This window comes from Neorhizobium sp. USDA 3394, assembly GCF_056280385.1.
The window spans coordinates 1,180,869-1,411,554 of record NZ_JBWCDU010000001.1 but is presented as its reverse complement, the minus strand read 5'-3'; the positions used below and the strand labels follow the sequence as shown (position 1 = coordinate 1,411,554).

Sequence of the window (230,686 nt, the reverse complement as noted above, 5' to 3'; positions counted from 1 at the left end):
CGAGATGGCCATCTTGGCAGAACCGTCCACCACCTGCCGCGAGTGAGCGAGATAGATCAGTGTGTCGTTGGCGTTGTCGTAGATGCGCTTGACGAGCAGGTCCTTCCAGATCAGCGAGCGGCCCTGCCGGAACACTTCCTCGCCGCCCTTGCCAAGGTCGATCTCGCCGATCTCGATTGGGCCTGTCTGGCGGCAGGCGATCGAATTGTTGGACGGATCCTCGAACCAGTTGCCATTCTTCAGCCGGTCGATGATGCCGCGCTCGAAATAGGTGACGTGGCAGGTGACGCCCTTCACCTGCGGATCGGCGACCGCCTCGACGATGATGTCGTTGCCGATCCAGTCGACGCCGACCTCGCCGACCACCTGGGCGGAAACGGGAAGGACAAGCGTGCCGAGCGCAAAGGCTGCGGCGGATGCAAGGCAGGCAAGGCGGTTCATGGGGTGTCTCATGGGGAATTCGACTCCGGTAAACGATCCGTGATCAGAGATAAGGATTGCCGGAGCGGAAACAAGCAGGTACCGACGGAACTCCTATTTCATCCGGCAGGTGCAGGGCGCGTAACCGCCGGAAAACAGCCGGCCGACCTTCATGCCGATCATCTCCGGAATGTCGCGGACATGCGGCACGGCAAGCGATTTGGCGATCGCGATCGTCGCCCGCGCGCATACCGCCGCGTCCTCGGCCGCATTGTGGTGGGCGAACCGAAGACCGAGATGCTGGGCAAGGACGTTGAGCTTGTGCGAGCCGAGATGCGGCCAGACCTTCTGCGACATTTTTACGCTGCAGAGATAGGAAAGCTCCGGATAGCTCTGCCGATAGGCATCGAGGCAGGCGCGCCAGACACTGAAGTCAAAGGCGGCATTGTGGGCGATCATCGTCGCGCCGCGAAAATCGTCGGCGAACTCGTCCATCACTTCCGGAAACTCGCCGGCATCCTCGACATGTTCCGGCCGGATGCCATGGATCGCGACGTTGAAGGAGGAAAACCGCATGTCCTTCGGGCGGATCAACCGTTCCTCCACCCGCACGACCTCGTCGCCCTCCAGCCAGGCAAGCCCGATCGAACAGGCGCTGCCGCGCTGCTCGTTGGCGGTTTCGAAATCGATGGCGATGGTTTTCAAGGGCAGCTTCCGGGTGAAGGTCGGAGAACTTCTACAGGCGGGAATTCGATTCGGCAAAGACAGCGAGCACTTTCACCCTCTTGACGCCTTAGCGCTTGTCTGAGACCTTGCGCGCCATGATCCGTTTCGCCGCCCACATGCATCTTACCGTGACCATTCACCCCGCAGGGTGTGTGGCGGTTTTGGCGCGTTAACCGGTCATCCGTCCACCAACCCCTGCCGATGGCAGGGTTCGGTGTTTCCGCTCTGCCTCGGCGAAGACCAAGGAGAGCACGATGACAGATTTCGATATCCCGCCGCCTTTGGACCCAGACGCTCGATGGCCCGAAGGCCTGTCGATCCGCGCACGAACGCCGGCAGACGCGCCTGATATCGCGGCGCTGCACAACCTGCCAGGCTATCGATACGGCACCCTGCGCACGCCCCACCACCGCCCTGAGGAAATCCGCAAAGGCATCGAAAACCAGTCGGCCAACTTCATATCGCTGGTCGCCGTCCTGAAAGATAGGATCGTCGGCGATGTGGGGATGACGCATTACGCCAATCGCCGGGCCCATGCTGGAAGTATCGGCATGGGCGTCCACGATGCCTATACGGGTCGCGGGATCGGCCGCGCCCTGATCGGGGAAATCCTCGCCACCGCCGACCGGTGGCTGGACCTGAAGCGCATCGAACTGACGGTCTATACCGACAACGAAACGGCGATCCGCCTCTACGAGCGGAACGGCTTCGTGAAGGAAGGCCATTTCAAGCAATTCGCCTTCCGCGACGGCGAATATGTTGATGCCTATTCGATGGCGCGGTTCAGGGCGTGACCTTCGTCACCCGATGAAGGCCAGCCACTCATCCTCGTCCATCACCTGGACGCCGAGCTCCCTCGCCTTGTCGAGCTTGGAGCCGGCGCCCGGGCCTGCGACCACATAGTCGGTCTTCTTGGAGACCGATCCGGCCACCTTGGCGCCAAGGCTTTCCGCCCGCGCCTTGGCCTCGTCCCGGGTGAACTTTTCGAGCGACCCCGTGAACACCACCGTCTTGCCGGCGACGGGGCTGTTCGAGGCGACGGGCTGTTCGGCGGCCTGTGGCGTCACCTCTTCGCGAAGCCTGGTGATGACTTCGACATTGCGCGGCTCCTTGAAGAACTCGACGATGGCCCGCGCCATGATCTCGCCGATGCCCTCGATGTTGTTAAGGTCGTCCCAGGCGTCTCCGGAACGGTCAGATGCATCGTCCATGGCCTTGGCAAAGGCCTCGTACGTGCCGTAGGCGCGCGCGAGCAGCTTGGCGGTGGTCTCGCCCACATGGCGGATGCCGAGCGCGTAGATGAAGCGGTGGAGGGCGATCTGGCGCCGCTCGTCGATCGCGTCGAACAGTTTCTTGACGCTGACCTTGCCGAAGCCCTCGATATTTTCGAGTTTGGTAAGCGTCGATCCCTCCTGTCGCCGCTTCAGCGTGAAGATATCCGGCGCGGTACGGATCTTCAGCGCGTCGTCTTCCGCCTCGAAGAAGAAATCGATCTGTTTCGAGCCGAGGCCTTCGATATCGAAGGCGTTGCGCGACACGAAATGTTTGAGGTGCTCGGTCGCCTGCGCCCGGCAGACGAAACCGCCGGTGCAGCGGGTGACCGAATCGAGCTTGCCGGTCTTTTCGTTGCGCTCCCGCACCGCATGACTGCCGCAGACCGGGCATTTCTTCGGGAATTCGTAAGGCACGGCTTCCGAAGGGCGCTTCTCCATCACCATGTCGAGCACCTGCGGGATGACATCCCCTGCCCGTTGCACGATGACGGTGTCGCCGACGCGGATATCGTGATCCGGCTCGCGGATCGGCTCCCCGGAATTGCCGAGCCCCTTGATATAGTCCTCGTTGTGCAGCGTCGCATTGGTGACGACCACGCCGCCGACGGTGACCGGCGTCAGCCGCGCGACCGGCGTCAGCGCGCCGGTGCGGCCGACCTGGATGTCGATGCGCTCCACATGGGTAAACGCCTGTTCCGCCGGGAATTTATGCGCCGTCGCCCAGCGCGGAGACCGCGAGCGAAAACCGAGCCTGGCCTGCAGGTCGAGCCTGTCGACCTTGTAGACGACGCCGTCGATCTCGTAGTCGAGATCCGGGCGCTTGAGGCCGATATCCTTGTAGTGGGCGATGATATCCTCGACCGCAGAAAGCCGTTTCATCAGCGGGTTGACCGGAAAGCCCCATTCCCTGAACTTTTCGACCATGCCCATCTGGGTATCGGCCGGCATTTCGGACATCTCGCCCCAGGCATAGGCGAAAAATTTCAGGTTGCGGCTGGCGGTCACCTTGGCGTCGAGCTGGCGCAGCGACCCGGCGGCCGTGTTGCGCGGGTTGACATAGGTCTGCCTGCCTTCCGCCGCCATCTTCTCGTTGAGCGCCAGGAAATCGCTCTTCGTCATATAGACCTCGCCGCGCACCTCGACGACATCGGGCACGCCCGCGGGCAGGCGGTTGGGGATTTCCTTGATGGTCTTGATGTTCTCGGTGACGTTCTCGCCGGTCGTGCCGTCGCCGCGGGTCGCGGCATTCACCAGCCGGCCGTTCTCGTAGCGAATCGACATGGAAAGCCCGTCGATCTTCGGCTCGGCGGTAAACGCGATCGAACCATCCGGAAGCTGGCCGAGGAAACGGTAGACGGAGGACACGAAATCCCGCACATCCTCATCCGAGAAGGTGTTGTCGAGCGACAGCATCGGCCGCGAATGGGTGATCGACGCGAATGTCGGGAGTGGCGCGGCGCCGACCCGGATAGACGGACTGTCGGCGCGGATCAGCTGCGGAAACCGCTTCTCGATCGCATCGTTGCGCCGTTTCAGCGCGTCATAATCCGCATCCGAAATCTGCGGTGCGTCGTGACCGTGATAGAGCTCGTCATTGCGGGCAATCTCCGCCGCCAGATAGGCCAGTTCGGCTGCGGCCTGTTCTTCGGTCAGGTTTTCGACGGGCGTCTGTTCGGCGGGCATGCGGGTCTACTCCTCGGGTTGCGAGGAGTCGTTTTGTAGCGCAAAATTTACCGATGGGAAGGGTGGAGGACGTGGATGCGGGATGCATTTCGCAGTGCCCTTAAAGACAGGGCGTGCCGTGCCCGCCCCCCTCTGCCCTGCCGGGCATCTCCCCCACGGGGGGGAGATTACAAGCAGCGTGCTCCCCGCTTCCTAAAATCTCGCGCAGGAACGGATTCAGATCGGGAGTGGTGAGCGAACGCCCAGCCAATCTCCCCACCTGTGGGGGAGATGCCCGGCAGGGCAGAGGGGGGCGTTCTGGCGCAGCCCTATCCGTTCCCAGCCAGCAGCCGCTTGGCCGCCGCCCTCGCCTCGTCGGTGACAGAAGCCCCGGCGAGCATGCGAGCGATCTCTTCGGTGCGGTGTTCCGGTTCCATGGTGGCGACGCGGGTGGCGATCTTGTCGGTGCCCTCGCCGGCCGGACCCTTGGAAATCAGGAGATGCGTTGCGGCGCGTGCGGCCACCTGCGGCGCGTGGGTGACGGAAAGCACCTGCACCTTGTCCGACAGCCGTTTCAGCCGCTGGCCGATCGCATCGGCGACGGCACCGCCGACACCGGTATCGATTTCGTCGAAGACCAGCGTCGGGGCCGAACCGCGGTCGGCGAGCGCCACCTTGAGCGCCAGAAGGAAACGCGACAGCTCGCCGCCGGAAGCGACCTTCATGATCGGGCCGGGACGCGTGCCGGGATTGGTCTGGACGTGGAATTCGACGGTATCGATGCCCTCGGCGCTCGCCGCTTCCGGATCGCTCGCCACATCGACCATGAAGCGGGCCCGTTCGAGCTTCAGCGCCGGCAACTCGGCCATCACGGCGTCGGCCAGAGCGTCGGCGCCATGCCGGCGCTTCTCGGACAGGATGGCGGCGGCCTGATCGTAGGCGGCCTTGGCGGCGGCGGTCAGCTTTTCCAGCTCGGCGAGCTTCTCTTGGCCGGCATCGAGATCGGCAAGGTCCGATATCATTTTTTGGGCAAGCTCCGGCAGGTCGGCGACCGGGATCGAATATTTACGGCCGGCGGCCCGGAGCGCAAACAGCCGCTCCTCGACCCGCTCAAGTTCGCGCGGATCGAATTCGGTGCGCCTGAGCGCCGCCTCGACTTCCATCTGGGCATTGGAGAGATAGTTCAGCGCCTGGTCGAGAAGCTCGACAGTCTCTTCGAGCAGGCCCGGCGCCTCGTGGCTCTTGCGCTCCAGGCGCCGCACCAGCGAGGCGATCAGCGGCACGGGCGATGCATTGCCGTTGAGGAATTCGGAGGCTTCGGAAATGTCGCCGGCGATGCGCTCGGACTTCTGCATCCGAGAGCGCTGCTCGGCAAGCTCGTCCTCCTCGCCGTCGCGCGGCGACAGCGCCTCGAGCTCTTCCACGGAGGCGCGGATATAGTCGGCTTCGCGAGCGGCGGCTTCGACCTTGGCGCGATGGGTCTTGAAGGCCCGTTCCGCGTCCCGCCACGAGCGATAAAGGCCGGAAAGCTGCAGCACCTCGTCGCCAAGGCCGGTAAATGCGTCGAGCAGCATGCGGTGGGCGTCGGTATCGATCAGCGCTCGGTCGTCGTGCTGTCCGTGGATCTCGACCAGAAGCTGGCCGGCCTGGCGCATCAGCTGCACGCTGACCGGCTGGTCGTTGATAGAAGCGCGGGTGCGCCCGTCGGCCGACTGGATGCGGCGGAAGATCAGGTCGCCGTCGTCGTCGATGCCGTTATCGCGCAGGAGTTTCCGGGCGCCGTGGCTGCCGGACACGTCGAAGACGGCCGTTACCTGGCCCTTGTCCTCGCCATGACGCACCAGGCTGCCGTCACCGCGGCCGCCAAGCGCCAGCGAAAGACTGTCGAGAAGGATCGATTTGCCGGCCCCGGTTTCGCCGGTCAGCACCGAAAGGCCGGTCTCGAAGGCAAGGTCCAGCCGCTCGATCAGAACGATATCGCGGATCGATAACTGGATCAGCATGTCTCAGACCTTAAGCGCCGATCAGCTTGGCCCCGGCGCGGGAAATCCACGAACCGCGATTCTCGCGCGGTTCGACGCCGTTGCCCTTCAGCAGCTTGAAGGAATCCGCATACCACTGGCTGTCGGGATAATTGCGCCCGAGGACGGCGGCAGCGGTCTGCGCCTCTTCCGTGATACCCATCGCATAATAGGCTTCGGTCAGGCGCGCCAGCGCCTCTTCCACCTGGTTGGTGTTCGGATACTGCTCGACCACGTTGCGGAAACGCTGGATCGCGGCAAGATATTCCTTGCGCTCCAGATAATAGCGGCCGATCTGCATTTCCTTGCCGGCGAGCTGGTCGCGCGCAAAGCGGATCTTCGCCTGCGCATCCTCGACATATTCCGAGGTCGGATAATTGGTCACGACCTTGTTCATCGCATCGATGGTGCGCACCGCAGCGCGCTGGTCCTGGGTCACGTCGGCGATCTGCTTGGAGTAGGCGAGGCCGACGAGATACTGGACATAGGCCGAATCCTGCGACTGCGGATACTGGCTCATGTAGCGGTTGCCGGTGGCCACCGCCTCGTCGTTGCGGCCGAGCCGGTACTTGTTGAATGTGCTCATGACGAGCGCCTTGCGGCCCCATTCGGTGAAGGGATTCTGGCGGTCGATCGAATCGAACTTGCGGCCCGCTTCGGCAAGGTTGCCGGCCTTCATGTTGGCGAGACCCTGGTTGTAGAGCGTCTCCGGCGCATCCGTTTCGAGACCGAGCTTGGTAATGTCGATATCGGGATCCGACTGGCACGCGGTCATGCCAAAGCCGGCGCCGGCCAGCACCAGCGACACAAGCGCTACTCTTGCCGTCTTACGCATTCCAACAGACCTTACATGGTTCATTCGACAATTCCTGATCGTCCCGCGCCTGAAAAGCCCGCTGCCCAAGCAGGCCGTTCTAGCCATAAAAGCAAAGGGAGAGCAACGCAATGCTGTGGCATTAATGCATTTTTGTGGCACGTCGCCGCAATATACGGCATTTCAAGGTTAAATCGGAACCTGTCTCCCAAAAAGAAAAAGGCCGCTTCCGGAGAAGCGGCCGAGTCGACTGGATCAACTTTATCAGGCAAACCAGGACGCGAGTTCCGGCACGTTGACCGGTACGAACTCCCCTGCCCGCACGCGGGCCGCACGCGACGACGGAGCCTCGACGACCTCGTAAGCCGTCGGGTCGCTCATCAGCGCCTTCAGCGCATTGGCATTCATCTTGTGGCCGCCGCGGTAGGAGCGGTAGCAGCCGATGAACTGGGCGCCGGCAAGCGCCAGGTCGCCGACTGCGTCGAGCGTCTTGTGGCGGACGAATTCATCCTTGTAACGGAGGCCCTCGACATTGACGATCGTGTCATCGTCGGAGATGACGACGGAATTTTCGAGCGAGGAACCGAGTGCGTAACCGGCGGCCCAGAGACGCTCGACGTCGCGCATGAAGCCGAAGGTGCGGGCGCGGGAGAGTTCCTTCTTGAAGGTCTCAGGCGTCAGGTCGCCCTTCCAGCTCTGGCGGCCGATCAGCGGCGAGGAGAAATCGATCTCGACTTCGAAGCGCGTGCCGTCATAGGGGCGGAACTCGGACCAGGAAGCGCCGGCGTCGATGCGGACCGGCTTCAGGACACGGATATAACGGCGCTTGATGCCGAGGTTGACGATGCCGGCCTGTTCGATCGCTTCGATGAAAGGAAGGGAGCTGCCGTCCATGATCGGCATTTCGCCGCTGTCGACTTCGACCATGAGGTTGTCGATGCCGAGCGCGTAGATCGCGGCCATCACATGTTCGATCGTCGCGACGGAGCGGGAAAGCGAAGTGCCGAGAACGGTGCAGAGATCGGTATTGCCGACCTGGGAGGAAACGGCCCGATATTCGACCGAGCTGCCGTCGTCCAGAAGACGCGTGAAGATTACGCCGGTGCCGGCTTCTGCAGGCTGAAAAGTAAGGCTGACGGGGGCTCCGGAATGAACGCCAATGCCCTTCAGGGTTACCGGGGAGGCGATGGTGGTCTGGAAACCGAACAGTCCGATGGTCATTCCTGCTGCCTTCTTTTCGCCGGATCCGTAAAGCAGAAGGATCCGATATTCTTAACGCCTGCCGGACCGATCGCCTGAATCGGTCGATCTCTGTCGGCGTGTCTCAGCGTCTTTCATACGCAGCCATCCGGCACAATCCAAATCACTGTTCATTTCGGATTGTTACGTTGTTAACCCTGCATGTTGATTGACAAAATGCGAGAAGGCCCGGATGCGTGATCCGGGCCTTCTTCACGTTTCGTGACCGTCTTTAACTCAGTTCGACTGGCGGCGCAGGAAGGCCGGAATTTCGAGCTGGTCTTCCTCGTGATGGGCCTGCGGAACCGCACGTCCATGATCGTCGAGATTGCCGCGGCGCGGCGCATAGAGGCTTGCCTCGGCCGACAGCGGACGACGCTGCTGCGGGGCCGGAGCCGGTGCGGCCGGCTCGATGTGAGCAGGCTCTTCCTCTTCGCGGCGACCGAGCGAGTTGGTGATCCGCTTCAGGAGACCCATCGGGCCGCGTTCTTCCTGAACATGCTGCACGGGCTGGGCGCGGCGATCCATTTCGGCCTTCACGACCGGCGGGAAATCCTCGACCTTCGGCATGCGAACCGGTTCGACCACCTGCGACATGGAAGGCGCCGTCGGCTCGCGATAGATCGGCTGCGCTGGGCGCGGAGCCGGCTGGCTCATCGCCGGAGCGGGCTGCTGCAGGTGATGATGAACCGGGGCCGGTTGCGGGGCCGGAGCCGGGCGGCTCATGACCGGAGCCGGTGCTTCGGCCGGAGCTGCTGCGAAGATGCGGCTCTGCGGGCGGAACTCTTCCTGCTGCTGCATCACCGGCTGCTGAGCGACCGGCTGGGGTGCCGGTGCCGCATACTGCTGCTGCGGTTCGGCGATCGCGAGTTCGCGTTCCATTTCGGCTTCCGCCATGCGGATCGTCTCGGCGATCGGATCGACGACCGGCTTCGGCGCCGGCGCTGCCTGCATGATCGGAGCCGGCTGAGCGGCAACCGGAGCCGGAGCAATGGCGGCCGACGGACGGATGATCGGCTTCGTGGCGGCGCGCATTTCGGCGGCACGGATGTCGACGGCGCCGGCGGCACGATCGATGCCGGTCGCCACGACCGATACGCGGATCAGGCCTTCGAGCGCTTCGTCGAAGGTCGCGCCGAGGATGATGTTCGCATCCGGATCGACTTCTTCGCGGATGCGGGTCGCAGCTTCGTCGACTTCGAACAGCGTCAGGTCGCGGCCACCGGTGATCGAGATGAGGAGGCCCTGGGCGCCCTTCATCGAGGTCTCGTCGAGCAGCGGGTTAGCGATGGCGGCTTCGGCGGCCTGCATGGCGCGGCCCGGGCCGGATGCTTCGCCGGTACCCATCATCGCGCGGCCCATCTCGCGCATCACCGAGCGGACGTCGGCGAAGTCGAGGTTGATCAGGCCTTCCTTGACCATCAGGTCGGTGATGCAGGCGACGCCGGAATAAAGAACCTGGTCGGCCATCGCGAACGCGTCGGCGAAGGTCGTCTTGTCATTGGCGATGCGGAAAAGGTTCTGGTTCGGAATGACGATCAGCGTGTCGACAGACTTCTGCAGTTCCTGGATGCCGGATTCAGCAAGCCGCATGCGGCGCTGGCCTTCGAAATGGAACGGCTTGGTGACGACGCCGACGGTCAGGATGCCCTTGGAGCGGGCGGCCTGTGCGACGACCGGAGCGGCACCCGTGCCGGTGCCGCCGCCCATGCCGGCGGTGACAAAACACATGTGCGTGCCGTGCAGGTGATCGACGATCTCGTCGAGGCACTCTTCCGCAGCGGCGCGGCCGACTTCCGGCTGCGAACCGGCGCCGAGACCTTCGGTGACCCGGGCACCCATCTGGATGATCCGCTCGGCCTTGGTCATGGTCAACGCCTGGGCATCGGTATTGGCGACGACGAAATCGACGCCTTCGAGCCCGGCTGTGATCATGTTGTTGACGGCGTTACCGCCGCCGCCACCGACGCCAAACACGGTAATCCGAGGCTTCAACTCGGTGATATCAGGCTTTTGCAGCTTGATGGTCATTGCACCAGTTCCTTCTTTTGCTGGCCGCATCGCCGCCGGCCAATTCATTGCAACTCTTCTCCGATGCGCGGGCCTAAGCCCTTCGCATCAAAAACTTTCCTTCAACCACTGACCCACGCGGGCCAGCCTGCCATTGCCGCTTCCCAGCGTGGCCATCAGGCCGCTCTGCGAAGCGTGTGTTTCGAGATCCGCGACCTGCGGATAGATCATCAGTCCGACCGCCGTCGAAAAGGCCGGTCCCTTGGCTGCCGTTGGCAGGCCGGAAACGCCCATCGGACGGCCGATGCGGACATTGCGCGCCAGGATGCGGCGCGCCGTTTCCGAAAGGCCGGTAAGCTGGCTGGCACCACCCGTCAGCACGACGCGTTTGCCGACGATCGGGCTAAAACCCGACTTCTGGATGCGGTCGCGGATGAGCTCGAGCGTCTCTTCGATGCGCGCCTGCACGATGCGGGTGACCAGCGAGCGTGGCACCTGGGTGGGCTGATCGCGGTCGTCCTCGCCGATCGGCGGAACGGAGATCACATCCCGCTCGTCGCCGCCGTTGGCGAGCGCCGAACCGTGCACGACCTTCATACGTTCGGCATCCTCGATGCGGGTCGAAAGCCCGCGAGCAAGGTCGGTCGTCACGTGATGGCCGCCAAGGCTGATCGCATCCGTATGAACGAGCTTACCCTCGGCAAAGACCGAGATCGTCGTCGTGCCGCCGCCCATGTCGATCGCGGCACAGCCGAGTTCGACTTCGTCGTCGACGAGGGCCGCCAGGCCGCTGGCATAAGGCGTTGCGACCATGCCTTCGACCGAGAGATGCGCACGGTTGACGCAGAGTTCGAGGTTCTTCAGCGTGGCGCGCTCGGCGGCCACGACATGCATGTCGACGCCAAGCGTATCGCCGAACATCGCCAGCGGATCGCGGATGCCGCGTTCGCCGTCGAGCGAGAAGCCTGTCGGAAGCGAGTGCAGGATGGCACGATCCTGGCGCAGCGACTGCTGGCTTGCCGCCACCAGCACCTTCTTGAGATCGGCCTCTTCCACTTCCTGGCCACCAAGATCGATCGTCGCCGTATAGACGTCGCTGGTGATGCGACCGGCGGAGACGTTGACGATCAGGCTATCGACGGTAAGCCCCGCCATACGCTCGGCGGCATCGACCGCGAGACGGACGACGCTTTCGGCGGCATCGAGATCGCCGATCACGCCGGACTTCACACCGCGCGAGCGCTGGTGGCCGATGCCGATGATCTCGATATTGTGGGTGCGGCCGGGCAGAACCTGGCTTTCCTGGCGCGGCGTCAGCCGGGCGATCATGCAGACCACCTTGGTGGAGCCGATGTCGAGGACCGAAACGACATGGCTGCGCTTGGAAGACAGCGGTCTCATGCGCGGCAGACCGAAATGGGAGGAACCGAATACGCTCAAGACTGCTCTCCCAATTTCTTCAGGGCTTTCGTCCGCGCATCGAGCGCCTCTCTGCGGCGATCCAAGGCACCGGGAGTAAGCTGGACGGTGGTGCGATCCTCAAGCCTCAGATCGACGGCGGCGACATCGCGCTCCAGCAAGCCCTGCTCCTTTTCGAGCCGTGCGAGCACGCGGAGCGCCTTGGCGACATTGGCTTCCGGCAGCTTCAGCACGACGCCGTTGTCGAGATGCAGATCCCAGCGGCGACCGGCAATGCGGACATAGGCCTTCACGCGGTTCTTCAGTTCCGGCCAGCCGGCCATGGCATCCTCGAAGGAGGATGCGGCCGTCTCGGCATCGCGGCCAACGAAAAGCGGCAGCGAGGCGAATTTGTTGTCACGCAACGGCGCGATCACGCTGCCGTTCTTTTCGATCAGCGAGAGCTCGGCGCCGTGCTGCCAGATGCCGAAGGCCTGACGTTCCTTCAGCATCACCTCGATCGTCTTCGGATAGATCTTGCGGACTTCCGCATACTGGACCCAGGGAAGCGCCGAGAGCTTACGGCGCGCGGAATCGATGTCGAGAGCGACCAGCGAGGTCGTGCCGTCGAGGCCGAGAAGCTGCAGGATGTCGATTTCCGAAGTCTGGTCATTGCCCGAGACGCGCACATCCTCGATCGCAAAGCCGACAGCCGCCGTAGTCGCCTGCGCGACCGCTTGGCCGTGACCGCCGAGCGACATGCCGTAAAGACCGACCGCGGCGAAGAAGCCGAGAGCGGACAGGGTTCCGGTATGGCGCGGAATATGGATGCGGCCGGTGGCGAGACTGGCGCAGAAACGGAACACCCGGCGAAGCGGGCGCGGAAGAACCCGGCGCTCTTCGGCACCGAGATATTGAGCCTGGGAACGGCCTCGCGGTCCACCCGCCTTTCTGCCGATCAACGCAAACACGTAGCGTCCTCCACCATCCAACGGACGAGTTCACCAAATGAGTGACCGGCATGGCCGGCCATTTCGGGCACCAGTGATGTCGGGGTCATGCCCGGCTGCGTGTTGATTTCCAGCCAGATAACCTCGCCGCTCTCGGAGAAGCGGTCGTCGTAGCGAAAGTCGGAGCGACTGACGCCACGGCAGCCCATCGCCTGATGCGCCTTGAGCGCTAGTGTTTGAATCTTTTGGTAAATATTCGGTGAAATTTGCGCCGGGATGACGTGTTTCGAACCACCCTCCGCATATTTCGCATCGTAATCGTAAAAGGCGTGGCTGAGCGGCACCACTTCGGTGACACCAAGCGCCACATCGCCCATCACGCCGCAGGTGAGTTCGCGGCCATAGATATAGCGCTCGACCAGGACGCGTTCTCCGTAACGCCATTCGGAGGAGCCGATGATCTGCGGCGGATGCGACTGATTTTCCTGGACGATCACGACGCCGAAGGACGACCCCTCGCGCACCGGCTTCACCACATAGGGCGGCTTCAGCGGATGAGTGTTGCCGATATCGAAGCGGCTCATGGCCTTGGCCTCAGCGACCGGAATGCCGGACGCCTTGGCCACGTGCTTGGCCTGATGCTTGTCCATGGCGAGCGCCGAGGCCAGCACGCCGGAATGGGTATAGGGAATTTCGAGATATTCGAGGATGCCCTGGATCGTCCCGTCCTCGCCGAAAGGTCCGTGCAAGGCATTGAAGGCAACGTCCGGCCGAAGCTCCGAGAGAACGGCCGCCACATCCCGGCCGACATCGACTCGGGTAACGCGATAGCCTTCACCTTCGAGAGCCTCCGCGCAGGCATTGCCCGAGGACAGGCTGACAGGCCGCTCGGAGGAAAACCCTCCCATCAAAACAGCCACGTGCTTGTCGCTCATCAATCACTCCCGCCAAAAAGGACTTCACTCTCTAGTACGGCGCTTGCGCCAACCTGTTCTCTGACGATTCTCGCCGGACGTTAGGTATGCCTGCATTAGTGCCGGAATATAGTTAACAAACCGTTTACCTTGATTAACCTGGGCAGCCAAAAGCATGAAAACAAAGGAAAAATCGAATCGCTGGATGTTGACGCCCAGTTTGCGGCAACATTCGGAACAGCAATAAAGGGTAGGTCGGGCCTCTCGAATCGGCGGACGATTCCCGACGTTCGAGGCACGGAAAAGCCCGCGAAGCGTGCGGCTTCGCGGGCTCCTTTACCTCGATGGAATGGACCGTTCTTCCTGAAATCAGGCCGCGGCCCGCTCTCCCGAATCGTCCACCAGCTTCCATGCCAGCGCGCCGAGGATGGCGCCGACGATCGGTGCCGCCCAGAAAAGCCAAAGCTGTGCGAGAGCCCAGTCGCCGACGATCAGCGCGACGCCGGTCGAACGTGCCGGGTTGACGGATGTGTTGGTGACCGGGATCGAGATCAGATGGATCAGCGTCAGCGCAAGGCCGATCGCGATCGGAGCAAACCCGGCCGGCGCCTTCGGCCCAGTCGCGCCCAGGATGATGAAGATGAAGAAACCGGTGAGAACCAGTTCTATCAACAGCGCGGAGGTCAACGAATAACCGCCGGGCGAATGCTCGCCATAGCCGTTGGACGCAAAGCCGCCGAGCTGGAAACCAGCCTTGCCGGAAGCGATGAGATAAAGAACCAGTGCCGCGACAATGGCCCCCACCACCTGGGCGACGACATAGGCCAGAAGGCTTGAAACAGGGAACCTACCCGCCACCGTCAGCCCCACCGAGACCGCCGGATTGAAGTGCCCGCCCGAAATACCGCCGACCGCATAAGCCATGGTCAGCACCGTCAGACCGAACGCGAGCGCAACGCCGACGAAGCCGATACCGAGATCCGGAAATGCTGCAGCCAGAACCGCGCTGCCGCATCCCCCGAAGACGAGCCAGAAAGTGCCGAAGAACTCGGCCGCTAATTTTTTAAACATTGGATATCCCCCTGCTCGTGCCCCGGCACCCTGCCGGTTCTTGGCACGAATCTCATTCAAGACAGGGTCATTATGCAATATACGGTCATGAATGCTCAATGAATAAGCAAGTTCTGAAGAAAGCGTTCACAATAAGGCGGCCGCTTCGGCCCGGTTGATGAAACCAGGATGTGAAAGAGCCGCCATAAGTTCCTGTTTTCCCGAACTTTCGCAGGGAACCGTTCTTTGCCTCGGCAGAACGCCCGTGGCTCAGCCTATCGGCCGGTTCCCATCATTCGCTCGTCATGCCCTGGAAGGGTCTTACCTCGCGGCCGGGCATGAAGATGCCGAGGCGCTTGATTTCCCATTCCAGCTTGATGTCGGAATGTTCGAAGACCCGCTGGCGAATGGTTTCGCCGAGATATTCGAGGTCGTAGCCGCTGGCATGACCGATATTGATCATGAAGTTGCAATGGAGCGACGACATCTGTGCTCCGCCGCTGACCAGTCCGCGGCAGCCTGCCTCGTCGATCAGCTTCCAAGCGGAATGGCCTTCCGGATTCTTGAAGGTCGAGCCGCCGGTCTTTTCCTTGATCGGCTGCACCGTCTCGCGATGCTGACGCACGGCATCCATCTCGGCGCGGATCTTTGCCCGCTCCTCGGGATATCCTTCGAAGACCGCGTGGGTAAAGATCATCTCCGCCGGGACCGAGGAATGGCGATAGCTGTAGCCCATCTCGGCAGTCGAGAAGACATGCGTAACGCCCTTGCGGTCGACGGCATGAACTTCGATGACGCGCCCGGCCGTTTCGCCGCCATTGGCGCCGGCATTCATGCGCAGAGCGCCGCCGATCGAGCCCGGAATGCCGTAATAGAAGGCGAAACCGCCGATGCCGTTGTCCATCGCCATTGCGGCAATGTGCTTGTCGGGGCAGATCGCGCCGGCCTTGATACGGTTGTCGCCGACGAGGTCTACCCCGCCGAAACCCTTGGCCGAGAGGCGCAGAACGACGCCCGGAATGCCGCCGTCGCGGACGAGCAGGTTCGAACCGACGCCGACGACCGTCAGCGGCACTTCTTCCGGCAGGATCTGCAGGAAGGTCACGAGATCCTCGACGTCGTGGGGCTGGAACATCAGTTCGGCGAGCCCGCCGGCCTGGAACCAGGTAACGCGATCCATCGGCGCATCCGGCGTCAGCCTTCCGCGCAGTTTGTTGACGTCATCCCCCAACGACGCCAGAAGCTTTTCCCCGTTCACCTGTTTCATTTCCTACTGTCCCGATATGCTTTCCAGTTCCTTCGGCAATGCTGCCGCCCACTGCGTGATATTACCCGCTCCCAGAAGAACCACGAAATCACCCGGTTTCGCAATGCCCGATACAATCGAAGCGAGTTCCGTCGGCGATGCCATGTATCTTGCGTCGCGATGGCCGCCCGAACGGATGCGCGAAATCAGCGCCTCCGAATTGGCACCGTCAATCGGTTCCTCACCGGCGGCGTAGACTGGCGCGAGGATGATGCTGTCGGCATCGTTGAAGCAATTGGCGAAATCCTCGAACAGGCTCGACAGGCGCGTGTAGCGATGCGGCTGGTGGACGGCGATGATGCGGCCCTGGCACGATTCGCGCGCTGCCCGCAGCACGGCCTTGATCTCCACCGGATGGTGGCCGTAGTCGTCGAAGATCGAGACGCCGTTCCAGGTGCCGGTCAAAGTGAAGCGCCGCTTGACGCCGCTGAAATTGGCGAGCCCCTTGCGGATATCCTCTTCCGAAATGCCGAGCCGGTTGGCGACCGCGATCGCGGCCGTGGCATTGGAAATGTTATGGCGCCCGGGCATAGGCAGCGCAAGATCCTTGAACTGGAACACCCGGCCTGTACGGCGGCGGCGGATTTCCACGTCGAAGATCGACCTGGTGCCTTCCATGCGGACATTCGAGAACCGCGCGTCGGCCTGCGGGTTCTCGCCATAGGTGACGATCTTGCGGTCCTCGATGCGGCCGACCAGCGCCTGCACTTCCGGATGATCAAGGCAGAGCACGCCGAAACCGTAGAACGGCACGTTCTCGACGAATTGCCGGAAGGCGGCGCGCACCGCGTCGAAATTGCCGTAATGGTCGAGATGCTCGGGATCGATATTGGTGACGACGGCAACATCGGCGGGGAGCTTCAGGAAGGTGCCGTCCGATTCGTCGGCCTCGACCACCATCCATTCGCCGGCGCCCATACGGGCATTGGTGCCGTAGGCGTTGATGATGCCGCCGTTGATGACGGTCGGATCCAGATTGCCGGCTTCGAGCAGTGTCGCGACCATCGAAGTGGTCGTGGTCTTGCCATGCGTGCCGCCGATGGCGATCGCATTGCGGAAGCGCATCAACTCGGCGAGCATTTCGGCACGGCGGACGATCGGCAGCGATTTTTCGCGCGCCGCCATCAGCTCCGGATTGTTCTTCTTGATCGCCGTCGAGACGACGACCACCTCGGCATCACCGATATTCTCGGCCTGATGGCCGACAAAGACCGGGATGCCCTTGTCGCGCAGGCGCTGCACATTGGCGCCGTCGGCCTGATCGGATCCCTGGACCTTGTGGCCGAGATTATGCAGCACCTCGGCGATACCGCTCATGCCGATACCGCCGATGCCGATGAAATGGACGAGCCCTATGGCCTTCGGCATCTTCATGCACGCACTCCCTTAAATTCCGAAATCGATTTCCGCTCCGCGATTGCCTCGACCAGATCAGCAAGCTGGCCGGTTGCGTTCGGCCGTCCGGCGGACTTGGCGGCAGCCGCCATTCTTTCGAGCTTGTCCGGATCCTTCATCGCACCCGAAATGATCGAGGCGAGCTTTTCCGGAGAAAGCTCCGACTGCGGCACGACCTTTGCGCCGCCGGTCGCCACCAGCGCCTCGGCATTGGCGGCCTGGTCGTGATCCAGAGCATGCGGGTAAGGCACGAGAATGGCCGGCCGGCCGATCACCGCAATTTCCGACACCGTCGAGGCGCCGGATCGGCAGATGACGAGATGTGCCGTCGCCAGCCGTTCGGCCATGTCCGAGAAGAACGACGAGATATCGGCGGGCGCCTTGAGCTTTGCAAAGCAGGAGCTGACGCGATCCTTGTCTTCCGGACGCGCCTGCTGGGTAACGACGACACGATCGCGCTCGGCCTGGTCGAGCAGGCTGAGCGCCGTCGGTACGGCCGACGAGAAGAACTGCGCGCCCTGGCTGCCGCCGAAGACGACGAGACGGAACGGGTCATCGCCACGTGACGCGACATAGGGAATATTGGAGGCCGCAAGCACGGCCGGACGCACCGGATTGCCCGTGGTGACGGTCTTGTCCGCATAAGGACCGCTACCTTCCGGCAGGAAGCCGCCGGCGATCGCCTGGACCTTGGCGGCCAGCGCCTTGTTGGCGCGGCCCATCACGGCGTTCTGTTCGTGGATCATCGTCGGCACGCCCATGGCCGTCGAGGCCATCAGCGGCGGCACGGTCGGATAACCGCCGAACCCGACGACGGCGAGTGGCTTCAGGCGGCCGATCAGGCGGCGGGCGGCCCGCAGGCCCGTCCACAGCTTCCAGCCGGTGCGGGCGAGCGCGATCGGGTTCTTGGATCCGAACGTGGCGGACGGAACGACATGGATTTCGTCGGCAGGAAACGTGCCGGCATAACGCTCGGCCCGGCTGTCAGTGACGAGATGCACGGAATAACCGCGCTTCTTCAGTTCGTGTCCCAGCGCTTCCGCCGGAAACACATGACCGCCGGTTCCCCCGGCGGCAAGCAATATGATGCCCTTGGTCATTGGACTTCTACTCCGCGGGTACGCCCTGGGCGACCCGGAACAGGCTCCGCTCTTGCGCTCGCTTCTCCGGACGATGGCGTGTCAGCGCCAGGATGAAGCCTGCAGTGATGCAGATCGCGATCATCGAGGAGCCGCCATAGGAGATCAAGGGGAGCGTCATGCCCTTGGCCGGCATGAGTTCGAGGTTGACGCCGATATTGATGAGCGACTGCATGCCGATCTGCAGCACGAGGCCAGCGACCGCGAACCGGTTGAAGTCGTTGCGCTCCTTGAAGGCGTGGTTCAGGCCGCGCAGCACGATGAAGGCGAAGATCGCCACAAGTGCCATACAGAAGATAATGCCGAATTCCTCGGCTGCAACGGAGAACACGAAGTCCGTGTGGCTGTCCGGCAGGATGCGCTTGACGATGCCCTCGCCCGGCCCCTGTCCGAACCAGCCGCCCTGCAGGATCGCTTCATGCGCGGTCTCGATCTGGAAACGGTCGCCCTCGCCGGTCAGGAACTTGTCGAAACGGGCAGTCACGTGCGGCAGCATGTAGTAGGCAGTGAGTATGCCGCCAGCGCCGACGCCGCCGAGCAGGACGATCCACAGCCAGGGCATGCCGGCCATGAAGAACATGCCGCCCCAGACGACGCTGGTCAAAATGGTCTGACCAAGGTCCGGCTGGGCGACCAGCAGCGCCGCGACGATGCCGAACAGGATGATGGCGAAGAGATTGCCGGGGATTTCCGGCTGCCGCGCGTGCTCGGCAAACAGCCAGGCGCAGACGACCACGAAGGCAGGCTTCATGAATTCCGACGGCTGGATCGAGAACATGCCGACACCGATCCAGCGCCGCGATCCCTTGACCTCGACGCCAAAGAACAGCGCCAGCACCATCAGCGCCAGCGAGATGATCAGGAGGACGATCGCGGTCCGCCGCACCTGCCGCGGCGTCAGGAAGGACAGGCCGACCATCACCATCAGCGACGGCAGCAGGAACAGCGCGTGACGCTCGACGAAGTGAAAGCTGCCGAGGCCGATCCGCTCGGCGACCGCGGGCGATGCCGCGAAGGAGAGCATGAAACCGACGCCCATCAGCAACACGAAGGCGACGAGGAAGAAGCGGTCGATCGTCCAGAACCAGTCTGCGAGCGGCCCACGGTCTGCGCGGCTTACCATCTGTCGTTCCCCTTTTCCGTCTCGATCAATCTAAATCGACCAACATCGTGACGCCGTCGAGACCCGCGACATGACCGACAAAGGCGTCGCCGCGAACCTCGAAATTCTTGAACTGATCGAAGCTGGCGCAGGCCGGCGACAGCATCACCGCGGACGGTGTCGTGTCGGCTCCTGCATCCGCTGCGGCATGCGCGACCGCTTTTTCGAGCGTGCCCGAAATCTCGTAGGGCACCGCCTCGCCAAGCGTCGCCGCGAATGCCGGTGCGGCTTCTCCGATCAGATAGGCTTTGACGATACGCGGGAAGAGTGGAGCGAGGCTGACTATGCCACCCTCCTTCGGCAGGCCGCCGGCAATCCAGTAGATCCGGTCGTAGCTGGAGAGTGCCGGTGCCGCCGCATCCGCGTTGGTCGCCTTCGAATCGTTGACGAACACGACCTGGCCCCGGCGGCCGACCGGCTGCATCCGATGCTTGAGGCCGGGGAAGGACTTCAGTCCCGCCCGGATCTCGTCCCGCGATACGCCGACCGCCAGGCAGGCGGCGATGGCCGCCGCAGCGTTCTGGGCGTTGTGGCTGCCCTTGAGCGTCTGGATGCCGTCGAGGTCGACGAGCAGCGACGTCGCGCCGCCATGCGCCTCGATGATCCGGCTTCCCTCGGCATAAAGTCCGTCGGCAACGACGACCCGCTTGGAGATCCGCTTGACCGCGACGCCGGCCCGTTCGACGCGGTCGGCAATCAGCGCGCAGAACGAATCGTCGACGCCGATCACCGCCGTGCCGCTGCCGGCAACGAGCCGTTCCTTGACGTCGGCATAGTGCTGCATGGTGCCGTGCCGGTCGAGATGGTCAGGCGTGAGGTTGAGCAGTATGCCGGCGGTCGGATTGAGCGTCGGCGCCAGATCGATCTGGTAGGACGAGCATTCGACGACGAAATAACGCTCGGCCTTCGGCGGATCGAGCGTCAGGATCGCAGTGCCGATATTGCCGCCAAGCTGGGTATCGCGGCCGCTCGACTTCAGGATATGGGCGATCAGCGCCGTGGTCGTCGACTTGCCGTTGGTGCCCGTAATCGCGATGAACGGGCAATCCGGCGCATGCGCCCGGCGCTCGCGCACGAAAAGTTCGACATCGCCGATGATCTCGACGCCGGCGGACCGGGCGAGATCGACGCTCCAATGCGGCTTCGGATGGGTGAGCGGCACGCCCGGCGACAGCACGAAGGCGGCCTGGACAGACCAGTCGATGCCCCGCAGGTCAGCGGTCGCGATGCCCTCGGCTGTGGCTTTGGCGACGCTGTCGGGATTGTCGTCCCAGGCGACCACCTTCGCGCCGCCCGCGACGAGCGCCTTGGCGGTTGCCAGCCCCGAGCCGCCGAGGCCGAAGAGTGCGACCGGTTTGTCCTTGAACGTGGTGACCGCGATCATCGCCGTGTCACCGCAGCTTGAGCGTCGAAAGGCCGAGCATGGCAAGGCCGACGGCGATGATCCAGAAGCGGATCACCACCTGGCTTTCCGTCCAGCCGAGCTTTTCGAAATGGTGATGAATCGGCGCCATCAGGAAGACGCGCCGGCCGGTCATCTTGAAGAAACCGACCTGGATGATGACAGACAGCGTTTCCATGACGAACAGGCCGCCGACGATCGCCATGACGATCTCATGCTTTGTCGCAACCGCGACCGAACCGATCAGGCCGCCGAGCGCCAGCGATCCCGTATCGCCCATGAAGATGGCGGCCGGCGGCGCGTTGAACCAGAGGAAGCCGAGGCCTGCCCCGATCACCGCTCCGAGAATGACAGCGAGCTCGCCGGTGCCGGGCACAAAATTGATCTGCAGGTATCCCGCAAATACCGCATTGCCGGCGAGATAGGCAATGACGCCGAAGGAGGCCGCGGCGATCATCACGGGCACGATTGCGAGCCCGTCGAGCCCGTCCGTCAGGTTCACCGCATTGCCGGCCGCCACGATGACGAAACCACCGAACAGCACGAAGAAGATGCCGAGATTGATGAACAGATCTTTGAAGAACGGGAAGGCGACAGAGGTGCCGAGCGTCGGATTGCTCGACTGGCCGGTGGCGAGCGCCATCCGCATCATGAAGAAGACCGCAATGCCGGCGATCACGAACTCGATGCCGAGCCGGGCCTTGCCGGAAAAACCCTTGTCGGTCTGCTTGGTGACTTTCAGATAGTCGTCATAAAAGCCGATCGCGCCGAAACCCAGCGTGACGAGCAGGGTCGCCACCACGTAGACGTTCGAAAGGTCGGCCCAGAGCAGCGAACCGCCGACGATGCCGGCAAGAATCATCAGGCCGCCCATGGTCGGCGTGCCGGCCTTCTTGAAATGGGTCTGCGGCCCATCGGCGCGGATCGGCTGTCCCTTGCCCTGGCGCAGGCGAAGCGATGCGATGATCATCGGCCCGAACAGGAAGACGATCAGCGCAGACGTAAAGAGCGCAGCGCCCGTCCTGAAGGTGATGTACCGGAACAGGTTGAAAAATTGGACTTTATCCGCCAGTTCCACAAGCCAGATCAGCATTCAGCGCCCTTTCTAGAAGCCGCGTCTTAATTAGTGGCGTTCCGTGTCGGAGAATGCCGGGTAGTTGTCAATAAGCGCGGCCACGATCTTGCCGAAACCGATGCCAAGCGAGGATTTCACCATCACCACGTCGCCCGGCATCACCGAGCGCACCACGAAATCGGCCAAATCCGCAGTCTTTTCATAATATTGCACGTCGACGCTGTCGGGCAGCGCGTCGCGCAAGGCAGTCATTTCCGCCCCTGCCAGCCAGACGTGCTCGATACCTGCGGCAAGCAGCGGACCCGCCAGTTCCTCGTGCACCTTGGCGGAGAATTCGCCCATTTCCAGCATGTCGCCGAGTACGGCGATCCGCCGGCCGGTCAGTTCCGGCGTCGCGGATGCGAGAAGAGCGATCGCCGCCCGCATCGAGGCCGGGTTGGCGTTGTAGCTCTCGTCGATCAGGGTCAGATGACCCTCGCCGATGCCGAGACGGTGACGCTCGCCCCTGCCCTTGACCGGCTTCAGCGCCGCAAGCGCTTCCATGGCGCCGGCCATGTCCGCGCCGACCAGAAGGCAGGCGCCGAGGACTGCCATGGCGTTTTCGGCAATATGCCGGCCCGGCGCGCCGATATGGACTTCCGACGTCTCGCCGTTCAGCACCGCCCAGACGACCGAGTTTTCCCCATTGCCCTCGAAATCCGCCAGCCGAAAATCCGCCTTGGCATGCTGGCCGAAGGTGTGGATGTGCGAGACGCCGGCCTCCTGCGCCTTTTTCTGCAAAAAGCCGAACTGCTTGATGTCGCGGTTGAGGATCACCGAACCCCCAGGCTCGAGGCCTTCGAAGATCTCGGCCTTGGCGCTCGCAATCTCCTCGAGGTTCTTGAAATGGCCGAGATGGGCGGCGGCAATCGTGGTGATCATCGCCACATGCGGACGCACCATCTTCACCAGCGGGCGGATCTCGTCCGGGTGATTCATGCCGATCTCGAAGACGCCGAAATCGGTATCCGCCGGCATGCGGGCAAGCGTCAGCGGCACGCCCCAGTGATTGTTGAAGGACGCGACGGCGGCATGCACCTTTCCGGAAGGCGCAAGCGCATGGCGCAGCATCTCCTTGGTGGTGGTCTTGCCGACCGAACCGGTCACCGCAACGATCCGCGCCCGGCTGCGCGCCCGCGCGGCAAGCGCCAGCTTTCCAAGCGCCGCAAGCACGTCTTCGACGACGATCATCGGCACGCTCAGCTTGCCGAGCGCCGGCAGTTTCGCCTCGTTGACGACGATCAGCGTCGCCCCGTTGGCGACGGCGAGGCTCGCATAGTCATGGCCGTCGACGCGGTCGCCTCTGATGGCGAAGAAGGCCTCGTCCTGGCCGATGGAGCGGCTGTCGATCGAGATTCCGGTGATACCCGCCGGAAGCGCACCGATCGGCCGGCCGCCCATGGCAGATGTCAAATCCTCCGAGGTCCATAGCCAGTTCACGATTTCAGCTCCTCCAGCGCCTTGCGGACCTCTACGTGATCGGAGAACGGCAGGACCGTCGTGCCGATCGTCTGGCCCTCCTCATGGCCCTTGCCCGCGACGATCAGCGTATCGCCCGACCGCAACATCCCGACCGCCTCGCGGATTGCCTTCGCCCGGTCGCCGATCTCGATCGCGCCCGGAGCTGCCGCCATGATCTCGGAACGGATCACCTCGGGAACCTCGGAACGCGGATTGTCGTCGGTGACGATGACGACATCGGCAAGCCGCGTCGCCACGTCGCCCATGATCGGCCGCTTGCCCTTGTCGCGGTCGCCGCCGCAACCGAACACCACGATGACACGGCCGGTCGTGAACGGGCGGACGGAGGCCAGCACGTTTTCCAGCGCGTCCGGCTTGTGGGCGTAATCCACATAGGCGAGCGCGCCGTCTTTCGTCTGGCCGACCAGTTCGAGGCGACCCGAGGCGCCGACCAGCTTTTCGAGCGCGGCCATGGCAACGGCAGCCGGAACGCCAGTGGACATCGCGAGCCCTGCCGCGACCAGCGCGTTCGACACCTGGAAATCCCCCGCGAGCGGAATATCGACTTCGAAAATCTGCTCGCCGACATGAATTTCCGCCGTCTGCTTGTGGCGGAAATGCTCGACGCGCTTGAGGCAGAGATAGTCACCCCGACGACCGACAGTGCGGACTTCGAGGTCGGCAACCGTCGCCACCCGTATCGCTTCCTCCGACCAGGCGTCGTCGGCGAAGATGACAACCGGCGCGCCCTTCGGCGTCAGCGTATCGAAGAGCCGCATCTTGGCGGCCATGTAGCTCTCGACGGTCGGATGATAGTCCATGTGGTCGCGGCCGAGATTGGTGAAACCGGCGGCCGCGAGACGAACGCCATCGAGCCGGCTCTGGTCGAGGCCGTGGCTGGAGGCTTCCATGGCGGCATGGGTGACGCCTTCCGCGGACAGTTCGGCCAGCAACTTCTGCAGCTCGACCGGATCCGGCGTGGTCAGCGAGCCGTAGTCGTTGCGGGTCGGCGAAACGACCCCGGTCGTGCCGATCTGCGCCGCGGCATGGCCGGCATGCGCCCAGATCTGGCGGGTGAACGAGGCAACGGAGGTCTTGCCGGCAGTACCGGTCACGGCAACCATGGTTTCCGGCTGTGCATGATAGAAACGGGCGGCCGCCAGCGCCAGCAGCCGGCGCGGATTGGAAACGGCAAGAACCGGAATGCCCGCTTCCGCCGAATGCCCTGCAATTGCCGAGACCGCGCCGCGGGCGGCGGCATCGCCGATATAGCTCGAACCGTCCGCCTTGGTGCCTGCGAGTGCCGCAAACAGCATGCCGGGTTTTACCTTCCGGCTATCGGAAGTAATGCCCGTCACCTCGAGATCGCCTGCCGGCCCGGCCATCAGGTCGGCTATTTCAGGGAAATCCCGTCCTGCGAGTTCTCGCAATTTCATTGGCTGATGTTCCATTCTGAGCGTCGTCCCCTCGAATCGTGCGCTCACGTTGTTATCGCTCAATAAGACACAAGCAGGGCAGAACCGTCATTGCCGAATTTCGGCTTTACACCGAGAATGGGCGCGGCGCGGGTGATGATCTCCTTGACCATCGGCGCGGCCGAAGTTGCGGCAAGCGCTGCGCCATTGCCCTTGTCGGTCTTGGGTTCGTCGCAGAACGTCAGCACGACATATTGCGGGTTGTCCATCGGGAAGGCGGCGAGGAACGCGTTGAAGTTCTTGTCATGGGCGTAACGTCCGTTGACGACCTTGTCCGCCGTACCCGTCTTGCCGCCGACGTTGAAGCCTGCGACGCGCGCATTCCGGCCCGATCCGTTGGCGCCGTTCCATTCGAACAGGAAGCGCATGTCCTTGCTGGTCGAGGGCTTGAGCACCTGGGTAGCGACCTTATCGGCTTCTGCCCGGTTGCGCGGTAGAAAAGTCGGCGGGATGTATTTTCCGCCGTTGACGAGCGCCGCACCGGCAACCGCCGTCTGCAGTGGCGTCGTCGAGACGCCGTGGCCGAAGGAAATGGTGACCGAATTGATTTTCTTCCATTCGCGCGGCTGGCTCGGAGAGGCGACTTCAGGAAGCTCCGTGTGCATTTTCGTCAGCAGGCCGAGCTTGGTCAGGAAATCCTTGTGGCCTTCGATGCCGACCGTATCGGCAATCTTGGCGGTGCCGATATTGGACGAATACTGGAAGATTTCCGGAACGCTCAGCACACGCCCCTTGCCGTGGAAGTCCTTGATGGTGAAGCCGCCGATGCGGATCGGGAACCGGGCGTCGAACGTGCTCTGAAGGTTCACCTTGCCGGAATCGAGGCCCATGGCGATCGTGAAGGACTTGAAGGTCGAGCCCATTTCGAACGTGCCGTTCGACATGCGGTTGAACCATCCCTCCTCGCCGCCTTCGGCCGGATTGTTGGGATCGAAATCGGGCGCCGACGCCATGGCGACGATTTCGCCGGTATGGACGTCGAGAACGACCGCGCCGGCACCGATCGAGCTGTACTTGCTGATCGCCTCGGTCACCACGTCGCGAACGATCGACTGGACGCGCAGGTCGATGGACAGCTTGACCGGCTCCAGCGGCTGGCTGGAAGTCATGCCAACGGCCGCGAGATCGGCAAGCCCCTGGTTGTCAACGTAACGCTCCATGCCGGCAACGCCGCGGTTGTCGATATTGACATAACCGACGACATGCGCGGCGGTCGGGCCGCCCGGATAGAAACGGCGCTTCTCGGGCCGGAAACCGATGCCCGGAATTCCAAGCGCCAGGATCTGGCTCTGCTGCTTGGGCGTCAACTGGCGGCGCAGCCACTGGAAACGCGAGTTCGAGGTCAGCTTCGAATAGGTGCCCTTGACGTCGAGGTCGTTCAGAACCGTCGCCAGCTTCTCGATCACCTCGTCGGCGTCGATGATCTTGTTGGGTTCGGCAAACAGCGAAACCGTGCGGATGTCGGTCGCCAGAACAGCGCCGTTGCGGTCGACGAGGTCGGGGCGCGAGGCCAGAAGCCGGTCCGCCGGCAGGATGCTCGACGTCGTCAACGGCTGCGCGACGCCATATTGCATCAGGCGACCGCCGACGACGCAGTAGAAGACCGTGAAGCCGGCGATCAGCAGGCCGACGCGGTTTTTCGCCTGGGCGGACTTGCGCTTGCGGGTACCCTCGAAGGAGGCCTTCTCGGAGCCGCTTACACGGCTGCCGGAGGAGAAATGCGCGCGGCTCTTGACGATCATGATGCGGGACAGGAAAGACATCAGCGTTTCACCGATCCTGTGGAAATGACTTCGATGGGACCGCGCCGCAGCGGCACGGGGATTTTCGCGGCGGGCTTGGCCTTGGCGGCGGCAACCCCCTTCAGCGCAGCGGCGACTTCGCTGTTCTTGCCGGCAATGATGTCCTCGATGGTGGTCTCGGGCTGCGGAAGCTGCGCCTTCGGCATCGGCAGCTCCTTCGGCATCGCGAGCTGCGTCGTCTCCGTGGGAGCCAGCGCCAGCTCGGAATTGTAGACGTTGATCAGCCGGTGCAGGCGGTTCGGCTGGGTCAGCAGAGCCCAGTCCGCCTTCAGGAGATCGATCGTGTCCTTCTCCAGCTTGATTTCCGATTCCAGCCGGTGAACTTCGCTGAGTTTTTCATCGGCGCGGTGCTTGATCGAATAGGTGACGACGGCCGCCGCCGTCATCACACCGATCAGGACAAGATCGAAGCTACGCAGCATGTATCAGGCTCCCATCTTTGCAAGGCTGGCGAGATCGGGCAGGTCGAAAATGGACATATCGGCGGACCGCGGCGGGGCCTCCGTGCGGACCCCAGCGCGAAGCTTGGCGGAACGGGCGCGCGGATTGAGTTCCGCCTCCTCGTCGCTCGCCGAGATCATCGTTTTGCCGAGCGGCTCGAAGATCGCGGGCTTTGCCACGACCATCGGCAGGTGGCGCGAACCGGAGGCCTTGCCGGAACGATCGGCGAAGAACTGCTTGACGATCCGGTCCTCCAGCGAATGGAAGGTGACGACGACCAGCCGGCCGCTGGGCTTCAGCGCCCGCTCGGCCGCAAACAGCGCCTGGGCGAGCTCGCCGAGCTCGTCGTTGACGAACACTCGCAGCGCCTGGAAGACGCGGGTCGCGGGATGGATCTTGTCCTTGGCCTTACGCGGATTGACGGTCTCGATGAGGTTTGCGAGTTCACGCGTCGTGGTGAAGGGTTCGGTGAGGCGCCGCTTCTCGATGGCGCGGGCGATGCGACCCGACTGCTTTTCCTCGCCGAGGAAACCGAAGATGCGGGTGAGATCGCCGACCTTGGCGCGATTGACGACATCGGCCGCCGACACGCCGCTCGACGACATGCGCATGTCGAGCGGACCGTTGCGCTGAAACGAGAAGCCGCGATCGGCCTCGTCGATCTGCATGGAGGAAACGCCGATATCGAGCACGACACCGTCAAGCCCGCCTTCCGGCGCGTGATCGGCAAGGTCGGAAAACCGCGAGTGAATGAGGTGGAGGCGGCCCTTGTGGGCATCGACCAGCGCCTTGCCGGCGGCAATCGCATTCGGGTCGCGATCGAGCGCGATCACCTCGGCATCCGCGGCAAGGATCGCAGATGTGTAACCGCCCGCCCCGAACGTACCGTCGAGAATGATCTTGCCGGCCCGGGGCTCGAGTGCCTCGAGAACTTCTTTCAGAAGAACCGGAATGTGACGAACCGGTCCGCCTTCGGGCTCGGTTGTTCCGTCGCCTGGATTCGCCGCCATTCCGTTCCCCTGTCTTACGCGGGACGCGAACCGAAGCGCCCCTCTCTCGCCGCCGCCTGCGCCTCGTGAAACGCCCGCGGCTGCCAAAGTTGAAAATGATCCGAGCGCCCAACGAAGGTGATATCCGAGCTGATTCCCGTGAAGTCGCGGATGAAATCCGTGACCATCAGCCGGCCCTCCGCATCGAGCCTCATGAAGACGCCGCCACCGTGAACGAGCAGCGACATCCGGTTCGCTTCCGGCGAAAACGGATCGACGGAGGCGATCTGCCGCTCGTAACGATCGAGCAGATCCGGCCCGCCGACGCTGATCGCCGGATAGGTGAAATCCTGGAGGCAATAAAGCTCCTGGATCCCACGCTCCGAAAGGACCGAACGAAAACTCGCCGGAACGGAGACCCGTCCCTTCGCATCGATCCTGTTCGTCGCATTCGACAGGAAGCGGCTCATCACGCCAAACATCCGCCCCGTTATGGTTGAAGACGGAAGCCCGTCCACCGCTCAGCACTACACCAAACACAGCTTCGCCATCCGGATGGGCGGATATCCGCCCGGCCGCAGGACGACCGAAATTCTGGGATTGGCGGGCGCTCATTCGCCCTTGTGAAGTGCGATTTTGGGATACCATGGGACCATATGGGCGTCAATGGGAGAAGCCCCGCTAGCCACTCCCAAGCAGGATTTATTTATAAGCTGTTAAGTTTAACAAAGAGTTATTAGAGGAAGCGAAGAAACCGCCTTGGCAGTGTCCGGCAAGTCGATTTGGGACACCCAGTAAGCTGCGGAAAATCAAATAGCTTTCAAAATTCCTCATATAAAAGACAAGGCCCGAAACGGGCCTCCTGCGACGCCTGCCTCGTCTCTGGCAGGCGCACACAGAATCGCGAGGAAGGGGAAATAAACGCCAGTTGGCCTGTAAGCCGGGTTCTGTAAGGCCCCGGTGCAAGCACCGGAACGTGGCAGCCATTCATCTGGGACGACATTTGCATATCGCCTCACGCAACCCACCCGGATGACTGGCCCGGAAACAGGCTGTAGCCCGCGCTTTCGCTTGGACCCGCGTCATCCCTATTCGGTTTTGCTCCCGGTGGGGTTTACCTTGCCGCCGCTGTTACCAGAAGCGCGGTGGGCTCTTACCCCACCCTTTCACCCTTACCCCGCTAGCTCTGCCGCTTTGTCGAAGCGGTACAGCAAGCGGGGCGGTTTCCTTTCTGTGGCACTTTCCCTAGGGTCGCCCCCGCCGGACGTTATCCGGCACCGTGTTTCCGTGGAGCCCGGACTTTCCTCACCCTACCGCCTTTCGGCATTGGTAAAGCGCGGCTGCCCGGCCAACTGGCAGGGGGTCCATAACCGAGATGCGGAACGAAAGCCATAGGCGGGAAGCAATCAGGCCGGAGATAATCTCGTCAGAGATAATCGGCCCGGAAATCCGTCGAATAGGCATCGTCCCGGATTTTCCCATGGTAGATCAGTTCGGCGCCCAGCCGGCCGATCTCGTCCGAACTTTTGGCCGCCGCCCCGCAGCCGCCGCTGAGGATGCCGATGCGGGAAGCATCGGTCATCGCGATCGCCGGATATCCGGTCGGCGTGAAGGAGGTGACGCAGGCCGCCATCGACGAACGCGAGAGATCGAGTTCCGGCATCAACCGCGTCATGATCTCGGCAAGCCGGGCGCGGGTGCTTTCGCGACCGCCCGAGCGGAACCAGGCGCGGATATCGGGCTCCGTCGGCAGCAGCAGGTCGTCCGGATCGCCGCCGATCTTCAGGTAGATCTTGCCGTCGGGATAGCGCACCGGCGGCAGGAGGTAGATGCCGTCCTCGCCCTCGCGCCATTTCCAGATCAGCGAAGGCACCCTGCCCCAGACTTCCATTGCCGCTTCGTCAACCTCGAAAAAGGCAACGGTGCGCGCATAGACGTTGAGGTCGAGACGCCGCGGCAAAAGATTTTCGTTGATCGAGAACCCACCGGCCGCCACCAGCACCTTTTCCGCCGAATAGCTGCGGCCCTCGGCGGTCGTCACGGTGACGGAATCGCCGTCCTGCCGCACGGAAATCACCGTTTCCGGAATGATCGCGGTGCCCTGGCGCTCTGCGATGAGGGCCTGAGCCTTCACCAGCCGGCGCGGATTGATGTAACCGGCATTTTTCGGCTCCCAGACGCCCTCGCTGTCCTTCGGGAAGGAGAAGAAGCCGAATCGGCGGCCAAGATCCGCATCCGACAGCGTCTCGGTCGAAACGCGGAGCTTGTCTGCCGCATCCAGGACGTTTGCCACATAGGACGGGCCGTCGCCCCGCTTCGGGCCGACCAGAAGGCAGCCCGATTCGGAATAGAAATCCACGCCGCTTTCGCGAGCGATCTCGCCGTAGCGCTCGATCGAACGGTTGGCGAGGCGCGCCCACTCGGGATCGGGATCGATCGTCCGGGTGATCCGCGCCTCGTCGTAGTGGCTGGCAAAGACGCCGTCATGGCGCCCATAGTCCGCCGGCTCACCGGGACCGACCAACGCAATACCGTCGGTCCATTTCGAGAGGTAGCGAGCCGCCGCAGCGCCCATCATGCCCCTCCCGATCACGATAAATCTGAACCGCTCCGTCATGCCCTTGCCTTTCGATTCCACCGGCCGAAATGTCTTCTGTCGGAAGTACTTCTAGCCGTTTTCGGAATCAAAATGCCACAGGCGAAAGCGACGCAGTCTGTTCGGTCGACTGTTCGGCGGTCTCGATCACCGCCTGCACCCGATTGCAATAACGCTTGGAAACCGGGTTCATGCGCTTGGCGCCGTGGCCGGCATTGTATCTGAGGATGGTGCCGCAGATCTTGCCGCCACCGAGTTCGTGCGCGCCGGCCAGATATTTCATCCCGAAGCGGATATTGGTTTCGGGATCGTAGAGGCCATAGTCCGGCCCCCGGTAACCCATCAGCCTTGCCGTCGCCGGCTTGATCTGCATCAGCCCGATCTCGCCCGCACTGCCCTTGGCGGTCGGACGGAAGTTGCTCTCGATCTGCACCACCGCCAGCGCGAGTTCTTCCGGAACATCGTATTCATCCGCATATTTCGAGATCAGCTGAGAATAATGAAGCTGCCGAACGAGGCGCCTGGCTTCGTCGGTGGGCGCGGCAAAACCGGTTTCGCGCGTTTCCCATGGAATGACCAGCGGCTTGGTATAGGTGGTGACGGCGTCGTCCTCAGCACGCACGAGTTCGGTTCCCGCGACCAGCATGGCAAGGCCCGCCGCGGCAGCAACAATCATTGTATTCATTTAGGTGAAGTGTCTCCGGACCAACAGGAACCGCGGGTGTCGTTACGCAAACACCCTCTCAGCGCGTCGCCGGATTGACGGCGCGATGCTTCACGATTCCTGGTCGTTTATCTCTGCAACCCCCGTCCAACATGGCGGCTGCCGTTAGCGGGTCCTTTAGATAGGGCTAATAAGGAGATGATGTGGCACTGCAAAATTTTGCGATTTCGACGCGGTCCCGAACGACCGGTGCGGCAGCCACGCTAATTGAATTTTGGCAAGGACTTGAGCAGCCGATGAAGCGTGTCGATCGTCGAAAAATCGGCGATGCCGTCGACCAGCTGCGGCCGGAAATGACGCTGGAAGGCTTCGACCACGCCCCTCGTGCGCTCGCAGAAATTACCCGTGATTTCAATTCCGTAGCCATAGAGCGAGAGCATCGACTGCAATGCCTCGATGGGCTGGCCGCTCTCCCCGAACTGGAAAAACCGCCCGCCGCTGATCGGTGCTGGATCGATCCAATGTCCGACACCCTCAAGGTGCAATTTCTCCCAGGGGAAATTTTCCCCCGGATCGACCTTGCGTATGGGGGCGACATCGGAGTGCCCGAGCACACGTTCCGGCGCGATTTGCCACCTTTCGCCGCAATCGCGACACAATTCGAGGACGGCCTGGATCTGCACGGACGGATAGTCCGGCAGGCCTCCCGGATGGCCGGGATTGGCGATTTCGATGCCGATCGAACAGGAATTGATGTCGGTCTCGCCGGCCCAGGAACTCTTGCCGGCATGCCAGGCACGGCGGTCCTCCGGCACGAGCTGCACCACGCCCCCGTCCTCGTGGACGAAATAGTGGCTTGAGACCTGGCTCTCCTCGTTACAGAGCCAGGAGAGCGCCTGGTTGCCGCTCGGCATCCCGGTGTAATGCAGGATGATCATGTCGGGCCGGCGCCCGCCGACGCGCTCGCCGTGATTGGGGGAAGGCCTTACCGTCGCGCCGGCATAATCGGCGTTGAACGGCGTCATGCAGCGCGGCGCTCTTTCTCGATCGCCGAATAGGCGGCGTTGAGCGCGGCCATGCGTTCATTGGCGGCAGCGTGCAGCGAAGCCGGAACGCCGCGGGCGATCAACCGGTCCGGATGATGCTCGGAAACCAGCGAGCGGTACTGCTTGCGGATCTTGGCGAAATCGTCTTCCGGCGAAACGCCGAGCACAAGATAGGGATCCCGGCCGTCGAGATGCACGTGCCGCGCCATGATGCGGCGGAAATGCCCCTCGTCGATGCGGAAGATCTCGGCAATACGTGACAGGAACGCCAGTTCCGCCTCATGCACAAGGCCGTCCGCCTTGGCGATGTGGAACAGGCCGTCGACGACGTTTTCCAGCATCGGGCAGTTTTCAGCCCTGCCCGCACCCGGGCTGCACAGGCCTGCAAGCTTTGCCGCATAAGCTTCGTAGCCCGCGACATCCTGGCGCGCGAGATTATAGAGGCGCGCCACGTTGCGGGCTTCCTCGTCGGGAAAATCGAATATCTGTTGAAAGGCCTTGACCTCAGCCTCGCTGACGATACCGTCAGCCTTCGCCATCTTGGCCGACAGCGCGATGATCGCGACCGAGAAAGATACCTGCCGGCGCGTTTCCGGATCACCCTCGAATGTGGTGCGGATCGCCTCGATGACACGGCCGAGCGCGTTCCCGGCCGCGTCGCCCATGGCGCCGAGAAGCCGTTCCCAAAGGGAGGAAAAGTGAAGGCAGGCGAAATCCCAGATCATGAGCGCAGTGGACCAGATTATAATTGGGATTGCAAGGCGACCGACGGTCCGTCTTAGATTAAACTATGTTCATGTTTTCCGAACAATCACCGGCGCTCACAGACAGGTGACCCTGCTCTTCGGGACAATTGCGAAGCCTCCGAATCTGTTTTTCCACAAGCGGGATCGAGGGGCCGCGACAGTTGAATCGATTATATTAGGCTCTCCTGAGCCGAGAAGTCGAAGCTGCGGTTTTTCTTGAGAAATTCACTTTACAGGGGCCTGTCTCTGTCGCATCCATTCCAGCGGTTTTGAACTGTACGCGAGCATGCGCGTGAAGGAGGATCGATGGCCAAACAGAAAGTAGCAATGCTGACCGCAGGGGGCCTTGCGCCTTGTCTGTCTTCCGCCGTGGGCGGCCTGATCGAGCGCTACAACGACGTCGCGCCTGATGTCGAGATGGTCGCCTACCGTTCCGGTTATCAGGGCGTCCTGCTCGGCGACCGTATCGAAATCACCAAGGACATGCGCGAAAAGGCCCATCTGCTGCACCGCTACGGCGGCTCGCCGATCGGCAACAGCCGCGTCAAGCTCACCAATGCCGCAGACTGCGTCAAGCGCGGCCTCGTCAAGGAAGGCGAGAACCCGCTTCGCATTGCCGCCGACCGGCTGGCAGCCGATGGAATCACCATCCTCCACACGATCGGCGGCGACGACACCAACACGACGGCAGCCGACCTCGCAGCCTATCTCGGGGCCAACGGCTACGACCTCACCGTCGTCGGCCTGCCGAAGACCGTCGACAACGACATCGTGCCGATCCGTCAGTCGCTCGGCGCCTGGACGGCTGCCGAAGTCGGCGCTTCATTCTTCGACAACGTTTCCAACGAGCAGAGCGCTGCTCCTCGCACATTTGTGATTCACGAAGTGATGGGACGTCACTGCGGCTGGCTTACCGCCGCGACCGCGCGGGCCTATATTCAGAAGACCAAAGGCAATGAATATGTCGAGGGCTTCATGATGAACAGCGCGATGAAGAACATCGACGGTGTCTACCTGCCGGAAATGGCCTTCGACCTGGACAAGGAAGCCGCACGCCTCAAGGACGTCATGGACAAGCGCGGTTTCGTGACCTTGTTCGTTTCGGAAGGTGCCGGTCTCGATACAATCGTCGCCGAACGGGAAGCGGCAGGCGAATCGATCAAGCGCGACGCGTTCGGACATGTTAAGATCGACACGATCAATGTCGGCGGCTGGTTCCAGAAGCAGTTCGCGGCGCTGATCGGCGCTGATCGCTCGATGGTGCAGAAGTCCGGCTATTTCGCCCGCTCGGCGCCGGCAAACGGCGACGACCTGCGCCTCATCCAGGGCATGGTGGATCTCGCCGTCGAAAGCGCGCTGAACAGGGTTTCGGGCGTCACCGGCCACGACGAGGAACAGAACGGAAAACTGCGGACGATCGAATTTCCCAGAATCAAGGGTGGAAAACATTTCGATCTGACGGCAAAATGGTTCGGCGAAGTGATGGATCATATCGGCCAGCCCTTCGAAGAGGCTTGAGACAGGAAATTGGCGGGCGCCGCAAACGGGCGCCCGGGAGGAAAATGGAATGACGGCTGACATCTGGCTCGCTTTTGCTGCGACCGCGATCTTTCTCGCCCTCCTTCCAAGCCCTCTCGCTTGCCTCACCGCCAGCTTCTCGCTCCAGCGCGGTCGCCGCACGGCGATCGCCACGGTTCCGGGGCTTGCCGTCGGAATGTCTGCGGCGCTGATCGTCGCCATGATTCCCATGGCCCTGATCGCGGTCTATCTTCCCAAGCTCATGGACATGATGTCCTGGGCGGGGCTCGGTTATCTGATGCTGTATGTGATCTGGTCCTACCAGGACCCGCGAATCTCCGGCCCCATCGCCGACAACGACAATCTTCCCGAATGTCGGGCAGCCCGAATCTTCGGATGCCTGTTCGGCAAATCCGCCTTCCGGGCGCGTTATGCCGTCGTCCTTGCAGCCGTGCTCGCCCAGTTCGTCGATCCCGACCGCTTCCTCCTGCCCCAGCTTCTCGAAATGCAGGCGACCTTCCTTGTCTGCGCCGCGCTTGGAGCCGGGATTCACGTGCTTTTTCCGCGCCGCGTGCTCGACCGCAGGCGGCGGCCCGCCAACCTCAACTCCGCCTCGCGCAAGCCCCAGACGCGCTTCATTTCGCGGCGCGCGGTCACAGCCGGCTATCGTCGGATCGCCGCCTGACGCTCGCCATCTTGCCGGACGCTGCCCAATAGGTTAATCAAAACACTCTTTTGGTGGCGTTTGGGCGGACTGGGGTAACCATTTTTCATGAAAGCGACCCAATGGCGATAATCCGATTCCTCGGCCGCGGAACGGCTGTGGCGTGCGCCGTTTCTTCGGTTCTCGCCGGATGTTCGAGTGTCGAACGCGAGCAAAAGCTTGCAGCGACACAGACAGCCGTACCGACCAGCGGCCAGGCGACCGGACCTGTCCAGACGGCATCCGCGGATGGCCAGACGACTATCCAGTACAAATCCGATCTCCCGGTAAACGGGCAGGCCCAGACCGCGGGCCAGATGACTCCTCCGGGCGTTCAGGTCGCCTCGGCCGCCCAGACGGTCGGCACGCAGCCGACCGTGGCGCTTGCCAAGACCGCAAGACTTCCCGTTCCGCTGCCGGCGGCCGCCGATGCGATGTCCGTTCAGTCCGCCGCAATGGCATCGCCCACCATGGCGCCGCTCGTCGCTTTCGCCCCCGCGCCCGGCCCGGCGATGATGCCCCCGCCCGTTGCTCCGACCACTTCGACAATTCTCGCTTCGACCCAGCCGGCGAGCCTTGCCTCGCCGAAGGGCGGCCGCCTTGTGTCGCCGCCGATCGCGCCAGCGGTCAGCGAAGGCAAGATCCAGCCGGCGGCAGCCTCGGCGATCGCACTGGACGAACGGGAACTGACACCGGACATGGTCGCGCTGCAGACTGTCGTGCCGACCCCGCGCCCGGACACCGCGACGCTCGCCTATGCAGCGCAGCCGAGAGCCGTTGCCGCCTTGTCCGCCATGGAATTCCCGCCGGCGCCCGGCGAGCCGATGCCGTCCACGGCCACCGGTGCCCCGCCGGAGTTGAGCAAGCTCATCAAGCGTTATGCCGGCATGTATGGCGTGCCGGAATCGCTGGTGCACCGCGTCGTGCATCGGGAAAGCAAATACGATCCCAAGGCCTATCACAAGAACGGCTACTGGGGTCTCATGCAGATCAAGTATTCGACCGCCAAGTCCATGGGCTACGAAGGCCCGCCGGCCGGCCTGCTCGACGCCGAGACCAATCTCAAATACGCGATCAAATATCTGCGCGGCGCCTGGCTTGTGGCCGACAACAGAAACGACAATGCCATCAAGCTCTACGCGCGCGGCTATTATTACGACGCCAAACGCAAGAACATGCTGGACGTCCTGGAGAAATAGCCAGGCTGAAGTGCTTGGAAATGTTCGGCGGCGGCCTCAGGGCGCCGTTGTTGTTTTCACCACCTCGGCGACCAGCCGGGTCGGATCGTAGCGGTTCCAGCTCGGCGTCAGCCCGAGCCGCACCACCACGAGATCGAGCGACGGGATGACCGTGATGGTCTGTCCGTCATGCCCCTGCAGAAAAAAGGCATCCGCCGGCATGCCTGGATTATCCCTGCCGGGCAGCCAGGTCTGCATCTTCGAATAACGGCCGTTCGGCGTGGCGTTGGCCTGGTGCATCAGGGCGACGAAACCTTGCGGCAGGATCCGGTTGCCGTTCCAGACGCCGTCCCGCGCAAGCAGCAGCCCGATCCGGGCCCAGTCCCGCGCGGTCGCATACATATACGAGCTGCCGACGAACGTGCCGGCCGCATCGGTCTCCATGACGGCGCTCGTCATTCCTAGCGGACCGAACAGGGCAGTACGGGGATAGGAGAGCGCCGCGGCCCTGTCGCCGATCTTGTCCATCCAGATCTTCGACAGCATCACGGCCGTACCGGAAGAATAGCCGAATCGCGTGCCGGGATCGGCCTCCAGCGGCTGGTCGGCCGCGAAATTCGCCATGTCAGGCTCGAGATAGAGCATGCGGGTGACATCGGCGACCGCGCCGTAATTCTCGTTGAAGGCAAGCCCGCTTTCCATGCCGGCGAGGTCGGTAATCCTGATATCGCCGCGCTGGTTGCCCTGCCATTGCGGGAACAGGTTTTTATCTTCCAGCGAAAGCTTTCCGTTGCGAACCAGAGTGCCGAGGATCGTGGCGTTCACCGTCTTGGTCATCGACCAGCCGAGCAACGGAGTATCCTTGGAAAAACCGGTCGAATAGACCTCGCCGACGATCCGTCCCCGCTTGACGACAACCACCGCCCGAAGGCCCGGACCGGCGAGACCCGCATCTGAAAGAATCTGCGCAAGCAACGGATCGGAATCGACTTTTCCGCCTTCCGGCCAAAGCGATGACGGATCGATTGACGTAACGGCAGGCAGCGGAATGCCGGCAGTCGCCACCGGCGTCCCATCGGGGACGACGGCGCAGCCGAGCCCTTCGCGATAGACCGCGTCATTGCCGGCAAAAATGCCGAGCAGCGCTGCATGAACACGCTTTTCCGTTCGATCGACGGAGACCCGCATCAATTTCAGAAGCGGGTGACCCGGAGCCTGCACGTCGACGGCCAGGACTTCGCTGCTGTCGCGGCCGGCAAGAAAGACGTTCGAGCAGACCATCTTGGCCGAATAGCCGCTGCCGACCCTCAGCAGGTCCGGCGGCGAGGTATAGAGCCAGATCCCGAGCCCGATCAGGCCGACGACGATGACGCCGCAGAGGATTTTTACGAACCGCACCAACAACCGCATGCCTGCCTCCATTTCAAGGCCGCATGCAATCAGGATTCTCAGGTCCAAGGAAGAGGTGTTCGGCCGCGTCGGGCCGATCGGTAGGCCGGCCACAGGCAGCGTCATCAATCTGTAGCATGACAGGTTTACACGCGCTGAAACTCTGGACAAGGCGGGACTCGACCATGGCGGATATTGCACAGGAAGCCGGTTTTCGGAAAAACCAGAAGCTGAAGGACGCCCTTCTGCAGCATAAAGCTCTGTCCCGGCAGGGTTTCTCAGAAAGGCTTTTCGGCCTCCTGTTCTCCGGTCTCGTCTATCCGCAGATCTGGGAAGACCCGGAAGTCGACATGACGGCGATGGAGCTTTCCGACCAGCATTCGATCGTCACCATCGGTTCCGGCGGCTGCAACATGCTCGCTTATCTCTCCCGCTCGCCGAAGAAGATCGACGTCGTCGATCTGAACCCGCATCACGTCGCGCTGAACCGCCTGAAGCTCGCCGCCTTCCGCCACCTGCCCGGCCATGGCGACGTCGTGCGCCACTTCGGCATGGACGGCATCCGCACCAACAGCAAGAGTTACGACGTGTTCATCGCGCCGAACCTCGATGCCCCGACCCGCGCCTACTGGGACAAGCGCTCGCTTGCCGGCCGCCGCCGGATCGAGGTCTTCGATCGCAATATCTACAAGACCGGCCTGCTCGGCCGTTTCATCGGCGCCGGTCACCTGATCGCCCGCCTGCATGGCATCAATCTGACCGAGATGGCCAATGCCAAGTCGCTGCGCGAGCAGCGCCAGTTCTTCGACGACCGTATCGCCCCGCTGTTCGACAGGCCGCTGATCCGCTGGATCACCAGCCGCAAGAGCTCGCTGTTCGGCCTCGGCATTCCGCCGCAGCAATATGACGAGCTGGCGAGCCTCGCTTCCGACGGATCGATCGCCCCGGTCCTGCGCCAGCGCCTCGAAAAGCTCGCCTGCCATTTCCCGCTGCGCGACAACTATTTCGCCTGGCAGGCCTTCGCGCGCCGTTATCCGAAACCGGAGGAAGGCACGCTGCCGACCTACCTCAAGGCTGAAAACTACCGCGCGATCCGCGACAATGCCGAGCGCGTCACGGTCCACCATGCCAGCTTCACCGAGCTTCTGGCCCAGAAGGCCGCCGGCTCGGTCGATCGTTACGTCCTGCTCGATGCGCAGGATTGGATGAACGACGAGCAGCTCAACGACGTCTGGTCGGAAATCAGCCGCACGGCCGCGCCCGGCGCCCGCGTGATCTTCCGCACCGCCGCCGAAAAGAGCGTGCTCGACGGTCGCCTTTCCCCGGCTCTTTTCGACCAGTGGTCCTATCTGGAAGAGCGCTCCCACGAGCTCAATCTCGAGGATCGGTCGGCGATCTACGGCGGTTTCCACATCTATGTGAAGAAAGCCTGATGGCGACGGATATGGCGAGCAGCTCCCTGTCGAATGGCCACGCCGAGCGCATGGACCGGATGTACCGGTATCAGCGCCACATCTACGACATCACCCGCAAATATTACCTCTTCGGCCGCGACCGGGCGATTGCCGGGCTGAACGTGCCCGCCAATGCCTCGCTTCTCGAAGTCGGCTGCGGCACGGGCCGCAACCTGGCACTTGCCCACCGGCATTATCCGGCGGCAAAACTCTACGGCCTCGATATCTCCGCCGAAATGCTGGAAAGCGCCCGGGCCAATTTCCGCGGCCTGCCGGTCATGCCGGAATTCCGCGTCGCCGATGCCACCAATTTCAAGGCAGAGGAATTCGGCGCCACCGGCTTTGACCGAATCCTGATCTCCTACGCCCTGTCGATGATTCCCGACTGGGAAAAGGCGATCGACGCATCGCTTGCGGCTTTGGCGCCGCACGGTTCCCTGCATATCGTCGATTTCGGCCAGCAGGAACGGCTGCCCGGTTGGTTCGGACGGCTCTTGAAGGCCTGGCTTACGCGTTTCCACGTCACGCCGCGGCCAGACCTGCACGAAGTGCTGGAAAGCAAGCTGGCCGCCGCCGATGCCGACATGATCTTCGAGGAGATCGGCCGGGGTTATGCCTGGCACGCCGTCATCCGCCGTCGCGGCTGAAGCCTCGGCCCTGGCATCTCAGGCGTGAAATCCTCTTGCCCTAACCGATTTTTTACGACGTTATGGTGAATATGGAGTTCATGCCTCCCTGTTTTGCGTCGAACGGGGCAAGAGGCTTCCACGTCGACACCACACGGGATGTTCATGCCTCGGCTCCTTCTGGCCCTTCTTGCCACCGCGCTCCTTGCCACGGGATGCACATCCTCAAGCTATGACCTGATGGAAACGTCATCGGTCAAGAAGATGCGCTTCAAGGACAATGACCCGCAGGATTTCGGCAAAACTCACCCTGGGCTCCACGAAATCCACGGCATCGACGTTTCCAAGTGGAACGGCACCGATATCGACTGGCCCGCCGTCAAAAAATCCGGCATCGCCTTCGTCTTCATCAAGGCGACGGAAGGCAAGGATCGCATCGACCCGACCTTCGAGCTGAACTGGCGGGGCGCCGCTTCGGCCGGCATTCCCTATGCCCCCTACCACTTCTACTATTTCTGCTCGACAGCCGACGAACAGGCCGACTGGTTCATCAACAATGTCCCGAAGGACGCGGTGAAGCTGCCGCCGGTCCTCGACATGGAATGGAACCATTCCTCGCCGACCTGCAAGACCCGCCCCGATCCCGAGACCGTGCGTGCGTCGATGCAGCGCTTCATGGACCGCGTCGAGGCCTATTACGGCAAGCGGCCGATCATCTATACGTCGGTGGATTTCCACCGGGACAATCTGGGCGGCGCCTTCAGCAACTACCACTTCTGGCTCCGCGCCGTGGCACAGCATCCAACCAAGATCTACCCGGATCGCCGCTGGGCTTTCTGGCAATATACCTCGACGGGCGTCGTGCCGGGCATCAAGGGCGAGATGGATATCAACGTCTTTGCGGGCACGTCCAAGAACTGGCACAACTGGGTTGCAGCAGTCTCAAAGTAACCCCCGTGCCTCTGGCGAACAGGTATCTGGCAATGTGTGAGCAGTTGCGATAATAACTGCGCCAACACGGCTGCCGTCCACGTTTCGGTCACAAAATTTTCCGAGATCGGATAGCGCTTACTCAGATTCTAGGAACGCCGAATGTCCGCTCGCTTTGCCCGCCGCCTCGCCCTTGCCTCCGTCATCACCACTTGCCTTGCCTCCACCGCTCTCGCCCAGGCCCCGGCTCCCGCCTGCGGCGGAGATCTCGGCGCCTTCCTCGAGGGCGTCAAGGCGGAAGCCATTTCCAAGGGCGCGTCGGCAAGTGCGGCGGATGAAGCGCTCGCCGGCGCCCAGATCGATCAGAAGGTTCTGTCCCGCGACCGGGCTCAGGGCGTGTTCCGCCAGACCTTCCTCGAATTTTCGCAGCGCACCGTCAGCCAGGCGCGCCTCGACATCGGCCGCCAGAAAATCAAGCAGTATGCGGAGGTCTTCGCCCGCGCGGAGAAGGAGTTCGGCGTGGCGCCCGGCGTCATCACCGCCTTCTGGGGGATGGAGACCGATTTCGGCGCCGTCCAGGGCGATTTCAACACCCGTAATGCACTGGTGACCCTCTCGCACGACTGCCGCCGCCCGCAGCTTTTCCGCCCGCAACTGATCGCCCTGATCGAGATGGTCCAGCACGGCGACCTCAATCCTTCCACCAATACGGGCGCATGGGCCGGCGAGATCGGCCAGGTGCAGATGCTCCCCGAGGATATCATCGCCCACGGCGTCGATGGTGACGGCGATGGCCATATCAACGTCAAGGCCAGTTCGCCTGACGCTATTCTCACGGCCGCAAAATTCATCCAGAGCATGGGCTTCAAGCCTGGCCAGCCGTGGATGCAGGAAGTGCAGCTGCCGGAGAACCTCCCCTGGGACAAGTCCGGCCTCGGCAACGAGATGCCGGCCAGCGAATGGTTCAAGCTGGGCGTCACCCCGCGCGACGGCGTGACCAACTTCGGCAACCTGCCCGCCGCCCTGATCCTGCCGCAGGGTCGCAAGGGGCCGGCCTTCCTGACCTATCCGAACTTCAGCATCTATCTGGAATGGAACCAGTCGTTCATCTACACGACCTCGGCCGCCTATTTCGCAACCCGGCTTTCCGGCGCTCCGACCTATCTGAAGGGCACGCCGGACCAGGGCCTGGACGACACCGGCATGAAGGCGCTGCAGACCAAGCTGGAAGCGCTCGGCCACAATATCGGCAAGGTCGACGGCATCCTGGGGTCTGGCACGCGCCAGGCCGTCCAGAAGGAACAGGCGCGCCTTGGCCAGCCGGCCGACGGCTGGCCGACCCAGACCCTGCTCTCCGCGCTCTGAAATACATCGCCGCCCGAGCGAAATCGGGTGGCGACTCGCGGATCATAGGATTATTCCCTGACCTTGACCGCGAGGGGGATTTTGCATGACAACCGCCGCCATTCCGAAGCCCAGCGCTGCTGCCTGGGCCCTGATCCTTTTGCTCGGGCTGATCTGGGGCGGATCCTTCTTCTTCGCGCGCGTCGCAGTCCTGGAAGTGCCGCCCTTCACCCTCGTCTTCCTGCGCCTGTTCCTGGCAGCAGCGGCGCTGCACATCTATCTGCGCGGCAGGTTCGGGCTCTATGCGACGCTTAGAACCCACTGGCGCTCCTTCCTGGTCATGGGCTTCATCAACAATGCCCTCCCCCATACGCTGATCTTCTTCGGCCAGACCGAGATCGGCGCCGGTCTCGCTTCGATCCTCAACGCGACCACGCCGATCTGGACGGTGCTGATCGCCAATCGCTGGACCGCCGACGAAAAACTGACACCCGCAAAAATCGCCGGCTGCCTTGCAGGTCTTGCCGGGACGGCCGTGCTCATCGGTCCGGGCGTCACGGCGGCCGCGTCCGCGCCACTCTGGGCGCTGGTCCTGCCGATCCTGGCGGCAATCTCCTACGGAGTGGCCGGCACCTACGGCAAACGTTTCCGCGGCCTGCCCGCGCCGGTCAGCGCCACCGGACAGCTCACGGCCTCCAGCCTCATGATGCTGCCCGTGTCGCTGCTCGCCGACCAGCCCTGGGCGTTGCCCACCCCGTCGACGCATGCCGTCCTTGCGATCCTCGCGCTGGCGCTCCTGTCGACCGCCTTCGCCTATCTCCTCTATTTCCGTATCCTGGGGATGGCCGGGGCAACGAATGCCTCTCTGGTTACGCTCGTCGTACCTCCGAGCGCGATCCTTCTCGGCGCGCTTTTCCTCGGCGAAAGATTGGAGGCAACCGACCTCATCGGCATGCTGCTGATCGGTTTCGGCCTGGTCCTGCTCGACGGAAGGCTCCTTCGCAGGCGCAGCAATTCGTTGCCCGGCGCGTCTTAACGGGGCGAAACCATCACGGAATATGTCAGAAGTTAACAGCCGTACACGGGTTTTTAACCCTGCGGAAATTAAGATTAACGCATACTTTACCGATAAAAATCAGTCGTTTACGCGATCATCACCCGGATAAGGTGAACAGACGAACGGCACTGCAGCATAGAAATACGCTTCCCAACCGGCACAAAACCGACATAAAGTCTGCCCGTCAACGCAAGGAGGCAGACATGGGACGTACATACTCTCTCAATGTCTTGGTAGTCAGTGCAGCGTTTGTGTTTGTGGCATCCATGCTCTTCATTTGAGCGCCACCAGTCCGACTACCAGTTCAAGATATCGCATCCACGACCGTTTGATAATCAGCACTTCTGGTGAAAACGCATGCTCCCTTCGTAGGAGCATGCGTTTTTTTCAATCGCTCAGGCGGCAGCGATCCGCGGCGTGCGGATCTGCCGGCGGCCGAGCCGCTGAAGGACCGCGGACACGAGCGGTGCCCGGTTCATCGTGTAGATGTGGAAGTCGCCAAGGCCCCGGCGGATCAGATCCTCGATCTGTTCGGCGGCGATGTCGGCAGCCACGCTCGCGCGATCCTCGGGCTTGTCGTCCAACCCTTCGAAACGGGCATCCAGGAAAGACGGAACCGAGGAACCGCAGCGTCCGGCGAAACGCTTGAGCTGGGTCAGGTTCTGGATCGGCATGATGCCCGGCACGATCGGGATTGCGATGCCGGCGGCGCGGACCTTTTCGAGGTAACGTTCAAAAACGTCGTTGTCGAAGAAGAACTGGGTCAGTGCCCGGGCGGCGCCGGCATCCGCCTTGCGCTTCAGCATTTCGATGTCTGCGCCGAGATCGGCACTTTCCGGATGTTTTTCGGGATAGGCGGAAACGGAAATGTCGAAGCCGCCGAGCTCGGTCAGGCCGCGCACCAGATCCGCCGCGTTGGCGTAACCCTGCGGATGCGGACGATACTCGGTGCCGATACCGCTTGCCGGATCGCCGCGCAGCGCGACTATGTGGCGGATGCCGGCGGCACGGTAATCGGCAACGACCGAATGGGTTTCTTCGCGTGTGGCATCGACGCAGGTCAGGTGTGCAGCGGTCGCAAGCGAGGTTTCGCCGACCAGGCGGCGCACCGTGTTGATCGTCGGCGCCTTGGTCGAACCTCCCGCACCATAGGTGACCGAAACGAACCTCGGATCCCAGAGCGCCAGTTCATCCACCGTATCCCAGAGCTGGCCCTCCATCTCTTCCGACTTCGGCGGAAAGAATTCGAAGGAAACGCTGAAAGTTTCGCTATCGGCGGTCATTGGTTCAGCTCCCTTAAAGGACGGTGTGCGATTGGGTGGATGCATGATGGGCGGCGATCAGCAGGCGGCGGTCGCAGGCGAGCCAGACGGTGGCCGTGAGCCCGCCTTCCTTGCCGGAACCAAGATCGATTGCCTGCTCGACTTCAAGGCCCACCTTCTCGAGCCATTCCGCCATCACCTGATGGGAGAAGCCGAGACGCACATGGGCATGGTCGTTGCGCAGGTATTCGAGCGTATGTGGTGCGAGATCGACGATCAGCAGGCGCCCGCCCGGACGCAGCACGCGGGCCGCCTCGGCAATCGCCAGTTCAGGCTGATCGAGGAAATGCAGCACCTGATGAATGGTGATCAGGTCGAAATCCTGCCCTTCGAGCGGCAGGTTGAGAATATCGCCATGCCGGACCGATGCCTTGACGATCCCGGCCTTGTCGAGATTGGACCGGGCGACGGAGAGCATGTCGCGGCTCGCATCGATGCCAACGGCCCGACGATAGATGTTGGACAGAAGCTGGAGGATCCAGCCGGTTCCGGTCCCGAGATCGAGGAGCGCGTCGACGGGCGCCGGACCGATCAGCTTGAGCAGCGCCGACTCGACGACCGCGTCGCTGATATGCAGGCGCCGGAGCTCGTCCCATTCGGACGCGTTGCGCGTGAAATAGGCCTGGGCGCGTTCGGCACGCAGCCGCTTGACCGTCGTCAGCCGCTCGCTGTCCCTCAGAAGGACCGGATCCTCCTCCGAGGCGGCGGCGAGCAGCGTCCTCACCAGCGTTGCCGCCTTGCCCTCCTGCTTCAGCCGGAAATAGGCCCAAGCGCCCTCCTGATAGCGATCGATCAGCGCCTCTTCGGCAAGCAGCTTCAGATGCCGCGAAATGCGCGGCTGCGACTGGCCCAGAATCTCGGTAAGATCGGTGACGGTCAGGTCCCCGGCAGCGAGAAGCGCAAGCAGGCGAAAGCGCGTCGGCTCGCCTGCCGTTTTCAGTACGTCCACCAGGGTGTCGAGCGTCAGTCCCATTCAGCCGCATCCTTACGCAATCAAGATATAAAGATATGTTTATATCGTTTTGCTGTTCCATGCAAGCGGCAACTGATGGATCCGACGAGGTCGCCTGAAACGCAGAAGGCGGCCGAAGCCGCCCTCTTAAGTTTTGTTGGTGCCAGGAAGATCAGAATTCTTCCCACTCGTCGGCGGATTGCGCGAGAGCCGTGTTTCCGCGGGAGACCGGAGCACGGGCCGGCATCGGACGGCTCGGTGCAGCGGCGACCGGGCGCGAGGCCGGAGCTGCCGGCGCGCGCATGCGGCTTGCCGTCTCGCGAAGCTGGACAGAGGCACTGCCACCGAGCTGGAAGTGCGAGAGGAGATCGCTGAGCTTTCCGCTCTCCTGGGCAAGGCCCGCGCCGGAGGCGTTCATCTCTTCGACCATTGCGGCATTCTGCTGGGTCGACTGGTCCATGTGGTTGACGGCGGTGTTGACCTGAGCAAGGCCGACCGACTGTTCCTGTGCCGCGATTGCGATCGCATCCATGTGACCGTTGACGGTCTGAACCAGTTGCTCGATGACGCTGAGCCCCTCGCCCGTCTCGCTGACGAGCTTGACGCCTTCGCTGACGGCAACCGCCGAGTTGGAGATCAGCGACTTGATTTCCTTGGCGGCGTTCGCAGAACGCTGGGCGAGTTCGCGGACTTCCTGCGCGACGACCGCAAAACCCTTGCCGGCTTCACCGGCGCGGGCCGCTTCGACGCCGGCATTCAGCGCCAGCAGGTTGGTCTGGAAGGCGATCTCGTCGATCACGCCGATGATCTGGCCGATCTGCTGCGACGACTTCTCGATCCGCTCCATGGCGGCAACCGCGTTGCGGACGACCTGGCCCGACTGGTCCGCGCGGGTCCGTGCGTCGCGGACGACGTCGCGAGCCTCGCCGGTGCGCTTGGAGGTCGAAACGACGTTGGCGGTGATCTCCTCGAGTGCTGCTGCCGTTTCTTCCAGCGAAGCGGCCTGCTGCTCCGTGCGCTTGGACAGGTTGTCGGACGCATCGGAGATTTCTCTCGAACCGCTGGTGACGGTGGCGACGGAACTGCCGACGCTGAGCAGCGCCTCGCGCAACTGGCGGACCGAGGTATTGAAGTCGTGGCGCAGGCCTTCGAACTGCGGCGCCAAAGCTTCGTTGACTTCGCAGAGCATGTCGCCGTCGGCCAGACGGCGAAGGTTTGCGGCGAGAGCGCCGGTCGCCTGGGTCAGCTTCGCCTCCGCATCCGCCTCGCTCTGGCGCTGCATTTCGAGGCGCTCGGCTTCCGAGCGACGACGGGTGGCCTCCGCCTCGCCTTCCAGCTGAAGGTTGCGGATGGCGGCTTCGCGGAACACCTCGACCGAACGGGCCATGGCGCCGATTTCGTCCTTGCGATCGGCGTAGGGAATAGCTTCCTCGGTATTGCCGGAGGCAAGGCTCGCCATACGGTCGCCGATCTTGCGGATCGAGCCGGACAGGCTGCGGGCGATGAGAACGCTGAGCGCGATGACCGCGACGATGAAGAAGCCGAGCGACGCGAACATCACCCGCAGGTTGTACGCGGCCAAGGCCGATTTGTCGTCCCCAAGGCTCTTGATATCGGCGGCCGCCTGATCGATCAAGGCGCCGGTATATTCGCGACGCTTGTTCATCGCATTGGTCCAGGCGTCGAAATCGCCAGGAGCTGGCGTATAGCCCTTGTACGTTTCGATACCCTTCAGCGTGTTGGCAATCAGCACGCCGTCGGCGGTCTGCCAATAGGCGTCGAACTTCGCGACGACGTCCGCAGAAGAAAGATTGCGAAACGGCTTTTCGAAGATGCGGGTCTGCTGGCGGCCCTGCATGTAGCGCGCGACTTCTTCGGGGGCGAGCGTGCCGTTCTTGCTATACTGCTGGCCCATGCGGTTGATGATCGCGTAGCCGTTGTTCACCTGAACCAGCGATTGATAACCATCGAGATAACGCGCCAGCTCGCGGTCTTGCGTGAGGCTCGCAACACGGCCGATAATGTCCAGGCCCCGCTCGGAGACCGGGCTTACATATTGCGCCGAGAGAAGCTGATTGGTGTCGCCGGCGTCGATCTTGGCGCGATATTCACCCATGCGCGCATAACGTTCCTCAAGCGACTTGGCGAGGTCACGCAGGCCCGGCTCGCTATAGCCGTTCGCGTCGATCTGCTTGTGGAGTTCGACGACCGTCCTCTGCGCGGCGTCCAGCTTGCTGCGTGCGTCGGGGCGTTGCGCCAGCGGCACGGAACTTTCCAGCGGAATGGCATTCATGAGATCGCCCGCGGCCAGCGCGAGCCTTTCAAGCACCACCGCATGATTCAATTCGCGGTACTGGGCATAGGCATCCAGGCTCGAAAGCGCACCCAGCGTAATGACAGCCAGAAGCGGAATGGACGCAAGAAGCGTCAAAGACGTACGAAAAGGCAAGCGCTCGATGAGACGCAGCATAAATAAATCCTCGAAATGGCCCCGTCGTCATGACAGCGTATAAGGCCCGCAAATCATGGACCTTCCCCGAGGGCGAAACTGCGCCGCAAACTTTGCAATTGTCTTGATTAGACTACACAAGAAATCCCCATAATTTTGGGGGTGCTAGATTTAGCATTTATTAACGCACCCAGAACGCAAAACCCCGGCAAAGCCGGGGTTCTAACTTAGACAATGCTAAAAGATATTAACGAGTCAGGCGCTTGTGGGCCTGGCTGCCAGGGTTGAGCGCATCGGGGCCGAGTCGGCGGACCTTGTCCTGCTCGTAGTCCTCGAAATTGCCTTCGAACCACTCGACATGACCGTCGCCTTCGAAAGCGAGAATATGCGTCGCCAGGCGGTCGAGGAACATGCGATCGTGGCTGATGATGATGGCGCAGCCGGCAAAGTTTTCCAGCGCGCTTTCAAGCGCACCCAGCGTTTCCGTATCGAGGTCGTTGGTCGGTTCGTCGAGGAGCAGAACGTTGCCGCCGGCCTTCAGCATCTTGGCGAGGTGAACGCGGTTGCGCTGGCCACCCGAAAGATTGCCGACCTTCTGCTGCTGGTCACCGCCCTTGAAGTTGAAGGCACCGCAATAGGCACGGGAGTTCATGTCGAACTTGCCGAGCTTGATGATTTCGGCGCCGCCGGAGATCTCTTCCCAGACGGTCTTGTTGCCATCAAGCGCATCGCGACTCTGGTCGACATAACCGAGATGGACGGTGTCGCCGATCCGGATCGAACCGGCATCCGGCGTTTCCTGGCCGGTGATCATCCGGAACAGCGTCGTCTTTCCGGCGCCGTTCGGGCCGATAATGCCGACGATGCCGCCCGGCGGCAGCTTGATCGACAGGTCGTTGATCAGCGTGCGGCCCTCGAAGCCCTTGGTGATGCCTTCCATCTCGATGACCACCTGGCCGAGACGCTCGCTGACCGGGATGATGATCTGCGCGTCGCCGGGACGCTGCTTTTCAGCCGCTTCCACCAGCTGTTCGTAGGATTTGATACGCGCCTTGGACTTTGCCTGACGCGCCTTCGGGCTGGATGCGATCCATTCCTGCTCGCGGCTGATCGCCTTCTGGCGGCCTGCCTCTTCCCGGTTTTCCTGCTGCATGCGCTTGGCTTTGGCGAGCAGGTAGGCCGAGTAATTGCCTTCGTAGGGAATGCCGCGGCCGCGGTCGAGTTCGAGGATCCAGCCGGTGACGTTGTCCAGGAAGTAGCGATCGTGGGTGATCATCATCACGGCGCCCGGATAGTCGCGCAAGTGCTTTTCGAGCCAGGCGATGGTTTCGGCGTCCAGATGGTTGGTCGGTTCGTCGAGCAGCAGCAGGTCCGGCTGCGACAGGAGAAGGCGGCAGAGAGCAACGCGGCGGCGCTCACCGCCCGACAGGCTGGTGACCTCCGAATCGCGCGGCGGGCAGCGCAGTGCCTCCATGGCCATCTCGACCTGGCTTTCCAGATCCCAGAGGTTCTGGCTGTCGATGACGTCCTGAAGCTTGGCGCCCTCTTCCGCTGTCTCGTCGGAATAGTTCATCATCAGTTCGTTGTAGCGGTCGAGGACGGCCGTCTTCTTGGCAACGCCCACCATGACGTTCTCAAAAACGGTCTTGGTCTCGTCGAGATGCGGTTCCTGCTCGAGATAGCCGACGGTCGCGCCTTCGGCGAGCCAGGCTTCGCCCGTATATTCCTTGTCCTGACCCGCGATGATGCGCAGCACGGTCGACTTACCGGCGCCGTTCGGGCCGAGGATACCGATCTTGGCATCCGGGTAGAAAGACAGATTGACGTTCTCAAGGATTTTCTTGGCGCCGTAGGACTTGTTGAGTCCCGACATGTGATAGATGAACTGACGTGCCATGGATAAAAGTGCTCCGGGGGGATTTCGGTTTGCCGCTATGTAGGCGAATTGGGAGCCGGGAGCAATGCGCGAACGGTCGAGGGAGCGAGGATGTTCGACGAAACGAGGCGGTTTTCGAGCCCGACGGGCGCGAACCTTGCCTATCATTACCAACCGGCGACTGAGCCGGCCAACGCCATCCTGCTGATCTCGCACGGGCTTGCCGAGCATTCCAGGCGTTATAAGGCTTTTGCCGAGACGATGGCCGGCCACGGCTTCCATGTCTACGCCTTCGACCATCGCGGCCACGGCGAGACGACGGCGCCGGACGCGCCGATCGGCCGCTTTGCCAGGTACGACGGCGTCGATCTGGTGCTGGACGACGTCAAGGCCATGCGTGACATGGCGGCAACCGCCCATCCCGGCCTGCCGGTGCTGCTCTTCGGCCACTCCATGGGCGGCCTGATCGCGCTCAACGCGGCCGTCGATTATCCCGAAAGCTTCGATGCGGTTGCGGTCTGGAATTCCAACTTCCATCCAGGCCCGGCGGGCCGCGCCGCGCAGGTGATCCTGCGCATCGAAAAGGCCCTGAAAGGCTCCGATGTGCCGAGCGGACTTCTGCCGAAACTGACCTTTGGCGCCTGGGGGAAATCGATTGCCGGCCACCGGACGGAATTCGACTGGCTGAGCCATGACCAGGATGTCGTCGACGCCTATATCGCCGATCCGCTCTGCGGTTTCGACGCCAGCGTCTCGCTCTGGCTCGACCTCTTCGAACTGACCTTCCGTGCGCCGAAGATGATTGATCGGCTGGCGAAAACCTTACCCGTTCACCTGATCGGCGGTGCGGAGGACCCGGCAACCAATCGCGGCCGCGAAATCCTGTGGCTCTCGGAGCATTTCAAGCGCAACGGCTTTTCGAACGTCACGACCAAGATCTGGCCCGGCACGCGCCACGAAACGCTGAACGATACGGTGCGGGGCCGCGCCACCGCCGAGTTCGCCGCCTGGGCCAGGGCCGCCCTGCCCGTCCCGGCGCCGGCGGTCTGAATCGACAGTCCACATAAAACGGCCCGTCATATCAAACGGCCCCGCATATCAAACGGAATGAGTTCATGACATTTAATCAAGTGCTTCCGGAACCGGTCCCAGCTATAGAAAATCCATGAATTCGTCGCCCGCAAGCCTTGCCGCATCAGCCCCGAACCGGATCGTCAACGGCCTTGGCCTGATGATCGTCGCGATGCTGATCGCCCCTTTCATCGACATCTTTTCCAAACTTGCGACCGATACCGCATCGCCCACCTTCATTACCGCAGCCCGCTTCGTCTTCCAGGCGCTCTGCATGCTGCCGATCGTGCTCTGGAATGGATATTGGCGGACATTCTCCTGGCGACTCAGCGTCTTCCATGCGATCCGCGCGAGCCTCATCACCGTCTCGATGGTCTGCTTCGTGGCGACGCTGGCGGTCATGGAAGTAGCCGATGCCATCGCCATCTTCTTCGTCGAGCCGATCATCCTGACGGTGCTTTCCAGCATCTTCCTCAAGGAGACCATCGGCTGGCGGCGTTATACCGCCTGCGCGGCCGGTTTCGTCGGCGCCATGATCGTCATCCGTCCCAGCTTCCAAGAGATCGGTTTCGTGGCGCTGCTGCCGATCGTCACCGCCTTCTGCGTGGCGATCTTCGCGATCCTGACCCGGGCGCTGGCGCATCGCGAAGATCCCTGGTCGATGCAGTTCCAGATGGCGCTCTGGGGAATTCCGATCTCCGCCGCCCTGCTCTTTGTCGGCGACCGGACCGGGATCGCGTTCCTGGCGCCCTCCATGCCGGACTGGACGACCCTGCTGTGGCTCGTGGGCGTCGGCGCGTTCGCAGCCCTGTCGGGCATCCTTGCCGTCTATGCCTATCGGGCCGCGCCGGCATCCGTGATCGCGCCGCTGCAATATTTCGAGATCGTTTCGGCGACGCTGTTCGGCTGGCTGGTCTTCGGCGACTTCCCCGATCCGGTCAAATGGCTCGGCATTTCGATCATCATCGGCTCCGGCCTTTATATCATCTGGCGCGAACGCCGCGTCGCCTCCATGAAGCCGGTAACCACTGCCGCCAAGTCAACCGTGACCCCGTGACATGACCCAGACATCCAAGAAACCACCGCTTACCGGCATCCGCGTCATCGAACTCGCCCGCGTCCTTGCCGGTCCCTGGGCCGGGCAGATGCTGGCGGATATGGGCGGCGACGTCATCAAGGTGGAAAATCCCGATGGCGGCGACGATACCCGCGCCTGGGGTCCTCCCTTCGTCGAAGGCAAGGACGGTGAAAACCTGTCGGCCGCCTATTACCACTCCACCAATCGCGGCAAGCGCTCGATCGCCGTCGATCTGAAGACCGAGGAAGGCCAGGACATCGTCCGCCGGCTGGCGGCGACCGCCGACGTGCTAATCGAGAACTTCAAGCTCGGCGGCCTCGTCAAATACGGCCTCGACTACGAGAGCCTGAAAAAGATCAATCCGAAGCTGATCTATTGCTCGATCACCGGTTTCGGCCAGAACGGCCCCTACGCCAATCTTGCCGGCTACGACTATATCGTCCAGGGCATGTCGGGCTTCATGTCGATCACCGGAGAACCGGACGGCCAGCCCATGAAGGCGGGCGTGGCCATCGCCGACATCTTCACCGGCATCTATGCTGTAACAGCCATCCAGGGCGCGCTGATCCATGCGATGAAGACCGGTGAAGGCCAGCATGTCGACATGGCGCTGCTCGACGTCCAGGCCGGCATCCTCGCCAACCAGAACATGAACTACCTGGTTTCGGGCGAGGCACCGGTGCGGCTCGGCAATGCCCATCCGAACATCAGCCCCTACGAGGTCGTGCCCGCAGAGGACGGCCACCTGATCCTCGCGGTCGGCAATGACGGCCAGTTCCGCCGCCTCTGCCGTATTCTCGGCATCGAGCAAGTCGCCGATGACGAGCGTTTCGCCACCAACAAGGCACGCGTCGCCAACCGCGTCGAGGTGCGCCGGCTGATTCTAGCGCAGACGTCGAAATGGAAAAAGGCCGAGCTGCTTGCCGCCTGTGGCGACAATGCCGTGCCGGTCGGGCCGATCAACTCGATCGCCGAAATGTTCGACGACCCGCAGGTCAAGGAACGCGGGCTTCGAATCGATCTCGAAGCGGCCGACGGCACGGTCATTCCGGGCGTGCGCAGTCCGATCGTGCTCTCCGAAACGCCGCTTGCCTATCACCGGCCGAGCCCCGCACTCGGCGAACATACCGCAGACGTTCTGGCGGAACTCGATCACATCGAAAAAGAGGGGAGAGACATATGAACACCGTCATGAAGACCGGAGGGCAGCTCATCGTCGAGGCGCTGAAGGCGAACGGCGTCAAGCGCATCTCCTGCGTTCCGGGCGAAAGTTATCTCGCCGTGCTCGACGCGCTGTATGAAAGCGGCATCGAGGTCCTCGTCTGCCGCCAGGAAGGCGGTGCCGCGATGATGGCCGACAGCTGGGGCCGCCTCAGCGGTGAGCCGGGCATCTGCATGGTGACCCGGGGTCCCGGCGCCACCAATGCCTCGGCCGGTCTGCACATCGCCAGGCAGGATTCGATCCCGATGATCCTCTTCGTCGGCCAGATCGGCCGCGACATGAAGGAGCGCGAGGCCTTCCAGGAAGTCGAATACCGCCGCGCCTTCACCGAATTCGCCAAATGGGTCGGCGAGATCGACGACGCCCGCCGCATTCCCGAATTCGTCACCCGCGCCTTTGCGGTCGCCACCTCCGGCCGCCCCGGCCCGGTCGTGCTGACGCTGCCCGAAGACATGCTGGTAGATGAAGTCGAGGCCGTCGACGCGCGCGCCTACATGCCGGTGGAAAGCCACCCCGGCAAAAGCCAGATCGCCGCATTCGAAACCCTGCTCAAGAACGCCGAGCGTCCGATGTTCATCCTCGGCGGCACCCGTTGGAGCGAGCAGGCGGTTGCCGATTTCCAGGATTTCGCCAACCGCTTCAAGGTGCCCGTCGGCTGCTCCTTCCGCCGCCAGATGCTGTTCGATCACCTGCACCCGTCCTATGCGGGCGATGTCGGCATCGGCATCAACCCGGTGCTCGCCAAGGCGGTCAAGGAGGCGGACCTGCTGGTGCTGCTCGGCAGCCGCATGTCGGAAATGCCCTCCTCCAGCTACACGCTGATCGACATCCCCTATCCGAAACAGAAGCTCGTCCATGTCTTCCCCGATCCGGAGGAACTCGGCCGCATGTACCGGCCCGACCTTCCGATATGCGCCGCTCCGGCGGAATTCGTCGCCGCGCTGAAGGACCTCGAACCGCCGGCCGCCCCGCTCTGGGCCGAACGGAAATCGGCGCTGCACGACGCCTATCTGAAATGGTCGACACCGCCCGAAACCGGCCCCGGCGCCGTGCATATGGGTCCCATCATGCAATGGATCGAGGAAAACGTTCCGGACGACGCGATCTTCACCAATGGCGCCGGCAATTACGCCACCTGGCTGCATCGCTTCCATCGCTTCCGGAAATACAACACCCAGTCCGCCCCGACCTCCGGCTCGATGGGCTATGGCCTGCCGGCGGCCGTTGCCGCAAAGCAGCTGTTTCCGGAGCGTGAAGTCGTCTGCTTTGCCGGCGACGGCTGCTTCATGATGCACGGCCAGGAATTCATCACCGCCGTGCGCTACGGCCTGCCGATCATCACGGTGCTGGTGAACAACGGCATCTACGGCACGATCCGCATGCACCAGGAGCGGGAATATCCGGGCCGCGTCAGCGCCACCGACCTCGTAAACCCGGATTTCGTCGCCTATGCCAAGGCTTTTGGCGGACATGGGGAACTGGTCGAGAAGACGGAAGAGTTCGGCCCGGCCTATGAGCGGGCGCGCGCCAGCGGCAAACCCTCGATCATCGAGGTCAGGCTAGACCCGGAAGCGATCACGCCGGCTAGAACGCTGACCCAGATCAGGGAGAAGGCTTGAGCGATACGCTCCAACCCTCATTCCTGTGCTTGTCACAGGAATCCAGCCACCGCGCGCCTGCGCCGTGAAGGGGAGTATCTTGAAATAAATGAATCTTTTGCGCCCAAGGACCTGGGGGCGCTGGATTCCTGTGACAAGCGCAGGAATGAGGGAGGCTGGCGACGCAGCCTCCCATGCAACCCTTAGATCGCAGCCGTGACGATGAACTCGACCTTGTACTTCGGCGCAGCGAGCTTGGCTTCGCTGGTGGCGCGGGCCGGCGGGTTGGCCGGATCGATCCAGGCTTCCCATACGGCATTCATTTCACCGAAATAGGCGATGTCCGAGAGGTAGATGATCGTCTGCAGGATCTTCGACTTGTCGGAACCGACGGTTGCCAGCAGGCGGTCAACTTCGGCGAGCGCGTCCTTGCACTGGTCGGTGACACTCTCACCTTCGCCGACCTGACCGGCGAGATAGATGGTGTTGCCGTGGACGACGGCGGCGCTCATGCGGGCGGCCGGCTCGATACGCTGGATGCTCATGGAATTCTCCTCAAAAAAATTGAGCTTGGGAAAAGACCCCGCGCAAAAGGCACGAGGCCGTGGAAAATCTTCAGCCGCGCAGATGCTGGCTCTTTTCGTAGATCGCCGTCGAACGGGCGCCGGACCGGCAGAAGCCGAGCATCGGGCGCGGGAACTCGTCCAGCACATCGACCATCGCCTTGACGCCCTGTTCGTCGACGCCCATGCGGCCGACCGGGATGTGGCTGATGTCAAGGCCAAGTTCCTTGGCGCGGGCTTCGATCTCGGCGAAATGCGGCTGGCCCGGCTCCTCGTCGTCAGGGCGATGGCAGACGACCGACTTGAAGCCCATGGCCTTGATCTGATCGAGATCCTCGACGGTGATCTGGCCGGTGACGGAATACTCGTCGTTGATCTGGCGGATATCCATGGCTTGAGCCCTCCGTTCTGATTGAGGCGCCAGCATTACGACGGTGCCGCCCGGGCGTCAATCGGGCGACGGCCGCCGGACGGCAGGTCTCAGACGAAGCAGAAGCGCAGTCCGTATTCGACGCTTTCGCCGGGTTTGACGAGGCCGAGTTCTCCGTTTGTCGCCAGTTCCTGGCGGCTTGCCAGGCGATGCGAAACCGGCTCTATCCCCAGCACATGCGCCGGCGCCTTCTGGTTCCGCCAGACCTGCAGATGGGGAAGCGTATCTGTCCTGAATTTCACCTTCAGCGTCAGTCCGCCGATCGCCGCGATAGGACCGAGCGCGATTTCGGCCCACTGCTCGCCCTCGACGGCCGCCGGGACGCAGAATATACCGCCGGTCTCGCCGCCAAAGGTCCAGGGGAAGCCACCATTGTCGAGCATCGCGCCGCTCAGCCGGACCCCGTCATCGAACAGCCAGGCGCCGATATTCATATGGTACATGTGCACCCGCGCGAATGGCTTCGAACCGGTATTGGTGACCTTGTCCGACAGGCTTACCTCGCCCGTCGCCCCGTCGATCCGCCAGTGGCGTTCCAGCAGCGCCGTCTCGCCGGTCGCAAGGGTCAGCGGCACCCGCGCACGGCACTCCGCATCCGGCCCCTGCGCATCCCAGAACAGGATTTCGGCGGGGTGGGAGGAGAAGGATCCGTGCAGCGGGTATTTCCGCCCGTCAGAAGCGCCTTCGATCGCCGCGGGGTGGCGAATGTGGTCCGGCCCGCAGGTGAAGAGAAAGCCTTCGAGCGAGTGATCGATTCGCGGATCGCCATCGTCCGGAATGGCCCGGCCCGGAGCAAGGTCGACATCGCCGACAAAGCAGCCTCCGATATCGAGAACGGAGCTCTCGTCGAGGAAAATCCTCGGCCCGTTGGCGGCGGAAAAAGCCTTCATAATCATTCCCTTCACGGTTTCGTCAAAACTTCTAACCGATCGTGAAGTGAATTTAACGGTGTGTTCATGACGAATTCACTTTTTCCACACTACGGTCAAATTTAACTTGTCAGTGGCGACAGGCGAACGGGCGGGAACCAATGTCCGATTTCCCGATTACGTTTAAGTAGGAAACAAGGAAGTCGGTGACATCGTGAAGCGGCTATTTTTTGCATGCGCAAGTCTGGTTATCTTGACCGCGGCACAGGGAATTCCCTCCGCCGAGGCGCAGAACCGCTACGGCCGCTACCCTTCCGAAACAATGCTCGTCGCTCCCGACGGCTCGATCCTGGACTACGTGCCCGACCGCGGCGATGTCGTCATCAGCCGCGACAGCATGGGGCGCCGCGTGCTGATCGACCATTTCGGCAATGTCGTCGCGACCGAGATCCGCGGAGAAACCTATCGCCCCAGCCGGAACCAGGAATATCCGCCGGTGCCGGGCGGCTACCGGTCCCTGCGGGATACGGGCGGTTACCAGCAGGGTGCAGGCGGTTATCGCGACTACCGCGAATACCGGCAGGGCGAACCCGGGGCGATCACCGGCGGGATCCCCGGACAAGGCTCGGTAACCCGCATGCCGCTCGACGAGGGCTTCCCCGAAGCCGATTCGGGCTATCCGCAGGAGGCTTCGATCGAGCAGGACCAGCGGCCTGCGGAAACGCTTCTGCCGCAGAAGCCGATCATCACCGTCACCAAGAAACCGCAGGCGGAGATCGCGGCGCTTCAGGTCTTTCTCGATCGTGAAGGCATTTCCCCTGGCGTCATTGACGGCCATCTCGGCGACAACGTCAACAAGGCGATCGCCGCCTGGCAGGAAATGACCGGCGAGACGCTCGATCCGAACAATTCCGAGGACATCATGCAGAGGCTGACCTATTCGGGCGGCCTGCCGATCGTCGACTACACGATCACGCCGGCCGACGCCGCCGGTCCCTACGTCGCGTCGATCCCGGAAGACTATGCCCACAAGTCGCAGCTGCCGGCCATGTCCTATACATCCGTGACGGAGAAGCTAGCGGAGCAGTTCCACATGGACGAGAACTATCTGAAGGCGCTCAATCCGGGCGTCGATTTCACCATTCCCGGCTCGACCATCAAGGTCATCAATCCCGGTCAGCCGAAGGCCGGCCAGGTCACCCGCATTCTCGCCGACAAGGCGCGGAAACAGGTCTTCGCTTACGGCGCGGACGGACGCCTGATCGCCGCCTATCCGGCCACCATCGGCTCGACCGACACGCCTTCGCCGACCGGAACCCACACGGTCGAACGCATCGCGCTCGATCCCGGTTACACCTACAATCCGAAGATCAATTTCAAGCAGGGCAACAACGACCAGATCCTGCAGATCCCGCCAGGTCCGAACGGCCCGGTCGGTACGGTCTGGATTGCGCTCTCGAAGCCCACATACGGCATCCACGGCACGCCGGAACCCTCCAAGATCGGCAAGACCAACAGCCACGGCTGCGTCCGCCTGACCAACTGGGATGCGAGGGAACTCGCCAAGATGGTCAAGCCAGGCACAACGGTCGAATTCACCGAGTAAGATCCCGGACACCACATCAGCCGTCGGCACCCGCGGCCGACGGCTTTTTGTTTGCCTGAAAATCTGGCTTCGGGCAAAAGAGGCTCCGGTTTTCGAAAGACATATACATCGGCGGTGGATGGAATGGACTTCCCGACGAGACTGAAAGGCGCCCTGTCCCTCCTCTTCGGACGCGGGGATGACGCAGCCGTCTGCTCCTTTTGTGGTGAGAATCGCAGAACCGTCGAAATGATCATTGCCGGTCCGGCAGCCACTGCGATCTGCAATCGTTGCGTCTTCGTCTGCAACCAGGTCCTGCTTGAAAATTCAGGCCCGCCTGGTTTCCGTCGCCATGCCGAACAAGCGCATGAAAACACGATCGCAATCCCGCTCGCCCATGACGAAGTCCTCCTGGGCGCTCCCGAACGGGTCGCGCTCGAGCAAATGCTGCATGTCCTCGTCGAGTCGCTCCCACAAAGCAGATTGATCGGCTGGAGCTATATGCATTCGCAGGACCGCTTCGACCTGCTGACGGTGGAGATCCTGACGACATCGGGGATGCCGACTGGTGAAATCAGCAGCCTCGCCCAGCAGAACTGGCGCCGGATGCGCGACCGGTTCATCGCCGCGCGCAACATCCCGGCCAATCGGGAAGAGCCGGACCTTATCGCAACGGCAGCCGCGGCGACCCAGGCGGCCAGTTCATATGCAAAGGCGGTCGGCTCTTTCGAACCGACCGCCTCCTAACCAAGTCTTGGACCGAACAGAAGTCGGAGGATATCAGGCGGCGTAGCGGCCCAATCCGAAGAGGCGCGACGCGACAGACCGGGTGATCTTGACCGGCATGAGACGCATGACTTCCTGCGCGTAGGACCGGGCGTTTTCCTTCGCCTTGTCGATATTGCTGACCTTGGCCGGATCGAGCGTGTGGAGCGTTCCGCCAGTCTCGAAGAGTTCCTTGAAGGCGATTCGTTCGCCGATCGGCGTATCGAGGACATGCACGCCGCGGGCGGCCAGGAGACCCTTGATGGTCAGCAGCGCCTTGGTGGTGACCATGGACGTCACCCGCGTCAGCACCACCGAATGCGGGATCACCAGACCGGCCCTCTCCTTCATGTAGGAGAGAAGGTCGAGGATCTGCGCGGCACCCTTGGCGTCCATGGCCGAACCCTGGACCGGGATCATCACATGGTCGGAAAGGCCGATCGCAGTGGTGACCAGCGCATCACGGGCGCCGGCGAGATCGATGATGAAATAGTCGGTGCGCGATGCCATTTCCCGAAGATGACATTGCAGCGATGCCAGCGTGACTTCCGACACCACGTCTATGTTGCGCACGGCGCCGGAGGTCTCGAACCACTGGCTGATCCAGCGCTGCGGGTCGGCATCGATGACGGTGACGCGAAATCCCTGATGGGCAAGTTCGGTGGCGAGCAGGAGTGCCGCGGTCGTTTTTCCGGCTCCACCCTTGGCGTTGGCAAAGGAAATTACTGGCATTGTCGGTCCTCGAACTAGTCTTGAGCCACATCGCTCACGAGGACACCGGGAAGCATGGTGTCATGAGCGCCATCCTTTCCAAACATGGTTAACGAATTGCAAATTTGAGCACCACTAATATCACTCAGGAGATTTAGCTTTTGGCTCTAAAATGCGGAAAAGCCCGGAGGTTTCGGCCTCCGGGCCTTCGTTAACGCCGGTTTTGCAACCGTACGGAAGTCTTAAAAGCAGTCGAGGAAAAGCGCCTTTGTGTTCTCCATCGTCATGGTGACGGGGTTGCCGCCGCAGCTCGGGTCCTCCATCGCCATGGCCGTCAGCTCATCGATTCGGTCGGGCTTGATTCCCATCGCCGTCAGATTGTCCGGCACGCCGAGTTCGGAGCGCAGCGACAGGACGTAATCGTAGAACCCGTCGAACCCGCCGGCGATGCCGAGATAGGCCGCGGCGCGCGCGATCTTCTCCTCGATCGCAGGACGGTTGAAGCGCAGCACCGGCGGCATGACGACCGCGTTGGTCATGCCGTGATGGGTGTTGTAGACCGCCCCGATCGGATGCGACAGCGAATGGATGGCGCCGAGCCCCTTCTGGAAGGCGACGGCGCCCATGGCCGCAGCCGACATCATGTTGGTGCGGGCTTCGAGATCCGCCCCGTCCTTGTAGGCGCGCGGCAGGAATTCCTTGACGAGCCGCATGCCTTCGAGCGCGATCCCGCCGGACATCGGGTGGTAGAAGGGCGACGAATAGGCTTCCAGGCAGTGGGCAAAGGCATCCATGCCGGTGCCGACGGTGATCACCTTAGGCATGCCCATCGTCAGCTCCGGATCGCAGATGACGACGCCCGGCAGCAGTTTCGGATGGAAGATGATCTTCTTCACATGGGTGACGGAATTGGTGAGCACCCCTGCCCGGCCGACTTCCGAACCGGTGCCGGCCGTGGTCGGCACCGCGACGATCGGCGCGATCTTCGAGGCGTCGGCACGGGTCCACCAGTCGCCGATATCCTCGAAATCCCAGACCGGCCGCGCCTGACCGGCCATGAAGGCGATCAGCTTGCCAAGATCGAGGCCGGAACCGCCGCCGAAGGCGACGACGCCATCATGGCCGCCCTCTTTGTAGGCCTTCACGCCGGCTTCGAGATTGTTCTCGTTCGGGTTCGGATCGACGTCGGCAAAGATCGCCCGGCCGAGGCCTGCCTCTTCCAGCACGTCGAGCGCATGGCCGGTGATCGCCATCGAGGCCAGTCCCCGGTCGGTGACCAGAAGCGGCTTCTTGAGGCCGAGCGTCTTGCAGGCATCCGCCAGTTCCTTGATCCGTCCGCGGCCCAGCTTGACGGCGGTCGGATAGCTCCAGTTCGCGACGATATTCATTTCGTGACCTTCTTGAGGTGGTAGGATTTCGGGCGGGTCAGGTTGTGGAAGCCGAGGACGGAGAGCGAGCCGCCGCGCCCGGTTTCCTTGACGCCGGTCCAGACCAGCGCCGGGTCGAGATAATCGGCGCGGTTCATGAACACCGTACCGGTTTCGAGCTGGCTGCCGATCCGGTTGGCGCGTTCGACGTCCGGCGTCCAAAGCGATGCCGTCAACCCGTAGCGGCTGTCGTTCATGTAGCCGATCGCTTCGTCGTCAGTCTTCACCTTCATGATACCGACAGCCGGGCCAAAAGTCTCCTCGCGCATGATATCCATGGAATGGTCGACATCGACCAAAACCTGGGGCGCGAGATAGGCGCCGCCGTCGTCGGCCGGGAAAAGCTTCGGATCGACGAGTGCCCTGGCGCCGCTTGCGACCGCATCCGCGATCTGCTGGCGCACCACCTTGGCGAAGCGCTTGTTGGCCATCGGCCCGAGCGTGGTTTCCTTGTCGAGCGGATTGCCGAGCTTGTAGTTCGACACCCAGGCGACCGACTTCTCGACGAAGGCGTCGTAGAGCGACTCGTGCACGTAGATACGCTCGATGCCGCAGCAGCACTGGCCGGAATTATAGGTCGCGCCGTCCATCAGCGTATCGACGGCGGTGTCGAGATCGGCGTCATCCATGACGTAACCCGGATCTTTCCCGCCGAGCTCAAGGCCGATGCCGGTGAATGTGCCGGCAGCGGCGCGCTCGATCGACCGTCCGCCCTCGACGGAGCCCGTGAAATTGATGAAGTTGAACAGGCCTTCGGAAATCAGCTTGGCCGACGTCGCGTGGTCGAGGAAGACATTCTGGAAGACGTCCTCCGGAACGCCGGCCTCGACGAAGGCGCGCACCATGCGCTCGCCGACCAGCAGCGTCTGGGAGGCATGCTTGATGACGACCGCATTGCCGGCCATCAGCGCCGGCGCGACCGTGTTGATCGCCGTCATATAGGGATAGTTCCAGGGCGCGATGACGAACACGACGCCATGCGGCTCCCGTTCGATACGGCGCTCGAAGGAGGCGCTATCCTCGACACGCAAAGGCGCAAGCGCATCGGCCGCGATCGACGCCACATAGTTGGAGCGCTCGTTGAACCCCTTGAACTCGCCGCCGTAACGCACTGGCCGGCCCATCATCCAGGCAAGCTCCGGCACCACCTCGTCGACCATCTCGTTGAGGCGCGCCACGCCTTTCAGCACGAGCTGGACACGCTCCTCGAGCGGCCGCTTAGCCCATGCCTTCTGCGCATGCCGAGCGCGGCCAACGGCCTCCGCCGCGGCCTCCGGCGACATGGCCGGACGTTCGGCATAGACCGAGCCGTCGACCGGCGAGATACATTGGATCATCGTCATTGATATATACTCCAGAAATTCAACAGGCCCGAAGGTTTAACAGGCCCAAATGTTTAGCAGGCAAGGGTGCGAACATGGCCGGCATCGCCATAGGCAAGGATTGCGCGATCGCGCGTGATGATTGTCAGGTCGTTTTCGCGGGCGGTAGCAATCAGAATGCGGTCCGTGGGGTCGTTATGGATGGGTTGCGGGAGGAAGGAAGCCTCGATTAAAGCCGATTGGGATATATCCATAATATCAGCGCCAATCATCTTGCGCGCGTCGTTAAACCAGGCTGCTGCATTTTTAGCTGTCGGCAATCGACCTTCGCTGACCAACATTCCGATCTCCCATGCCGACATCGATGAAATAACCAAAGCTCCATTCCGTGCGCGATTCTCGCTGAGAACCGTATTGGCGTCTCGACCGAGCGGAGCACCGTTCGCAAGCCAAATGACGGCGCACGTGTCCAATAGGTATCGATCAATCATCCTCGTAGACTTTACCCCAATCGGGATCGACAGGCGCTGTCAGGTCAAGATCCGGAGGGATCGTCATCGTTCCCTTCATGCAACCGTAGGCGGGATGCAATTCTATCAGGGTGCCGTCATCCTTTTCCATCCAGCGCTTGCCATCCTTGTAGATGATGTCGGCTTCCGTAAACATCTTCACGGGACGTTCGGGCGGCGGCAGCCGGAGCTCATAGGCCGCCTGTTTGCTCTCCGACAAGCCTGCCATCTCACCACGCCGATGAGCTGCAACCTCATTGAGATCTAGCCCGAGAAAGGCCGAAATCCGGTCCTGCTCTTCCGCGCTCATCTTCCGCTCACCGTTCAGCATGCGCGAGACCGCGCTGGGATCGAGCTCCATGAAGCGCGCCATATCCCGCAACGAACTGCCTTTTTCAGCCAGCTTTTCATAAAACCAGGCGCTGTCGATCGCTCCCATGACCGTCTCCGGATTGCCGTCATCGCAACCATAGCACGATGCGATGAAGACAACAATCGCATCACTTTTGTTGCGATTATCTCAAGCTCTCTCGAACCCCCGTGCCACTTCCCAATCCGTCACGCGGCGGTCGTATTCCTCCTGCTCCCACTGGCCGGCGCGGACATAGTGGTCGATGACGTCGTCGCCGAAGGCGGAACGCAGAAGTTCCGATCCGTTCATTAGATCGACCGCATCGCGCAAGGTTTTCGGGATTTCGCGAATATCCTTGCCGCCGTAGGCATCGCCGACGAAGGCCGGTTCCAGCGCCATCTTCTTCTCGATGCCGTCGATTCCGGCAGCGATCAGCGCCGCCATGGCGAGATAGGGGTTGAGATCGGAACCGCCGACGCGGCATTCGATGCGGATCCCCTTGGTCGCCTCACCGCAGAGACGGTAGCCGGCGGTGCGGTTGTCCTTCGACCAGACGGCCTTGGTCGGCGCGAACGTGCCGGCCATGAAACGCTTGTAGGAATTGATGTAGGGCGCCAGGAAATAGGTAATCTCGCCAGCATGGCTGAGCAGCCCGGCGATATAATGTTTCATCAGTTCCGACATGCCGTGCTCGCCGTCCTTGTCGAAGAACAAAGACGTCTTGCCGTCGGCGCTCCACAGCGACTGGTGGATGTGGGACGAGCTGCCGGCAGCCGAATAGTTCCACTTGGCGAGGAAGGTGATCGCCTTCCCCTTGCCCCAGGCGATTTCCTTGCACGCGTTCTTGATGATCACGTGCCGGTCGGCCATGGTCAGCGCGTCGGCGTAGCGGACGTTGATTTCCTCCTGGCCGGCCGAAGCCTCGCCCTTGGAGTTCTCCACCGGAATGCCGGCGCCCTGCAGCCCGGTGCGGATCGCCCGCATCACCTCTTCTTCCTTGGTGGTCTGGAAGATGTGGTAGTCCTCGTTGTAGCCGCTCGCCAGCTTGAGATTGCGGTAGCCGCTCTCGCGGGCCTGCTCGTAGGTCTGGTCGAACAGGAAGAATTCGAGTTCTGTCGCCATGAAGGCGGACATCCCCATGTCGGCGAGCCGCTGGACCTGTCTCTTGAGGATGGCGCGCGGCGAATGCGGCACCTCTTCATGGGTGTGGTGGTCGAGCACGTCGCAAAGCACCAGCGCCGTGCCTTCGAGCCAGGGCAGCTTCCTGAGCGTCGCGAGATCCGGCTTCATCGTATAGTCGCCGTAGCCCTGTTCCCAGCTGGTCGCCTTGTAGCCGGAAATGGTCTCCATCTCGATATCGGTGGCAAGCAGATAGTTGCAGCTATGGGTCTCCTGATAGGCGCTCTCGACGAAATATTCCGCCTGGAACCGCTTGCCCATCAGGCGGCCCTGCATGTCCACCTGGGCGGCGATGATCGTATCGATGCGGCCATCGGCGACATCGCGTTTCAGATCGTCGAAGGAGTAAATCGGGGTCATGCCTCACATCCGTTTCAAAGGGGTGAACCGCCACAACCTTTGAAGGGTCGTGGCGGCGGGATCATAGGGGCGTCAGCCCGGTTGCGCTTATTTCTCTCCGACAGCCGCTTCCGCAGCAGCGATCTCGGCCTGCCGCTTGGCGATGGCCTCGCCGATCGGCGGTCCCATGAAGCGCCGGTTCTCGAAGGCGAACCATACGATTCCGGTGAGCACCAGGAAGCCGACGGTGATTTCGAGCGCCCAGTCGTTCGGCGGCTGGATGCCGATGAAGAAGATGACGATCATCGAGATGATCGCCAGGACGGCGATCAGCCTGTAGACCGGAATACCCATGTTCCAGGGTCCCATCTTCGGCCATTTCGCCGTGCCGATCGTGAAAAGACCGAGCGCGATGGGCAGGGCGAAGGACAGGAACAGGAAGATGACCGTGCAAGACACGACGATCGAATAGGCCGGCGTGCCGGCAATGGTGATCGCCGAGGTGAACCAGACGAACAGGACAGCGAGGATGGAGCCGGTCCAGATTGCCGCGACGGGCGAACGGTATTTCGGGCTGACCTTGGCGAGCACCGACGACGCAGGCAGGCCCTTGTCGCGCGAGAAGGCGAAGATCATCCGCGATAGCGAGGTGACGGTCGCCAGTCCGCAAAGCAGCTGAGAAATGAAGATCAGGAAATAGAGGATGCTCTTCACGGTAGGGTTCATCTGAGCGTCCATCGCCCAGAAGAACACGTTCCAGCCCTGCTTGGCCGCATCGTCCATGTTGGGGATCATCAGTACGAAGGAGCACAGCATGATGTAGCCGAACACGGCGGACCACACGACCGCCGAGACCATGCCGCGCGGCACGGATTCCGCCGCCTTGACGGTTTCCTCGGATGTGTGGGCCGAGGCGTCATAACCGGTGATCGTGTAGATCGGCAGCAGCAGGCCGAGAAGGAATGCCATCACGCCGGAAACGCTGTTCGGCCAGACGAGCGCCGCCCCCTCCGTGCCGGTATAGTTTGCGAAGGTGAAGAGCCGCGCGAAATCGAAGCCGGGGGCTGCGATAAGGCATGCGATCGTCAGCAAGATTGCGGTCGCGAAGATCAGATAGCCGGAAAAGTCGGTGAGTTTCGCGGTCAGACCTATGCCGAAATGATTGATGCCGGCCTGCAGCCCGGTGATGACGGCAACGAAAACCACGCGGTGTGTCAGCGTATCCTCGATGCCGAAAGTCGGCCCGAAGGCCCCGAAGAAGAAATAGAACGTCCCGACATTGATGGCGCCGAGCACGGTGACGAGGCCGAGCAGGTTGAGCCAGGCGGAAAGCCAGCCGGTAAAGCGGTTGCCGAGGATCGATCCCCAGTGATAGAGGCCGCCCGCGGTCGGATAGGCCGAGCCGATCTGCGCCAGCCCCAGCGCGAAGATGCCGGAAATCAGGCAGCCGAGCGGCCAGCCGATGCCGATCGCCGCGCCGCCGGCGCCGGCAGTCGCCTGGCCCAACGAATTGATGCCGCCGGAGAGAATGCAAATGATGGAAAATGAAATAGCAAAGTTCGAAAACGAGCTCATGCGGCGCTCAAGTTCCTGCGCATAGCCCATGGAATGCAGGATATGGGTATCCTGCTTTTTATCGCCTTCGGTATATTCGGACATGACTTCCCCCTGTTGGCAGAAAGACCGCGCCATCGCGGCCATCCGGTTTGTCCTTCCCGCGGCGATCGACCGCGGGCATGCGAGCTGCTGCTCCCCGGGTCTTATCTTTGGATGTCTGCGAGGCTTTCCCGCAGCAATCCTGTCAAGAAATCGGCCACGACCCCCTGGCCGGTTTCGTCTGTTATGAGATCGTTCCTGATTTCGATCATGACGTTGAGAAGCCCCGCCGGCAGGGCGTGGACTTCCAGCGTATGCGTCACGCCGTCCGCCGGCCCGTAAGGCTCGTTGCGCTCGACGCGATAGAGATGCGTGTCGGCTGCGGCCTGCAGCATCCGGTCGGCAAGCCGGCTGTCGGTATCGTGAAGCACGCCGATCTCGACGGGACGCTCTTTGCCGAAATAGACCGGCGTGAAGCTGTGAATGGTGACGAGGACCGTCTGAAGCCCCCTTGCCCGCCGTGCCGCGATCTCTTCGCGGATGCGGCCGTGGAACGGCAGATAGAGTGCCGTGGTCCGGCGCGATTTTTCTGCCTCCGACAGGTTTTCGTTGCCGGGAATCCGGAAGATCTCGGACACGTCGCGGATGGCGGCGGGCGAATCCGGCGGCCGATTGCAGTCGTAGATGAGCCGCGAAAACCGCTGGTGGATCAGCGTCGCGCCGAGGCTCTTCGACATCAGTTGCGAGACCGCAAGCGCCCCCGGATCCCAAGCGATATGCGAGGCAAGCGCATCCTTCGAAAGCCCGAGATCGCCATAACGTTCCGGCAGGCGTCGCGAGGCATGCTCGCAGACGAGAAGCACCTCTCCCCGGCCGCCTGCATTGTCCACGGCAACGGGCTCGCCATCCGCCTCCGAGAAGAATTCCGACTGGACCAGCATGAACGCGTTCCGGGAAAAATCGTTTAAATTGGATTAAGAAGAGAATTCTTCACTTTCCGGCCGTCGTCAACGTGATTCTGAAATTTTCTCTTCACTCGCTCCATTGACACCCGTCACAAAAGTACTTTTAACTCGTGTCATAAACCGGCGAAGACCGGAGGGAACAGCTTTCGTGCCAGCAACTGCGCGCACCGTATCGGATGTCATTCGTGTTCGTTACGACAGCTTGACGCGCGCGGAAAAACAGTTGGCCGACAGCCTATTGGAGAATTATCCGGTGTCGGGGCTCGGCAGCATCACTGTGATCGCGGAGAACGCCGGCGTTTCGACGCCGACGGTTGCACGCATGGTGCAGAAGCTCGGCTACAAGGGCTATCCGGAATTTCAGTCGCATCTCCACCAGGAGCTCGAGGCGACGATCTCCAACCCGATCGCCAAACACGACCGCTGGGCCTCCAATGCGCCGGGCACCCATATCCTCAACCGCTTCGCCGACGCCATCACCGCCAATCTGCGCGATACGCTTTCGGATCTCAACACGACCACTTTCGAAGGGGCGGCCGCACTTCTGCGTGATCGCAACCGCGGCATCTATTTCGTCGGCGGCCGCATCACGGGCGCACTGGCCGAATACTTCTTTACCCATATGCAGGTCATCCGCCCCAGGACGACACTCATTTCGACCAATTCCAGTTCCTGGCCGCAGCATGTTCTCAACATGAGCGCCGGCGACGTTCTGGTGATCTTCGACATCCGCCGCTACGAGCAGGAGATGGCGACGCTGGCAGAGGCCGCACGGGCCAACGGCGTCGTCATCATCTTGTTGACCGACGTCTGGGCCTCGCCCGTCGCCAAACATGCGCAGCATACATTCAAGGTGCGGATCGAGGCGCCGTCGGCCTGGGACAGCTCCGTCATCACCCTCTTCGTCGTCGAGGCGCTGATCGAGGCGGTGCAGAGCGCGACATGGGAGGAAACCCGCGAACGCATGAACTCTCTGGAAGGTCTTTTCGAGCGGACGATGCTGTTCCGCCGGCCGGGCCGCCAGGGCCGTCCCGACTGATTGTCGGGGCTAAGAAATATGCCGGCAATCCGGGAGTTTCATGAGCAAATGCTCATCCTCCGGGCTGTCACATACGATACATGAACTGGCTCTACGAGTCGCGCCGAAACGATCCGGACCACACGATCTGAACCCTAGGAGGATACCTTGCTTAACAAGATCCAACGTCTTCTTTCCCTGACGACCGCCATCGTCATCGCCTCCACCGCCATCGCGGCCGCCGAACCGAGCGCCGAGCTGATCGCAGCCGCCAAGAAGGAAGGCACGCTGACCACGATCGCCCTGCCCCATAGCTGGTGCGGTTACGGCGACGTCATCGCCGGCTTCAAGGCAAAATACGGCCTCGAGGTCAACGAACTCAACCCGGATGCCGGTTCGGGCGACGAAATCGAAGCGATCAAGGCCAACAAGGGCAACAAGGGCCCGCAGGCTCCCGACGTCATCGACGTCGGCCTGTCGTTCGGCCCGTCCGCCAAGGCCGAAGGCCTGATCCAGCCTTACAAGGTCTCCACCTGGGATTCGATCCCGGCCGACGCCAAGGATGCCGACGGCTACTGGTACGGCGACTACTACGGCGTTCTGGCCTTCCTGGTGAACAAGGACCTCGTCAAGACGTCCCCGAAGGACTGGCCTGACCTTCTGAAGTCCGACTACGCCAATGCCGTCGCACTCGCCGGCGATCCGCGCAGCGCCAACCAGGCCGTCCAGGGCGTTTTCGCTGCCGGCCTCTCCGGCGCAAAGGGGCGACGCCGCCAAGGCCGGCGACGAAGGCCTGAAGTTCTTCGCCGAACTCAACAAGAAGGGCAATTTCGTTCCGGTCACCGGCAAGGCCGCCCCGTTCGCGCAGGGCACCACGCCGATCATCGTCGCCTGGGACTATAACGCGCTGTCCTGGGGCGAAAGCCTGAAGGGCAACCCGCCCTTCGAGGTCGTGGTTCCGGCAAGCGGCGTCGTCGCGGGCGTCTACGTCCAGGCGATCTCCGCCTTCGCGCCGCATCCGAACGCTGCGAAGCTGTGGATGGAATACCTCTATTCCGACGAAGGTCAGCTCGGCTGGCTGAAGGGATATTGCCACCCGATCCGCTTCAACGATCTTGCCAAGAACAACAAGATCCCGAAGAACCTGCTCGACGCCCTGCCCCCGGCAGCGGCCTACGAGAAGGCCGTATTCCCGACGCTCGCCCAGCAGGCTGCCGCCAAGGAAACCATTACCAAGAAATGGGATAGCGTCGTCGGCGCCAACGTCGCAAAGTAACAGGAACAACACTGAACTCCCGCGCCGCCCGGCGCGGGAGTTTCCCCCTTTTACCCTGGATGGCCAGCATTCATGACCACCGCTTCCACGTCATTCATCGATCGCCGGACAGTCATAGACTGGCTTGGCATCGTGCCGTTCATGGTGTTTGCCCTCGCCTTCCTGATTGTCCCGACGCTCTATCTGATCGTCGGCGCCTTCTTCAATCCGGCCGGCGAATTCACGTTTCAGAACATTGTCGATCTCTTTTCGCCGTCCATTCTGAGCGCCTACTGGATCAGCATCCGGGTATCCGTCGCCTCGGCGCTGGGTGGCGCATTGATCGGCTTTTTCCTCGCCTGGGCTGTCGTTCTCGGCGGCGTGCCGTCGTGGATCCGCTCCAGCTTGCTTACATTTTCAGGCGTTGCGTCGAACTTTGCCGGCGTACCGCTCGCCTTTGCTTTCCTGGCGACGCTTGGCCGTACCGGTCTGGTCACGGTCTTCATGCGGGACTGGTTCGGCTTCAATCTCTATTCGACCGGCTTCAACCTTCTCTCCTTCTTCGGCCTGACGATTACCTACATGTTCTTCCAGATCCCGCTGATGGTGCTGATCCTGACACCGGCGCTGGACGGATTGAAGAAGGAATGGCGCGAGGCGTCCGAGATCCTCGGCGCATCCAGCTGGCAATACTGGCGCATGGTCGTGCTGCCGATTCTCTGGCCGAGCCTGATGGGTGCCACGCTCCTCCTCTTCGCAAACGCCTTCGGCGCGATTGCGACCGCCTTTGCGCTGACCGGTGCGTCGCTCAACATCGTCCCGATCCTGCTCTACGCCCAGATCCGCGGCGACGTGCTGCATAACCCGAATCTCGGCTACGCCCTCGCCCTCGGCATGATCGTCATCACCGGCATTTCCAACATTCTCTACATCTGGCTGCGCAGCCGCGCAGAACGGTGGCAGAAATGAAGGTGCACAAGATCTTCGCCTGGATCGCGATCGCTATCGGCGCCATCTATTTCTTCGTGCCGCTGATCGGCACGTTCGAGTTCTCGCTGCGCATGCGACGCGGCGTCTATTCCTTCGATGCCTACCAGTCGGTATTTACCGACGCCCAGTTCCGCGCCACCTTCGGCTTCTCGATGCTGATGGCGCTGGTGACGATCGTCGTCGGAATGCTGCTCATCGTGCCGACCGCCTATTGGGTGCGGCTGCGCCTGCCGCAGATGCGGCCGGTCGTCGAATTCATCACGCTCCTGCCGCTCGTCATCCCGGCGATCGTCATCGTGTTCGGCTACCTGCGCCTCTACAATTCCTCGTCCTGGATCCCGTTCACCGGCTCGACGCAGGGCACGAACATCCTGCTGACCTTCTCCTACGTTACCCTGGCACTTCCTTACATGTACCGCTCGGTCGACACGGCGATGCGCACTATCGACGTACGGACGCTGACCGAGGCCGCCGAAATCCTCGGCGCCAAATGGCCGACGATCATGTTCCGCTGCATTTTCCCGAACGTCATGTCGGGCGTGCTCTCGGGCGCCTTCATCACGTTTGCGATCGTCATGGGCGAATTCACCATGGCGGCCCTTCTCAACCGTCCGGCCTTCGGCCCCTATCTCCAGCTCGTCGGCGCCAACAAGGCTTACGAGCCTTCGGCGCTGGCGGTCATTGCGTTTGCGATCACCTGGCTCTCGATGGGTCTGATCCAGCTCGTTTCCCGTTTCGGCAAATTGTCGCCGGCCAGGCCTTAAGGAATTTTGATGTCGTTCCTCGTTCTCGAAAGTATCAAGAAGAGTTTCGGCCAGACCCAGGTCGTCAAGGACTTCAACATGTCCATCGAGAAAGGCGAGTTCGTCTCCTTTCTCGGACCATCGGGCTGCGGCAAGACGACCGTGCTGCGCATGATCGCCGGGTTCGAAAGCCCGAGCGACGGGGCGATCTCGATCAACGGCCGGAACCAGAATGCGCTGAAGACCAACCAGCGCAATATCGGCATGGTCTTCCAGGGCCTATGCGCTGTTCCCGAACATGAACGTTTTCGACAACGTCGCCTTCGGCTTGAAGGTGGCCGGCAAGTCCAAGACGGAGATCGAAACGCGCGTCAAGGAAATGCTGAAGCTGATCAGCCTCGACCATCTTGCCGACCGTTACCCCTACCAGATGTCCGGCGGCCAGCAGCAGCGCGTGGCGCTCGCCCGCGCGCTTGCGCCGAAGCCGCAGGTCCTGCTGCTCGACGAGCCGCTGTCGGCGCTCGATGCCAAGATCCGTGTTTCGTTGCGCGAAGAGATTCGTGAAATCCAGCGCCGGCTCGGGATCACCACCGTCTTCGTGACGCACGACCAGGAAGAGGCCCTGTCGATCTCCGACCGCGTCGTCGTCATGAATGCCGGCCGCGCCGACCAGATCGGCACGCCGTCGGAAATCTACAATCGTCCGACCACCCGGTTCGTGGCCTCCTTCGTCGGCACGCTCAACATCATCGAGGCAACCGTCGTCGATCCGGCGGCCAACACCGTCAAGGTCGGCGAAAACACCATCAGGCTGAGGGAATCGATCGGCGCGCTGAAGGGCGGCGACAAGCTCTCGATCGCGCTGCGCCCCGAAGCGGGCTCGCTGCTCGAAAATGCCAAGGGTGACACCTCGCTGACCGGCCAGGTGATCTCCTCGCATTTCCTGGGCTCGGTCATCCGCACCAAGCTCGATGTCGGCGGAAACCAGATCTCCTTCGACATGTTCAATTCGCCGGATGCGGTCCTGCCGCAATCGGGCGAAACCCTGACGCTGCGCTTCAACGCCCACGATTTCCTGATCATCCGCGACTGATCGCGGAGGACTGACGGTCCGCAGACGAAAACGGCATCCTCGCGGATGCCGTTTGCATTTGGTCAATCTCAGGCGGCGGCAATCTCAGGCAGCGTCGTCGACCGCATCCTGGCCGGACTTCGGTACGTAGTTGAGGACCGGCCCCAGCCAGCGCTCCGCTTCCTCGATCGACATGCCCTTGCGCTTGGCGTAATCCTCGACCTGGTCGCGCTCGACCTTGGCCACGCCGAAATAATAGGACGCCGGATGGCCGATATAGAGGCCGGAGACCGACGAACCAGGCCACATTGCGTAGCTTTCCGTCAGGACGACGCCGGTCGCCTCTTCCGCGTCGAGCAGCCGGAACAGCGTCGCCTTTTCCGTGTGGTCGGGCTGGGCCGGATAACCGGGCGCCGGGCGGATGCCGTGATACGCCTCGGTGATCAGGTCTTCCGCCGAGAACGTCTCGTCGGGGGCATAACCCCAGAATTCCTTGCGGACCTGCTCGTGCATGCATTCGGCAAAAGCTTCCGCAAAACGGTCGGCCAGCGCCTTGACGAGGATCGACGAATAATCGTCGTTCGCCCGTTCGAACCGCTCGGCGATCGCCACTTCCTCGATGCCGGCCGTGACGACGAAACCGCCAACATAGTCCTCGAGACCGGTCGCGACCGGTGCGACGAAATCCGACAGCGCCACGTTCGGGCGGCCATCCCGCTTCGAAAGCTGCTGGCGCAGTGTGAAGAAGGTCGCCAGTTCCTCGGCGCGGCTTTCATCCGTGTAGACGCGGATATCGTCGCCGACCGCGTTGGCCGGCCAGAAGCCGATCACCGCCCGCGGCCGGAACCACTTTTCCGCAATGATCTTGTCGAGCATCGCCTGCGCATCGGCATAAAGCTGGCGCGCAGCCTCGCCCTGCTTCTCGTCCTGGAGGATCGCCGGGAAACGGCCCTTCAGCTCCCAGGTCTGGAAGAACGGCGTCCAGTCGATATATTTCGCCAGTTCCGCAAGATCATAGGTCTCGAACACCTTCGTGCCGGTGAACTGCGGCTTCTTGGGTTGATAGGAAGACCAGTCGACCTTCTCGGCATTGTCGCGCGCGCGGGAGATCGGCAGTCGGGTCTTTTCCGCTTCCGAGCGTGCATGCGCCGCAGCCACCTTGGCGTATTCCGCCTGCACCGTGCTGATGTAGTTCGGCTTTCCGTCTTCGGAGAGAAGCGCTGACACCACGCCGACCGCACGGCTGGCATCGGTGACATAGATCGCCTGGCCGCGATCGTAGCGCGGATGGATCTTGACCGCCGTATGGACGCGGCTGGTCGTCGCCCCGCCGATCAGCAGCGGAATGTCGAAACCCTGGCGCTCCATTTCGGATGCCACATGCACCATCTCGTCGAGCGACGGGGTGATCAGGCCGGAAAGCCCGATGATGTCGACCTTCTCGGCAATAGCCGTCTCCAGGATCTTGGTCGCCGGCACCATCACCCCGAGATCGATGATCTCGTAATTGTTGCAGGCAAGCACGACCCCGACGATGTTCTTGCCGATATCGTGGACGTCACCCTTGACGGTCGCCATCAGCACCTTGCCGGCCGACTTGTTCTGGTCACCGCCGTTGAGGCGCTTTTCCTCTTCCATGTAAGGCAGAAGCACGGCCACGGCCTGCTTCATCACGCGGGCGGACTTCACCACCTGCGGCAGGAACATTTTTCCCGAGCCGAACAGGTCGCCGACGACGTTCATGCCCGCCATCAGCGGACCTTCGATCACATGGAGAGGCCGTTCCGCATTCTGGCGAGCCTCTTCCGTGTCAATCTCGATGAACTCGTTGATGCCGTTGACGAGCGCGTGCGAGAGGCGCTTCTCGACGGGCCATTCGCGCCAGGCGAGATCCTTTTCCTTGGCTTCCTTCGATCCTGTGCCGCGATAGCGCTCGGCAATGTCGAGCATCCGCTCCGTCGCATCGTCGCGGCGGTTCAGCACGACATCCTCGCAGGCCTCGCGCAGTTCCGGGTCGATGTTCTCGTAGATCGCCAGCTGGCCGGCATTGACGATGCCCATGTCCATGCCCGCCTGGATGGCGTGATAGAGGAACACGGCATGCATCGCCTCGCGCACCGGCTCGTTGCCGCGGAACGAGAAGGACAGGTTCGAGACGCCGCCCGAGACATGCACGAGCGGCATGCGCTCACGGATCGTCTTCGTCGCCTGGATGAAGGCGAGCCCGTAGCCGTTATGCTCCTCGATGCCCGTCGCGACGGCAAAGATGTTCGGGTCGAAAATGATGTCTTCCGGCGGGAAATCCGCCTCTTCGGTCAGCAGCTTGTAGGCGCGTTCGCAGATCGCCACCTTGCGCTCGTAGGTATCGGCCTGGCCCTGCTCGTCGAAGGCCATGACCACGACGGCCGCGCCGTAGTTGCGCAACAGCTTGGCCTGGGCGATGAACTTCTCCTCGCCCTCCTTCATCGAGATCGAGTTGACGACCGGCTTGCCCTGCACGCATTTGAGGCCCGCCTCCATGATCTCGAACTTGGACGAGTCGAGCATGATCGGCACCCGGGCGATATCCGGCTCGGCGGCGATGAGATTGACGAATTCGACCATCGCCCGCTGCGAGTCGATCAGGCCCTCGTCCATGTTGATGTCGATGATCGAAGCGCCGTTTTCCACCTGGTCACGGGCAATCGCGAGTGCTGCGGTAAAATCGCCCGCTGTGATCAGCTTGCGGAATTTCGCCGAGCCGGTGACGTTGGTGCGCTCGCCGACGTTGACGAACGGCACGTCCTTGGTGAACTCGAAGGGTTCGAGGCCCGCAAGCGACATGAACGGCCGGTGTTCCGGCACTTCGCGCGGCTTGTGCGGCGCGACCGCTTCGGCGATCGCGCGGATATGCTCCGGCGTCGATCCGCAGCAGCCGCCGACGACGTTGACCAGGCCTTCCTCGGCAAAGCCTTTGATCTGGCGGGCCATGTCTTCCGGCGATTCGTCATAGCCGCCGAACGAGTTCGGCAGGCCGGCATTCGGATAGGCGGAGATGAACGTGTCGGCGACGCTCGAGAGCTCCTGCAGATGCGGCCGCATCGCATCGGCGCCGAGCGCACAGTTGAGGCCGACCGTGAAGGGCTTCGAATGACGGATGGAGGACCAGAAGGCCGACGGCGTCTGGCCGGACAGGGTGCGGCCGGAAAGGTCGGTGATCGTGCCGGAGATCATCACCGGCAGGCGGATGCCCTTCGCCTCGAAACGCTCCGCGCAGGCGAAGATCGCCGCCTTGGCGTTCAGCGTATCGAAGATCGTCTCGATCAGGATGATGTCGGCGCCGCCGTCGATCAGTCCGTCGAGCTGTTCGCCATAGGCGATACGCAGGTCGTCGAATGTCACCGCCCGATAACCGGGATTGTTGACGTCGGGAGAAATGGAGGCGGTGCGGTTGGTCGGGCCGATCGCGCCGGCGACGAACCGGCGGCGGCCGTCTTCCTTCTGTGCCCGAAGCACCGCGCGCCGCGCCAGCCGCGCGCCGTCACGGTTCAGGTCGTAAACCGCATTCTCCATCTGGTAGTCGGCCTGGGCGATGCGAGTCGACGAGAACGTGTTGGTCTCGATGATGTCGGCACCGGCCTTGGCGTAACGATAATGGATGTCCTCGACCGCCTGCGGCTGCGATAGAATCAGAAGGTCGTTATTGCCCTGCTGGTGGCAGGCGCAGCCGGCGAAACGCTCGCCGCGGAAATGCCCCTCGTCAAAACCCAGGCCCTGGATTTCTGTGCCCATCGCGCCATCGATGACGAGGATGCGCTCGCGCGCGGCCGCCTTGAGTGCCGCCAGAATCTCCGCGCCATCGCGAGCGGCGGCCTCGGGACCAAAGAGTTCGTCGAACATGGCACTGCCCTTCATCATTTCCGGATCGTTCAATAACCGCATAAAGATATGTTTATGTCAATATATAACCATCATATCAAGCGATATAAGCCGATACAGGTCGGACGGAGAATAGTCGATGACATGAAACCGGCTGGGCGTTATAGGCGTTCTGATCCCAATGCCCCGCCATAGCGATTCCGAGGTTTTCATGAGCGACACCGGTCAGACAGAAGCCAAGTGGGCGAGCCTTCCCTATCATCGTCGCTGGCTCATGAACGAGGCCGACGAGCTCTTCAATTTTTTCCAGTACCGGGCGATGAACCCAAAGGGCGGTTTCTTCGATCTCGACGACCAGGGTTCGCCGATCGGCGGCACCAATCCGACGCGAGGCATCCATGCCTCTGCGCGTATGGTGCACTGCTTCTCGATCGCCTACCTGCTCGGCCGTCCCGGCTCCGGCGACATCATCGATCACGGCATGCGCACCCTCTGGGAGCGCCATCGCGATAGCGAATATGGCGGTTATTTCTGGCAGGTCAACGATGACGGCGCGGCCGATTCGGCCAAGCAGGGTTACGGGCACGCCTTCGTGCTGCTCGCCGCCTCCTCGGCAAAGGTCGCCGGCCATCCTCTCGCCGACCAGATGCTGGCCGACATCACGGAAGTCCTGGAAACGAAGTTCTGGGAACCCCGGCACGGTGCGATCGCGGAGGAGTTCAATCGTGACTGGTCGCCGATCGACGGCGGTAGCTATCGCGGCCAGAATTCCAACATGCACCTCACCGAAGCGCTGATGGCCGCTTTCGAGGCGACCGGCGAGAAGGCTTATCTCGACAAGGCGGAAAGCATTGCCGACCTGGTCATCCGCCGCTCCGCCGGCAGCGTCGGTTTCCGGGTCGCCGAACATTTCGATCCCGAATGGACGATCGACAAGGACTATTACCATCCGGACGAGATGTTCCGCCCCGCCGGCACCACGCCCGGCCACTGGCTGGAATGGTCGCGACTGTTGCTGCAACTCTGGGCACTGGGGGACAAAAAACACGGCTGGATGCCGGACGCGGCGAAATCGCTGTTCGTCCAGTCCATGTCACTGGGCTGGGACAAACAGAAGGGCGGCTTCTTCTACACGCTCGACTGGCAGGACAGGCCCGCCAAGACCAACAAGCTCTGGTGGCCCATGTGCGAGGCGGCCGGCGCCGCGCATTTCCTCAACGAGCATCTGCCTGCCGACGATTTCCACGAGGACAGCTACCGGCTGATCTGGGGCACGATCGCCAACCGTTTCATCGATCACAAAAACGGCGGTTGGCACGAGGAACTGACCGAGGATCTCGTCCCGGCCCATACCCTCTTCCCCGGCAAGGGCGACATCTATCACGCCCTGCAGGCCTGCCTCATTCCGCTGTTCCCTGCAAACGGCAGCCTGACGAAGGTCATCGTCGAGGCCGAAGGGCGTATCTGAAGCATGTCGTCAACGTCACCCCATGGTGACGGAACCATCCATGCCTGCATCAGTTTCCCGTGTCACCGATTTGTAACATCGGGATATGGTGGAACCATGCTCAACGTTCTCGCGGAAGAGTTTTCACACGAGGCGCCCGTTGCGATCGAAGTGCTTCTGGTGAGGCTGGTCGGCGCAACAATCCTCTGCGGCTTGATCGGCCTCGAACGCCAGTTCCGCAACAATTCCGCCGGCCTGCGCACCAACATGCTGATCGGACTCGCCTCCGCCGTGTTCACCCTCGCCGGGCTGCAGATCATGCATGAATTCGGAAACCGCCCCGAGACGGTCCAGATCGACCCGACCCGCCTCATCGAGGCCGTCACCGCCGGGATCGCTTTTCTCGCCGCCGGCGTCATCTTCCAGATGCGCGGCAATGTGAAGGGCCTGACCACCGGCGCCAGCATGTGGCTGTCGGGCGCGATCGGGCTCTGCGTCGGCCTCGGCATGTGGATCGTCGCAATGACGGCGACCGGCGCCGGCATCATCATCCTCTGGCTGCTGCGCAAGACCGAAGTGCCCGCCGGCATGAAAGACGAATAGCCGCTCAGTCGTCCCTGCGCGGAACGACCATTGCCCGTATGTGCGTCGTCAGCAACTCATAGTCATAGGGCTTGGTGATCAGCGCGGTCTGGCTGAGAGCCTCCGATCCGGGCACGTTGCGGTCGCCGGTCGCGAAGATCACCGGCAGATCCGGCCGCGTTTCGCGCAATTTCAGGACGAGCTGCAATCCGCTCATATCAGGCAGATGGACGTCGGTAACGAGGATGTCGATCGGATCGCTGCCGGCCGCGGCAAGCGCTTCGGCAGCCGATCCGGCCTCGATCACGGTCATGCCGGCATCCTGCAGGAAATCGGCCGTCGAGATGCGGATCAGCGCCTCGTCCTCCACCAGCAGGACGGCTATCGGCAGATCCGGCGCCGACGGTTGTTCGGCGGCAGGTTTGGCCGAAGCCGTCTCCAAAGGGCCTTCCGGCAAGCGCGGCTGTGGAGCCTGCCTATTCTGATCGATCACCTGGCGGATCTTTCGGGCGAGCGCCTCCCGCGTGTAGGGCTTGCTCAGCAGGTTGACGCCCGGGTCGAGCCGCCCGCCATGGACGATCGAGTTTTCGGTGTAGCCCGACGTGAACAGCACGCCGAGATGCGGCAGCCGCTCCTTGGCCCTCTTGGCGAGATCCTGGCTCTTCAGCCGGCCCGGCATCACCACGTCCGTAAACAGGCAGTCGATCGGCACGCCGCTTTCGATGATCGCCAGCCCGCTGTCGGCGTCCTTGGCCCGCAGGACCCGGTATCCCAGTTCGGCAAGCAGGCTGACCGTGATTTCCCGCACCGCTTCGTCGTCCTCGACGACCAGGATCGTCTCGTTTCCGCCGAGGGCAGCGGCACTGGCATTTTCGGCGACCACGTCCTCGTCCTCCATCGATCGCGGAAGATAGATCCGTACCGTGGTGCCATTTCCCGGCTCGCTGTAGATCCGGATATGCCCGCCGGACTGCTTGACGAAACCGTAGACCATCGACAGGCCGAGGCCTGTCCCCTTGCCTTCCGGCTTGGTGGTGAAGAAGGGATCGAAGACCTTGTCAAGGATGTCGGCCGTCATGCCCGTACCGGTATCGGAGACCGCAAGCATCACGTATTGGCCGGTCTCGATGTCGAACGTGCGGCGCGCATACTCGTCGTCGAGATAGGCATTGCCGAGTTCGATCGTCAGCTTGCCCTGCCCGTTCATCGCATCGCGCGCATTGATCGCGAGGTTGAGGAGCGCGTTTTCGACATTGCTCGGATCGACCAGCGTGTTCCACAGACCGCCGCCGACGATCGTGTCGATCTCGATCGCTTCTCCGAGGCTGCGCCTCAGCAGATGATCCATCTCGCGGATCAGGCGGCTCAGATTGATCACCTTCGGCGAAAGCGGCTGGCGGCGGCCGAATGCGAGAAGCTGCGATGCAAGCCGGGCGCCGCGCGAAGCCCCCGCAAGCGCGCTGTTCAACCGCCTTTCGGCAACGTCGTTGCCCGCAAATTCCCGGCCGAGAAGCTGAAGATTGCCGGTGATCACCTGCAGGAGATTGTTGAAATCGTGGGCGATGCCGCCGGCGAGATTGCCGATCGCCTCCATCTTCTGGCTCTGGCGAAGCACTTCCTGCGTCCGCTCGAGTTCGATCGTTCTTTCCTCGACCCGGTGGCCGAGGGTTTCCGCGAGGTTCGAAAGCTCCGATTCGGTTTTCTTCTGCTCGTCGATATCGGTATTGGTGGCAACCCAGAGGGTGATCTCACCCTCGGCATTCTTGATCGGCACCGCACGGCTGATGAACCAGCGATAAACGCCGTCGTGGCGGCGAAGGCGGATTTCCGTCTCCAGCCGGCCTCCGGTGCGCAAGGCCTCGGCCCAGGCGGCGGCAATCCGGGATGAATCGTCCGGATGGAGCATCTCGGAACGCCGCTCCCTGTCGAAATAGAAGGACTCCAGGCCGCTATAGGTGAAGATCTGGTCGTTGCACCATTGCATCCGGCCGTCCGGCGTCGCCGTCCACACATGTGTGGGCAAGGACTGCGCGAGCGTCCTGAAACGGTCCTCGTTTTCGCGGGCCGCCTCCTGTGCACGGCGAAGCTCCGTGACGTCCTGCCCCTGCACGAAAATTCCCGAGACCATCCCGTCGTGATCGCGGATCGGCTGATAAACGAAATCGAGAAAGCGCTCTTCTCGCTCAGCGCTTTCGGAGGACTGGAAAACGACGCGCGCGCCATAGGCGCTATAGGGCGTGCCGGTGCGGTAAACCTCGTCGAGCAGCTCATAGACACCCTGACTGGCGACATCCGGCAGAGCCTCGCGCACCGTCTTGCCGATCAGGTCCTCGCGGCCGACGATCGTCCGGTACGAACTGTTGACGATCGAGAACACATGCTCCGGGCCGCGCAGCACTGCCATGAAGCCAGGCGCCTGCTCGAACAGCATGCGCAGATATTCCCGCTCCTCACCGAGCGCGGCATTCTGCCCCTGGACCGCATCGGCCCGGCGCATCAGATCCGTATGGACCTTGAGGGCGCTGTCGCCCACGGACCGGCTGCGCAGCAGGTGAAGTTCGGTCACATCCACCGTATGCTGCAGGATGAAGATCAGCCGCCCCGACTCGTCCTTGATGGGAGTATGGGTTGCGCTCCAGTAACGATCTTCGAGCTCTCCATCGAGGCCCGGGATCGGATAGGGGATGAGCGGCAGGTGATCCACCTCTGCGGTGGAAAGGACCTTGGCGAAGGACTGGCGCAGCAGCCGGCCCGGGACGGAATCCGGTTCGCTTGGAAACGCGTCGAACATGTTACGGCCGACAAGCTCTTCACGGCTGCGCCCCGTCACCGCCAGATAAGCGTCGTTCATTCCGACAAGCCGCAATTCCCGGTCGAGTATGACATAGGGATTGGGCGAGAGATTAAACAACTGATTCAGATCGATTTCGGAAAGCTCCGTCAGTCTGAACATGCGCCGTCCCTGATGCCAATGCATCACAGGTTATAGGGTTTCCGCAATTATTGACAATTGAAATCAGGAGGGTTCGGGAAATCTCCCACGGGATTATCGCTATACGCTAAAAGACATCTAACGCCCCGATTTTGCTCCCGGTTCAGGCGCCGACCTGTGCGGGATCGGGCTCGATTACTTGATCCGAATCCGCTGCCTTTCCACCGGTTGGACGAAAAGCCGGGCGACCTCGTCGGCCGGCATCGCCTTGCCGTAACGGTAGCCCTGTCCCGCCTCGCAGCCCATCAGGCGGAGCGCCGCCTCCTGTTCCTCGGTCTCGATGCCTTCGGCAATCGTCCTCAACCCCAGTTCCCTGCTGAGCATGATCAGCGCCCGGGTAATGGCCGCATCGCGCGGCTTGGTCAGGAGATCGCGGACGAACCCCATGTCGATCTTGAGGGTCGTCAGCGGATAACGCTGCAGCGAGCCGAGCGAGGCATAGCCGGTACCGAAATCGTCGAAGGCGATGCCGACGCCGAGTTCGCGCAGCGCCTGGATCGATTCGAGCGACTGGTCGTCGTCGTTGAGCGTGACCGTCTCGGTGATCTCGATCTCGAGGAAACGCGGATCGAGCGCGTAGCGTGCAATCAGGTCGACGACGCTACGCGCCAGATCGCCGGCCCGGACCTGCGCCGGAAACAGGTTGATGCCCATCTTGATCGGCGGATAACCGGCCGCATCCCAGGCGGCCATCTGCCGGCCCGCCTCGTCCAGCACCCAGAAGCCGACGTCGAGCGCGATCGAACTCTGCTCCAGAGCCGGGAGAAAGGCGGCCGGCGACAGGAGACCGCGCTCGGGATGCTGCCAGCGGATGAGCGCCTCGACGGCCGAATACCTCGCCGGTGTCGAGCATCACCTGGGGCTGGTAATGCAGCACCAACTCTTGCCTGTTCAGCGCCCGCAGCAACTCGTCCCGCAGCATTCGCTTTGCCAGGGTCTCGCTGCGCATCGACTGTTCGAACATGCGCACGACGCGGCCGCCGGCCTGCTTGGCCCGGTAGAGCGCGAAGTCGGCACCGGCGATCAGCTCCTCGGAATCGGAACCATGGTTCGGCGCGAGCGAAAAGCCGACGCTCGCCCCGATGCGGAACGTGTGCCCGGCGACCTCGAACGGGATCTTGAAAGCCTCGATCACCGCATTTGCGGTTTTCTGGGCGACGAGGGGATCCCCGGTTCCGGGAATGAGAATGGCGAATTCGTCGCCGCCGAACCGGGAGACCGTGACGTTACGGTCGAGCACCGCCGGCAATCTTACGCCGATCGCCTGCAGCAGGGAATCGCCGACGCCGTGCCCCAGGCGATCGTTGACGTCCTTGAACCCATCGAGGTCGAAGAGCAGCACCGCGAGCGGCCGGTTGCGTGCCAGTTCCTCGCGCAGAAGGTCCTCGAAACGGTGCCGGTTGCACAAGCCGGTGAGCGTATCCTGGCTTGCAAGCCTCAGGAGCCGGACGTCGCGGTCGCGCCGTTCGGATATGTCCTTGATGATGGCGCCGACGCCGACGCCGCGCGGATCGTGCCAGATCGAAAGCGCCATTTCGATCGGAAACTCCGTGCCATCCTTGCGGCATGCCGAAATCTCGACGGTCTTGCCCTTGAGCATGGAGCTGCCGCCCGCGGCCACGCGCGCGAGGCCGGCGTTGTGTGCGGCGCGGAAGCGTTCCGGCACGATCAGATCGAGCGAGCCGCCGACCATTTCCTCGCGGCTGAAACCGAACATGTCGAGCGCCGCCCGGTTGACGAACTCGACCCGGCCGGTGGGATCGACGGTAATCATCGAAAGCTCGGTGGCATCCGCAAAGTTGGCAGCCGTCGCCTGCGGTATGCCCTCGCGACGCAATTCCATGTGCTCCATGACCATGGCGGCAAGGCCGGCGAGCGTTCGCCGTTCCCGCTCGGAAAAGTGTTCGCGCACCTGCGTGTCGGCGATGCACAGCGCTCCCAGCCGAAAACCGTCCGGTGAGATCAGCGGCGCACCGGCATAAAACCGGATGAAGGGTTCGCCGGTGACGATCGGCAGGCCGGAGAACCGCGCATCCAACCGCGCATCGGAGACGACGAGAACATCGTCCGTGCGGATCGTGTGATCACAAAAGGATTCGGATCGGTGGGTCTCCTCGATAGCGAGACCCGAACAGGCTTTGAACCATTGCCGATCCTCTTCGATCAGCGTCACGAAGGCCATGCGTGTGGAAAAGAGCTCGGAGGCAAAACGGCAGATGCGGTCGAAACGGTTTTCAGGCCCGGAGCCGGCAATGCGGTAACCCTGCAACGCGTCAAGCCGTCTGCGCTCTGCAATATCGATGCTATCGGCGTAAGACATCTCTGCTCCAGGAACCGGCGGCGGAAACACACCATAGAAATCCATCAATTAGAAAAAGCATAACGACGCGACCCCAAGAAATGAATGGTATTTGGAAGGGGCCGCATTCGTTATGCAGGCCCGAACGGGTTTTTCTCGATTCAAAATGAAAAACCTCCCGGATCGCTATCCGGAAGGCTGTATCGAAAGGGCACAACGTGCCGAGATAGGGCAGGTTTTTACTTCGGAAGATAATAACGGCCGCGTTCGTCGCGCTCCAGACCCTTGGCACGGAAGGTGTCGAGTTCGCGGACGACCTCGCGGCCGTCGCGGCTGCCGACGGCGGCCATCAGTTCCTCGAAATGTTTCGCGCCGTCCTTCAACGCCGCTTCGAGCGACGGAAAACGTTTGCCCGGATAGGTCGGCGCCTGCGGCGTGACGAGTTCCCAGTTCTGGGCATGCTGCATCGGCCAGGTCAGGTCGTAGCCGGCCTTGGCGCCGGTGCGGGAGCCGTGCAGCGACGGATCGAGCGGCGACAGGCGCACACCGGTCGCGATCACCAGATCCCGGTCGGCCTGGAACCTGGTACCGAACGCCCATTCCATCTGGCTGTCGTCGAAGATGTCGATATCCGGATCGACGACGAAGACGTTCTTGACGCCGACGGCGCCGAGGACCGCATAGAGTGCCGAACGCGCTTCGCCCGGATAGGTCTGGCGGATGGAAAAGCGCATGCTCATCGAACCGCCGGCGGCGACCGGCGCATAAACGGCGACCGGCTGGCGCACGACGTCGCCGAGCGTCTTCCAGACGTTCATCTCCATGCGCAACGCCTCAAGGTTGGAGGTGTCGGTGAAGTCCATGCGATTGCCGCTGATGGTGGCGGTCTGGAAGAGCGCATCCTTGCGATGGGTGATGGCGGTGACATGGAAGACCGGATTGGTCTTCACGACGCCGTAATAGCCGAGATACTCGCCGTAAGGCCCTTCCTTCTCCACGTAACCGCGCTCGTCGAAATAACCCTCGATGACCATTTCCGCATCGGCCGGGACCATGATGTCGTTGGTCACGCATTTGACGACCGGCAGCGGCGCGGCACGGAGCGAAGAGATCAGCTCCAGCTCGTCGACCGGCTCCTTCATGGTGGCGGAAACCATGTCGATCGGATGGCAGCCGACCACATAGGCGACGTTCAGTCGCTCGCCGCGTCCGGAAGCGGCCATGTACATCACGCGCAGGTCGCTCGGCGCGATCAGGTCGACGCCCGCTTCCTGTGGGCCGCGCAGCATAAGCCGGCGCATGCCGCAATTGTAGCGGCCGTCCTTCGGGTCGATCGTATAGTCGATCGTCGCGGAAATGTAGGGCGCGCCGTCGAGCGCGTGCTGCACGTGCACCGGCAACCTGAGGAGGTCGGCGTCAGTGCCGGTCAGCACCACCTGCTGCACGGGCGCTTCGTCCTTGGAGAGTTTCACCAGTTCCGGCTTCAGCGACAGGCGGCGACGCATCTCGAGCGCCACGTCGCCGGCCGGCACGCCGAAAGCCTTTGCGAGACGGGAACGGCTTCCGACCACGTTGCCGATCAGCTGCTGGCCTTCCGGGCCCGTATTCTTGAACCAGACGGCCTTCGGATTGTTCTGCAGGATCGCCGCGACCTCGGCCAGATCGACCTTCTCCTCGCGGATCTCAAGCTCGTCGGAGCTCAAGCTCTCGACGAAATTCCTCAGCCGGAAACGGTCGAGATCAAGCGCGGTGGCGGATTGAGTTGTCGTATTGGCGGTCATTCTTCCTCTCCCGAAAACGCGTTTCTGCGCAGGACGTTTTCTAGCCAGAACAGTTGATTAAATCAAACATAATTATACAATGTTGTATCAGGTCAGGTCGGGGAAGTGTGAGAGGTCGCGGCCTTGGCAGGTTACGTCAAGGTTGCCAGGATCTCGCAGCAGTGAAACCTTTGACCCCACGGTTCGTTGCATTGGCGGAAGCGGCGCCCGCCGCCGCTTTCGTTCGTGCCGGCAGCCGGGCGCGCATCGGCACAAATAAACGCGCAAAAGTATATGTTTTTTAAGCTACAACCGCTTCCGCCGTTGGACGCCGCATCCAGGCTCATGCTAGAACCACTTCAAAGATAGGCTGTCAGGTTTCAGATGCATAAGCGAATGGCGTTCCTCCTGCAGACGATCGGCTTCGGGTAGGCATCATGACTTCCAAGACGATCGCCGAAAAAAAGGACGACTATATTCAGTCTTTCTTGAGCCGTCGGTTTTCGCCCGCCGAGGTTTACGGCATTGCGACCCTCGGCGTGCTGATCGCGTTCGGGCTGCGCATCTCGCTGCATGGCATCCTCGACGAAAGGGCGCCTTTCACGTTCTTCATTCCACCGATCCTGGTTGCCGCCCTTATCGGGGGCTTGCGGGCCTCCCTTTTCGCGGTGGCCCTTTCCGTTCTGGCAGCCTACGTCATCAAGGAGTTGACACCGCGGGGAGCCGTTTTCTCGGAAATGGCCATGCTCAGCGCAATCGGCGTGGTGATCGCACTGGTGGGTGAAATCCTTCACTCCGCCCGCAAGGCGATCGGAAAAGCCCAGGCGAAGGCTGAATCCCGCGAAGCCCATCTTCGCTCCGTCCTCGACACCGTCCTCGATGCCAGCATCGTCAGTACAAAGGACGGGACAATCGTCTCCTTCAACGCCGCAGCAATCCGCCAGTTCGGCTACAGCGAAGAAGAGGTGGTCGGCCAGAACCTGCGCATGCTGATGCCGGAACCCTACCACCGCGAACACGACGGTTATATGGAAAGGTATCTGAAGACCGGCGAAAAGCGGATCATCGGCATGGACCGCGTGGTCGTCGGGCGACGCAAGGACGGTTCGACCTTCCCGATGAAGCTCGCTGTCGGCGAGACCCATACCGGCGGGGAAACCTTCTTCACCGGTTTCGTGCGCGACCTGACCGAACGCGAGGAATCGGCCGCACGCCTGCAGGAGATCCAGGGAGAGCTCGCACGGCTCGCCCGCCTCAATGAAATGGGTGAAATGGCATCCACCCTCGCCCACGAGCTGAACCAGCCCCTCTCGGCGATCGCCAACTATGTGCATGGTTGCGCACGCCTCCTGCGAGACATGGACGAAGCCGTCGCGGTGCGCATGCGCGAAGCGCTGGAAGAGACCGCGCGCCAGTCGCTGAGAGCAGGCCAGATCATCAAGCACCTGCGGGAATTCGTCACCAAGGGCGAGACTGAAAAGGCGCCGGAGAACATCCGGCGCCTGGTGGAAGAAGCCGGCGCCCTGGCGCTGGTCGGCTCGCGCGAAAAAGGTGTCCGGGTGATTTTCGAGTTCGCGCAAGGACCGGAAATGGTCACCGTCGACCGCATTCAGGTCCAGCAGGTGCTCATCAACCTGATGCGCAACGCCGTCGAGGCAATGCGCGACAGCCAGCGGCGGGAACTGGTCATCCGCACCCTCCAGGAGGGCGAAGACATGATCCAGGTGATCGTCCAGGATACCGGCCCCGGCATTCCCGAAGAGATTTCCGGGCAGCTTTTCAAACCCTTCGTCACCACCAAGGCCGGCGGCATGGGGATAGGGCTCTCGATCTCCAAGCGCATCGTCGAAGCGCATGGCGGCGAGATGACGGTGACGCGCAATGCGGCCGGAGGCGCGACGTTCCGTTTCACACTCCCGATCGACAAGGAGGAACGCGACAATGCAGACGGGTGACTATACCATCCATATCGTCGACGACGAGGAGCCGGTCAGAAAGTCCCTTGCCTTCATGCTGACCATGAACGGCTTCGCCGTGCGCATGCATGAAACCGCCTCGTCCTTCCTGCAGTTCGCGCCGAGTGTGCGAAACGGCGTTCTGGTCACCGACCTCAGGATGCCTGACATGACCGGCGTCGAACTGATCCGCAAGCTGACAACCAGCCGGACCGGCATTCCTTCGATCGTCATAACCGGCCACGGCGACGTGCCGATGGCGGTGGAGGCGATGAAGGCCGGCGCCGTAGACTTCATCGAGAAACCGTTCGGCGACACGGTCATCATCGAAGCGATCCAGCGGGCTGCCGAGTTGCTGTCGGATAAAATGCTCGACACGGACGATCTGGCCGAGGTTCAGACGCGGCTTGATAGCCTGAGCGACAGGGAGAGGCAGGTGCTGGCGGCCGTGGTTGCCGGCCTGCCGAACAAGTCGATCGCCTACGATCTCGACATCAGCCCACGGACCGTCGAGGTGCATCGCGCCAACGTCATGGCCAAGATGAAGGCGAAAAGCCTGCCGCAACTCGTTCGCATGGCGATAGCTGCCGGTTTCGGCCCCGACTGAACGGCGGAAAAATATTGGAATTTCTTGATCTATCGCAAAGCGCTGCTCCCCACGCAGGCCCTAGATGTCTGATTTGAGCGGCTCTCCGGCTGCCCCCATCCCCGCGGGAAGTTTGGTGTTATCACAAGCGAGAAGCATAGTCGTCATCGCGCCCGATCTCGGTCTCAGGCAGTCGTTGACATTCGCACTCGAGGTAGAGGGCTACCGCGTCGAGGCCCATGATTCCTGGTGCAACGGCAATATCATCGCCAGCCCGACACTCTGCATGATCATCGACGACCAGGTGCTGCGCTCCTGCACCAATGCCCGGCAGCACCTGCACCAATGGGGTCAGGCCGTGATCCTGCTGACCGACGGCATGTCTCCACCCATCGAAGACGAACTGGGGCCGATCCTGAGCCTCGCCAAGCCGTTCAACGGCGCCGATCTTGTCAGCCTCGTCAAAAGCCTTGCGCTCGCCGCCTGAGCCACGTTCGCAGTTTCCCCCGCTGCCCCTAAGTAAATACCCCTAGTGATACAAACGAATTTTTCCCCGACCTGTCTTCTGTCATCTTGATGATCACAGCAAGGGGAGACGTGAAGATGCAAACCGCAGCCGCTCATGCCACGAAGTTGGAGCTCACCAAGAGCCAGATCGTGATCGCATCCCCGACCGCGGGCCTCCTCCGGGCCAATACCGTGACGACCTTCAATGCCGGTGCCGAAATCTACGCCCCCGGCGACAAGGCAGGAACGTTCTATCACGTCGAATTCGGTGCCGTGCGGATCCACCGGCTGCTGTCCGACGGAAGGAGACAGGTCATCGCCTTCCATCTGGCCGGGGAGACTTTCGGCTTCGAGGCTGACCGGACCCATAGTTTCTTCGCCGAAGCCATCGCTCCGACGGGCTTGCGCGCCATCAGCCGCGCCGCCAACGACCAGGCCTTGCCGGAACTGCTCTCGCTGGCGCTGCGCGGCATGCTGCGCGCCCAGGAACATATCATGATGATCGGCCGCCAGACGGCGGTGGAACGGATCGCCGGCTTCCTCGTCGACATGTCGGAACGCCAAGGCGGACTGGAACACTTCGACATACCCATGACCCGGCTTGATATAGCCGATTATTTAGGCCTGACGATCGAAACGGTGTCGCGCGTGTTCGCAAAACTCCGTACGGCCGGCCTTATCAAACTGCGGAGCATTCGTTGCATCGAGATCAAGAAGCACGAAGCACTCCGCAGCCTCTGCGCATGACATGAAATGACAATACGCATGGCATTGAAATAGCATTGAAATGGCAGTGCATGAACGGACGAACGGCGGTTGTCCGTAGACTTGAAGTGCATACCTCCTCGATTTCAGGATATTCCTCCCTGACTGCTGAGCGGCAGGTTGTCTCCCCCGACGGCCTGCCGCAAAGTCGTGCCTGACGATCAGCCGCGCCCTGCGCCGAGCTCATCGAGCAGACCGCGCATCTGCCGCACGATCTCGCTGCTCGTCTCATGCGAAATCGGCGCCTGGAAACCGAAGGCGATGGCACGCTCGTCCGCGCTTTCGACGGGCCGTCGGCAGGAACTGTGGACCTCGTGTACCCCGGTTTCCCGAACCACCCGCTCGACGGTCGCCAGATTGATGCCGCCGCCGGGCATGATCGACACCCGGTCTCCCGCCCGCTCCACCAGCATCTTCAACATGTCGATCCCGTCCGGCCCGCTGACCTTGAGGCCGGAGGTCAGGATACGCTCGACGCCGAGCTCGACCGCCTGTTCCAGCGCCTCGAACGGATCCGGCACCAGATCGAAGGCGCGGTGCAGCGTTACGCCGAGGCCTCGCGCATGCGCCATCAGCCGCCTGAGCAAGGGCATGTCGAGCGTCATGTCGGGACAGCTGGCACCAATCACGACGCCTGCAAGGCCCGCCGCCCGCACCGCATCGATATCCGCCATCATCGCCACCTCGTTGTCGGCGTCGTAGACGAAGCTGCCGGCGCGCGGCCGGATGATCGCATAGACCGGGATCGGCGCCTTGGAGGCAAGCGCGATCATGCCCGGCGGCGGCGTCAGGCCGCCGACGTCGAGCGCCGCACAGAGTTCGATCCGGTTTGCGCCGCCGGCGATTGCGGCTGCGAGACCTTCGGGGCTATCGACGCAGACTTCGAGCAGGATGGACAGAATCAGTCTCCTTGATGACCGTCACCTTCGTGACCTTAGACGGCACTTTCGCGACCGTGGACGGCACCCTCGTGACCGTAGACGGCACTTTGATGGCCGAGCACCGCAGCGCCCACCAGCCCGCCATCCTCCTGCCGCAGCGCCGGTGTCACCAGCGGGTGATCGAAACGGTTGAGGATGCGCTTGCGCACCGCCCGGTCCAGCGCATCGATCAGCGGCGTGACCGAAGCAAGCCCGCCGCCGACCGGCACGATCGAGGCACCGGTGACATTGACCGACAGGGCCAGCGGATCGGCGATCAGTTCGAGATAGACGGCAACGGTCCTTGCCGCCCTCGCCTCGCCCACCTGCCAGTCTTCGAGGATCCGGTAGCTGGTCTCCTCGCAGCCGTGCAGGAAATGATGCAGCCGCTCGATGCCGCGTGCCCCGCCGATCGTATCGACGCAGCCGGACTGGCCGCAGCCGCAGGAAAAGCGCGGAACATGGAGCGTCTCGCCACCAAGCTCGACACTCGTGTTGAGGATCGGCCCATGGCCCCATTCGCCGGTGACGCCGCCGGCGCCGCGCACCAGCCGGCCGTCGATTGCGAGGCCCCCGCCGATGCCGGTGCCCATGATGGCGCAGAACACCACCGAATGGCCGCGCCCGACGCCCTCGTTGGCTTCGGCGAGAGTCAGGCAGTCCGCGTCATTGGCAGCGAGTACCGGACGGCCGAGAATGGCAGACAATTCGTCGCCGATCCGCCGTCCGGTTATGCAGGGAATATTGGCCGAGGTCGCAACTCCGTCACGCGGATCGATGAGGCCGGCGATCGACAGCGCCAGCGGCGAGGCCGGATCGCCGGAACCCGCATTGCGCTCGATGAGCCCTGAGAGAGAGGCCGCAAGATCGTCCCAACTGGCAGCCGGCGTCGCCACCTTTTCGAGCGGCACCAGCGTGCCGGGTGCCGGCGAGACCGCGAATTTCATGAACGACCCGCCGATATCGACGCAGAAGACCGGCCTTGCCGGCCCAACTTGGCCTGTCGTGCGGGGTGTTGCGGCGATGCTCATTTGCGCGGATCCAGAAGGTCGCGAAGGCCGTCGCCGAGGATGTTGAAGCCAAGCACGGTGATCATGATCGCCAGGCCGGGAAACAGCGACATCCAGATGTTGAGGCCGAGATAGTTGCGGCCGTCGCTCATCATCGCGCCCCATTCGGGAAGCGGCGGCTGGGCGCCGAGGCCGAGGAACGACAGGCTTGCGGCCGACAGGATGACGGTGCCGGCAGTCAGCGTCGACTGCACGATGATCGGTCCGATCGCGTTGCGTAGGATGTAATGGCTCATGATACGGCGGCGCGAGATGCCGAGGGAGACGGCGGCTTCGACATAGTCCATGCCCTTCAGGCCCAGCGTCAGGTTGCGGCTGAGGCGGGCGTAGACCGGCACGGAGAAAATGGCAATGGCGATCAGAAGGTTGATCAGGCTGCTGCCGAGCACGCTGACGATCAGGATGGCGAGCACGATGCCCGGAAAGGCAAACAGGATGTCCATCGTCCACATGATCGCCTGGTCGACATACCGGCCGCTCATGCCCGAGAGGATGCCGAGCGGGACGCCGACAAGCACCGCCAACCCGACGGCCAGAACCACCTCGGCCAAGGAAATGCGCGCTCCGAAAATGACACGGGCGAAGATATCGCGGCCGTTGTCGTCGGTCCCGAACGGATGCGCCAGCGATGGCGGCTCCATGATTGCAAGCAGGTCCTGGACATAAGGATCAGCCGGCGCGATCAGCGGCGCGAAGATTGCGGCGAGCACGATAATGCCGATCAGGAAGCCGCCGATGGTGATGCTGCGATGGGTCGCCATCCAGCGCAGTCCCCGGTAGACCGCAGGCCGGCGCGACGCGGTATCGGTGTCAACGGATGCCATCAGTCGAACCTTATCTTCGGGTTGAGGAAGGCGATCAGCATCTCCGCCAGGAAGTTGATGACGACCACGCCGGTGACGGCGACGAGGGTCACGCCCTGGATGACCGGATAGTCGCGGTAACGCACCGCATCGACGAGGAACCGTCCGATACCCGGCCAGTTGAAGACGGATTCGGTCACGACAGCGCCCCCCATCAGGCTGCCGAAATTCAAGCCCACGATAGTGATGATCGGCAGCAGCGCATTGCGCAGCGCATGGCTCCAGTAGATGTTCCTCGGCAGGACGCCCTTGGCGTAAGCCGTGCGGATATAGTCCTGGCTCATCACCTCGATCATGCTGGAACGGGTCATGCGGGCGATGACCGCGGTCGGCAGAACGGCGAGCGTGATCGACGGCAGGATGAAGCTCTTCCAGGACGCGGCGCCAAGCAGCGGCAGCCAGCCGAGCTGCACGGAAAACGTATTCATCGCCATCAGCGCCAGCCAGAAATTGGCGATCGAGGCGCCGGCAATCGCAAGGATCATCACGATCTGGTCCGGCCAACCATGCCGGTAGATCGCCGCGATCATGCCGGCCGGCACGCCGATTCCGATGGCGATCAGATAGGCGGTAATCGCCAGCCCGATGGTAAACGGCAGGCGCTCGGCGATCTCGTCGACGACGGGCAGCTTGGACTTGATCGAAACGCCGAGATCGCCCCTCACCGCCCCATAGGCGAAGGAGGCATATTGGGCCGGCAGGCTGCGGTCGAGGCCGAGCCGCACGGTCATGTTGTCGACGGCCTCCTGCGTCGCCTCAGGTCCGGCCATCAGCCGCGCCGGATCGCCCGGCAGCGCACGGATCGCCACGAAGACCAGCAGCGACACGCCGATCAGGATCAGCGGCAGGGCCAGCAATTTCTTGGTGATATAGGCTTTCATCCGCCTTCTACGTTTTTATTCCAGGTTGTCCTACACTGAGAAAGCCCCACAGCTATCGACGCGACGCCCCCACTCGACGTCATCCTCGGCCTTGTACCGAGGATCTAACCACGTTTCCAATCAAACGCTGCAGATGCTCGGGACAAGCCCGAGCATGACGGAGGTAATGGCACACGGGCTTTCGAACAGGCCCTCCTCTCCCCGCCGGGAGAGGAGAAACCATTGTCGACTTGCATTTACTGCTTCTTTGCTTCCTTGACGACGATCAGGCCGCCGGGGATCACCCAGGTGCCCTTGACGCTGGCGCGCGTCGCAAACAGGTCCTGCTTGGTATAGAGCAGAACATGCGGAGCCTGCTCGTTCACCACCTTCTGGGCATCCACATAGATCGCGTTGCGCGCCTTTTCGTCTAGCGCCGAAGCTGCCTTGTCGATCAGCTCGTCAAGCTTGGCATCGGAGAAGAAGCCGAGGTTCGCACCGGCGGGCGACGCGCTCTTCGTGTAATAGAGCGGGCGGAACTGCAGGTCGGCGCCGTTGACGCCCGACGACCAGGAGGCGATCGACGAACCGATATTGTCCTTCTCCTTGCCGGCCGGATCCTGGAAAGCTGCCTTCGACCAGACGCCGCCTTCCATCTTGCGCACTTCGAGCTTGACGCCGGCCTTGGCCCACATCGCCTGCAGCAGTTCGCCGATGCGCGATTCCTGCTCCTGCACGATGGTCGACATGGCGAAACCGTCCGGATAACCGGCCTCCTTCAGGAGCTGCTTGGCCTTCTCGACATTGTAGGGATAGGGATTGAGCGTCTTGTCATAACCGGGGGTGACCGGAGCGAGCGGCGAATTCGCCGGCGTCGCATAACCGTTCATGAACGCCTTGACGATGCCGTCGCGGTCGGTCGCATAGTTCAGCGCCTGGCGGACGCGCACGTCGTCGAGCGGCTTCAGCTTGGTGTTGAGCGAGACCCAGAAGACGGCCGAACCGTCGGTCGTCGAGAGCTTCATCTCCGGGTTCGCCTTGACCTGCGCGGCAAAGGCGGCCGGGAACGGGTTGATGACGTCGGCATCGCCCGTCTGCAGCGCCATGTTCATCACCGAAGGCTCGGCCGTCCAGGTCCACTTGATCTGGTCTTCGCCCTTCGGCGCGCCGCCCCACCAATCGGTGTTCTTGGCCTGGATCACGTATTCGCCGGACTTGTATTCCTGCAGCTTGTAGGGACCGGTGCCGACGGCCTTGGAGCCGACCGTGCCGGCAGCGTCGGCAGTCGGGCTGACCATCAGGCAGGGACCGGTCGACAGAAGTGCCAGGAAGGCCGGGTACTGGGTCTTCAGCTTGAACTGAACGGTCAGCGGATCGACGGCGGTGACGCCTTCGAGGAAGGTGCGCAGACGACCACTGGCGGCAAGGCCGCGCTTGGTATCGAGGTGACGGGTGAAATTCTTGACCACGGCGTCGGCATCGAAGGCCGTACCGTCATGGAATTTTACGCCCGGACGCAGCTTGAAGGTCCAGACGAGACCGGACGCGTCGGCCGACCATTCGGTGGCGAGCGCGGGCTTCAGCGACAGATCGGGATCGCGCTTGATGAGGCCTTCGTACATCGGGTCGAGCAGGGCTGCGGTATAGGTCGCGGTCTGGTCGCCCGGATCCATGGAGCGCGGGGCTTCGGTCTGCATCACGTTGAGCGTCGCGGCACTCGCCGCGACAGGAAACACGAGGCTTGCCCGCGACGGCGCAGGCAAGCGTGAAATGGCGACTTTTCAAGAACATGGTCATGGTAGTTCACCCTTGGTTTTGTTGACACGGGGGCGGTCGTTGCCGCCTTAGATCATTTTTATAATTTATTGGCGTTGATTTGTTCATTTTCTGAACTTAGTGTCAACCCACCTTCACAAACAGAAAACGGCTGCCTTTGAACGCCTTGCTCACCTCCTCCCAGCGCCAGCTTGTGCGCGTCATCAGCGAGTCCGGTCCGCTCAGCCGGACCGAGATGGCGAACCTGCTGGGCTTGAGCAAGGCAGCGATGAGCGGCATTGCCCGCGACCTGATCGACCTCGGCGTGCTGCACGAAACCGAGACGGTCTATGGCCAGGGCCGCCCGTCGGTGCGGCTCGACCTGCATCCGGAATGCGCCTTCTTTGTCGGCATCTCGCTGCTCGAAGATCCGGCGCCGATGATCCTCTGCGACCTCAATGGCAAGATCATCGCCCGCCAGTCGATGCCGCTGTCGCGCGACCCGCAGGTCATCGCCGAGGCGATCACCGAGGGACTGCCGAGCCTTCTCCAAACCCATCCGTCAGCGAAGGAAAAACTGTCCGGCATCGGCGTCGCACTCTCCGGCTTCGTCGACGAGACGCAGTCGAACTGCGTGCAGTCCACCCTGCTCAACTGGCAGGACGTGCCCCTTGCAAAGATCATCCGGGAGCGTACCGGCGTCGAGACCTTCATCGAGAACGATGCGAAGGCGGTCGCCGTCAGCGAAAAGCTGTTCGGCAGCGCCCGCGAGATCCAGAGTTTCAGCGTCGTCTCGCTCGGCGACGGCATCGGCTGCGCCCATTTCATCGACGGCAAGCTCTATCGCGGCAATCACGGTGGCGCCGGCGAAATTGCCCACTGCACCATCGAGCCGGGTGGCTCGCCCTGCCGCTGCGGCAAGCGCGGCTGCCTCGATACCGTCTCCTCGATGAAGGCGATCAAGGAAATGTCGCGCGCCGAAGGGCTCCAATGCGTCTCGCTGTCCGACATCGAGAACGAGGCCTCGACCGGCAATGCGGCCGCGATCCGCATCCTGCACCGCGCCGGATCGGGGCTGGGACTGGCAATCGCCAACCTCATACAGATCAACGACCCCGGCCTGATCCTGATCACCCATGTCGAAGGCTCGTTCGACGGCCTGTTCGGCACGGTGGTCAATCAGGCGATCGAAACCAACGTGCTGCCGCGCTACGCCGGCCAGACGCCGATCCGCATCAAGCGCGTCGATGGCGATGTCTGGGCGCGGGGTGCGGCGAGCATCGCAGCCCATAACTTCCTGATCGGCCCCAACTCCAACTGAGGTTTCCCATGCGTATCGCTGTCGGCGGCATCCATATCGAATGCAGCACCTACAATCCGGTTCTCAACGAGGAAAAGGATTTTCGCGTCGTGCGCGGCGAGGACCTGACCGCTGCCCCCTATTTCGCCTTCCTCAAGGATTACGACGCCGAGTTCCTGCCGACCATCCACTGCCGCGCCATTGCCGGCGGTCCGGTCTCCCGCTCCACCTACGAGCGCTTCAAGGCCGAATTCCTCGATCGCCTGAAGCCCCTGCTGCCGCTCGACGGACTCTATCTCGCCATGCACGGCGCCATGTATGTGCAGGGCATGGAGGATGCGGAGGGCGACTGGATCACTGCCGCCCGCGATCTGGTCGGCCCGGACTGCACCATATCGGCCAGCTACGACCTGCACGGCAATGTCAGCCAGCGGATCATCGATGCGCTCGACATGTATTCCACCTACCGCACCGCGCCGCATATCGATGTCGAGGAGACCATGCGCCGCTCGGTGAAGATGCTGGTCGAGAGCCTGAAGACCGGCGTCAAGCCGGTGCTGCTCTGGGCGCCGATCCCCGTCGTGCTGCCGGGCGAGCGCACCTCGACGGTCGATGAGCCCGCAAAAAGCCTATACGCGATGATGCCGGAAATCGACGCGATCGACGGCGTCTGGGATGCGTCGCTGATGGTCGGCTACGTCTGGGCAGACGAACCGCGCGGCACGGCGGCCGCGATCATGACCGGCACCGACCGCACTGTGCTCGAGCGGGAAGCCAAGCGCGTCGCCAAGGCCTATTGGGACGCGCGCGAAAAATTCGTGTTCGGCTGCGAGACCGGTTCGATCCAGGACTGCGTCGACAAGGCGATTGCCTCGAAAACCGCCCCTGTCGTGCTTGCCGAATCCGGCGACAACCCGACCGGAGGCGGTGTGGGTGATCGTGCCGAGGTGCTGGCCGACCTGATCGAGAAGAAGGCAACCGGCGTCGTCTTCGCCGGCATTGCCGACAAGGCGGCGACAGAGGCCTGCTATGCCGCCGGCGTGGGTGCCGAACTCGACCTCACGATCGGCGCCTCGCTGGATACGATCGGCAGCAAGCCGGTCCAGGCAAAAGTGAAGGTGCAGTTCCTGCACGAGAGCACAGACCTTGCCGACCGACAGGCGGTGGTCGCGATCGGCGGCATCGAACTGGTCCTCTCCGCCAAGCGCCGCCCCTACCACTACATCGCCGATTTCACCCGCCTCGGCCTCGACCCGAACGGCGCAAAGATCATCGTCGTGAAGTCCGGCTATCTCTCGCCCGAACTGGCGCCGATTGCCAACCCCAACCTGATGGCGCTGTCGCCGGGCGTGGTCGACCAGTTCGTCGAACGCCTGGAACGCCACCGTAAGCTAAAGCCGACCTACCCCTTCGACAGGGATTTTACCTACGAGCCGCAGGTGTTCGTTTCGGCGCGGTCTGCGGGGCGGTGATTTCGGAAGGTCTGCGGACTGGTTAAGCCACCCACGGAGCTCTCGGTCGCCCCATCAGTGCCCACCGCACCCGCCCTCATCCCTGTGCTTGTCACAGGGATCCAGCAGCACCGCGTCTGCGGTGCAGAAGAGTCTTTTCAGCCCAAGGACTTGGGCTGACTGGATTCCTGTGACAAGCACAGGAATGAGGAATTGGAGGCAGGCGCACGATCACCAAGGTGACGCTGAACAATCTCCGAATTGACGATGAAAATGTCTCAGCCTTCTTCATGGGCCATGACGACGCACTCGCGTGTTGGACGAACAGCTCACTCAAAACGGGGACGTTTTCACCACTCTCGAAAAATTCCCCGCCCGCGTCCAAACACTTAGCCGCATTCCCTTCCCCCTCCATCCCCGCATCCCGCAGCCACCCGCATAATCCTCCCGTCATCGGATGGGAAACCGGGTTCGCGAACCGGCCGCATCATCCGGCTCGCAAGGTCCGGTTTCCGGTGACGGTCGAGGAAACGGTTTAGGGGCCTGACAATCCCCGGAAAACGCAGAAAACGGCCGGGGCAGGCGGAAAGCCTGAATACCCAATACCCCGAAATACCCCGCCTGCCCCATTCCCACAAAACGGAACCGCCGGATTTTCATCCGCGCGGCCAAAAGTGCTGTCTGGAAAAGAGGTCGTGACGTTGGCCGGCTGCTATTCCCCGGCGGTCGCGAATACCGCGCTGGCGTCGCTGACGATCGCCACATGCGAATAGGCCGCCTGCCCAGCCGCTGCCGCATCGGCGCGGATGATCGCGGTGACGATCTGGTCGTGCTCCTCGTAGGATTTCGCAAGGCGCCCCGGCAGGCGGAACTGCGCGCGGCGGAAAGGGGCGAGCCTGGCCCGCGTCTGCGTCACCATCTCGAAGACGTGGTCGTTATGGGCGCCGCGATAAAGCCTTGTGTGGAATTCGGTATTGTGCGCCGCATAGTCTTCCTCGGCGCTGGCATGCACCAGCCGCATCGAGCCGCGATGATCGAGCTCCAACGCCCGCCGCTCATCGACCGTCATCCGCTCCGCCGACAGCCGGGCGCAAATGCCTTCGAGCTCGGCCATCGCCTCGAACATCGAATGCAGATAGGTCCCGGTCACATTGGTGACGACGGCGCTGCGGTTCGGCTCGCGCCCGACAAGACCCATGGCACCGAGCTCGCGCAGGGCCTCGCGCACCGGCGTCCGGGACACTTCGAAACGCGAGGCGAGCGTGATCTCGTCGAGCTTCTCCCCCGGCAGGATGGCGCCCGTGACGATCATGTCGGCAATGGCGCGCACCATCTGTTCGACGGTGGTTCCGGTACGGATGACTTCTCTGCGCCTGACCTGCTTCACGGGACGATTCTACTTAACGCTCACAACCTGCATACAGATGCCGTTCCGGATTCGATAAGTCAAATGACGCCGGCAAGACATTGGTAGTTTTCAGCTTTCTGACGCCGGAAAATCCCACCGTCAATTGCCGTATTGCCCAAATGCGAGATTGCTGAACAAATAATAATGATTGATTATTTATTAAGCGAAGACGCGATGAATCTGTATGCACTTTTCACCATCGCTTTTTAGCCTGGAAAAATTCGAACGCAATAACAATAGCTTGACGCCTGGCACGCACATTGCATGCACTTTACCGTACCCGTTCGAAACCGGCCTAGCGCCGCAAGGAGCATTCCGATGACCAAACTCCTTCCCATGAACCGCCGCAATTTTCTCCAGGCTTCCGCTGCCGGCCTGGCAGCCGGTGCCGTCCCCGGCCTGATCGGCTCGCCTGCCGCGGCCCAGACCGCGCTCACCATCGGCTTCATCTATGTAGGCCCCAAGGACGACTATGGTTATAACCAAGCGCATGCCGAGGGCGCGGCCGTCATCAAGAAGATGCCCGGCATCACACTGGTCGAAGAGGAAAACGTCCCGGAAACCGTCGACGTCCAGAAGACCATGGAATCGATGATCAATCTCGACGGCGCTACCCTGCTCTTCCCGACCTCCTTCGGTTACTTCGACCCCCACATGCTGGCGATGGCCGCCAAATATCCGAAGGTGCAGTTCCGCCATTGCGGCGGCTTGTGGACCGAAGGCAAGCATCCGGCCAATACCGGCTCCTATTTCGGCTATATCGGCCAGGGCCAGTATCTGAACGGCATCGCCGCCGGCTATGCGTCGAAGAGCAAGAAGATCGGCTTCGTCGCCGCAAAGCCCATCCCGCAGGTCGTCCAGAACATCAACTCCTTCCTGCTCGGCGCCCGTTCGGTCGATCCGACCATCACCTGCCAGGTGATCTTCACCGGCGAATGGTCGCTCGCCGTCAAGGAAGCCGAAGCCACCAACGCGCTGATCGACCAGGGCGCCGACGTCATCACCTGCCATGTGGATAGCCCGAAGGTCGTGGTCGAGACGGCCGCCGGCCGCGGCGCCTTCGTCTGCGGTTATCACGCCAACCAGAGCGCGCTCGCCAAGGACAAGTACCTGACCGGCGCCGAATGGGCCTGGGGCAATGTCTATACCAACTTCATCAAGGCGGCCCAGAGCGGCGGCAAGCTCGGCAATTTCGTCCGCGGCGGCCTCAAGGACGGCTTCGTCAAGATGAGCCCGCTCGGACCCGCCGTTTCCGCCGAAGGCCGCAAGAAATTCGAGGCGACGCTCGCCGAGATCATGTCCGGCAAGTTCTCGGTCTTCAAGGGCCCGATCAAGGACAACAAGGGCAATGTCGTCGTCACCGCCGGCAAGTCGTTTGCCGAGGATGCGATCGAGCTGGAAAGCATGGGTTACCTGGTCGAGGGCGTCGTCGGGTCCACGTCCTGACCTGATGTCCTGACCTTACGTCCCTAACCTCACGTCAAGGGGGAGAAGCGCCATGACGGCCGAAACGAACGATCCGGGACTGCCCATCACGGCGGGGGGCCAGGCGTCCCTCCGCCCCCTCCTCGAATGGCTTGCGCGACGGGCGGAACCGGTGGCGATCGGGCTCGTGGCGATCCTGATCGGCCTGGCACTTTTCTCCCTCTTCATCCTGGCGATCGGCAAGTCGCCGGTCACCCTCTTTCAGCTCATGTACACGGGCGGTTTCGGAAGCTGGTTCTCGATCCAGAACAGCCTTTCCCGCGCCGCCCCCCTGCTGCTGACCGCGCTCTGCGTCGCGCTGCCGGCAAGGCTCGGCCTCGTCATCATCGGCGCGGAAGGCGCAGTGGTCCTCGGTGGGGTCGCCGCGGCGGCCAGCGCCATGCCCTTCGTCGGCGTGGTGCCGCCGATCATGCTCTTCGTCTTCATGGCCATCGCCGCCATGATCGTCGGCGGCATCTGGATCGGTTTTGCCGGTTTCCTGCGCCACTACCGCGGCGTCAACGAAACGATCTCCTCGCTGCTTCTGGCCTATATCGCGATTGCCCTGATGAACCAGTTCGTCGAAGGGCTGCTGCGCGATCCGGCGAGCTTGAACAAGCCGTCCACCAAACCCCTGCCGAAGGACTACATGCTCGGCCACATCCCCGGCATGGACGTCCATTGGGGCCTCGTCATCGGCGTCGTTGCCTGCATCCTCTCCTGGGTGCTGATCGAGATCACCAGCTTCGGTTTTGCCGCCCGCATCGCCGGCGGCAATGTTCGCGCTGCGCAGATCCAGGGCCTGCCGGTCGGCAAGCTGATCGTCGGCTTCACCGCGATTGCCGGCGGTTTTGCCGGCCTCGCGGGCATGATCGAGGTCGCGGCAGTGCAGGGCAGCGCCAACGCCTCGCTTGCCGCCGGCTATGGTTACACCGGCATCCTCGTCGCCTTCCTGGCGCGGCACAATCCGCTGGCGATCATCCCGGTCGCCATCCTGCTCGGCGGCATCGCTGCATCGGGGGGCCTGATCCAGCGGCGCATGGGCCTGCCGGATGCCACCGTCCTCGTGCTGCAGGGTACGCTCTTCATCGTCATCCTCTTCTGCGAGACCTTTTACGGCCGCTTCAAGATCTTCAATCCCGACCTCTGGAAAAGGAGCTGACCGATGGAAGACACAGGTATCGGCCTCTGGGGCGTGCCGCTGGCGATCTTCGCAGGCGCCATCCGCGTCTCCACCCCCTTCATCTTCGTCTCGCTCGGCGAGACGATCACCGAACGCTCCGGCCGCATCAATCTCGGGCTCGAAGGCACGCTCGTTTTCGGGGCCATGACGGCTTACGCGGTCGCGGTGATGACCGGTTCGCCGACATTAGGCGTGCTGGCGGCGATGGCGACCGGCGCCATCTTCGGCACCATCCACGGCTGGATCTGCAAATGGCCCAAGGTCAACGACATCGCCATCGGCATCGCCATGATGCAGTTCGGCCTGGGCCTCGCCTTCTTCCTCGGCAAATCCTTCATCCAGCCTGTCGCGCCGAAACTGCCCTCCATCCCGCTCGGCGGCTGGTCGGCAACACCTCAGGTTCAGGCGGCGCTCAACATCAACGTGCTGTTCTTCATCGGCGCCGCACTCGCCCTCTTCCTCTGGTGGGCGTTCAGGAACACCCGCATCGGCCTCATCCTTCGCGTCGTCGGCGACAGCACCGACGCGGCCCGCGCCATGGGCATCAGCCCGGACCGTGTCCGGCTTCTGGCGACCGCCGCCGGTGGGTCACTGGCTGCGATCGGCGGCGCCTACCTGTCGCTCTATTACCCCGGCTCCTGGAACGAAGGCATTTCCTCCGGCCAGGGCCTGATGGCCGTGGCGCTGGTCATCTTCGCGCGCTGGAATCCGATCGGCTGCTTCCTCGCCGCCCTGCTTTTCGGCGGTGCCGGGGCCCTCGGCCCCGCCCTGCAATCGGTCGGTGTCACACAGGGTTATTACCTGTTCTACGCGGCACCCTACGTGCTCACCCTCATCATCCTGATCGCGACCTCCTCGCCCACCCGCTCGCTGGCCGGTGCGCCAGGCGCGCTGTCGCTGACGAAATAAGGGAGATCGGTCATGAACGGATTGGGCGGCCTCAACAAATCGGAGCACGGCGTCGGTATCGGCCTCGTCCAGCTCCAGCTACCGGTAACGGTCACCAGGGCGGACCTCGCCCGCCAGACGCAGGTGATCGTCGATCTGGTCGCCAAGGCCCGGCGCAACCAGCCGGGCATGGATCTGGTCGTTTTTCCCGAATATGCGCTGCACGGGCTTTCGATGGACATCAATCCGGAGATCATGTGCACGCTCGACGGTCCGGAAGTCGCGGCCTTCCGCAAGGCCTGCAGGGACAATGCGATCTGGGGCTGCTTCTCGATCATGGAGCTGAACCCGGGCGGCATGCCCTATAATTCCGGCATCGTCATCGATGATAACGGCGACCTGAAACTCTATTACCGCAAGATGCACCCCTGGGTGCCTGTGGAACCCTGGGAGCCTGGCGATTTCGGCATTCCGGTCATCGACGGGCCGAAAGGCGCCAAGCTGGCGCTGATCATCTGCCATGACGGCATGTTTCCGGAAATGGCCCGCGAATGTGCCTACAAGGGCGCCGAGATCATGATCCGCACCGCCGGTTACACCGCGCCGATCCGCGACGCGTGGCGCTTCACCAACCAGTCGAACGCCTTCTGCAACCTGATGGTGACGGCGAGTGTGTGCATGTGCGGTTCGGACGGCACGTTCGATTCCATGGGCGAAGGCATGGTCTGCAATTTCGACGGCACGATCATCGCCCACGGCACGTCCGGCCGGGTCAACGAGATCATCACCGCCGAGGTGCGGCCCGACCTGGTGCGCGAGGCCCGACTCGGCTGGGGCGTCGAGAACAACATCTACCAGTTCGGCCATCGGGGTTACGTCGCGGTCGCGGGCGGCGCAGGCGATGCGCCCTACACCTACATGCACGATCTGATCGCCGGGAAATACAGGCTGCCCTGGGAGGACGCGGTGAAGGTCACCGACGGCACGTCCTGCGGCTTCGACAAACCCGTGCGATCTTATGGCGAGACATTCAAGCTGGCTGGCGAATAGGAGAGACAATGATGGACGCGATGGTTGAAACCAAAGGGCATTATATCGACGCCGATCCCTATGCCTGGCCCTATGACGGCGATTTGAGACCCGAAAACACCGCCCTCATCATCATCGACATGCAGACCGATTTCTGCGGCAAGGGCGGTTATGTCGATCACATGGGTTACGACCTGTCGCTGGTGCAGGCGCCGATCGAGCCGATCAAGACGGTGCTCGCCGCCATGCGGGCCAAGGGCTATCACATCATCCACACCCGCGAAGGCCACCGCCCCGACCTCGCCGACCTGCCCGCCAACAAGCGCTGGCGCTCGCAGCGCATCGGTGCCGGCATCGGCGATCCTGGCCCCTGCGGCCGCATCCTGACACGCGGCGAGCCAGGCTGGGACATCATTCCGGAACTCTACCCGATCGAAGGCGAAGTGATCATCGACAAGCCCGGCAAGGGCTCGTTCTGCGCCACCGATCTGGAACTGATCCTCAACCAGAAGCGCATCGAAAACATCGTGCTGACCGGCATCACCACCGATGTCTGCGTCTCGACGACGATGCGCGAGGCGAACGACCGCGGCTTCGAATGCCTGATGCTGGAAGACTGCTGCGGCGCCACCGACTACGGCAATCATCTCGCCGCCATCAAGATGGTCAAGATGCAGGGCGGCGTCTTCGGCTCCGTCTCCAATTCGGTTACCTTTGTGAGCCAGCTGCCATGAACAACATCGTCCGCGATACGCCCCTACCCCAGGCCGGCAAGGCGGTCGGCATCGAAACGCTCGGCATGACCATGCGCTTCGGCTCCTTCACTGCCCTCGACAATGTCTCGATCAGCGTGCCGGCCGGTTCGTTCCATGCGCTGCTCGGCGAAAACGGCGCCGGCAAGTCCACGCTCGTCAAATGCATCATGGGCTTCTACCACGCGACCTCGGGCTCGCTCTCGGTCGACGGACGCGAAGTCTCGGTCGCCTCGCCGAAGGATGCGGCAACCTACGGGCTCGGCATGGTCTACCAGCATTTTACGCTGGTCCCCTCGCTGACCGGTGCCGAAAACCTGGTGATCAGCCGCACCTCCGTGCCCTCGGTGATCAACTGGGCGAAGGAGCGCAAGGACCTTGCCGCCTTCATGGAGCGCATGCCCTTCCAGATCCCGCTCGAACGGCCGGTCAGCGAACTGGCGGCCGGCGAGAAGCAGAAGCTGGAAATCGTCAAGCAGCTTTATCTCGGCCGGTCCTTCCTGGTGCTCGACGAACCAACCTCCGTTCTCACGCCAGCGGAAGCCGACGAAATGCTCGGTATCGTGCGCGGCATGACGGAACGCGGCGAACTGACCGTGCTGATGATCAGCCACAAGTTCCATGAGGTGACGAAGTTTGCCGATGCGGTGTCGATCCTGCGCCGTGGCAAGCTGGTCGGCACCGGCAAGGTCAGCGAACTCTCGACCTCCGACATGGCGGGGATGATGATCGGCGACGTCAAGCTCGCCGAACTCGACAGCCGCCTGCCGGTGCCGGAGGCGGCGAAATCGGTGCTGAAGGTCGAACAGGTCAAGGCGCCGGACCGTTCCGGCCTGAAGACGATCGAGATCGACAACCTGACCGTCCGTTCCGGCGAGATCGTCGGCATTGCCGGCATTTCCGGCAACGGCCAGAAGGAACTGACCGAAATTCTCGCCGGCCAGCGCCCGACCGACCGAGGCACGGTGACCGTCAATGGCGAGACCTATGGCGCGACCCGGCCGGAAACCCGCAAGAACAACGTCCGCTTCATTCCGGAAGAACCGCTGCAGAACGCCTGTGCGCCAAAGATGACCGTCAGCGAAAACCTCGCCTTCCGCACCTTCGACCTGAAGGGTGACGGCAAGGATGCGATCTGGCTGAACAAGGGCGAGATGAAGAAGCGCGCAACCTCGCTGATCTCGGATTTCAAGGTGAAGACCGCCTCCTCGTCGTCGCCGATCGCAGCTCTATCAGGCGGCAACGTGCAGCGCGCCGTGCTCGCCCGCGAACTGACCGGCGAGGTCGATCTGCTGATCGTCTCCAATCCATGTTTCGGCCTCGATTTTTCGGCCGTCGCGGAAATCCGCGCCCGCATCATGAGGGCCCGCAACTCGGGTACCGCCGTGCTGCTGCTCTCGGAGGATCTCGACGAACTGCTGGAAATGTCGGACCGCATCATGGTGATCTCGGAGGGCAAGCTGGTCTATGAAACCCCGATCCGAGCCGCCGATATCGGCGTCATCGGCGCCCATATGGCGGGGCATCACTGATGGCCGAGGGGACAATTGAGATCAAGGCAGAACCCTTCGCCTTTCCGGCCAAACCCGCGGCGCTTGCGCTTATCGTCATCGACATGCAGCGCGATTTCGCCGAGCCCGGCGGTTTCGGCGCGAGCCTTGGAAACGACGTCGGGCGCATCACCAAAATCGTGCCGGACGTCAAACGCCTCATCCAGGGTTTTCGCGATGCCGGCCTGCCGGTCATCCACACGATGGAATGCCACAAGCCGGACCTTTCCGACCTGCCGCCCGCCAAGCGTGATCGAGGCAATCCGACGCTCAGGATCGGCGATGTCGGCCCAATGGGCCGGGTGCTGATTTCCGGAGAACCGGGCACGGCGATCATTTCCGAGCTTGCGCCGGTCGATGGCGAGGTGGTGATCGAAAAACCCGGCAAGGGTGCATTTTATGCCACAGAACTCGGCGAAGTGCTGAAGGAAAAGGGCATCAGCCAGCTCGTCTTCGCCGGCGTCACGACGGAAGTCTGCGTCCAGACGACGATGCGGGAGGCCAACGACCGCGGTTACGAGTGCCTGCTCGCCGAAGAGGCGACGGAGAGCTATTTTCCCGAGTTCAAGGCCGCCGCCATCGCCATGATCCGCGCCCAGGGCGCGATCGTCGGCTGGACCGCCCATGTGGACGACATTCTGGACGGGATCGCGCCAAAGGGGATGACCAATGCCTGAATCAACCCGCGAACTCCTGACGCTAGGCGGCTGGAAAGATTTGAAATTCGAGCCTTTCCGCGACGAGGTGACGATCCACTGGATCCGCCCCTTCGAGGGTGACCAGCCGGGCGTGGCGCTCTTGAAATACGAGGCCGGTGCCGGCGTTCCCCGCCATCGCCATGAGGGGCTGGAAACCATCCTGGTGCTCGAGGGCGTGCAATCCGACGAGACGGGCGACTACGGGCGCGGCAGCTATATCGTCAATGCGCCGGGCACCGAACACTCCGTCTGGAGCGATACCGGCTGCGTCGTGCTGATCCAGTGGGACCGGCCGGTGACAATACTGGAAGAGGAAATGGCATGATTGCGACACCAGCCTTCGATATCGCCTCGCTTCACGCGTTCTACCAGGATGGCGGCAGTGTCGCGCAGATCGTCGAAGCGGTTTTCAAGCGCATCGCCGAGGTCGACGATCCCGGCATCTTCATCCACCTGGCCGACAAGGTCGCTGTATTGGCGGAAGCCGCAAAGCTCGGCGCCTTCGATCCCGAAAAACCACTCTTCGGCATCCCCTTCGCGGTGAAGGACAATATCGACGTTGCCGGTTTGCCGACCACCGCTGCCTGCCCCGACTATGCCTATCTTCCCGAGAAGGACGCGACCGTGGTCGGCCTGCTCAAGGCGGCCGGCGCTCTTGTCATCGGCAAGACCAATCTCGACCAGTTCGCGACCGGCCTCGTCGGGGTGCGCTCGCCCTACCCGATCCCGAGAAATGCCATCGATGCGAAGCTCGTACCCGGTGGGCTCGTCTTCCGGCTCGGCAGTCGCCACCGCGCAAGGCATCGTCAGCTTCGCTTTGGGCACCGATACCGCCGGTTCCGGTCGCATCCCGGCCGGCCTCAACAATATCGTCGGACTGAAGCCGAGCGTCGGCTCGCTGTCGACCAGTGGCGTGGTCCCTGCCTGCCGCACGCTCGACTGCGTCTCGATCTTCGCGCTGACCGCCGACGACGCGTGGAAGGTCTTCTCCGTCGCCGCGAAATACGACGAGACGGACGCCTATTCAAAGGTCGTTCCGGCAACCGGCTTCGGCTCCGCCCCCCCGGTGCTGACCATCGGCATCCCTGCCAAGGCGGACCTGCAATTCTTCGGCGATACCGTGATGGAGGCGGCCTATGGCGATGCCGTGTCGATGCTCGCGAGGCTCGGACACCGCATCGTCGAAGTGCCTTTCGGCGATTTCTACAAGGTCGCCAACCTTCTCTACGAAGGCGCCTGGGTGGCTGAGCGTTATGCAGCAGTGAAGGATTTCTTCGACACGAAGGAAGAGAGCTTCCACCCGGTAACGCGAAAAATCTATGGCGGGGCCAAGTCGCTCTCCGCAGCCGATGCCTTCAAGGGCTTTTATGCGCTGCAGGCGCTCAAGAAGACGCTGGCGCCGCTGATCGCCTCCGTCGATCTCTTCTGCGTGCCGACCGCCCCGACCCACTACACGCGTGCCGATCTGGAGGCGGAGCCGATCCGCGAGAATTCCCGCCTCGGCACCTATACCAACTTCGTCAATCTGCTCGACATGTGCGGCATCGCCGTGCCGACCGGTACCCGCGCCGACGGCCTGCCGGCCAGCGTGACACTGCTCGCCCCCTCCGGTCGCGATGGCCTCACCGCGTCACTGGCCCGTGACCTTCACCAGGCAAGCGGCCTGACCCTCGGCGCCACCGGCTGGCCGCTGCCGGCGCCAGCCGAAACGCCTGTTGCCGCAGCAAGCGAAGACCTGATCGATATCGTCGTGGTCGGCGCCCACCTGTCCGGCATGCCGCTCAATTACCAGCTGACCGATCTCGACGGCAGCTTCTCCGGCGTCGCGAAAACCTCCGCCGCCTACAAGCTTTACGCACTTGCCGGCACGGTGCCGCCGAAACCCGGCATGGTCCGGGTCGCCGAAGGCGAAGGCGGCGAGATCGAGGTCGAGGTCTGGAAGCTGACGCCGGCGGCCTTCGGCCTGTTCGTCGCGGCAATCCCCGCCCCGCTCGGCATCGGCACCGTCACCTTGTCCGACGGCACCTCGGCCAAGGGGTTCCTCGCCGAACCGTTTGCGCTTCAGGGCGCGCTCGACATCACCGCCTATGGCGGCTGGCGAGCCTATCTCAAGGAATTCGCGTCTCTGCCGCGGGTCGGCAAAACCGGCTGATCTGCGGCGGATGATCCGCGGCCGACTACGCGGCACGTAAATCCGGAAAAGATGCGGATATGTGGGAACGCCTTCACGCCCCGTCCGTTCGACTGCTGCGCCAATCAGGCGCTGGAGGAGAAATCATGGGTATCGAACAGGCTCCCACCGAAAAGGGACGGGAATCCGCACGCGGTCTGAAGCAGAGCACCCGCAAGGAAGAGAAGAAGGTCGAAGCCCAAAAGGGTTCGGACCTCGCCAAGGGCGCCGACCGTTTCGAGGAAAGGTCGAAGAGCTCAGACGGCAAGAGCGCGGGCGCCAAACAGCGTTAGACCGTAATCACCCTGCCCATCACATCGACCAGGTCTCGCTGACGCGGCGGATGCATTGCAGCAGACTGACCGTCGGCGGCGTCATCAGGCCCTTCTTCCGGCGGTAGACACGAAAGGTCCGCTGCCAGTCGAGTTCGGGCACGTTGACGCGTGCCATGTTGCCCCGTTCCACCTCCTCGCGCACCAGGGGCAGCGGCATCCAGCAGAACATCGCCTCGGAGAGAACCGCGGCCTTCAGAACCGGCACCGAGCGGGAGACGATCGCTGGCGGTTTCGGCTCCAGCGCATTGTCGTGGAACCGCCGCTGCCATTCCCGGACGGTCGGCGTTCCCGGAGGCGGCATGGCCCAGTCGAACCCCGCCGCTTCGGCAAGCGTCACATGCTCACGGCTGATGATCGGATGGTCTGACCTGGCAAAGACCGAGACCGTGTCGTGCATGATATCGGGCGTCGCGATGACGATGTCGTCATCGAGATAAGGCTCCGGCGAAATGGCGATGTCGATCGTTCCGCCCTTCAGCCCTTCCAGCACCCGGTCCTCCAGGTCCTCGATCACCTGGTACTGCACTTCAGGATGCTGTTTGCGCATCTCGCCGATCACGGCGATGATGAAGCCGCTGACGACGCTCGCCACTCCGCCGATCCGCACCACGCCGCGGCTGGCACCCCGCATCTGCTGGATGACGTCGGTCGCATTGCCGATCTCGGACACAACCAGTTTGGCATAGGGAAGCAGCGCATCGCCGAACACCGTCGGCACCACGCCGCGGGTGGTACGCTCGAAGAGCGGAACGCCGTAGCTGTCCTCCAGCCGCTTCAGCATGCGAGTGATCGCCGGCTGGGTCATGTTGAGCGCCGTCGCTGCCGCGCCGAGGCTGCCGCGCCGCGCGCATTCCAGAACGATTTGAGCGGATCGCACATCCAAAGTCATGCCTTGATGTAATGGATTCTTGGATATTCTTCAATTCCAAGATGGGGCGCTATCTGCGACACTTCCCACGACAAGATATGCGCTCAGGGTGGCAACCCTGAAGGCCGGGAGGAGGCCTCAAAGTTATGAACAAGATGTCGCTGGATTTCCTGTCCGGCAGCACGAAGCTGCGTGGACAGACGGTAAGCGAGGCTGTTTTCGACTTTCTCAGGCAGAAGGGCATCGACCGCATTTTCGGCAATCCGGGCTCCACCGAACTGCCGATGTTCGTCAACGTCCCGGAAGACTTTTCCTATGTGCTCGGCTTGCAGGAATCGATCGTCGTTGCGATGGCGGACGCCTATGCGCAGGTGAGCCGCAAGCCGGCTTTCGTCAACCTGCATTCGGCTGCCGGCCTCGGCCATGCGCTCGGCAATATCTACACCGCCTACCGCAACCGGGCGCCTCTCATCATCACCACCGGCCAGCAGAGCCGCGAACTGTTGCCGCATGATCCGTTCCTGTTTGCCGAAAGCCCGACCGATTTTCCGAAGCCCTATGTGAAATGGGCCTGCGAGCCGGCCCGCGCCGAAGACGTGCCGGCCGCGATCGCGCGTGCCTATTACATGGCGATGCAGGCGCCGCGCGGCCCGGTCATGGTGTCGGTCCCGTTGAGCGACTGGCAGGTACAGGCAGCCCCGATCGCCATCCGCGACGTGGAAACGGTGATCAGTGCGCCGGCTTCCGCGATCGACGATCTGGCCCGCCGGCTGAACGACGCCCGCGAGCCGGTGCTGGTCGTCGGACCGGGCGTCGATATCGACAATGCCTGGGATGCCACGGTGCGGCTTGCCGAAATCCTGCAGGCAAAAGTCTGGGTGAGCCCGCTGTCGTCCCGCTGCAGTTTCCCGGAGCGCCATCCGCTGTTTGCCGGTTTCCTGCCGGCCTTCCAGCCAAAACTCGCGAACTGCCTGCATGGTGCCGATCTCGTGCTCGTACTCGGTGCGCCGGCCTTCACCTATCATTTTGCCGGCTCCGGTCCGGACATCCCGGCGGGTGCCGAACTCTGGCTGATCACCGACGACCCGGCCCAGGCCGCCAGCGCCATCGTCGGCAACGCCATGGTCTCGAACCTGCGCGCCGCGACCGAAAGCCTCGTTTACCGCCTGCGCTGCCGTGCGCCGCGTACCGGCGGACCGGCCCGCACCATTCCGCGCCTGAAAACACCGAAGGGCATCACCCAGGAATTCTTCTACCAGACGCTCGCCGACGTCCGTTCGCCCGATAGCATCGTCTTCGAGGAAGCGCCGGGCGCTCGCGACGCGCTGCATGATTATTTCCCGATCGAACGGCCCGGCGGCTTTTTCGCCACCGCCAGTGGCGGGCTCGGTTATGCCCTGCCCGGCTCGGTCGGCGCCGCATTGACCAAGCCCGAACAGCCGGTCATCGCCGTCATCGGCGACGGATCGAGCCTCTATGCCATCCAGTCGATCTGGTCTGCCGTCGAATACGATGCCGATCTCATGATCGTCATCCTCAACAACGGCGGCTACAAGGTGCTGAAGGCGATTGCCGAACGGAGCGGCTCCGGCCGCATCGACGGCGTCGATATCGGCCACATGGATTTCGTGAAGATCGCCGAGGCGCAGGGCTGCAAGGCCGTCCGCTGCGAAAAGGGCGAGGAATTGTCGTCATGCCTGCGGGACCTTCTCAAGATGAAGGGGCCGCGGCTTTTGGAAATCATTCTATCCGAGGAGGAGACTGAAATGAATGTCGCTGTCAGAAACGAACAGGTCCTGAAAACCCCCGAGAAATTCTTCATCGGCGGTGAATGGGTTGCCCCGCTCGGCACCAACACGCTCGACGTCATCTCGCCGGTGACCGAACAAGTGCTGATGACCTATCCGGAAGCCAGCAACGCCGATATCGACAAGGCCGTTGCCGCTGCCCGCGACGCCTTCGACAACGGCCCCTGGCCGCGCATGAGCTTCAAGGAGCGTGCCGGTTATCTGCGCAAGATCGCCGACCTCTTGACCGCCCGCCTCGACGAGATCGCCAATGCCTGGACGACCCAGGTCGGCGCGCCGATATTCCTGACCAAGAAGCTGGTCGGCCAGAACCCCGGCCTCTACAACTACTATGCCGACCTGATCGAGAACGACGATTTCGTCGATCAGCGCAAGCGTGCCGATGGCGGCGAAGTCCGCGTCGTGCGCGAGCCGGTCGGCGTGTGCGCCGCGATCACGCCGTGGAACGCACCGATGGTGCTCCTCAACTACAAGATCTCGGCAGCGCTTGCCGCCGGCTGCACGATTGTCGCCAAACCCTCGCCGGAAACGCCGCTCGACGCCTATCTTCTGGCCGAGTGCATCGAACAGGCCGGGTTGCCCAAGGGCGTCTTCAACCTGGTGCCGGCCGGCCGCGAAGGCGGCGACTACCTCGTCCGCCACCAGGGCATCGACAAGGTCTCCTTCACCGGCTCAACCATCGCCGGCAAGACCATCGCCGCAGCCTGCGCCGATCGCCTGGCCCGCGTCAGCCTGGAACTCGGCGGCAAGTCCGCGGCCGTTCTTCTCGACGATGCCGACTTCACCAAGGCTCTGCCGGCGCTGATGGTCTATTCCATGCCGATCACCGGCCAGGTCTGCTTCTCGCTGACCCGCATCCTGGTGCCGGAATCGCGCAAACAGGAATTCATCGACCTCTATGTGGGCGCAGTGAAGAACATCAAGGTCGGCGATCCGGCTGATCCGACCACCCAGATGGGCCCGCTCACCATGGCCCGCCAGCTTGCCCGCGTCGAAGGTTACATCGCCGCCGGCCGCGCAGGCGGTGCGACGGTTGCCTGCGGCGGCGGGCGCCCGAAGGGCCTCGAGCGCGGTTACTTCATCGAGCCGACCGTCTTCACCGACGTGACGATGGACATGAAGATCGCGCAGGAGGAAATCTTCGGCCCGGTCGTCTCGATCATCAGCTACAAGGACGATGAGGAAGCGGTGAAAATCGCCAACGACACGACATACGGCCTGTCCGGCGCGGTCTTCAGCTCCGATCCGGAGCGTGGTTATGCGTTTGCCCGCCGCATGCGGACCGGCAGCGTCACCGTCAACGGCATGATCGTCGACATCCACCATCCATTCGGCGGCTTCAAGCAGTCCGGTATCGGCCGCGAAGGTGGTCCGGAAGGACTCGAAAACTATTTCGAGGTCAAGACGATCCACATGGCCTGAGGCCAGCCGGGTTTCATAGTGAACAAAAAGGCCGCCGGGTTATGATCCGGCGGCCTTTCCATTTGTGGTCAGGGCTGGCTCCCCACTCGTCGTCATCCTCGGGCTCGACCCGAGGATCCACGCCCCTGGCACTGCGGATGCTGGATCCTCGGGTCGAGCCCGAGGATGACGGCAAGGTGGCCTACCTTCTGATCTCTCAGAAGGTCCGGAGCCGACTTAGCTGGTGGATCAGAGCACTTCGAAAACGCTGATACGCACGGCACTTGCCAGGCGCTCGCCGGTGCCGATGAAGATCGTATGGTTGAGCCAGGCATAGCGCGGATCGCCGGTCTGCAGGCGCGGCGTGGTGCGCATGTAATAGAGCGCCGGATCGACCGTCTCGCCGGCCGCCAGCCTTGCCAGCACGTCTGCCGGTCCATGCCGGAAACCGAAATTGCGGATGTCGATCATCGCTCCGTCATGGGTCTCGATCACGTAACGCGTGTCGAGTTCCGCGTAACCGGCGTCATAGACGCTTTGCCAGTCCGCGCCGAGATTGAGGACGCGCCCGGAAAGACGCTCCCCTTCGACCACGCCGCCGATGATCGGGATGATCCGCCAGCGACCGCCCGGACCGCCTCCCTTCTCGATCGGCGTGCCGAGTTCGGCGCGGATTTCGCAAAGCGGCCTGAGGCTCGGAGCGATCATGTGCGTCATCTCATCGTTTGCGGCAGCCAGAGCGAGATCACCGGAAACGCCACCAGCAGGAAAAGCCGGATGATATCGTTGAGAATGAAAGGCATGACGCCGCCGTAGATCGTGGTGATCTTCACATCCTTCGCAATCGAATTGATGACGAAGACATTGATGCCGACGGGCGGCATGATCATGCCGAGCTGGCAGGCGACGACGATGATGATGCCGAACCAGACGGGGTCGAAGCCAAGATGGCTGATGACCGGGAACACGATCGGCACGAGCAGGATGATCATCGCCATCTCGTCCATCAAGGCTCCTGCGATCAGGAAAATGACCAGGATCAGCGTCAGCGTCCCATATGGCCCGAGATCCATTCCGACCAGCAGTGCCGTCAGCTTCTGCGGCGACTGGGTGATCGCCAGGAAATAGCCGAACAGGATCGCGCCGATCAGCACGCTGAACAGCGAAACCGACGTCCGGAGCGACTCCACGAGGCTCGCCATGATGGACCGATAGTTCAGCCGGCCGCGCAGCAGGCCGATGACCATCGTCATCAACGCCCCGACCGCCGCCGCTTCCGTCGCGGTTGCAATACCGAGATAGATGACCCCGATGACCGAAATGAAAAGAAGCATGACGGCCCAGACGTCCCGAAGCGATGCGAGAGCTTCCCTCAGTTCGAACGGCTTTCCGGGCGGCAACCGCTTGCCATGGGCGATCAGCACGGTTGCCATGTACATGAAGGTCGCCATGATGCCGGGGATGATGCCGGCCATCAGCAGCTGCGCGACATCCGTCTCCGTCAGAAAGGCGTAGACGACCATGATCACCGAAGGCGGGATCAGGATGCCGAGCGTGCCGCCGGCGGCGATAACGCCGGTCGAGGTGGCATCGGCGTATTTCGCCTTGCGCATCTCGGGCAGCGCGATGCGGGTCATGGTCGCGGCGGTCGCAATCGAACTGCCGCAGATAGCCGCAAACCCGGCGCAGGCGCCGATCGTGGAGAGGGCAAGCCCTCCCCGGAACTGTCCGAGCCAGGCATTACCGGTCCTGAACAGTTCCCGCGACATGCCGGAATTGGTGGCAAACGCTCCCATCAGGATGAAGAACGGCACGAGCGTCAAGTTGAAGTCGGTAACGACACGGATCGGCGACGTCGTCAGCAGGTTGAGCGCCGGCGACATGCCTCGCATGGCGGCAAAGCCGAATATGCCGACCAGCCCCATCGAAACCCCGAGCGGAACGCGCAGGCCCATGAGCACGAACATGGCGACAAAGCCGCCGATAGCGACGAGATCAGCGGTATTCATACGCCATGGCCCTCAAGCGGATCGATATCTTCAGGTTCCCGCCGAACGAAAGGCGAGATCGCGGTGGTGACGACGGCCGATGCGCAGCCAAGCCAGATCAGTCCGATCAATGGCCAGACGGGGATGCGCAGATCGAACGTCGCTTCATTGCTCCGATAGGCGCTGGCGAGGCGGAAGAACATCATGTAGGCGAGCATGGCCGTGAAGGCGAGGAGCAGCGCCCAGGCGATGAAGTTGAGGATGCGGCGCCCCCGCGGACCCATCGGCTCGTAGAGCAGGTCGACCGCGATATGCCCGCCGCGATAGCCGAGCGAGGCCAGCCCCCACATGATGCAGGCGCCGATGAGATAGCGCGAAATATCGAAGGAGTCGGGGATCGGCCACGCCAGGACATAGCGGCCAACGGTGGAAGCGACGATCAGGATGGTACACAGCCCCAGCAGGATGCCTGCCACAAGATCGACCACGTCGCTGAAGCGTTCCAGATAGCGGTTCATGGACAGCACTCGATGAACGGATGGAAAAGGGCGGGCGCCGCGAGGGCACCCGCCTGCGAATGGTCCCGCACCAATTATTTCACGTCGGCGCCATATTTCTTGAGCGTCTCTTGCAGGCTCGCCCAGGCCGCCTTGGCGTCTATGCCGGCCTTGGTGGCTGCAGTCTCCCATTCGCCCTGCAGCGAACCGGTCGCCTTTTTCCAGAGGCCGACCTCATCCGGGGTCGGCTTGTAGAGGGTGTGGCCACCGGCATCGATCATCTTCTGGCGCCCGGCCGCTTCCGCATCGGCCCATTTGCTGGCCATCTTCTCGGCCCATTCCGGCGTGCAGTGATCGTCGATCACCTTGCGGTCGGCGGCCGAAAGCCCGTCGATCTTGGCCTTGTTCATCACGAAGGCGAAGGTTGTGGCGTAGAACGGCAGGTCTAGATGATGCTTGGTCACGTCCTGCAGACCGAACGTATAGATCGAGTTCCAGGGCGAGGCGGTCATGTCGGCACCTCCCTTGGAGATCAGTTCGCGCATTTCGCCCGCCGGCACCTGCACCGATGCGGCGCCGAGCGAGCTCACCATGCGGGCCATGGTCGCGTGCGCCGGGCGGATATTCTTGCCCTTCAGGTCGGCTGGAACCTGGATCGGCCCCTTGACGCCGTGCAGCGTTCCCGGGTCATGCAGATGCACCATGCAGACGTAGACGTCCTTCATTTCCTTCTGGGCGTACTGTCCATACCATTCGTCGAGCGCCCGCGACCCGCCCTTGGCATTGGCGATCAGGAAGGGGATTTCGCCCGCAGCGATGATCGGGAAGCGCCCCGGCTGATAACCCGGATTGATGAAGCCGATATCGACGATACCGTCGCGCGCCATGTCGTAATGATCGGGTGCGGCGCCGAGCTGGGAGGCGGGGTATATGGTGATGTTGATGCGCCCGCCGGACGCTTCCTTGATCGATTTCGCCCAGGGCTCCATCCCGCCCGGCTGCAGCGCATGGGTGGCGGGGACCCAGTGCGACAATGTCAGTTCCACGTCGGCGGCGTGAGCGGGTGCAGTCAGCGCCGCGAGGCAGGCCGAAGCGAGCAATGCCTTCAGTTTCATGTGTTTCTCCTCCCTTTGAGATCAGAGGCCGGCGGGACTCCCTCCCCGCTCCGGCCGGCGAATATCGCGGTCAATCCACCAGGGAGTTCAAGTCCCGGGCAGATCGACAAAGTCGTTGGAAATTCCGTGAAGAGACGCAATTGCGGCGCCCATAAAAACGGCCGCCGAAAGGTCGGCCGCGACATGGCCGCGCGTCATTTCCGCAGCCGAAACCGAACCCGCCACGTCTGTGGCAGATGCAACTGTCCCGGCCCGCTGTGTATACATCGATTTCCTCCCATGCCCGGTCTCCCAAGGTGACGCCGTCCTCCCGACATCGCCTATCCGAGCCTTCGAATTTCAACACATCCGCACTGAAACGACAAGCTTCCATTTCATTTTGGGATACAAAAAGTCAGGGTTCCTGAGATTTTTCCGATAGGCACTTCAACCGCGGTTCAAACCGTCTAGAATGTCGCGGCAGCACTTCATGCATACACAGGGAATGAATGCGGCAACAAAGCAGGGCTTGCGGGACACTGATCTGAAGGAGGAATGTTCAGCCAGGAGAAACCGCCGGCCGGTCGCTTAGGATACGGTAGTGGTGTCTAAAACCGTTCACGGAGACGCCGGGACCTGCCGAGACTTTTCGGCCCTTGGTGTTGGATCCGTACTCCGGATCGAGCCTCGGGCACAGTTGTTCAGGTCGTCATCGCAGCATCAGGGAGGAAGAAAATGGATGATCTCGTCACGCCGGTCGGGAAGGCAATTACGGAACTCAGGGGCATTCTCGGCGACAGGCTGGTGACCTCGGCTTCCGTCCGAGAGCATCACAGCCACGATACGTCGCGGCTCACTCCCCACCTGCCCGATGCCGTCGTCTTTCCGCGCACCGAAGAAGAGATCCAGGCGATCGTCTCGGCCTGTGCTGCGCATGGGGTGCCCGTCGTTCCGTTTGGCGCGGGGTCTTCGATGGAAGGCCATACGATCCCGATCCGCGGCGGGATTTCGCTCGATACCCGCGAGATGAACAGGATCGTCGAGATCCGGCCGGAGGACCTGCTGGCCGTCGTGCAGCCCGGCGTCACCCGCAAGCAGCTCAATGTGGCCTTACGCGAAACCGGCCTGATGTTTTCGGTCGATCCCGGCGCCGATGCCTCGATCGGCGGCATGGCCTCGACCCGCGGCAGCGGCACCACTTCGGTGCGCTATGGCACGATGCGCGAAAACGTGCTGGCTCTCCGGGTGGTGACACCCGACGGCGAAGCCATCCAGACCGGCTCGCGGGCCAGAAAATCCTCGTCCGGTTACGACCTCACGCATCTCTTCGTCGGCTCGGAAGGCACGCTCGGCGTCATCACCGAATTGACGGTCCGCCTGCATCCGATCCCGGAGGCGGTCTCATCCGCCATCTGCTCCTTCCCGACGGTCGCCAATGCCGTCGAGGCGGTGATCGAGGCGGTGCAATACGGCATCCCGGTCGCCCGCGTCGAATTCCTGGACGAGGTAGCGATCGCCTCGACCAACAATTATTCCAAGCTCGGCCTGCCGGTCGCCCCCACCCTGTTCTTCGAGTTCCACGGCACCGAGGCCTGGGTGAAGGAACAGGCGCAGCTCGTCGAGGAGATCACCAAGGGCCATGACGCGATCTCCTTCCGCTGGACCGCGGATGCCGACGAGCGCACCAAACTCTGGCAGGCCCGCCACGATCTCTACTGGGCGACCAAGGCGATCATTCCGGGCTTTGAGCTCTATACCGGCGACATCTGCGTGCCGATCTCGCGGCTTGCCGAAAGCATCGTCGCGGCGCGTGCCGATATCGATGCCTCATCGCTGACCGGCCAGATCATCGGCCATGTCGGCGACGGCAATTTCCACACCGCCTACCTGATCGATCCGAACAATCCGGACCACCTGAGGGAAGCCGACGAGATGGCCGACCGTGTCGTCGAACGGGCACTCGCCGTCGGCGGCACGGCGAGCGGCGAACACGGCATAGGCATCGCCAAGCTCAAGTTCATGCGCAAGGAACACGGCAAGGCGGTCGACGTGATGAAGAAGATCAAGGCGGCGCTCGATCCGCAGGGGATCATGAACCCGGGCAAGATGGGGGATGCGGGGTGAAATGCGACGGCCTTCGGCCGGCAAAACGCTCCAGTGAAGCGTTTTGAGCGTCGAACGCCGCGGGCCGAAGCGAGCGGCCGGCATACGGCGCCTCATACTCACCCTCATCCCTGTCCTCGGACTTGATCCGAGGATCAGTCACAGGGATCCAGCGCGCTCAAGTCTTTGAGGGCAAAGGACTCTCTTCACCGCGCAGACGCGCGGTGGCTGGATTCCTGTGACAAGCACAGGAATGAGGGAGTTCTTAGTTCTCCCCGTCAGCATCACAGCGGCGGCGCATCCTAAGCGACCCCCGAACGAAAAACGGCGCCCGGAGGCGCCGTTCTCATGTCGTGTCCTGGGAGGATATCAGACCTTCTTGGTGCGCCAGCTTTTGGCATAGTTTTCACGGGCTTCGGCCGCATAGGGGGTGGGCGAGACGCGGACGCGGATCTCGGCCTGCTTGTGGCCTTTTTCGATCGACGTCTTGGCCGTGCCGCCGTTCGGTTCGCCCCAGATCAGCGTCAGGACGTCGCCTTCCTGGACGTCGGCATCGACGATGCCGAGCGACAGCATGCAGCGTTCGTTGTAGCTGTAGCCGTTGAACATCGACATGCCGACCACCTTGTCGCCATGCATGATCTTGTCAGCGCTCGAAGACGCATAGTTCGGCTGCGGCAGATCGATCCACTTGTAGGCTTCACCGCCCGGCACGAAGTTCGAGGCGATGACCTTCATCACATCTTCCGCGTTCCACTCGAAGGTGACCTTCTTGCGCTGCGGCTGACCCTTCATCTTTTCGAGCGCTTCGCGGCCGACGAAGTCGTGGTCGAACTTGATGTAGATGCCGTAACCGAGTTCGTACGGATTGACGTAATAGTCTTCGATATTATCGGAGACGAGGCTGCCGCCGATCGAGCCGGTCGCTTCGTAGCTGTCTTCCGTCAGCCAGTCGCGATAACCCTGCAGTTCGGCGCCGGTGTAGATGCCCGGCAGCGGCGACGGAATCCAGCCGGATTCCAGCGTGTTGGTCGAGTAGGCGCGCGCACCGACGAGATAGAGGTCGACGCCCGCATCCTTGGCGGCCTTGACGATGATCTCGCGGACCTCGTCCTTCTCTGCATAGGGGCCCCAGACTTCGAGACCGGGAGCGCCGGCCATGCCGTGGCGCAGGGCCTGGACCTTCTTGGAGCCGATATTGATCCAGTCGACATGGAAGAACTTGATGTCGGGGATCGGGCCGCCATTCATCTTCTCAAAAATCTTCGGGGCGTCCGGGCCCTGGATCTGGAAGCGGTAGTGAACGCGATTGACTTCCTTGCCGTCCGGGCGCGAAGGCGAACGCGGGTCGTGGGTGAGCTTGACGTCATGCTTGCCGAGCGACGCGTTGTAGCGCAGCCAGTTGGCGGTCGGCGCACGGCCGACGAGCACGAACTTGTCATCACGCTCCCGGAAGATGATCATGTCGCCGATCACATGACCGGCAGGCGTCACCGGCACGTAATGCTTGGCTCGGTCGACGCCGAAATTGGCAAAGCTGTTGATCGCCAGGCTTTCCAGGAACTTGGAAGCATCCGGGCCTTCGACGATCAGCTCGTCCATGTGGTGGGACTGATCGAACAGGACCGCCGAATGGCGCCAGGCCATCTGTTCGGTGCGCCAGTTCGAGAATTCCGGCGCGACGACCGGATAGATATACATGCCGATGCGCGAATTGCGCAGCATCTCGACAGTATTGCCCTTCTCTTTCAGGATCTGGGTGAGATTCTTAGCCATTTACCTACCTTCCCTCGGTTTCTCTCCTGCATGCCGCGCCCACGGAAACCGGTTGGGATACGATATGCATCGTCTCAAGATGTCTCATGCAAATGAGGGCCAGCGGTCTCCTCCCGCCATCTCCTCCTAACAAGCCCGGTTCTCGAACCTCGCCTCGACGGCTTGGCGGAAATCGAGGCCTCCTCCCGGTCGAAACAATTCATAGAGCAACCAATTTTGGGATACAATACCCGATTTTGACTTCACTGCCAAAAGCGCTAGGACGGACCATTAGAATTACGCCGCCTTCATAATTTATAGTGATAATTGATGCAGTGCGGAAAAACTAACGGGATCAGGATTGCCGCTATCCGCGAACAAAATCGACGATTTGGGATCCCAAACTGAGCAACCTTCACCGTCGGCAGTCGTTGCTAGTCTTCGTTTTCATCCTGCATCAGGCCGTTGATATGGCCTGCGGGACTGTCGAGGTCGAAGATCGGCAGGATGCGCGAGCCGTCGATCGCGAAAAGCCCCTTGCTGATGCCAAGGCTGATCTTCACGCCTTCCCCGTGCTCGCGAAAAAGGCTTTCGGCACGGGCGCCGTCGCGGGCGATCAGGGCCGAGACCATGTGGTGGTGCTGCCAGTGCGCGTAATGCAAATGCTGCGCCCGCTCCTTGCGGGTGATGTTGTCGAAGCGGATCGAATCCGGCGCGCCGAACGGCACCCGGTCGAACAGGCTGGTGAGCTGGTGCAGCAGGTTTCCGCCGGCAGCCTCGATGATCAGCGTGTGGAAACGCAGGTTCATCACCGCATAACGCTCCTCGTTGACGGGATCGTCGATGCCGCCATTCTCGAAGATATCGTCACCTTCCCGCAGACAGTCCTTGAGCTCCGCCACCAGCGTCGGCGACGGGCCTTCGCTGGCGATCTTCTTGGCCGCATAACCTTCGATCATCGAACGCAGCTCGATCGCCTCGATCACGTCGGCCACCTTGTAGGCCCGGACCCGATATCCGCGGGCGCCGACGCGCTGCAGCACCCCCTCTTCCACGAGCACCGCCAGCGCATGCCGGATCGGGGTTCGCGACACGCCGAGCGCTTCGGCAAGCCCGGATTCGGAAAGCTTCTTGCGCGGATCGATCGTGCCGTCACTCGCCCAGGTCCTGAGCTTGTCGATCACGTGCTGCTGGCGGGTTTCCTGCTTCTCAGGCGCGGGAGGGTTCGGAGTTCGGGTGCCTGTGGTCATGCTTGGGCCTCACCTGCGCCATATCGAAATGCGGATTGCGCCAGACGAGAAATGCCGGCGGGAACATCGCTTCAATATTGAATATCTGCGACAAAACGCAAGTTTTCCATATCTGTGACCAGCCGAAACGATCAGTTGCGCACGGCCCAGGCAGCCTCCACGGGTGCGGCGACTGTGACCGGGCGGCCGATATCGACGTTCGAAAGCGACGAGGCCTCGACATGCAGCGTCTGCGCCGGGGTCTTGACCATGATCGAGCGATGCGAGCCGCGGAAGATCGCCTGCGACACCTCGCCAGACCAGGAGAGATCGCCGTTCACCTGGCCCGCATCGCGGACATGCAGGTTCTCGGGGCGAACCATGACGGTGACATCCGCACCCTTCGGCATTTCCGTCGCCGCATGACAGTCGCCCGACCAGCCCTGTCCTTCGACCGAGAGCTTGTAATATTGCCCGCCATTCGGACGGCAATCCTTGACCGTGGCGTTCAGGAGGTTGGGCGTTCCGAAGAAGGCGGCGACCTGCCGGTTTTCCGGCCGGCGGTAGATCTCTTCCGGCGCGCCGACCTGCAGGATCTTGCCGCCATGCATGACGACCACCCGGTCCGATAGCGCCATGGCTTCCGCCTGGTCGTGGGTGACGTAGAGCGCGGTGATCTTCAGGCGCTGCTGCAGGGCGCGGAAATCGTCGCCCATCTGGGTGCGCAGGCGCGCGTCGAGGTTGGAGAGCGGCTCGTCGAGCAGCAGCACTTCGGGCTCGAACACCAGAGCACGGGCGATCGCCACGCGCTGCTGCTGGCCGCCGGAGAGCGCCGGCGACGGACGTTCGGCATATTGCTCCATCTCGACGAGACGCAGTGCGTTCATGACGCGATCCCGGACTTCCGTGTCGGGACGGCGGCGGATGCGCAACGGGTAGGCGACATTGTCGAACACCGTCATATGCGGCCAGATCGCGTAGGACTGGAAGACCATGCCGAGGCGGCGGCGTTCGGACGGCACGAAATAGCCCTTGTCCGAGTCCGAGACGACATTGTCGCCGATCGCAATGCGGCCGCCGGTATTCTTCTCGAGACCGGCCACCATGCGCAGCGTCGTCGTCTTGCCGCAGCCCGACGGCCCGAGCAGCGTGACGAATTCACCGCTCTTGATCTTCAGGTTCACGTTGTCCACGGCGGTTATCGCGCCATACATGCGGCTCACGTTTTCGAGCGTCACCGAAGCCATATTTCTCTTCCTTTCGGAGCGGATGCCTGGATCCGCTTAAACGACAACCAAAAATCGGCCGGCGGCCGCAGCCGCCGGGCCTGAAGCCTAAAGCTTGCTGATACGGGCCTTGATGAAGCTGAGCTGCACCCAGCGGAACACGATGACCAGAAGCATCATCATCAGGCCGATGACACTCACCTGTTCGGCATTGCCGTTGGCCCAGAGCTTCATCAGCACGACGGCGAGCGTTTCCGAACCGACCGAATAAAGAAGGATCGACGCCGACAGCTCGCGCATGATGCCGAAGAAGGTCAGCACCCAGCCGACGGCAAAGGCCGGCCAGGCGAGCGCCACCATGATCCGCCACATGGTCTGGGCCCAGGTTGCGCCATGGACGCGCGAACACTCTTCCAGATCGTAGGAAAGCTGGTGATAGGCTCCGGTCATCACCCGCACGGAGACCGGCGTGCCGAGCGCGATATAGGCAAGCAGCAGCGCCCAGATGGTGCCATAGATCGGGATCGGTCCCGGCAGCATCGCAAACGCCCAGAGGAAACCGACGCCGAGCACCATGCCCGGCATCATCCACGGAAGCCAGGCCATGCTGTCGATCAGGTTACGGCCGCGCCAGCGGGTGCGCACCGAGATGTAGGCGACGACCGCGCCGAGCGCCATGGTCGCGGTGGCGCCGAGCAGGCCGAGCACCATCGTATTGCGGACCGCCCGCCAGAATTCGCTGTTGGCGAAGACGTTCCGGTAGTGCTCCAGCGTCAGCATGTCGTAGGTGTAGAAGCCGAAGAAGCGGAAGAACGAGCCGAGCATCAGCTGCCCGATCGGCAACACCACCGTGATGAAGAAGAACAGCACGCAGAAGGCGAAGGTAACCCAGCGCCAGGGGCCAAGCTCCATGACGCTCGGGCGGAACCCCTTGCCCGTGACGGTCTGGAAACTCTTGCCGCGCAGCATCCACCACTGCCAGATGACGAGCAGGAACATCAGCCCCATGATCGCGAAGGAAAGCGACGTCGCATACTGGTAGTCGGGCGTGGCGCGGTGGTTGATCGACTCGTAGATGTCGGTCGTGATCACCTTGATGCCTGCGGGCAGGCCGAAGAACAGCGCCGACTCGAAGGTCTCGATGCCCTTGATGAAGCTCAGCATGAACGAGCTGGTCAGCACCGGCAGCATCAGGAGCAGCGTGATCTTGCGAAAAGTCGTCCAGCGCGAGGCGCCGCACATGCGGCTCGATTCCTCGAGCGACGGGTCCATCGCCCGGAAGGCATCGACCATGAACAGGAACAGGAACGGGATCGAATACTGGCACATGTGCCAGATGACGCCGCCATAGGAATAGATGTTGACGAGCGGATCGGTACCACCGGTCAGCCAACGCCAGACCATGTTGATGACGCCCACCTGCGGGTTGGCGAGCATGCCCCAGGCCATGGCGGTCAGGATCGGCGGAATGAAGAACGGCAGCGTGATCAGCACTTCCAGCGTGCCGCGGAACGGCGTGTCGGTGCGCGCGACGATCCAGGCGAGAAACACCGCGATCGTCAGCGACGGTATGGTCTTGGCAAGCGAAATGCCGATCGTGTTGGCCAGAACGATGAGGTTCTGGGTGGTCATGATCGACCGGTAGCCGTTCAGGTTGAACTCCCCGGCCATGCCGGGCGGCGTCGAATGCAGGCTGCCGTAGAGCAGCATGGCGAGCGGATAGATCGTCAGGAAGCCGAGGATCAGGATCAGCACCAGCATGCCGATCAGACGCCACAGCGACCCGCCCGAAAAGGCGCGCGTGAAAGCATTGCCGGCAATCGTCGGCGCAGTTTCGGCGATGTCGTCTAGGGGGCGATTGTGGATAATCGTCATGGGATCCTCGCGGCTCCGGATATGAAAAACGGCACCGCCGGCCCGAACATCGGACCGGCGGTGCCCTGGGAGGCTTACTTGAAGATGTCCTTGGACTTGGCCAGCATCTCGTTCTGGCGGGTCGTGTCCGTCGTGCCGTAGAGCTTGGCTTCGGAAATCGCCTTGACGTCCGCCGGCAGGCCATCGGTCATGCCGGGAAGGACGGGACCGTAGCCGAGACCCGCGTAGATTTTCTGCACGACCGGGCCCTGCATGAAATCGAGATAGAGCTTGGCGGCGTTCGGGTGCGGAGCCTTCTTGAGCATCACGTTGCCGTAAAGAACGTAGGGAACGCCCTCCTCGGGAATGATGAACTTGACCGGCAGCCCCTTCAGATCCGAGAAGTCGGTCATGATGACCGGCATGTAGATCGAATATTCGCCGCGTGCCGTGCGGCGCTGCGATTCGCGCTGGTCGCGGGTGAAGACGAGCTTCTGGTTCGCGACCTTCTTCACATAGTCCTCGCCGATCTTGTCATAGGTCGAGAAGAACCAGAGGTAACCGGCGCCGATCGCGCGCGGATCGTCGGAAAGGATCTTGCCCTGCCACTTGGGGTCGGCAATGTCCTTCCAGCTCTTCGGCTCGTCGGCAGGCTTCACGAGGCCGGTATTGATCATGATCCCGTAGGGAATGGTCATGACCGAGGCCATCGGTACCTTGAGCTTGAACTTGTCGCCAATCTTTTGCGAATTCGGGGTCGCCGGCAGCGGATCGACGGACTTGTCCTCCTTGTCGTAGAGCATGGTCTGCCCTTCGCTGGTGAACATCACGTCGGCGGCAAACCGGCCGGCGGCCTGCTCGACGCGGACGCGCTCGCGGATTTCACTGGCGCGCGCCTCGAGAATTTCGACTTCTATACCGTATTCCTTGGTGAACGCGGCAGCGATCTGCTTGGTGCTCGGCTGGCCGACCAGCGCGGTATAAAGGATGAGCTTGCCTTCCTTCTTGCCGGCCTCGACCACTTTCTGCCATTCGGCATCCTGCGCGAAAGCGGGCAGGCCTGCCGCCGCCGAAATGGCAAGGCTGCCCGCAGCCGCCATGAAAAACCGGCGCGACCATTTTTGAATGGCCGAAGTCTTCTGAATGAACGAAGTCATGGATGTGTTTGTCGTCACGTGTCTCTCCTCCCTGGAACCGACGATCGAGCATCGCGCCCGGGACCCAATCCCGGCACTCGACGCTCAAAATTTCTGCGGCCACCGGCCGCGATCTCCTTTGTCACCGCAAGCGGCGCCGCTTTCCCGAACGGCTACTCAATCTCGACGGCTTACCGATCGCTTCGAAACGATCTGGCGCGCACCCTGCGATTGACAAGGTCCCTGATAAACACCGCATAATGCGGAACATTTGGGCCTTCGGCTCGGACAGGATCGGCCTTGGCCAACTGCAAACTCCCTTTCTTGAATTCCGATCTGCGCCGGCTCTCCCTGCCGGTCGCGGCGATGCCACAGGCACCGGAATTCCCTCTTCTGTTAGATTGACCTTTTCCCGTGCAGGGGAAAAGCACCATTTTTTTACATTCACTTTTCTCGAAAATAGAAAGATGAATTGTGCTACCGTTTGCGCGGAGGGCCGCTCAACAGGGCGGCATGGGAGATCTAAGACATTGGATACGCTTATCAATATCCGCACGTTTCTGGCGGTTGCCCGGTCCGGCAGCTTTTCGGCGGCGGGCCGCCATCTCGGCGTCGCACCCTCGGTCGTGACCAAACGCATCAGCCGGCTGGAAGACCAGATGCGGGTCAAGCTCTTCGTCCGCTCGACCCGCCAGATCATCCTGACGGAGATCGGCGAACGCTACCTGCCCCGCTACCAATCCCTGGTCAAGGAGATCGACGACGCGATCAGCGGAGCGGCGGCCGTTGCCCAACGGATCGAGGGACATTTGAGGATCAAGGCGCCGACGACCGTGACGATCGCCTTCCTCGCCCGCATCCTCAGCGACTTCCAGCAGGAGAACCCGAACGTCACCATGGACCTTGCGCTGGTCGACCGCTCCGTCAATCCGGCAGAAGAGGGATATGACATCGCCCTCGGCGCCCTGCCGGCCTCCTATTCCAACGTCGTCGACGAGCCGCTCTGCCCCTATCCGCGAAAACTCTGCGCCGCTCCGGACTATCTCGAAAACCGCGGCCTGCCGAAACATCCGCGCGATCTGGTCAATCACATCTGTTTGACGTTTCACGCGACGGGTTCGACCTGGTCGTTTCGAAGCCCAGGCGGGCCGATCGATGTCGAGGTGCGCTCCGCTTTCAGCGCCAACGATACCCAGATCCTGCACGACCTGGCGCTGCGAGGCCGCGGCGTCGCCATGGTGGCGAATTACGTGGCGGAAGAATCCATCCGGACGGGCAAGCTGATCGAGCTCCTGCCGGACTACCCTGTGGCGGAACTCTGGTTGAAGGCGCTTATCCCCCAGACCCAGGCACGCAAACCGACCGTGCGTGCGCTGATGGAATGGCTGCGCATCCATATGCACGCGGCTCTCGTTCCGGGCGATAGAGCGGCGTGAACAACGCCTTTGCTCCAGGAGAAAAGCTGAAAGCCGTTTGGCTTTCTCGAATCGAGAAAGCCGCTACGATGAAAAAGCATATTCTCTTGGCCCCCCGTGCCGCTTACCCTCCCAAATCGAGGAAACGCATCGCTGATGCGAGGGTGGTTGGCGTCGTCTGACGTCGCGCCCGGGAGTGAGGTTCAGGCCCGCCGCCAGTTACGAGGAGCGGCCGGCCGACAGACAAGGGAGGTTTTAAGCGGTGGATACTGCTGTGACCGAGCGGCGCCCCGTGCTTTCGCAATTGGGCGCGATCGACTGTGACGTTCATCCGGATGCGCCGCTGCGGGAGGATCTTCTTCCCTATTTCGACGATTACTGGCGCGAGATCGTCACGACGCGCGATGTCGACCGACTAGAACTCACCAATTTCCCGACCCGCACCAAGCCCTTCTTCCGGGAGGACTGGAAGGCAACGGAGGGCAAGGGCGTCGAAAAGCTGCGGAAAAACCTGCTCGATACCTACGGCCTCAAATATGCGATCCTGAACTGCGTCACGGCCGTGCACGCGATCTACGATCCCTATCTCGCGACCGCCGTCTGCCGCGCGACCAACGACTGGCTGAAGGCGGAATGGCTGGACCGGGACCCGCGCCTGCGCGCCTCCCTCGTGCTGCCGATGCAGAACCCGGAAGCCGCCGTCGAGGAGATCGAGCGTTTTGCCGATGACAAGCGTTTCGTGCAGGTGCTGACGCTCTGCATGGGCGAGATGCCGCTCGGCCGCCGCATCTACTGGCCGGTCTACGAAGCCGCCCAGCGCCATGGCTTTGCCCTCGGCGTGCATGCCGGCAGCGCCTACCGCCACGCGCCCAGCCAGAGCGGTTTCCTCTCCTATCTCGCTGAGGATTACGTCCACCAGGTCCAGGGTTTTGCGGCCCAGGTCGGCAGTTTCGTCGCCGAGGGCGTGCTCGGCAAATTCCCGGACATGAAGATCGTGCTGATCGAATCCGGCGTCTCCTGGCTGCCCGGCCAGATGTGGCGGATGAGCAAGGACTGGCGCGGCGCTCGCATCGAGATCCCGTGGGTCAAGGAGCCGCCGTCGGCGCTGGTCCGCCGCCAGATCCGCATGACGACGCAGCCGTTCGATGCGCCGCGCGATCCGGCCGAACTGGAACGCATCATCGAGCATCTCGATTGCGACGACATGCTGCTCTTCTCGACCGACTATCCGCATGCGCAATTCGAGGGCGATGCCGCAATCCCCGCCGGTTTCCCGGAACGCCTGATCGACCGGCTGGTTCGGGACAATGCGCTCGCCACCTATCCGCGACTGGAGGACTAAGCCATGGACCATGCCGTTCTGGACAAGGACACAAAAGTCGAGGCCAAGCTCGGGATCGTCGATTGCGATATCCATCCGGCCTTCGGTTCGCCCGCCGAACTTGCGAAATTCCTTCCCGTCCGCTGGCGCGATCACCTGGCCGACTATGGCCAGCGCAGCGCCAATCCGGTCGTCGGCACCCTGCCCTATCCGCGCATGACCCCCGGCAACGGCATGCGCCGCGACGCCTGGCCGCCGAACGGCGGACCGCCGGCCTCCGACCTTGCCTATCTGCAGGAACAGCTACTCGATCCGCTCGGCATCGAATACGGCATCCTGCAGCCCTTGGCGGCCGGTTCCTCGACGCTGAATCAGGAACTCGGCGCCGCCATGTGCGCCGCCGTCAACGACTGGCAGCTCGACAAATGGACAGGCCCGGACCCGCGCCTGAAAGCCTCGATCTCCGTCACCCAGGAAGACGTGCCGGCGGCGCTTGCCGAAATCGAGGCGCGCATCGGCGACAGGAGTTTTGCCCAGATCGCCATTCCGCCACGCACCATCGAGCCGGCCGGTCGCCGCCGCTACTGGCCGATCTACGAGGCTGCCGAACACTACGACATGCCGATCGGCATGCATTCCGCCGCCTACGGCCAGCACACCAATAGCGGCGCCGGCTGGCTGAACTTCTATATCGAGGAACACTACGCCTTCTCGCACAGCCTGCAGAGCGTCGTCACCAGCATGGTCTTCGAGGGCGTCTTCGAACGGTTCCCGAAGCTGAAGCTGGTCGTCGTCGAAGGCGGCTTCGCCTGGGCGGCACCGCTGATGTGGCGGCTCGACAAGCAATGGGAGCGGATGCGCTCCGAGGTTCCGCATGTGAAGCGGCCGCCGTCCGACTATATCCGCGAAAACGTCTGGTTCACCACCCAGCCGATCGAGGAGCCGGAAAACAATCGCCACCTGCTCGACACCCTGCGCTGGGTCGGCACCGACCGGCTGATGTTCTCGACCGACTACCCGCACTGGGATTTCGACGACCCGCGCTTCGCCTTCAAGGTGCCGCTGACGCCGACGGAGCACGCGAAGATCTTTCGCGACAACGCAAAGAGCGTCTACCGCCTGCCCTGAACACGGAAGGCCAAGAGCAGCTCTTCCGGAAACGCAATCAATACCGAATGGATTGAAACAGAGAATGGCCCGTCATGTCATCGCCAAGGTCGAGGAAGTCGAGATCGGCAAATCCAAGCTCGTGAAGGTCGCAGGCCGCGACATTGCCCTCTTCAACGTCAAGGGCGAGTTCTTCGCGATCGCCAACCGCTGCCCGCACGAAGGCGCCGATCTCTGCCGCGGCCAGGTGGTCGGGCTTGCCGAGGCCGACGAGCCCGGCAAGGTCCGCATGACCCGGCACGGGGAACTGATCCGCTGCCCCTGGCACGGCTGGGAATTCGACCTCCGCACCGGCAAATCCTGGTGCGACCCGGCGCGCACCCGCGTCAAGAGTTTCGACGTGTCGGTTGCCAAGGGCGGAGCGCTGACGGAAGGCCCTTACCAGGCCGAAACCTTTCCGGTCTCGATCGACGAGGACTATGTCGTGGTGGAGATCTGATGGCATCCTCGGATTTCGCCGATTAGGGACAAAGCCCGGTGCATCGCCGTCGGGCACCCGGAGCGCTTCAGTCAATCGTCGGCTTCCCTGGCCTTGCTCCCACCGGCCTCGCTCCCACTCGACGTCATCCTCGGGCTTGACCCGAGGATCCACGGGACTGGTGGTGCGCATGCTGGATCCTCGGGTCAAGCCCGAGGATGACGGCCGATAAAGTGGGCAGCGCCAGCCAGCCCAGCGGGAATCCACCAGGCCGCTTCGACCCGGATCACAGCATTTCCAGCGCCAGCGCGATTCCCTGGCCGCCGCCGATGCAGAGCGTCACGACGCCACGCTTCAGGCCATCGCGCCGCATGGAATGGAGAAGCCGCGTGGTCAGGATCGCGCCCGTCGCGCCGATCGGATGGCCGTGCGCCACCGCCCCGCCTTCGACATTGGCGATATCCTCCGGCAGGCCGAGTCCTTTCAGGACCGCGAGCGGCACCGCCGCATAGGCCTCGTTGATCTCGATCCGCTCGATATCGCCGATCGTCCAGCCGGCCCGCTCCAGCGCCTGGTTGACGGCCGGGATCGGTCCGAGCGCGAACATGCCGGGTTCGACGGCGGCAACCCCATAGGACACCAGCCGCGCCATCGGCGCCAAACCCTTGGCTTCGGCAAAGGCCCGGTCGGCGACGATCATCGCCGACGCGCCGCTGTTGAGGCCGGGCGCATTGCCGGCCGTGATCGTGCCGTCGTCGCGGAAAACGGGCTTCAATTTGGCAAGAGCCTCGATCGTAGTCTCCGGCCTTGGCGTCTCGTCGGCGGCAAAACTCTTGACGCCCCCCTTCACCGGGAAATCGATCCCGACGATTTCAGGTGCGAACTTGCCTTCTGCCTGAGCCGCGCTGAAAAGCTGCTGCGAGCGTGCCGCCCAGCGATCCTGGTCCGCCCGGCTGATCTGCTGGGAGACAATCATGTCCTCCGTATGCCAGCCGGAATGCCTGTCCGAGAATGCGTCGTGGAGGCCGTCGAGCAGCATGCTGTCGAAGATCTCCGCATGGCCCATGCGATACCCCCAGCGGCCGCCGCTCATCAGGTAGGGCGCGCGGTCCATGTTCTCCATGCCGCCGGCGATCGCGGCCTTGGCATGGCCGAGCCAGATATCCTTGGCGGCGCTGGCGATCGCCTCGGCACCCGAGCCGCAGACGCGGTTGACGGTCACCGCCGGCACCGAGACCGGCAGGCCGCCATGGATCGCCGCCTGCCGCGCCGGGTTCATCCTGTTGCCGGCCTGGACGACATTGCCCATGGTGACCGAAGCGACCTCGGCACTATCGAGGCCGGAGCGCGCGATCGTCTCGCGGATCACCGCAGCGCCGAGATCAACGGCCGCAATGCCGGCGAGCGAGCCGTTATATTTGCCGATCGCGGTGCGAACCGGCTGGACGATGACGACTTCGGACATGGAATTCTCCCTAGTTTGCGTTTTCGTCGAAGCGCCGCAGGATGACGCTGGCATTGACGCCGCCGAAGCCGAACCCGTTGGACAGCGCGTATTCGACCCGCTTCGCCCTCGCCTGCGGACCGATGAGATCGAGCCCTTCGGCGAGCGGATCCGGATTTTCGAGATTGAGGGTCGGCGGCAGGATTCCGTCGCGCAATGCGAGCGCGGTGATGATCGCTTCCAGACCACCGGCCGCGCCGAGCAGATGGCCCGTCGCCGATTTGGTCGAGGAGATCGCCGGACCGCCTTCGGTGCCGAAAATCGCCTTGATCGCGGCGAGTTCACCCGCGTCGCCCACGGGTGTCGATGTGGCATGCGCGTTGAGATAACCGATCGCTTCCGGCGGAAGGCCGGCCATCTGCAGCGCCCGGCGGATTGCTCTCTGGGCGCCTGCGCCATCGGCCGGACCGGCGGTCAGGTGATAGGCGTCGGCGCTGGTACCGTAACCGACCACCTCGACGAGCGGCGTGGCACCGCGGGCAAGCGCGTGTTCCAGGGTTTCGATGACGACGATGCCGGCGCCCTCGCCCATGACGAAACCGTCGCGCGCCGCATCGAACGGCCGGGAAGCCTTTTCCGGCGTATCGTTGAACGCACTGGAAAGGCCGCGCGCCGCGGCAAAACCGCCAAGCGCCACGCGATTGATACAGGCCTCGGTGCCGCCGCAGAGCGCCACATCGACTTCGCCGCTCCTGATCATCCGCATGCCGTCGCCAATCGCCTGGACGCTTGCAGCGCAAGCCGTCACCGGCGCGCCGATAGGACCCTTGAAGCCGTAGCGGATGGAGACATGGCCGGCCGCCAGATTGACGAGGAAGGATGGGACCGTGAAGGGCGAAAGCCGCCCGGCGCCGCGAGCATCGACCGTGCGCACCGCCTCGGCGATCGAGTGGAAACCGCCGATGCCCGAAGCGATGATCGTCGCGGTACGGTCCTGCTTGTCGTCGGTATCGGCGAGCCAGCCGGACTGCTCCAGCGCCTGCCGCGAGGCTTCAAGCGCAAAGCCGATGAAACGGTCCATCTTCTTGCGCTCCTTGTGCGGCACCGCAAGATCGATATCGAAACCGAACTCGTCCTCATCGATGCCGGGCACCACGCCGCCGACCTTGGCATCGATATCCGGCACCATGTCGTCGGCAAGCCGGCGCAGCCCGGAGCGTCCTTCGATCAGACGTTTCCAGGTGGCTTCCACGCCGCTGGCCAGCGGCGAGACCATGCCCATGCCGGTGATCACTATTCTGTCGCTGGGCCTGTCGCTCTGTCTTGCCGGCATGTTTCACCTCGATTTAAATTTTGATCATCATTTATCCCCTTTTAAATGACGATCCAAATATAATAGTCAAGATGTTCAAAGGAGAAGACGATGAGGGTGAGCCGCCAGGAAGCCGAGGAGAACCGTGTCCGCGTGGTGTTGAAAGCGGGCGAACTGTTCCGCGAATACGGCTTTGACGGCATCGGCATCGCCGATCTGATGAAGGCGGCCGGCCTGACGCATGGCGGATTTTACGGTCAGTTCAGATCCAAGGTGGATCTGGCGGCCGAGGCCTCGCGCCAGGCGCTGGCGCTCAACGTAACCCTCTGGCGGGAGACGATAAGCCGCGCCGGTGGCAAGGCGATCAAGGCGATCGCGGGCATGTATCTGTCCCGGCCGAATCTCATCGTCAGGGCCAAGGGCTGTACCTTCGCCTCGCTCTGCGCCGATGCGTCCCGCCAAAGTGAAGCAGTACAATCCGTCTTCGCCGAGGGTATCGAAAACCACCTGTTGCTGCTGCAGGAGATCATCGACGACCATGGCGACGAGGATCGGCGCCGCAAGTCGATCGTCATTCTTTCCCAGATGGTCGGAGGGTTGACGCTCGCCCGTGCCGTCGGCGATGCGCCGCTCGCAGCGGAGATCCTGGCTACCCTGCGCAACGAACTGGAGACCCGGCACTAAACCTTTATGGCGCAACGGAAATGCGCCCACCAGCCGGTTGCGACCGAGAATTTGTTCCCGAACGCCCCGTGACAAAATTTCCTGCCTGTGCGGCCGGCAATTTCGCTGTCAATATGCGCCAAAATCGCTGGCTGCAGGAGAGAGCAATGACGATCGCCACCCTATCCCGACGGACCCTTTTGCAGGCAGGCGGCGCACTGCTCGCCTCGACCGCGCTTCCGACCGTAACGCTTGCCCAGGCCGGCAGCCGGCTGATCGTTGCAGCCGATTCCGAGCCTAAAAACCTCAATCCCGCGATCGTCGCCTCGAACGGTGTCTTCTTCATCGCGAGCAAGGTGGTCGAGCCGCTCGCCGAAGCCTCCTTCGACGGCAAGGACGGCCTCGCGCCACGCCTCGCCACCTCGTGGGAAGGTTCGGCGGACGGCAAGTCGGTGACGTTCAAGCTGCGCGAAGGCGTGAAATGGCATGACGGCAAGCCGTTCACCTCGGCCGACGTCGCCTATTCGGCGCTCGCCATCTGGAAACCGCTGCAGAACCTCGGCCGCCTCGTCTTCGCCAATCTCGAAGCCGTCGAGACGCCGGACGCGACGACCGCGGTCTTCAAGTTCTCCAAGCCCACGCCGCTGCAGCTCATCCGCAACGCCCTGCCGGTCGTCAGCAGCGTCGTGCCGAAACATCTCTATGAAGGCACGGATATCGCCACCAACCCCGCCAATGTGAAGCTGATCGGCACCGGCCCGTTCAAGCTCACCGAATACAAGCCGGGCGAATATTACCGCCTGACGAAGAACGCCGATTACTGGGGCAAGGGCGAACCGAGGCTCGACGAGATCATTTTTCGCGTGTTGCCGGACCGCGCCGGTGCCGGTGCTGCACTGGAAGCGGAGGAAATCCAGCTCGCCGCCTTTTCGGCCGTGCCCCTTACCGATCTCGCCCGTATCTCCAAGGTGCCGGGCATCAAGGTGATCTCCAAGGGCTACGAGGCGCTGACCTACCAGCTCGTGGTCGAGATCAACCACCGCCGCAAGGAGCTCGCCGACCTCAAGGTGCGCCAAGCGATTGCCCATGCGATCGACAAGAAATTCGTCGTCGACACGATCTTCCTCGGCTATGCCGCAGCCTCCACCGGTCCCGTGCCGAAGAACGCCCCGGAATTTTATGACGCCAGCGTGCCGACCTACCCCTTCGACACCGCCAAGGCGAATGCCCTGCTCGACGAGGCCGGCTACAAGAAGGGCGCCAATGGCACCCGCTTCTCGCTGAAACTGCGGCCGGCGCCCTATTTCAACGAGACGAAGCAGTTCGGCGACTACCTGCGCCAAGCGCTCGCAGCCGTCGGCATCGACGCGCAACTGATCAACGCGGATTCGGCGGCCCATCAGAAGGCGGTCTACACGGATCACGATTTCGATCTGGCCATCGGCCCACCGGTCTTCCGCGGCGACCCGGCGATCTCGACGACCATCCTCGTCCGGTCCGGCATCCCGGCCGGTGTGCCCTTCTCCAACCAGGGCGGCTACGAGAACAAGGAACTCGACGGCATCATCGCCAAGGCTGCTGAAACGGTCGATACCGCGGCCCGCACGGAACTCTACAAGCAGTTCCAGAAGATCGTCGCCACCGACCTGCCGCTCATCAACGTCGCCGAATGGGGCTTCATCACGGTAGCGCGCGATACGGTGCAGAACGTCTCCAACAATCCGCGCTGGGCCGTGTCCAACTGGTCGGATACCGCGCTGAAATCGTGATAGGCTCTCCGCACTATCCGATTCAGGAGCGCTTTTCGGCGTGAACCGAGCCATTCGATTGATCCGACGTCGCGCGATCAGCAGCATTCCGGTGCTGCTGATCGTCGTCGTCCTGACCTTCCTCCTGCTCGAATCCGCCTCCGGCGACGCGGTGGATGCCTATCTCCTGTCGATCGGCGGCGGTGACGCCACCGTCGCCCAGTCTCTGCGCCAGGCCTATGGCCTCGAGCAGTCGATGCTGGCCCGGCTGTGGCTCTATTTTTCCTCGTTGGCGACGTTCGACCTCGGCTGGTCGGTCGCCTTCGGCAGGCCCGTCCTCGACCTCATCTTGGAGCGACTTCCGAACACGCTGCTCTTGATGGGCAGCGCCACCGCGCTTTCCTTCGGGCTCGGTTCGGCGCTCGGCATCGTTGCCGGTGCAAAGCCGGAAAGTGTAAGGGACAGAGTGCTTTCGACAGCCTCTCTCATCCTTTACGCGATCCCCAGCTTCTGGCTCGGACTGGTGCTCAGCATCGTTTTTGCCGTGCAGCTTCGCTGGCTGCCGACCTCCGGCATCGAGACCATCGCCTCGGGCAAAGCGGGCTTCGCCCGAGCTTTGGATATCGCCAAGCATCTCGTCCTGCCGGTCGGCGCGCTGGCGCTGATCTACATGGCGCTGTTCCTGCGGGTGATGCGCTCTGGTATGGCCGAAGTCTGGACGCTGGATTTCGTGCTCTTTGCCCGATCCAAGGGGCTTTCCCGCAGCCGCATCGTGCTGCGCCATGTGGCACGTAACGCGCTTCTGCCGCTCGTCACCATGCTCGGCCTGCAATCGGCCGCCATGCTCGGCGGCAGCGTCGTCATCGAGAGCATTTTTGCCATCCCCGGCTTCGGGCGGCTGGCGCAGGAGGCGGTCAGCGGACGTGACGCGCCGCTGCTGATGGGCATCATCGTCGTCAGCGCCGTGCTGGTGATCTGCGTCAACCTCGTCGTAGACCTCGTTTATGCCGGGCTCGACCCCCGGGTCGGCGCCTCGGAGCCCAATACATGAGGCTGCTTAGAGATCTAATCCGGACGCCGGAAGGCGCGATCGGGCTCGGCATTCTGGCGCTGCTGGTTCTCGTCGCTCTGTTTGCCCCCGCATTGGCCCCCGGCGATCCGCTGCGCATCGCCGGCCGGGCGCTGCTGCCACCCTTCACCGACCCCGCCTTTCCGCTCGGCACCGACCGGCTCGGCCGCGACGTGCTGGCCGGCATCCTCCATGGCACCCGCACATCGCTGGCGGTCGGCCTTGCGGCAGCGTTGGCGGCGATTGCGATCGGCCTTTGCGTCGGCCTGACGGCCGGTTTCGCCGGAGGACTGATCGACGAAGGGCTGATGCGCGTGGTCGATGCCTTCCAGATCGTCCCGAGCTTCCTGCTGGCGCTCGCCTTCGTCAGCGTCATCGGCGCCTCGGTGCCGGTCGTGGTGCTGGCCATCGCGCTCGGCGCCTGGGCCGATCCGGCGCGGCTGACACGGGCGCAGGTGCTTTCCATCCGCGAGCGGGACTATGTCGCCTCCGCCCGGGTGATCGGCATGCATCCCGCCGAAATCGCCTTCGGGGAAATCCTGCCCAACGCCCTGCCGCCGGTTCTAGCGCTGTCGGCCATCATCGTCGCCGCCGCGATCCTCACCGAAGCCGCCCTTTCCTTCCTCGGCCTCGGAGACCCGAACGTCGTGACCTGGGGTTCGATGATCGCCGAGGGCCGCAACATCCTGCGCTCCTCACCGTCGCTATCGATCTTTCCGGGTATCGCGCTGGTGATCACGGTCGTCGGCGTCTACCTCTTCAGCGAAGGTCTCACCAAGGCGCTTGGCGGTCGGAGGCTGGAGCCATGAGCACGCTTTGCGAAATCCGAAACCTGTCGGTCACCTATCGCGGCCAGATGGTGCCGGCGCTGAACCGGATAGACCTCGATATCGCCGCCGGTGAACGGCTGGCGATCATCGGCGAAAGCGGCTCCGGCAAAAGCACGCTGGCTCGCGCCCTGGCGGGGCTGTTGCCGCTGGGTGCCAGGCTGGCAGGCGAGATGCGGTGGTTATCGAGCCAGGCGCCACTGCCCGGCCGCGACCTCGGCTTCGTTTTCCAGGACCCGTCCTCCAGCCTCAACCCGGTGCTGACAATCTGCGAACAGGTGGCCGAAGGCGCTCGCCGGCATCTCGGCCTGTCTTGGAGAGAGGCTTATGCCCGCGCAGAGGAAATGCTGGAGCGGGTCCGCATTCCGGAGCCGGACAAGGCGATGAAGGCCTTCCCGCACCAGCTTTCCGGCGGACAGCGTCAGCGCGTCGCGATCGCCGCAGCACTTGCCGCCAGGCCCGGCATTCTGATCGCCGACGAGGCGACCAGTGCGCTCGACATGGTCGTGCAGGCGGAGATCGTTTCTCTGCTCGACGAACTGGTTCGCGAAGCCGGCATGACGCTGATCTTCATCACCCACGACATCGCGCTGGCCTCGGGTTTTGCGGATCGGGTGGCAATCTTCAAGGATGGCAATCTGATAGAATCGGGTCTGACCGGACATGTCCTCTCGTCCCCCAAAGAGCCCTATACGAAAATGCTGATCGCCAGCCACCGCGATCTCACGACACCGCCGCTCATCCGGGAGGCCGCGTCGTGACCCTTCTGACGATCGAAAACCTCTCGAAGCGTTTTTCCTCCGGCGGCCGCGAAGTTGCGGCGGTCAGCGATGTTTCACTGACGCTTGGCCCCGGCGAGACGCTCGGCCTCGTCGGCGCCTCGGGCAGTGGGAAATCCACCCTCGCCCGCATTCTTATGCGGCTGCTGCCGGCCGATGTCGGCTCGATCCGCTTTGAGGGCGAGGACTGGCTGACACTCTCCGGCGCCGAACTGCGCCGCCACCGCGCCAGGATGCAGATGGTGTTCCAGGACGTGCTCGGCGCCTTCAATCCACGCGCCACCGTAGCCTCGGTGCTCGACGATCCCCTGCGCATCCATAATATCGTGCCGAAGGCGGAGCGCCCACGGGAAATCGCAGCACTTCTCGACCGCGTCGGCCTGCCGGCAAGCTATGCGGAGCGGTCGATCCGCGATGTTTCCGGCGGCCAGCGGCAGCGCATTGCCATTGCCCGCGCCATCGCCACGAAACCGTCGCTGATCGTGCTCGACGAGGCGGTGTCGGCGCTGGATGTCTCGATCCGCGGCAAAATCCTTGAACTGCTGGTCGAGCTACAAGAAGAGCGCGGCATCAGCTATCTTTTCGTGTCGCACGATCTCGCCGTCCTGCGCGCCGTCTCGCACCGGATCGCCGTCATGGAAACGGGGCGGCTGGTCGAGACCGGACCGATGCGACAGGTGATCGAAAACCCGCAATCGCCTGCGGCCAAGGCCCTGATCGGCGCCGTACCGCGCCTCGTGACAGAACCAACGGAAGGACCATCTCATGACGTTTGACCGCTGGAACCCGCTGAACGACGCACCGTCCTTCCCCGGCGCGCGTTACGCTGCCATCGCCGATCGGATCGCCAAAATCCTGAAGACCCGCAACGACGTGCTGCTGATCCAGGCGGAGGCCGTCGTCGCGCTGGAGGCGGCGGCGCTCAGCCTCGCCCGGCCCGGCCTGAAGGCGATCAACATCGTCACCAGCATGTATGGCGGATGGTTCGGCACCTGGCTCAGGCGCGGCGGCGCCGAGGTTGTCGATCTCGCGGCCGAACCCGCCCGCCCGATTACGCTGGAAGCGGTCGAGGCGACGCTGAACGCGCATCCGGGCGTCAAGGTCCTGGCCCTCGTCCATGCGGAATCGGCCAGCGGCATCCGCAACCCTCTGGAGGAGATCATAGCGCTCGCCCGCTCCCGCGGCATCGTCACTGTGGTGGATGCAGTCGCCTCGATCGGCGGCCATGCGCTGAATGTCGATGCGCTCGGCATCGACATCACCGTCATCGGACCGCAGAAGGCGCTGGCGGGGCCGGCGGGGCTTTCGGCGCTCTCGGTCAGCCCTGCCGCGTGGAAACTGATTTCTGAACAAGGGGCGCCAAGGGATTCGATTCTCTCGCTTCTCGACCAGAAAGCCTGGCTCGAGACCGGCCGCGGCGCGCTTCCCGGCACCACCGCACCGCTGGAATTTTTCGCGCTCGAAGCTGCCCTCGAACGCGTCGAGGCGGAAGGTATCGACGCGATCGTCGCCCGGCATGTCCGTGCCGCCCGCGCCACCCGTGCCGCGCTCGCCGCCATGGGCGGCGAACTCTGGGTGGACGCCCTGCACGGCTCGAACCTGGTGACGGCGGCCAGACTTCCGGCCGCAGCCCATCCAACCGCCGTGCTCTCGGGCGCTCCGCGCGGCATCGAGCTTTCGGCTGGCGTCGGCCCCGGCGCCGAACGGCTGATCCGGCTGAACCATACCGGACAGCGTGCCCGCTTCGATATCGTACTCGGCAATCTGACGGCCTATGGCATGGCGCTTCGGCGGCGGGGGTTCAGGGCGGACATATCCGCCGCCGTCGATGCGATTGCGCTACACTACGGCGACTGATCAGAAGCCTTTTTCGATCAGCCAGTCGCGAGCGATCATCTCGTCCTCGGTGCCTATTCCGTGATTGGCGTCGAGCGTTCTGGCGGTGAGTTCCGCGCCTGCAGCGCGAAGCCGCTCTTCGATTTCCTGGGCCATGGACCCATAAAAATCGTCGGTCGCGCTGAGCGACAGGACCTGGGTGCCGGAAAGATCGACGGACGGCCGAGCCTCCAGGCAGTTCATCGACCGCAGCAGCACCGCTTTGCGGATCAGTCCCGGATGAAGCTGCATCACCGCGCCGATCATGTTGCCGCCGTTGGACCAGCCGGCAAAGGCCGTCCGCGCCGGATCGACGCCATAGGCCGGAGCGAGATCCTCCACGAAGGCGACGAAGGCCTCCGCTTCGGAAACAATCTCCTTCTGGTCGAAAGTCGTCTGCGTGAAGCGGCGGAAATACCGCGGATGACCTTCGTCCAGCGAGCGCCCGCGCACCCCGATCAGCATGGAGTTCGGCGCCGCCTTGCGTCCGAAAGGTAACATGGTGGTTTCATTGCCGCCGGTACCGTGCAGCAGCACCAGCGTGGAACCGTCCCATGTCTCCGGCATGTGGATGCGGTGCACGAAAGGCAGATCGCGATAGATGATGCGCTCCTCGCCGGGCAGGCCGAACTGCGGCAGCATGACCCGCAGGACATCGTGGTCTTCCTTGAAATGCGCCGGAATGAACAGTTCCGACCCTAGCGTTTCAAGCGGCTCGTCGGCCGTGAAACCCGGCCCGTCCGTCGCAAGTTCGATCAGCGTACCGGACGGTTCGCGGACATAGAGCGAATAGAAATAATGCCGGTCATGCATGTTCATCTCGCCGGCGTCTTCTGCCAGCAATCCCGCATGCACGGCCTCGATCTGGGGCCGATCCACGGCGCGGAACGCGATATGGTCGATCGTGCCGGTACCGGGAGCTGCCGTCCAGAAACCGCCCGCATCGCGGACATCGACGATATCCTGCGCATCCGACACCAGCCGCTGGATACTGCCCTCCTTGGGCCCGAACCGAAGCCCCATATGCCGCGTCAGAAACGCCGCCGTCTGCTCCGGCTTTTCGGAAAGGATCGTCGCGCCGTGGAGTTTTCGGATCGCATCCGCCTCGGCGATACCGCCGCCGCTCCACCAGACCCAGGGCGTCGTGTCCTCGACGCCGACGAGCTTGACGATGATGCCGTCCGGGTCGGTCAGCCGCAGCACGGGTTCGCCGAATTCCTGGGCCGGGCCCGAAAGCTTGACGTTGAACTGCAGCGCCCGCGTCAGCCAGAAACCGATCGCTTCGGGCGCAATGGCAAAACTGATCTCGCTCGGCGCGCCATGCCCGACGCGCCCGAGCGAGCCATCCTCCCAGGCAAGGAAGGTCACCAGCGAACCGGGTGTCGCAGCGCCGTCGCCGTAGAACAGATGAAGCTGGCGGGCATCCTCGAAACCCGCCGTCCTCTTGACGAGCCGCAGGCCGAGAAAGCCCGTGTAGAAATCGACATTCGCCTGGATCTTGCGGGTGATGGCGGTGATGTGATGCAGGCCGCTGGTCATGCGAAATACGAACCTTTTGTCAGTGAGTTACGGCGCGACGATATCAGCCCGGAACTGACCTAGCGATATGCACGACGACAAAAAGAAACCGCGGTCAACATCCGGATGGGCATTTCCCCTCCCGCAACCGCATGCTCAGGCATTGGAATACCGGGAGGCTCCATGCCGAAAATTCAGGCGCCACACCGGTCAAAAATTCACCAAGGGGGGCTCGGTTTTTGGCCCAAATTGGTTGACTGATCAGCGCCATTATGCAGGCTGGATTCAGGTCTCGAATCTTCATCTCATATTGGCCGTCTTCCCGGATAATTTTATCCGACTCTGTGAATCATTTTTGGAATAAACCCGTGAGCAGCGATGCAACAGTTCGCGTCGCGAAGCCGTCGGCTTCGTTGGCGCTGGTGAATGCGGCAGGTTGGGGCAAAGGCTTCTCGATACTGACCCGTATTACCGTCATGGCCTTCCGTCATCCGTGGCAATCGAGCTTCGCGATCGGCGCGACCCTGATCGCCTCTGCCTTCCAGCTGATGATCCCGCGGCTGCTTGGGCAAGCGGTGGACCACACGCAGGTGGCGCTGACCGGGGGCGATGCCGGCCAGGCGGCGCAGGATGCGTTGTTGACGACCGCCCTGCTGCTCCTCGGCGCCAGCGTGCTCCGCGGCGTTTTTACCCTGTTCCAGAACTACTACAGCGAGGCGGTCGGCCATCATATGGGCTATCGCCTCCGGCTTGCCTGTTACGAAAAGATCCAGCGGCTCTCCTTCAGCTTCCATGACAGCATGCATTCGGGCGACCTGATCACGGTCGGGCTTCTCGATCTCGAAGGCGTGCGCATGTATTTCTCGACCGCGCTGGTGCGCATGGTCCTTTTGACCGTGCTGATCGGTTTCGGCGCCTATCTTCTGCTGTCGACCGATGTGGTGCTCGGCCTGCTGGCCCTGAGCTTCGTGCCCTTCGTCGGCTGGCGGTCGTCGGTGACGCAGCTCCGCCTGCGCGCCACCTGGCTCGACCTCCAGGAACGGCTTTCGGTGCTCACCCGCGTGATGGAAGAAAACCTCGGCGGCATCCGTGTCGTGCGCGCCTTCGCCGCCCAGGACCACGAGCTCGAAAAATTCGACACGGCATCGAAGAGCGCCGTCTCGCTCGCCCATCAGCGCGTCGGCATCCGGGTCGCCAATACCAGCGCCATGACCCTGTCCTTCTTCGCCGCCATGGGCCTGGTTCTCTGGGTCGGCGGAAACAAGGTGATGGCCGGCCAGATGACGGTCGGCACGCTCACCTCCTTCCTCACCTTCATGACCATCCTGCAGATGCCGGTGCGCCAGCTCGGCCTGATGGTCAACGCCTTTGCCCGTGCCTCCACCTGCGGCGCACGCCTCTTCGAACTGCTCGACCTCGATATCGCCATCAAGGACGAGAAGGACGCGAAGGAGTTGAAGGTCACCGACGGCACGCTGCGGTTCGAAAATGTCGACTTCGCCTATCCTGCGGCTGAAAACCATCAGGTCCTGACCGGCGTGTCCTTCGAGGCGAAGCGCGGCGAGACGATCGGCATCGTCGGCCCGCCCGGCAGCGGCAAGTCGACCATGGCCCACCTGATCCCGCGTTTCTACGATGTGACGGGCGGCCGGATCACCATCGACGGCCAGGACATCCGCCGCGCGACGCTGCAATCGCTGCGCCGGTCGGTGGCCGTGGTCCAGCAGGACAGTTTCCTGTTCACCACGACGATCGAGAACAATATCGCCTATGGCGATCCGTGGGCGAAGGAAGGCCGCATTGAGCGCGCCAGCGAAAGCGCCCAGCTCCACAATTACGTGCTCGGCCTGCCGACCGGCTACGGCACGGTCGTCGGCGAACGCGGCGTTTCGCTGTCCGGCGGTCAGCGCCAGCGCCTGTCGATCGCCCGCGCGCTGATGCTGCGCCCGGCGGTGATGGTGTTCGACGACTCGACGGCGGCAATCGACGCCGGCACCGAGCAGCGCATCCGCAGCGCAATGCGTAAATATGCAGCCGACCGGGTGACGATCATCGTCGCCCATCGCCTGAGCTCGCTGATGCATGCCGACCAGATCCTGTTCATGGAAGAAGGCCGCATCGTCGAAAGCGGAACGCATGACGAGCTGCTTGCGCTCGGCGGGCGCTACAAGGCGCTTTACGATCTGCAGGTACGTCCGGGCGACGACGCGCTCAGCGCCTGAGGGAGGATACATGGCCGAGGAACTGGAAACCGAACGCTCGGACGTTCGCGAAGACGGCAGGCGCCCGCCCCGCGCGGTGGTCGGCTCGCACCGCATCGAAGAGGAAATCTTCGGCAAGGTCTTCGACAAAAATATCGTCAAGCGCATCTGGGCCTTCGTGCGGCCCTACCGCACCAAGATCTACTGGGCCGTGCTGGCGGTGCTCTGTTTTACGGCGATGCAGCTCCTCATCCCGCTGATCATTCGCTACGCGATCGACCACGGCATGCAGGCGGGCGCAGACAGCCAGTCGATATTGATCTGGTCTATTGTTGCCTTTCTCGTGGCGATCGTCATCAATTTCGGCGCCAGCTATGCCCAGGAAACGTTGGTCGGCGGCGTGGCCGAAGACGTGCTCTTCGATATCCGCAGGGCGATGTTCACCCATCTGCAGCGCGTCTCGCTCTCCTGGATGGACAAGACGGAAGTCGGCCGCCTGATGTCGCGCCTGCAGGGCGACGTCAACTCCATGCAGGAATTCCTGGAAACCTCGGTTCTTTCGGTCGGCGACATCACGCTGCTGTTCGGCATCGTCTTCGTTATGCTGACGCTCGATTTCAAGCTCGGCCTGTTGACGCTCTGCGCGCTCCCCGTCCTCTTCGTCGTGCGCCTGTTCTGGCTGCCGCGCGCGCGAAAATCCTTCATGGCCGCGCATGAGACCAACTCGATCGCCAACGGTGCGCTGGCCGAAGCCATCCATGGCGTGCGCGCCGTCCAGAGCATGGACCGCCAGAGCGTCAACTTCATGCTCTATGACGACAAGGCCCGCGCCAACCTCAACACCCACCTGAACGCGGCGAAATACGCCCAGGTCATGGTACCGATCGTCGACTCTCTCACCGGCCTTGCGATGGCTCTCGTCGTCGTGGTCGGCGGTGCCCGCGTGCTCAACCAGGCGCTCGACGTCGGCGTCATGGTCGCCTTCCTGTTCTACATCCAGCGCTTCTTCGACCCGATCCGGTCGCTGACGCTGCAATATTCGGTGATGCAGCGCGCCATGGCGTCCGGCCAGCGCCTGACGGAGGTCCTGGACGTGCCGGTCGACATCAAGGATGCGCCGAACGCCAAGGTCCTCTCCCCGGAGATGGACGGCTCGGTCGAGTTCAAGGACGTGGTCTTCGGCTACAATCCCAAGCACCCTGTCTTGAAGCACGTGAGCTTCAAGGTGAACCCGGGCGAGACGGTCGCACTGGTCGGCCCGACGGGTTCGGGCAAGTCGAGCTGCATGTCGCTGATCCACCGTTTCTACGACGTGCAGCAGGGCCAGGTCCTGGTCGGCGGCCACGACGTGCGCGACCTGACGCAGGAATCGCTTGGCCGGCAGATCGCCATGGTGCTGCAGGAACCGTTCCTGTTCACCGGCACGGTGTTCGAGAACATCCGCTACCACAAGACGGACGCGACCCGCGAACAGGTGGTCGAGGCGGCAAAAGCTGTGGGCGCCCACGACTTCATCATGCGCATGCCGGACGGTTACGAGAGCATTCTCGGCCAGCGGGGCGGCAATCTCTCGCTCGGCCAGCGCCAGCTCCTGAGCTTTGCCCGTGCCCTGGTGGCGGACGCGAAAATCCTGGTGCTCGACGAGGCGACCGCCAATATCGACAGCTATACGGAAATGCTGATCCAGAAGGCGCTGGTGAAGCTGCTCGAAGGTCGCACCGGCCTCGTCATCGCCCATCGCCTTGCTACCATCCGCGAAGCCGACCGCATCATCGTGCTGCAGAATGGCGAGCTGATCGAGAGCGGCAATCACCGCGAGCTGATGAAGAACAAGAAGCTCTATTCGAAGCTTTACAACCTCAACTACTCGTCCTTCGACGATATCCCGGAGGATGTCATCGAAGAGGCCGTGACCGAGCAGGCGACCTGAAGCCAGTTTCGACGTTTCCCCCTTGCCCGGAAACCGACGGCCGGTAACAGGCCAGAGCACAAAAAAAGCCCGGAGGCGTCTGACGCATCCGGGCTTTCGAGTTTCATCTGGCAATCTTGAAGGAAGGCCTCGCCTCAGCGGCGCTGGTTGTAGACGTCGACGCAGACGGCGCCGAGCAGAACCAGGCCCTTGATCACCTGCTGGTAGTCGATGCCGATGCCGAGGATCGACATGCCGTTGTTCATCACGCCCATCAGGAAGGCGCCGATGACTGCGCCCGTCACCTTGCCGACGCCGCCATAGGCGGATGCGCCACCGATGAAGCAGGCCGCGATGACGTCCAGCTCGAAGCCGGTACCGGCCTTCGGCGTGGCGCTGTTGAGGCGTGCGGCGACGACGAGGCCGCCAAGCGCCGCAAGCACGCCCATGTTGACGAAGGTGAGGAACACCAACCGTGTCGTCTTGATGCCGGAAAGCTCGGCTGCGCGGGCGTTGCCGCCGACCGCATAGATCTGCCGGCCGATGACGGTGCGGGTGGTGAGGAAGCTATAGGCGGCGATCAGCACAGCCATGATGATCAGCACGTTCGGCATGCCGCGATGCGACGAGATCAGGAAGGCGATGTAACCGACGCCGGCGAGGATCAGCAGGTTCTTGGCCACGAAGAAGCCGAACGGCTCCGACTCGACGCCATGGGCAATACGCCGTTTGCGGCCCGCGAAATTCTGCACGATGAGAATGACCGCAAGCAACAGCCCGAGCAGGAACGAGGTGATGTAGAGGCCGCCTGCCGACGAGATCAGCTCGACGACATAACCGGACGAGAGCTTCTGGAAGATCGGCGGGAAAGGCCCGATTGCCTGGCTGCCGAGGATGGCGATCATCAGTCCGCGGAAGACCAGCATGCCTGCCAGCGTCACGATGAAGGACGGTATCTTGAAATAGGCGACAAAATAGCCCTGGATCGCCCCGATCAAGCCGCCGACGGCAAGGCTGATGACGATGACGACGGCAAAATTGAGACCCCACTGGACCATCAGCAACCCGGCAAAACCGCCGATGAAGCCCGCGACCGAACCGACCGACAGGTCGATATGGCCGGTAACGATCACCATCAGCATGCCGAGCGCCATGATGACGATATAGGAGTTCTGCAACACGATGTTGGTGACGTTGAGCGGCTTCAGGAGCACGCCGTCCGTGGCGATCTGGAAGAAGATGACGATCACGACCAGCGAAATCAGCATGCCGAAATCGCGCAGATTGTCCTTCAGAAAACCGCCCACGCTCTGAGGCGTCGATATCGTTTCCTGCGGAGTACTCATTATTCTCTCCCTTTGCGCCGCATGATGGCGCGCATGATATTTTCCTGCGTGGCTTCCTCGCCGGCCACTTCGCCGACAAACGCACCTTCGTGCATCACCACGATACGGTCGCAGATGCCGATCAGCTCGGGCATTTCCGACGAGATGACGATCACCGCCTTGCCCGCATCGGCGAGTTCGTTGATGATCGTATAAATTTCATATTTCGCGCCGACATCGATGCCGCGCGTCGGCTCATCGAGAATGAGCACGTCAGGATCGGTGAACAGCCATTTCGACAATACCACTTTCTGCTGGTTGCCGCCGGACAGCTTGCCGGTTTCCTGGTAGACGTTGTGGCTGCGGATGCGCATGCGGGTGCGGAATTCCTGCGCCACCTTCATCTCGGCGATGTCGTCGATGACGCCGCGCGAGGACACGCCGCCGAGATGGGCGAGCGAGACGTTCTTGCGGATGTCTTCCGGCAGGATGAGGCCGAGTTGCTTGCGGTCCTCGGTCACATAGGCAAGGCCGGCCTTGATCGCCTTGTGGACGTCGGAAAGATCGAGTTCCTTGCCGTGCAGCTTGGCGGTGCCGGTGACGTGGCGCCCCCAGGAGCGGCCGAACAGGCTCATGGCAAATTCGGTGCGACCTGCACCCATCAGGCCGGAAATGCCCACGACCTCGCCGGCGCGCACCTTCAGCGAGACGTTCTTCACCACCTGCCGGTCCGAGTGCATCGGATGATAGGCGGACCAGTTCTCGACTTCGAAGATCACGTCGCCGATCTTTGGATCACGCTTCGGATAGCGGCTTTCCAGATCGCGATCGACCATGCGGCGGACGATCTCGTCTTCGTCGACGGGACCGGCATGGCAGTCCAGTGTCCCGACGGTGCGGCCGTCGCGCAGCACCGTGATGCGGTCGGCGACCTCGGAAATCTCGTTGAGCTTGTGCGAGATCATGATCGAGGTAATGCCGTTGCGGCGGAATTCCTTGAGCAGTTCCAGAAGAGCAGCGCTGTCCGTCTCGTTGAGCGACGCGGTCGGCTCGTCGAGGATCAGCAGCCGCACGTCCTTGGACAGCGCCTTGGCGATTTCGACCAGCTGCTGCTTGCCGACGCCGATATTGGTGATCAACGTATCCGGCTGCTCAGTGAGGCCGACCTTTGCAAGCAGGGCCTGGGTGCGCTTGTGTCGTTCGCTTCGGTCGATAACCCCGCGGCTCGCCGGGGGATTGGTCAGGAAGATGTTTTCCGCGATCGACATCAGCGGAATGAGTGCCAGTTCCTGATGGATGATGATGATGCCGAGCTTTTCGGAATCGTTGATGTCGCGGAAATGCCGCTCCTCACCACCGAAAAAGATGGAGCCCTCGTAGGAACCGTGCGGATAAACGCCGGAAAGCACTTTCATGAGGGTCGATTTGCCAGCGCCGTTTTCACCGACGAGGGCATGGATCTCACCCTCCTGAACGGCGAAGCTGACATCGGAAAGCGCCTTGACGGCGCCAAAGCTCTTCGAAATCGCCCGCATCTCGAGGATGGGTGGCTTTTCGGCGAGCGGAACGGGATCGAGCATGATCACTCCGAAAAAAAGGGTCCGCGCGGCAGAATACCACCGCGCGGATTAAAAGGCTTACTTGAGCTGCGATTCTTTGTAGTAACCGCCATCCACCAGAACCTGCTTCCAGTTGGTCTTGTCAACCACGACCGGCTTCAGGAGGTATGACGGAACGACCTTCTTGCCGTTGTCATAGGTCTTGGTGTCGTTGACGGTCGGCTCCTTGCCGCTCATCGCAGCATCGACCATGTCGACGGTGACCTTGGCAAGATCGCGCGTGTCCTTGAAGATCGTCGAATACTGTTCGCCGGCAATGATCGACTTGACGGACGGAACTTCAGCATCCTGGCCGGTAACGACCGGCATCGCCTGACCGCCCGAACCGTAACCGACGCCCTTCAGCGACGACAGGATACCGATCGAGATGCCGTCATAGGGTGACAGAACGCCGTCCAGCTTCTTGCCGGAATAGGTCGACGAGAGGATCGCGTCCATGCGGGACTGGGCTGTTGCCGGGTCCCAGCGCAGCGTTGCGACCTTATCCATGCCGATCTGGCCGCTGCCGACCTTCAGCACGCCCTTGTCGATCAGCGGCTGAAGCACGCTCATCGCACCGTTGTAGAAGAAGAAGGCATTGTTGTCGTCCGGCGAGCCGCCGAAGAGTTCGATGTTGAACGGGCCCTTTTCGGTGTCGGCCTTGAGGCCCTTCACCAGCGAGGTGGCCTGCTGAACGCCGACCTGGAAGTTGTCGAAGGTGGCGTAGTAGCTGACGTTCGGGGTATCGCGGATCAGGCGGTCATAGGCGATGACCTTGATCTTCTGGTCGGCGGCCTGCTGCAGCACGTCGGAAAGCGTCGTGCCGTCGATCGAGGCGATGACGAGAACCTTGGCGCCCTTGGTGATCATGTTTTCGATCTGCGCGAGCTGGTTCGGGATATCGTCTTCAGCGTACTGAAGGTCGGTCTTGTAACCGCGCTCTTTCAGAACCTTGACCATGTTGTCGCCGTCCGCGATCCAGCGGGCGGAAGACTTGGTCGGCATGGCGACGCCGACGAGGCCCTTTTCCTGGGCACTGGCCGGAGCCGCGACGACCAGACCGGCCAACATGGCCGCGGTCGCGAGATATTTGAACATTCGCATGGATTACTCCTCCTTTGGAGCGGCTCCCTTCGAGCCGCCAATCTTTTCTAAGGGCGGCCTCCGCCGCCCTGGGGATCGAAATAGTCAGTGATTGTCGCGCGGAATGCCGTTGGTCTGGGCAATCCGCTGGTATTTGACCGCTGGCTCCAGAACTGCGCCTGTTTCGAGCTGGCCGACATAGTGGCGCTGGATTTCCTGCCAGGGCGTCTGATGCTTCGGGTACTGGTAGCCGCCCTCTGCCTCGAGGGCCTTGCGGCGCTCCGCCATTTCCTCGTCGGAGATCAGGATATCCGCGGTGCCGCGGCCGACGTCGATGCGCACGCGATCCCCCGTCCGCAGGATGGCAAGACCACCGCCGGCGGCCGCTTCCGGCGAGGCATTGAGGATCGACGGGCTGCCGGACGTTCCCGACTGGCGACCGTCACCGATGCAGGCGAGCGACGAGATGCCCTGCTTCAGGAGATAGTCCGGCGCGCGCATGTTGACGACTTCGGCAGCACCCGGATAGCCGATCGGACCGGCACCACGCATGAACAGGACCGTATGCGCGTCGATTTCGAGCGACGGGTCGTCGATGCGGTGATGATAGTCCTCCGGCCCGTCGAACACGACCGCCCTGCCTTCGAAGGCTTCCGGATCGTTCGGGTTGGAGAGATAACGCTGGCGGAATTCCGGCGAGATGACGCTGGTCTTCATGATCGCCGACGAGAACAGGTTGCCGCGCAGCACCCGGAAGCCCGCATGGGCCTTCAAAGGCTCGTCATAGCGGCGGATGACCTTTTCGTCCTCGATGATGGCGCCGCGGCAGTTCTCGCCGATCGTCTTGCCGTTGACCGTCATGGCGTCCTCATGGATGAGGCCCTGGGTCATCAGCTGATTGACGACGGCAGGGACGCCACCTGCATGATAATAGTCCTCGCCGAGATATTCGCCGGCCGGCTGCAGGTTGACGAGCAGCGGCACTTCTTCGCCGTAGGCCTGCCAGTCGTCGACCGTGAGTTCGACGCCGATGTGGCGGGCAAGCGCGTTCAGGTGGATCGGCGCATTGGTCGAACCGCCGATCGCCGAATTGACGCGGATGGCGTTGATGAAGGCTTCCTTGGTCAGGATGTCGGAGGGCTTCAGGTCTTCCTTGACCATCTCGACGATGCGAAGGCCGGTCAGATAGGAGACCTCCTGCCGGTCGCGATAGGGCGCCGGGATTGCCGCCGAGCCCGGAAGCTGCATGCCGAGCGCTTCCGCGAGCGAGTTCATCGTCGTCGCGGTGCCCATCGTGTTGCAATAGCCGGTGGACGGCGCCGAAGATGCGACGAGCTTCACGAAGCCCGCATAGTCGATCTCGCCCTTGGCCAGCAGTTCTCGAGCCTTCCAGACGATGGTGCCGGAGCCGGTGCGCTCGCCACGGAACCAGCCGTTCAGCATCGGACCGACCGACAGCGCGATCGCCGGAATGTTGACGGTGGCCGCCGCCATGAGACAGGCCGGCGTAGTCTTGTCGCAGCCGATCGTCAGCACGACGCCGTCGAGCGGATAGCCGTAGAGGACTTCCACCAGGCCGAGATAGGCAAGGTTGCGGTCAAGGCCGGCGGTTGGACGCTTGCCCGTTTCCTGGATGGGGTGGACCGGGAATTCGATGGCGATGCCACCTGCCTCGCGGATACCCTCGCGCAGGCGATGCGCCAATTCCAGATGATGCCGATTGCACGGCGAAAGATCGGAACCCGTCTGGGCGATGCCGATGATCGGCCGGTCGGACTGCAGTTCGGCCTGGCTGAGACCGAAATTCATGTAGCGCTCGAGATAGAGCGCCGTCATGTCGACGTTCGACGGGTTGTCGAACCACGCGCGAGAGCGGAGCTTGCGGACCTCCTGCCGGCGCTGGTCGGTTTCGGCGATCTCGTTCGAGGTTACGTTTTCGGAATTGGTCATCATCAGTCCTCAAATACGTCTGTTTGAATGCGCCGGCCCAGCATAAAGGCATCGGCGACATGCACCAGCGGCGAGAAATCGGTATCGCTGCGGCTTTCGGCCACCAGCGCCACGAAGTCACGATAGAGATTGCGGTATTCCCTGTCTTCCTCGACGATCGCGCTCTGGCCATCGACGAAAAGGCGGCTGCCGCCATGGGTCAGGACAATCGGGCCTTCGTCGGTCTCGACGCGGATATCCCAGGTCTGCGGTCCGGTCTGGCGCCAGTCGAATTCGGCAGAGACCGGTATGCCGCCATCCGTTTCGAAGGACAGGCTTGCCGCAATCGGCGCCGCCCGGTTGGCCGGGAAGGTCAGTTCGGAACGGGTAAGGTGAAAACTTTCCGGCAGGATGCGCGTGACGATCGACAGCGCGTTGATGCCGGGGTCGAAGACGCCGAGGCCACCCGGCTCCCAGATCCAGGCCTGACCGGGATGCCAGTGGCGGACATCTTCCTTCCACTCGACCGTTACGCTGCGGATGTTCCGCTTTGCGAGCAGGGCCCGCGCCGGCTCGACGGCAGCGGCAGCCCGCGAATGCCAGGTCGAAAACAGCGAAACGCCCTTCGCCTTGGCGAGCTTTTCCAGCGCATAGACTTCCGAAAGCGTCGCACCCGGCGGTTTTTCGAGCATCACATGCTTGCCGGCATCGAGTGCGGCCTTTGCCTGCTCAAAACGCCCCACGGGCGGCGTACAGAGAGAAACGGCGTCGAACTTGACGTCCGAAGCGAGCAAATCGCCGATCTCATGGAAACAGGCGATGTCGTCGAGCTTGGCGTGGCGGCTGGCGACGGCCACGAGTTCAATGCCGTCGGTTGCTTCGATCGCGCCGAGATGCTGATCCCTTGCGATCTTTCCAAGCCCGACGATGGCGATACGAATGGGAGCCATGGCCGCCTCAGAGCTTCTTGATCGTCACGGGCGCATCCGCCGCGACAGCCAGCCGGTTGACCAGCGGCAATTTGAAGGGGGCCGCGGAAATCTCGAAAACGTCGCCCGGCTCCGTCTTGATCCCCTCGGAGAACGACAGCGTCGCCGTTCCGAAGAAATGCACATGCAGATCGCCCGGCTGCCGGAAGATATCGTATTTGAAATTATGATGTTCGAGGTTGGCGATCGTGTGCGACATGTTCGCCTCGCCCGAAAGGAACGGCTTTTCGAAGATCACCTCGTCGCCGCGCCGCACGCGTGATGTGCCTTCCACGTGGTCCGGCAGGTCGCCGACCAGAAGTTCCGCGCCGAGGGCGGCCTGGCGGAGCTTGGAATGGGCGAGCCAGAGATAGTTGCCCTTCTCGGTCACGTGGTCGGAAAATTCGTTGGCGAGACAAAAGCCCAGCCGGAAGGGCGTACCGTCCGGACCGATCAGGTAGATGCCCGCCAGTTCCGGCTCCTCGCCGCCATCGAGCGCGAAGGCCGGCGATACCAGATCGCTGCCGGTGGCGCGAAGCTGCGAGCCATTGCCCTTGTAGAACCATTCCGGCTGCACGCCGGCCTCGCCGGGTTTCGGCTTTCCGCCTTCGACACCCATCAGGAACATGCGCATCGAATCGGTCGGCTTTTCCGTCGCCTGCGCCGCCTTGTGCATCTTGTCGCGACCGTCGGCCGAGCCGAGATGCGTCAAACCGGTGCCGGCGACGATGAAATGTGCCGGGTCCGGATGGGTGATCGGCAGGCCAAGGCGCCCCTCGCCCGCGGCCTTTTCGAGGTCGACGACATCGCCGAGACCGGCCGCTTCGATCCGCTGAGCCAATGTCTGGCCGGCGGCAATCGCCTCGCGGGCGAGATCATAGGTGGACGAAACGCCGTTCACCGCACGGGCAGCACCTTCGCCATCCCACGCGACAACAATAGACGCACCAGCGCCATTCACGACCTGAAGAACCCGCAACATCGATTTCATCACCCAAATGCTTCCAATACCAACATGACGTCTCCTGCCGCCATGCCACTCCTCCCATCAGAACCATTCGGCCCGATGTAGTCATTAATACGACTATTGGATTGGTATCGGGCTTGTCAAGGAGGAGAAAAACAGCTTCCGGCAATCCCGACCTTTTCATTAAAGCCATTTATCATGAGGATTCAATCGATTGTTGCCATCAAAAACGGCGGGATAGCGCCTCTCTCTCAATTTCTTCAAAAATAGCGCTTGAAAAAGTAATATTATATGCCAATCCTTGAGCCGTCAGTTCGCTTTATCATCTCTGGGAGGATTTAAGATGAAAAGAGCTCTCGCGGCAGCTGTAGCCGCTCTTACCCTATCGTTGGCATCCGGCGTTTCCGCCGCGTCCCTGACCGTCGGTTTCTCGCAGATCGGATCCGAATCCGGCTGGCGTGCGGCCGAAACCACGGTCACCAAGCAGGAAGCCGAAAAACGCGGCGTTACCCTGAAGTTTGCCGATGCACAGCAGAAGCAGGAAAACCAGATCAAGGCGATCCGCGGCTTCATCGCCCAGGGCGTCGATGCGATCTTCATCGCCCCGGTCGTCGCTACCGGCTGGGATGCAGTCCTGAAGGAAGCCAAGGAAGAAAAGATCCCGGTCATCCTGCTCGACCGCGAGATCGACGCACCGAAGGACCTCTACCTGACCGCCGTCACCTCCGATCAGGTGTTCGAAGGCAAGGTCGCCGGCGACTGGCTGGTCAAGGAAATCGGCTCCAAGAACTGCAAGGTCATGGAACTCCAGGGCACGACCGGCTCTTCACCGGCCATCAACCGCAAGAAGGGTTTTGAACAGGCAATCGCCGGCCATTCCAACATCAAGATTGCCCGCTCGCAGACCGGCGACTTCACCCGCACCAAGGGCAAGGAAGTCATGGAAAGCTTCATCAAGGCGGAAGGCGGCGGCAAGGACATCTGCGCGGTCTATGCCCATAACGACGACATGGCGGTCGGCGCCATCCAGGCGATCAAGGAAGCTGGCCTGAAGCCCGGCACCGACATCAAGATCGTCTCGATCGACGCCGTGCCGGATATCTTCCAGGCGATGGCCAAGGGCGAAGCCAATGCCACGGTCGAGCTGACCCCGAACATGGCCGGCCCCGCCTTCGAAGCCCTCAATGCCTATCTCAAGGACAAGAAGGCTCCGCCGAAGTGGATCCAGACGGAATCGAAGCTCTATACCGCCAAGGATGACCCGATGAAGGTCTACGAAGCCAAGAAGGGTCTCGGTTACTGACCCTCCCGCCGCCCGGCTCCACCTCCTACCCCCTGGTAGAGCCGGGCGACTCCAGCAACCGGAGCAGAGTGCCCTCGCCGCTCCGGTTCTTCGATAGACGCGGGACTTTAGGCATGTCGGATACAAATTCACTTCTGGAAGCCCGGGGCATCGGCAAGGCCTTCCTCGGCATCACGGCGCTTGACGGCGTGGACTTCACGCTCGAACGCGGAGAGATCCATGCGCTGCTCGGCGAAAACGGCGCAGGTAAATCGACGCTGATCAAGATCCTGACCGGGGTCTACAGCCGCGATCACGGCACCATGCGCCTCGATGGCGCGGACGTGACGCCGGCCAGCGTCGCGGAGGCGCAAGGCCTCGGCATCGGCACCGTTTACCAGGAGGTCAATCTCCTCGAAAACCTGACGGTCGCCGAAAACCTCTTCCTCGGCCGCCAGCCGCGCCGTTTCGGCCTGATCGATCGCCGCGAGATGCGAAGCCGCTCGAAGGCGCTTCTCGAACGCTACGGCCTCGATATCGATGTCGACGCCCTTCTCTCGTCCTATTCCGTCGCCGTCCGCCAGCTTGTCGCCATCGCCCGCGCCGTCGATCTGTCGGGCAAGGTTCTGGTTCTCGACGAGCCGACCGCCAGCCTCGACGCTCACGAGGTGGAGATGCTGTTTGCCGTCCTGCGCCGACTGCGCGAGCAAGGCCTCGGCATCATCATCATCACCCACTTCCTCAACCAGGTTTATGCGGTCGCCGACCGCGTCACGGTTCTGCGCAACGGCCGGCTTGTCGGCACCCGCAAGCTCGCCGAATTGCCTCGGCTGGAGCTGATCTCGATGATGCTCGGCCGCGAACTGCAGCACATCACCCGCGAACATCAGGCGCAGGAGGAAACCGTCGCCTCGACGGCCGAAGCGCCGATCCGTTTCTCCGGCTACGGCAAGCGCGGCAGCGTCGCCCCTTTCGATCTGGACATCCGGCCCGGCGAAGTGGTCGGCGTCGCGGGCCTGCTCGGTTCCGGCCGCACCGAGACGGCCTTCCTGCTCTTCGGCATCGACCGTGCCGACAGCGGTACTGCGACCGTCGACAACCAGCAAATCACCCTCTCATCCCCGGAAGCGGCGATTGCCAGCGGCTTCGGCTTCTGTCCCGAAGAGCGAAAGACGGACGGAATTATCGGCGATTTCTCCGTCGCGGATAATATCGCGCTTGCGGTGCAGGCCCGCCAGGGCTGGGCAAAGCCGATCTCCTCGCGGGAAAAGGCAGCGCTTGCGGAAAACTTCATCAAGTCGCTGGATATCCGGCCGGCCGATCCCAACAGGCAGATGAAATTCCTCTCCGGCGGCAACCAGCAGAAGGCGATCCTCGCCCGCTGGCTGGCGACCGAACCCCGTCTCCTGATCCTCGACGAACCGACTCGCGGCATCGATATCGGCGCGCATGCGGAAATTCTGAAAATGATCGAAAAACTCTGCGCCGACGGCATGTCGCTGGTCGTGATCTCCTCCGAACTGGAGGAGCTGACCGCCATCGCCCATCGCGTCATCGTGCTGTCCGACCGCAAGCATATCGCCGAACTCAAGGGCGACCGGGTGACCGCCGACAACATCATGCAGGCGATCGCCGCTCCTGCCCGGACGGAGGCCGCATGACGAACCGCCTCACCCGCCGGCTGAAACGACTGGCACCCCAGATCATCGCGCTTGCGGTCATCCTCGCTCTGATCACGGCGGTTGCGCCGGGCTTCCTCAACGTCTCCTTCCAGAACGGCCGGCTCTACGGTAGCCTGATCGACATCCTGGTGCGCGCCGCACCCGTCGCGCTGCTGACGATCGGCATGACGCTGGTCATCGCCACCCGCGGCATCGACCTGTCGATCGGCGCGGTGATCGCCATTTGCGGCGCGGTTGCCGCGACATTGATCAGCGAGGGCTATCCGCTGCCTGTGGTCATCCTGATCTCGCTCGGCGTCGGTCTTCTCTGCGGCCTGTGGAACGGCGTGCTGGTCGCGCTCCTCGATATCCAGCCGATCATCGCCACGCTGATCCTGATGGTGGCGGGCCGCGGCATCGCCCAGCTCATCACCGAAGGCGTCATCCTCACCTTCAACAACGACAGCTTCGCGGCGCTCGGCTCCGGCTCGCTCGGCGGCATTCCGATCCCGATCCTCATCTGGATCTGCGCCGCCCTGGTCATCGGCCTGCTGGTGCGCCGCTCCGCACTCGGCTTCCTGATCGAGGCGACCGGCATCAACCGCCGCGCCGCGACGCTTGCCGGCGTGCGCGCCCGTTTCCTGCTGTTCTTCGTCTACGCGATCTCCGGCATCTGCGCCGCCATTGCCGGCCTGATCGTCACCGCCGACATCCGCGGCGCCGACGCCAACAATGCCGGTCTCTGGCTGGAACTCGACGCCATCCTCGCCGTGGTCATCGGCGGCACCTCGCTGAATGGCGGGCGGTTCTCCATCACTGCATCGCTGATCGGCGCGCTGATCATCCAGTCGATCAACACAGGCATCCTCGTTTCGGGTTTTCCGCCGGAATTCAACCTGATCATCAAGGCCGGTATCATCATCGTCGTCCTCACCCTGCAGTCGCCGGCGATCATGACGCTGTTCGGCTTCGTCAAGGCCTCGCGGCGCAAGGACGGGACGGTATCCCGCGAGACATCCCATAAGGCGGAAGGAACGGTTCGATGATCCATACCCGTAACCTGCCTTTCGTCACTACGCTCGGCATCTTCGTCATCGCCTATGCCCTCTGCGTGCTGCAGTTTCCGAACATGCTGTCGACGCGCGTCATCGGCAATCTCCTGACCGACAACGCCTTTCTCGGCATCGCCGCGGTCGGCATGACCTTCGTCATCCTGTCGGGCGGCATCGATCTGTCGATCGGATCGGTGATTGCCTTTACCAGCGTTTTCGTCGCCGTCCTGGTCGGCTCCCTCGGTGTTCATCCGCTGATTGCCTTTGCGGCCGTCCTGGTCATCTCGACCCTTTTCGGCAGCCTGATGGGAGCAATGATCCGTTACCTCGGCATTCCGCCCTTCGTGGTGACGCTCGCCGGCATGTTTTTGGCCCGCGGCGCGGCCTATCTGATCTCGACGGAATCCGTGCCGATCAGCCACGAGATGATCGACACGATCCAGGGCTTCTATTTCCGCTTCCCCGGCGGCGGCAGGCTGACCGCGCTTGCCATTCTGATGCTGCTGGTCTTCATCATCGGAGCCTTCATCGCTGGCCGCACTCGCTTCGGCGCCAATGTCTATGCGATCGGCGGCAGCCAGCAATCGGCCGAACTGATGGGTGTCCCCGTCGGCTCCACGACTGTCGGCATCTATGCGCTGTCCGGCTTCCTCTCGGGCCTCGCCGGCATCGCCTACACGCTCTACACCTCGTCCGGCTATTCGTTGGCGACGGTCGGCGTCGAACTCGATGCGATCGCGGCCGTCGTGATCGGCGGCACGCTGCTCACCGGCGGCGTCGGCCTGGTCGCGGGAACGTTCATCGGGATTTTGATCCAGGGCTTGATCCAGACCTACATCGTCTTCGACGGGACGCTGTCGTCCTGGTGGACGAAAATCGTGATCGGCATCCTGCTCTTCGTCTTCATTGTATTGCAGCGCGGAATCATCTGGTATTCAAACCGACGACTGGCCGAAGGACGGCTGAAGGAGATCTGAGTGGGACTTCTGGAAACGACGATCAGTGGGCGAAAGCGCCGCAGCAACCACGCGCATGTGGTGGCGGAGCTCGGCCGGGGGATCGTTTCCGGCAAGATCCCGGAAGGCTCCCTGCTGCCCGGCGACACCGAGCTTTCCGCCCGCTTCGGCGTGTCCCGCACGGTGTTGCGCGAATCCATGAAGACGCTTGCCGCCAAAAGGCTGGTCGAAGCCAAGGCCAAGGTCGGCACCCGCGTGCTCGACAAGGCCAGCTGGAACTTCTTCGATTCGGACGTGCTGGGCTGGCGCTTCGAATCCGGGCTGGATTTCGAATTCATCGAACATCTGGCGGAAATGCGCATGGCGTTGGAACCGGCGGCAGCAGCCGCAGCGGCGTTACGCGCCTCCAGCGACGACATCGTCGCGCTCTACGCGATTGCCGCGAAATTCGACGATCTCTCCCACACGCCGGAAACCATCGCCAAGGTGGACCTCGAATTCCACCTCGCCATCGCCCGCATGTCGGGCAATCCGTTCATGCGCTCGGCGAGCGCGCTGATCGAGGCGGCACTGGCCATTTCCTTCCAGCTCTCCTCGCCGGCCGCCTCGCCGGAAAAGATCGACGAGGTCGCCACGAACCACCTGAGGATCGCACACGCGGTCGCCTCGCGTGATCCTGACAGGGCGATCTCCGCCATGCGGCATGTCATCGAGGTCGGCAAGATCCGCATCGCCAACTCGTTCGAAGTGACCCTGCCGGCCTGAGACGGGTTATCTCGCGTCGAGCGAGATCATCAGGTTGGCGAGCAGGGCGGTGCGCGGCGCAACACTGCTGACGAAGATATGCTCGTTGAACGTATGCGCGCCGGCACCGTCTGCACCGAGCCCGTCGAGCGTCGGCACGCCGAGCGCTGCCGTGAAATTGCCATCCGAGCCGCCGCCGGTCGTCACTCCTTCCAGCGCGATGCCGAGACCGCCGGCGATCTCTGCGGCGACATCGAAAAGGCGCCTGCCTTCGTCCGACTGCGCGAAGGGCGGGCGATTCATCTGGCCGTCGATTTCGAAGGTGATATCCGGATCGACAGGCTTCATCGCCTCGATCTTGGCCGTGATCTCCCTGGCAATCACATCGTCGGGAACGCGAACGTCAACCTGCAGGCGGCATTCCGCCGGCACGGTGTTGCGGCCCGTCCCGCCCTGGATCGTGCCGACCGTCACGGTGACGCCACGTTCGGTGTCGTTGAGCGCTTCGAGTTCCAGAATCAGCCGGGCAGCCGCGCGAATGGCACTGCGGCCATCCTGCGGCCTCGTACCGGCGTGAGCGGCATGTCCCCGCACGATGACATCGTACATGGCGACCCCTTTGCGGGCGACGACGATCTTGCCGCCATCGCGGGCGGGTTCCACCACCAGCGCATAACCCGCATTCTTCGCCGCCTCTTCCATGAAGGCGCGCGACGACAGGCTTCCCATCTCTTCGTCGGGCACGAAAATCAGGTCGATCGGCATCCTGCTGCCGTGCCTGACTGCGAGCTTCATCGCCTCGAGCGCCATCAGCGCGCCGGACTTCATGTCGTATATGCCGGGGCCATAGAGCTTGTCCCCCTCCTGGCGCAGCGGCAGTTGGTTGTCGATCACGCCAACCGTATGCACGGTATCGAGATGCGCCAGTATCAGAACGGTCTTTTCGTTGCTGCCCTCCGGGCGCGGCGAGCGGATCGTCAGGATATCGCCGAAGCCGAGCGTGCCCGGCACCCGCTCCGTCTCCAGCCCGGCAGCCTTGCCGATCGCCTCGACCCGATCGGCCAATAGATTGACAGCCGCGGCATCAGGCGTCGGCGTCTCGATCTCGACCCACTGCTTCAACTCGTCGATAAGAGCCTTGTCGTCGATGTCTTTGGCGGAAATGGCAAGCGTCATGGCAATAACCTTGGGCGTTCTTCGGCGGGGATGATGCCGCAGAAGTGCGGCCCGGCCACTATAGTCGGCTAGGCCAGGATCGCCAGACCCACTGCCGAGATGACCGGCAAAAATCGCAGCCGCCCCAGATCGGCATCTCGATCGCGCGCCTGGGCGAGAACGGCGCTGCCGTGCGCGGCTTCGTGACGAGCAGGGCCGGACGATTTTCCGTCAGACTGTCAGTGCCTCGAAATGCTGGAGCATGCGGGCCGCATCCGGCTCCCGGCCGGTGAACAGCTGAAAGGCGCCGACTGCCTGGAAGACGGCCATGCCGCCGCCGTTCAGCACCTGGCAGCCGCGCTGCCTGGCAACGCTCAGCAGCTCGGTTTCGAGGGGAAAATAGACGATCTCCGCTACCCAGTGATGCGACTGGAGAAGTTCCGGCGGCAGCGGCAGGCCCGGATATTTCGCCATCCCGGTCGGCGTTGCGTGGATGATGCCCGAGACATCCTGCATCGCAGAAACGATATCGGAGGAGGCTCGTATCGACGCGTCCGGAAAGATTGCCGACATCGTTTTCGCAAGCTGCTCGGCCCGGTCAGGCTCGCGATCGAACACCGTCAGTGCCTTGAGACCGAGGGACAGGATCGCGTAGGCCGTCGCAACGCCCGCGCCGCCGGCGCCGATCTGAACTGCTGCGCCCAGATCGGCGCCCGGCAGACCGCGCCGGAAACTTTCGGCGAAACCCCACCAGTCGGTATTGTGGCCAAAACGCTTTCCGTCCTTCAGCACCACGGTGTTGACGGCGCCTAGCGCCCTCGCCTCGTCGGAGAGTTCGTCGAGATAGGGAATGACCAGTTGCTTGCAGGGGTGCGTGATGTTGAGGCCAATCAGCCCGCGTGCCTGCGCATCGTCCAGGAGTTCAGGCAGGCTGCTGGGCGTCAGGCCGAGCAGATTGAGATCGATCAGCTCATATTCGTAGCGAAAGCCTTGAGCTGCGCCTTCCTTCATATGCATGGCCGGCGTCAGCGAGGCCTGGATGCCGGCGCCGATCAGGCCGGCCTTCAAGGGTTTCAGCAATGTCTCGGCCATGGGTATCGCGCCTCGTTTCGGTGGAAGGGCTGGCCCGCCGGGTAGACGGGCCGGCGCGGATGTTACTTCTTGCGGACGGCGTCCAGTTCCTTGAAGAGCAGCGAGACGGTGTCGGCACCCACATCGGCGCTGAACTTGTCGATCAGCGGCTTCACGGCATCGCGGATCTTCTGGGTTTCAGCGGCGTTGAGTTCGGTGACCTGCATGCCGGTCTTCTTGATCTCGTCGAGCGCCTTGGCGTCTGCTTCTCGGGAAACCTTGCGCTGGAAGTCGCGGGCTTCGGTCGCGGCCGACTGGAGAATGCCCTTCTCCTCGTCGTTCAGGCCGTCCCAGAACTTCTTGCTGACCAGCACGATCTGCGGATTGTACTGGTGACGGGTGACCGTCAGGTACTTCTGCACTTCGTAGAACTTGGCATTGAGGATGTTCGCGAACGGATTTTCCTGGCCGTCGACCGTTCCGGTTTCAAGCGCGGTGTAGAGTTCCGTGTAGGGCAGCGGCACCGCGTTTGCGCCGAGGCTGTTGAACAGTTCGATCGGGATCGGCGACTGCAGCGTGCGGATCTTCAGGCCCTTGATATCTTCGAGCTTGGTGACAGCGCGGCGGTTGTTGGTGAGGTTGCGGAAGCCGAGTTCCCAATAGGCGAGGCCGACGAGGCCGGTCGCCGGCAGCTTCTCGGAAAGGCTCTTGCCGAAGGCGCCGTCCATCACCTTGTCGGCTTCTTCCCCGCTGTTGAACAGGAACGGCAGGTCGACGGCGCCGAACGCCTTGACGTTGCTCGAGAGGATGCCGGCATTCAGCACCAGCATCTCGACCACGCCGCCCTGAAGAGCCGAAACGGTCTGCACGTCGCCGCCGAGCACGCCGCCCGGAAACAGCTTGACGTCGATCTTGCCGCCGCTCTTCGCCTTGACGATCTCGGCGAATTTTTCCATGCCGGTGACCTGCGGATGGCCCTTGTTGTTGGCGGCCGCGAACTTCAGCGTATGCGCGCGGACTTCGGCGGATGCCGTGCCGGCAAACAGCATCACCGGCAAGGCGATCCCGAGCGCCAGTTTCATCATCGTGTTGAACATGCATTCCTCCCACTGGTGGCCGGGGTCCCCCACGGCCGGTTGATATGACTAGGTTGCAGAAGCTTCCCGACCTCAGCGCCCGAACCAGGCGACCGGCACGGTCACCAGTTGCGGGAAGAGGACAAGAAGGAAGAGAACGATCAGTTCGGCGATCAGGAAGGGCATCACGCCCTTCATCAGGTCTTCCATCGACAGCTTGGAGACGCCGCAGATGACGTTGAGCACAGTGCCCACCGGCGGCGTGATCAGGCCGATCGAGTTGTTGATGATAAAAAGCACGCCGAAATAGACCGGATCGATGCCCGCCTGCTTGATGATCGGCATCAGCACCGGCGTCATCACCAGAATGGTCGGCGTCATGTCCATCGCGGTACCGACCAGGACGATCAGCACCATGATCGCAAGCAGCAGCAGCGTCTGGTTGTCCATCAGCGGCTCCAGCAGCGCGACGAGATCGCCGGGCACGTCGGCAACGGTGATCAGCCAGGCGGAAACCGCGGCACAGGCGACCAGGAACATCACGACCGCGGTGATCTTTGCTGCCGCCACGAAGACGTTGAAGAGTTCGGACGGCGCAAGCTCGCGATAAACGACCATCGACACGAACAACGAATAGACGGCGGCGACGACGCCGGCTTCGGTCGGCGTGAACACGCCGAACTTCAGTCCGACGATGATGATGACAGGCAGCATCAGCGCCCAGATGCTATCGACGAGCGCCTTGACGCGCACCTGGCGGCTCTGTCTCGGAGGCAGTTCGAACTGCTCCTTGCGGGCGACGATCAGCCAGGTGATGCAGAGCGCCAGCGCGATCAGCAGGCCGGGAACGATGCCGGCGAGGAAGAGCTTGGTGATCGAGACGCCACCGATGACGCCATAGAGGATGAAGCCGATCGACGGCGGAATGATCGGACCGATGACCGAAGCCGATGCCAGCAGTCCGCCGGTCCGCGCCGGATCATGGCCCGATTTGATCATCATCGGATAAAGCAGCGCGCCGAGCGCGGCGGCATCCGCCACCGCCGAACCCGAAAGGCTCGACAACACGCAGGCGGCGAAGATCGCTACGAAACCGAGACCACCGCGCACGTGGCCGACCAGGGCCATGGCGAGATTGACGATGCGTTTCGACAGGCCGCCCGTATTCATCACCTCGCCGGCAAGCAGGAAGAAGGGAACGGCCATCAGCGGAAAGCTGTCGGCACCGTTCAGCACGTTCTGTGCGACGATCTGGGGGTCGAAGATGTTCATGTACATCATCAGCGCGACGCCGCTGAGGATGAGCGCAAACGCGATCGGCACGCCGAGTGCCATGGGGCCGAGAAGGGCGCCGAGGAAAATAGTGAGCGTCATCGGTCTCTCCTCAGGCCTTGGTGACGCCGGCGGCAACCGCGGCTTCCGGATGATGGTCGAGAGCCACTTCCTCCTCGCTGTCGCGCACCAGTTGGACAGTCGCGATATCGATGCGGCCCGTCGCCACCTGGAAGGCGTCCCAGAGGATGATGAGGAAGGTCGGAACCCCAAAGGCGAGGCCGGCGCCGTAGAACCAACCCATGGAAATGCCGGTTGCCGGCATGGTGGCGGGCAGGTTGATCAGCGTCTGCGTCCAGCTTCCGCTGATCAGCAGCCATGTGGCGACGAGCATCAGCCCCTGCCCCATCAGCACTGCGATCCTGGCACTTGTCGGCGGCAGCCGCTTCAGAAGCGAATCGACTCCAAGGTGGCCGTGTTCGCGCATCGCGACGACGCCGCCTAGAAAAGTCAGCCAGATGAAGAAGACGCGCGACAGCTCTTCTGAAACTGTGATCCCCTGGTTGAAGGCATAACGCAGCACGACATTGCCGAAGACAAGCACCACCATGCCTGCCAGAAGCAGGGCTATGACGACCTTCAGCGCGAAGAAATAGAAATCGATGATCCGTGTCACTTCCAGTCCTCCCAAGGCTTCCGTCATCGGTTGGACAATGGCCGCCGCTGATACGACTACCCACTTGATCCGTTGACAAGATAACCTCCGCCGGGACCGCCTCCTCAGGGATCGACCGGCAATTCGGATAAAATGTACGAACTAGTGCGTATGTCAAGCGCCATCTATTGAAAGCCTCAGTCATGCCCGTTATGACTTTGGAACAAATGCGAAAATTCGATGTGGACAATCGGTTGTCCACAAGGCCTGTTTCTGTGAGCATGGCGGACGAAACAGTGAAGGCGGATTCGGGGATGGCGGCGAAACGCGAAAACGGCAGGAAAAACGACCCGCAACGCACCCAGGAAGACATCCTGGATGTGGCGACGGAGGAGTTCACGACCCATGGCCTCGCTGGCGGCCGTGTCGATGCGATCGCGGAAAAGACCCGCACCTCTAAGCGGATGATCTATTATTATTTCGGCAGCAAAGAGGGGCTTTATCTCGCCGTTCTCGAGCGAGCCTACCGCAAGATCCGCACGCTGGAAGAGGACCTTCAGCTTTCCAACCTGCCCCCGGAACAGGCGCTGCGGGTGCTGATTTCGACGACGTTCGAACATGACGAGGCCAATCCGGACTTCGTCCGGCTTGTCAGCATCGAGAACATCCACCACGCCGCACACATGCTGCGGTCCGAGGCGATCCGCGACCTGAACGTCTCGGTCATCGAAACCATTGCCGCGATCCTTGATCGCGGCGTCGCGGCCGGCGTATTTGTCCGGAAAGCCGATCCGATCGACATTCACATGCTGATCAGTGCTTTCTGCTTCTTCCGCGTCTCCAACCGCTATACGTTCGGCACCATCTTCCGCCGTGACCTTTCGGAACCGGAGACCATGGAACGCCACAAGGGCATGATCGCCGACGCGGTGATCAGCTACCTGAAGACCTAGCGAACCGCCTTGTCGGGATGGGCGTTGGCGAACGGTTTCAGTTCGGCGCAGCGGTCGGCGATCGCGACAAGTTTCGGGCAGGCCGAAAGATCGGCGCTCCACCGCCGCGCGTTGTAGACCTGCGGCACCAGGCAGATATCCGCCATTCCCGGCCGGTCGCCGTGGCAGAATGTGCCGGTCGAAGGGGAATCGAGCAGCGCCTCGAAGGCGGCCAGCCCCTCGCCGATGAACTTCCGCATCCAGGCCACCCGGGCTTCATCACCGCCACCGGTCAGTGACATGACGTGGCCCGTGACGTTGAGATTGCAGACCGGGTGGATTTCCATGGCGATGACATAGGAGAGCGCCCTCACCCGCTGACGACCGACGGAATCTCCCGGCAGGAAAGCCCCGCCGCGCGTCTCGTCGAGATATTCGATCACGGCGAGCGACTGGGTGAAGCTGTGCCCGTCTATTTCCAGCACCGGAACAAGCCCCTGCGGATTGCGCTGAAGATGATCCGGCGACTTGTGCGCCTTGGCGAGCAGATCGACTGGCACCGACCGGAACGTCTCCGCAACCATGTTGAGGGCGATCCTCAGCCGATAGCTCGCCGAGGACCGCCAATAATCGTAGAGCACCGCCTCGCTCATCAAGCCTTCTCGTATTTCGTCACGGTCTGCTCTATCGCACCGAAGATCGAATGGCCCTTGTCGTCCTTCATCTCGATCCGCACCGTATCCCCGAAATGCAGGAAAGGCGTCTTCGGAACGCCGAAGTTGATCGTCTCGATGGTGCGGATTTCGGCAATGCAGGAATATCCGGCGCCGCCATCGGCAACCGGCTTGCCGGGACCTCCGTCGAGTTTGTTGGAGACCGTGCCCGAACCGATGATCGTGCCGGCGATGAGCGGCCGCGTCTTCGCCGCATGGGCGATCAGCTGCGGGAAATCGAAGGTCATGTCGACACCGGCATTGGCCCGTCCGAAAGGCTTGCCGTTCAGATCCACCTTGAGCGGAAGTGAAAGCTTGCCGCCATCCCAGGCCGAACCCACTTCATCGGGCGTGACCGCGACCGGAGAAAAAGCGGAAGACGGTTTCGACTGGAAGAAGCCGAACCCCTTGGCGAGTTCGGACGGGATCAGCCCGCGCAGGGACACGTCGTTGACGAGAAGCACGAGGCGGATCGCCTCCCGCGCCTCATCCACCGACGCCCCCATGGGCACGTCGCCGAGGATCACCGCGACCTCGCCCTCCATATCGGCGCCCCAGGCTTCGTTTTCGAGCAGGATCGGATCGCGAGGCCCGAGGAAACTGTCGGACCCGCCCTGGTAGATCAGCGGATCGGTCCAGAAGCTCTCCGGCATCTCCGCATTGCGCGCCCGGCGCACCAGTTCGACGTGATTGACGTAAGCCGATCCGTCGGCCCATTGATAGGCACGCGGCAGCGGCGATGCGGCATCATGTTCGTGGAAACGGATGGTCGGCTGCGAACCGGTCTCGATACCCTCAGCGACCCGTTCAAGCCGCGGACCGACATACGCCCAGTCGTCGAGCGCCGCCTGCAGCGTGCGGGCGATATGACCGACCTCCGAGCACTGGGTCAGGTCTTTCGAGACGACGACCAGGCGGCCGTCGCGGGTGGAATCCTTCAGTGTCGCGAGCTTCATGAATGAGTGTTTCCCGTTTTATCGTTGGTATTGCCCTCAGAATGTGAGGAGATCGCGCCAGAAGGCAACCGTAATGTAGCGCCGTCTCACTTGATCCCCGGCGTACCGTCGAACTTTCGCTCGAGACCTGACCAGCAATCCACGTAATTATCCTGCAGCGTCTCCAGTTCAGCCGCGAATTTGGTGAGCTGCTGGGGGAAACGGGTCTCGAACATGAAGGCCATGGTGTTGTCGAGCTTTACGGGTTTAAGCTCGCCGTTCGAGGCCTTTTCGAAGCCGGTCAAGTCAGGTCCGTGCGGCAGCATCATGTTGTGCAGGCTCATGCCGCCCGGCACGAAGCCCTCCTCCTTGGCGTCGTAGCGGCCATAGATCAGGCCCATGAACTCGCTCATGATGTTGCGGTGATACCAGGGCGGCCGGAACGTGTGCTCGGCCACCAGCCAGCGCGGCGGGAAGATCACGAAATCGACATTGGCGGTTCCCTCCTCTCCGGAGGGAGCGGTCAGAACCGTGAAGATCGACGGATCGGGATGGTCGAAGAGGATGGCGCCGACCGGAGAAAAGGTGCGCAGGTCGTATTTGTAGGGTGCGTAATTGCCGTGCCAGGCAACCACGTCGAGCGGCGAATGGCCGATCTCGGTCACATGGAAGGAACCACACCATTTCACATGCACCCGGCAGGGCGTCTCCTTGTCCTCGTAGGCGGCCACCGGCGTCTTGAAATCCCTTGGGTTGGCAAGGCAATTGGCGCCGATCGGCCCCCGATCCGGCAGGGTGAACTTGGCGCCGTAGTTCTCGCAGATATAACCGCGCCAGACTTCTTCCTCACCCAGCCGTGTCACCTTGAACATGGTTCCGCGCGGGATGATGCAGATCTCCGAAGGCTCAAGGTCCATCTTGCCGAGCTCTGTGAAGACGCGGATAGAACCCGTCTCCGGCACGATCATCATTTCGCCGTCGGCATTGAAGAAATAATCGTCCACCATGTCTGTGTTGAAGACATAGACATGCGCCGCCATGCCTGACTGGGAGAGCGCATCGCCCGCTGTCGTCATGGTGCGGATGCCTTCGAGGAAATTCAGCTCTTCCGTCGGCGCCGGCACCGGGCTCCAGCGGAGCTGGCCGAGCGCAAGGGAATGTTCGGCGACGTGAGGTGCCGTCTTCCACAGCGGATAGTCGATCTTCCGGAACCGGCCGGTGTGGCGCACGCTCGGGCGGATGCGATAGAGCCAGGAGCGCTCGTTGGTGCCGCGCGGCGCGGTGAACGGCGAACCGGAAAGCTGTTCCGCATAAAGCCCGTAATTGCATTTCTGCGGGCTGTTCTGGCCCTGCGGCAGGGCGCCTGGCAGGCTCTCGGTTTCGAAATCATTGCCGAAACCCGGCATATAGACGAGCGTCTCGGCATTCGCCCCGGTAAACTGCGCGGCGTTCGGATCGACCTTGTCCAGCATGGCTTGTTTCCTCCCATGATGACGATATGGTTGCAAATGTAACCATCAATTTTGTAACCATCAACGCCCCATCAGTGTCATGACGACCGATAGTTTCGAACTCGACCAGTTCCTCCCCTACAGGCTGAACCGCGCCGCCGAATTCGTCGGCTTGCGCTTTGCCGCGCATTACAAGGCGAAATACGGCCTGACCCGGCCGGAATGGCGCACGCTTGCGGCGCTTGGCAGTTCGGGCCGCATGACGTCGAAAGCGGTGGGCATTCATTCCAGCATGCACAAGACCAAGGTGAGCCGAGCCGTCTTCGCGCTCGAACAACGCCGCTGGCTGAAACGCAGCCAGGACGATGGGGACCGGCGTCTCGAACACCTGGAACTTACCCCCGCCGGGCAGCAGGCCTATCGGGAGCTGATCGAACTCGCCCGCCGCTACCAGGCGGAACTGGAGGCGGAATTGGGCGGGAGCGGCATCGAGGCTTTATCGACCGGTCTCGCGGCAATCGAGCAGGTCATCCGCCGCTCGGGCAAAGGGAAACCGCCGGAGCCGGACGATCTCTAAGCCTTGGCGGGCTTTTGAATCGGAATCCCACCAAAATCCTTCAATACGCTGAGAACGATCGATGTTTTGACATGCTGCACGCTCTCGTGCGGCAACAGTATGTCGTTGACGAAATGGGAGAGGCCCGCCAGATCACGCGTCACCACCTTGAGGTGATAGTCCATCTCGCCGGTCAGCGAAAAACACTCGAGCACTTCCGGCAGGTCCTCGACAAGCCGCGCGAACCGCTTGGCATTGTCCCGGTTGTGGGTGGCGAGCGTCACGGCGATCACGACCAGAAGGTCGAGGCCGAGTTTCTGGCGGTTGAGATGAGCCCGATAGGTCTGGATGAACCCCTCACCCTCAAGCCGCGCCCGGCGGCGCGAACACTGCGACGGGGAGAGTGCGACGAGTTCCGACAATTCGTTATTGGTCAGCCGCCCGTCGGTCTGCAGATGGCTCAAGATCTTCAGGTCATATCCGTCCAGCGCGTCCATCGTGCATACAACCCCTCAAATCCGCACACTTCATGCACAAATCCAGCAGAGCATCGCCAAGATTGCAAGCACAATGCGCCCTTCCTGCATCATCATGATCAGCGAATGACAGGAGGAATTTTCCATGGGTCCTTTCCCGCACGACGCACCGGTTTCTGAGATCACCGCCGACAATCCGGCCGGCACCGACGGTTTCGAATTCGTCGAATTCGCCCATCCGGAACCACAGAAGCTGGAAGAGCTGTTCAACCGCATGGGCTACAGGCCGGTGGCGAAGCACAGAACGAAGAACATCACCGTCTGGCGCCAGGGCGACATCAACTACATCCTCAACGCCGAGCCGGGCAGCCATGCCATGCGCTTCGTCGATGAACACGGTCCCTGCGCGCCGGCCATGGCCTGGCGCGTGGTCGATGCCAGACATGCTTTCGACCACGCGGTCGCCAAGGGCGCGACGCCGTATCTAGGCAAGGACAAGACGCTCGACGTGCCGGCCATCGTCGGCATCGGCGGCTCGCTTCTCTATTTCATCGAGACCTATGGCGAGAAGGGGTCGGCCTATGAGGCCGAATTCGAGTGGCTGGGCGAGCGTAACCCCAGGCCCGAAGGCGTCGGTTTCTATTACCTCGACCACCTGACCCACAACGTCTATCGCGGCAACATGGATAAGTGGTGGGACTTCTACCGCGAACTCTTCAACTTCAAGCAGATCCACTTCTTCAACATCGACGGCCGCATCACCGGCCTGGTAAGCCGGGCAATCACCTCGCCCTGCGGCAAGATCCGTATCCCGCTGAACGAGTCCAAGGACGAGACCAGCCAGATCGAGGAATTCCTGAAGAAGTATAAGGGCGAAGGCATCCAGCACATCGCGGTCGGCACAGACGGCATCTACGAAGCGACCGACAAGCTTGCCGACAACGGGCTGAAATTCATGCCCGGCCCGCCGGATACCTATTACGAAATGTCCGGTACCCGCGTGCACGGCCACGACGAACCGATCGAGCGGATGAAGAAACACGGCATCCTGATCGACGGCGAAGGTGTGATCGATGGCGGCATGACCAAGATCCTGCTGCAGATCTTCTCGAAGACGGTGATCGGCCCGATCTTCTTCGAGTTCATCCAGCGCAAGGGCGACGAGGGGTTTGGCGAGGGCAATTTCCGCGCCCTCTTCGAGTCCATCGAGGAAGACCAGATCCGCCGCGGTGTCCTGAAACCGCAGGAGGCCGCCGAATAATCGGCGGCGCTACGAAAAACAGCTGAGTAGCAGGAGCCCGGCGGTCATTTCGCCGGGCCTTCCATTTCAAATTCTAACTCCGGTCGATATGGAATGCTCCTCAGCTCTGATTTTCCGAGCAATTAGAGCCGCGATGGCATTTGCCTGGGAAGGCGCTACGCCTTGCCCCGTCCCGGAGCGATGAAGGCGGCGATTGCCGCCTCGTCGAGCCCGGCCTCCTGCAGGAAGCGGCGCGCGAACTCGGCGCCAGAAGCCTTCATCGCATCGTTCGGGCGGATCAGGTGGAAGGCGACATGGTGATCGATCGCCCTCTCCGAAACCGCGACGACCCGGCCGGAGGCAAGCGCCGCATCCGCAAGCGGCGGGCGGGCGAGCGCGATGCCGAGGCCTTGAGCGCATGCATCGATCACCAGGTTGTAATCCTCGAACCGCCGATCCTGACCGCGCGGCACGTAGTCGACGCTTTCGACCGCCAGCCAGCGCCGCCAGGCCTCGACATTGGAATCGTGCAGGATCGGCAGTTCGAGCAGCGATCTTGCATCCGAGCGCCCACCGAGACGTTCGGCGATTGCAGGCGCGGCTATCGGCACCAGCTTCTCCTGCCAGAGCGGCAGGCTGCGCACGCCGGCCCATGGCCCCTTGCCGCAACGGATCGCCAGGTCGATGCCCTCGCTGAAGTCCGCCAGCCGATGTTCCAGGATCAGTTCCAGATGGATGTCGGTAGCTTCGAGCTTCGAGAGCCGCGAAAACAGCCAGAGCGAGGCGACCGATGGCGTCACCGAAAGCCGGACAACCGTCTTGTTGCGGCGTGGCAGCCACCGCTCGTCCGTATCACCGAGCAGCGCCAGGGCCTCCTCGGCGCGGGCGAAAAACCGCATGCCCTCCGGTGTCAGCGTCACACCGCGGGCCTCGCGGGAGAACAGCCGCACGCCCATCCAGCGCTCCAGCCGGGATATCTGTCGGGAGACGGCACCATGGGTGACGCCGCCCTCTTCCGCCGCCGCGGAAAACGATCCGAGACGGGCGGCTCGGGCAAAGGTCTCTAGCGTATCGAGTGGCGGCAAAGTCTGCGAGCTGTGAACCATGAGCACATATGATCATCGATTGCGGTGCTTTTCAAGCACGGATAAGTGGGGCTAAATCCTGGCTTCCACGCTTCGAGGGAGAGAGAGATGAGCACGGTTGCTATGAATGCCGGAACAGACGAAAGACACGGATTTGATGTGATCGCCTTCCTGGCGATCCTGGTGACCATCGTTTTCTGGGCCTCGTCATTCGTTGTCATCCGCATCTGCCTCGGGCCGCTGACGCCGATCGAGCTTGCCGCTGCGCGTTATGTTCCGGCCGCCTTGATCGCGGTTCTCTATCTTGCCGCTGCCCGGCCAGCCCTTCCGGCCAGGGGCGATATCCTTCGCCTCGTCGTCGCGGCCGTGCTCTTCATCGCGGCCTATGCCGTTCTCCTCAACATGGGTGAGCGAACGGTGGCGGCGGGGCCTGCGAGCTTCATCATCAACACCATGCCGGTCTTCACCGCACTCATCGCCATTTTCGCGCTCAGTGAGCGGTTCGGCCGCTGGGGCTGGGTCGGAACGGCGATCTCCTTTGCCGGCGTGGCGCTGATCGCCGCCTCCGGCGACGACGGTTTCGATCTCGATCCGAACGCCATCCTCATTCTCGGTGCTGCCCTCTGCTCGGCGATTGCCAGTGTGCTGCAGAAGCCGATCCTCAGCCGCATGCCCGCCTTGGCTGTCACGGCCTGGCTGATGCTGATCGGCTCCGTTCCGCTGCTGCCGGCGGTCCCGTCCGCGCTCCAGGCGCTTGGCTCTGCTCCGGCCGAGGTGAACTGGGGCATCGCCTATCTGGTGCTCTTCCCGACCGCGATCGGTTACGTCACCTGGGCGATCGCCCTGAAGCGCCTGTCTGCTGCCCGCGCCGCCAATTTCCTCTACGGCGTTCCTCCGACCGCCACGCTGATCGGTTTCCTCTGGCTCGGCGAAGTGCCGACCCTGATCGGCGCGATCGGCGGTGTCATGGCGATCATCGGGGTACTCGTCGTCAACGTGATGCGCAAGAGATAGTGCAGCCGTAGAGTTCATCAGGAAAAGCAATAGTTTCCAGCCAATTGATGAATCAATCTGTACGGAGCTATCTGCCGGCGCCGTTCACCAGTTGCAGGATGAGCTGGTGGACATTGCCGCCCTCGCTCATTTCCATCCGGTCATAATCACTGCTGCGTTTCTGCTGCGCCTTCGATATCTCGCCGAGCTTGGCGGTCAGTTCGGTCCTGATCTTTGCGCATTGCGGATCGTTGGCGACGCTGAGGCCGACGCTCACCCGCTCGATCTCCTTCACCATGTCCGTGATGATGACGCCGTGGACCAGTTCGTGCTTGCGGACGCCGGCAAAGAAGATATCCCACTTTTTCCTGAGCTCGGGGGAAAGCGTCGAGGCGGGCTTGGGCAGCGTATAGGTGATGATCAGCTTCGGGCGCGCCGAAACCAGCGTGCAGGCACCGTCCGGCTGCGGCCGGTAATCACGGGTCCAGGTCAGCTTGAAATTGGTATGGGCGATAGCGCGCACCTCCTTGCCGATCTTCGGGCCACGCTCGCCGATGGAAGCGTAGAGATCCACACCGGAATCACCCGTGATAGGATAGGTCTGGACCTGCTCGACCGGCTGCCACTGGCTCTGCGCCGACGCCTCCAGAGGCACCAACCCAAGGCAGAGCGCCGCCCCGAGAATTCCTGCACCTATCCTCACTCTTTACCTCCCAATGCCGTTGCTGCGGCGAAACTAGAGATGCCGCAGCGCCGTTTCAATTCCTCAAGCGCGTCAGTGAACGCTGTCCATCACAACTTTTGTTCCAGCCCCTTGCCATATTTCCCTCACGATGGATGATGACAGTTATATGACATAGTCATTTTGATTGAGTGCGGGGAGTGGAATGGGAGAAAAGCGGAAGGTTTATGAGGCGCTGGTCGACGGCGCGATGGATGGCCTTACGGACGACGCCTTGTTCAAATTCGTCAATAAACGCTGCCCGAAGACGTCGAGCAAGAAGATCGTCCGGGCAGCGCTGCTCGGCCTTACCGATCCCCACCTGCGTGACCGCAACATCCTCGATACAATCTATGCGCTGGCCATCAAGCATCGCATGGACGAGTTTCGCGATGGCGAGGATGGCGATGACGAAAGGGATACCTGGCCCGCGCCTTTCGACCGCCCGCTCGACACGGAAACGGTTCGTCCGGATTTGGCATAGCCGTTTTCCCGCGCTGTCATTCGCCCTACACAGAAGCTGCCTAGACTGCCCTTATCGAGGGTGAGTTCATGCACGGCCGCACCAATCTCACAGCCATGAGGCTCATGGATGCCTGCGAGCATCTGCTTTGCGAAGCCGAGGCACTGGAGGATCTGACCGCGCGGCGGATCGCCATCGAGGCGCATGCCACGCCGTCGGCCATCAGCTACCATTTCGGCTCCCAGGAGGAACTTGTCGCAGCGGTCGCGGAGCGCGTCTACCGGCGGCTCAATGCCGAACGGCTGAACCTGCTGCGCAAGGCCGCCGACCGCCGGGCGCCCGATCCACCGGATCTCGATGAAGTCATCGCAGCCCTGGTCGGCCCGTCGATCCGCTGGAGCCTCGACCCGACCTCCAGCTATCCGGTCCTGTCGCATTTTACCTCGATGGCGAAAACCCACCGGGAGCGCGCACCGCATTACCGCCGCATCATCGACAACGTCGAACATCATCGGGCTTTCGTCCCGCATCTGAAGCGGATAGCGCCTTGGCTCGACGACGTCGATATCGGCTGGCGACTCAATTGCGCGCTCGGCATCCGCTCCCAGGTCACCCGCTCGCGGTCGCGTACGGAAGTGCTGACCAATTACAGCATCGACCTTGACGATCCGGACGTCGTCATCGCCCGCATGGTCGAGGTCATCGCGCCGATGTTCCGTCGCTGAACCGGTTTCGAACGGCATTCGAAATTCGTCACCACCCCGAAACAAACCCCTTCTAACGGTCCTCCTGACGAAACCGTCATCCATGGAGGCATCCGGTGCGACGCGAGACCACATTCATCCATCTGACCGACCTGCACATCGGCACCGCCGACGACAGCCACCTGCACAGCAACACGACCGAGACGCTGCACCAGGTGCTCGATCTCGTCGCGACCGTGACGCCGAAGCCGCAATTCGTCATCGCCAGCGGCGACCTGACCAATCGCGGCGATGCGGAAAGTTTTCGCCGGCTGAAGGAGATCATCGACGCCAGGATCGATGTTCCGGTCATCTATGCGCTCGGCAATCACGATACCCGCCCCGGCTTTTATGAGGGCATGGGCATCGAGGCGCACGATCCGGATGCACCCTACGACCACGACACGATCATCGACGGCATCCACATCATTACCATCGACTCGACGACGCCTGGCCTGATCGGCGGCACGATCGATCCGGAACAGTTCGACTGGCTCGCCTCGACGCTCGACAGCCACCCCGACCTGCCGAAGCTGATCGTCGTCCACCATCCGCCGGCACTCGGCGAGGAAGCCGATGCCGCCCACTGGCGGACGATCCATTTTCCGCAGTCGGAACGTTTCCGCGAACTGCTGAAGGGCCGCAACATCATCGGCATCCTGGGCGGCCATATCCATCACGACCGCGTCTCGGTCTGGCACGGCATCCCTGTCGTCGTCGGCACCGGCCAGCATGCCGCGACCGACATCCTGCGCACCGACATCCTGCGCATGGTACGCGGCGCTTCCTTCGGCATCGGCACCATCCGCCCGTCCGGCCTCACCATGGCCTTCGTGCCGCTGCCGTCCGACCGCGCCGAGCTCAACACCTATCCGCTCGAACTTCTGATGGCTCGGGCAATGCCCGTCGCCGCTGAATAACCCTCACCCGGAGACACGAAAATGCTGCGCAGAACCACGCTCAAGCTGATGGCGACGCTCACCGCCGCTTCGATGTTGCCTCTTGGCCTGCCGCTCGGCGCGCTTGCCGAAATGCCGGCAACCATCGACAAACCGGTAACGATCAGCTTCTACAATTACAACCTCGCCTCCGCGAGCGCCGGTGCCGACGCCACGAAAGAGTTGATCGCCGGCTTCGAGAAGAAATTCCCGAACGTGAAGGTCGAGACGGTCGCCGTTCCCTCGAACGAGATCATCAACCGCGTCCAGGCCGATATCGTCGCAGGCAAGCAGCCGGACGTCGCCCAGCTGACCTTCCGCGACCTGATCTTCATCGCCTCCGATCTCGGCGGCAATGCGCTCGAAGACATGGTGAAACCGGCCGAGCTGAAAGAACACCTCGCCGGCATGATCCCGAAGGGTCTCGAACTCGGCAAGGTAGACGGCAAGACATATGGCCTCGCCTACACTTTCTCGACGCCCGTTCTTTATTACAACGGCGACCTGTTCAAGCAGGCCGGCCTCGACCCGAACAATCCGCCGAAGACCTGGGCCGACGTCAACCTCGCCGGCAAGGCGATCAAGGAAAAGACCGGCAAGAACGGCTTCTTCCCCGGCGCCTACGGCCCGACCGACGGCACTTTCGTCTACCAGGCAATCGTCATGTCGAACGGCGGCAGGGTGCGCGACGGCAACAAGCTCACTTACGCCGACAAGAATGCGGCCGAGGCCGTCAAGATGCTGCGCGACATGGTCGATAGCGGCGCCCATGCCAAGATCGACCCGGCCAGCGGCTCGGACACCTTTGCAGCCGGCAATCTCGGCATGTTCGTCTATACGACTGCGGTGCTTGGCTCCTATAAGAAGGCCGCTCAAGGGAAATTCGACCTGCGCATCGCCCCCATGCCGTCCTTCGGCGAAAAGCCGACCGCTCCCACCAATTCCGGGAGCGCCCTCTTCGTCTTCAGCAAGGATCCGGCCAAGCAGCGTGCGGCCTACGAGCTCCTCAAGTACCTGACGAGCAAGGAAGCCTATACGGTCATCACCAGCAAGATCGGCTACCTGCCGCTGCGTCTCGATATCGTCGACGACCCGAACTACCTCGGCCCCTGGGTCAAGGAAAACCCGATGTTCCGCGCCAACCTGGAACAGCTGAACCGCCTCACCGCCAACGTCGCCTTCCCCGGCCCGAACTACCGCCAGGTCGAGAAGATGATGATGGACTCGGTGCGTGAAGCCGTCTTTGGCAAGGGCGATCCGGTCGCGACGCTGAAAGCCGCCCAGGACCAGGGCCAGGACCTGATGCCGTAACCAGTTACGAGGAGATGCCGGGCGGGTCTCGCTTTCCCGTCCGGCATCGTTGTCCCCTCGGGGCCCTTTCGGGGAAATTTCATGACCGACATCCAGGCCGATCTCGCAAGACCGCTCGCCGTTGCCCGAGCGCCAACAGCTGCCCGCCAGCGTGGCACATTCACCGTGCAGCCCTGGCTCTATCTGGCACCGGCGCTGTGTCTCCTCATGATGTGGACCTATGTGCCGCTGGTCGAGGCGTTCCAGCTCTCGTTCTACCAGTGGAACATGCTGCCGACCGCGCCCGCAGCGCTACGTGGGCCTCACCAACTACCAGCGCCTGTTCGCACTGCCCGAAATGCGCACCGCCCTCTGGAACACGCTTTTCTACATTCTCGGCCTCTTCCCGATGTCGGTGATCATTCCACTCTTCGTGGCGATCTGGACCCAAGACCTCGAAGGTCGCGCCCGGACGATCTATCGCGCGCTGATCTTCGTGCCGATGATCGTCGCGCCCGTCGTCGCCGCCATCCTCTGGCGCTGGCTGCTCAACGAGGACCAGGGGTTGATCACGCTCGGCCTGGAGACGGTCGGTCTCGGCCGCATCGGCTTTCTGACCGATCCGACATACGCGCTTGCGACGCTGACCTGGATTACCGGCTGGAAGCTGATCGGCTTTTCCACCCTGCTGTTTTCCGCCGCCAATGCCGGCATCAACGCCTCCTATATCGAGGCGGCGCGCATAGACGGCGCCAGCCGCTGGGGCATCATCCGCGATATCAGACTGCCGCTGCTTTCTCCGACCATCCTGCTTTTGTCGATGATGACGATCCTGTTCGGGGCGCAGTGGAGCTTCGCCTATATCAACGTGCTCACCAATGGCGGCCCACTGAAATCGACCACCAACATCTTCTACCTGCTCTGGGAATACGGGTTCCAGACCATGTCGGCCGGCTGGAGTTCGGCGGCCGGCATGATCGCCTTTGCCGGTTTTGCGATCATCGCGGCAGGTTGCATGTGGCTCACGAAAAGGTTCGCGGTCTATGACAATTGACGTTTCGCCTGATCTTGCCTCGCACGCCTCTCACGGGCCGAAGGCTGGCCATGCCCGCCGGGTGGCCGTGCATGCGGTCATGATCGTCCTGTCTTTCCTCTCGATCTTTCCGATCTACTGGATGATCGTCACCTCGCTCCGACCCGAGAATGAAATCTTCTCCACCTCGCTCTGGCCGTCCAACCCGTCGCTTGAAAACTACGTCTTCGTGCTGACCCGCATTCCGATGATCGGGATGCTGATCAACACCACGATCGTATCCGCCGCGACGGCGCTGCTGCAGGTGGTGACCGGCCTGTTTGCGGCCTATGCACTGGTGCGCTGGCGCATGCGCCTTTCCGGCGTCATTCACGGCCTCATCGCGCTCTCCTGGCTGGTGCCCTTCCAGGTCACGATGATCCCCAATTACGTGCTCGCCTCGCGGCTCGGTCTTCTCGACACGCTGACCGGTCTCATCGTGCCGAATGCGGCGCATGCCTTTGCGATCCTGCTGCTCTACAACGCGATGCGCTCCTTTCCGACCGAGATCCTCGAGGCGGCGCGCATCGACGGCGCGAGAAGCTGGAAGATCCTCTGGCAGATCGTCGTGCCGAACATGGGCGCGCCAATCGCCTCGCTGTCGATCATCGCCTTCATCTCCGCCTGGAACGAATATTTCTGGCCGCTGCTGCTCTCGCGCAAGCCGGAAAACTCGGTGGTCCAGATCGGTCTGCAGATGTTCATGACCCAGGAGGGCAATCTCTGGGGGCCGCTGATGGCGGCCTCGGCACTCGCCAGCCTGCCGATCCTGATCATCTACCTGGTCCTGCAGCGCCACGTCATCGAATCCTTCATGAAATCCGGAATCCGCTGAGATGCTTGCTTACGAACGCCTGATCGCGCTGGAAGGCGCCCACAATGTCCGCGACCTCGGCGGTTACAGGACTGCCGACGGTGGCCTGACCCGCTGGCGCTCGATCCTGCGCGGCGACGCATTGCACGCCTTGAGCGCGGCCGATATCGACACCTTGCTGGAGAATGGACTGACCACCGTCATCGACCTGCGCAATGCCCACGAGATCGACGCAGAAGCCAATCCGTTCACCGACCATGCCGAAGTGCGCTACCACAACACGCCGGTGTTTTCCGCGCTGGCGCCGGTCGAGATGATGGCAAATGCCTCGGTGAGCTTCGATATGGGCGACCGTTATTGCCAGGCGATCGATAACTGCCAGCCGGCGATTGCCGAAGTCCTGAACAACATCGCCGAGGCGCCTGAAGGCGCCGTGCTCTTCCATTGCAGCGCCGGCAAGGACCGTACCGGGGTGATCTCGGCCTTGCTGCTCGCCAATGCCGGTGTCGATGAGACGACCATTATCGAGGATTACGCCCTGACGGCGACCATCTCCGGCCCGCTGATCGCGAGGCTCAGGGATCGTGCCCTCGGCCGCGGCACCCCGGCAGCTCTCGTCGATATCGTTCTGGCCTCCGAACCGCGCAGCATGCGCCAGGCGCTCGACCATATCGGCAGGAACTACGGCACCGTACGGGACTACCTCGTCCGTCTCGGTTTCGACGAACCGGCTATGGCACGGTTGAGAGGCCGTCTGTCCTAAGGCAGGGCGCCTCGGCTGACAGCATCATCGGGCCGTCATGCGCCGTTATGCGGTCGGGCGGCAGGAACGAGAACTCGATCGACGATCCGCGAATCGAGATCGTAGACCGAGATGGGCGTATCCTTGCCAATCCGGGTCCCGTCCAGCAGACGGATCAGGTCATCCGCGCCGCCGACGGGCTGGCCGTCGATCGCCAGGATGAAATCGCCTTCCTTCAAACCCGCCCTGTCAGCCGGACTGCCCGCATCGATGCGGCGGATGCGCACCGTCGTTTCCTGCGTCATCCCGGCCTTCACTGCGACGCGGCGCGGCAGCGCGGTCGTATCGACGACGATGCCGATGAAGGCGCGCCGCACATGGCCGAAACGCAGGATCTCCGAGACGACGAAATTGGCCGTGTTGGAGGCGACCGCAAAGGCGATGCCCTGCGCACCCCGGATGACAGCGGTGTTGACGCCGACCACCTCGCCCGACGCCGACACCAGCGGCCCGCCGGAATTGCCCGGATTGAGTGCGGCATCGGTCTGCACCACGTCGTCGATCAGCCGGCCGGTGGAAGACCGCATCGAGCGGCCGAGCGCAGACACGACGCCCGATGTCACCGACCAGTCGAAGCCGAGCGGATTGCCGATCGCAATCGCGATATGGCCGCGCCGCAGTTTCTGGGAATCGCCGAGCCGTGCCCAGGCCTGCACATCCATGTCGGCCCGCACCAGCGCGATATCCGTATCGGCGTCGCGGCCGAGAACGGCGCCCTGCCCGACCGCCCCGTTGGCGCTGCGGATGCGCACCGTCTTGACCTCTGCCACGACATGGTGGTTGGTGATGATCAGGCCGTCGGGCGAAATCGCAAAGCCCGATCCGTGGCCCCCCTGGCCGGCAACGCCGCCGAGCCGCTCGATGCGGCTGACGGCGGGACCGACGCGATCGACCGCGCCGGCAACCGTCTCCGAATAGGCGTCGAGAAGCGCGCCATCCTCGGGGACGGGAGGATTGATATCGATAAATCCCATGACAAGAACTCCGGAAAATACCTTCTGAGAGAGGAGAAGGTTTTAGTGGGAGCTGATGTGGTGGGTTCGAAAGCCGGAAACAAGAACCCGGCAATGGCCGGCTCAGTCCTCGGAAAAAATCGGGTCCTGGGTGAACATGCCGCCCTGGTAGACAGCGGCCGGGGACGTCGGTTCCGGGCGCCCCTTGGCATCGAGCTCGGCGCGGAAGCGTTCGGCATTGTCCTTCGGCTTCCAGCCGAGATAGGACGCGTGGGAATTGTCCCACCACTTGCTGTCATTGTCGGAAATGCCCCAGATGATCGGGCAGCCGAGCATGGGTGCGCGGAAGACGCAGTCGATCAGGGACGCGAAATCGTCGTAGGACATCCAGCCGGACAGCATGCGGTGGTTGATCGGCTTTTCGAAGCAGCTGCCGATCCTGACGAGCGCCGTCTCCTGGCCGAATTTCTCGAAATACATGCGCGCCAGAGCCTCGCCGAAGCATTTCGACACGCCGTAGAGACCGTCCGGCTTCATCGGAGCCTTGACGTCGATATGCTCGTCCTGGCGGTAGAAACCGACCACATGGTTGGAGCTGGCGAACAGGATGCGCGGCTGGCCATGGGCGCGGGCCGCTTCGTAGAGATTGTAGAGGCCGAGCAGGTTGGCGTTGAGGATCTTCGAAAACTTGTCCTCGACCGAAACCCCGCCGAGATGCAGGATACCGTCGCAGCCTTCGACCAGCTTCATGACGGCTTCGGCGTCGCCGAGGTCGCAGACGACCATTTCCTCATTGGGGCCGGCCGGGCCGAGATCGACAATGTCGGAAAGGCGAAGCGTTTCGGCGAAACCGGCAAGGCGCGAGCGCATGGCGCGTCCGAGGCCGCCGCCGGCACCGGTGATCAAAAGTCTTTTCAAGAAATCATCCTCCGAAAGCGGCGCATTGGCCGCGGCAATCCCTGTGATGGCCGGTCTATCGGCCAACTTGTTCGTGACAAGCGTCGACAGTTATCATACATGTTGGGGAAACCTGGTCAATAAGTTGAGCCGGTTTGGAGTGGCGCTCGACTTGACATATGAGTCGACGCGATATTGTGATGCGCCGCTGCACAGGGAGGAAAAAATGAGCGTTGAAACCAGACTCGATACCGGCAAGGGATCGAGAACGCTTGTTTCCCGCCTTGGAGAAACGCTGCGCCAGGCGATTGCGGCAGGCCAGTTTCCGCCGGGCTCCCGCCTGCCGAGCGAAGCGCAGCTGACCGAGGCGCATGGCGTCAGCCGCACCGTGGTGCGCGAGGCCATCGCATCGCTGCGCGCCGACCGGTTGGTGGAAGCGCGCCAGGGCGCCGGCGTCTTCGTGCTGGAGCCGTCGCGCAACGCGCAGCCGGTCATGCTCTCCCTCTCGAATATCGATCTCGCCCGCGTATCGTCGATGATCGAACTGCTGGAACTCAGAACTGCGGTGGAGGTCGAGGCAGCAGGGCTTGCCGCCCTTCGCCGTTCCCCCGCACAGGAAGAGGTCATTCTCGATCGCCATTATGCGGTACGGGCGTGTCTCGAGGCCGCAAAGCCAACGAGCGAGGCGGATTTCGCGCTACATCTTGCCATTGCCGAAGCCACCAACAACCCCCGTTTCCGCGAATTCCTGACCATGATCGGCCGCAGCCTGATCCCGCGCGCAGCCCTGCGCCCGGACGATTCGGAGGCCGACCAGGCGGCCTATATCAAGCTGCTCGACGAGGAGCACAACGCCATCGTCGTGGCGATTTCCGACGGTGACGAGGAAGGCGCCCGCGACGCCATGCGCCGGCATCTGCGGGGTGCGCAGTTCCGTTATCGCACCCTGCTCCGGGAGCTCCGCGAATCTGTAAGATGACTTGTTGACACAAGTCTGCGCAACCTGTACGACAATTTTTGTCTGGAGGAGACGCTTACAAAGGAAATCCGCATGATGACGCCTGAAGAAATCAAGGTCGCACTTGGTGCCGGCCTGCTGTCCTTTCCCGTCACCCATTTCGACAAGGAAGGCCAGTTCCAGCCGGAAAGCTATCGCCGCCATGTGGAATGGCTGTCGGGCTACGACGCACCGGTCCTGTTTGCCGCCGGCGGCACGGGCGAATTCTTCTCGCTGTCACCGAATGAAGTTCCCGGCATTGTTTCCGCCGCCAAGGAAGCAGCCGGCAAGACCGCGATCGTCTCCGGCTGCGGTTTCGGCACCCATGTCGGCGTCGAAATGGCCCGCGCGGTCGAAAAGGCCGGCGCTGACGGTATCCTGCTGCTGCCGCACTACATGATAGATGCGCCGCAGGAAGGTCTTTACCAGCACGTGAAGCGCATCTGCCAGTCGGTTGGAATAGGCGTCATGGTCTATAACCGCGACAACTCGATCCTGTCGGTCGACACGCTGCAGCGCCTTTGCGACGAATGCCCGAACCTGATCGGCTTCAAGGACGGCAGCGGCGATATCGGGCTTGTCCGACAGATCACCGCCACCATGGGCGACCGGCTGATGTATCTCGGCGGCATGCCGACGGCCGAGCTTTTCGCCGAAGCCTATCTCGGCGCCGGCTTCACCACCTATTCCTCGGCCGTCTTCAACTTCGTGCCGGGTCTGGCTGTCGAATTCTATAAGGCGCTGCGCGCCGGCAACCGCACCCGCTGCGAGGAGATCCTCAGGGACTTCTTCTATCCCTTCATGGCGATCCGCAACCGCCGCAAGGGCTATGCCGTCTCGGCCATCAAGGCCGGCGTGCGCCTGCAGGGCTTCGATGCCGGCAAGGTGCGCCCGCCGCTCGATGATCTGACAGCGGACGAAGAAGACATGCTCGCGAAGCTCATTGCGCCCTGGAAGCGGTAATTCCGATGAAGATCGCTTCCGTCCGCACCCATCTCCTCGAACACAGGCTCGACGTCGCCTTCGAAAGCGCTTCGATGCGCTTCGATCGTCGCGCCCATGTGCTCGTCGAGATCGAGTGCGATGACGGTACGATCGGCTGGGGCGAATGCCTCGGCCCCGCCCGGCCGAATGCCGCGGTGGTCGCAACCTACGCGAATTGGCTGATCGGCGAAAACCCGCTCGAAACCGAAAAGATCTGGGCGCGGCTCTATAACGCCCTGCGCGACCAGGGCCAGCGCGGCCTCGCCGTCACCGCACTTTCTGGCATCGACATCGCGCTCTGGGACATCAAGGGCAAACATTTCGGCGTGCCGGTCTCGATCCTGCTCGGCGGCCGTTTCCGCGAAAGTGTCAAGGCATACGCCACCGGCAGCTTCAAGCGCGACGGCGTCGACCGCGTCGAGGACAATGCGACGGATGTCGCCCGCTATTGGGATGAGGGTTTTCACGCCAGCAAGATCAAGATCGGTTTCGGTGTCGAGGAAGATCTGCGCGTCATCCGCGCCGTGCGCGACGCCGTCGGCCCGGACATGCGCCTGATGGTCGATGCCAACCACGGTTATGACGCCATCGAGGCGATCAGGTTCGGTCAGGCAGCAGCAGAACTCAACATCGACTGGTTCGAGGAACCCGTCGTGCCGGAACAGCTCGCCGCCTACCGCGAAGTGCGTGCCCGCCAGCCGATCCCGGTCGCCGGCGGCGAGACCTGGCACAGCCGCTGGGGCATGCGCGAGCCGGTGGAAACCCGCGCCGTCGATATCCTGCAGCCCGACCTTGCCGGCGTCGGCGGCTTTACGGAAGCCAAGCGCGTCGCCGATCTCGCGTCGCTGCACGGCATCCGCGTCGTGCCGCATGTCTGGGGCACCGCTGTTCATATCGCAGCCGCATTGCAGTTCATGGCGGCGATGATCCCGAGCCCGGTTCGGGTCAATCCGATCGAACCGATCCTCGAATTCGACCGTACCCACAATCCGTTCCGTCAGGCGGTGATCAAAACCCCGATCGAACACGAGCGCGGCGTGGTGCAGATCCCGAACGGCCCCGGCCTTGGGATCGAAATCAACCGCGATGCGCTCAAAGAATTCCGCATGGGAGATATCTGATGCTCGTCCGCACCCTTTCCGGCACTCCGCCCAAGACCAAACTGCCCAAGGGCGCGATCGACACTCAGATGCATGCTTATCTGCCGGGCTTTCCATCGCTCCCCGGTGGTCCCGGTCTGCCGGCGGGCGATTTGCCGACGCCCGCCCAGTATCTCGAGTTCATGCGCTGGATCGGCATCGATCGGGTCATCGTCACCCAGGGCAATGCCCAGCAGCGCGACAATTCCAATCTCAACGCATGCCTTGCGGAATTCGGCTCGATCGCCCGCGGCGTCTGCGTCATCGACAGCACCACGTCGGAAGCCGAGCTGGATAACCTCGCAGCAGCCGGCAATGTCGGCGCCCGCATCATGGATCTGCCGGGCGGCGCGGTGAACCTGTCGGAACTCGAAGCCGTCGACGCCAAGGCTGCGTCCCGCAACTGGATGGTTGCCGTCCAGTTCGACGGAAGCAACATTCTCGACCACGAAGAGCGTCTGAAGAACCTGAAATCCCGCTGGGTCTTCGATCACCACGGCAAGTTCTTCGCCGGTGTCACGCCCAACAGCCCGCAGGTCGATGCCGTCAAGCGCCTCATCGATGGTGGCAAGTGCTGGTTCAAGTTTGCCGGGGTCTACGAATCCTCGAAGGCCGGCGGCCCGGACTATGCCGATGTCGCCGCGGTCGCCCGGGAAATCGCCAGATATGCACCTGAGCGCATCGTCTGGGGCACCAACTGGCCGCATAACCTCGCCCGCGAACAGGCCGATTATCCGGATGACGCGGCGCTGACCGATACCGTGCTCGGCTGGTTGCCGGACGATGCGGCACGCGAGCTCGCACTCGTGAAAAACCCCGAAGAACTTTACGGCCTGCCCGCCCGATAATCGGCCAGGGAGGCCTGAGGAAGACTGATAAATTCAACGACCGGGGCGTGGAGGCTCCGGCGCCCACTCAGAGGAGGACAACATGAAACTTACGAAATTGCTCGGCCTTGCCTTCGGCCTCGCGCTCGGCGCGACGGCCGCCAATGCACAGGTTACCCTGCGTTCCGCCGATATCCATCCGGACGGCTATCCGACCGTCGATGCCGTTAAATACATGGGCGAGCTGGTCTCCCAGCGCACCAACGGCCGCATCAAGATCCAGGTGATGAACAACTCGGTACTGGGTGGCGAAAAGGACACGATCGAGCAGACCCGCTTCGGCGTCATCGATATGAACCGCGTCAATGCCGCGCCGTTCAACAACCTCGTGCCGCAGACCACCGTCCTCGGCCTGCCCTTCCTGTTCCGCTCGACCGAGCACATGCACAAGGTCGTCGACGGCCCGATCGGCGACGAAATCCTGAAAGCCTTCGAACCGCATGGCCTGATCGGTCTTGCCTATTACGATTCCGGGGCGCGCTCCTTCTACACGACCAAGAAGCCGATCACCAAGCTTGCCGACCTGAAGGGCATGAAGATCCGCGTCCAGCAGTCAGACCTCTGGATCGCCATGATGCAGGCCTTCGGCGCCAACCCGACGCCCATGCCGATGGGCGAAGTCTATTCCTCGCTCGAAACCGGCGTGGTCGACGGCGCGGAAAACAACTGGCCTTCCTATGAATCGGCCCGCCACTACGAAATCGCCAAGAACTATACGCTGACCGAACATTCGCTGAACCCTGAAATCCTGGTCATGTCCAAGATCTCCTGGGACAAGCTGACCCCGGAAGACCAGAAGATCTTCCGCCAGGCCGCCAAGGATTCCGTCGTCAAGATGCGCGAACTCTGGACCGCCCGCGAAAAGTCGTCGGAAGCCAAGGTTCGTGCCGGCGGCGCCAATGTCATCAAGGTCAACAAGGACGAGTTCTCGGCCGTCATGAAGCCGGTCTACGACAAGTTCGTCACCGACCCGAAGCAGAAGGCACTGCTGGAACAGATCCAGGCCGTCAAATAAGCCTACCGGAGACCGGCCCTCGCCAAGAGGGCCGGTTTTTTCTTGCATATCCGGCGCTTTGCTGCCGCGAAGAGGACAGGATCATGAGAAACTTCATGCTGGCCATAAAGCCTTACCTGGGCGGGCTTAGCCGTATATCACTTTATATCTCCGGCATCGGCATGATCGCCATGACCCTCATCGTCGGCTGGCAGGTGTTCGGGCGTTATGTCCTGAACGACTCGCCAAGCTGGTCCGAGCCGCTGTCGCTTTATCTGATGTCCTGGTTCATCATGCTCGGAGCCGCCGTCGGCGTGCGCGAGAGCGTGCATCTCGGGCTCGATATCGTCCGCTACGTCATGCCGCCGACCATCCAGAAGGCCATGGACCTCCTGAGCCTGGGCCTGATCGTGCTCTTCGGCATCGGCATGGCCTATTATTCGACGCTGCTGGCCATGGGCACCTGGTCGGCCACCATTCCCGTTCTCGGCTGGCCGGGCGGCACGGACTTCTTCCCGATGATCGCCGGCGGCGCCATGATCTCCCTTTTCGCTCTGGAGCGCTTCGTCGACGTCGCCATCGGCGAGGAAGTTGCTGCCGACGTCCTCGTGCAGGAGGCTGCGTAATGGCCTACGCCATTCTTTTCGGTTCATTCACATTCTTGATGCTGGTCGGCATGCCGATCGCCTTCTGCCTCGGCATCGCCTCCTTCGCGACGGTCCTCTACATGGGTCTGCCGCCGATCGTCGTCTTCCAGCAGCTGAATTCCGGCATGAATGTCTTCGCCATGATGGCGATCCCGTTCTTCATCTTCGCCGGCGACCTGATGGTGCGCGGCGGCATTGCGCAGAGGCTGATCCGTTTCGCCGCAGGCCTTGTCGGCCACATGCGCGGTGGTCTCGGCCAGGTCAACGTCGTCGCCTCAACGCTTTTCGGCGGCATTTCCGGTTCGGCCGTGGCGGACGCTTCGGCTGTCGGAGGATTGATGATCCCGCAGATGGCCGCGCGCGGTTATGACAGGGACTATGCAGTCAACGTGACGGCCAACGCCGCCATCATCGCATTGATGATCCCGCCCTCGCACAACATGATCCTCTATTCGATCGCAGCGGGCGGCAATGTCTCCGTCGCCGACCTCTTTACCGCCGGCATCGTTCCCGGCCTGTTGCTCGCCGGCGCGCTGATGATCACCGCCTGGTGGGTCGCCGTAAAACGCGGTTATCCGGCCGATCCCTTCCCGGGCTTCTCCCGCCTCGGTTATTACCTGCTGGCCTCGCTGCCGGGCATCCTTCTGATCGCCATCATCTTTGGCGGCGTCCGCTCCGGCGTGTTCACGGCGACGGAAAGCTCCTGCATTGCCGTCCTCTATGCCTTCCTGGTCGCCATGCTCGTCTATCGCGAGCTGAATTGGGACGGTTTTGTCGAGGCTGTCATGGGCGCGGTACGCACCACCGCAATGGTGCTGCTGGTCATCGGCACCGCGGCCTCGTTCGGCTGGCTGATGGCCTTCCTGCAGGTCCAGACGCTGATCATCGCCGCAATCAGCGCGGTCTCGGACAATCCGATCATCGTGCTCCTGATGATCAACGTCATCCTGCTGGTCCTCGGCACGTTCATGGACATGGCGCCGATGGTCATCATCTCGACGCCCATCCTGCTACCCGTGGTCAAGGCATTCGGCATCGATCCGGTCCATTTCGGCGTCATCATGATCCTCAATGCCGGCATCGGCCTCAACACGCCGCCGGTCGGGACTGTGCTTTTCGTCGCCTGCGCGGTCGGCGGCATCACGATACGTGAAGCAATGCGTACGATCTGGCCTTTCTTCGGAGCCAGCATCGCAGTATTGCTGCTCGTGACTTACATCCCTGCCCTGTCGCTCTGGCTGCCAGGCGTCTTTAAGTGAGCGGCTGAACAAGCTTTATCTGACGGTCCCGCCCCCATGGCGGGACCTTTCACATGAAAGGAGAGGTCTATGACCATCTACCAGAACCTGATCGCCGGCGAATGGGTCGGCTCCGACGCTTCGAAGAACATCAATCCTTCGGACACGAATGATGTCGTGGGCATGTATGCCCAGGGCAGCGGCGAAGACGCCAGACAGGCGATCGCAGCCGCCAAGGCCGCCTTTCCGGCATGGTCGCGCTCCGGCATTCTCGAGCGCCACGCAATCCTGCGAAAGACCTCCGACGAGATCCTCGCCCGCAAGGAAGAGCTCGGCGCACTTCTCGCCCGCGAGGAAGGCAAGATCCTTCCCGAAGCGATCGGCGAAGTCACCCGCGCGGCCCAGATCTTCGATTTCTTCGCCGGCGAAGCACTGCGCCTGACCGGCGAACTGGTGCCTTCCGCCCGCCCGAACATCGGCGTCGAGATCACCCGCGAACCGCTCGGCGTCATCGGCATCATCACGCCCTGGAATTTCCCGATCGCCATCCCCGCATGGAAGATCGCGCCGGCACTCTGCTACGGTAACACCGTCGTCTTCAAGCCCGCCGATCTCGTGCCGGGCTGCGCCTGGGCGATCGTCGACATCCTCCACCGCGCCGGCCTTCCGAAGGGCGTCCTGAACCTCGTCATGGGCCGCGGCTCGGTCGTCGGCCAGGCCATGCTCGACAGCCCGGATCTCGCCGGCATCACCTTCACCGGCTCCACCGGCACCGGCAAGCGCGTCGCGCTCGCCTCGATCGAGCATAACCGCAAGTTCCAGCTGGAAATGGGCGGCAAGAACCCGATGGTAGTCCTCGACGACGCGGACCTGGGCGTTGCCGTCGAAGCCGCCGCCAATTCCGGCTTCTTCTCGACCGGCCAGCGTTGCACCGCTTCCTCGCGCCTGATCGTCACCGAAGGCATCCACGACAAGTTCGTCGCAGCACTCACCGAGAAGCTGAAGACGCTCAACGTCGATAACGCCATGAAGGCCGGCAGCCATATCGGCCCGGTCGTCGACGACAAGCAGCTGAAGCAGGACACCGACTACATTGAGATCGGCAAGAACGAGGGCGCCAAGCTCGCCTTCGGCGGCGAACTCGTGAAGCGCGACACCCCCGGCTTCTATCTCCAGCCGACGCTGTTCACCGAAGCGACCAACCAGATGCGCATCTCCCGCGAAGAAATCTTCGGACCGGTCGCATCGGTCATCCGGGTGAAGAACTACGAGGAAGCGCTGGCAACCGCCAACGATACGCCGTTCGGCCTGTCGGCCGGCATTGCCACCACCAGCCTCAAGCATGCGACCCACTTCAAGCGCAATTCCGAAGCCGGCATGGTGATGGTCAACCTGCCGACGGCGGGCGTCGACTTCCACGTGCCGTTCGGCGGCCGCAAGGCCTCGTCCTTCGGCCCGCGCGAACAGGGCAAATATGCCGCCGAATTCTTCACGGTGGTGAAGACGGCCTATACGCTGGCCTAAACAAAAAAGGCGCTGCCGTTTTGAATGGCAGCGCCTTCAATTCAGAAATCGAGATACCTTATTCGGCAGCAACGCTGGCGCGCTTCGGCAGCTTCCAGTTCGGACGCGGGAAATGGCATGTATAGCCATTCGGATAGCGCTCCAGGTAATCCTGGTGCTCCGGTTCGGCCTGCCAGAAATCGCCAACCGGCTCCACTTCCGTCACCACCTTGCCCGGCCACAAGCCCGATGCATTGACATCGGCGATGGTGTCTTCGGCAACGCGCTTCTGCTCGTCGTTCTCATAATAGATCGCCGAGCGATAGCTCATGCCGATATCGTTGCCCTGACGGTTCTTCGTCGAGGGATCATGGATCTGGAAGAAGAATTCAAGGATATCGCGATAGCTGGTCTTGGCCGGATCGAAAATGATCTCAATCGCCTCGGCATGGGTGCCGTGATTGCGATAGGTGGCGTTCGGCACGTCGCCACCGCTATAGCCGACACGGGTCGAAACCACGCCGGGCAGACGCCGGATCAGGTCCTGCATGCCCCAAAAACAACCACCGGCCAATACGGCCCGTTCGGTAGACGTCGTCATGCTTTCCTCCTTCGGTTTTGGATTTGCACCTAAAATGGCGATCCGACGGAAGAAATTCAATCCATCGCCACCACTCAGCCGACTGCTGCCTCGACGATCGGACGCACCGCCTCCTCAAGGCTCTTCGGCGTCGTACCGGTGACGATGACGCCAAGCAGCGGCGCCGCAATGCCCGCCGTCTTCAGCTTTGCCATATCGTCGGGCACGAAACGCTTCTGGCTCGGAGCGATGACCGGAATGCCGGCTTTCGCCGCGATCTCGCGATAGCGGGCGAGATCGGCGTCGGTCAATGGCTTGCCATAGTCGGCAAAAGAGGCGACGGAGGCTTCCATCATCGCGCCGGGAATGGCGACAATGGTCTTCAAATCCTCATCAGTGCTCTTCTCGCCGAGCGCCGGGATCGGCCGCAGCTTCGACTGCAGCAGATGCGGCTGCAGATGGTCGAAATAGACGTTGAAACCTTCAAAACCCAGCTCCGCCAAGGCATCGAGTTCGTCCGGCGTCGGCACCGTCTCCTGGCCGGCCATCACCAGCAGCGGCACCCCGAGCGGCGCCAGCGTCTCGAAGAACGGCCGCTCCTCGGCAAAACTGCCGAATGTCGTGCCGGTGGCGCGATGATAGGCGTTGAGATGCACCTTGATCGCAAACGCCCCTGCCCCGATCGCCGCCTTGGCAAGGTCGAGGTCGTGGCGGGCAAGCGAGACGATGACCGGGAGCTCGCCGCCGCGCAGCGCCTTGGTGAGTTTGGTTTCGGGATAATTCGGCATCGCGGGCCTCAGTTCAGACGCTGGCCGCCGTCGGCGGCGAAGAGATGGATATTGCCGAGTTCCGGCCGAACCCGGATCGTCGCGCCCGGCGACAACGATACCCGTTCGCGAAACACGCCGGTGGCAAGCGTTTCGCCGAGCTTCATCGTCACCTGGGTTTCCGATCCCATCGGCTCGACAAGGATGATCTCCGCCGGCACACCGTTCTCTTCCAGGGCGAAATGTTCGGGACGGATGCCGTAGACCGCCTTTAGGCCCTTGTGCCCATGCGCTGCCTCGGGCAGCGGCAGCAGGATTCCAGGCGCTGTGAAACCTTCCGGCGTGATCGTGCCGCTGAGAAAATTCATGGACGGCGAGCCGATGAAGCCCGCCACGAACTGGTTGGCCGGCCGATCGTAGAGGTCGAGCGGTGCGCCAATCTGCTCGACCCGGCCGCCGTTCAGCACGACGATCTTGTCGGCCATGGTCATCGCCTCTACCTGGTCATGCGTCACATAGATGGTGGTCGTCTTCAGCCTCTGGTGCAGGCTCTTGATCTCGCCGCGCATGACGACGCGCAGTTTCGCGTCAAGATTGGAAAGCGGCTCGTCGAACAGGAAGACCTTGGGGTCGCGGACGATCGCCCGGCCCATGGCGACGCGCTGGCGCTGGCCGCCGGACAATTGGCGTGGATAGCGGTCGAGCAGCGGCGCGAGGCCGAGAATGTCGGCTGCCCATTTAACCCGTTCGGCGATCTCCGCCTTGCTGCCGCCGCGGTGTTCCAGCGAGAAGCCCATATTGGTCGCCACCGTCATATGCGGATAAAGCGCATAGTTCTGGAAGACCATGGCGATGTCGCGATCCTTGGGGTCGAGATCGTTGACGACACGCCCGCCGATCTTCACATCGCCGCCGGTGATCGTCTCCAGCCCGGCGACCATTCTGAGCAGGGTGGACTTGCCGCAGCCGGACGGGCCGACCAGCACGACGAACTCGCCATCGGTGATGCCAAGATCGATGCCGTGGATGATGTCGACGGCGCCATAGCTCTTGCGGACATTGGAAAGGGTAACTTCAGCCATAGGAAATCCGGTTCTTCAGCCCTTGAGGCCGGTATGCGCGAGCCCTTCGACGAATTGCTTCTGCGCGATGATGAAGACGATGAGAACAGGCAGCGCCGTCAGCGTCGCGGCAGCAAGCTGGATGTTCCACATCGGCCCGCCATAGGCGTCGGTATATTGGGTGAGCGCCTGCGGCAGCGTGAATTTATCGGCACTCGACAGGAACACGATCGGTTCCAGATAGAGGTTCCAGGAATGCAGGAAGGTGAAGATCGCCACAGACGCGAGCGCCGGCCTTGCAAGCGGCAAGGCGATCTTGCGGAAAATCTTGAAGCGCCCGAGGCCATCGACGCGCGCCGCCTCTTCGAGTTCGTCGGGCAGCGCAATGAAGAACTGGCGCATCACGAATGTCGCGAACACGCTCGGTGCGCCGAAAATCGGCACCAGGATCAGAGGCCAGTGGGTGTTGACCATGCCGGCCTTCAGGAACATCTGGAAGAGCGGCACGATCGTCACTTCTGATGGGATCAGCAGCCCGAGCAGCACGACCATGAAGATCGTATTGGCAAACGGAAACCTGATGCGCGCAAATGCGTATCCCGCCATGGAGGAGACGATCATCGTGCCGACCGTCACCAGAGCGGCAATATAAGCAGAATTCCAGTACTGCTTCACGAAAGGCTGCAGTTCGAACACCTTGGAATAGGTCGTCCAGTCGTAGTTTTCCGGCACGAGCTGCGGTGGAAAGGCGAAGATGTCGCTGATCGGCTTGACCGACGACGTCACCATCCACCAGGTCGGAAAGACGAAGGGGATCAGCAGGACACAGAGCAGGCCGTAGAGAAAGACTTGTCTGCGCGGGGAGAGCTCAGCTTTCATAAAACACGATCCTCTTGCGCATCTGCCACTGGGCGAAGGTGAGCACGGCGACGATCACGAACAGCATGATCGACAGCGTCGAACCGTAACCGAAGAAATGGAACTGGAAGGCCTGCTGGTAGAGGTAATAGACCAGCACCGTGGTCGTCAGACCCGGCCCGCCCTGGGTCAGTACGGCGATCTGCGCAAACACCTGCAGCGACCCGACGATGGTGATGATCGACGTCAGCAGGATGGTCGGACTGATCAGCGGCAGGGTGATACGGCGGAACTGCTTGAAACGCGGGGCGCCGTCGATGCGGGCGGCCTCGTAGAGTTCGTTCGGCACGCCCTGGAGCGCGGCCAGGAACAGGATCATGTTGAGGCCGACATTCTTGAACACCTGCACCACGATCACCGAGATCATCGCCGTTACCGGTTCGCGCAGCCAGTTCGGCCCCTCGATGCCGACGAGAAGAAGCACGCCGTTGATGCCGCCGTTCTTCTGAAGAAGGAAACCCCAGACGATCGTCCAGGCGACCAGCGACACGACGACCGGCGAGAAGAACAGCGTGCGGAAGATGGTGATGCCGGCGAGCTTCTGGTTGAGCAGCACCGCAAGCAGCAGCGCCAGGCTCAGGTTGAAGATCACCAGCCCGGCGGAAAAGATCGCCGTCGCCCCGAGCACCGAGGGCAGGCTCGTGTCTTCGAGAAGCATCTGGTAGTTGGCAAGGCCGGTATAGGTGAAGGTATTGGCGAGCACGTTCCACTCGTGCAGCGAATACCAGAAGACGAGGCAGAGCGGGATCAGCACGAAAAGGGTGATCCCGATCAGTTGCGGGGCGATGAAGAGAAAGCCGGCGAGGCTGTCGCGCCGCGCGATCGTCCAGAACGACGATGAAGAGCGGCCTTCCGGACGGGCGGTTTGCTGCACGACAGCCATCGACTATTTTCCCCTTAGCGCTTCAGAAGCGGGCCGATCTGGCCGCAGATCTGCTGGAGAGCTGCCGGGATATTCGCGTCCGGCCGCCAGACGGCATCGAGGCCCGAACGAACCACCTGCTGGATCTGCGCAAAGCCCGTATGGCCCGGAATGACCTTGCCGGTGGCAATGCCGGAGATCACGACCTTGTCGATCTGCTCCTGGCTCAGCAGCGGATTGGTCTTCTTCAGGACTTCGGCGTTCAGCAGCGACTTGCGGGCCGACGGGAAGAACTGGCTGAGCTTGGCCGAGTTTTCCGGGTTCGTCATATAGGCGACGAATTCGGCCGCCGTCTTGGCGTTTTTGCCTGCCTGCATGACGCCGACGCCGGCCTGGCCGATCAGCGCATAATTGCCGGCCGGTCCCTTCGGCAACGGCACGAGATCCCAGGCGAAAGGCTTGTCCTTCGGCAGCAGCGAGGCGCGGCTGATCTGGGTGATCGTCATCGCGGCATTGCCCGCGAAGAAGTCGACGCTTTCGCCGGGACCCGGCATCGCCTTGTTCTTGAAGACCGCGTCATGGATGAAGGTGAGCGCATCGACCATCGGCTTTTCGGTCATCGTGCAGGTCTTGCCGTCGGCGCTCCACGGCGAGGCGCCCCAGCCGTTCCAAACGGAGGCGAGGTTCTGCCAGATCTGGTAGTTGAAGTCGCGAACGATCAGGCCGCCCTTGCCGGTCTTGCCGACGGTGGATGCGGTGGCGATGGCATTGTCCCAGGTCCACTGGTTGGCTGCGATCATTTCCGCCGGCGTCTTGGCGCCGGAGGCCTTGATGAGGTCGTTGTTGACGAACATCGCAAACGGCGAGGTCGAGAACGGATAGGCAAACAGCTTGCCGTCCTTGGTCCAGCGCTCGGCAGCCGTGGCGCTCAGTTCTTCCGCGTTATAGCCCTTGGTGGCCTTGAGCGTATCCGTCATCGGATAGAGCGCGCCGGAATTGACGAAGTCATAGGCGGCGGTTTCGAAGATCCAGGCCATGTCGGGCGCGTTGCCGCCGGCGATCTGGGTCGTCAGTGCTGTCGTATAGGTTTCGAACGGCAGGGACTCATAGGTCACCGTGACATTCGGGTGGTCCTTCTTGAAGCCGGCGGCAATCTCGTTAAAGAGTTTCAGATGCGCCTCGTTGGCGCTCCAGATGGTCATGCGCAGGTTGACGGCGTCCTGCGCGTTGGCGATGCTGCTCCAGCAGAGCGGCACGGCCACGGCCAATGCCGCGACCGCAGATTTTAAAGTCCGATGATAGTTCATTCCCGTTCCTCCTCCAAAGATTGGTTTTGATAGACAGGCCACCGGCCGTCCTTAGTAGGCCGCGATATCCGGCCAGCGCATTTCGATGCCTTCACGGCTGAGCTCTCTCTGGAAATTCTGGAGCTTCTCGTCGTTTTCCTGGACCTGATGGGGCGTAAGATTTTTGTCGAGGCAATGGGCGGCGAGCATGCCGGCGACCTCGCCGATGTTCCATTCGACCGGGTGCAGCCGGTAGCAGCCATTGGTGATGTGGGTGGTGCCGATGTTCTTGCCGGCCGGGATAAGGTTTTTCACCCGCTGCGGCAGCAATGCGCCAAGCGGAATCTCAAACGGGCAGGACGGCACGTCGATATAGTTGTCGCCGCCGGTCGAGGGATGCAGGTCGATCCGGTACATGCCGATGCCGATACTGTCGCGGTAGTTGACCGCGCCCTTTTCCCCGCGCACCGAGTAGGACAGGTCCTGCTCGACGATGCGGGTCACCGGCTTGATACGGCGGCTCTCGCGGATATAGGGAGCCATTGCAAGTCCGTGTTCGGTGCCGGTAATGTCGCCGCGCAGGCGCAGACCCGGAAAACCCTGGCCACCATCGACGCGCGGCGCTTCGGTCTGCAGCCAGTAGAACAGCGAGTATGAGAGGTCGGCAGCGGCTTTCAGCTGCCTTGCCTTTTCCTCTTCGGAAAGGTCGATGATCGTGCCTTCCATGTAGTCGATCATCGGCCAGTTCACGAGGCAGATGTCGGAAGCGTAAGCGCCGGGCACGAAGTTGTTGCGCGCCGCGATGCGGCGGAAGATCCACAGGTTCTCGTCGCCGCCGCCCTTGCGCTGGTCGGCATCGACAGCGAGCGGATCGTCATCGGGATTGGGCGTGAACGAGCGGGTGGTAAAATCGAGCGTGCGCGGATGCGGCGCGGTGAAACCGAGCAGCGGACCGCCCCAGAAATGCGGCTGGTACTTGCGCCAGTAGTCGTAATTCTCCGGCTTGTCGATCGTCTGGTCGCCGTCGACATGATCGATCGCAAAGCAGATCGAAACGGCCTGGACATTGTCCGGCTGCGCCTCAGAGGGAGCGCTCGGCTCGCCGGTGTCGGACTGGGCCTCGAAACCCTTCACATATTCCGTGCCGGTCATCGGCAGCAGATCGCCGAGCTCGGTCGCATCAAGGATATAGGCAGCGGAAACAGTAATCTCCCGGCCCATATCGCGGTGACGCACGGTGACGGAGCGCACCGTATCGCCTTCGACGTCGGCGGCCACGGGACGGTATGGCTGCAGCACCTTCAGCCTGCCGGAGCCGCGATAGGGCATCAGCATCGCTTCCATGACGGCCAGGCTGACGCGCGGTTCGGCGCAGATGCGGCTGACCCAGCCGGCACCGGGATTGAGGTCGCCCCAGGCCCGTGCACCCTCGGTCAGCGGATAGTGGTCGCGGTAATATTGGCGGATACCGTTGCGCAGCTTCCGGTAGGAGCGGGTGATGCCGAACTGCTCGACCCAGGTATGCTCGTCGGAGGGAACCGCCTGGCTGGTCAACTGGCCGCCGATCCAGTCGAACTCCTCGGTCATGATGACGCTGCGGCCTGCCCGGCACGCACCAAGTGCTGCCGCAACGCCGCCAAGACCACCGCCTACCACCAGAATATCCGTATGCATCTCTGTCACGTTGATCATGTCCGTCTTTTTGCGGGTCCAAGGGTTTCCCCCTCGACCGGTTCACAGGTCAGAAGAATTTGTTGGCCGGGCTCGCCGCCCTCGATGCGGCGCACCAGCATGGCCGTCGCCTGCCGGCCCATCTCTTCGCGGGGAATGTCGAAAGAGGTGAATTGCACATGGCTGCGCTCGGCGCGGATATGGCTGCCGAGCACGACGGCGGAAAAGTCGCCGGGAATGGACAGGCCCCGCGCGCGGGCAGCCGCCTCGACGCGCACCGCATCGGCGAGCTCGACGAAGAAGGCCACGGTCGCGCCACTACCGAAAAGAGCGTCCAGTATCTCATCTGCCGCGCGGCCGACCGTTTCGATGTGCAGGACAAGCTCAAGACCGTTACCGAGGGCACTATTGAAACCCGACCAGCGATCAGCCGTCGATTCCGCCGGTCCCGGCGGGCCGATATAGGCAAGCTTCGAATGCCCGAGCACCCTTGCCTTCTCGACAAGCGCCCGTGTGCCGTTCGCATAATCGCCTCCCACATAGGGAACCGGCCCGCCGGCATCCTCGCGTCGGCCGATCGCCACAAACGGATAGTCGCCCAAGACCAGCCGCTTCAATTCGGCACGGTCGAATTCGCGGCCGAGAACCAGGCATCCGTCGGCGATCCTCAAACGATTGCCATCGGCAAAGATCTTGCGGTCCTGCCCGACGCCCGCTCCGGTCAGGAGCAGAAGGTCGTAGTTCTGGATCTGCGCTTCTTCCTCGATGCCGAGCAGGAAGGGCGTGAAGAAGTCCGCCTGGGCGCTTGGAAAAGCCGGCTCGTAAGTGAACACGCCGAGAATACGGTTAAGCCCCTTCGCCATACGGCGCGCAATCGGATCGGCGACATAGCCCGTGGTGCGGATGACCTGCTGGACGCGCTCGCGGGTTTCCTGCGGAATACGCGCCAGAGCTGTCGGCGCGCCGTTCAGCACAAGCGAAACGGTCGCCTGGCTGACGCCGGCCAGTTTCGCAATGTCGTGCTGAGTCAAGCGCTTAGGCGCAACCACGCAACATCCTCCCCTCTCCTCTTGACTGCTAATGCGTATTAGCAGCTAATACGTATAAACAAGATTATCGCGACTGCTGTCAAGCGGCAAAATGAAGGAAGGATTGATGATGTTTGCGGAGCATCTGAAATCGCTGGGGATTTCCGGCACCCGCGTATTCGGCGACAGCATCACTGCCGGCTTCAACGCCTCCCGCCCCGAACTCGCCTGGCCGGCACTGTTTGCGGGTGCGGTGGATGGCTTCCCGATCCGCAATCACGCCATCCCGGGAACGGTATTGCAGGGCTCAATGCTTGTCGACGGAAAGCCGAGGCCGAACAACGGCGTCGGGAGGTTTGCTGAATCACTTCTTGATCGGCCGCACGAGGACGCGGTCCTTATCCTTTATGGCTACAATGACGCCCGCTACACTGCGGCACCCGAAACCATGAACGTCGCAGGTTTCGTGCGGGATTATGGCCGCATCCTCGAAGCGTTGATCGCTGTAGGCCACGGGCAAAGAATCGCGATCGGCAGCCCGCCCTATATTCCGGATGCCGGATTTTCGGTCGGGAGCTCAGGGTTCACCGGCCAGACCCGCCAGGATTTCGAGCGTTATGTGGAAGCGGTCAGCTCGCTGGCCCGTCAATTTTCGGTTTTCTATGCCCCGGTCTACGAACGGATGATGAAGCACGGCGACGCACTTCTCGCCTCGCCCGACATCACCCACCCCAACGACGCCGGCCACCGGGTAATCTTCGAAGCGTTTAGGGATGCCGCACGGTGATGATCTCTGACCGCCGGCGCCTCCATGCGACGACGAGCCCTTCAGCGGTTACGGCGTTCGCCCATGTCACCGTCTGATGACGAACTCGAACACTTCTTCCTTCGGCTCGACGCCGAGGCCGGCACCGGTCGGCACCACATAGGTACCTTCGCCCGACGCCATGTCGCCATTCGTATAAGTGAGGTTCCGGTCGAAGATCGAATGCTGATATTCGTGATAGGTCACGTTCTGCAGCGCCGATGCGGCCTGGAGACTGGCTGCCATGAAGATGCCGACGCTGATCGAGGCATGCGGCATGATGTTCATGTGAAAGGCCTGCGCCATCTGGCCGATGCGGATGAACTCGGTGATGCCCGTATGGCCCATCTCCGGCTGGACGATGCTCATCGCCCGCTTTTCGAACCTCGGCCGATATTCGTAGACGGTGCGCAGCTCCTCCCCGAGCGCCAGCGGCACGCCGATACCGGCCGCGACCCGTGCCTGGCCCTCAAGGTTTTCCGGCTGTACCGGCGCCTCGGCAAAATAGAGATTGTAGGGTTCGAGCCGACGGATGATGCGGATCGCCTCGCCCGCCTCGAATTTCCAGTGCAGATCGACCATCAGGTCGATATCCGGACCGACGGCTTCGCGCAGAGCCGCCATTTCCTTGACGATATCCTCCTCGGACACCACCGCCGCGAACTTGATGCCCTTATAGCCCTTGCCGACCCAGTAGGCGGCAAGGTCGCAACGCTCCTTCAGGGTGGCCTTCGGCAGGCCGGAGACATAGGCGCGGATCGCATCATGTCGCCGCCCGCCGAGCAGCGTCGAGACCGGCACGTTCAGGTTCTTGCCTGTGAGATCCCAGAGCGCGATGTCGACACCCGCCAGCGCATCGAGATAATAGCCACCGAAGAAACCCCGCACCCGCATCAGGTCATAGAGATCCTCGTGAATGACCGCCGCATCGCCCGGGTCGCGGCCGATAATGACCGGGCCGAGCACGTCGTCGATGATCGCCTTGGTCGCCTCAGGCGCGACGATGCCATAACATTCGCCCCAGCCGACCTTGCCGCTCTCGCCAATGACCTTGATCAGCAGCGTCATGTCGGTCGAAGGATAGATGGTGCGGTTGCCCTTACGGATCAGGTAACCGCGCGCGTTGATCGCCTCGCCTTCCTTCAAAGGCCCGAGATAGGGCACTTCGCGCGGAATGGAGATGATGAAGGTCTCGACCGAGACGATCGCATCGACGACATTTTTCGGCATGGGTTTCGGCTCAGTTCGGCTTGTGGTTGGTATAGGGCAGATCGGCCTCCGCCAGAAGCAGCGCCAGTTCCTTGGCGTCGCCTTCGTCGAATTTCGGTCCCTTGCCGCGCACGAACGTGTTCTTGATGACGCCACGGCGGCGTAGCACTTCCTTGGTCATGTGCATGCGGAAGATCGCCTGGAAATTCAGGAGCGGCAGCGAGACGTTGTAGAGTTTTCGCGTGGTCGCGACATCGCCCTTCTGCCAGGCATGGATCATCTGCGCATGGATATCGGCAAGCTCGGCGGCCGGCATGGTGCCGGCGGCACCGCGCGCCAGTTCGTCGGTGACGTAACGCCCGCCGGCACCGCCGAAGATCGCGTCGAGAGAGCCGTTGGCGGCCGCCTTGATACGGGTGAGATGCTGGCCGCAGGGCGCGGTCTCTTCCTTGACGTATCGGATCTCCGGCACGGCATTGGCGATGGCCGCGACCTCCTCCGGCGTCAGCCCAGCGCCGATCGGCTTCGGCTGGTTCTGCAGCATGATCGGCACGCCGGCATTGGCCGCCACTTCCCTGAAATAGGCGGTGTGCGCAGCGATGTCGTTGCCAAGCGACAGCGGCGCCATCACCATGGCTGCCCCTGCCCCGATCTCGGCGGCCTGCGCCACATGTTTCGCCGCAGCCTTCGGATCCGGATCGCTGGCACCGATGATGATCGGGATGCGCCCGCCGATCCGCTCGGCCAGCAATTCCACCTGCCGCTTGCGCTCTTGCGGGCTCAGCGTATCCACCTCGCTGGCGACGCCCGGATAGACGACGCCATCCACTTGGCTCTCCAGCGCAAAATCGATGATCGACAGGAAATCCGCCTCGTCGATCGAGCCGTCGTCGCGGAACGGGGTCGGAAGAACGGGGAAAGCTCCGGCTAAAATCTTGCTCATTTGACTGCTCCGGCGGTGACGCCCTGAATGAAATAACGTTGGAGGAACATGAAGGCCACGACGATGGGCGCGGATGCGACCAGCGATGCCGCCATGGCGCCGCCCCAGTCGGAATTGACCTCGTTGAGATAGGTGAGAAGCAGGCCCGGCCCGATCGTGCGCTTTTCGTCCGAGACGATCAGCGTCATCGAATAGAGAAGATCGTTCCAGGACCACATGAAGGAATAGAGGAAGACGGTGACGATCGGCGGGATCGAGATCGGGATGACGATCGTGTGGAAGATCCTGAGATCGCTCGCCCCATCCGCCCGCGCCGCATCGATCAACTCGTCCGGCACCTGCGAGAAATAGCTGTAGAGCATGTAGGTCGAGACCGGCAGCGCGAAGACGATATAGCTGAGGATCAGTCCCGGTCGGGTGTCGAGCAGGTTCAGCTCGCTCATCAGCGGATAGATGGAGATGAGCAGCAGCCCGAACGGAAACATCTGCGCCGAGAGCATGAACAGCATCACCGGCTGGCGGCCGAAATAGCGGTATTTGGCGAAGCTGAAGCCGGCATAGAGCGCCAGCAGCGTCACCAGCGCAGCGCTGCAGGTCGAGGTGATCAGGCTGTTCATCAGGTACATCGGCAGCTTGCCGGCAGTCAGCGCCCGGATGAAATGTTCAAGGCTCGGCATGGTCGGGAACGGCGTCGGCACGACCCGGTAAAGCTCGGCATTCGCCTTCAGCGACGAGATCACCAGCCAGTAGAGCGGGAAGAACAGGAAGAAGCCGATGACCGCAAGCGCCGCGAAGAAGACGATCTTGGCCTGTCGGGAGGAAAGGTCGAACATGTCAGTTTCCTTTCACCAGCATGCGCAGATAGAGGAAGGCGGGCGGCAGGAGTGCCGCGACCCACAGCACGCCGACGGCGGACGCGAAGCCGATATCCCACTGCTCGAAGGCACGGCGATAGACCTCGACCGAGAGCACCGTCGTCGCCCGCACCGGCCCGCCGCCGGTCAGCGCATAGATCGTGTCGAACTGCTGCAGATTGCCGATCACGCCGAGAACCACGACGATCATCAGGACCGGGCGCAGGTGCGGCAGAATATGGTCGCGCAGCACCGCCCAGTTGCCGGCGCCGTCGACGCGGGCGGCATCGATCTGCTCCTTGTCGAGGTTCTGCAGGCCGGCGAGGAAGAAAGACATGAAAAGCGGGATGGAGAGCCAGACCTTGGTCAGCACCACGGCGAGCATGGCGCCTTCAGGCGTCGAAAGCCAGGCCTGCGGGTAGTCGATCAGGCCCAGTTCCATCAGGAAGGCGTTCAGCACGCCGTAGCGGGAATTGAAGATCCAGCCCCAGATGAAGGCGCTCACCGTAGAGGGAAGCACCCAAGGCAGCAGCGACAGCGAGCGCAGCACGGCGCGGCCAGCAAACGGCTGGTTCATGATCAACGCCCAGCCGAGACCGGCGACCAGCGTTCCGATCGTCGTCAGCGCCACATAGATCGCCGTCGTCCAGAAGGCCGCCCAGACGTCCGGATCGGACGCGATCTTGTAGAAATTCTCGAAGCCGATGAAGCGCGGCTCCATCATCTCGACCGTGTATTCGAACAGCGACAGGCCGAGCGCTGACAGGAACGGATAGAGGATGACGGCAGCAAAGGCGACTGCAGCCGGCAGCAGCAGAAGAAGCCCGATGCGGTTCTGCCCGGCTTTCAAGCCGCCCCGGTTCGCATGCGGCGAGACCGGATAGGCGAGCGTGTTGTTTTCGATCACGGCCATAGAGGCTATTTCCCGTTGATATCATTGTGCCAGCAGGCACAGAGCACGACGCCCCCTCACCCGGCCTCCGCTATGCTCGGCCACCCTCTCCCCGCTGGGGAGAGGAGGGACGGCGGCGGCGCGGCACCTTCTCCCCTTGGGGTCCGAAGGACGGGCAAGACGCGTGGCTTGCCCTGGCAGAGGTGCCGGCAGGCGGATGAGGGGGGCCTCGACCGACCTATTCCGACTTCTTGGCCTTCTCCATGCTGGTCGTCAGCCGCGCCTGCATGGACTTGATGGCATCGTCGGCAGACTTCTGGCCGAGCAGCGCACCCTGCACTTCCTCGCCGATGATGTTGGTGAGGTCGGCGGCATTCGACCAGATGCCGACTTCGTTGCGGCGGGCGTCACCCGTCGCGGCGGACCAGTTCTTCAGATAAGCGTCGTCGGCAACCGCCGCGCGGGCGGACTTGGTGACCGGCAGCGCGCTCATCTTCAACGGAAGGTCCGTCTGCACCTTGTCCGAAATGATGTAGGTCAGGAACTTGTCGGCAGGATCCTCTGCCTTGGCCTTGCCGCCGGCGGCGAACTGCACGAGCAGATGCCCCCACTGGACGGAAACAGACTTGTCACCAGACTTCAGCACAGGTGTCGGCATTGGCAGCACGTTGGCGTCGAAGGCCTGGCCCTTGCCGGAGAAATCACGCAGGAAGGTGCGGGTTTGCGGCGCGTCGAGATAGAAGGCTGAAGCGCCCTGCGCCAGCAGGCGACGCGAGTCCGGGCGATCGATTTCCGGCGCCGCCAGACGGTCCTTCATCAGGCCGACCATGAAGGTGAGCGCATCGCGGCTCTTCTGACTGTCGACGACGACCTTGCCGGCATCATCGATGATCCGGCCGCCATGCACCCAGTTCCAGACCATGAAGTCGATCAGGATCGAGCCGTTGTTCTTGGTCGCCATGGAGTACGGTACCGAGTTGGGTACCTTGTCGCGCACCGCGACCAGAGCTTTCTTGAAGTCCTCGACGGTCTTCGGAGCGTCATTGATGCCGGCCTTGGCGAGAACTTCCTTGTTGGCCACCATGCCGATCGAACCGGACAGAAGCGGCAGTGCAAGCTGCTTGCCGTTGATATTGCCCATGGCGAGCGCATCCGGCGCGAAAGCCGCTTCAAGCTTGTCCTTGCCATACACCGTGTTCAGATCGACGAGGTTATCGAGGCTCGCGAAGGTCGGCAGCCACCGTTCGGAAAGCTGGGCGATGTCAGGCAAAGTCTTCGACCGGGCGCGCAGAAAGATGTTCTTCTGCATGTCGCCCCAGGCGAAGCCGAGCGGCTCGACCGTCAGCTTCTCGGCCTTCTGAAAATTATCCAGGACGCCCTGGACGATCGCCTTGTTGGCCTCTTCCGCGTAGGTGAAGCTCATGAAGCTGAGATCGGCTGCCTTGGCGGCACCCGAGCCGAGCGCAAGCGCGACGGCGGCGGTGCCGATCAGTCTGGTAAAGGTATTCATCAGATCCTCCCGAAACGATGATTATGGAACTCTGTTTCAACTTGAAAAAGGTCAAGCGGCGAGCGCCGTATCCGCTTTGCCCTCGTTAGACGACGCCTCCATCGACGATGAATGTCTGTGACGTGATGAGGCGGGAATCGTCCGCCGCCAGAAACAGCGCCATGCGGGCGATATCGGGCGGCAGCAGATGCTCCTTGAGGCACTGGACCTCGAGGTATTCTGAAAACTTGCCCTGGTAGACACGCTTGGCGCGCTCCACCTGGCGCTCGGTCAGCACCCAGCCGGGCGCGATCGAATTGACGCGGATACTGCGTGTCCCCAGTTCGCGGGCGAGCGACTTGGTCATGCCCATGACGGCGGATTTCGCGGTCGTGTAGAAGATCAGGCCGGCCGCACCGCGCATCCAGGAGATCGAACCCATGTTGATGACAGACCCGCCGCCGGCCTCCGCCATTTCCGGCACGACGGCCTGGACTGCGAAGAACTGGTGGCGCAGATTGGTCTGGAACCGCTCGTCCCAATAGTCCGGCGTCACCTCTTCGAGCGGCATGCGATCGTCATTGCCGGCATTGTTGACGAGCACCCGGATGGGGCCGATCTCGGACCGGAGTGCCTCGATCCCTTCCTTGAGGGCGTCGATGTCGCGCAGATCCGCCGCACGATAGAACGGGGCATTGCCGGTCTTCCTGCCGACCGTTTCGGCCGTCTCGTCGGCCACGTTGGCATTGAGGTCGAGGAAGCCGACCTTGCAGCCTTGCGCGCAGAAATGCTCGACAAGCGAGGCACCGATGCCCGATCCGCCGCCGGTGATCAGTACGCCCTTGGCCTTGAGGCTCGGGTATTTCGCTGCCTCGACCTGGACCTTGGCGATGAGTTCGGGATGGATGGTCATGCGGCCTCCAGGGCAACGGGACGCGCGGAAGCAAGCGAAAGGCCTTCAGTGGAAAAGACATGGATCATCGCCGGATCGACATGCACGCCGATCGGCTCATTGCGCTTGACGGCCCGGTCGCCGGACAGGCGGACGACGACCATCTCCTCCGAGCCTTCGAGCGCCACATAGGCATAGGTGTCGCTGCCGAGATGCTCGGTCATGGTGACGGTACCGGCCAGCGATTCCGGCGCGCCGCGGCTGACCAGCTCCACATGTTCCGGCCGGATGCCGATTTCGGCAGGCGCCGAGGTCAAGTCGCGCGGCAGTCGGACGTCTCCGCCCGGCACAGTGAACACTCCCTCGCCCTTTCTGGCACCGAGCTTCAGGAAATTCATGCGCGGCGAGCCGATGAAGCCCGCGACGAAGCGGTTGACCGGCTTGTTGTAGAGGTCGAGCGGCGAGCCGATCTGCTCGACACGGCCGGAATTCAGCACCACGATCTTGTCGGCCAGCGTCATCGCCTCGATCTGGTCATGGGTCACATAGACCATCGTCGTGCCGAGCGTGTCCTTCATCCGGGCGATCTCGATGCGCATCTCCACACGCAGAGAGGCGTCGAGGTTCGAGAGCGGCTCGTCGAACAGGAAGATACGCGGTTCGCGCACGATGGCGCGGCCGATCGCGACGCGCTGGCGCTGGCCGCCGGAAAGCTGGCGGGGCTTGCGCTCCAGATAGGTGTCGATGCGCAGTTTCTTCGCCGCCTGGGTGACACGCGTGTCGATCTCCTGCTTCGGCGTGCCCGCAAGCCGCAGCGCATAGCCCATGTTCTCGGCAACCGTCATATGCGGATAAAGCGCATAAGACTGGAAGACCATGGCAATGCCGCGCTTGGCGGGCGGCACGTCGTTCACCAGTTCGCCATCGATCGCCATCTTGCCCGACGTGATCTCGTCGAGGCCGCAGATGAGCCGCAGAAGCGTCGATTTTCCGCAGCCCGACGGCCCGACGAAGGCGACGAATTCGCCGTCTTCGACAGTCAGGTCGATGCCCTTCAGCACTTCGGCAGAGCCGAAGGATTTGCGGATGCCTTGGAGTTCAAGCTTGGCCATTTCTTCCTCATAAGAGCTCCTCCCGGAAGCTCCTCCAAAATCTCAGCCCGCGAACATCTGGGCTGCCTGCCCCTTGATGCCGGTATCGATGGAAAACACGCTGCCGGAGAGCGGCGCTTCGGAAAGCTGGGCTGCCGAAAGCCGGATGCGGGCGGATGTCACGAACAGGGTCTGCATGTCGGGACCGCCGAAGACGCAGCTTGTCGGGCGCGGTATCGGCAGATTGATCACCCGCTCGACCTTGCCCTGCGGATCGTAACGGGTGACGCACCAGCCGTCCCAATGGGCGATCCAGACGAAACCTTCCGCATCGACGGTCATGCCGTCCGGCTTGCCTTCGGCCTCCGGCACCGTGATAAAGGTCCGGCGGTTGGCGACTTCGCCGCTTTCGATATCGAAATCATAGGCATAGACCGTCTGCCGGTTGGTATCGGTGAAGTAGAAGGTGCGGTCGTCCGGGCTCCAGCCAAGGCCGTTCGAGACGTGGAAACCGCGATCCATCTCCCGCGACCGCCCGTCGGGATCGATCCTCCAGAGCCGCCCCTGGTCGGGCGTCGTGTCGATCGCCAGCGTACCGGCCCAGAGCCGGCCGCGACGATCGCATTTGCCGTCATTGAAGCGATTGCCGGGGCGGTCGGATTCCGGTCGCGAGATCGTCGTGATGTCGCCGGTTGCAAGATCGATACCGCGGATCTCGCCATGCATGGCGGCGACGAAACCGCCGCGCGAGCGAGGGATGACAAAACCGATCAGTTCCGGCACCTGCATGGAGGTATAGGTGCCCTTCACCGGATCGCCGGTATGCACGGCAGGCGCCAGGATATCGACGAAATAGAGCTTCTTGTGCTCCGGCGACCAGTGCGGGCCCTCGCCGAGAAATGTGCTTGCCGGAATGACACAGCGCACATCGGCGCGATCCGGGCCGAGGGGACGCGGCTTGACCGCAAGCGACATGGGAAATTCTCCAAAATTGCCGGATGTGCGGCGGGCCGCCTCGATGACGTCGCGGCCGAAGGCGTGCAGCCGGTCGACGGGCAGGCGGAAGGACGGGCCGATGATGCCGATCGCGCCGATCGGCTCGCCGCGATGGTTGAGAACCGGTGCGGCGACCGAGGAAATGCCGATATGCTGCTCGTCCACCGAGACGGCGTAGCCGCGCGCCTTGGTGAGATCGAGCTGGCGGCTGAGTTCCTCGGCGTTGACGATCGTGTTCGGCGTCAGGCGCTCGAGTTCGATGCCGTCGAGCAGCGCGCGGCGTTTTTCGAGCGACAGATGCGCCAGGATCGCCTTGCCGAGCCCGCTCGCATGCGGCGCGGCACGGGAACCGACGCCATTGTTGAGCCGCAGCGGCTGCGGTACCTCCCGCTGGTCGATGTAGAGAATGCTGTCGCCATCGAGCACGCCGAGACGGATCGCCTCGCCAGTCAGGTCGCGAAGCCGCGCCAGTTCCGGCTCAGCCGCACCACGCAGGTCGAAATTGTCCCAGACCTTGTGGGCCCATTGAAACAGGCGCGGCGCAAGGCGGTAGACCTGGTCGCGGGTGTCGAAATGAAGGAGCCGCTCATCCACCAACGCCTGCAGCAGGCGGTGCAGCGTGCCCTTCGGCAACTGCGTCTGGTCGAGCAGTTCGGTGAAGCGCAGGCCGCGGGCTTCTGCCGCCACGGCATCGACGATCTGGATGCCGCGCGTCAGCGCCTGGACGCCCGGCACGCCATGCGTGTCGTTGGCGACATCCTTGTCGATCGCTTCCAATTGTACCTTGGCCATGCCCTCTCCCTGGACGACGATTTCTGGTGCCGCTCCCACAGCATGCCGCCTCGCTCTTGCCAAGAGAGTTATCTTGGAACTAAGTTCCATGTCAACAGCGAAACTGAAGCGGCCAGACACTGGCCGTCCATGGGAGGATATCTTGCGCATCACCAAAGTGGACCACTGGCTGGTCCGTATGCCGTTTACCGAGGACATTCTCTGGGGTTCCGGCCGCAGAATCGGCACGACGCGGCTGATCTGCCGGATAGAGACGGATGCAGGGATCATCGGCTGGGGCGAGACGATCTCACTGATCGCCAATGTGCCGGCGGTGTTTGCCGATATCGTCGCGCCGCTGGCGATCGGATATCCGGTCGCGGATGCCGAGCGGTTCCACCGGCATGTGCTCGGCGCCGGCTTCTATCACCACAAGCGTGCGGCGGTGATGGCGATCTGCGCCATGGAAATGGCGATGTGGGATGCGCTCGGCAAACAGGCGAACCTGCCGCTCCATGCCATGTGGGGCGGCCGCTGGCGCAAGGATATCGAGGCCGCCGCCTATCTCTTCACCAACGATCCCAAAGGTCTTTCGGAGCGCCTAAAGCGGTTCCTCGATATCGGCTACACGACCTTCAAGGTGAAAATCGGTTTTGACGAGAGGAGCGACATCGCGCTCGCCGAGACGTCCCGAAAGGTGATCGGCGATCATCCGCTACGACTCGACGTCAACGGCGCCTGGAACCCGGCGACCGCAAAACGTCAGCTCGAAAAGCTGAAAGTCTTCGATCCCGCCTATGTGGAACAGCCGCTGGAACTCGACGACCTTGCCGGCCATGCGGCTCTCGTCGCAAACTCCTCGGTACCGATCGCGCTCGACGAAAGCGCTTATACGCTCTCCGACGTCGGCAACATCATCCGCGCCAATGCAGCCGATGTCGTGCTCCTCGATCCGCACGAGGCCGGCGGCCTGTGGCAGACGATCAAGGCTGCCGCGATCTGCGAATCGGTCGGCATTTCGGTGACGCTGCATTCCGGCGCAGAACTCGCGCTGTCGCAATCCGCCTATATCCACCTCGCAGCCTCGTTGCCGAACATGTCGATCGCCATCGATACCGAACGCGCCTATCTCGGCGGCGATATCTCGCCCAACCCGCCAGTACTGAAGGACGGCCGATTCCAGGTGCCGGAAGGACCGGGCCTCGGCGTCGAGGTGGATGTCGACATGCTCGAAAAATACAGCGTGCCCGGCATTGCCGGCGCCTATCTCGATACCACGCGCAAGGACTGGTTCCCTGTCAAACCCGCCTACTGATCCGATAGGAATAGTTTCCAATGTATATTGCAATCGAATGGACCTCCGCGGCCTTCCGTGCGCTGCTTCTCGACGACAAAACGGTGCTCGGCGAAAAGAAGAGCGACCGCGGCACGACCAAGATCGCCGCCGGCGGCTTCGAGACAACACTCAGGGAAGAGCTCGGGGACTGGATAGACAAGGCAGAAAGAATCTTGTTTTCCGGCATGGTCACCAGCCGCAACGGCTGGATCGAAAGCCCCTTCGCTCCGGTGCCGGCTGGACCCGCGGATTTGTTGGCCCAGGCGGTTACGCATGAGGTCGAAGGCGTGCCGCCGTTGATCTTTCTACCCGGCATCGCGCAGACCAAACCCTTGCCCGATGTGATGCGCGGCGAGGAAATGTCGCTCTTCGGCCTTGAGGAAACCGACGGCATCTTCGTGCTACCCGGCCCACATGCCAAATGGGTGACGATGGAAGGCGGTCGCATTACCGCGATCACCACCTACATGTCCGGCGAAATCCTCAATCTGCTCAAGAAGGATTCGCTCGTCTCGCGCCTCATCCCCGCAACCTACGAGGAGCGCCCGGACGCCTTTCGCCGCGGAGTCCAGACGGCGCTTGAGCAAGGCACCCTGCCCGGCCGCATCCTCGCCCGAGTCTTTTCAGCGCGCAGCCTCGTCCTGTTCGACCGTCTGGCGCCAGAAGAGATCGCCGACTACCTCGCCGGCCTGATGATCGGCGCGGAAATCTCGGAAGCGCTTGGGCAGGACAAACCGAAGAAAATCAACATCGTCAGTCACGCCGCACTCGCCGAACGTTACAAGACGGCGCTCGAAATCTTCGGGGCGGACGCAAATCTCGTCACGCCCGACATTGCCGCCGGTTTCCGCCGGGTCGCCTCTCGACAGGGTGATACGTCACGGGCTATCGAAGGGGCGAAAGCCGCTTCGGGAGAAATGTGACCATGCCCAAACCCACCTCGATCATCCTCGATTGGGGAACGAGCTCGCTGCGCGCCATGCTGGTTTCGGAAACAGGCGAAACGCTCGATACCCGCGATACGTCGAGCGGCGGCATCCAGTTCGTCAAGAATGGCGCCTTCGAGCAGGCGTTGATGGAAACGGTGGGCGAATGGTTTTCGGCACATGGCCCCCTTCCCGTCCTCGCAAGCGGCATGATCACCAGCCGCAACGGCTGGGTCGAAGTATCCTATGTGGATACGCCCGGCGGGATCGCCGAGCTTGCCGCCGGCACGCGCAAACTCGCTCTTCGGAACGGCGCGGTCATCACCTTCCTGCCCGGCATGCGCGATCCGGCCGCCAGGCCGTTTCCGGATGTGATGCGCGGCGAGGAAACCCAGATCGTCGGTTACGGCCTCGACCGTGACCGCACCCTTGTCCTGCCCGGCACCCACAGCAAATGGGCACGGATCAGGGACAACCGCATCGACGGTTTCCAGACTTATGCGACCGGCGAGGTGTTTGCGCTTCTGACCAAACATTCGTTCATCGCCAAGGCTCTGGAGCCGCAGCCGGGCGCCGAGCCGGACTGGCAGAGCTTCGATCGCGGGGCGGAATTCGCATCGAGCGATTCGACCGCTGCCGATGCCTTCCTGTCGGCGATCTTCAGCGCCCGCACCGGCATTCTCGACGGCAAATTGAAGCCTGAGGATATCCTCGACTACGTCTCCGGCCTCGTCATCGGCTCGGAATTCCGCCAGGCCCGCGCTGCCGGATGGTTCAAGACCGGGGATACGATCGGCATCGTCGGCAACAATGTGCTCAACACCCGCTACGGCCGGATCGCGCCCCTGTTCGGCCTGACGGTCGAACCCGCGCCGGAAAACGCCGCGAAACGCGGCATCATGCTGATCGCGGCCGAAGCCGCGCAATAAAGGAGTTTCGAGATGACCTTCGAAGAGGCGCTCAAGGCATGCAATCTCGTCGCCATCCTGCGCGGCATCAAGCCGGAGGAGGCTGAAAGCGTCGGCGAGGTGCTGGTCGAGGCCGGCTGGCGGATCATCGAAGTGCCGCTCAACTCCCCCGATCCGCTGAAAAGCATCGAAAAGCTCGTCAAGCGTTTCGGAGACCAGGCACTGATTGGAGCCGGCACCGTACTAACACCTGCCCAGGTGGCTGACGTCGCCGCGACAGGCGCCAAGGTGATCATCTCGCCGAACGCGAATGTCGAAGTCATTAAGGCCAGCCGCGCGGCAGGCATGGTGAGCCTGCCCGGTGTCGCAACCCCGACCGAAGCCTTCGCGGCGATCGAGGCCGGCGCAACCGGCATCAAGGCGTTTCCGGCGGAAGCCATCCCGCCCTATGTCATCAAGGCTTGGAAGGCGGTGCTGCCGAAGGATATCCCGGTGCTCGCCGTCGGCGGCGTCACTCCTGATAATATGGCTGTTTACGCCCAAGCGGGCACAGCCGGTTTCGGCATCGGTTCCTCCCTTTACAAGCCCGGCGCCGATATCGCCTCCATCGGACAAAAGGCGAAAGAGTTCATCGACGCGATGCGTGCCCTCTGAGGTCTGAGCCCCCGTCGCAAAACCGTCGTGAAGCGGAACTAACGTTTTCGTCCTGAGTTTCAGCCCAAGCAGGGCAAACCGGAGGGGACGATCTTGGCAGTGATCCGCAACAGCGCCGAACATCAGCAGAAGGTGTATGAACGGTGGGCGCCGGTCTATGACCGGGTCTATCGAGGCTTGCTGCGCGACGGGCATCGCACCGTCGCAAGGCTCGCCGCGGAAACCGGACGAGACATTCTTGAGGTCGGCGTCGGCACCGGGCTCGTATTACCCTATTATCCGAAACATTGCCGTGTCACCGGCATCGATCTTTCAGAACACATGATCGCCAAGGCGCGCGAGAAGGTTGCGCGCGCCGGCCTCTCCCACGTCCAGTCGCTGCATGTCATGGACGCGCACAATCTCGAATTTGCCGATCGTTCGTTCGACGCCGTCTGCCTGCCGTTCGTCATCACGCTGATCCCGGATCCCGAACGTGCTCTTGACGAGTGCGCCCGCGTGCTGCGCCCGGGCGGCGAGATCATCGTCGCGAGCAAGCTCGGCGACGGGCGCGGCCTGCAGGGAGCGATCGAGGACGCCGTGGCGCCGCTGGTACACCGGGTTGGCTGGAGTTCGTCCTTCCGCATCGCCCGGATTGTCGAATGGGCGAAGCGCCGCGGCGATTTCGAGGTGGCGGAAATCCGTCGCGTGTTCCCCAATGGTTTCTTCAAGGTCATTCGCCTGAAGCATCGCATGGCCGCGTGAACTCGGGGATCACTTGGCCTTCAGGACAGAGACCGCAAGTTCGCTGTTGTGGACATATTCATTGGCGTCCGGCTGGCGTTGGACGAGCAGGATGAACAGCAAGTCCGTCAGCATCAGCTGCGCATCGCGCGCCGTGATGGATGAGGATCGCACCCGCTCCTCGTCCGCGACCGTATAAAGCCGGATATCCGCCGCCTGCATCAGCGGATTGCCGTTGAGACCGGTAATGGCGATTACCGTCGCACCGCGCTGGCGCGCCAGTTCGGCGATCCTCAGCGTCTCGAAACTGGTGCCGGAATAGGAAAGTGCTAGCAGCACGTCCTGGCTGTTGAGCGTCGAAACGTTCGCCATCTGCACATGGCTGTCGCTGTCATGCAGCACGTTGCGCCCGAGCTTCATCAGCTTGTAGGAAAAATCGCGGGCGACCAGCGACGATGCCCCGACGCCGGCCATATGGATGCGGCGCGCATCGTTGAGAGCCGTCAGGGCCCGCTCGATCTCCTGCTCGTTGTTGACAGCAAGCGTCTGCTGCATGGACAGCATCTTGCTGCCGATCAGCTTCTGCAGGATCGTCAGATAGCTGTCGCCGACTTCGATCGAGCCGTGGATCATGCCGGGAGGCGCATGCCATTCCTGCGCCTTCGCCTCGCTGACGGCGAGCTTCAGTTCCTGATATCCGGCAAAACCCAGTTTCTGGCTGAATTTTACGACGCTTGACTGGCTGCGCCCTGTCTCGGCCGCAAGCGCTGCGGAGGAAAGCCGCAGCATCTGGTCGGGATTATCGAGGATGAACTGGCCGATCTCCCGGTCTGCCGGTGCCATATCCTCGAGCTGCGCGTTGATCTTCTTTAAGACTGACATGCGTTCCTTCGGAAGCTCCGCGATACGGCCTTGGGTCGGGTGGAGGATACCACCGCAACGGTCGTCCGCAACAGCGTTTCCATTCCCAATCCGAGGATGGATTATCGCAGACAATGCCACACAAAGGAATAAAAAATTCCGAATGATTGACAGAGACGCGCCGTGGTTTAGTTTCGAGGGCGCGCAGATTGATTTGAGATTCACCGCACCTCTTCGACAGGTTTCGTCATGGACAGATTACGGATCGTCGGCGGCCATCGGCTCCAGGGAGCCGTCACCATTGCCGGGGCGAAAAACGCGGCGCTTCCGCAGATCGCGGCAACGCTGCTCAGCCCTTACCCGGTCGAACTCACCAACCTGCCGCAGGTCAGCGATGTGGAAAACATGCTGGGGGTCGTCGAGCTGCATGGCGCCGCCGTCACCCGCACCGGCCATTCCACCATCGTCGATGCCAAGGCAATCGTCTCGAAGGAAACCTCCTACGACACCGTTCGCAAGATGCGCGCCACCGTGCTCGTCCTTGCCCCGCTGCTCGCCCGCTTCGGTCAGGCACGCGTATCGCTTCCGGGCGGCTGCGCCATTGGCGCGCGTCCGGTCGACATGCATATCAAGGCGCTCGCCGCACTGGGAGCGGACATCGATATCGAGAACGGCCTGATCGTCGCTTCGGCACCGGGCGGATTGAAGGGCGGCCGCATCGTGCTTCCCTCCCCCTCCGTCGGAGCTACGGAGACGGCGATGATGGCCGCCACCGCCGCCAAGGGCGAAACCGAAATCCTCAACGCCGCCCGCGAACCCGAGGTCGCCGACCTTGCCGCCTGCCTGATCGCCATGGGCGCACGGATCGAAGGCGCCGGCACCCACCGCATCCTGGTCCAGGGCTCAACCACCTGGCAGCCGGCGAAACATCACGGCATTCCCGACCGCATCGAGGCAGGAACCTACGCCGTGGCAGCCGCCATCACCGGCGGCATGCTGGAGCTCACCAACGCACGTCTGGAAAACATGGCCTCGATCGTTCAGGTGCTGGAGGCGATGGGCGTCAGCATCTGGCCGAGCGATCGCGGCCTTGTCGTTTCGCGCGAAGGTCCGCTAAGGGCGACGGATATCACCACCGAACCCTATCCGGGTTTCCCGACCGATCTTCAGGCACAGTTCATGGCGCTTGCCGCCTGTGCCGAAGGCGCTTCGCTGATCCGCGAAACCGTCTTCGAAAGCCGCTTCATGCACGTGCCGGAACTGATGCGGCTCGGAGCCAATATCGCGCTTCAAGGCACCACCGCATTGGTGCGCGGCGGGGCGCCGTTGAAGGGGGCGCAGGTGATGGCGACGGATCTGCGCGCCTCCGTCTCGCTGGTACTCGCCGGGCTGGTTTCCTCGGGTGAAACGGTTATCAACCGCGTGTACCATCTCGACCGCGGATACGAACAACTCGACCGCAAGCTTGGCCAATGCGGAGCCGATATCGAGCGGATCAGCGCATGACGGCCGGAACCGAACGCTTTTTCCTGGGCGTCGATGGCGGCGGTACCGGCTGCCGCGCCCGTATCGAGGACGAAGCCGGCTCCGTTCTTGGACAGGGTCTTTCCGGGCCTGCCACGACGCGGCTCGGCATCGAGGAGGCCTGGGCCTCGATCTCGCGCGCCTTCAATGCCGCCTTCGAAGAAGCCGGGTTCGGACCTGACAAACTGGCCCGCACCCATGTGGGCGTCGGCCTAGCGGGTACCGGCCGCAAGGGTTCCGTCGAAGCCTTGAAGGCGATCCCGCACCCGTTCGCCAGCATCGATTTCGTCAGCGACGGCATGGGTGCCTGCCTCGGCGCCCATTCAGGCCGCGACGGCGCGATCGTGATCGCCGGCACCGGCTCCATCGGACTGGGCTTCGTTGAAGGGCGCAGCCTGCGCGTCGGCGGTTACGGTTTTCCCATTTCCGATGAAGGCAGCGGCGCCGATCTCGGCCTCAAAGCCGTGCAGCTGGCGCTTCGCGCTCATGATGGACGGATCGAGAAAACCGCTCTGCTGATCGAGGTCATGCAGCGCTTCCAGAACGATCCTTTTGAAGCGATAGCCTGGATGGACCGTTCCTCTGCCACGGACTATGCCTCGCTTGCGCCGATGGTCATACGCCATGCCGACCAGGGCGATTCTGCCGGCCGTCGCATCGTCCAAAGTGCTGCCGAGCAGATCGACACGCTGGTCCGCACACTGTTCGATCAAGGCGCCCCGCGCGTTACCCTGCTCGGCGGCCTGTCGAGCCCGCTCGAGGCCTGGCTGGCGCCGGACGTCCGCCGCCGCCTGAAGCCCGCCGACGGCGATGCCGTCTCGGGCGCGATCATCCTCGCCCGCCAAGCTGTCAAAGTCCCCTGAACCGCGACCCGCCTTCTGAAAAGGCCGGGCCGCATGGAATAATATATTCCAATTTTTAATTGACTCATGGAATGGATGATCCTAATCCTTTGAGGAAAGGGTAACGAAGGGTGAGGAGCAACATCGTATGACGCAGATCCTGCGAAGCGCTGCACCGCACCCCGATCTCGAAGGCAGGGTCATGAGCGACGAACGGCTGATATCCGAACTGGAAAGACTGGTTTCGGAAGACCGCAATCCCCGCTCCATGGATATCGATCTCCTGCCGACAGTCGATGTCCTGCGCGAGATCAACGAGGAAGATCAGGGCGTTCCCGCAGCCGTCGAAAAGGTGATCCCGCAGATCGCCGAGGCCGTCGAGGAGATCGTTCGGGCTTTCCAGAAGGGCGCACGGCTGGTCTATATCGGCGCCGGCACCAGCGGCCGCCTCGGCGTGCTCGATGCTTCCGAATGCCCCCCGACTTTCAGCGTACCCGAAGGCATGGTCGTTGGCCTGATCGCCGGCGGCAGCCACGCCCTGCAGCATGCCGTCGAAGGCGCCGAGGACAGCCCGGAACAGGGCCAGCAGGATCTCGTCGACATCGGCCTGACCGCAGACGACGTCGTTGTCGGCATTGCCGTCAGCGGCCGTACCCCTTACGTCATTGGTGCCCTGAACTATGCCAAGCAACTGGGCGCAAAGACGGTCGCCCTCTCCTGCAATCCCGATGCCGTCATCGCCGATATTGCCGACATCGCCATCTCGCCGGTCGTCGGCCCGGAAATCCTTACTGGCTCGACGCGGCTGAAATCCGGCACGGCCCAAAAGCTCGTACTCAACATGCTGACCACTGCGAGCATGATCCGCATCGGCAAGAGCTATCAGAACCTGATGGTCGACCTGCATGCCAGCAACCAGAAGCTCGTCGCCCGCGCCGCCCGCATCGTCATGCAGGCGACCGGCTGCACGACGGAAGAGGCGCGCCGCGTGCTTGACCTGACTGGTAACGACGTCAAACTCGCGATCCTGATCGCGCTGACGGGAATGGATGTCGACACGGCGCGCGTGGCGCTCGACAATGCCGGAGGCTTCCTCCGCAAGGCAATTGATGGGAAGACAGCGTAAAGCTGCTGAATGACGGCCGCTGCTCGAATGTGGCTGGTCCACACGACGAACAACTATCAAAAGAGGGAGAATAAAAATGGGAAGACATCTTTCGACTAAATTGCTGTCCGGCCTTGCGCTGGCGGTCGCCATCGGCGCGACCGCAATCGCCTCGCCGGCTTCCGCCGCCTCGCTGAAAATGGCCTGGAAGCAGGATGCGACCGGCCTTGACCCGCACAAGCAGACCGCATTTTCCTCGATCCGCCTGCTGGAACTGATCTATGAGCCGCTCGTGCGCTTCGACAAGGATCTGCAGATCGTCCCGGCGGTCGCAGCTTCGTGGGAATTCGCGGCCGACGCCAAGCAGATCACCTTCAAGCTCAACCCCAATGCAAAATTCCAGGACGGCAAGCCGGTAACGGCAGCCGACGTGAAGGCCTCCTTCGAGCGCCTTCTCGACGAAAAGACTGCGGCTGCCGCGCGCGCCAACTTCCTGTCGATCGCCTCGATCGAGACGCCGGACCAGGCGACGGTCGTCTTCAAGCTGTCGCAGCCCGACGTGCCGCTTCTGACCGCCATGGCCAGCATCAACGCCGCCATCGTACCCGCCGCTGAAATCGCGGCCGGTACGATCGGCACCAAGGCGCTCGGCTCCGGCCCGTTCAAGCTCGACAAGTGGGAGCCGAACTCCAAGGAAACCCTCTCCGCCAACAAGGACTGGGCCGGCGGCAAGGTCGCGATCGACGGCATCGACATCAGCGTCCTGCCAGACGAGACCGCGATCCTTGCGGCACTGCGCACAAAGCAGGTCGATTTCGCGCTGATCAACGATCCGCTGGTCGCCACGCTCGTGCCGAAGGAAGCCAGCCTGGTGCTCAACCGCACCCCGGTTCTCGCCTACCACGTGCTGCAGATGAACCCGTCCCGCAAGCCGATGGACGTGCTTGCTGTGCGCCAGGCAATCTCCTGCGCCATCGACCGCAAGGACGTGCTCGACACGGCTTCGGTCGGCGAAGGCAAGGTCACCGGTCCGCTGACCATGCCCGGCTATACGTCCGATGCCAGCGCGCTGTTCTGCTACAAGCAGGATATCGCCAAGGCAAAGAAGCTGATGGCCGACGCCGGCTTTGCGAACGGCTTTACCGCCACAGTGATCGCCGCCAATGGCGAACCCGCGACTGCGGCCGCCGAAGCGCAGGTCCTCCAGTCCCAGCTCGCCGAAATCGGCGTCAAGCTCAACATCAAGATGATGGAGCTCAACGTCTATGTGGATGCCTGGCTGAAGGGCGACTTCGACATGGCGGTGGCCCTGAACGGCGGCCGTGCCGATCCATACTCCATGTACAACCGTTACTGGACCAAGACCGGCAACCTGCAGAAGGTCGCCAACTATATCGACGACACGCTGGACAGCCTGATGCAGAAGGGCCGTGTCGAGACCGATCCTGCCAAGCGCAAGGTTATCTTCGCCAATTTCGAAAAACACCTCGCCGAAGTCTCGCCCTGGGTCTGGCTCTACACGTCCTACAGCTATACCGCACAGCAGAAGAATGTTCAGGGCTTCGTGCCGACGCCGGAAGGCTCGCTATTCGGCCTGAGCAAGGTCACGTTGCAGTAATCGCGAAAGCATGACGGTACGGATACGAGGTTGGTGAACGAATGAGTTACCTGGCGCGACGGCTGTTGACGTTTCCGCTCGTGATGCTCGGGGTTTCCATCCTCGTGTTCGTCGCAATTCGACTGGTGCCGGGTGACGCGATCACCGCGATGCTCGGCACCGAAGCAGGCCTGCTGACGCCCGCGCAGCGGACTGCGCTCTCCGCCTATTTCGGCATCGACAAGCCGATCCTGGTGCAATACTGGAGCTGGCTTCTGGGCGTCCTCCAGGGCGATCTCGGCATTTCCGTCATCCACGGCAAGCCGGCTCTCACCATCATCCTGGAACGTTTTCCGCTGACGCTCCAGCTCGCATTGATGTCCATGTGCGTGGCGCTTCTCGTCGGCCTGCCGGCCGGCGTGTTCGCCGCCACCCGCAACGAAAAGATGTCCGACCTCGCGGTGCGGATCTTTGCGATGATCGGCCAGTCGACCCCCAATTTCGTCGTCGGCCTGCTGATCATCTATGCGCTGTCGGCCGGTTTCGGCATCCTGCCCACGATGGGCGAGTTCACGCCGCTGTTCACCGATCCCTTGCGCAATCTCGGCCAGATGATCCTGCCGGCGGTGACACTCGGCTTCGCCTTCGCTGCCTCCGTCACCCGCATCTCCCGCTCCGCCATGCTCGATGTACTGAGCGACGACTATGTCCGCACCGCCCGCTCGAAGGGCGTGCCGAAACGCAGCGTCATCTGGCGCCATGGCCTGCCGAATGCACTGATCCCGGTCGTCACGTTGAGCGGCGTCGAATTCGGCTATCTGCTCGGCGGCGCCGTGCTGGTCGAACAGATCTACGCCCTGCCCGGCCTCGGCCGTCTCGTCCTCGAGGCGATCCTGCAGCGCGACTACGCGCTGGTGCAGGGCTGCGTGCTGTTCATTGCCTTCAACTTCATGGTGGTCAACCTGCTCGTCGACCTCGCCTATGTGACGCTTGATCCGCGTATCCGGCTCGGAGAGAGCAACTGATGTCGATGCTGCGCGCAATTTTCAGCCATTCCAGCGGCAGGATCGGCGGTACGATCGTGGTGATCTACGTCGTCGTGGCACTGCTCGGCATGTTTGGCGTCACCCCTCACAATCCCCTGCAGCAGTTCCGCATCGATCGCCTGCATGCGCCGAATGCCGTCTACTGGATGGGCACCGACCTGTTCGGCCGCGATGTCGCCAGCCGGCTGATGAACGGCATCGGCCAGTCCTTCCTCGTCGCCTTCTGCTCGGTGGCCCTGGCAACGCTGGCCGGCACCGTGCTCGGCCTGACCGCCGCCTGGTTCGGCAAGGCCTGGGATGGCGTCGTCATGCGCATCATGGACGTGCTGCTCGCCTTCCCGGCGATCCTGCTCGCCCTCCTCATCATCGCTGTTGTCGGCCCCGGCACCTGGACGAGCGTGGCGGCGATCGCCATCGTCTACACGCCGATCTTTACCCGCGTGGTGCGTGGTCCGGCACTCTCCATCAAGGCCCGCGAATTCGTCGATGCTGCCCGCACCTTCGGCTCCAGCCGTAGATACATCCTGACCCGGCACCTGCTCCTCAATCTCGTTGCCCCGCTGACCGTTCAGGTGACGCTGGCTCTGGCGTGGTCCCTGTTGACCGAGGCCGGCCTGAGCTTCCTCGGCCTCGGCACCCAGCCGCCGGCCTCCTCGCTCGGGCTGATGCTGGCCGATAGCCGCAACCTGATGGAAAACGCGCCCTGGCTGCTGATCTTCCCGGCGGTCGCCATCATGATCAGCATTCTCGGCTTCAACCTGCTCGGCGACGCCTTGCGCGACATCCTTGACCCCAAGACGCGGAGGTCCGCACCATGACGCCGCTTCTCTCGGTATCCGGCCTGCGCGTCGGTTTCGGACGCGATCCGAAGCAGAACGAGATCGCCAAGGGCGTCAGCTTCGACCTCGACGCGGGCGAAACGCTGGCGATCGTCGGCGAAAGCGGCTCGGGCAAGTCCGTCACCGCTCTGTCTATCAACCGGCTTGTCGATTTCGGCGGCGGCCGGATCATTGGCGGCTCGATCACCCTGAAACGTGCCGACGGCAGCATTCTCGATATCACCAGGGCGCAAGAACCGGTGCTCGAAAAGATCCGCGGCTCCGAGATCGGCATGATCTTCCAGGAGCCGATGACCTCGCTCAACCCGGTGCTGACGATCGGCCGGCAAATCGAGGAATCGTTTCGCCTGCACCGTGGGCTGACCGGCAGGCAGGCGACGGCCGCCGCCAAGGACGCGCTCGACCGCGTCCGCATCCCCGATGCCGCGAGGCGTCTCAAATACACCCCGAACCAGCTTTCCGGCGGCATGCTCCAGCGCGTCATGATCGCCATGGCGCTCGCCTGCAATCCGCGCCTGCTGATCGCCGACGAGCCGACCACGGCACTCGATGTTACGGTTCAAGCCCAGATCATGGCGCTGCTCGGCGAGTTGAAACGCGAAACCGACATGGGGATGATCTTTATCACCCATGACATCGGCCTTGTCGCCGGCATCGCCGACAAGGTCATGGTGATGCAGGCCGGCGAAGCGGTCGAACAGGGACCGCTCGGCGACGTCCTCGACCAGCCGAAACATCCCTATACCCAGCATCTCCTGAGCGCCGTGCCGCATTTCGAATCCGGCCGCGCCACCCGTTCCGATTTCAGCCGAGAAAAATCCGAGGCGATCGTTCCTGCCCTGAAAGTCGACGGCCTGACGGTGCGCTTCAAGGTGGCCGGCAGCATCCTCACCCGCTCGCCGGGTTCGGTCCACGCGGTCGAGAATGTCGGCTTCGACCTGATGCCGGGCGAGACGCTGGCGATCGTCGGCGAAAGCGGCTCCGGCAAATCGACCACGGCCCGCGCCATCCTCGGTCTCGTGAAGCCCACCCGCGGCAGCTTTTCCGCCAATGACGGAACGATCGTCGATGGCAGCGATCCTTCCGTGCAGATGGTCTTCCAGAACCCCTATGCCTCGCTCAATCCGCGTCTGCGGATCGACAGTATTCTTGCCGAACCGGTGATCGCCGCCGGTGGCCGGATCGACGCTGAAACCCGGGCGAAAATGGTGGCGCTGCTGAAGCGCGTCGGCCTGCCTGAAAACAGCCTGCTGCGCTACCCGCACGAGTTCTCCGGCGGCCAGCGCCAGCGCCTCTGCATCGCCCGCGCGCTGATGCTCAATCCGTCGATCGTCGTGCTCGACGAGGCGGTCTCCGCGCTGGATGTCTCGGTGCAGGCCAAGGTGCTCGAACTGCTGGTCGATCTTCAGCACGAATACGGCCTGGCCTATCTCTTCGTTTCGCATGACATGGCCGTCGTCGAACGGATCGCCCACCGCATCGCCGTGCTGTATGCTGGCCAGATCGTCGAGATCGGCGATGCCGCGTCGGTTCTGTCCAGCCCGCAGCATTCCTATACCAAGCGGCTGATCTCCGCCGTGCCGAGCATCGAGCGCCGCAACCAGCATTTCGAGCTCGATACGCGTCAGGTCCCGTCGCTGGTTCGCCCACAAGGTTTCGAACCGCCGCCTGCCCAATGGCAGAGCTACGGACCGGACCACCGGGCACGGGCGGAAGCCTGAGGATGTAACGATGATGGACGAAAACGCATCCGCCAATCCCGAACTTGCCGCCGTCTTCGAACGCGCCTTCGCCCCGCTCGCGACGGCCGTAAGCGACAAGCGCATCCCCGGCGGCGTGCTCGGCATTGTCGATCTGAAACACGGTCGTTTGGCCCGCGCCATCGGCTCGGCGCAAGTCGTCCCGACAACGCGCCCGATGACCCTGGACACCTGGTTCGATCTCGCCTCGCTCACCAAGGTGATCTTCACCACGACGCGCATCCTGAAGCTCGCCGACGACGGCACGATCGATCTCGACGCACCGATCACCACCCTGCTGCCGGACCTGCGCCAGTACAATGCGGAGGCCTGGGAGCGGAAGATCACCTTCCGACAGTGCCTCGGCCATCAGACGCCGTTTCCGGGTGTCGAGCCGATCTACACCTATGGCCGCGACCCGGACCTGCTGCGCGCCTTCATCCTGCAGCGCGAATGGAAGGCCGGCCCGCCGGTCTATTCCGACATCAACTTCATCCTGCTCGGCTTCGCGCTCGAACGTCTGGCGAAAAAGGCGATCCGCGACCTCGATCCCGGCCAAGGCTTTGCCTGGTCCGCCGATCCGGAAAATTCGGCCGCGACGGAAGATTGTGCCTTTCGGCATCGTGTGCTCTCCGGCGAGGTACATGACGAGAACTGCTGTGCGCTGCAGGGTTCCGGCCACGCAGGCCTGTTCGGCACGGTGACGTCTGTGCTCGATTTCGCAGAAGGCATTTTGGATGGCACGGGCGCCTCGAAGGAAGTTGTCCGGCTGATGCGCACGCCGCTCTCCACCCGGCGCACCCATGGCTGGGAACATCCCTTCGAAGGCTGGTGGGGCGGCACGACATGCAGCCCCGCCACGATCGGCCATACCGGCTTCACCGGCGTAAGCCTGATGATCGATTTCGACAAAGGCCGCGCCGTGACTTTGCTCACCAACCGCGTTCATCCGACCCGCCATTTCGACAGCGGAATCCTCGCCTTGCGGCAGGCGGTCGGCAATCTCGTCTACCAGTCTTGAGAGGAGCTAGACCATGGAGCCAATCTGGGCCGTCGGCCTGATGACCGGAACCGTTCTCGACGGCAATATCGACGTGGCGCTGCTGAAGACCGACGGCGAGACGATCGATACATTTGGCGCCTATACGCTCGCCCCTTACCCGCCGGAGATCCGCTCCCTCCTGGAGGAGACGCTGGCGCAGGCCCGCGTCTGGAATTTCGAAGGACCCGATCCTGCGATCTTCCGCGAGGCGGAACAGGCGCTGACCAAGGCGCAGTCCTACGCCGTCAGGCAGCTCGTCGAGAGCACGGGGCTCACCATGGCGGATATCGGCATCGTCGGTTTCCACGGCCAGAGCGTCCTGCATCGCGCGCCGACCAAGGACAGGCTCGGCGATACCCGCCAGCTTGGCGATGGCGAGTTGATGGCCTCGATCCTCGGCACCAAGGTCGCCTACGATTTCCGCTCGGCGGACGTCCGCGCCGGCGGCCAAGGCGCGCCGCTTGCCGCCGCCTATCATTCCGCTCTTCTGCGGGGCGTCGATACCAGCGGCGATACGGCCGTCCTCAATCTCGGCGGCGTCGCCAACATCACCTGGTGGGACGGCGAGGACCTGGTGATCGCCTTCGACACCGGCCCGGCCAACGCGCCGCTCAACGATTTCATCAAGGCGCGCGGCCTCGGCGAGATGGACCGCAACGGCGCGCTGGGCGCTTCCGGCAAGGTCGATGAAGAACGCCTCGCCAAACTTCTCGAACATCCCTACCTCTCAGCACCCTATCCGAAATCGCTCGACCGCTTCGATTTCACCGCCGCCATGGCAGACGGTCTCGACGACGCGACAGGCGCGGCGACGCTTTCGGCCTTCACGGCGTCCGCAGTCGGCAAGGCGCTCGATCTCCTGCCGCACCGGCCGAAGCGGCTGATCGTCAGCGGTGGCGGGCGTCACAACCCGACGATCATGTCGATGATCGAAAGCCGCGCCGGCGTCAAAGCCGTTTCCGCCGATACGCTCGGCTGGCGTGGTGATGCGGTCGAGGCGGAATGTTTTGCATTCCTCGCGGTGCGCGTGCTGCGCGGCCTGCCGATCAGCTTTCCGACCACGACCGGCGCACCAAAGCCGATGCTGGGCGGGCGGCTCGCGGGCTGACCGGCCATCACATTTGCAATTTCAGAGTCGGGGGGACTCTTAAACACCATGGACAAAAGAGCCTCTTCCGCCTTTGGCGGCAATGCCGCAATGGCCGGCGTCCTGCTGTTCCTGCTCGGCGCCTTCATGTTTTCGCTCAACGACGCCATGGGCAAATGGCTGGTCGCGAGCTTCTCGGTCGGCCAGGTCCTGGTGATCCGCTCGTTCGGTGCCTTCTTCATCCTTGGTCCGATGATCGCCCGCCAGCCGATTTCGGCTCTCTATAAGGTCGAGCGGATGCCGCTCCAGGTGCTGCGCGTCCTGTTCGCCACCGGAGATCTGGCGCTGTTCTACGCCGCCGTCGCCTACCTGCCGCTCGCCGACGTGATGACCTTCTACATGGCGGGGCCGATCTATGTGGCGGCCCTTTCGCACTTCCTGCTCGGCGAACGGATCGGCTGGCGGCGGTGGCTCGCCGTTCTCATCGGCTTCGTCGGCGTGGTGATCGCGCTTCGCCCCTCGTCGGAAATGCTCGCATGGCCCTCCGTCTTCGGCCTTGTCGGCAGCCTCTCCTTCGCGCTCACCCTCGTCCTGAACCGCCGGCTGCGCGCCACGACCGATGCGACACTCGTCACCTGGCAGACGACTGCCGGCCTGGTCGCCGGGATTTTCCTCAGCGTCGGCCACTGGAGCCCGTTCAATGTCGGCGAATTGCTGGCGCTGCTGCTGCTCGGCGTCGTCGCCTGCATCGCGCATCTCCTGATCACCCGCTCATTGAAGCTCGCGCCGGCTTCCGTGCTGGCGCCGCTGCAATATACGCTGCTGGTCTGGGCGGTCATTCTCGGCTGGCTGTTTTTCGGCGACCTGCCGGATGTGCAGACCTGGATCGGCGCCGGTATCATCGTCATTGCCGGGCTGTTCATCTTCCACCGCGGTAACCTGAAACAGGACGCGGAACCGGTCGTGCCGACCGATTCCAGCCACGGTTAGGCCGCACCCGTCCGGCGGGCGATCATGGCCTCGACGGCCGAGAGCCCATCATAGATCAGCACGGCCAGCGCCCCGACGATCAGGCCGCCCTGCAGCACGAAGGCAAGGTTGTTGGACTGCAGCCCGGCGATGATCACCTCGCCAAGCGTCTTTGCCGCGACCGTCGAGCCGATCGTCGCTGTGGCCAGGCTGATCACCACCGAAAGTCTGATGCCGGCGACAACCACCGGCAGGGACAACGGCAGCTCAACCTGAATGAGCCGCTGCAAAGGGGTCATGCCGGAACCGCGCGCCGCCTCCATCACCGACCGCGGCAGGTTGGTGAGCGCCGTCAGCGTATTCTCGAAGATCGGCAGAAGGCCGTAGAGAAAAAGCGCAATCAGCGTCGGTTTCTCACCGAAGCCGACGGCCGGAACGGCAAGTGCCAGCACCGCGACCGGCGGAAACGTCTGGCCGATATTCACCAGGCTGCGGGACAGCGCCAGAAATTCGGCTCCGAACGGTCTTGTAACAAGGATCGCCAGAAGCACGGCAATGATCGTCGCGGCCAGCGTTGCGATAAGGACCGTCCGCAAATGCAGCAGCGTCAGGCTGAGCAGGCTACCCTGATTGTAGATCGCCGGCGCGTTCGGCTGGACGAGGGGCTTCAACAGCGGCTCGAAACTTCCCGGCGACACCAGGAAGGCGATCAGCACGAGAAGCAGAAGACCGCGCAGGATGGCCGGCACCCAAGCCCTCATCGCGGCCTCGCGGCGCGCTTGAGGATCGCGTCGAGGGTCACCCGACCCATTGGAACTCCGTTCCTGGAGATCACCGGAAGCGCATCCCGGCCGCTCCAGATCAGATCGGCGAGCGCTTCCTGCTGGCTCCTGTCCTCGCGGATCGGCTCGCCTTCCGCCTCGCCCGGCTCCGCCGCCGCTCCGGTCTTTGCGATCGACAGCAGTCGGAACGGCCGCTCCGCGTCGCCGATCAGCGTTTCGACGAAGGGCGTGGCCGGCGCCCGCACCAGTTCGGCCGGCGGCCCGTATTGCACCACCCTGCCCTTGTCCATCACCGCGATCTTGTCGGCGAGATGAAAGGCCTCGTTCATGTCGTGGGTGACGAGCACGATGGTCGTACCGAAATGTTTCTGGATCGCCAGCAGATCCTCCTGCGCCTTGGCGCGGATGATCGGGTCGAGTGCCCCGAAGGGCTCGTCCATCAACAGCACATTCGGTTCGGCGGCTAACGCCCGTGCCACCCCGACGCGCTGCTGCTGGCCGCCGGAAAGCTCGTGCGGATAACGCGGCCCGAACGTCTTCGGATCGAGCTGGAAGAGCGTCAGCAATTCCTTGACCTTGGCGTCGGTGCGGGCCTTCGTCCAGCCGAGCAGGCCAGGCACTGTCGCAATGTTCTGCGCCACCGTCCGGTGCGGGAAAAGCCCGTGGCCTTGGATGGCGTAGCCGATCCGACGCCGCAACTCGTAGCCCGGTATCGACCGGTTGTCCTCGCCGTCGAGCCGGATGGCGCCCTCGCTCGCCTCCACCAGCCGGTTGATCATCCGGATCAGCGTCGTCTTGCCCGAACCGGACGTGCCGACGACGACCGTGACGGTGCGCGGCTCGATTACCATCGAGACGTTGTCGACGACGGTAACACCGTCATAGCGCTTGGTAATGGCGTCGATCTCGATCATGCGGATCTGGCTCCGTTGGGGACGCGGGAGTTCATTTCGACCAGCGCATCGAGGACGACAGCTGAGGCAAAGGCGAGCGCCACGGTCGGTACAGCGCCGAGCAGTACCAGGTCCATCGCCGTCTGGCCGATACCCTGGAAGACGAAGACGCCGAAACCACCGCCGCCGATCAGCGCGGCAATCGTCGCCATGCCGATATTCTGGACGAGCACGATGCGGATCGCCGTCAAAATGACCGGCAGCGCCAACGGGAACTCGACCTTGAACAGTCGCTGGCGGCCGGTCATGCCGATACCGCGGGCGGCATCATTGGCGGCGCGCGGCACGCCGGCAAGTCCGACGACGGTATTGGCAACGACAGGCAGCAGCGAATAGAGGAACAGCGCCACGAAGGCTGGGGCTCCCCCGATGCCGCGGATGCCGAGCGCCGCAGCCCCCGGTACATTGGCGGCGATCCAGCCGAGCGGCGCGATCAACAGGCCGAAAAGCGCGATCGACGGGATGGTCTGGACGAGGTTCAGCGTGTTGAGCACGCCGTCCCTGAGAGGTGCCACCCGATGACAGAGAATACCGAGCGGCAACCCCACCAGGACGGCAGCAAACAGCGAGCCAAGCGCCAGTTCCACATGCTTGCCCGCCTCGACCCAGAATACGTCGGCGCGGCCGGAATATTCCTTCATGATCGACAGCCCGTCCCAGCTCCCTGACATCAGCAGCGCGCCAGCGCCGAGCGCCGCCAGGACCAGAAACAGCACCCGCATTGCCGGCGGCGGATCGAGCCGCGTGATCGCATCGGCTGCCAGAAGCGCGAAGGCGAACAGCAGTATCCAGAAGCCTGAGGCGGGTGAGACGCGGGCATAGGTATTGCCGGCCGGTGTCAGGAATGTCGCCGCGTATCCGATCGAAAGCGTCAGTGCCGTCAGCGCCGCGACGGCGGCAATCAGCTTGATCCAGGGAGACGTGCGAAAGAGTGCAGCTGTGATCGCGACAACCAGCACGCCGACCAGACCCCAGCCAGCCCAGGCCGGCAGTGACTGGAGCATCGACTCCGCCTGTCCCTGCACGATGCGGTTGGGCTTGAGCGTCGCGAAGGACGACCAGAGCACGCCATAGGCGGCAAGAAGGGCTATGACGATGCCGAGCTTGTCGAACCGAACTCTCAAACCGCCCCCCGCCTTACGACCGATGAAAAAGCCGGGCGTTCGAGCGCCCGGCCCATGTTGACACGAAACTGCGCCGAAAAGGAATTACTTCAGGAAGCCATTCTTCTTGAGAAAGTCCTCGGCAACCGCCTTGGCCGGCTCGCCGCCGACCTGCACACGTCCGTTGAGGTCCTGCAGAGTGACGAGGTCGAGCTTGGCGAAGACCGGCTTCAGCACCGCCTCGATGGTCGGGTTTTTCTTGAGCGCCTCTTCGCGGATGATCGGGGTTGGCTGGTAGACCGGCTGAACGCCCTTGTCGTCTTCGAGAACCACAAGGCCGGAAGGCGCAATGCCGCCGTCAGTGCCGTAGACCATGGCAGCATTCGCATTATTGGTCTTATTGGCGGCAGCGGCGATGGTTGCCGCCGTATCGCCGCCGGAGAGCGTGATCAGCTGGTCGGGCTTCAGCTTGAAGCCGTAGGTCGTCTGGAAGGCCGGCAGGGCTGCAGCCGAGTTGACGAATTCCGACGATGCCGCCAGCACGATCTTGCCGCCGCCGGCGACATATTTGCCGAAATCGGTCAGCGTCTTCAGCTTGTTGGCATCGGCAACGTCCTTGCGGACGGCGATCGCCCAGGTGTTGTTGGCCGAAGACGGCGTCAACCAGACGATCTTGTTGGCGTCGTAATCGAGCTTCTTGACCGCTTCATAGGCCTTCTGCGGGTTCTTCCAAGCCGGATCGTCGCCCTTCTCGAAGAAGAAGGCGCCATTGCCGGTATATTCCGGATAGATGTCGATCTCGCCGGCGGTGATTGCCTTGCGCACGACCGGCGTCGCACCGAGCTGGATGCGGTCCGTGGCGTGGATGTTGTTGGCCTTCAGCATCGCAAGGATGATATTGCCCAGCACGCCCCCTTCGGTATCGATCTTGGACGAGACGACGACCTGGGCATTCGCCATGGTGGCCGAAACGCCAAGCGCGAAAGCAATGCCTAAAAGCTTCTTTTTCAAAGACATGACAGAATTTCCCTCCGGATCGCCAGTCACCACCTCGTTTGACTTGGCCTGGAACACATAAAAGCCAACCTTATGTAGGGCGACTTATGGAATGTGCGAGTTCTGGAAGGGCGCACCGGGCAATATTTTGTGCGGTGCATTTTTACACGCCGATCGACCTAGCTCATAAGATCTGTGGCCGCAATTCAGCCACCGATCTCATTGGCGGTGCCAACCTCACGATCAAGCCCTCGTTTGCCTTGTTTTCAGGCTTGCGAGACGCGGATCAGATGTTTCTCGCCCGAGCGAAGGACGTGATCTCGCATCAGGCGCTCGGCGAGGTCGGGATCGCGGTTTGCGATCGCATTGGCAATGGCTTCATGCTCCTCGACCGCCAGAAAACGCTCCCGCTCCTCCGACAGCACGCTGAGACGGGCTGTATGGGTGTAGATGCTCTGGCCGCCTTGCAGGCGACGCAGATAGCCGCAGCCGGACGCTTCATGGATGACGTTGTGGAAGCGCTCGTTGAGGGCGATGAGTTGCAGCACGTCGACCGTCTGGAGGCCGGCCCGCATCTCGACGATCAGTTCGCGCATCAGGGCTACATCCTCGTCCTTCACCCGCTTGGCGGCCTGGCGAGAAATCATGCTCTCGAGTGCTGCACGCGCCAGCATCATCTCCTCCGCCTGACCGGCATTGAAGGTGACATAGATACCGCGGCGAGGCTCCGACCGTACCAGCCCTTCGGCCTCGAGCACGCGCAAAGCCTCCTTCAGCGGTGTCGTGCTTATGCCGAGCTGGCCCGCGAGGTGGCGCTCGTTCAGCTTCTCGCCGCTCTTCAGCCGGCCGGAAAGAATGGCATCGCGTACCAGCCCGTAAACGTGGTCGCGCAGGCTTTTCAGAAAAACCGGCGCCACCGGCAGAAGCGCGTTATCAATCCCCATCCGCGTCCTCCACCTTGTTCCTGGTGCCGATCTACCATCTGAAATTTGATATATCAATTTAAAACGAGCGTGTTTAAGTTGACGCCGGGCGGGAGGAGCTCGTCCCCGGGATCGAAACAGAATCGCTCCCGGAACGATGGCAGGATTTCTGGAAGAGCAAGCATGACTAAGGAAGCAGCCGATCTCCGCAGCGCCCGTTGGTTCGCGCCGGATGATCTCCGTTCGTCGGGACACCGCTCCCGAATGATGCAGATGGGTTTTGACGAGAAAGATTGGGGCAAGAAACCGATCATCGCCATCCTCAATACCTGGTCCGACCTCAACGCCTGCCACGCCCATTTCAAGGATCGCGTCGAACACGTGAAGCGCGGCGTGCTTCAGGCCGGCGGCTTCCCGGTCGAACTTCCGGTCCAGTCGCTGTCCGAAAGCGCACTGAAGCCGACATCGATGCTCTATCGCAACTTCCTCGCCATGGAGGCCGAGGAATTGTTGCGCGCCCATCCGGTCGACGGGGCGGTGCTGATGGGCGGCTGCGACAAGACCACGCCGGCCCTCGTCATGGGTGCGATCAGCGCCGGTTTCCCGATGATCTT

General features: G+C 62.6%; 199 protein-coding genes, 1 other RNA gene and 4 pseudogenes (2 of these 204 only partly in view). 95 read left to right on the top strand and 109 right to left on the bottom strand.

Annotated features, from left to right (window positions below; translation table 11 throughout):
• Both ACZ9EJ_RS06615 and ACZ9EJ_RS06610 read right to left on the bottom strand, forming a co-directional pair.
• On the bottom strand, nt 1-441 hold the 5' portion of the coding sequence (locus tag ACZ9EJ_RS06615; RefSeq protein ID WP_046626018.1) for a CreA family protein. It extends 57 nt beyond the left edge of the window; 441 of the gene's 498 nt are visible here — the first part of the coding sequence; it begins with the start codon at nt 439-441; its stop codon lies beyond the left edge, outside the window.
• Nucleotides 442-534: 93 nt separating this feature from the next.
• Nucleotides 535-1,125: a 3'-5' exonuclease gene (locus ACZ9EJ_RS06610; protein WP_046639212.1), complete on the bottom strand. Its 591-nt coding sequence runs from the start codon at nt 1,123-1,125 to the stop codon at nt 535-537.
• 275 nt (nt 1,126-1,400) lie between these two features.
• On the opposite strand from ACZ9EJ_RS06610, the gene ACZ9EJ_RS06605 reads away from it, so the two are divergent.
• A complete protein-coding gene (locus ACZ9EJ_RS06605; RefSeq protein WP_046639211.1) occupies nt 1,401-1,940 on the top strand; it encodes a GNAT family N-acetyltransferase in 540 nt (179 codons plus the stop codon).
• 6 nt (nt 1,941-1,946) lie between these two features.
• On the opposite strand, the gene ligA is transcribed toward ACZ9EJ_RS06605, so the two are convergent.
• The 26 genes from ligA to ACZ9EJ_RS06475 form a co-directional block, all read right to left on the bottom strand.
• On the bottom strand, nt 1,947-4,103 hold the full coding sequence (gene ligA / locus ACZ9EJ_RS06600; RefSeq protein WP_046639210.1) for an NAD-dependent DNA ligase LigA: 2,157 nt from the start codon (nt 4,101-4,103) through the stop codon (nt 1,947-1,949).
• A 308-nt stretch (nt 4,104-4,411) separates the two neighbouring features.
• The gene (gene recN, locus ACZ9EJ_RS06595; RefSeq protein ID WP_046639209.1) at nt 4,412-6,085 is read right to left on the bottom strand and encodes a DNA repair protein RecN; all 1,674 of its coding nucleotides are present in this window, start codon (nt 6,083-6,085) and stop codon (nt 4,412-4,414) included.
• A gap of 10 nt (nt 6,086-6,095) precedes the next feature.
• Nucleotides 6,096-6,938 (bottom strand): outer membrane protein assembly factor BamD, encoded by an 843-nt coding sequence (locus ACZ9EJ_RS06590; RefSeq protein WP_370649806.1) that lies wholly within the window; start codon nt 6,936-6,938, stop codon nt 6,096-6,098.
• A 243-nt stretch (nt 6,939-7,181) separates the two neighbouring features.
• Entirely contained in the window at nt 7,182-8,138 is a 957-nt protein-coding gene (lpxC, locus tag ACZ9EJ_RS06585) for a UDP-3-O-acyl-N-acetylglucosamine deacetylase (protein ID WP_046639207.1), read from the bottom strand.
• Nucleotides 8,139-8,393: 255 nt separating this feature from the next.
• The gene (gene ftsZ, locus ACZ9EJ_RS06580; protein ID WP_046639206.1) at nt 8,394-10,187 is read right to left on the bottom strand and encodes a cell division protein FtsZ; all 1,794 of its coding nucleotides are present in this window, start codon (nt 10,185-10,187) and stop codon (nt 8,394-8,396) included.
• An 87-nt stretch (nt 10,188-10,274) separates the two neighbouring features.
• Complete coding sequence (gene ftsA, locus ACZ9EJ_RS06575) at nt 10,275-11,606, bottom strand: cell division protein FtsA (protein ID WP_046626000.1); 1,332 nt, start codon at nt 11,604-11,606, stop codon at nt 10,275-10,277.
• Nucleotides 11,603-12,535 carry a cell division protein FtsQ/DivIB gene (locus ACZ9EJ_RS06570; RefSeq protein WP_046625998.1) on the bottom strand — a complete coding sequence of 311 codons (933 nt, stop codon included), beginning with the start codon at nt 12,533-12,535 and terminating at the stop codon, nt 11,603-11,605. The genes ftsA and ACZ9EJ_RS06570 overlap by 4 nt, the downstream gene beginning before the upstream one ends.
• Nucleotides 12,523-13,449 (bottom strand): D-alanine--D-alanine ligase, encoded by a 927-nt coding sequence (locus tag ACZ9EJ_RS06565; protein WP_046639205.1) that lies wholly within the window; start codon nt 13,447-13,449, stop codon nt 12,523-12,525. The genes ACZ9EJ_RS06570 and ACZ9EJ_RS06565 overlap by 13 nt, the downstream gene beginning before the upstream one ends.
• 348 nt (nt 13,450-13,797) lie before the next feature.
• Nucleotides 13,798-14,499, bottom strand: a complete 702-nt coding sequence (gene aqpZ, locus ACZ9EJ_RS06560) for an aquaporin Z (protein WP_046639204.1) — start codon at nt 14,497-14,499, stop codon at nt 13,798-13,800.
• Between the two features lie 271 nt (nt 14,500-14,770).
• The gene (murB, locus tag ACZ9EJ_RS06555) at nt 14,771-15,745 is read right to left on the bottom strand and encodes a UDP-N-acetylmuramate dehydrogenase (RefSeq protein WP_046625995.1); all 975 of its coding nucleotides are present in this window, start codon (nt 15,743-15,745) and stop codon (nt 14,771-14,773) included.
• A 3-nt stretch (nt 15,746-15,748) separates the two neighbouring features.
• Nucleotides 15,749-17,158, bottom strand: a complete 1,410-nt coding sequence (murC, locus tag ACZ9EJ_RS06550) for a UDP-N-acetylmuramate--L-alanine ligase (protein ID WP_046625994.1) — start codon at nt 17,156-17,158, stop codon at nt 15,749-15,751.
• A complete protein-coding gene (gene murG / locus ACZ9EJ_RS06545; protein WP_046639203.1) occupies nt 17,155-18,279 on the bottom strand; it encodes an undecaprenyldiphospho-muramoylpentapeptide beta-N-acetylglucosaminyltransferase in 1,125 nt (374 codons plus the stop codon). Before murG ends, murC begins: the two co-directional genes overlap by 4 nt.
• Nucleotides 18,280-18,286: 7 nt before the next feature.
• Nucleotides 18,287-19,441 (bottom strand): putative lipid II flippase FtsW, encoded by a 1,155-nt coding sequence (gene ftsW, locus ACZ9EJ_RS06540; protein WP_046625990.1) that lies wholly within the window; start codon nt 19,439-19,441, stop codon nt 18,287-18,289.
• A gap of 25 nt (nt 19,442-19,466) precedes the next feature.
• A complete protein-coding gene (gene murD / locus ACZ9EJ_RS06535) occupies nt 19,467-20,864 on the bottom strand; it encodes a UDP-N-acetylmuramoyl-L-alanine--D-glutamate ligase (protein WP_046639202.1) in 1,398 nt (465 codons plus the stop codon).
• 7 nt (nt 20,865-20,871) lie between these two features.
• A complete protein-coding gene (gene mraY / locus ACZ9EJ_RS06530; protein WP_046639201.1) occupies nt 20,872-21,975 on the bottom strand; it encodes a phospho-N-acetylmuramoyl-pentapeptide-transferase in 1,104 nt (367 codons plus the stop codon).
• A 30-nt stretch (nt 21,976-22,005) separates the two neighbouring features.
• Complete coding sequence (locus tag ACZ9EJ_RS06525; protein WP_046639200.1) at nt 22,006-23,436, bottom strand: UDP-N-acetylmuramoylalanyl-D-glutamyl-2,6-diaminopimelate--D-alanyl-D-alanine ligase; 1,431 nt, start codon at nt 23,434-23,436, stop codon at nt 22,006-22,008.
• On the bottom strand, nt 23,433-24,893 hold the full coding sequence (locus ACZ9EJ_RS06520; RefSeq protein ID WP_046639199.1) for a UDP-N-acetylmuramoyl-L-alanyl-D-glutamate--2,6-diaminopimelate ligase: 1,461 nt from the start codon (nt 24,891-24,893) through the stop codon (nt 23,433-23,435). Before ACZ9EJ_RS06520 ends, ACZ9EJ_RS06525 begins: the two co-directional genes overlap by 4 nt.
• A gap of 59 nt (nt 24,894-24,952) precedes the next feature.
• Entirely contained in the window at nt 24,953-26,695 is a 1,743-nt protein-coding gene (locus tag ACZ9EJ_RS06515; RefSeq protein ID WP_046639198.1) for a peptidoglycan D,D-transpeptidase FtsI family protein, read from the bottom strand.
• Nucleotides 26,695-27,156, bottom strand: a complete 462-nt coding sequence (ftsL, locus tag ACZ9EJ_RS06510) for a cell division protein FtsL (RefSeq protein ID WP_046639197.1) — start codon at nt 27,154-27,156, stop codon at nt 26,695-26,697. Before ftsL ends, ACZ9EJ_RS06515 begins: the two co-directional genes overlap by 1 nt.
• A gap of 3 nt (nt 27,157-27,159) precedes the next feature.
• On the bottom strand, nt 27,160-28,185 hold the full coding sequence (gene rsmH / locus ACZ9EJ_RS06505; RefSeq protein ID WP_046639196.1) for a 16S rRNA (cytosine(1402)-N(4))-methyltransferase RsmH: 1,026 nt from the start codon (nt 28,183-28,185) through the stop codon (nt 27,160-27,162).
• A gap of 14 nt (nt 28,186-28,199) precedes the next feature.
• A complete protein-coding gene (gene mraZ, locus ACZ9EJ_RS06500) occupies nt 28,200-28,634 on the bottom strand; it encodes a division/cell wall cluster transcriptional repressor MraZ (protein ID WP_046639195.1) in 435 nt (144 codons plus the stop codon).
• A 450-nt stretch (nt 28,635-29,084) separates the two neighbouring features.
• Nucleotides 29,085-29,520, bottom strand: an RNA gene (gene rnpB / locus ACZ9EJ_RS06495) — RNase P RNA component class A.
• A gap of 70 nt (nt 29,521-29,590) precedes the next feature.
• Nucleotides 29,591-30,781 carry an FAD-dependent oxidoreductase gene (locus tag ACZ9EJ_RS06490; RefSeq protein ID WP_046639337.1) on the bottom strand — a complete coding sequence of 397 codons (1,191 nt, stop codon included), beginning with the start codon at nt 30,779-30,781 and terminating at the stop codon, nt 29,591-29,593.
• A 67-nt stretch (nt 30,782-30,848) separates the two neighbouring features.
• The gene (locus ACZ9EJ_RS06485; protein ID WP_046639194.1) at nt 30,849-31,445 is read right to left on the bottom strand and encodes a lytic transglycosylase domain-containing protein; all 597 of its coding nucleotides are present in this window, start codon (nt 31,443-31,445) and stop codon (nt 30,849-30,851) included.
• Nucleotides 31,446-31,687: 242 nt separating this feature from the next.
• On the bottom strand, nt 31,688-32,449 hold the full coding sequence (locus ACZ9EJ_RS06480) for an N-acetylmuramoyl-L-alanine amidase (protein WP_046639193.1): 762 nt from the start codon (nt 32,447-32,449) through the stop codon (nt 31,688-31,690).
• Nucleotides 32,446-33,195: a J domain-containing protein gene (locus ACZ9EJ_RS06475; RefSeq protein ID WP_046625956.1), complete on the bottom strand. Its 750-nt coding sequence runs from the start codon at nt 33,193-33,195 to the stop codon at nt 32,446-32,448. Before ACZ9EJ_RS06475 ends, ACZ9EJ_RS06480 begins: the two co-directional genes overlap by 4 nt.
• A gap of 327 nt (nt 33,196-33,522) precedes the next feature.
• Between ACZ9EJ_RS06475 and ACZ9EJ_RS06470 the strand changes: the two genes are divergently transcribed.
• The 3 genes from ACZ9EJ_RS06470 to ACZ9EJ_RS06460 all read left to right on the top strand — a co-directional run bounded on the left by ACZ9EJ_RS06470 (nt 33,523) and on the right by ACZ9EJ_RS06460 (nt 36,636).
• Nucleotides 33,523-34,734, top strand: a complete 1,212-nt coding sequence (locus tag ACZ9EJ_RS06470; protein WP_046639192.1) for a pyrophosphate--fructose-6-phosphate 1-phosphotransferase — start codon at nt 33,523-33,525, stop codon at nt 34,732-34,734.
• A 49-nt stretch (nt 34,735-34,783) separates the two neighbouring features.
• On the top strand, nt 34,784-35,419 hold the full coding sequence (locus ACZ9EJ_RS06465; protein WP_046639191.1) for a LysE family translocator: 636 nt from the start codon (nt 34,784-34,786) through the stop codon (nt 35,417-35,419).
• A 101-nt stretch (nt 35,420-35,520) separates the two neighbouring features.
• Complete coding sequence (locus ACZ9EJ_RS06460; RefSeq protein WP_052764533.1) at nt 35,521-36,636, top strand: transglycosylase SLT domain-containing protein; 1,116 nt, start codon at nt 35,521-35,523, stop codon at nt 36,634-36,636.
• A gap of 36 nt (nt 36,637-36,672) precedes the next feature.
• Here the strand turns inward: ACZ9EJ_RS06460 and ACZ9EJ_RS06455 are convergent, their stop codons facing one another.
• A complete protein-coding gene (locus ACZ9EJ_RS06455) occupies nt 36,673-38,025 on the bottom strand; it encodes a serine hydrolase domain-containing protein (protein WP_046639336.1) in 1,353 nt (450 codons plus the stop codon).
• Nucleotides 38,026-38,189: 164 nt separating this feature from the next.
• On the opposite strand from ACZ9EJ_RS06455, the gene ACZ9EJ_RS06450 reads away from it, so the two are divergent.
• The 5 genes from ACZ9EJ_RS06450 (at nt 38,190) to ACZ9EJ_RS06430 (ending at nt 43,394) form a co-directional block, all read left to right on the top strand.
• A complete protein-coding gene (locus ACZ9EJ_RS06450; protein ID WP_046639190.1) occupies nt 38,190-39,437 on the top strand; it encodes a BtaA family protein in 1,248 nt (415 codons plus the stop codon).
• Nucleotides 39,437-40,105 carry a class I SAM-dependent methyltransferase gene (locus ACZ9EJ_RS06445; protein WP_046639189.1) on the top strand — a complete coding sequence of 223 codons (669 nt, stop codon included), beginning with the start codon at nt 39,437-39,439 and terminating at the stop codon, nt 40,103-40,105. Before ACZ9EJ_RS06450 ends, ACZ9EJ_RS06445 begins: the two co-directional genes overlap by 1 nt.
• Before the next feature lie 144 nt (nt 40,106-40,249).
• On the top strand, nt 40,250-41,035 hold the full coding sequence (locus ACZ9EJ_RS06440; protein WP_046639335.1) for a glycoside hydrolase family 25 protein: 786 nt from the start codon (nt 40,250-40,252) through the stop codon (nt 41,033-41,035).
• 141 nt (nt 41,036-41,176) lie between these two features.
• On the top strand, nt 41,177-42,379 hold the full coding sequence (locus tag ACZ9EJ_RS06435; protein WP_046625940.1) for a lytic murein transglycosylase: 1,203 nt from the start codon (nt 41,177-41,179) through the stop codon (nt 42,377-42,379).
• An 85-nt stretch (nt 42,380-42,464) separates the two neighbouring features.
• Entirely contained in the window at nt 42,465-43,394 is a 930-nt protein-coding gene (locus tag ACZ9EJ_RS06430; RefSeq protein ID WP_046639188.1) for a DMT family transporter, read from the top strand.
• A gap of 416 nt (nt 43,395-43,810) precedes the next feature.
• Here the strand turns inward: ACZ9EJ_RS06430 and metF are convergent, their stop codons facing one another.
• The 4 genes from metF to ettA form a co-directional block, all read right to left on the bottom strand.
• Nucleotides 43,811-44,698, bottom strand: a complete 888-nt coding sequence (gene metF, locus ACZ9EJ_RS06425) for a methylenetetrahydrofolate reductase [NAD(P)H] (RefSeq protein ID WP_046639187.1) — start codon at nt 44,696-44,698, stop codon at nt 43,811-43,813.
• A gap of 13 nt (nt 44,699-44,711) precedes the next feature.
• Nucleotides 44,712-45,710, bottom strand: coding sequence for an ArsR/SmtB family transcription factor (locus ACZ9EJ_RS06420; RefSeq protein ID WP_046625935.1), 999 nt, complete (start codon nt 45,708-45,710; stop codon nt 44,712-44,714).
• Nucleotides 45,711-45,861: 151 nt separating this feature from the next.
• Nucleotides 45,862-48,159: a methyl-accepting chemotaxis protein gene (locus ACZ9EJ_RS06415; protein ID WP_046639186.1), complete on the bottom strand. Its 2,298-nt coding sequence runs from the start codon at nt 48,157-48,159 to the stop codon at nt 45,862-45,864.
• A 226-nt stretch (nt 48,160-48,385) separates the two neighbouring features.
• Nucleotides 48,386-50,035 (bottom strand): energy-dependent translational throttle protein EttA, encoded by a 1,650-nt coding sequence (gene ettA / locus ACZ9EJ_RS06410; RefSeq protein WP_046639185.1) that lies wholly within the window; start codon nt 50,033-50,035, stop codon nt 48,386-48,388.
• 90 nt (nt 50,036-50,125) lie between these two features.
• Here ettA and ACZ9EJ_RS06405 point away from each other — a divergent pair, with 90 nt between their 5' ends.
• The 4 genes from ACZ9EJ_RS06405 to ACZ9EJ_RS06390 all read left to right on the top strand — a co-directional run bounded on the left by ACZ9EJ_RS06405 (nt 50,126) and on the right by ACZ9EJ_RS06390 (nt 55,004).
• Entirely contained in the window at nt 50,126-51,064 is a 939-nt protein-coding gene (locus ACZ9EJ_RS06405) for an alpha/beta hydrolase (protein ID WP_046639184.1), read from the top strand.
• Between the two features lie 115 nt (nt 51,065-51,179).
• On the top strand, nt 51,180-52,142 hold the full coding sequence (locus ACZ9EJ_RS06400) for a DMT family transporter (protein WP_046639183.1): 963 nt from the start codon (nt 51,180-51,182) through the stop codon (nt 52,140-52,142).
• Nucleotide 52,143: 1 nt separating this feature from the next.
• The gene (gene caiB, locus ACZ9EJ_RS06395; protein WP_046639182.1) at nt 52,144-53,346 is read left to right on the top strand and encodes a succinate--glutarate CoA-transferase; all 1,203 of its coding nucleotides are present in this window, start codon (nt 52,144-52,146) and stop codon (nt 53,344-53,346) included.
• Nucleotides 53,343-55,004 (top strand): thiamine pyrophosphate-binding protein, encoded by a 1,662-nt coding sequence (locus ACZ9EJ_RS06390; protein WP_046639181.1) that lies wholly within the window; start codon nt 53,343-53,345, stop codon nt 55,002-55,004. The genes caiB and ACZ9EJ_RS06390 overlap by 4 nt, the downstream gene beginning before the upstream one ends.
• Before the next feature lie 182 nt (nt 55,005-55,186).
• On the opposite strand, the gene ACZ9EJ_RS06385 is transcribed toward ACZ9EJ_RS06390, so the two are convergent.
• From ACZ9EJ_RS06385 to ACZ9EJ_RS06375, 3 genes are all read right to left on the bottom strand, one after another.
• Nucleotides 55,187-55,528, bottom strand: coding sequence for a RidA family protein (locus ACZ9EJ_RS06385; protein ID WP_046639180.1), 342 nt, complete (start codon nt 55,526-55,528; stop codon nt 55,187-55,189).
• A 70-nt stretch (nt 55,529-55,598) separates the two neighbouring features.
• Complete coding sequence (locus ACZ9EJ_RS06380; protein ID WP_046625915.1) at nt 55,599-55,937, bottom strand: protein tyrosine phosphatase family protein; 339 nt, start codon at nt 55,935-55,937, stop codon at nt 55,599-55,601.
• 89 nt (nt 55,938-56,026) lie between these two features.
• A complete protein-coding gene (locus ACZ9EJ_RS06375; protein ID WP_046639179.1) occupies nt 56,027-56,866 on the bottom strand; it encodes a DUF4432 family protein in 840 nt (279 codons plus the stop codon).
• A 193-nt stretch (nt 56,867-57,059) separates the two neighbouring features.
• Between ACZ9EJ_RS06375 and ACZ9EJ_RS06370 the strand changes: the two genes are divergently transcribed.
• A complete protein-coding gene (locus ACZ9EJ_RS06370) occupies nt 57,060-58,451 on the top strand; it encodes a L,D-transpeptidase (protein WP_370688945.1) in 1,392 nt (463 codons plus the stop codon).
• Between the two features lie 123 nt (nt 58,452-58,574).
• Nucleotides 58,575-59,177, top strand: coding sequence for a ClpX C4-type zinc finger protein (locus tag ACZ9EJ_RS06365; protein ID WP_080955659.1), 603 nt, complete (start codon nt 58,575-58,577; stop codon nt 59,175-59,177).
• Nucleotides 59,178-59,210: 33 nt separating this feature from the next.
• Here ACZ9EJ_RS06365 and ACZ9EJ_RS06360 read toward each other — a convergent pair whose 3' ends face one another.
• The 8 genes from ACZ9EJ_RS06360 to ACZ9EJ_RS06325 form a co-directional block, all read right to left on the bottom strand.
• Entirely contained in the window at nt 59,211-59,927 is a 717-nt protein-coding gene (locus ACZ9EJ_RS06360; protein ID WP_046625910.1) for a ParA family protein, read from the bottom strand.
• 221 nt (nt 59,928-60,148) lie between these two features.
• A complete protein-coding gene (locus ACZ9EJ_RS06355) occupies nt 60,149-61,294 on the bottom strand; it encodes an iron-containing alcohol dehydrogenase (RefSeq protein WP_046639177.1) in 1,146 nt (381 codons plus the stop codon).
• Entirely contained in the window at nt 61,291-62,676 is a 1,386-nt protein-coding gene (locus ACZ9EJ_RS06350) for an aldehyde dehydrogenase family protein (RefSeq protein ID WP_046639176.1), read from the bottom strand. The genes ACZ9EJ_RS06355 and ACZ9EJ_RS06350 overlap by 4 nt, the downstream gene beginning before the upstream one ends.
• Before the next feature lie 53 nt (nt 62,677-62,729).
• Nucleotides 62,730-63,146, bottom strand: a complete 417-nt coding sequence (locus tag ACZ9EJ_RS06345) for a type II toxin-antitoxin system VapC family toxin (RefSeq protein ID WP_046639175.1) — start codon at nt 63,144-63,146, stop codon at nt 62,730-62,732.
• The gene (locus tag ACZ9EJ_RS06340) at nt 63,139-63,603 is read right to left on the bottom strand and encodes a helix-turn-helix domain-containing protein (protein ID WP_046625894.1); all 465 of its coding nucleotides are present in this window, start codon (nt 63,601-63,603) and stop codon (nt 63,139-63,141) included. The genes ACZ9EJ_RS06345 and ACZ9EJ_RS06340 overlap by 8 nt, the downstream gene beginning before the upstream one ends.
• A gap of 81 nt (nt 63,604-63,684) precedes the next feature.
• The gene (locus tag ACZ9EJ_RS06335) at nt 63,685-65,055 is read right to left on the bottom strand and encodes a glutamine synthetase family protein (RefSeq protein WP_046639174.1); all 1,371 of its coding nucleotides are present in this window, start codon (nt 65,053-65,055) and stop codon (nt 63,685-63,687) included.
• 87 nt (nt 65,056-65,142) lie between these two features.
• Nucleotides 65,143-66,693 (bottom strand): amino acid permease, encoded by a 1,551-nt coding sequence (locus ACZ9EJ_RS06330; protein WP_046626727.1) that lies wholly within the window; start codon nt 66,691-66,693, stop codon nt 65,143-65,145.
• A gap of 101 nt (nt 66,694-66,794) precedes the next feature.
• Complete coding sequence (locus ACZ9EJ_RS06325; RefSeq protein WP_046639173.1) at nt 66,795-67,571, bottom strand: N-formylglutamate amidohydrolase; 777 nt, start codon at nt 67,569-67,571, stop codon at nt 66,795-66,797.
• A gap of 172 nt (nt 67,572-67,743) precedes the next feature.
• On the opposite strand from ACZ9EJ_RS06325, the gene ACZ9EJ_RS06320 reads away from it, so the two are divergent.
• The 6 genes and pseudogenes from ACZ9EJ_RS06320 (at nt 67,744) to ACZ9EJ_RS06295 (ending at nt 72,694) form a co-directional block, all read left to right on the top strand.
• Complete coding sequence (locus ACZ9EJ_RS06320) at nt 67,744-68,634, top strand: MurR/RpiR family transcriptional regulator (RefSeq protein ID WP_046639172.1); 891 nt, start codon at nt 67,744-67,746, stop codon at nt 68,632-68,634.
• A gap of 147 nt (nt 68,635-68,781) precedes the next feature.
• Nucleotides 68,782-69,889, top strand: a pseudogene (locus tag ACZ9EJ_RS06315) (ABC transporter substrate-binding protein).
• A 72-nt stretch (nt 69,890-69,961) separates the two neighbouring features.
• On the top strand, nt 69,962-70,837 hold the full coding sequence (locus tag ACZ9EJ_RS06310; RefSeq protein WP_046625883.1) for an ABC transporter permease: 876 nt from the start codon (nt 69,962-69,964) through the stop codon (nt 70,835-70,837).
• Nucleotides 70,834-71,622 carry an ABC transporter permease gene (locus ACZ9EJ_RS06305; protein WP_046639171.1) on the top strand — a complete coding sequence of 263 codons (789 nt, stop codon included), beginning with the start codon at nt 70,834-70,836 and terminating at the stop codon, nt 71,620-71,622. The genes ACZ9EJ_RS06310 and ACZ9EJ_RS06305 overlap by 4 nt, the downstream gene beginning before the upstream one ends.
• 9 nt (nt 71,623-71,631) lie before the next feature.
• Nucleotides 71,632-72,157 (top strand): annotated as a pseudogene (locus ACZ9EJ_RS06300) (ABC transporter ATP-binding protein); the annotation flags it as partial.
• Between the two features lie 93 nt (nt 72,158-72,250).
• Entirely contained in the window at nt 72,251-72,694 is a 444-nt protein-coding gene (locus ACZ9EJ_RS06295; RefSeq protein WP_476099705.1) for a TOBE domain-containing protein, read from the top strand.
• Nucleotides 72,695-72,778: 84 nt separating this feature from the next.
• Here ACZ9EJ_RS06295 and metH read toward each other — a convergent pair whose 3' ends face one another.
• A complete protein-coding gene (gene metH, locus ACZ9EJ_RS06290; protein ID WP_046639333.1) occupies nt 72,779-76,552 on the bottom strand; it encodes a methionine synthase in 3,774 nt (1,257 codons plus the stop codon).
• Nucleotides 76,553-76,742: 190 nt separating this feature from the next.
• On the opposite strand from metH, the gene ACZ9EJ_RS06285 reads away from it, so the two are divergent.
• Together ACZ9EJ_RS06285 and ACZ9EJ_RS06280 are read left to right on the top strand one after the other, a co-directional pair.
• Nucleotides 76,743-77,999 (top strand): AGE family epimerase/isomerase, encoded by a 1,257-nt coding sequence (locus ACZ9EJ_RS06285; RefSeq protein WP_046639332.1) that lies wholly within the window; start codon nt 76,743-76,745, stop codon nt 77,997-77,999.
• Nucleotides 78,000-78,095: 96 nt separating this feature from the next.
• The gene (locus ACZ9EJ_RS06280) at nt 78,096-78,581 is read left to right on the top strand and encodes an MgtC/SapB family protein (protein WP_046639169.1); all 486 of its coding nucleotides are present in this window, start codon (nt 78,096-78,098) and stop codon (nt 78,579-78,581) included.
• A 4-nt stretch (nt 78,582-78,585) separates the two neighbouring features.
• Here ACZ9EJ_RS06280 and ACZ9EJ_RS06275 read toward each other — a convergent pair whose 3' ends face one another.
• The 4 genes and pseudogenes from ACZ9EJ_RS06275 to ACZ9EJ_RS06260 all read right to left on the bottom strand — a co-directional run bounded on the left by ACZ9EJ_RS06275 (nt 78,586) and on the right by ACZ9EJ_RS06260 (nt 85,632).
• Nucleotides 78,586-81,513: a PAS domain-containing protein gene (locus tag ACZ9EJ_RS06275; protein ID WP_046639331.1), complete on the bottom strand. Its 2,928-nt coding sequence runs from the start codon at nt 81,511-81,513 to the stop codon at nt 78,586-78,588.
• Between the two features lie 174 nt (nt 81,514-81,687).
• On the bottom strand, nt 81,688-82,335 hold the full coding sequence (locus ACZ9EJ_RS06270) for an EAL domain-containing protein (protein WP_476099703.1): 648 nt from the start codon (nt 82,333-82,335) through the stop codon (nt 81,688-81,690).
• A gap of 238 nt (nt 82,336-82,573) precedes the next feature.
• Nucleotides 82,574-83,734, bottom strand: a pseudogene (locus tag ACZ9EJ_RS06265) (diguanylate cyclase domain-containing protein); the annotation flags it as partial.
• Between the two features lie 356 nt (nt 83,735-84,090).
• Nucleotides 84,091-85,632 carry a UbiD family decarboxylase gene (locus ACZ9EJ_RS06260; protein WP_046639167.1) on the bottom strand — a complete coding sequence of 514 codons (1,542 nt, stop codon included), beginning with the start codon at nt 85,630-85,632 and terminating at the stop codon, nt 84,091-84,093.
• A 416-nt stretch (nt 85,633-86,048) separates the two neighbouring features.
• Between ACZ9EJ_RS06260 and ACZ9EJ_RS06255 the strand changes: the two genes are divergently transcribed.
• From ACZ9EJ_RS06255 to ACZ9EJ_RS06240, 4 genes are all read left to right on the top strand, one after another.
• Nucleotides 86,049-87,566: a PAS domain-containing sensor histidine kinase gene (locus tag ACZ9EJ_RS06255; protein WP_046625871.1), complete on the top strand. Its 1,518-nt coding sequence runs from the start codon at nt 86,049-86,051 to the stop codon at nt 87,564-87,566.
• A complete protein-coding gene (gene fixJ / locus ACZ9EJ_RS06250) occupies nt 87,553-88,173 on the top strand; it encodes a response regulator FixJ (protein WP_046639166.1) in 621 nt (206 codons plus the stop codon). The genes ACZ9EJ_RS06255 and fixJ overlap by 14 nt, the downstream gene beginning before the upstream one ends.
• A 115-nt stretch (nt 88,174-88,288) precedes the next feature.
• A complete protein-coding gene (locus tag ACZ9EJ_RS06245) occupies nt 88,289-88,639 on the top strand; it encodes a transcriptional regulator (protein ID WP_251090324.1) in 351 nt (116 codons plus the stop codon).
• A 116-nt stretch (nt 88,640-88,755) separates the two neighbouring features.
• Complete coding sequence (locus ACZ9EJ_RS06240; protein ID WP_052753950.1) at nt 88,756-89,406, top strand: helix-turn-helix domain-containing protein; 651 nt, start codon at nt 88,756-88,758, stop codon at nt 89,404-89,406.
• A gap of 179 nt (nt 89,407-89,585) precedes the next feature.
• On the opposite strand, the gene ACZ9EJ_RS06235 is transcribed toward ACZ9EJ_RS06240, so the two are convergent.
• The 5 genes from ACZ9EJ_RS06235 to ACZ9EJ_RS06215 form a co-directional block, all read right to left on the bottom strand.
• Nucleotides 89,586-90,323 carry a copper homeostasis protein CutC gene (locus ACZ9EJ_RS06235; protein WP_046639164.1) on the bottom strand — a complete coding sequence of 246 codons (738 nt, stop codon included), beginning with the start codon at nt 90,321-90,323 and terminating at the stop codon, nt 89,586-89,588.
• A gap of 35 nt (nt 90,324-90,358) precedes the next feature.
• Complete coding sequence (locus tag ACZ9EJ_RS06230; RefSeq protein ID WP_080955658.1) at nt 90,359-91,375, bottom strand: ROK family protein; 1,017 nt, start codon at nt 91,373-91,375, stop codon at nt 90,359-90,361.
• Nucleotides 91,372-92,238 (bottom strand): ABC transporter permease, encoded by an 867-nt coding sequence (locus ACZ9EJ_RS06225; RefSeq protein ID WP_046639163.1) that lies wholly within the window; start codon nt 92,236-92,238, stop codon nt 91,372-91,374. The genes ACZ9EJ_RS06230 and ACZ9EJ_RS06225 overlap by 4 nt, the downstream gene beginning before the upstream one ends.
• Complete coding sequence (locus ACZ9EJ_RS06220) at nt 92,238-93,158, bottom strand: ABC transporter permease (RefSeq protein WP_046639162.1); 921 nt, start codon at nt 93,156-93,158, stop codon at nt 92,238-92,240. Before ACZ9EJ_RS06220 ends, ACZ9EJ_RS06225 begins: the two co-directional genes overlap by 1 nt.
• Before the next feature lie 236 nt (nt 93,159-93,394).
• On the bottom strand, nt 93,395-94,873 hold the full coding sequence (locus ACZ9EJ_RS06215; protein WP_476098839.1) for an ABC transporter substrate-binding protein: 1,479 nt from the start codon (nt 94,871-94,873) through the stop codon (nt 93,395-93,397).
• A gap of 197 nt (nt 94,874-95,070) precedes the next feature.
• Here ACZ9EJ_RS06215 and ACZ9EJ_RS06210 point away from each other — a divergent pair, with 197 nt between their 5' ends.
• The gene (locus tag ACZ9EJ_RS06210) at nt 95,071-96,213 is read left to right on the top strand and encodes an ROK family transcriptional regulator (RefSeq protein ID WP_251090321.1); all 1,143 of its coding nucleotides are present in this window, start codon (nt 95,071-95,073) and stop codon (nt 96,211-96,213) included.
• Nucleotides 96,214-96,221: 8 nt separating this feature from the next.
• On the top strand, nt 96,222-97,664 hold the full coding sequence (locus tag ACZ9EJ_RS06205) for a M81 family metallopeptidase (protein ID WP_046639161.1): 1,443 nt from the start codon (nt 96,222-96,224) through the stop codon (nt 97,662-97,664).
• A gap of 691 nt (nt 97,665-98,355) precedes the next feature.
• On the opposite strand, the gene ACZ9EJ_RS06200 is transcribed toward ACZ9EJ_RS06205, so the two are convergent.
• Nucleotides 98,356-99,030 (bottom strand): GntR family transcriptional regulator, encoded by a 675-nt coding sequence (locus ACZ9EJ_RS06200; protein WP_046639160.1) that lies wholly within the window; start codon nt 99,028-99,030, stop codon nt 98,356-98,358.
• 339 nt (nt 99,031-99,369) lie between these two features.
• Between ACZ9EJ_RS06200 and ACZ9EJ_RS06195 the strand changes: the two genes are divergently transcribed.
• The 10 genes and pseudogenes from ACZ9EJ_RS06195 to ACZ9EJ_RS06150 all read left to right on the top strand — a co-directional run bounded on the left by ACZ9EJ_RS06195 (nt 99,370) and on the right by ACZ9EJ_RS06150 (nt 109,078).
• Nucleotides 99,370-100,497 (top strand): BMP family ABC transporter substrate-binding protein, encoded by a 1,128-nt coding sequence (locus tag ACZ9EJ_RS06195; protein WP_024164156.1) that lies wholly within the window; start codon nt 99,370-99,372, stop codon nt 100,495-100,497.
• Nucleotides 100,498-100,549: 52 nt separating this feature from the next.
• Nucleotides 100,550-101,677 carry an ABC transporter permease gene (locus ACZ9EJ_RS06190; RefSeq protein ID WP_046639159.1) on the top strand — a complete coding sequence of 376 codons (1,128 nt, stop codon included), beginning with the start codon at nt 100,550-100,552 and terminating at the stop codon, nt 101,675-101,677.
• A gap of 3 nt (nt 101,678-101,680) precedes the next feature.
• A complete protein-coding gene (locus ACZ9EJ_RS06185) occupies nt 101,681-102,607 on the top strand; it encodes an ABC transporter permease (RefSeq protein ID WP_046625853.1) in 927 nt (308 codons plus the stop codon).
• A gap of 12 nt (nt 102,608-102,619) precedes the next feature.
• A complete protein-coding gene (locus ACZ9EJ_RS06180) occupies nt 102,620-103,636 on the top strand; it encodes a formamidase (protein WP_046639158.1) in 1,017 nt (338 codons plus the stop codon).
• An 11-nt stretch (nt 103,637-103,647) separates the two neighbouring features.
• Entirely contained in the window at nt 103,648-104,349 is a 702-nt protein-coding gene (gene biuH, locus ACZ9EJ_RS06175) for a biuret amidohydrolase (protein WP_046639328.1), read from the top strand.
• Nucleotides 104,346-105,899 carry an ABC transporter ATP-binding protein gene (locus ACZ9EJ_RS06170; RefSeq protein WP_046639157.1) on the top strand — a complete coding sequence of 518 codons (1,554 nt, stop codon included), beginning with the start codon at nt 104,346-104,348 and terminating at the stop codon, nt 105,897-105,899. Before biuH ends, ACZ9EJ_RS06170 begins: the two co-directional genes overlap by 4 nt.
• The gene (locus ACZ9EJ_RS06165) at nt 105,899-106,594 is read left to right on the top strand and encodes a cysteine hydrolase family protein (protein ID WP_046639156.1); all 696 of its coding nucleotides are present in this window, start codon (nt 105,899-105,901) and stop codon (nt 106,592-106,594) included. Before ACZ9EJ_RS06170 ends, ACZ9EJ_RS06165 begins: the two co-directional genes overlap by 1 nt.
• Nucleotides 106,587-106,940 (top strand): cupin domain-containing protein, encoded by a 354-nt coding sequence (locus ACZ9EJ_RS06160; protein WP_046639155.1) that lies wholly within the window; start codon nt 106,587-106,589, stop codon nt 106,938-106,940. Before ACZ9EJ_RS06165 ends, ACZ9EJ_RS06160 begins: the two co-directional genes overlap by 8 nt.
• Nucleotides 106,937-108,767 (top strand): annotated as a pseudogene (atzF, locus tag ACZ9EJ_RS06155) (allophanate hydrolase). The gene ACZ9EJ_RS06160 and the pseudogene atzF overlap by 4 nt, the downstream one beginning before the upstream one ends.
• 125 nt (nt 108,768-108,892) lie before the next feature.
• Complete coding sequence (locus ACZ9EJ_RS06150) at nt 108,893-109,078, top strand: hypothetical protein (RefSeq protein WP_037083302.1); 186 nt, start codon at nt 108,893-108,895, stop codon at nt 109,076-109,078.
• A 19-nt stretch (nt 109,079-109,097) separates the two neighbouring features.
• Here ACZ9EJ_RS06150 and ACZ9EJ_RS06145 read toward each other — a convergent pair whose 3' ends face one another.
• Entirely contained in the window at nt 109,098-109,997 is a 900-nt protein-coding gene (locus ACZ9EJ_RS06145; protein ID WP_251090320.1) for a LysR family transcriptional regulator, read from the bottom strand.
• A 137-nt stretch (nt 109,998-110,134) separates the two neighbouring features.
• Here ACZ9EJ_RS06145 and mdlC point away from each other — a divergent pair, with 137 nt between their 5' ends.
• Nucleotides 110,135-113,218: a benzoylformate decarboxylase gene (gene mdlC / locus ACZ9EJ_RS06140; protein ID WP_304655562.1), complete on the top strand. Its 3,084-nt coding sequence runs from the start codon at nt 110,135-110,137 to the stop codon at nt 113,216-113,218.
• Between the two features lie 228 nt (nt 113,219-113,446).
• Here the strand turns inward: mdlC and ACZ9EJ_RS06135 are convergent, their stop codons facing one another.
• The 4 genes from ACZ9EJ_RS06135 to ACZ9EJ_RS06120 all read right to left on the bottom strand — a co-directional run bounded on the left by ACZ9EJ_RS06135 (nt 113,447) and on the right by ACZ9EJ_RS06120 (nt 116,797).
• A complete protein-coding gene (locus tag ACZ9EJ_RS06135; protein ID WP_046639325.1) occupies nt 113,447-113,905 on the bottom strand; it encodes a DUF3237 domain-containing protein in 459 nt (152 codons plus the stop codon).
• Nucleotides 113,906-113,910: 5 nt separating this feature from the next.
• The gene (locus ACZ9EJ_RS06130) at nt 113,911-115,206 is read right to left on the bottom strand and encodes a TRAP transporter large permease (protein WP_046607410.1); all 1,296 of its coding nucleotides are present in this window, start codon (nt 115,204-115,206) and stop codon (nt 113,911-113,913) included.
• Nucleotides 115,203-115,703, bottom strand: a complete 501-nt coding sequence (locus ACZ9EJ_RS06125; RefSeq protein ID WP_046607409.1) for a TRAP transporter small permease — start codon at nt 115,701-115,703, stop codon at nt 115,203-115,205. The genes ACZ9EJ_RS06130 and ACZ9EJ_RS06125 overlap by 4 nt, the downstream gene beginning before the upstream one ends.
• Nucleotides 115,704-115,777: 74 nt before the next feature.
• Nucleotides 115,778-116,797, bottom strand: a complete 1,020-nt coding sequence (locus tag ACZ9EJ_RS06120; RefSeq protein ID WP_046625833.1) for a TRAP transporter substrate-binding protein — start codon at nt 116,795-116,797, stop codon at nt 115,778-115,780.
• A 714-nt stretch (nt 116,798-117,511) separates the two neighbouring features.
• Here ACZ9EJ_RS06120 and ACZ9EJ_RS06115 point away from each other — a divergent pair.
• A complete protein-coding gene (locus tag ACZ9EJ_RS06115; protein WP_046639152.1) occupies nt 117,512-118,900 on the top strand; it encodes an FAD-binding oxidoreductase in 1,389 nt (462 codons plus the stop codon).
• Nucleotides 118,901-119,248: 348 nt separating this feature from the next.
• Here ACZ9EJ_RS06115 and ligM read toward each other — a convergent pair whose 3' ends face one another.
• The 5 genes from ligM to ACZ9EJ_RS06090 form a co-directional block, all read right to left on the bottom strand.
• Nucleotides 119,249-120,655 carry a vanillate/3-O-methylgallate O-demethylase gene (gene ligM / locus ACZ9EJ_RS06110; protein ID WP_046639151.1) on the bottom strand — a complete coding sequence of 469 codons (1,407 nt, stop codon included), beginning with the start codon at nt 120,653-120,655 and terminating at the stop codon, nt 119,249-119,251.
• 413 nt (nt 120,656-121,068) lie between these two features.
• Nucleotides 121,069-121,884, bottom strand: coding sequence for a GntR family transcriptional regulator (locus tag ACZ9EJ_RS06105; RefSeq protein ID WP_080953965.1), 816 nt, complete (start codon nt 121,882-121,884; stop codon nt 121,069-121,071).
• Between the two features lie 131 nt (nt 121,885-122,015).
• Nucleotides 122,016-123,110, bottom strand: coding sequence for an ABC transporter ATP-binding protein (locus ACZ9EJ_RS06100; RefSeq protein ID WP_046639150.1), 1,095 nt, complete (start codon nt 123,108-123,110; stop codon nt 122,016-122,018).
• Between the two features lie 87 nt (nt 123,111-123,197).
• The gene (locus tag ACZ9EJ_RS06095) at nt 123,198-124,964 is read right to left on the bottom strand and encodes an ABC transporter permease (RefSeq protein ID WP_251090318.1); all 1,767 of its coding nucleotides are present in this window, start codon (nt 124,962-124,964) and stop codon (nt 123,198-123,200) included.
• A gap of 74 nt (nt 124,965-125,038) precedes the next feature.
• Nucleotides 125,039-126,118 (bottom strand): ABC transporter substrate-binding protein, encoded by a 1,080-nt coding sequence (locus tag ACZ9EJ_RS06090; RefSeq protein ID WP_251090317.1) that lies wholly within the window; start codon nt 126,116-126,118, stop codon nt 125,039-125,041.
• Nucleotides 126,119-126,609: 491 nt separating this feature from the next.
• On the opposite strand from ACZ9EJ_RS06090, the gene ACZ9EJ_RS06085 reads away from it, so the two are divergent.
• From ACZ9EJ_RS06085 to ACZ9EJ_RS06070, 4 genes are all read left to right on the top strand, one after another.
• Nucleotides 126,610-127,515: a LysR family transcriptional regulator gene (locus ACZ9EJ_RS06085; protein ID WP_037083326.1), complete on the top strand. Its 906-nt coding sequence runs from the start codon at nt 126,610-126,612 to the stop codon at nt 127,513-127,515.
• Nucleotides 127,516-127,756: 241 nt separating this feature from the next.
• Entirely contained in the window at nt 127,757-128,836 is a 1,080-nt protein-coding gene (locus ACZ9EJ_RS06080) for an amidohydrolase family protein (protein WP_080955657.1), read from the top strand.
• Nucleotides 128,837-128,839: 3 nt separating this feature from the next.
• The gene (locus ACZ9EJ_RS06075) at nt 128,840-129,943 is read left to right on the top strand and encodes an amidohydrolase family protein (protein WP_046639149.1); all 1,104 of its coding nucleotides are present in this window, start codon (nt 128,840-128,842) and stop codon (nt 129,941-129,943) included.
• Nucleotides 129,944-130,007: 64 nt separating this feature from the next.
• Entirely contained in the window at nt 130,008-130,421 is a 414-nt protein-coding gene (locus ACZ9EJ_RS06070) for a Rieske (2Fe-2S) protein (protein ID WP_046625820.1), read from the top strand.
• 265 nt (nt 130,422-130,686) lie between these two features.
• Here the strand turns inward: ACZ9EJ_RS06070 and ACZ9EJ_RS06065 are convergent, their stop codons facing one another.
• Both ACZ9EJ_RS06065 and fabF read right to left on the bottom strand, forming a co-directional pair.
• Nucleotides 130,687-131,865, bottom strand: coding sequence for a thiolase family protein (locus ACZ9EJ_RS06065; RefSeq protein ID WP_046639148.1), 1,179 nt, complete (start codon nt 131,863-131,865; stop codon nt 130,687-130,689).
• Between the two features lie 10 nt (nt 131,866-131,875).
• Nucleotides 131,876-133,177: a beta-ketoacyl-ACP synthase II gene (gene fabF, locus ACZ9EJ_RS06060; RefSeq protein ID WP_046639147.1), complete on the bottom strand. Its 1,302-nt coding sequence runs from the start codon at nt 133,175-133,177 to the stop codon at nt 131,876-131,878.
• A gap of 90 nt (nt 133,178-133,267) precedes the next feature.
• Here fabF and ACZ9EJ_RS06055 point away from each other — a divergent pair, with 90 nt between their 5' ends.
• From ACZ9EJ_RS06055 to ACZ9EJ_RS06025, 7 genes are all read left to right on the top strand, one after another.
• On the top strand, nt 133,268-133,840 hold the full coding sequence (locus ACZ9EJ_RS06055; RefSeq protein WP_046639146.1) for a TetR/AcrR family transcriptional regulator: 573 nt from the start codon (nt 133,268-133,270) through the stop codon (nt 133,838-133,840).
• Between the two features lie 146 nt (nt 133,841-133,986).
• Nucleotides 133,987-135,588, top strand: a complete 1,602-nt coding sequence (locus ACZ9EJ_RS06050) for an ABC transporter substrate-binding protein (protein WP_046639145.1) — start codon at nt 133,987-133,989, stop codon at nt 135,586-135,588.
• 40 nt (nt 135,589-135,628) lie between these two features.
• Nucleotides 135,629-136,618, top strand: a complete 990-nt coding sequence (locus ACZ9EJ_RS06045) for an ABC transporter permease (protein ID WP_046639144.1) — start codon at nt 135,629-135,631, stop codon at nt 136,616-136,618.
• Nucleotides 136,615-137,445, top strand: a complete 831-nt coding sequence (locus ACZ9EJ_RS06040; protein WP_046639143.1) for an ABC transporter permease — start codon at nt 136,615-136,617, stop codon at nt 137,443-137,445. Before ACZ9EJ_RS06045 ends, ACZ9EJ_RS06040 begins: the two co-directional genes overlap by 4 nt.
• Nucleotides 137,442-138,224, top strand: a complete 783-nt coding sequence (locus tag ACZ9EJ_RS06035) for an ABC transporter ATP-binding protein (RefSeq protein ID WP_046639142.1) — start codon at nt 137,442-137,444, stop codon at nt 138,222-138,224. The genes ACZ9EJ_RS06040 and ACZ9EJ_RS06035 overlap by 4 nt, the downstream gene beginning before the upstream one ends.
• Complete coding sequence (locus ACZ9EJ_RS06030; RefSeq protein WP_046639141.1) at nt 138,221-139,018, top strand: ABC transporter ATP-binding protein; 798 nt, start codon at nt 138,221-138,223, stop codon at nt 139,016-139,018. Before ACZ9EJ_RS06035 ends, ACZ9EJ_RS06030 begins: the two co-directional genes overlap by 4 nt.
• Entirely contained in the window at nt 139,008-140,099 is a 1,092-nt protein-coding gene (locus tag ACZ9EJ_RS06025; RefSeq protein WP_046639140.1) for a pyridoxal-phosphate-dependent aminotransferase family protein, read from the top strand. The genes ACZ9EJ_RS06030 and ACZ9EJ_RS06025 overlap by 11 nt, the downstream gene beginning before the upstream one ends.
• Here ACZ9EJ_RS06025 and ACZ9EJ_RS06020 read toward each other — a convergent pair whose 3' ends face one another.
• On the bottom strand, nt 140,100-141,656 hold the full coding sequence (locus ACZ9EJ_RS06020) for a VOC family protein (protein ID WP_046639139.1): 1,557 nt from the start codon (nt 141,654-141,656) through the stop codon (nt 140,100-140,102).
• Between the two features lie 347 nt (nt 141,657-142,003).
• Between ACZ9EJ_RS06020 and ACZ9EJ_RS06015 the strand changes: the two genes are divergently transcribed.
• Nucleotides 142,004-143,857 carry an ABC transporter ATP-binding protein gene (locus ACZ9EJ_RS06015; protein ID WP_251090315.1) on the top strand — a complete coding sequence of 618 codons (1,854 nt, stop codon included), beginning with the start codon at nt 142,004-142,006 and terminating at the stop codon, nt 143,855-143,857.
• A gap of 10 nt (nt 143,858-143,867) precedes the next feature.
• Nucleotides 143,868-145,766 (top strand): ABC transporter ATP-binding protein, encoded by a 1,899-nt coding sequence (locus tag ACZ9EJ_RS06010; RefSeq protein ID WP_046639137.1) that lies wholly within the window; start codon nt 143,868-143,870, stop codon nt 145,764-145,766.
• A 134-nt stretch (nt 145,767-145,900) separates the two neighbouring features.
• Here the strand turns inward: ACZ9EJ_RS06010 and mmsB are convergent, their stop codons facing one another.
• From mmsB to araD1, 6 genes are all read right to left on the bottom strand, one after another.
• Nucleotides 145,901-147,091: a multiple monosaccharide ABC transporter permease gene (mmsB, locus tag ACZ9EJ_RS06005; protein ID WP_046639136.1), complete on the bottom strand. Its 1,191-nt coding sequence runs from the start codon at nt 147,089-147,091 to the stop codon at nt 145,901-145,903.
• Nucleotides 147,091-148,650 (bottom strand): multiple monosaccharide ABC transporter ATP-binding protein, encoded by a 1,560-nt coding sequence (gene mmsA, locus ACZ9EJ_RS06000; RefSeq protein WP_046625795.1) that lies wholly within the window; start codon nt 148,648-148,650, stop codon nt 147,091-147,093. Before mmsA ends, mmsB begins: the two co-directional genes overlap by 1 nt.
• A gap of 57 nt (nt 148,651-148,707) precedes the next feature.
• Nucleotides 148,708-149,739: a multiple monosaccharide ABC transporter substrate-binding protein gene (gene chvE, locus ACZ9EJ_RS05995; RefSeq protein ID WP_251090347.1), complete on the bottom strand. Its 1,032-nt coding sequence runs from the start codon at nt 149,737-149,739 to the stop codon at nt 148,708-148,710.
• A 117-nt stretch (nt 149,740-149,856) separates the two neighbouring features.
• The gene (locus ACZ9EJ_RS05990; protein WP_251090346.1) at nt 149,857-151,701 is read right to left on the bottom strand and encodes an IlvD/Edd family dehydratase; all 1,845 of its coding nucleotides are present in this window, start codon (nt 151,699-151,701) and stop codon (nt 149,857-149,859) included.
• A 2-nt stretch (nt 151,702-151,703) separates the two neighbouring features.
• Nucleotides 151,704-152,630 carry a Gfo/Idh/MocA family protein gene (locus tag ACZ9EJ_RS05985; RefSeq protein WP_046639134.1) on the bottom strand — a complete coding sequence of 309 codons (927 nt, stop codon included), beginning with the start codon at nt 152,628-152,630 and terminating at the stop codon, nt 151,704-151,706.
• A gap of 7 nt (nt 152,631-152,637) precedes the next feature.
• Nucleotides 152,638-153,630, bottom strand: coding sequence for an AraD1 family protein (gene araD1 / locus ACZ9EJ_RS05980; protein WP_046626690.1), 993 nt, complete (start codon nt 153,628-153,630; stop codon nt 152,638-152,640).
• A 328-nt stretch (nt 153,631-153,958) separates the two neighbouring features.
• Here araD1 and ytfQ point away from each other — a divergent pair, with 328 nt between their 5' ends.
• The 5 genes from ytfQ to ACZ9EJ_RS05955 all read left to right on the top strand — a co-directional run bounded on the left by ytfQ (nt 153,959) and on the right by ACZ9EJ_RS05955 (nt 159,331).
• Nucleotides 153,959-154,918 (top strand): galactofuranose ABC transporter, galactofuranose-binding protein YtfQ, encoded by a 960-nt coding sequence (gene ytfQ, locus ACZ9EJ_RS05975; protein ID WP_046625790.1) that lies wholly within the window; start codon nt 153,959-153,961, stop codon nt 154,916-154,918.
• Nucleotides 154,919-155,031: 113 nt separating this feature from the next.
• On the top strand, nt 155,032-156,558 hold the full coding sequence (locus ACZ9EJ_RS05970; protein ID WP_046639133.1) for a sugar ABC transporter ATP-binding protein: 1,527 nt from the start codon (nt 155,032-155,034) through the stop codon (nt 156,556-156,558).
• Nucleotides 156,555-157,604: an ABC transporter permease gene (locus ACZ9EJ_RS05965; RefSeq protein ID WP_046639132.1), complete on the top strand. Its 1,050-nt coding sequence runs from the start codon at nt 156,555-156,557 to the stop codon at nt 157,602-157,604. The genes ACZ9EJ_RS05970 and ACZ9EJ_RS05965 overlap by 4 nt, the downstream gene beginning before the upstream one ends.
• Nucleotides 157,601-158,587: a galactofuranose ABC transporter, permease protein YjfF gene (gene yjfF, locus ACZ9EJ_RS05960; RefSeq protein ID WP_080953963.1), complete on the top strand. Its 987-nt coding sequence runs from the start codon at nt 157,601-157,603 to the stop codon at nt 158,585-158,587. The genes ACZ9EJ_RS05965 and yjfF overlap by 4 nt, the downstream gene beginning before the upstream one ends.
• A complete protein-coding gene (locus ACZ9EJ_RS05955) occupies nt 158,588-159,331 on the top strand; it encodes a FadR/GntR family transcriptional regulator (RefSeq protein ID WP_037083382.1) in 744 nt (247 codons plus the stop codon).
• 6 nt (nt 159,332-159,337) lie between these two features.
• Here ACZ9EJ_RS05955 and ACZ9EJ_RS05950 read toward each other — a convergent pair whose 3' ends face one another.
• The 5 genes from ACZ9EJ_RS05950 to ACZ9EJ_RS05930 form a co-directional block, all read right to left on the bottom strand.
• Entirely contained in the window at nt 159,338-160,486 is a 1,149-nt protein-coding gene (locus ACZ9EJ_RS05950; protein WP_046639131.1) for a M20 family metallopeptidase, read from the bottom strand.
• 210 nt (nt 160,487-160,696) lie between these two features.
• Nucleotides 160,697-161,557, bottom strand: coding sequence for a shikimate dehydrogenase (locus ACZ9EJ_RS05945; protein ID WP_046639130.1), 861 nt, complete (start codon nt 161,555-161,557; stop codon nt 160,697-160,699).
• A 62-nt stretch (nt 161,558-161,619) separates the two neighbouring features.
• A complete protein-coding gene (locus tag ACZ9EJ_RS05940; RefSeq protein WP_046639129.1) occupies nt 161,620-162,633 on the bottom strand; it encodes a TRAP transporter substrate-binding protein in 1,014 nt (337 codons plus the stop codon).
• A gap of 72 nt (nt 162,634-162,705) precedes the next feature.
• Entirely contained in the window at nt 162,706-163,986 is a 1,281-nt protein-coding gene (locus ACZ9EJ_RS05935; protein ID WP_046625780.1) for a TRAP transporter large permease, read from the bottom strand.
• A 10-nt stretch (nt 163,987-163,996) separates the two neighbouring features.
• Nucleotides 163,997-164,560: a TRAP transporter small permease gene (locus ACZ9EJ_RS05930; protein WP_046639128.1), complete on the bottom strand. Its 564-nt coding sequence runs from the start codon at nt 164,558-164,560 to the stop codon at nt 163,997-163,999.
• Between the two features lie 293 nt (nt 164,561-164,853).
• On the opposite strand from ACZ9EJ_RS05930, the gene ACZ9EJ_RS05925 reads away from it, so the two are divergent.
• Nucleotides 164,854-165,492 (top strand): TetR/AcrR family transcriptional regulator, encoded by a 639-nt coding sequence (locus tag ACZ9EJ_RS05925; RefSeq protein WP_046626687.1) that lies wholly within the window; start codon nt 164,854-164,856, stop codon nt 165,490-165,492.
• On the opposite strand, the gene maiA is transcribed toward ACZ9EJ_RS05925, so the two are convergent.
• From maiA to hmgA, 3 genes are all read right to left on the bottom strand, one after another.
• Entirely contained in the window at nt 165,489-166,124 is a 636-nt protein-coding gene (gene maiA / locus ACZ9EJ_RS05920) for a maleylacetoacetate isomerase (RefSeq protein WP_046639127.1), read from the bottom strand. The genes ACZ9EJ_RS05925 and maiA overlap by 4 nt on opposite strands.
• Complete coding sequence (locus ACZ9EJ_RS05915) at nt 166,124-167,140, bottom strand: fumarylacetoacetate hydrolase family protein (protein WP_046639126.1); 1,017 nt, start codon at nt 167,138-167,140, stop codon at nt 166,124-166,126. The genes maiA and ACZ9EJ_RS05915 overlap by 1 nt, the downstream gene beginning before the upstream one ends.
• Nucleotides 167,141-167,226: 86 nt before the next feature.
• Nucleotides 167,227-168,591 (bottom strand): homogentisate 1,2-dioxygenase, encoded by a 1,365-nt coding sequence (gene hmgA / locus ACZ9EJ_RS05910; protein WP_046639125.1) that lies wholly within the window; start codon nt 168,589-168,591, stop codon nt 167,227-167,229.
• Between the two features lie 79 nt (nt 168,592-168,670).
• On the opposite strand from hmgA, the gene ACZ9EJ_RS05905 reads away from it, so the two are divergent.
• Nucleotides 168,671-169,147, top strand: a complete 477-nt coding sequence (locus tag ACZ9EJ_RS05905) for a MarR family winged helix-turn-helix transcriptional regulator (protein ID WP_046639124.1) — start codon at nt 168,671-168,673, stop codon at nt 169,145-169,147.
• On the opposite strand, the gene ACZ9EJ_RS05900 is transcribed toward ACZ9EJ_RS05905, so the two are convergent.
• The gene (locus ACZ9EJ_RS05900) at nt 169,144-169,623 is read right to left on the bottom strand and encodes an Lrp/AsnC family transcriptional regulator (protein WP_046599717.1); all 480 of its coding nucleotides are present in this window, start codon (nt 169,621-169,623) and stop codon (nt 169,144-169,146) included. The two genes, ACZ9EJ_RS05905 and ACZ9EJ_RS05900, sit on opposite strands and share 4 nt — an antisense overlap.
• Before the next feature lie 124 nt (nt 169,624-169,747).
• Between ACZ9EJ_RS05900 and hppD the strand changes: the two genes are divergently transcribed.
• Nucleotides 169,748-170,863, top strand: a complete 1,116-nt coding sequence (gene hppD, locus ACZ9EJ_RS05895) for a 4-hydroxyphenylpyruvate dioxygenase (protein ID WP_046639123.1) — start codon at nt 169,748-169,750, stop codon at nt 170,861-170,863.
• A 155-nt stretch (nt 170,864-171,018) separates the two neighbouring features.
• Here the strand turns inward: hppD and ACZ9EJ_RS05890 are convergent, their stop codons facing one another.
• Nucleotides 171,019-171,948, bottom strand: coding sequence for a LysR family transcriptional regulator (locus ACZ9EJ_RS05890; protein ID WP_046625752.1), 930 nt, complete (start codon nt 171,946-171,948; stop codon nt 171,019-171,021).
• An 87-nt stretch (nt 171,949-172,035) separates the two neighbouring features.
• Here ACZ9EJ_RS05890 and ACZ9EJ_RS05885 point away from each other — a divergent pair, with 87 nt between their 5' ends.
• A complete protein-coding gene (locus ACZ9EJ_RS05885) occupies nt 172,036-172,941 on the top strand; it encodes a DMT family transporter (RefSeq protein WP_046639122.1) in 906 nt (301 codons plus the stop codon).
• A 67-nt stretch (nt 172,942-173,008) separates the two neighbouring features.
• On the opposite strand, the gene ACZ9EJ_RS05880 is transcribed toward ACZ9EJ_RS05885, so the two are convergent.
• Nucleotides 173,009-173,623, bottom strand: coding sequence for a DUF922 domain-containing Zn-dependent protease (locus ACZ9EJ_RS05880; RefSeq protein WP_046639121.1), 615 nt, complete (start codon nt 173,621-173,623; stop codon nt 173,009-173,011).
• 184 nt (nt 173,624-173,807) lie between these two features.
• Here ACZ9EJ_RS05880 and ACZ9EJ_RS05875 point away from each other — a divergent pair, with 184 nt between their 5' ends.
• The 7 genes from ACZ9EJ_RS05875 to ACZ9EJ_RS05845 all read left to right on the top strand — a co-directional run bounded on the left by ACZ9EJ_RS05875 (nt 173,808) and on the right by ACZ9EJ_RS05845 (nt 179,724).
• Nucleotides 173,808-174,125 carry a hypothetical protein gene (locus ACZ9EJ_RS05875; RefSeq protein WP_046639120.1) on the top strand — a complete coding sequence of 106 codons (318 nt, stop codon included), beginning with the start codon at nt 173,808-173,810 and terminating at the stop codon, nt 174,123-174,125.
• 68 nt (nt 174,126-174,193) lie between these two features.
• Nucleotides 174,194-174,829, top strand: coding sequence for a TetR family transcriptional regulator (locus ACZ9EJ_RS05870; protein WP_046639119.1), 636 nt, complete (start codon nt 174,194-174,196; stop codon nt 174,827-174,829).
• Between the two features lie 95 nt (nt 174,830-174,924).
• Nucleotides 174,925-175,767 carry a metallophosphoesterase family protein gene (locus ACZ9EJ_RS05865; RefSeq protein ID WP_046639118.1) on the top strand — a complete coding sequence of 281 codons (843 nt, stop codon included), beginning with the start codon at nt 174,925-174,927 and terminating at the stop codon, nt 175,765-175,767.
• Nucleotides 175,768-175,788: 21 nt separating this feature from the next.
• Nucleotides 175,789-177,096, top strand: coding sequence for an ABC transporter substrate-binding protein (locus ACZ9EJ_RS05860; protein WP_052764531.1), 1,308 nt, complete (start codon nt 175,789-175,791; stop codon nt 177,094-177,096).
• 295 nt (nt 177,097-177,391) lie between these two features.
• Nucleotides 177,392-178,129 carry a carbohydrate ABC transporter permease gene (locus tag ACZ9EJ_RS05855; protein WP_476098815.1) on the top strand — a complete coding sequence of 246 codons (738 nt, stop codon included), beginning with the start codon at nt 177,392-177,394 and terminating at the stop codon, nt 178,127-178,129.
• Complete coding sequence (locus ACZ9EJ_RS05850) at nt 178,119-178,982, top strand: carbohydrate ABC transporter permease (RefSeq protein WP_046639116.1); 864 nt, start codon at nt 178,119-178,121, stop codon at nt 178,980-178,982. Before ACZ9EJ_RS05855 ends, ACZ9EJ_RS05850 begins: the two co-directional genes overlap by 11 nt.
• A gap of 1 nt (nt 178,983) precedes the next feature.
• Complete coding sequence (locus ACZ9EJ_RS05845) at nt 178,984-179,724, top strand: tyrosine-protein phosphatase (protein WP_046639115.1); 741 nt, start codon at nt 178,984-178,986, stop codon at nt 179,722-179,724.
• A 35-nt stretch (nt 179,725-179,759) separates the two neighbouring features.
• Here ACZ9EJ_RS05845 and ACZ9EJ_RS05840 read toward each other — a convergent pair whose 3' ends face one another.
• The gene (locus ACZ9EJ_RS05840; protein WP_046639114.1) at nt 179,760-180,737 is read right to left on the bottom strand and encodes a S1C family serine protease; all 978 of its coding nucleotides are present in this window, start codon (nt 180,735-180,737) and stop codon (nt 179,760-179,762) included.
• A gap of 102 nt (nt 180,738-180,839) precedes the next feature.
• Entirely contained in the window at nt 180,840-181,634 is a 795-nt protein-coding gene (locus ACZ9EJ_RS05835; protein ID WP_046639320.1) for an NAD-dependent epimerase/dehydratase family protein, read from the bottom strand.
• A gap of 205 nt (nt 181,635-181,839) precedes the next feature.
• Here ACZ9EJ_RS05835 and ACZ9EJ_RS05830 point away from each other — a divergent pair, with 205 nt between their 5' ends.
• The 8 genes from ACZ9EJ_RS05830 to ACZ9EJ_RS05795 all read left to right on the top strand — a co-directional run bounded on the left by ACZ9EJ_RS05830 (nt 181,840) and on the right by ACZ9EJ_RS05795 (nt 190,023).
• Entirely contained in the window at nt 181,840-182,592 is a 753-nt protein-coding gene (locus ACZ9EJ_RS05830) for a FadR/GntR family transcriptional regulator (RefSeq protein ID WP_046625732.1), read from the top strand.
• A 75-nt stretch (nt 182,593-182,667) separates the two neighbouring features.
• Nucleotides 182,668-183,573 (top strand): 5-dehydro-4-deoxyglucarate dehydratase, encoded by a 906-nt coding sequence (kdgD, locus tag ACZ9EJ_RS05825; protein ID WP_046626678.1) that lies wholly within the window; start codon nt 182,668-182,670, stop codon nt 183,571-183,573.
• A 5-nt stretch (nt 183,574-183,578) separates the two neighbouring features.
• A complete protein-coding gene (locus ACZ9EJ_RS05820) occupies nt 183,579-184,715 on the top strand; it encodes a mandelate racemase/muconate lactonizing enzyme family protein (protein ID WP_046639113.1) in 1,137 nt (378 codons plus the stop codon).
• Nucleotides 184,715-185,581, top strand: coding sequence for an amidohydrolase family protein (locus ACZ9EJ_RS05815; protein WP_046639112.1), 867 nt, complete (start codon nt 184,715-184,717; stop codon nt 185,579-185,581). Before ACZ9EJ_RS05820 ends, ACZ9EJ_RS05815 begins: the two co-directional genes overlap by 1 nt.
• An 82-nt stretch (nt 185,582-185,663) precedes the next feature.
• Entirely contained in the window at nt 185,664-186,635 is a 972-nt protein-coding gene (locus ACZ9EJ_RS05810) for a TRAP transporter substrate-binding protein (protein WP_037083453.1), read from the top strand.
• Nucleotides 186,636-186,718: 83 nt separating this feature from the next.
• Complete coding sequence (locus ACZ9EJ_RS05805; RefSeq protein WP_046639111.1) at nt 186,719-187,240, top strand: TRAP transporter small permease; 522 nt, start codon at nt 186,719-186,721, stop codon at nt 187,238-187,240.
• Nucleotides 187,240-188,520 (top strand): TRAP transporter large permease, encoded by a 1,281-nt coding sequence (locus ACZ9EJ_RS05800; protein ID WP_046639110.1) that lies wholly within the window; start codon nt 187,240-187,242, stop codon nt 188,518-188,520. Before ACZ9EJ_RS05805 ends, ACZ9EJ_RS05800 begins: the two co-directional genes overlap by 1 nt.
• A gap of 69 nt (nt 188,521-188,589) precedes the next feature.
• On the top strand, nt 188,590-190,023 hold the full coding sequence (locus ACZ9EJ_RS05795) for an aldehyde dehydrogenase family protein (RefSeq protein ID WP_046639109.1): 1,434 nt from the start codon (nt 188,590-188,592) through the stop codon (nt 190,021-190,023).
• Between the two features lie 58 nt (nt 190,024-190,081).
• On the opposite strand, the gene msrA is transcribed toward ACZ9EJ_RS05795, so the two are convergent.
• From msrA to ACZ9EJ_RS05755, 8 genes are all read right to left on the bottom strand, one after another.
• The gene (gene msrA, locus ACZ9EJ_RS05790; RefSeq protein ID WP_046625719.1) at nt 190,082-190,603 is read right to left on the bottom strand and encodes a peptide-methionine (S)-S-oxide reductase MsrA; all 522 of its coding nucleotides are present in this window, start codon (nt 190,601-190,603) and stop codon (nt 190,082-190,084) included.
• Nucleotides 190,604-190,677: 74 nt separating this feature from the next.
• The gene (locus ACZ9EJ_RS05785; protein ID WP_046639108.1) at nt 190,678-191,370 is read right to left on the bottom strand and encodes a beta/alpha barrel domain-containing protein; all 693 of its coding nucleotides are present in this window, start codon (nt 191,368-191,370) and stop codon (nt 190,678-190,680) included.
• Nucleotides 191,371-191,378: 8 nt separating this feature from the next.
• Complete coding sequence (locus ACZ9EJ_RS05780; RefSeq protein ID WP_046639107.1) at nt 191,379-192,431, bottom strand: ABC transporter ATP-binding protein; 1,053 nt, start codon at nt 192,429-192,431, stop codon at nt 191,379-191,381.
• A gap of 15 nt (nt 192,432-192,446) precedes the next feature.
• Nucleotides 192,447-193,289, bottom strand: coding sequence for a carbohydrate ABC transporter permease (locus ACZ9EJ_RS05775; protein WP_046639106.1), 843 nt, complete (start codon nt 193,287-193,289; stop codon nt 192,447-192,449).
• Nucleotides 193,279-194,211 (bottom strand): carbohydrate ABC transporter permease, encoded by a 933-nt coding sequence (locus ACZ9EJ_RS05770; protein ID WP_046639105.1) that lies wholly within the window; start codon nt 194,209-194,211, stop codon nt 193,279-193,281. The genes ACZ9EJ_RS05775 and ACZ9EJ_RS05770 overlap by 11 nt, the downstream gene beginning before the upstream one ends.
• A gap of 14 nt (nt 194,212-194,225) precedes the next feature.
• The gene (locus ACZ9EJ_RS05765) at nt 194,226-195,497 is read right to left on the bottom strand and encodes an ABC transporter substrate-binding protein (RefSeq protein ID WP_046639104.1); all 1,272 of its coding nucleotides are present in this window, start codon (nt 195,495-195,497) and stop codon (nt 194,226-194,228) included.
• A 51-nt stretch (nt 195,498-195,548) separates the two neighbouring features.
• Complete coding sequence (locus ACZ9EJ_RS05760; protein WP_046639319.1) at nt 195,549-197,150, bottom strand: FAD-dependent oxidoreductase; 1,602 nt, start codon at nt 197,148-197,150, stop codon at nt 195,549-195,551.
• Nucleotides 197,151-197,164: 14 nt separating this feature from the next.
• Entirely contained in the window at nt 197,165-198,196 is a 1,032-nt protein-coding gene (locus ACZ9EJ_RS05755; RefSeq protein ID WP_046639103.1) for a LacI family DNA-binding transcriptional regulator, read from the bottom strand.
• Nucleotides 198,197-198,302: 106 nt separating this feature from the next.
• Between ACZ9EJ_RS05755 and ACZ9EJ_RS05750 the strand changes: the two genes are divergently transcribed.
• The gene (locus ACZ9EJ_RS05750; RefSeq protein WP_046639318.1) at nt 198,303-198,962 is read left to right on the top strand and encodes an SGNH/GDSL hydrolase family protein; all 660 of its coding nucleotides are present in this window, start codon (nt 198,303-198,305) and stop codon (nt 198,960-198,962) included.
• A 66-nt stretch (nt 198,963-199,028) separates the two neighbouring features.
• On the opposite strand, the gene ACZ9EJ_RS05745 is transcribed toward ACZ9EJ_RS05750, so the two are convergent.
• The 8 genes from ACZ9EJ_RS05745 to ACZ9EJ_RS05710 all read right to left on the bottom strand — a co-directional run bounded on the left by ACZ9EJ_RS05745 (nt 199,029) and on the right by ACZ9EJ_RS05710 (nt 208,138).
• Nucleotides 199,029-200,210 carry a mandelate racemase/muconate lactonizing enzyme family protein gene (locus ACZ9EJ_RS05745; RefSeq protein WP_046639102.1) on the bottom strand — a complete coding sequence of 394 codons (1,182 nt, stop codon included), beginning with the start codon at nt 200,208-200,210 and terminating at the stop codon, nt 199,029-199,031.
• Between the two features lie 10 nt (nt 200,211-200,220).
• Nucleotides 200,221-201,132 (bottom strand): dihydrodipicolinate synthase family protein, encoded by a 912-nt coding sequence (locus ACZ9EJ_RS05740; RefSeq protein ID WP_046639101.1) that lies wholly within the window; start codon nt 201,130-201,132, stop codon nt 200,221-200,223.
• Nucleotides 201,129-201,965: a carbohydrate ABC transporter permease gene (locus ACZ9EJ_RS05735; RefSeq protein WP_046625701.1), complete on the bottom strand. Its 837-nt coding sequence runs from the start codon at nt 201,963-201,965 to the stop codon at nt 201,129-201,131. The genes ACZ9EJ_RS05740 and ACZ9EJ_RS05735 overlap by 4 nt, the downstream gene beginning before the upstream one ends.
• 1 nt (nt 201,966) lies before the next feature.
• Nucleotides 201,967-202,899: a carbohydrate ABC transporter permease gene (locus ACZ9EJ_RS05730; RefSeq protein ID WP_052764530.1), complete on the bottom strand. Its 933-nt coding sequence runs from the start codon at nt 202,897-202,899 to the stop codon at nt 201,967-201,969.
• A gap of 217 nt (nt 202,900-203,116) precedes the next feature.
• Nucleotides 203,117-204,388, bottom strand: a complete 1,272-nt coding sequence (locus ACZ9EJ_RS05725) for an ABC transporter substrate-binding protein (RefSeq protein ID WP_046639100.1) — start codon at nt 204,386-204,388, stop codon at nt 203,117-203,119.
• Between the two features lie 85 nt (nt 204,389-204,473).
• The gene (locus ACZ9EJ_RS05720) at nt 204,474-205,280 is read right to left on the bottom strand and encodes an SDR family NAD(P)-dependent oxidoreductase (RefSeq protein ID WP_046639099.1); all 807 of its coding nucleotides are present in this window, start codon (nt 205,278-205,280) and stop codon (nt 204,474-204,476) included.
• The gene (locus tag ACZ9EJ_RS05715; RefSeq protein WP_046639098.1) at nt 205,277-206,371 is read right to left on the bottom strand and encodes an ABC transporter ATP-binding protein; all 1,095 of its coding nucleotides are present in this window, start codon (nt 206,369-206,371) and stop codon (nt 205,277-205,279) included. Before ACZ9EJ_RS05715 ends, ACZ9EJ_RS05720 begins: the two co-directional genes overlap by 4 nt.
• A 42-nt stretch (nt 206,372-206,413) precedes the next feature.
• Nucleotides 206,414-208,138, bottom strand: a complete 1,725-nt coding sequence (locus tag ACZ9EJ_RS05710; RefSeq protein ID WP_052764529.1) for an SMP-30/gluconolactonase/LRE family protein — start codon at nt 208,136-208,138, stop codon at nt 206,414-206,416.
• 142 nt (nt 208,139-208,280) lie between these two features.
• Between ACZ9EJ_RS05710 and ACZ9EJ_RS05705 the strand changes: the two genes are divergently transcribed.
• The 5 genes from ACZ9EJ_RS05705 to ACZ9EJ_RS05685 all read left to right on the top strand — a co-directional run bounded on the left by ACZ9EJ_RS05705 (nt 208,281) and on the right by ACZ9EJ_RS05685 (nt 212,685).
• On the top strand, nt 208,281-209,432 hold the full coding sequence (locus tag ACZ9EJ_RS05705) for a mandelate racemase/muconate lactonizing enzyme family protein (protein WP_046639097.1): 1,152 nt from the start codon (nt 208,281-208,283) through the stop codon (nt 209,430-209,432).
• A gap of 20 nt (nt 209,433-209,452) precedes the next feature.
• Nucleotides 209,453-210,376 carry a 2-dehydro-3-deoxygalactonokinase gene (locus tag ACZ9EJ_RS05700; protein WP_052764528.1) on the top strand — a complete coding sequence of 308 codons (924 nt, stop codon included), beginning with the start codon at nt 209,453-209,455 and terminating at the stop codon, nt 210,374-210,376.
• Nucleotides 210,377-210,378: 2 nt separating this feature from the next.
• Nucleotides 210,379-211,308: a 2-dehydro-3-deoxygalactonokinase gene (locus ACZ9EJ_RS05695; RefSeq protein ID WP_046639096.1), complete on the top strand. Its 930-nt coding sequence runs from the start codon at nt 210,379-210,381 to the stop codon at nt 211,306-211,308.
• 12 nt (nt 211,309-211,320) lie between these two features.
• A complete protein-coding gene (locus tag ACZ9EJ_RS05690; protein ID WP_046639095.1) occupies nt 211,321-211,941 on the top strand; it encodes a 2-dehydro-3-deoxy-6-phosphogalactonate aldolase in 621 nt (206 codons plus the stop codon).
• A 93-nt stretch (nt 211,942-212,034) separates the two neighbouring features.
• Nucleotides 212,035-212,685, top strand: a complete 651-nt coding sequence (locus ACZ9EJ_RS05685; protein WP_046639094.1) for a class I SAM-dependent methyltransferase — start codon at nt 212,035-212,037, stop codon at nt 212,683-212,685.
• Nucleotides 212,686-212,694: 9 nt separating this feature from the next.
• On the opposite strand, the gene ACZ9EJ_RS05680 is transcribed toward ACZ9EJ_RS05685, so the two are convergent.
• Complete coding sequence (locus tag ACZ9EJ_RS05680) at nt 212,695-213,546, bottom strand: MurR/RpiR family transcriptional regulator (RefSeq protein WP_038543847.1); 852 nt, start codon at nt 213,544-213,546, stop codon at nt 212,695-212,697.
• A gap of 228 nt (nt 213,547-213,774) precedes the next feature.
• Between ACZ9EJ_RS05680 and murA the strand changes: the two genes are divergently transcribed.
• The 10 genes from murA to ACZ9EJ_RS05630 all read left to right on the top strand — a co-directional run bounded on the left by murA (nt 213,775) and on the right by ACZ9EJ_RS05630 (nt 225,336).
• Nucleotides 213,775-215,031, top strand: coding sequence for a UDP-N-acetylglucosamine 1-carboxyvinyltransferase (gene murA / locus ACZ9EJ_RS05675; protein ID WP_046639093.1), 1,257 nt, complete (start codon nt 213,775-213,777; stop codon nt 215,029-215,031).
• Complete coding sequence (locus ACZ9EJ_RS05670; RefSeq protein ID WP_046639092.1) at nt 215,028-215,912, top strand: glucosamine kinase nucleotide-binding domain-containing protein; 885 nt, start codon at nt 215,028-215,030, stop codon at nt 215,910-215,912. The genes murA and ACZ9EJ_RS05670 overlap by 4 nt, the downstream gene beginning before the upstream one ends.
• 181 nt (nt 215,913-216,093) lie before the next feature.
• Nucleotides 216,094-217,017: an N-acetylmuramic acid 6-phosphate etherase gene (gene murQ / locus ACZ9EJ_RS05665; RefSeq protein ID WP_046639314.1), complete on the top strand. Its 924-nt coding sequence runs from the start codon at nt 216,094-216,096 to the stop codon at nt 217,015-217,017.
• A 76-nt stretch (nt 217,018-217,093) separates the two neighbouring features.
• The gene (locus tag ACZ9EJ_RS05660; protein WP_046639091.1) at nt 217,094-218,614 is read left to right on the top strand and encodes an ABC transporter substrate-binding protein; all 1,521 of its coding nucleotides are present in this window, start codon (nt 217,094-217,096) and stop codon (nt 218,612-218,614) included.
• Between the two features lie 41 nt (nt 218,615-218,655).
• Nucleotides 218,656-219,618, top strand: coding sequence for an ABC transporter permease (locus ACZ9EJ_RS05655; RefSeq protein ID WP_046639090.1), 963 nt, complete (start codon nt 218,656-218,658; stop codon nt 219,616-219,618).
• Nucleotides 219,618-220,457 carry an ABC transporter permease gene (locus ACZ9EJ_RS05650; RefSeq protein ID WP_251090304.1) on the top strand — a complete coding sequence of 280 codons (840 nt, stop codon included), beginning with the start codon at nt 219,618-219,620 and terminating at the stop codon, nt 220,455-220,457. The genes ACZ9EJ_RS05655 and ACZ9EJ_RS05650 overlap by 1 nt, the downstream gene beginning before the upstream one ends.
• Nucleotides 220,454-222,199: an ABC transporter ATP-binding protein gene (locus ACZ9EJ_RS05645; protein ID WP_046639088.1), complete on the top strand. Its 1,746-nt coding sequence runs from the start codon at nt 220,454-220,456 to the stop codon at nt 222,197-222,199. Before ACZ9EJ_RS05650 ends, ACZ9EJ_RS05645 begins: the two co-directional genes overlap by 4 nt.
• Before the next feature lie 10 nt (nt 222,200-222,209).
• On the top strand, nt 222,210-223,238 hold the full coding sequence (locus ACZ9EJ_RS05640) for a serine hydrolase domain-containing protein (RefSeq protein WP_251090302.1): 1,029 nt from the start codon (nt 222,210-222,212) through the stop codon (nt 223,236-223,238).
• Nucleotides 223,239-223,251: 13 nt separating this feature from the next.
• Nucleotides 223,252-224,367 carry an anhydro-N-acetylmuramic acid kinase gene (locus ACZ9EJ_RS05635; RefSeq protein WP_046639087.1) on the top strand — a complete coding sequence of 372 codons (1,116 nt, stop codon included), beginning with the start codon at nt 223,252-223,254 and terminating at the stop codon, nt 224,365-224,367.
• A gap of 48 nt (nt 224,368-224,415) precedes the next feature.
• Entirely contained in the window at nt 224,416-225,336 is a 921-nt protein-coding gene (locus ACZ9EJ_RS05630) for a DMT family transporter (protein ID WP_046639086.1), read from the top strand.
• On the opposite strand, the gene ACZ9EJ_RS05625 is transcribed toward ACZ9EJ_RS05630, so the two are convergent.
• The 5 genes from ACZ9EJ_RS05625 to ACZ9EJ_RS05605 all read right to left on the bottom strand — a co-directional run bounded on the left by ACZ9EJ_RS05625 (nt 225,333) and on the right by ACZ9EJ_RS05605 (nt 230,093).
• Nucleotides 225,333-226,076: an ABC transporter permease gene (locus ACZ9EJ_RS05625; protein WP_046625661.1), complete on the bottom strand. Its 744-nt coding sequence runs from the start codon at nt 226,074-226,076 to the stop codon at nt 225,333-225,335. The two genes, ACZ9EJ_RS05630 and ACZ9EJ_RS05625, sit on opposite strands and share 4 nt — an antisense overlap.
• Nucleotides 226,073-227,011: an ABC transporter ATP-binding protein gene (locus ACZ9EJ_RS05620; RefSeq protein WP_046639085.1), complete on the bottom strand. Its 939-nt coding sequence runs from the start codon at nt 227,009-227,011 to the stop codon at nt 226,073-226,075. Before ACZ9EJ_RS05620 ends, ACZ9EJ_RS05625 begins: the two co-directional genes overlap by 4 nt.
• Complete coding sequence (locus tag ACZ9EJ_RS05615; protein ID WP_046625657.1) at nt 227,008-228,174, bottom strand: ABC transporter permease; 1,167 nt, start codon at nt 228,172-228,174, stop codon at nt 227,008-227,010. Before ACZ9EJ_RS05615 ends, ACZ9EJ_RS05620 begins: the two co-directional genes overlap by 4 nt.
• An 84-nt stretch (nt 228,175-228,258) precedes the next feature.
• Nucleotides 228,259-229,170, bottom strand: a complete 912-nt coding sequence (osmF, locus tag ACZ9EJ_RS05610) for a glycine betaine ABC transporter substrate-binding protein OsmF (RefSeq protein ID WP_046625655.1) — start codon at nt 229,168-229,170, stop codon at nt 228,259-228,261.
• A gap of 245 nt (nt 229,171-229,415) precedes the next feature.
• Nucleotides 229,416-230,093 (bottom strand): GntR family transcriptional regulator, encoded by a 678-nt coding sequence (locus tag ACZ9EJ_RS05605; protein WP_046625653.1) that lies wholly within the window; start codon nt 230,091-230,093, stop codon nt 229,416-229,418.
• 162 nt (nt 230,094-230,255) lie between these two features.
• Between ACZ9EJ_RS05605 and araD the strand changes: the two genes are divergently transcribed.
• Nucleotides 230,256-230,686, top strand: partial view of an L-arabinonate dehydratase gene (araD, locus tag ACZ9EJ_RS05600; RefSeq protein WP_046625651.1) — the 5' end (the start) only. 1,300 nt of this gene lie beyond the right edge of the window; 431 of the gene's 1,731 nt are visible here — the first part of the coding sequence; it begins with the start codon at nt 230,256-230,258; its stop codon lies beyond the right edge, outside the window.

Coding starts and splice junctions, on each gene's coding strand:
- ACZ9EJ_RS06605 (WP_046639211.1), top strand. CDS start 1,401: ATGACAGATTTCGATATCCCGCCGCCTTTGGACCCAGACGCTCGATGG.
- ligA (WP_046639210.1), bottom strand. CDS start 4,103: ATGCCCGCCGAACAGACGCCCGTCGAAAACCTGACCGAAGAACAGGCC.
- recN (WP_046639209.1), bottom strand. CDS start 6,085: ATGCTGATCCAGTTATCGATCCGCGATATCGTTCTGATCGAGCGGCTG.
- ACZ9EJ_RS06590 (WP_370649806.1), bottom strand. CDS start 6,938: ATGCGTAAGACGGCAAGAGTAGCGCTTGTGTCGCTGGTGCTGGCCGGC.
- lpxC (WP_046639207.1), bottom strand. CDS start 8,138: ATGACCATCGGACTGTTCGGTTTCCAGACCACCATCGCCTCCCCGGTA.
- ftsZ (WP_046639206.1), bottom strand. CDS start 10,187: ATGACCATCAAGCTGCAAAAGCCTGATATCACCGAGTTGAAGCCTCGG.
- ACZ9EJ_RS06565 (WP_046639205.1), bottom strand. CDS start 13,449: ATGAGCGACAAGCACGTGGCTGTTTTGATGGGAGGGTTTTCCTCCGAG.
- aqpZ (WP_046639204.1), bottom strand. CDS start 14,499: ATGTTTAAAAAATTAGCGGCCGAGTTCTTCGGCACTTTCTGGCTCGTC.
- murB (WP_046625995.1), bottom strand. CDS start 15,745: ATGAAACAGGTGAACGGGGAAAAGCTTCTGGCGTCGTTGGGGGATGAC.
- murC (WP_046625994.1), bottom strand. CDS start 17,158: ATGAAGATGCCGAAGGCCATAGGGCTCGTCCATTTCATCGGCATCGGC.
- murG (WP_046639203.1), bottom strand. CDS start 18,279: ATGACCAAGGGCATCATATTGCTTGCCGCCGGGGGAACCGGCGGTCAT.
- ftsW (WP_046625990.1), bottom strand. CDS start 19,441: ATGGTAAGCCGCGCAGACCGTGGGCCGCTCGCAGACTGGTTCTGGACG.
- murD (WP_046639202.1), bottom strand. CDS start 20,864: ATGATCGCGGTCACCACGTTCAAGGACAAACCGGTCGCACTCTTCGGC.
- mraY (WP_046639201.1), bottom strand. CDS start 21,975: ATGCTGATCTGGCTTGTGGAACTGGCGGATAAAGTCCAATTTTTCAAC.
- ACZ9EJ_RS06520 (WP_046639199.1), bottom strand. CDS start 24,893: ATGAAATTGCGAGAACTCGCAGGACGGGATTTCCCTGAAATAGCCGAC.
- ACZ9EJ_RS06515 (WP_046639198.1), bottom strand. CDS start 26,695: ATGTCTTTCCTGTCCCGCATCATGATCGTCAAGAGCCGCGCGCATTTC.
- ftsL (WP_046639197.1), bottom strand. CDS start 27,156: ATGCTGCGTAGCTTCGATCTTGTCCTGATCGGTGTGATGACGGCGGCG.
- rsmH (WP_046639196.1), bottom strand. CDS start 28,185: ATGGCGGCGAATCCAGGCGACGGAACAACCGAGCCCGAAGGCGGACCG.
- mraZ (WP_046639195.1), bottom strand. CDS start 28,634: ATGAGCCGCTTCCTGTCGAATGCGACGAACAGGATCGATGCGAAGGGA.
- ACZ9EJ_RS06490 (WP_046639337.1), bottom strand. CDS start 30,781: ATGACGGAGCGGTTCAGATTTATCGTGATCGGGAGGGGCATGATGGGC.
- ACZ9EJ_RS06485 (WP_046639194.1), bottom strand. CDS start 31,445: ATGAATACAATGATTGTTGCTGCCGCGGCGGGCCTTGCCATGCTGGTC.
- ACZ9EJ_RS06480 (WP_046639193.1), bottom strand. CDS start 32,449: ATGACGCCGTTCAACGCCGATTATGCCGGCGCGACGGTAAGGCCTTCC.
- ACZ9EJ_RS06475 (WP_046625956.1), bottom strand. CDS start 33,195: ATGATCTGGGATTTCGCCTGCCTTCACTTTTCCTCCCTTTGGGAACGG.
- ACZ9EJ_RS06470 (WP_046639192.1), top strand. CDS start 33,523: ATGGCCAAACAGAAAGTAGCAATGCTGACCGCAGGGGGCCTTGCGCCT.
- ACZ9EJ_RS06465 (WP_046639191.1), top strand. CDS start 34,784: ATGACGGCTGACATCTGGCTCGCTTTTGCTGCGACCGCGATCTTTCTC.
- ACZ9EJ_RS06460 (WP_052764533.1), top strand. CDS start 35,521: ATGGCGATAATCCGATTCCTCGGCCGCGGAACGGCTGTGGCGTGCGCC.
- ACZ9EJ_RS06455 (WP_046639336.1), bottom strand. CDS start 38,025: ATGCGGTTGTTGGTGCGGTTCGTAAAAATCCTCTGCGGCGTCATCGTC.
- ACZ9EJ_RS06450 (WP_046639190.1), top strand. CDS start 38,190: ATGGCGGATATTGCACAGGAAGCCGGTTTTCGGAAAAACCAGAAGCTG.
- ACZ9EJ_RS06445 (WP_046639189.1), top strand. CDS start 39,437: ATGGCGACGGATATGGCGAGCAGCTCCCTGTCGAATGGCCACGCCGAG.
- ACZ9EJ_RS06440 (WP_046639335.1), top strand. CDS start 40,250: ATGCCTCGGCTCCTTCTGGCCCTTCTTGCCACCGCGCTCCTTGCCACG.
- ACZ9EJ_RS06435 (WP_046625940.1), top strand. CDS start 41,177: ATGTCCGCTCGCTTTGCCCGCCGCCTCGCCCTTGCCTCCGTCATCACC.
- ACZ9EJ_RS06430 (WP_046639188.1), top strand. CDS start 42,465: ATGACAACCGCCGCCATTCCGAAGCCCAGCGCTGCTGCCTGGGCCCTG.
- metF (WP_046639187.1), bottom strand. CDS start 44,698: ATGACCGCCGATAGCGAAACTTTCAGCGTTTCCTTCGAATTCTTTCCG.
- ACZ9EJ_RS06420 (WP_046625935.1), bottom strand. CDS start 45,710: ATGGGACTGACGCTCGACACCCTGGTGGACGTACTGAAAACGGCAGGC.
- ACZ9EJ_RS06415 (WP_046639186.1), bottom strand. CDS start 48,159: ATGCTGCGTCTCATCGAGCGCTTGCCTTTTCGTACGTCTTTGACGCTT.
- ettA (WP_046639185.1), bottom strand. CDS start 50,035: ATGGCACGTCAGTTCATCTATCACATGTCGGGACTCAACAAGTCCTAC.
- ACZ9EJ_RS06405 (WP_046639184.1), top strand. CDS start 50,126: ATGTTCGACGAAACGAGGCGGTTTTCGAGCCCGACGGGCGCGAACCTT.
- ACZ9EJ_RS06400 (WP_046639183.1), top strand. CDS start 51,180: ATGAATTCGTCGCCCGCAAGCCTTGCCGCATCAGCCCCGAACCGGATC.
- caiB (WP_046639182.1), top strand. CDS start 52,144: ATGACCCAGACATCCAAGAAACCACCGCTTACCGGCATCCGCGTCATC.
- ACZ9EJ_RS06390 (WP_046639181.1), top strand. CDS start 53,343: ATGAACACCGTCATGAAGACCGGAGGGCAGCTCATCGTCGAGGCGCTG.
- ACZ9EJ_RS06385 (WP_046639180.1), bottom strand. CDS start 55,528: ATGAGCATCCAGCGTATCGAGCCGGCCGCCCGCATGAGCGCCGCCGTC.
- ACZ9EJ_RS06380 (WP_046625915.1), bottom strand. CDS start 55,937: ATGGATATCCGCCAGATCAACGACGAGTATTCCGTCACCGGCCAGATC.
- ACZ9EJ_RS06375 (WP_046639179.1), bottom strand. CDS start 56,866: ATGAAGGCTTTTTCCGCCGCCAACGGGCCGAGGATTTTCCTCGACGAG.
- ACZ9EJ_RS06365 (WP_080955659.1), top strand. CDS start 58,575: ATGGACTTCCCGACGAGACTGAAAGGCGCCCTGTCCCTCCTCTTCGGA.
- ACZ9EJ_RS06360 (WP_046625910.1), bottom strand. CDS start 59,927: ATGCCAGTAATTTCCTTTGCCAACGCCAAGGGTGGAGCCGGAAAAACG.
- ACZ9EJ_RS06355 (WP_046639177.1), bottom strand. CDS start 61,294: ATGAATATCGTCGCGAACTGGAGCTATCCGACCGCCGTCAAGCTGGGC.
- ACZ9EJ_RS06350 (WP_046639176.1), bottom strand. CDS start 62,676: ATGACGATGATCCAATGTATCTCGCCGGTCGACGGCTCGGTCTATGCC.
- ACZ9EJ_RS06345 (WP_046639175.1), bottom strand. CDS start 63,146: ATGATTGATCGATACCTATTGGACACGTGCGCCGTCATTTGGCTTGCG.
- ACZ9EJ_RS06340 (WP_046625894.1), bottom strand. CDS start 63,603: ATGGGAGCGATCGACAGCGCCTGGTTTTATGAAAAGCTGGCTGAAAAA.
- ACZ9EJ_RS06335 (WP_046639174.1), bottom strand. CDS start 65,055: ATGACCCCGATTTACTCCTTCGACGATCTGAAACGCGATGTCGCCGAT.
- ACZ9EJ_RS06330 (WP_046626727.1), bottom strand. CDS start 66,693: ATGTCCGAATATACCGAAGGCGATAAAAAGCAGGATACCCATATCCTG.
- ACZ9EJ_RS06325 (WP_046639173.1), bottom strand. CDS start 67,571: ATGCTGGTCCAGTCGGAATTCTTCTCGGAGGCGGATGGCGAGCCCGTT.
- ACZ9EJ_RS06310 (WP_046625883.1), top strand. CDS start 69,962: ATGACCACCGCTTCCACGTCATTCATCGATCGCCGGACAGTCATAGAC.
- ACZ9EJ_RS06305 (WP_046639171.1), top strand. CDS start 70,834: ATGAAGGTGCACAAGATCTTCGCCTGGATCGCGATCGCTATCGGCGCC.
- ACZ9EJ_RS06295 (WP_476099705.1), top strand. CDS start 72,251: ATGAATGCCGGCCGCGCCGACCAGATCGGCACGCCGTCGGAAATCTAC.
- metH (WP_046639333.1), bottom strand. CDS start 76,552: ATGTTCGACGAACTCTTTGGTCCCGAGGCCGCCGCTCGCGATGGCGCG.
- ACZ9EJ_RS06285 (WP_046639332.1), top strand. CDS start 76,743: ATGAGCGACACCGGTCAGACAGAAGCCAAGTGGGCGAGCCTTCCCTAT.
- ACZ9EJ_RS06280 (WP_046639169.1), top strand. CDS start 78,096: ATGCTCAACGTTCTCGCGGAAGAGTTTTCACACGAGGCGCCCGTTGCG.
- ACZ9EJ_RS06275 (WP_046639331.1), bottom strand. CDS start 81,513: ATGTTCAGACTGACGGAGCTTTCCGAAATCGATCTGAATCAGTTGTTT.
- ACZ9EJ_RS06260 (WP_046639167.1), bottom strand. CDS start 85,632: ATGACCGCCAATACGACAACTCAATCCGCCACCGCGCTTGATCTCGAC.
- ACZ9EJ_RS06255 (WP_046625871.1), top strand. CDS start 86,049: ATGACTTCCAAGACGATCGCCGAAAAAAAGGACGACTATATTCAGTCT.
- fixJ (WP_046639166.1), top strand. CDS start 87,553: ATGCAGACGGGTGACTATACCATCCATATCGTCGACGACGAGGAGCCG.
- ACZ9EJ_RS06240 (WP_052753950.1), top strand. CDS start 88,756: ATGCAAACCGCAGCCGCTCATGCCACGAAGTTGGAGCTCACCAAGAGC.
- ACZ9EJ_RS06230 (WP_080955658.1), bottom strand. CDS start 91,375: ATGAGCATCGCCGCAACACCCCGCACGACAGGCCAAGTTGGGCCGGCA.
- ACZ9EJ_RS06225 (WP_046639163.1), bottom strand. CDS start 92,238: ATGGCATCCGTTGACACCGATACCGCGTCGCGCCGGCCTGCGGTCTAC.
- ACZ9EJ_RS06220 (WP_046639162.1), bottom strand. CDS start 93,158: ATGAAAGCCTATATCACCAAGAAATTGCTGGCCCTGCCGCTGATCCTG.
- ACZ9EJ_RS06205 (WP_046639161.1), top strand. CDS start 96,222: ATGCGTATCGCTGTCGGCGGCATCCATATCGAATGCAGCACCTACAAT.
- ACZ9EJ_RS06195 (WP_024164156.1), top strand. CDS start 99,370: ATGACCAAACTCCTTCCCATGAACCGCCGCAATTTTCTCCAGGCTTCC.
- ACZ9EJ_RS06190 (WP_046639159.1), top strand. CDS start 100,550: ATGACGGCCGAAACGAACGATCCGGGACTGCCCATCACGGCGGGGGGC.
- ACZ9EJ_RS06185 (WP_046625853.1), top strand. CDS start 101,681: ATGGAAGACACAGGTATCGGCCTCTGGGGCGTGCCGCTGGCGATCTTC.
- ACZ9EJ_RS06180 (WP_046639158.1), top strand. CDS start 102,620: ATGAACGGATTGGGCGGCCTCAACAAATCGGAGCACGGCGTCGGTATC.
- biuH (WP_046639328.1), top strand. CDS start 103,648: ATGGACGCGATGGTTGAAACCAAAGGGCATTATATCGACGCCGATCCC.
- ACZ9EJ_RS06170 (WP_046639157.1), top strand. CDS start 104,346: ATGAACAACATCGTCCGCGATACGCCCCTACCCCAGGCCGGCAAGGCG.
- ACZ9EJ_RS06165 (WP_046639156.1), top strand. CDS start 105,899: ATGGCCGAGGGGACAATTGAGATCAAGGCAGAACCCTTCGCCTTTCCG.
- ACZ9EJ_RS06160 (WP_046639155.1), top strand. CDS start 106,587: ATGCCTGAATCAACCCGCGAACTCCTGACGCTAGGCGGCTGGAAAGAT.
- ACZ9EJ_RS06150 (WP_037083302.1), top strand. CDS start 108,893: ATGGGTATCGAACAGGCTCCCACCGAAAAGGGACGGGAATCCGCACGC.
- mdlC (WP_304655562.1), top strand. CDS start 110,135: ATGAACAAGATGTCGCTGGATTTCCTGTCCGGCAGCACGAAGCTGCGT.
- ACZ9EJ_RS06135 (WP_046639325.1), bottom strand. CDS start 113,905: ATGATCGCTCCGAGCCTCAGGCCGCTTTGCGAAATCCGCGCCGAACTC.
- ACZ9EJ_RS06130 (WP_046607410.1), bottom strand. CDS start 115,206: ATGAATACCGCTGATCTCGTCGCTATCGGCGGCTTTGTCGCCATGTTC.
- ACZ9EJ_RS06125 (WP_046607409.1), bottom strand. CDS start 115,703: ATGAACCGCTATCTGGAACGCTTCAGCGACGTGGTCGATCTTGTGGCA.
- ACZ9EJ_RS06120 (WP_046625833.1), bottom strand. CDS start 116,797: ATGAAACTGAAGGCATTGCTCGCTTCGGCCTGCCTCGCGGCGCTGACT.
- ACZ9EJ_RS06115 (WP_046639152.1), top strand. CDS start 117,512: ATGGATGATCTCGTCACGCCGGTCGGGAAGGCAATTACGGAACTCAGG.
- ligM (WP_046639151.1), bottom strand. CDS start 120,655: ATGGCTAAGAATCTCACCCAGATCCTGAAAGAGAAGGGCAATACTGTC.
- ACZ9EJ_RS06105 (WP_080953965.1), bottom strand. CDS start 121,884: ATGACCACAGGCACCCGAACTCCGAACCCTCCCGCGCCTGAGAAGCAG.
- ACZ9EJ_RS06100 (WP_046639150.1), bottom strand. CDS start 123,110: ATGGCTTCGGTGACGCTCGAAAACGTGAGCCGCATGTATGGCGCGATA.
- ACZ9EJ_RS06095 (WP_251090318.1), bottom strand. CDS start 124,964: ATGACGATTATCCACAATCGCCCCCTAGACGACATCGCCGAAACTGCG.
- ACZ9EJ_RS06075 (WP_046639149.1), top strand. CDS start 128,840: ATGGACCATGCCGTTCTGGACAAGGACACAAAAGTCGAGGCCAAGCTC.
- ACZ9EJ_RS06070 (WP_046625820.1), top strand. CDS start 130,008: ATGGCCCGTCATGTCATCGCCAAGGTCGAGGAAGTCGAGATCGGCAAA.
- ACZ9EJ_RS06065 (WP_046639148.1), bottom strand. CDS start 131,865: ATGTCCGAAGTCGTCATCGTCCAGCCGGTTCGCACCGCGATCGGCAAA.
- fabF (WP_046639147.1), bottom strand. CDS start 133,177: ATGCCGGCAAGACAGAGCGACAGGCCCAGCGACAGAATAGTGATCACC.
- ACZ9EJ_RS06055 (WP_046639146.1), top strand. CDS start 133,268: ATGAGGGTGAGCCGCCAGGAAGCCGAGGAGAACCGTGTCCGCGTGGTG.
- ACZ9EJ_RS06050 (WP_046639145.1), top strand. CDS start 133,987: ATGACGATCGCCACCCTATCCCGACGGACCCTTTTGCAGGCAGGCGGC.
- ACZ9EJ_RS06040 (WP_046639143.1), top strand. CDS start 136,615: ATGAGGCTGCTTAGAGATCTAATCCGGACGCCGGAAGGCGCGATCGGG.
- ACZ9EJ_RS06035 (WP_046639142.1), top strand. CDS start 137,442: ATGAGCACGCTTTGCGAAATCCGAAACCTGTCGGTCACCTATCGCGGC.
- ACZ9EJ_RS06025 (WP_046639140.1), top strand. CDS start 139,008: ATGACGTTTGACCGCTGGAACCCGCTGAACGACGCACCGTCCTTCCCC.
- ACZ9EJ_RS06020 (WP_046639139.1), bottom strand. CDS start 141,656: ATGACCAGCGGCCTGCATCACATCACCGCCATCACCCGCAAGATCCAG.
- ACZ9EJ_RS06010 (WP_046639137.1), top strand. CDS start 143,868: ATGGCCGAGGAACTGGAAACCGAACGCTCGGACGTTCGCGAAGACGGC.
- mmsB (WP_046639136.1), bottom strand. CDS start 147,091: ATGAGTACTCCGCAGGAAACGATATCGACGCCTCAGAGCGTGGGCGGT.
- mmsA (WP_046625795.1), bottom strand. CDS start 148,650: ATGCTCGATCCCGTTCCGCTCGCCGAAAAGCCACCCATCCTCGAGATG.
- chvE (WP_251090347.1), bottom strand. CDS start 149,739: ATGTTGGCCGGTCTGGTCGTCGCGGCTCCGGCCAGTGCCCAGGAAAAG.
- ACZ9EJ_RS05990 (WP_251090346.1), bottom strand. CDS start 151,701: ATGACCAATTCCGAAAACGTAACCTCGAACGAGATCGCCGAAACCGAC.
- ACZ9EJ_RS05985 (WP_046639134.1), bottom strand. CDS start 152,630: ATGGCTCCCATTCGTATCGCCATCGTCGGGCTTGGAAAGATCGCAAGG.
- araD1 (WP_046626690.1), bottom strand. CDS start 153,630: ATGTTGCGGGTTCTTCAGGTCGTGAATGGCGCTGGTGCGTCTATTGTT.
- ytfQ (WP_046625790.1), top strand. CDS start 153,959: ATGAAAAGAGCTCTCGCGGCAGCTGTAGCCGCTCTTACCCTATCGTTG.
- ACZ9EJ_RS05970 (WP_046639133.1), top strand. CDS start 155,032: ATGTCGGATACAAATTCACTTCTGGAAGCCCGGGGCATCGGCAAGGCC.
- ACZ9EJ_RS05965 (WP_046639132.1), top strand. CDS start 156,555: ATGACGAACCGCCTCACCCGCCGGCTGAAACGACTGGCACCCCAGATC.
- yjfF (WP_080953963.1), top strand. CDS start 157,601: ATGATCCATACCCGTAACCTGCCTTTCGTCACTACGCTCGGCATCTTC.
- ACZ9EJ_RS05950 (WP_046639131.1), bottom strand. CDS start 160,486: ATGACGCTTGCCATTTCCGCCAAAGACATCGACGACAAGGCTCTTATC.
- ACZ9EJ_RS05945 (WP_046639130.1), bottom strand. CDS start 161,557: ATGGCCGAGACATTGCTGAAACCCTTGAAGGCCGGCCTGATCGGCGCC.
- ACZ9EJ_RS05940 (WP_046639129.1), bottom strand. CDS start 162,633: ATGTTCAACACGATGATGAAACTGGCGCTCGGGATCGCCTTGCCGGTG.
- ACZ9EJ_RS05935 (WP_046625780.1), bottom strand. CDS start 163,986: ATGACGCTCACTATTTTCCTCGGCGCCCTTCTCGGCCCCATGGCACTC.
- ACZ9EJ_RS05925 (WP_046626687.1), top strand. CDS start 164,854: ATGGCGGCGAAACGCGAAAACGGCAGGAAAAACGACCCGCAACGCACC.
- maiA (WP_046639127.1), bottom strand. CDS start 166,124: ATGAGCGAGGCGGTGCTCTACGATTATTGGCGGTCCTCGGCGAGCTAT.
- ACZ9EJ_RS05915 (WP_046639126.1), bottom strand. CDS start 167,140: ATGAAGCTCGCGACACTGAAGGATTCCACCCGCGACGGCCGCCTGGTC.
- hmgA (WP_046639125.1), bottom strand. CDS start 168,591: ATGCTGGACAAGGTCGATCCGAACGCCGCGCAGTTTACCGGGGCGAAT.
- ACZ9EJ_RS05905 (WP_046639124.1), top strand. CDS start 168,671: ATGACGACCGATAGTTTCGAACTCGACCAGTTCCTCCCCTACAGGCTG.
- ACZ9EJ_RS05900 (WP_046599717.1), bottom strand. CDS start 169,623: ATGGACGCGCTGGACGGATATGACCTGAAGATCTTGAGCCATCTGCAG.
- hppD (WP_046639123.1), top strand. CDS start 169,748: ATGGGTCCTTTCCCGCACGACGCACCGGTTTCTGAGATCACCGCCGAC.
- ACZ9EJ_RS05890 (WP_046625752.1), bottom strand. CDS start 171,948: ATGGTTCACAGCTCGCAGACTTTGCCGCCACTCGATACGCTAGAGACC.
- ACZ9EJ_RS05885 (WP_046639122.1), top strand. CDS start 172,036: ATGAGCACGGTTGCTATGAATGCCGGAACAGACGAAAGACACGGATTT.
- ACZ9EJ_RS05875 (WP_046639120.1), top strand. CDS start 173,808: ATGGGAGAAAAGCGGAAGGTTTATGAGGCGCTGGTCGACGGCGCGATG.
- ACZ9EJ_RS05870 (WP_046639119.1), top strand. CDS start 174,194: ATGCACGGCCGCACCAATCTCACAGCCATGAGGCTCATGGATGCCTGC.
- ACZ9EJ_RS05860 (WP_052764531.1), top strand. CDS start 175,789: ATGCTGCGCAGAACCACGCTCAAGCTGATGGCGACGCTCACCGCCGCT.
- ACZ9EJ_RS05850 (WP_046639116.1), top strand. CDS start 178,119: ATGACAATTGACGTTTCGCCTGATCTTGCCTCGCACGCCTCTCACGGG.
- ACZ9EJ_RS05845 (WP_046639115.1), top strand. CDS start 178,984: ATGCTTGCTTACGAACGCCTGATCGCGCTGGAAGGCGCCCACAATGTC.
- ACZ9EJ_RS05840 (WP_046639114.1), bottom strand. CDS start 180,737: ATGGGATTTATCGATATCAATCCTCCCGTCCCCGAGGATGGCGCGCTT.
- ACZ9EJ_RS05830 (WP_046625732.1), top strand. CDS start 181,840: ATGAGCGTTGAAACCAGACTCGATACCGGCAAGGGATCGAGAACGCTT.
- kdgD (WP_046626678.1), top strand. CDS start 182,668: ATGACGCCTGAAGAAATCAAGGTCGCACTTGGTGCCGGCCTGCTGTCC.
- ACZ9EJ_RS05820 (WP_046639113.1), top strand. CDS start 183,579: ATGAAGATCGCTTCCGTCCGCACCCATCTCCTCGAACACAGGCTCGAC.
- ACZ9EJ_RS05815 (WP_046639112.1), top strand. CDS start 184,715: ATGCTCGTCCGCACCCTTTCCGGCACTCCGCCCAAGACCAAACTGCCC.
- ACZ9EJ_RS05810 (WP_037083453.1), top strand. CDS start 185,664: ATGAAACTTACGAAATTGCTCGGCCTTGCCTTCGGCCTCGCGCTCGGC.
- ACZ9EJ_RS05805 (WP_046639111.1), top strand. CDS start 186,719: ATGAGAAACTTCATGCTGGCCATAAAGCCTTACCTGGGCGGGCTTAGC.
- ACZ9EJ_RS05800 (WP_046639110.1), top strand. CDS start 187,240: ATGGCCTACGCCATTCTTTTCGGTTCATTCACATTCTTGATGCTGGTC.
- ACZ9EJ_RS05795 (WP_046639109.1), top strand. CDS start 188,590: ATGACCATCTACCAGAACCTGATCGCCGGCGAATGGGTCGGCTCCGAC.
- msrA (WP_046625719.1), bottom strand. CDS start 190,603: ATGACGACGTCTACCGAACGGGCCGTATTGGCCGGTGGTTGTTTTTGG.
- ACZ9EJ_RS05785 (WP_046639108.1), bottom strand. CDS start 191,370: ATGCCGAATTATCCCGAAACCAAACTCACCAAGGCGCTGCGCGGCGGC.
- ACZ9EJ_RS05780 (WP_046639107.1), bottom strand. CDS start 192,431: ATGGCTGAAGTTACCCTTTCCAATGTCCGCAAGAGCTATGGCGCCGTC.
- ACZ9EJ_RS05775 (WP_046639106.1), bottom strand. CDS start 193,289: ATGAAAGCTGAGCTCTCCCCGCGCAGACAAGTCTTTCTCTACGGCCTG.
- ACZ9EJ_RS05770 (WP_046639105.1), bottom strand. CDS start 194,211: ATGGCTGTCGTGCAGCAAACCGCCCGTCCGGAAGGCCGCTCTTCATCG.
- ACZ9EJ_RS05765 (WP_046639104.1), bottom strand. CDS start 195,497: ATGAACTATCATCGGACTTTAAAATCTGCGGTCGCGGCATTGGCCGTG.
- ACZ9EJ_RS05760 (WP_046639319.1), bottom strand. CDS start 197,150: ATGCATACGGATATTCTGGTGGTAGGCGGTGGTCTTGGCGGCGTTGCG.
- ACZ9EJ_RS05750 (WP_046639318.1), top strand. CDS start 198,303: ATGATGTTTGCGGAGCATCTGAAATCGCTGGGGATTTCCGGCACCCGC.
- ACZ9EJ_RS05745 (WP_046639102.1), bottom strand. CDS start 200,210: ATGCCGAAAAATGTCGTCGATGCGATCGTCTCGGTCGAGACCTTCATC.
- ACZ9EJ_RS05740 (WP_046639101.1), bottom strand. CDS start 201,132: ATGAGCAAGATTTTAGCCGGAGCTTTCCCCGTTCTTCCGACCCCGTTC.
- ACZ9EJ_RS05735 (WP_046625701.1), bottom strand. CDS start 201,965: ATGTTCGACCTTTCCTCCCGACAGGCCAAGATCGTCTTCTTCGCGGCG.
- ACZ9EJ_RS05730 (WP_052764530.1), bottom strand. CDS start 202,899: ATGGCCGTGATCGAAAACAACACGCTCGCCTATCCGGTCTCGCCGCAT.
- ACZ9EJ_RS05725 (WP_046639100.1), bottom strand. CDS start 204,388: ATGAATACCTTTACCAGACTGATCGGCACCGCCGCCGTCGCGCTTGCG.
- ACZ9EJ_RS05720 (WP_046639099.1), bottom strand. CDS start 205,280: ATGACCATCCATCCCGAACTCATCGCCAAGGTCCAGGTCGAGGCAGCG.
- ACZ9EJ_RS05715 (WP_046639098.1), bottom strand. CDS start 206,371: ATGGCCAAGCTTGAACTCCAAGGCATCCGCAAATCCTTCGGCTCTGCC.
- ACZ9EJ_RS05710 (WP_052764529.1), bottom strand. CDS start 208,138: ATGGCCAAGGTACAATTGGAAGCGATCGACAAGGATGTCGCCAACGAC.
- ACZ9EJ_RS05700 (WP_052764528.1), top strand. CDS start 209,453: ATGTATATTGCAATCGAATGGACCTCCGCGGCCTTCCGTGCGCTGCTT.
- ACZ9EJ_RS05695 (WP_046639096.1), top strand. CDS start 210,379: ATGCCCAAACCCACCTCGATCATCCTCGATTGGGGAACGAGCTCGCTG.
- ACZ9EJ_RS05690 (WP_046639095.1), top strand. CDS start 211,321: ATGACCTTCGAAGAGGCGCTCAAGGCATGCAATCTCGTCGCCATCCTG.
- ACZ9EJ_RS05680 (WP_038543847.1), bottom strand. CDS start 213,546: ATGTCAGTCTTAAAGAAGATCAACGCGCAGCTCGAGGATATGGCACCG.
- murA (WP_046639093.1), top strand. CDS start 213,775: ATGGACAGATTACGGATCGTCGGCGGCCATCGGCTCCAGGGAGCCGTC.
- ACZ9EJ_RS05670 (WP_046639092.1), top strand. CDS start 215,028: ATGACGGCCGGAACCGAACGCTTTTTCCTGGGCGTCGATGGCGGCGGT.
- murQ (WP_046639314.1), top strand. CDS start 216,094: ATGAGCGACGAACGGCTGATATCCGAACTGGAAAGACTGGTTTCGGAA.
- ACZ9EJ_RS05660 (WP_046639091.1), top strand. CDS start 217,094: ATGGGAAGACATCTTTCGACTAAATTGCTGTCCGGCCTTGCGCTGGCG.
- ACZ9EJ_RS05655 (WP_046639090.1), top strand. CDS start 218,656: ATGAGTTACCTGGCGCGACGGCTGTTGACGTTTCCGCTCGTGATGCTC.
- ACZ9EJ_RS05650 (WP_251090304.1), top strand. CDS start 219,618: ATGTCGATGCTGCGCGCAATTTTCAGCCATTCCAGCGGCAGGATCGGC.
- ACZ9EJ_RS05645 (WP_046639088.1), top strand. CDS start 220,454: ATGACGCCGCTTCTCTCGGTATCCGGCCTGCGCGTCGGTTTCGGACGC.
- ACZ9EJ_RS05640 (WP_251090302.1), top strand. CDS start 222,210: ATGATGGACGAAAACGCATCCGCCAATCCCGAACTTGCCGCCGTCTTC.
- ACZ9EJ_RS05635 (WP_046639087.1), top strand. CDS start 223,252: ATGGAGCCAATCTGGGCCGTCGGCCTGATGACCGGAACCGTTCTCGAC.
- ACZ9EJ_RS05630 (WP_046639086.1), top strand. CDS start 224,416: ATGGACAAAAGAGCCTCTTCCGCCTTTGGCGGCAATGCCGCAATGGCC.
- ACZ9EJ_RS05625 (WP_046625661.1), bottom strand. CDS start 226,076: ATGAGGGCTTGGGTGCCGGCCATCCTGCGCGGTCTTCTGCTTCTCGTG.
- ACZ9EJ_RS05620 (WP_046639085.1), bottom strand. CDS start 227,011: ATGATCGAGATCGACGCCATTACCAAGCGCTATGACGGTGTTACCGTC.
- osmF (WP_046625655.1), bottom strand. CDS start 229,170: ATGTCTTTGAAAAAGAAGCTTTTAGGCATTGCTTTCGCGCTTGGCGTT.
- ACZ9EJ_RS05605 (WP_046625653.1), bottom strand. CDS start 230,093: ATGGGGATTGATAACGCGCTTCTGCCGGTGGCGCCGGTTTTTCTGAAA.